Annotated in this window: 216 protein-coding genes, 1 tRNA gene and 1 riboswitch (2 of these 218 running past the window's edge); of the genes, 128 read left to right on the plus strand and 89 right to left on the minus strand. The window is 69.1% G+C overall.

Annotated elements, in window-relative coordinates:
* The 6 genes in view from ACFYRU_RS18535 to ACFYRU_RS18560 are tightly spaced (at most 5 nt apart) and all read left to right on the plus strand, a layout consistent with a single transcriptional unit that may run on beyond the window.
* On the plus strand, positions 1-743 hold the 3' end of the coding sequence (locus ACFYRU_RS18535; RefSeq protein ID WP_387660076.1) for a proton-conducting transporter membrane subunit. 1,249 nt of this gene lie to the left of the window's left edge; only the last 743 of its 1,992 coding nucleotides appear in the window; the start codon falls outside the window, past its left edge; it ends in the stop codon at positions 741-743.
* The gene (locus ACFYRU_RS18540; protein ID WP_387660079.1) at positions 740-1,669 is read left to right on the plus strand and encodes a respiratory chain complex I subunit 1 family protein; all 930 of its coding nucleotides are present in this window, start codon (positions 740-742) and stop codon (positions 1,667-1,669) included. Before ACFYRU_RS18535 ends, ACFYRU_RS18540 begins: the two co-directional genes overlap by 4 nt.
* Positions 1,670-1,674: 5 nt before the next feature.
* Complete coding sequence (locus ACFYRU_RS18545) at positions 1,675-2,319, plus strand: hypothetical protein (RefSeq protein ID WP_387662911.1); 645 nt, start codon at positions 1,675-1,677, stop codon at positions 2,317-2,319.
* Positions 2,319-3,779 carry a proton-conducting transporter membrane subunit gene (locus ACFYRU_RS18550; RefSeq protein WP_387660082.1) on the plus strand — a complete coding sequence of 487 codons (1,461 nt, stop codon included), beginning with the start codon at positions 2,319-2,321 and terminating at the stop codon, positions 3,777-3,779. Before ACFYRU_RS18545 ends, ACFYRU_RS18550 begins: the two co-directional genes overlap by 1 nt.
* Positions 3,776-5,260, plus strand: coding sequence for an NADH-quinone oxidoreductase subunit C (locus ACFYRU_RS18555; protein WP_387660084.1), 1,485 nt, complete (start codon positions 3,776-3,778; stop codon positions 5,258-5,260). Before ACFYRU_RS18550 ends, ACFYRU_RS18555 begins: the two co-directional genes overlap by 4 nt.
* Positions 5,257-5,544, plus strand: a complete 288-nt coding sequence (locus tag ACFYRU_RS18560; protein WP_387660087.1) for a hypothetical protein — start codon at positions 5,257-5,259, stop codon at positions 5,542-5,544. Before ACFYRU_RS18555 ends, ACFYRU_RS18560 begins: the two co-directional genes overlap by 4 nt.
* Here the strand turns inward: ACFYRU_RS18560 and ACFYRU_RS18565 are convergent.
* Genes ACFYRU_RS18565 through ACFYRU_RS18580 form a run of 4 tightly spaced genes read right to left on the minus strand, consistent with a single transcriptional unit; the run spans position 5,541 to position 10,683 of the window.
* Entirely contained in the window at positions 5,541-6,713 is a 1,173-nt protein-coding gene (locus tag ACFYRU_RS18565) for an acyl-CoA dehydrogenase family protein (RefSeq protein ID WP_387660089.1), read from the minus strand. The two genes, ACFYRU_RS18560 and ACFYRU_RS18565, sit on opposite strands and share 4 nt — an antisense overlap.
* A gap of 10 nt (positions 6,714-6,723) precedes the next feature.
* Complete coding sequence (locus ACFYRU_RS18570) at positions 6,724-7,545, minus strand: alpha/beta fold hydrolase (protein WP_387660092.1); 822 nt, start codon at positions 7,543-7,545, stop codon at positions 6,724-6,726.
* Positions 7,514-9,196: a PHA/PHB synthase family protein gene (locus ACFYRU_RS18575; RefSeq protein WP_387660095.1), complete on the minus strand. Its 1,683-nt coding sequence runs from the start codon at positions 9,194-9,196 to the stop codon at positions 7,514-7,516. The genes ACFYRU_RS18570 and ACFYRU_RS18575 overlap by 32 nt, the downstream gene beginning before the upstream one ends.
* The gene (locus ACFYRU_RS18580) at positions 9,193-10,683 is read right to left on the minus strand and encodes a long-chain fatty acid--CoA ligase (RefSeq protein WP_387660098.1); all 1,491 of its coding nucleotides are present in this window, start codon (positions 10,681-10,683) and stop codon (positions 9,193-9,195) included. The genes ACFYRU_RS18575 and ACFYRU_RS18580 overlap by 4 nt, the downstream gene beginning before the upstream one ends.
* A 132-nt stretch (positions 10,684-10,815) precedes the next feature.
* Here ACFYRU_RS18580 and ACFYRU_RS18585 point away from each other — a divergent pair, with 132 nt between their 5' ends.
* Positions 10,816-11,967 carry a PucR family transcriptional regulator gene (locus tag ACFYRU_RS18585; protein ID WP_387660101.1) on the plus strand — a complete coding sequence of 384 codons (1,152 nt, stop codon included), beginning with the start codon at positions 10,816-10,818 and terminating at the stop codon, positions 11,965-11,967.
* Here ACFYRU_RS18585 and ACFYRU_RS18590 read toward each other — a convergent pair.
* On the minus strand, positions 11,903-12,820 hold the full coding sequence (locus ACFYRU_RS18590) for a LysR family transcriptional regulator (protein ID WP_387660104.1): 918 nt from the start codon (positions 12,818-12,820) through the stop codon (positions 11,903-11,905). The genes ACFYRU_RS18585 and ACFYRU_RS18590 overlap by 65 nt on opposite strands.
* A gap of 73 nt (positions 12,821-12,893) precedes the next feature.
* Here ACFYRU_RS18590 and ACFYRU_RS18595 point away from each other — a divergent pair, with 73 nt between their 5' ends.
* Both ACFYRU_RS18595 and ACFYRU_RS18600 read left to right on the plus strand, forming a co-directional pair.
* The gene (locus tag ACFYRU_RS18595; protein WP_387660107.1) at positions 12,894-13,256 is read left to right on the plus strand and encodes a hypothetical protein; all 363 of its coding nucleotides are present in this window, start codon (positions 12,894-12,896) and stop codon (positions 13,254-13,256) included.
* Positions 13,249-14,820, plus strand: coding sequence for a multicopper oxidase family protein (locus tag ACFYRU_RS18600; RefSeq protein ID WP_387660110.1), 1,572 nt, complete (start codon positions 13,249-13,251; stop codon positions 14,818-14,820). Before ACFYRU_RS18595 ends, ACFYRU_RS18600 begins: the two co-directional genes overlap by 8 nt.
* On the opposite strand, the gene ACFYRU_RS18605 is transcribed toward ACFYRU_RS18600, so the two are convergent.
* From ACFYRU_RS18605 to ACFYRU_RS18615, 3 genes are all read right to left on the minus strand, one after another.
* On the minus strand, positions 14,821-16,389 hold the full coding sequence (locus tag ACFYRU_RS18605) for a DUF4139 domain-containing protein (RefSeq protein ID WP_387660113.1): 1,569 nt from the start codon (positions 16,387-16,389) through the stop codon (positions 14,821-14,823).
* Positions 16,390-16,399: 10 nt separating this feature from the next.
* Positions 16,400-18,661: a N,N-dimethylformamidase beta subunit family domain-containing protein gene (locus ACFYRU_RS18610; protein WP_387660116.1), complete on the minus strand. Its 2,262-nt coding sequence runs from the start codon at positions 18,659-18,661 to the stop codon at positions 16,400-16,402.
* Positions 18,662-18,784: 123 nt separating this feature from the next.
* Positions 18,785-19,693, minus strand: coding sequence for an LLM class flavin-dependent oxidoreductase (locus tag ACFYRU_RS18615; protein ID WP_387660119.1), 909 nt, complete (start codon positions 19,691-19,693; stop codon positions 18,785-18,787).
* A gap of 161 nt (positions 19,694-19,854) precedes the next feature.
* Here ACFYRU_RS18615 and ACFYRU_RS18620 point away from each other — a divergent pair, with 161 nt between their 5' ends.
* The gene (locus tag ACFYRU_RS18620) at positions 19,855-21,588 is read left to right on the plus strand and encodes a hypothetical protein (protein WP_387660122.1); all 1,734 of its coding nucleotides are present in this window, start codon (positions 19,855-19,857) and stop codon (positions 21,586-21,588) included.
* A gap of 308 nt (positions 21,589-21,896) precedes the next feature.
* Here ACFYRU_RS18620 and ACFYRU_RS18625 read toward each other — a convergent pair whose 3' ends face one another.
* A complete protein-coding gene (locus ACFYRU_RS18625; RefSeq protein ID WP_387660126.1) occupies positions 21,897-22,253 on the minus strand; it encodes a hypothetical protein in 357 nt (118 codons plus the stop codon).
* A 314-nt stretch (positions 22,254-22,567) separates the two neighbouring features.
* On the opposite strand from ACFYRU_RS18625, the gene ACFYRU_RS18630 reads away from it, so the two are divergent.
* From ACFYRU_RS18630 to ACFYRU_RS18655, 6 genes are all read left to right on the plus strand, one after another.
* A complete protein-coding gene (locus ACFYRU_RS18630) occupies positions 22,568-22,753 on the plus strand; it encodes a hypothetical protein (protein ID WP_387660129.1) in 186 nt (61 codons plus the stop codon).
* 144 nt (positions 22,754-22,897) lie between these two features.
* Positions 22,898-23,362: a hypothetical protein gene (locus ACFYRU_RS18635; RefSeq protein ID WP_387660132.1), complete on the plus strand. Its 465-nt coding sequence runs from the start codon at positions 22,898-22,900 to the stop codon at positions 23,360-23,362.
* Positions 23,359-23,604, plus strand: coding sequence for a hypothetical protein (locus ACFYRU_RS18640; RefSeq protein WP_387660135.1), 246 nt, complete (start codon positions 23,359-23,361; stop codon positions 23,602-23,604). Before ACFYRU_RS18635 ends, ACFYRU_RS18640 begins: the two co-directional genes overlap by 4 nt.
* Before the next feature lie 67 nt (positions 23,605-23,671).
* Positions 23,672-24,733: a LacI family DNA-binding transcriptional regulator gene (locus tag ACFYRU_RS18645; RefSeq protein ID WP_387660138.1), complete on the plus strand. Its 1,062-nt coding sequence runs from the start codon at positions 23,672-23,674 to the stop codon at positions 24,731-24,733.
* Positions 24,730-28,110 (plus strand): sugar-binding protein, encoded by a 3,381-nt coding sequence (locus ACFYRU_RS18650; RefSeq protein WP_387660141.1) that lies wholly within the window; start codon positions 24,730-24,732, stop codon positions 28,108-28,110. The genes ACFYRU_RS18645 and ACFYRU_RS18650 overlap by 4 nt, the downstream gene beginning before the upstream one ends.
* 7 nt (positions 28,111-28,117) lie before the next feature.
* Positions 28,118-28,672, plus strand: a complete 555-nt coding sequence (locus tag ACFYRU_RS18655) for a GNAT family N-acetyltransferase (protein ID WP_387660144.1) — start codon at positions 28,118-28,120, stop codon at positions 28,670-28,672.
* On the opposite strand, the gene ACFYRU_RS18660 is transcribed toward ACFYRU_RS18655, so the two are convergent.
* Together ACFYRU_RS18660 and ligA are read right to left on the minus strand one after the other, a co-directional pair.
* Positions 28,669-30,273, minus strand: a complete 1,605-nt coding sequence (locus ACFYRU_RS18660; RefSeq protein ID WP_387660147.1) for a DHA2 family efflux MFS transporter permease subunit — start codon at positions 30,271-30,273, stop codon at positions 28,669-28,671. The two genes, ACFYRU_RS18655 and ACFYRU_RS18660, sit on opposite strands and share 4 nt — an antisense overlap.
* 50 nt (positions 30,274-30,323) lie before the next feature.
* Entirely contained in the window at positions 30,324-32,321 is a 1,998-nt protein-coding gene (gene ligA, locus ACFYRU_RS18665) for an NAD-dependent DNA ligase LigA (protein WP_387660150.1), read from the minus strand.
* 50 nt (positions 32,322-32,371) lie between these two features.
* Here ligA and ACFYRU_RS18670 point away from each other — a divergent pair, with 50 nt between their 5' ends.
* The 7 genes from ACFYRU_RS18670 to glsA all read left to right on the plus strand — a co-directional run bounded on the left by ACFYRU_RS18670 (position 32,372) and on the right by glsA (position 42,546).
* Complete coding sequence (locus ACFYRU_RS18670; RefSeq protein WP_387660152.1) at positions 32,372-32,869, plus strand: hypothetical protein; 498 nt, start codon at positions 32,372-32,374, stop codon at positions 32,867-32,869.
* A gap of 35 nt (positions 32,870-32,904) precedes the next feature.
* Positions 32,905-33,744 (plus strand): c-type cytochrome, encoded by an 840-nt coding sequence (locus tag ACFYRU_RS18675; protein WP_387660155.1) that lies wholly within the window; start codon positions 32,905-32,907, stop codon positions 33,742-33,744.
* 81 nt (positions 33,745-33,825) lie between these two features.
* Complete coding sequence (locus tag ACFYRU_RS18680) at positions 33,826-36,471, plus strand: LuxR C-terminal-related transcriptional regulator (RefSeq protein WP_387660157.1); 2,646 nt, start codon at positions 33,826-33,828, stop codon at positions 36,469-36,471.
* Positions 36,472-36,576: 105 nt separating this feature from the next.
* Positions 36,577-38,070: a leucyl aminopeptidase family protein gene (locus tag ACFYRU_RS18685; protein ID WP_387660160.1), complete on the plus strand. Its 1,494-nt coding sequence runs from the start codon at positions 36,577-36,579 to the stop codon at positions 38,068-38,070.
* Positions 38,067-39,734 (plus strand): AbgT family transporter, encoded by a 1,668-nt coding sequence (locus ACFYRU_RS18690; protein ID WP_387660162.1) that lies wholly within the window; start codon positions 38,067-38,069, stop codon positions 39,732-39,734. The genes ACFYRU_RS18685 and ACFYRU_RS18690 overlap by 4 nt, the downstream gene beginning before the upstream one ends.
* 9 nt (positions 39,735-39,743) lie before the next feature.
* The gene (locus ACFYRU_RS18695) at positions 39,744-41,534 is read left to right on the plus strand and encodes an SLC13 family permease (protein WP_387660164.1); all 1,791 of its coding nucleotides are present in this window, start codon (positions 39,744-39,746) and stop codon (positions 41,532-41,534) included.
* 1 nt (position 41,535) lies between these two features.
* A complete protein-coding gene (glsA, locus tag ACFYRU_RS18700) occupies positions 41,536-42,546 on the plus strand; it encodes a glutaminase A (RefSeq protein WP_387660167.1) in 1,011 nt (336 codons plus the stop codon).
* Here the strand turns inward: glsA and ACFYRU_RS18705 are convergent.
* Genes ACFYRU_RS18705 through ACFYRU_RS18715 form a run of 3 tightly spaced genes read right to left on the minus strand, consistent with a single transcriptional unit; the run spans position 42,511 to position 46,523 of the window.
* Positions 42,511-43,602 (minus strand): S1C family serine protease, encoded by a 1,092-nt coding sequence (locus tag ACFYRU_RS18705; protein WP_387660170.1) that lies wholly within the window; start codon positions 43,600-43,602, stop codon positions 42,511-42,513. The two genes, glsA and ACFYRU_RS18705, sit on opposite strands and share 36 nt — an antisense overlap.
* Positions 43,589-45,478, minus strand: coding sequence for a hypothetical protein (locus ACFYRU_RS18710; RefSeq protein WP_387660173.1), 1,890 nt, complete (start codon positions 45,476-45,478; stop codon positions 43,589-43,591). The genes ACFYRU_RS18705 and ACFYRU_RS18710 overlap by 14 nt, the downstream gene beginning before the upstream one ends.
* A 4-nt stretch (positions 45,479-45,482) precedes the next feature.
* Positions 45,483-46,523, minus strand: a complete 1,041-nt coding sequence (locus ACFYRU_RS18715) for a lysylphosphatidylglycerol synthase domain-containing protein (RefSeq protein WP_387660176.1) — start codon at positions 46,521-46,523, stop codon at positions 45,483-45,485.
* 110 nt (positions 46,524-46,633) lie between these two features.
* Between ACFYRU_RS18715 and ACFYRU_RS18720 the strand changes: the two genes are divergently transcribed.
* The 3 genes from ACFYRU_RS18720 (at position 46,634) to ACFYRU_RS18730 (ending at position 48,913) form a co-directional block, all read left to right on the plus strand.
* Positions 46,634-46,849 (plus strand): hypothetical protein, encoded by a 216-nt coding sequence (locus ACFYRU_RS18720; RefSeq protein WP_387660179.1) that lies wholly within the window; start codon positions 46,634-46,636, stop codon positions 46,847-46,849.
* Positions 46,850-46,980: 131 nt separating this feature from the next.
* Positions 46,981-47,994: a hypothetical protein gene (locus tag ACFYRU_RS18725; protein WP_387660182.1), complete on the plus strand. Its 1,014-nt coding sequence runs from the start codon at positions 46,981-46,983 to the stop codon at positions 47,992-47,994.
* A gap of 82 nt (positions 47,995-48,076) precedes the next feature.
* On the plus strand, positions 48,077-48,913 hold the full coding sequence (locus ACFYRU_RS18730) for a glycosyltransferase family A protein (RefSeq protein WP_387660184.1): 837 nt from the start codon (positions 48,077-48,079) through the stop codon (positions 48,911-48,913).
* A 33-nt stretch (positions 48,914-48,946) separates the two neighbouring features.
* Here the strand turns inward: ACFYRU_RS18730 and ACFYRU_RS18735 are convergent, their stop codons facing one another.
* A complete protein-coding gene (locus ACFYRU_RS18735) occupies positions 48,947-50,638 on the minus strand; it encodes an MFS transporter (RefSeq protein WP_387660187.1) in 1,692 nt (563 codons plus the stop codon).
* Between the two features lie 99 nt (positions 50,639-50,737).
* On the opposite strand from ACFYRU_RS18735, the gene ACFYRU_RS18740 reads away from it, so the two are divergent.
* The 3 genes from ACFYRU_RS18740 (at position 50,738) to aqpZ (ending at position 53,990) form a co-directional block, all read left to right on the plus strand.
* Positions 50,738-51,430 carry a TetR/AcrR family transcriptional regulator gene (locus ACFYRU_RS18740; RefSeq protein WP_387660190.1) on the plus strand — a complete coding sequence of 231 codons (693 nt, stop codon included), beginning with the start codon at positions 50,738-50,740 and terminating at the stop codon, positions 51,428-51,430.
* A gap of 78 nt (positions 51,431-51,508) precedes the next feature.
* The gene (locus tag ACFYRU_RS18745; RefSeq protein WP_387660193.1) at positions 51,509-53,152 is read left to right on the plus strand and encodes a DUF4091 domain-containing protein; all 1,644 of its coding nucleotides are present in this window, start codon (positions 51,509-51,511) and stop codon (positions 53,150-53,152) included.
* Positions 53,153-53,225: 73 nt separating this feature from the next.
* Positions 53,226-53,990, plus strand: a complete 765-nt coding sequence (gene aqpZ, locus ACFYRU_RS18750) for an aquaporin Z (protein ID WP_387660196.1) — start codon at positions 53,226-53,228, stop codon at positions 53,988-53,990.
* Between the two features lie 8 nt (positions 53,991-53,998).
* Here the strand turns inward: aqpZ and ACFYRU_RS18755 are convergent, their stop codons facing one another.
* The gene (locus ACFYRU_RS18755) at positions 53,999-54,985 is read right to left on the minus strand and encodes an SDR family oxidoreductase (RefSeq protein WP_387660199.1); all 987 of its coding nucleotides are present in this window, start codon (positions 54,983-54,985) and stop codon (positions 53,999-54,001) included.
* 110 nt (positions 54,986-55,095) lie between these two features.
* Here ACFYRU_RS18755 and ACFYRU_RS18760 point away from each other — a divergent pair, with 110 nt between their 5' ends.
* A complete protein-coding gene (locus tag ACFYRU_RS18760) occupies positions 55,096-56,631 on the plus strand; it encodes a CehA/McbA family metallohydrolase (RefSeq protein ID WP_387660202.1) in 1,536 nt (511 codons plus the stop codon).
* A gap of 12 nt (positions 56,632-56,643) precedes the next feature.
* Here ACFYRU_RS18760 and ACFYRU_RS18765 read toward each other — a convergent pair whose 3' ends face one another.
* From ACFYRU_RS18765 to ACFYRU_RS18775, 3 genes are all read right to left on the minus strand, one after another.
* Entirely contained in the window at positions 56,644-57,507 is an 864-nt protein-coding gene (locus ACFYRU_RS18765; protein WP_387660205.1) for an alpha/beta fold hydrolase, read from the minus strand.
* Between the two features lie 10 nt (positions 57,508-57,517).
* Positions 57,518-58,435, minus strand: a complete 918-nt coding sequence (locus tag ACFYRU_RS18770; protein ID WP_387660208.1) for an NADP-dependent oxidoreductase — start codon at positions 58,433-58,435, stop codon at positions 57,518-57,520.
* A 90-nt stretch (positions 58,436-58,525) separates the two neighbouring features.
* The gene (locus tag ACFYRU_RS18775) at positions 58,526-59,419 is read right to left on the minus strand and encodes an SAM-dependent methyltransferase (RefSeq protein ID WP_387660211.1); all 894 of its coding nucleotides are present in this window, start codon (positions 59,417-59,419) and stop codon (positions 58,526-58,528) included.
* A 104-nt stretch (positions 59,420-59,523) separates the two neighbouring features.
* On the opposite strand from ACFYRU_RS18775, the gene ACFYRU_RS18780 reads away from it, so the two are divergent.
* Both ACFYRU_RS18780 and ACFYRU_RS18785 read left to right on the plus strand, forming a co-directional pair.
* Positions 59,524-60,345 carry a hypothetical protein gene (locus tag ACFYRU_RS18780; protein WP_387660214.1) on the plus strand — a complete coding sequence of 274 codons (822 nt, stop codon included), beginning with the start codon at positions 59,524-59,526 and terminating at the stop codon, positions 60,343-60,345.
* Entirely contained in the window at positions 60,342-60,533 is a 192-nt protein-coding gene (locus tag ACFYRU_RS18785; protein ID WP_387660217.1) for a hypothetical protein, read from the plus strand. The genes ACFYRU_RS18780 and ACFYRU_RS18785 overlap by 4 nt, the downstream gene beginning before the upstream one ends.
* 1 nt (position 60,534) lies before the next feature.
* On the opposite strand, the gene ACFYRU_RS18790 is transcribed toward ACFYRU_RS18785, so the two are convergent.
* Together ACFYRU_RS18790 and ACFYRU_RS18795 are read right to left on the minus strand one after the other, a co-directional pair.
* Positions 60,535-61,653 carry a hypothetical protein gene (locus ACFYRU_RS18790; RefSeq protein WP_387660220.1) on the minus strand — a complete coding sequence of 373 codons (1,119 nt, stop codon included), beginning with the start codon at positions 61,651-61,653 and terminating at the stop codon, positions 60,535-60,537.
* Positions 61,646-63,178, minus strand: coding sequence for an FAD-dependent oxidoreductase (locus ACFYRU_RS18795; protein WP_387660223.1), 1,533 nt, complete (start codon positions 63,176-63,178; stop codon positions 61,646-61,648). Before ACFYRU_RS18795 ends, ACFYRU_RS18790 begins: the two co-directional genes overlap by 8 nt.
* 71 nt (positions 63,179-63,249) lie before the next feature.
* Between ACFYRU_RS18795 and ACFYRU_RS18800 the strand changes: the two genes are divergently transcribed.
* A complete protein-coding gene (locus ACFYRU_RS18800) occupies positions 63,250-63,969 on the plus strand; it encodes a helix-turn-helix domain-containing protein (RefSeq protein WP_387660226.1) in 720 nt (239 codons plus the stop codon).
* Here ACFYRU_RS18800 and ACFYRU_RS18805 read toward each other — a convergent pair.
* Both ACFYRU_RS18805 and ACFYRU_RS18810 read right to left on the minus strand, forming a co-directional pair.
* A complete protein-coding gene (locus ACFYRU_RS18805) occupies positions 63,945-64,763 on the minus strand; it encodes a hypothetical protein (RefSeq protein WP_387660229.1) in 819 nt (272 codons plus the stop codon). The genes ACFYRU_RS18800 and ACFYRU_RS18805 overlap by 25 nt on opposite strands.
* 52 nt (positions 64,764-64,815) lie before the next feature.
* On the minus strand, positions 64,816-66,285 hold the full coding sequence (locus ACFYRU_RS18810; protein WP_387660232.1) for an LCP family protein: 1,470 nt from the start codon (positions 66,283-66,285) through the stop codon (positions 64,816-64,818).
* Positions 66,286-66,348: 63 nt separating this feature from the next.
* Here ACFYRU_RS18810 and ACFYRU_RS18815 point away from each other — a divergent pair, with 63 nt between their 5' ends.
* From ACFYRU_RS18815 to ACFYRU_RS18835, 5 genes are all read left to right on the plus strand, one after another.
* Positions 66,349-66,987, plus strand: a complete 639-nt coding sequence (locus tag ACFYRU_RS18815) for a phosphatase PAP2 family protein (protein ID WP_387660235.1) — start codon at positions 66,349-66,351, stop codon at positions 66,985-66,987.
* A gap of 242 nt (positions 66,988-67,229) precedes the next feature.
* Positions 67,230-67,382, plus strand: a complete 153-nt coding sequence (locus tag ACFYRU_RS18820) for a hypothetical protein (protein WP_387660238.1) — start codon at positions 67,230-67,232, stop codon at positions 67,380-67,382.
* A gap of 63 nt (positions 67,383-67,445) precedes the next feature.
* Complete coding sequence (locus ACFYRU_RS18825; protein WP_387660241.1) at positions 67,446-68,222, plus strand: phytanoyl-CoA dioxygenase family protein; 777 nt, start codon at positions 67,446-67,448, stop codon at positions 68,220-68,222.
* Positions 68,223-68,235: 13 nt separating this feature from the next.
* On the plus strand, positions 68,236-68,676 hold the full coding sequence (locus ACFYRU_RS18830; protein ID WP_387660244.1) for a hypothetical protein: 441 nt from the start codon (positions 68,236-68,238) through the stop codon (positions 68,674-68,676).
* 29 nt (positions 68,677-68,705) lie between these two features.
* Positions 68,706-69,059, plus strand: coding sequence for a GNAT family N-acetyltransferase (locus ACFYRU_RS18835; RefSeq protein ID WP_387660246.1), 354 nt, complete (start codon positions 68,706-68,708; stop codon positions 69,057-69,059).
* Here ACFYRU_RS18835 and ACFYRU_RS18840 read toward each other — a convergent pair.
* Positions 69,030-69,836: an alpha/beta fold hydrolase gene (locus ACFYRU_RS18840; RefSeq protein ID WP_387660249.1), complete on the minus strand. Its 807-nt coding sequence runs from the start codon at positions 69,834-69,836 to the stop codon at positions 69,030-69,032. The genes ACFYRU_RS18835 and ACFYRU_RS18840 overlap by 30 nt on opposite strands.
* A gap of 104 nt (positions 69,837-69,940) precedes the next feature.
* On the opposite strand from ACFYRU_RS18840, the gene ACFYRU_RS18845 reads away from it, so the two are divergent.
* A complete protein-coding gene (locus tag ACFYRU_RS18845) occupies positions 69,941-70,063 on the plus strand; it encodes a hypothetical protein (RefSeq protein WP_387660252.1) in 123 nt (40 codons plus the stop codon).
* Here the strand turns inward: ACFYRU_RS18845 and ACFYRU_RS18850 are convergent.
* Positions 70,057-70,686, minus strand: coding sequence for a hypothetical protein (locus tag ACFYRU_RS18850; RefSeq protein WP_387660254.1), 630 nt, complete (start codon positions 70,684-70,686; stop codon positions 70,057-70,059). The two genes, ACFYRU_RS18845 and ACFYRU_RS18850, sit on opposite strands and share 7 nt — an antisense overlap.
* A gap of 65 nt (positions 70,687-70,751) precedes the next feature.
* Positions 70,752-71,330, minus strand: a complete 579-nt coding sequence (locus ACFYRU_RS18855; protein ID WP_387660257.1) for a hypothetical protein — start codon at positions 71,328-71,330, stop codon at positions 70,752-70,754.
* A 120-nt stretch (positions 71,331-71,450) separates the two neighbouring features.
* Here ACFYRU_RS18855 and ACFYRU_RS18860 point away from each other — a divergent pair, with 120 nt between their 5' ends.
* Positions 71,451-71,894, plus strand: a complete 444-nt coding sequence (locus ACFYRU_RS18860) for an Hsp20/alpha crystallin family protein (protein ID WP_387660260.1) — start codon at positions 71,451-71,453, stop codon at positions 71,892-71,894.
* Between the two features lie 107 nt (positions 71,895-72,001).
* Here the strand turns inward: ACFYRU_RS18860 and ACFYRU_RS18865 are convergent, their stop codons facing one another.
* The 4 genes from ACFYRU_RS18865 to ACFYRU_RS18880 are packed head-to-tail and all read right to left on the minus strand — an operon-like array spanning position 72,002 to position 78,250.
* Positions 72,002-73,471: an amidase gene (locus ACFYRU_RS18865; RefSeq protein ID WP_387660263.1), complete on the minus strand. Its 1,470-nt coding sequence runs from the start codon at positions 73,469-73,471 to the stop codon at positions 72,002-72,004.
* Positions 73,468-74,529: a class I SAM-dependent methyltransferase gene (locus ACFYRU_RS18870; protein ID WP_387660266.1), complete on the minus strand. Its 1,062-nt coding sequence runs from the start codon at positions 74,527-74,529 to the stop codon at positions 73,468-73,470. The genes ACFYRU_RS18865 and ACFYRU_RS18870 overlap by 4 nt, the downstream gene beginning before the upstream one ends.
* A gap of 49 nt (positions 74,530-74,578) precedes the next feature.
* Positions 74,579-77,581: an ATP-binding protein gene (locus ACFYRU_RS18875; protein WP_387660269.1), complete on the minus strand. Its 3,003-nt coding sequence runs from the start codon at positions 77,579-77,581 to the stop codon at positions 74,579-74,581.
* Between the two features lie 60 nt (positions 77,582-77,641).
* Complete coding sequence (locus ACFYRU_RS18880; protein WP_387660272.1) at positions 77,642-78,250, minus strand: hypothetical protein; 609 nt, start codon at positions 78,248-78,250, stop codon at positions 77,642-77,644.
* Positions 78,251-78,336: 86 nt separating this feature from the next.
* Between ACFYRU_RS18880 and ACFYRU_RS18885 the strand changes: the two genes are divergently transcribed.
* Genes ACFYRU_RS18885 through ACFYRU_RS18905 form a run of 5 tightly spaced genes read left to right on the plus strand, consistent with a single transcriptional unit; the run spans position 78,337 to position 83,110 of the window.
* Complete coding sequence (locus tag ACFYRU_RS18885) at positions 78,337-80,265, plus strand: thiamine pyrophosphate-binding protein (protein ID WP_387660274.1); 1,929 nt, start codon at positions 78,337-78,339, stop codon at positions 80,263-80,265.
* A 10-nt stretch (positions 80,266-80,275) separates the two neighbouring features.
* Positions 80,276-80,980 carry a flavodoxin family protein gene (locus ACFYRU_RS18890; protein ID WP_387660277.1) on the plus strand — a complete coding sequence of 235 codons (705 nt, stop codon included), beginning with the start codon at positions 80,276-80,278 and terminating at the stop codon, positions 80,978-80,980.
* Positions 80,981-81,003: 23 nt separating this feature from the next.
* The gene (locus tag ACFYRU_RS18895) at positions 81,004-81,636 is read left to right on the plus strand and encodes an RNA polymerase sigma factor (protein WP_387660280.1); all 633 of its coding nucleotides are present in this window, start codon (positions 81,004-81,006) and stop codon (positions 81,634-81,636) included.
* Positions 81,633-81,863 (plus strand): anti-sigma factor family protein, encoded by a 231-nt coding sequence (locus ACFYRU_RS18900; RefSeq protein ID WP_387660283.1) that lies wholly within the window; start codon positions 81,633-81,635, stop codon positions 81,861-81,863. Before ACFYRU_RS18895 ends, ACFYRU_RS18900 begins: the two co-directional genes overlap by 4 nt.
* Before the next feature lie 38 nt (positions 81,864-81,901).
* Positions 81,902-83,110, plus strand: a complete 1,209-nt coding sequence (locus ACFYRU_RS18905) for a cation:proton antiporter (protein WP_387660286.1) — start codon at positions 81,902-81,904, stop codon at positions 83,108-83,110.
* On the opposite strand, the gene ACFYRU_RS18910 is transcribed toward ACFYRU_RS18905, so the two are convergent.
* Positions 83,061-84,455, minus strand: a complete 1,395-nt coding sequence (locus ACFYRU_RS18910) for an MFS transporter (protein ID WP_387660289.1) — start codon at positions 84,453-84,455, stop codon at positions 83,061-83,063. The genes ACFYRU_RS18905 and ACFYRU_RS18910 overlap by 50 nt on opposite strands.
* Positions 84,456-84,541: 86 nt before the next feature.
* Between ACFYRU_RS18910 and ACFYRU_RS18915 the strand changes: the two genes are divergently transcribed.
* Together ACFYRU_RS18915 and ACFYRU_RS18920 are read left to right on the plus strand one after the other, a co-directional pair.
* Positions 84,542-85,186 (plus strand): TetR/AcrR family transcriptional regulator, encoded by a 645-nt coding sequence (locus ACFYRU_RS18915; protein ID WP_387660292.1) that lies wholly within the window; start codon positions 84,542-84,544, stop codon positions 85,184-85,186.
* 99 nt (positions 85,187-85,285) lie between these two features.
* Positions 85,286-86,488: an FAD-dependent monooxygenase gene (locus ACFYRU_RS18920; protein WP_387660294.1), complete on the plus strand. Its 1,203-nt coding sequence runs from the start codon at positions 85,286-85,288 to the stop codon at positions 86,486-86,488.
* 8 nt (positions 86,489-86,496) lie between these two features.
* Here ACFYRU_RS18920 and ACFYRU_RS18925 read toward each other — a convergent pair whose 3' ends face one another.
* From ACFYRU_RS18925 to ACFYRU_RS18935, 3 genes are all read right to left on the minus strand, one after another.
* The gene (locus ACFYRU_RS18925; protein WP_387660297.1) at positions 86,497-87,279 is read right to left on the minus strand and encodes an SDR family NAD(P)-dependent oxidoreductase; all 783 of its coding nucleotides are present in this window, start codon (positions 87,277-87,279) and stop codon (positions 86,497-86,499) included.
* Positions 87,276-88,055 carry an alpha/beta hydrolase gene (locus ACFYRU_RS18930; RefSeq protein ID WP_387660300.1) on the minus strand — a complete coding sequence of 260 codons (780 nt, stop codon included), beginning with the start codon at positions 88,053-88,055 and terminating at the stop codon, positions 87,276-87,278. Before ACFYRU_RS18930 ends, ACFYRU_RS18925 begins: the two co-directional genes overlap by 4 nt.
* 89 nt (positions 88,056-88,144) lie before the next feature.
* Positions 88,145-90,919, minus strand: coding sequence for an AAA family ATPase (locus ACFYRU_RS18935; RefSeq protein ID WP_387660302.1), 2,775 nt, complete (start codon positions 90,917-90,919; stop codon positions 88,145-88,147).
* Positions 90,920-91,070: 151 nt separating this feature from the next.
* Between ACFYRU_RS18935 and ACFYRU_RS18940 the strand changes: the two genes are divergently transcribed.
* Together ACFYRU_RS18940 and ACFYRU_RS18945 are read left to right on the plus strand one after the other, a co-directional pair.
* Positions 91,071-91,784, plus strand: a complete 714-nt coding sequence (locus ACFYRU_RS18940) for an alpha/beta fold hydrolase (RefSeq protein ID WP_387660303.1) — start codon at positions 91,071-91,073, stop codon at positions 91,782-91,784.
* Between the two features lie 62 nt (positions 91,785-91,846).
* Complete coding sequence (locus tag ACFYRU_RS18945; protein ID WP_387660306.1) at positions 91,847-92,878, plus strand: zinc-binding dehydrogenase; 1,032 nt, start codon at positions 91,847-91,849, stop codon at positions 92,876-92,878.
* Positions 92,879-92,902: 24 nt separating this feature from the next.
* Here the strand turns inward: ACFYRU_RS18945 and ACFYRU_RS18950 are convergent, their stop codons facing one another.
* Positions 92,903-93,703 (minus strand): ABC transporter permease, encoded by an 801-nt coding sequence (locus ACFYRU_RS18950; protein ID WP_387660308.1) that lies wholly within the window; start codon positions 93,701-93,703, stop codon positions 92,903-92,905.
* Positions 93,700-94,659, minus strand: a complete 960-nt coding sequence (locus ACFYRU_RS18955; protein ID WP_387660311.1) for an ATP-binding cassette domain-containing protein — start codon at positions 94,657-94,659, stop codon at positions 93,700-93,702. The genes ACFYRU_RS18950 and ACFYRU_RS18955 overlap by 4 nt, the downstream gene beginning before the upstream one ends.
* A 345-nt stretch (positions 94,660-95,004) precedes the next feature.
* Here ACFYRU_RS18955 and ACFYRU_RS18960 point away from each other — a divergent pair, with 345 nt between their 5' ends.
* Genes ACFYRU_RS18960 through ACFYRU_RS18970 form a run of 3 tightly spaced genes read left to right on the plus strand, consistent with a single transcriptional unit; the run spans position 95,005 to position 97,070 of the window.
* Complete coding sequence (locus ACFYRU_RS18960) at positions 95,005-95,637, plus strand: sigma-70 family RNA polymerase sigma factor (RefSeq protein ID WP_387660314.1); 633 nt, start codon at positions 95,005-95,007, stop codon at positions 95,635-95,637.
* A gap of 60 nt (positions 95,638-95,697) precedes the next feature.
* Positions 95,698-96,192: a SigE family RNA polymerase sigma factor gene (locus ACFYRU_RS18965; protein WP_387660316.1), complete on the plus strand. Its 495-nt coding sequence runs from the start codon at positions 95,698-95,700 to the stop codon at positions 96,190-96,192.
* Positions 96,189-97,070: a hypothetical protein gene (locus ACFYRU_RS18970; RefSeq protein ID WP_387660318.1), complete on the plus strand. Its 882-nt coding sequence runs from the start codon at positions 96,189-96,191 to the stop codon at positions 97,068-97,070. Before ACFYRU_RS18965 ends, ACFYRU_RS18970 begins: the two co-directional genes overlap by 4 nt.
* A 72-nt stretch (positions 97,071-97,142) precedes the next feature.
* On the opposite strand, the gene ACFYRU_RS18975 is transcribed toward ACFYRU_RS18970, so the two are convergent.
* A complete protein-coding gene (locus ACFYRU_RS18975; RefSeq protein WP_387660320.1) occupies positions 97,143-97,316 on the minus strand; it encodes a CsbD family protein in 174 nt (57 codons plus the stop codon).
* 65 nt (positions 97,317-97,381) lie between these two features.
* Complete coding sequence (locus ACFYRU_RS18980) at positions 97,382-97,564, minus strand: hypothetical protein (protein WP_387660323.1); 183 nt, start codon at positions 97,562-97,564, stop codon at positions 97,382-97,384.
* A 206-nt stretch (positions 97,565-97,770) separates the two neighbouring features.
* Between ACFYRU_RS18980 and ACFYRU_RS18985 the strand changes: the two genes are divergently transcribed.
* From ACFYRU_RS18985 to ACFYRU_RS19060, 16 genes are all read left to right on the plus strand, one after another.
* A complete protein-coding gene (locus tag ACFYRU_RS18985; protein ID WP_387660325.1) occupies positions 97,771-97,986 on the plus strand; it encodes a DUF6458 family protein in 216 nt (71 codons plus the stop codon).
* 14 nt (positions 97,987-98,000) lie between these two features.
* The gene (locus ACFYRU_RS18990) at positions 98,001-98,225 is read left to right on the plus strand and encodes a hypothetical protein (protein ID WP_387660328.1); all 225 of its coding nucleotides are present in this window, start codon (positions 98,001-98,003) and stop codon (positions 98,223-98,225) included.
* 43 nt (positions 98,226-98,268) lie between these two features.
* The gene (locus ACFYRU_RS18995; protein ID WP_387660331.1) at positions 98,269-99,018 is read left to right on the plus strand and encodes a hypothetical protein; all 750 of its coding nucleotides are present in this window, start codon (positions 98,269-98,271) and stop codon (positions 99,016-99,018) included.
* Positions 99,019-99,024: 6 nt separating this feature from the next.
* Positions 99,025-100,287 carry an SRPBCC family protein gene (locus ACFYRU_RS19000; protein WP_387660333.1) on the plus strand — a complete coding sequence of 421 codons (1,263 nt, stop codon included), beginning with the start codon at positions 99,025-99,027 and terminating at the stop codon, positions 100,285-100,287.
* Positions 100,288-100,311: 24 nt separating this feature from the next.
* Positions 100,312-100,794, plus strand: coding sequence for a gas vesicle protein GvpJ (gene gvpJ, locus ACFYRU_RS19005; protein WP_387660336.1), 483 nt, complete (start codon positions 100,312-100,314; stop codon positions 100,792-100,794).
* Complete coding sequence (locus tag ACFYRU_RS19010) at positions 100,791-101,561, plus strand: GvpL/GvpF family gas vesicle protein (protein ID WP_387660339.1); 771 nt, start codon at positions 100,791-100,793, stop codon at positions 101,559-101,561. The genes gvpJ and ACFYRU_RS19010 overlap by 4 nt, the downstream gene beginning before the upstream one ends.
* Positions 101,561-101,788 carry a gas vesicle protein GvpG gene (locus ACFYRU_RS19015; protein WP_387660342.1) on the plus strand — a complete coding sequence of 76 codons (228 nt, stop codon included), beginning with the start codon at positions 101,561-101,563 and terminating at the stop codon, positions 101,786-101,788. The genes ACFYRU_RS19010 and ACFYRU_RS19015 overlap by 1 nt, the downstream gene beginning before the upstream one ends.
* Positions 101,789-101,794: 6 nt before the next feature.
* Complete coding sequence (gene gvpO / locus ACFYRU_RS19020) at positions 101,795-102,163, plus strand: gas vesicle protein GvpO (RefSeq protein WP_387660345.1); 369 nt, start codon at positions 101,795-101,797, stop codon at positions 102,161-102,163.
* 4 nt (positions 102,164-102,167) lie between these two features.
* On the plus strand, positions 102,168-102,500 hold the full coding sequence (locus ACFYRU_RS19025) for a gas vesicle protein (RefSeq protein ID WP_387660348.1): 333 nt from the start codon (positions 102,168-102,170) through the stop codon (positions 102,498-102,500).
* Positions 102,493-103,293, plus strand: a complete 801-nt coding sequence (locus ACFYRU_RS19030; protein WP_387660350.1) for a GvpL/GvpF family gas vesicle protein — start codon at positions 102,493-102,495, stop codon at positions 103,291-103,293. Before ACFYRU_RS19025 ends, ACFYRU_RS19030 begins: the two co-directional genes overlap by 8 nt.
* Complete coding sequence (locus tag ACFYRU_RS19035) at positions 103,290-103,478, plus strand: gas vesicle protein (protein WP_387660353.1); 189 nt, start codon at positions 103,290-103,292, stop codon at positions 103,476-103,478. The genes ACFYRU_RS19030 and ACFYRU_RS19035 overlap by 4 nt, the downstream gene beginning before the upstream one ends.
* Complete coding sequence (locus ACFYRU_RS19040; RefSeq protein ID WP_387660356.1) at positions 103,471-103,776, plus strand: gas vesicle protein K; 306 nt, start codon at positions 103,471-103,473, stop codon at positions 103,774-103,776. The genes ACFYRU_RS19035 and ACFYRU_RS19040 overlap by 8 nt, the downstream gene beginning before the upstream one ends.
* A 5-nt stretch (positions 103,777-103,781) precedes the next feature.
* Entirely contained in the window at positions 103,782-104,132 is a 351-nt protein-coding gene (locus tag ACFYRU_RS19045) for a hypothetical protein (RefSeq protein ID WP_387660359.1), read from the plus strand.
* A 49-nt stretch (positions 104,133-104,181) separates the two neighbouring features.
* Positions 104,182-104,442, plus strand: a complete 261-nt coding sequence (locus tag ACFYRU_RS19050; protein ID WP_387660361.1) for a hypothetical protein — start codon at positions 104,182-104,184, stop codon at positions 104,440-104,442.
* 84 nt (positions 104,443-104,526) lie between these two features.
* The gene (locus ACFYRU_RS19055; protein WP_387660364.1) at positions 104,527-104,703 is read left to right on the plus strand and encodes a hypothetical protein; all 177 of its coding nucleotides are present in this window, start codon (positions 104,527-104,529) and stop codon (positions 104,701-104,703) included.
* Between the two features lie 47 nt (positions 104,704-104,750).
* On the plus strand, positions 104,751-105,788 hold the full coding sequence (locus ACFYRU_RS19060; protein WP_387660367.1) for a YbdK family carboxylate-amine ligase: 1,038 nt from the start codon (positions 104,751-104,753) through the stop codon (positions 105,786-105,788).
* On the opposite strand, the gene ACFYRU_RS19065 is transcribed toward ACFYRU_RS19060, so the two are convergent.
* A complete protein-coding gene (locus tag ACFYRU_RS19065) occupies positions 105,738-105,971 on the minus strand; it encodes a CDGSH iron-sulfur domain-containing protein (RefSeq protein ID WP_387660370.1) in 234 nt (77 codons plus the stop codon). The genes ACFYRU_RS19060 and ACFYRU_RS19065 overlap by 51 nt on opposite strands.
* Before the next feature lie 63 nt (positions 105,972-106,034).
* Here ACFYRU_RS19065 and ACFYRU_RS19070 point away from each other — a divergent pair, with 63 nt between their 5' ends.
* Together ACFYRU_RS19070 and ACFYRU_RS19075 are read left to right on the plus strand one after the other, a co-directional pair.
* Positions 106,035-107,000: an iron-containing redox enzyme family protein gene (locus tag ACFYRU_RS19070; RefSeq protein ID WP_387660373.1), complete on the plus strand. Its 966-nt coding sequence runs from the start codon at positions 106,035-106,037 to the stop codon at positions 106,998-107,000.
* 51 nt (positions 107,001-107,051) lie between these two features.
* Entirely contained in the window at positions 107,052-107,495 is a 444-nt protein-coding gene (locus ACFYRU_RS19075; protein ID WP_387660376.1) for a hypothetical protein, read from the plus strand.
* Between the two features lie 18 nt (positions 107,496-107,513).
* Here ACFYRU_RS19075 and ACFYRU_RS19080 read toward each other — a convergent pair whose 3' ends face one another.
* Both ACFYRU_RS19080 and ACFYRU_RS19085 read right to left on the minus strand, forming a co-directional pair.
* Positions 107,514-107,741 (minus strand): hypothetical protein, encoded by a 228-nt coding sequence (locus ACFYRU_RS19080; RefSeq protein ID WP_387660379.1) that lies wholly within the window; start codon positions 107,739-107,741, stop codon positions 107,514-107,516.
* Between the two features lie 82 nt (positions 107,742-107,823).
* Positions 107,824-108,510, minus strand: a complete 687-nt coding sequence (locus ACFYRU_RS19085) for a GAF and ANTAR domain-containing protein (protein ID WP_387660381.1) — start codon at positions 108,508-108,510, stop codon at positions 107,824-107,826.
* A 96-nt stretch (positions 108,511-108,606) separates the two neighbouring features.
* Here ACFYRU_RS19085 and ACFYRU_RS19090 point away from each other — a divergent pair, with 96 nt between their 5' ends.
* Positions 108,607-108,831, plus strand: coding sequence for a hypothetical protein (locus tag ACFYRU_RS19090; RefSeq protein WP_387660383.1), 225 nt, complete (start codon positions 108,607-108,609; stop codon positions 108,829-108,831).
* Here ACFYRU_RS19090 and ACFYRU_RS19095 read toward each other — a convergent pair.
* The 5 genes from ACFYRU_RS19095 to ACFYRU_RS19115 are packed head-to-tail and all read right to left on the minus strand — an operon-like array spanning position 108,825 to position 111,943.
* Positions 108,825-109,163 (minus strand): hypothetical protein, encoded by a 339-nt coding sequence (locus tag ACFYRU_RS19095; protein ID WP_387660386.1) that lies wholly within the window; start codon positions 109,161-109,163, stop codon positions 108,825-108,827. The two genes, ACFYRU_RS19090 and ACFYRU_RS19095, sit on opposite strands and share 7 nt — an antisense overlap.
* The gene (locus tag ACFYRU_RS19100; RefSeq protein ID WP_387660388.1) at positions 109,150-109,452 is read right to left on the minus strand and encodes a hypothetical protein; all 303 of its coding nucleotides are present in this window, start codon (positions 109,450-109,452) and stop codon (positions 109,150-109,152) included. The genes ACFYRU_RS19095 and ACFYRU_RS19100 overlap by 14 nt, the downstream gene beginning before the upstream one ends.
* An 11-nt stretch (positions 109,453-109,463) precedes the next feature.
* A complete protein-coding gene (locus ACFYRU_RS19105) occupies positions 109,464-110,693 on the minus strand; it encodes an NRAMP family divalent metal transporter (RefSeq protein ID WP_387660391.1) in 1,230 nt (409 codons plus the stop codon).
* Positions 110,690-111,127, minus strand: a complete 438-nt coding sequence (locus ACFYRU_RS19110; RefSeq protein WP_387660393.1) for a hypothetical protein — start codon at positions 111,125-111,127, stop codon at positions 110,690-110,692. Before ACFYRU_RS19110 ends, ACFYRU_RS19105 begins: the two co-directional genes overlap by 4 nt.
* A 51-nt stretch (positions 111,128-111,178) precedes the next feature.
* Positions 111,179-111,943 (minus strand): PIG-L deacetylase family protein, encoded by a 765-nt coding sequence (locus ACFYRU_RS19115; RefSeq protein WP_387660395.1) that lies wholly within the window; start codon positions 111,941-111,943, stop codon positions 111,179-111,181.
* A 91-nt stretch (positions 111,944-112,034) separates the two neighbouring features.
* Between ACFYRU_RS19115 and ACFYRU_RS19120 the strand changes: the two genes are divergently transcribed.
* Complete coding sequence (locus ACFYRU_RS19120) at positions 112,035-112,469, plus strand: ribonuclease H (protein ID WP_387660398.1); 435 nt, start codon at positions 112,035-112,037, stop codon at positions 112,467-112,469.
* A gap of 8 nt (positions 112,470-112,477) precedes the next feature.
* Here the strand turns inward: ACFYRU_RS19120 and ACFYRU_RS19125 are convergent, their stop codons facing one another.
* Positions 112,478-113,617, minus strand: coding sequence for an acyltransferase family protein (locus ACFYRU_RS19125; protein ID WP_387660400.1), 1,140 nt, complete (start codon positions 113,615-113,617; stop codon positions 112,478-112,480).
* 253 nt (positions 113,618-113,870) lie between these two features.
* On the opposite strand from ACFYRU_RS19125, the gene ACFYRU_RS19130 reads away from it, so the two are divergent.
* The 3 genes from ACFYRU_RS19130 (at position 113,871) to ACFYRU_RS19140 (ending at position 119,686) form a co-directional block, all read left to right on the plus strand.
* Positions 113,871-115,289, plus strand: coding sequence for a M1 family metallopeptidase (locus ACFYRU_RS19130; RefSeq protein WP_387660403.1), 1,419 nt, complete (start codon positions 113,871-113,873; stop codon positions 115,287-115,289).
* A gap of 16 nt (positions 115,290-115,305) precedes the next feature.
* Positions 115,306-117,855 carry an ATP-dependent helicase HrpB gene (hrpB, locus tag ACFYRU_RS19135; RefSeq protein WP_387660404.1) on the plus strand — a complete coding sequence of 850 codons (2,550 nt, stop codon included), beginning with the start codon at positions 115,306-115,308 and terminating at the stop codon, positions 117,853-117,855.
* A gap of 94 nt (positions 117,856-117,949) precedes the next feature.
* A complete protein-coding gene (locus ACFYRU_RS19140; protein WP_387660407.1) occupies positions 117,950-119,686 on the plus strand; it encodes a S8 family serine peptidase in 1,737 nt (578 codons plus the stop codon).
* A 44-nt stretch (positions 119,687-119,730) separates the two neighbouring features.
* Here the strand turns inward: ACFYRU_RS19140 and ACFYRU_RS19145 are convergent, their stop codons facing one another.
* The gene (locus ACFYRU_RS19145; protein ID WP_387660410.1) at positions 119,731-120,957 is read right to left on the minus strand and encodes an MFS transporter; all 1,227 of its coding nucleotides are present in this window, start codon (positions 120,955-120,957) and stop codon (positions 119,731-119,733) included.
* Between the two features lie 215 nt (positions 120,958-121,172).
* On the opposite strand from ACFYRU_RS19145, the gene ACFYRU_RS19150 reads away from it, so the two are divergent.
* Together ACFYRU_RS19150 and ACFYRU_RS19155 are read left to right on the plus strand one after the other, a co-directional pair.
* Positions 121,173-122,183, plus strand: coding sequence for an RNA polymerase subunit sigma-70 (locus ACFYRU_RS19150; RefSeq protein WP_387660412.1), 1,011 nt, complete (start codon positions 121,173-121,175; stop codon positions 122,181-122,183).
* 115 nt (positions 122,184-122,298) lie between these two features.
* Entirely contained in the window at positions 122,299-125,025 is a 2,727-nt protein-coding gene (locus ACFYRU_RS19155) for an ATP-binding protein (protein WP_387660415.1), read from the plus strand.
* A gap of 16 nt (positions 125,026-125,041) precedes the next feature.
* Here the strand turns inward: ACFYRU_RS19155 and ACFYRU_RS19160 are convergent, their stop codons facing one another.
* Positions 125,042-125,500, minus strand: a complete 459-nt coding sequence (locus ACFYRU_RS19160; RefSeq protein ID WP_387660417.1) for a hypothetical protein — start codon at positions 125,498-125,500, stop codon at positions 125,042-125,044.
* 34 nt (positions 125,501-125,534) lie between these two features.
* The gene (locus ACFYRU_RS19165) at positions 125,535-126,185 is read right to left on the minus strand and encodes an orotate phosphoribosyltransferase (RefSeq protein WP_387660420.1); all 651 of its coding nucleotides are present in this window, start codon (positions 126,183-126,185) and stop codon (positions 125,535-125,537) included.
* A 220-nt stretch (positions 126,186-126,405) separates the two neighbouring features.
* On the opposite strand from ACFYRU_RS19165, the gene ACFYRU_RS19170 reads away from it, so the two are divergent.
* Positions 126,406-130,146, plus strand: a complete 3,741-nt coding sequence (locus tag ACFYRU_RS19170; protein WP_387660423.1) for a S8 family serine peptidase — start codon at positions 126,406-126,408, stop codon at positions 130,144-130,146.
* 66 nt (positions 130,147-130,212) lie between these two features.
* Here ACFYRU_RS19170 and ACFYRU_RS19175 read toward each other — a convergent pair whose 3' ends face one another.
* The 5 genes from ACFYRU_RS19175 to ACFYRU_RS19195 form a co-directional block, all read right to left on the minus strand.
* Entirely contained in the window at positions 130,213-131,133 is a 921-nt protein-coding gene (locus tag ACFYRU_RS19175) for an AraC family transcriptional regulator (RefSeq protein WP_387660426.1), read from the minus strand.
* Between the two features lie 134 nt (positions 131,134-131,267).
* The gene (locus ACFYRU_RS19180) at positions 131,268-132,191 is read right to left on the minus strand and encodes a TAXI family TRAP transporter solute-binding subunit (RefSeq protein WP_387660428.1); all 924 of its coding nucleotides are present in this window, start codon (positions 132,189-132,191) and stop codon (positions 131,268-131,270) included.
* A gap of 50 nt (positions 132,192-132,241) precedes the next feature.
* Positions 132,242-134,257 (minus strand): TRAP transporter permease, encoded by a 2,016-nt coding sequence (locus ACFYRU_RS19185; protein ID WP_387660431.1) that lies wholly within the window; start codon positions 134,255-134,257, stop codon positions 132,242-132,244.
* Between the two features lie 233 nt (positions 134,258-134,490).
* Complete coding sequence (locus tag ACFYRU_RS19190) at positions 134,491-140,631, minus strand: RHS repeat-associated core domain-containing protein (RefSeq protein WP_387660433.1); 6,141 nt, start codon at positions 140,629-140,631, stop codon at positions 134,491-134,493.
* A gap of 50 nt (positions 140,632-140,681) precedes the next feature.
* Positions 140,682-143,999, minus strand: a complete 3,318-nt coding sequence (locus ACFYRU_RS19195; RefSeq protein ID WP_387660436.1) for a LamG-like jellyroll fold domain-containing protein — start codon at positions 143,997-143,999, stop codon at positions 140,682-140,684.
* A gap of 154 nt (positions 144,000-144,153) precedes the next feature.
* On the opposite strand from ACFYRU_RS19195, the gene ACFYRU_RS19200 reads away from it, so the two are divergent.
* Genes ACFYRU_RS19200 through ACFYRU_RS19210 form a run of 3 tightly spaced genes read left to right on the plus strand, consistent with a single transcriptional unit; the run spans position 144,154 to position 147,118 of the window.
* Positions 144,154-144,819, plus strand: a complete 666-nt coding sequence (locus ACFYRU_RS19200) for a response regulator transcription factor (protein WP_387660439.1) — start codon at positions 144,154-144,156, stop codon at positions 144,817-144,819.
* Positions 144,816-146,192, plus strand: a complete 1,377-nt coding sequence (locus tag ACFYRU_RS19205) for a sensor histidine kinase (protein WP_387660441.1) — start codon at positions 144,816-144,818, stop codon at positions 146,190-146,192. The genes ACFYRU_RS19200 and ACFYRU_RS19205 overlap by 4 nt, the downstream gene beginning before the upstream one ends.
* Entirely contained in the window at positions 146,189-147,118 is a 930-nt protein-coding gene (locus tag ACFYRU_RS19210; protein WP_387660444.1) for a TAXI family TRAP transporter solute-binding subunit, read from the plus strand. Before ACFYRU_RS19205 ends, ACFYRU_RS19210 begins: the two co-directional genes overlap by 4 nt.
* Before the next feature lie 7 nt (positions 147,119-147,125).
* Here ACFYRU_RS19210 and ACFYRU_RS19215 read toward each other — a convergent pair whose 3' ends face one another.
* Together ACFYRU_RS19215 and ACFYRU_RS19220 are read right to left on the minus strand one after the other, a co-directional pair.
* Positions 147,126-148,259: an amidohydrolase family protein gene (locus ACFYRU_RS19215; RefSeq protein WP_387660446.1), complete on the minus strand. Its 1,134-nt coding sequence runs from the start codon at positions 148,257-148,259 to the stop codon at positions 147,126-147,128.
* Positions 148,256-149,593 (minus strand): hypothetical protein, encoded by a 1,338-nt coding sequence (locus tag ACFYRU_RS19220; protein ID WP_387660448.1) that lies wholly within the window; start codon positions 149,591-149,593, stop codon positions 148,256-148,258. The genes ACFYRU_RS19215 and ACFYRU_RS19220 overlap by 4 nt, the downstream gene beginning before the upstream one ends.
* Positions 149,594-149,734: 141 nt before the next feature.
* Between ACFYRU_RS19220 and ACFYRU_RS19225 the strand changes: the two genes are divergently transcribed.
* Entirely contained in the window at positions 149,735-150,721 is a 987-nt protein-coding gene (locus ACFYRU_RS19225; RefSeq protein WP_387660451.1) for a LacI family DNA-binding transcriptional regulator, read from the plus strand.
* Positions 150,722-150,734: 13 nt separating this feature from the next.
* Here ACFYRU_RS19225 and ACFYRU_RS19230 read toward each other — a convergent pair whose 3' ends face one another.
* Positions 150,735-151,523: a 6-phosphogluconolactonase gene (locus ACFYRU_RS19230; RefSeq protein WP_387660454.1), complete on the minus strand. Its 789-nt coding sequence runs from the start codon at positions 151,521-151,523 to the stop codon at positions 150,735-150,737.
* 131 nt (positions 151,524-151,654) lie between these two features.
* On the opposite strand from ACFYRU_RS19230, the gene melA reads away from it, so the two are divergent.
* The 4 genes from melA to ACFYRU_RS19250 are packed head-to-tail and all read left to right on the plus strand — an operon-like array spanning position 151,655 to position 156,092.
* Complete coding sequence (gene melA, locus ACFYRU_RS19235; RefSeq protein ID WP_387660456.1) at positions 151,655-152,995, plus strand: alpha-galactosidase; 1,341 nt, start codon at positions 151,655-151,657, stop codon at positions 152,993-152,995.
* Positions 152,996-153,013: 18 nt separating this feature from the next.
* Complete coding sequence (locus tag ACFYRU_RS19240) at positions 153,014-154,318, plus strand: extracellular solute-binding protein (protein ID WP_387660459.1); 1,305 nt, start codon at positions 153,014-153,016, stop codon at positions 154,316-154,318.
* Positions 154,315-155,262: a carbohydrate ABC transporter permease gene (locus ACFYRU_RS19245; RefSeq protein ID WP_387660462.1), complete on the plus strand. Its 948-nt coding sequence runs from the start codon at positions 154,315-154,317 to the stop codon at positions 155,260-155,262. Before ACFYRU_RS19240 ends, ACFYRU_RS19245 begins: the two co-directional genes overlap by 4 nt.
* Positions 155,262-156,092 (plus strand): carbohydrate ABC transporter permease, encoded by an 831-nt coding sequence (locus ACFYRU_RS19250; protein ID WP_387660464.1) that lies wholly within the window; start codon positions 155,262-155,264, stop codon positions 156,090-156,092. The genes ACFYRU_RS19245 and ACFYRU_RS19250 overlap by 1 nt, the downstream gene beginning before the upstream one ends.
* A 108-nt stretch (positions 156,093-156,200) precedes the next feature.
* Here the strand turns inward: ACFYRU_RS19250 and ACFYRU_RS19255 are convergent, their stop codons facing one another.
* Complete coding sequence (locus ACFYRU_RS19255) at positions 156,201-156,620, minus strand: hypothetical protein (protein WP_387660467.1); 420 nt, start codon at positions 156,618-156,620, stop codon at positions 156,201-156,203.
* Positions 156,621-156,731: 111 nt separating this feature from the next.
* Between ACFYRU_RS19255 and ACFYRU_RS19260 the strand changes: the two genes are divergently transcribed.
* Positions 156,732-157,079 carry a TraR/DksA family transcriptional regulator gene (locus ACFYRU_RS19260; protein WP_387660469.1) on the plus strand — a complete coding sequence of 116 codons (348 nt, stop codon included), beginning with the start codon at positions 156,732-156,734 and terminating at the stop codon, positions 157,077-157,079.
* A 227-nt stretch (positions 157,080-157,306) separates the two neighbouring features.
* On the opposite strand, the gene ACFYRU_RS19265 is transcribed toward ACFYRU_RS19260, so the two are convergent.
* A tRNA-Leu gene (locus tag ACFYRU_RS19265) sits at positions 157,307-157,392 on the minus strand.
* Between the two features lie 132 nt (positions 157,393-157,524).
* On the opposite strand from ACFYRU_RS19265, the gene ACFYRU_RS19270 reads away from it, so the two are divergent.
* Positions 157,525-158,355: a maleylpyruvate isomerase family mycothiol-dependent enzyme gene (locus ACFYRU_RS19270; RefSeq protein WP_387660472.1), complete on the plus strand. Its 831-nt coding sequence runs from the start codon at positions 157,525-157,527 to the stop codon at positions 158,353-158,355.
* Positions 158,356-158,367: 12 nt separating this feature from the next.
* The gene (locus ACFYRU_RS19275) at positions 158,368-158,856 is read left to right on the plus strand and encodes a VOC family protein (protein WP_387660475.1); all 489 of its coding nucleotides are present in this window, start codon (positions 158,368-158,370) and stop codon (positions 158,854-158,856) included.
* Positions 158,857-158,859: 3 nt separating this feature from the next.
* On the opposite strand, the gene ACFYRU_RS19280 is transcribed toward ACFYRU_RS19275, so the two are convergent.
* Together ACFYRU_RS19280 and ACFYRU_RS19285 are read right to left on the minus strand one after the other, a co-directional pair.
* Positions 158,860-159,255: a DUF1003 domain-containing protein gene (locus tag ACFYRU_RS19280; RefSeq protein ID WP_387660477.1), complete on the minus strand. Its 396-nt coding sequence runs from the start codon at positions 159,253-159,255 to the stop codon at positions 158,860-158,862.
* A gap of 120 nt (positions 159,256-159,375) precedes the next feature.
* Positions 159,376-159,621: a hypothetical protein gene (locus ACFYRU_RS19285; RefSeq protein ID WP_387660480.1), complete on the minus strand. Its 246-nt coding sequence runs from the start codon at positions 159,619-159,621 to the stop codon at positions 159,376-159,378.
* Between the two features lie 76 nt (positions 159,622-159,697).
* On the opposite strand from ACFYRU_RS19285, the gene ACFYRU_RS19290 reads away from it, so the two are divergent.
* From ACFYRU_RS19290 to ACFYRU_RS19305, 4 genes are read left to right on the plus strand one after another with little or no spacing between them, the layout of a single operon-like run.
* Entirely contained in the window at positions 159,698-160,393 is a 696-nt protein-coding gene (locus ACFYRU_RS19290; protein WP_387660483.1) for a hypothetical protein, read from the plus strand.
* A 1-nt stretch (position 160,394) separates the two neighbouring features.
* Positions 160,395-160,925 (plus strand): DUF6529 family protein, encoded by a 531-nt coding sequence (locus ACFYRU_RS19295; RefSeq protein WP_387660485.1) that lies wholly within the window; start codon positions 160,395-160,397, stop codon positions 160,923-160,925.
* A gap of 11 nt (positions 160,926-160,936) precedes the next feature.
* Positions 160,937-161,341, plus strand: coding sequence for a Rieske (2Fe-2S) protein (locus tag ACFYRU_RS19300; RefSeq protein WP_387660488.1), 405 nt, complete (start codon positions 160,937-160,939; stop codon positions 161,339-161,341).
* Between the two features lie 49 nt (positions 161,342-161,390).
* Positions 161,391-162,716 carry a M20/M25/M40 family metallo-hydrolase gene (locus tag ACFYRU_RS19305; RefSeq protein ID WP_387660489.1) on the plus strand — a complete coding sequence of 442 codons (1,326 nt, stop codon included), beginning with the start codon at positions 161,391-161,393 and terminating at the stop codon, positions 162,714-162,716.
* On the opposite strand, the gene ACFYRU_RS19310 is transcribed toward ACFYRU_RS19305, so the two are convergent.
* Positions 162,707-165,127 (minus strand): glycosyl hydrolase, encoded by a 2,421-nt coding sequence (locus ACFYRU_RS19310; protein WP_387660495.1) that lies wholly within the window; start codon positions 165,125-165,127, stop codon positions 162,707-162,709. The genes ACFYRU_RS19305 and ACFYRU_RS19310 overlap by 10 nt on opposite strands.
* Before the next feature lie 323 nt (positions 165,128-165,450).
* On the opposite strand from ACFYRU_RS19310, the gene ACFYRU_RS19315 reads away from it, so the two are divergent.
* Entirely contained in the window at positions 165,451-165,888 is a 438-nt protein-coding gene (locus ACFYRU_RS19315; protein WP_387660498.1) for a hypothetical protein, read from the plus strand.
* Positions 165,889-165,890: 2 nt separating this feature from the next.
* Here the strand turns inward: ACFYRU_RS19315 and ACFYRU_RS19320 are convergent, their stop codons facing one another.
* Together ACFYRU_RS19320 and ACFYRU_RS19325 are read right to left on the minus strand one after the other, a co-directional pair.
* Positions 165,891-166,505, minus strand: coding sequence for a lysoplasmalogenase family protein (locus tag ACFYRU_RS19320; protein ID WP_387660501.1), 615 nt, complete (start codon positions 166,503-166,505; stop codon positions 165,891-165,893).
* A 42-nt stretch (positions 166,506-166,547) separates the two neighbouring features.
* The gene (locus ACFYRU_RS19325) at positions 166,548-167,408 is read right to left on the minus strand and encodes a LysR family transcriptional regulator (RefSeq protein WP_387660504.1); all 861 of its coding nucleotides are present in this window, start codon (positions 167,406-167,408) and stop codon (positions 166,548-166,550) included.
* A gap of 73 nt (positions 167,409-167,481) precedes the next feature.
* Between ACFYRU_RS19325 and ACFYRU_RS19330 the strand changes: the two genes are divergently transcribed.
* Complete coding sequence (locus tag ACFYRU_RS19330) at positions 167,482-168,726, plus strand: MFS transporter (RefSeq protein WP_387660507.1); 1,245 nt, start codon at positions 167,482-167,484, stop codon at positions 168,724-168,726.
* Here the strand turns inward: ACFYRU_RS19330 and ACFYRU_RS19335 are convergent.
* The 5 genes from ACFYRU_RS19335 to ACFYRU_RS19355 all read right to left on the minus strand — a co-directional run bounded on the left by ACFYRU_RS19335 (position 168,662) and on the right by ACFYRU_RS19355 (position 171,905).
* Positions 168,662-169,471, minus strand: coding sequence for an ABC transporter permease (locus ACFYRU_RS19335; RefSeq protein WP_387660510.1), 810 nt, complete (start codon positions 169,469-169,471; stop codon positions 168,662-168,664). The two genes, ACFYRU_RS19330 and ACFYRU_RS19335, sit on opposite strands and share 65 nt — an antisense overlap.
* Positions 169,431-170,231 carry an ABC transporter ATP-binding protein gene (locus tag ACFYRU_RS19340; RefSeq protein ID WP_387660514.1) on the minus strand — a complete coding sequence of 267 codons (801 nt, stop codon included), beginning with the start codon at positions 170,229-170,231 and terminating at the stop codon, positions 169,431-169,433. The genes ACFYRU_RS19335 and ACFYRU_RS19340 overlap by 41 nt, the downstream gene beginning before the upstream one ends.
* Entirely contained in the window at positions 170,228-170,686 is a 459-nt protein-coding gene (locus ACFYRU_RS19345) for a MarR family winged helix-turn-helix transcriptional regulator (RefSeq protein WP_387660517.1), read from the minus strand. Before ACFYRU_RS19345 ends, ACFYRU_RS19340 begins: the two co-directional genes overlap by 4 nt.
* Before the next feature lie 70 nt (positions 170,687-170,756).
* Positions 170,757-170,942 (minus strand): DUF5703 family protein, encoded by a 186-nt coding sequence (locus ACFYRU_RS19350; RefSeq protein ID WP_130385444.1) that lies wholly within the window; start codon positions 170,940-170,942, stop codon positions 170,757-170,759.
* 21 nt (positions 170,943-170,963) lie between these two features.
* A complete protein-coding gene (locus tag ACFYRU_RS19355; protein WP_387660520.1) occupies positions 170,964-171,905 on the minus strand; it encodes an aldo/keto reductase in 942 nt (313 codons plus the stop codon).
* A gap of 51 nt (positions 171,906-171,956) precedes the next feature.
* On the opposite strand from ACFYRU_RS19355, the gene ACFYRU_RS19360 reads away from it, so the two are divergent.
* Positions 171,957-173,009, plus strand: coding sequence for an LLM class F420-dependent oxidoreductase (locus ACFYRU_RS19360; RefSeq protein ID WP_387660523.1), 1,053 nt, complete (start codon positions 171,957-171,959; stop codon positions 173,007-173,009).
* The gene (locus ACFYRU_RS19365) at positions 173,009-173,836 is read left to right on the plus strand and encodes an undecaprenyl-diphosphate phosphatase (protein ID WP_387660525.1); all 828 of its coding nucleotides are present in this window, start codon (positions 173,009-173,011) and stop codon (positions 173,834-173,836) included. Before ACFYRU_RS19360 ends, ACFYRU_RS19365 begins: the two co-directional genes overlap by 1 nt.
* Before the next feature lie 48 nt (positions 173,837-173,884).
* Here ACFYRU_RS19365 and ACFYRU_RS19370 read toward each other — a convergent pair whose 3' ends face one another.
* The 3 genes from ACFYRU_RS19370 to corA are packed head-to-tail and all read right to left on the minus strand — an operon-like array spanning position 173,885 to position 176,488.
* Positions 173,885-174,880 carry a hypothetical protein gene (locus ACFYRU_RS19370; RefSeq protein ID WP_387660528.1) on the minus strand — a complete coding sequence of 332 codons (996 nt, stop codon included), beginning with the start codon at positions 174,878-174,880 and terminating at the stop codon, positions 173,885-173,887.
* The gene (locus ACFYRU_RS19375) at positions 174,877-175,479 is read right to left on the minus strand and encodes an RNA polymerase sigma factor (protein WP_387660531.1); all 603 of its coding nucleotides are present in this window, start codon (positions 175,477-175,479) and stop codon (positions 174,877-174,879) included. The genes ACFYRU_RS19370 and ACFYRU_RS19375 overlap by 4 nt, the downstream gene beginning before the upstream one ends.
* A 37-nt stretch (positions 175,480-175,516) precedes the next feature.
* Complete coding sequence (gene corA, locus ACFYRU_RS19380; protein ID WP_387660534.1) at positions 175,517-176,488, minus strand: magnesium/cobalt transporter CorA; 972 nt, start codon at positions 176,486-176,488, stop codon at positions 175,517-175,519.
* 48 nt (positions 176,489-176,536) lie between these two features.
* Between corA and ACFYRU_RS19385 the strand changes: the two genes are divergently transcribed.
* Genes ACFYRU_RS19385 through ACFYRU_RS19395 form a run of 3 tightly spaced genes read left to right on the plus strand, consistent with a single transcriptional unit; the run spans position 176,537 to position 178,615 of the window.
* On the plus strand, positions 176,537-177,232 hold the full coding sequence (locus ACFYRU_RS19385) for a histidine phosphatase family protein (protein ID WP_387660537.1): 696 nt from the start codon (positions 176,537-176,539) through the stop codon (positions 177,230-177,232).
* A gap of 13 nt (positions 177,233-177,245) precedes the next feature.
* Positions 177,246-177,824 (plus strand): DUF3090 domain-containing protein, encoded by a 579-nt coding sequence (locus ACFYRU_RS19390; protein WP_387660539.1) that lies wholly within the window; start codon positions 177,246-177,248, stop codon positions 177,822-177,824.
* Positions 177,821-178,615, plus strand: a complete 795-nt coding sequence (locus ACFYRU_RS19395; protein ID WP_387660542.1) for an SCO1664 family protein — start codon at positions 177,821-177,823, stop codon at positions 178,613-178,615. The genes ACFYRU_RS19390 and ACFYRU_RS19395 overlap by 4 nt, the downstream gene beginning before the upstream one ends.
* Here the strand turns inward: ACFYRU_RS19395 and ACFYRU_RS19400 are convergent.
* Entirely contained in the window at positions 178,612-179,310 is a 699-nt protein-coding gene (locus ACFYRU_RS19400) for a DUF6882 domain-containing protein (protein WP_387660545.1), read from the minus strand. The two genes, ACFYRU_RS19395 and ACFYRU_RS19400, sit on opposite strands and share 4 nt — an antisense overlap.
* Before the next feature lie 102 nt (positions 179,311-179,412).
* On the opposite strand from ACFYRU_RS19400, the gene mshC reads away from it, so the two are divergent.
* Positions 179,413-180,633, plus strand: a complete 1,221-nt coding sequence (gene mshC, locus ACFYRU_RS19405; RefSeq protein ID WP_387660548.1) for a cysteine--1-D-myo-inosityl 2-amino-2-deoxy-alpha-D-glucopyranoside ligase — start codon at positions 179,413-179,415, stop codon at positions 180,631-180,633.
* A gap of 107 nt (positions 180,634-180,740) precedes the next feature.
* Here the strand turns inward: mshC and ACFYRU_RS19410 are convergent, their stop codons facing one another.
* The 3 genes from ACFYRU_RS19410 to ACFYRU_RS19420 form a co-directional block, all read right to left on the minus strand.
* On the minus strand, positions 180,741-181,634 hold the full coding sequence (locus ACFYRU_RS19410) for a hypothetical protein (protein WP_387660551.1): 894 nt from the start codon (positions 181,632-181,634) through the stop codon (positions 180,741-180,743).
* A 10-nt stretch (positions 181,635-181,644) separates the two neighbouring features.
* On the minus strand, positions 181,645-182,427 hold the full coding sequence (locus ACFYRU_RS19415; protein WP_387660554.1) for a L,D-transpeptidase: 783 nt from the start codon (positions 182,425-182,427) through the stop codon (positions 181,645-181,647).
* 99 nt (positions 182,428-182,526) lie between these two features.
* Complete coding sequence (locus ACFYRU_RS19420; RefSeq protein ID WP_387660557.1) at positions 182,527-183,366, minus strand: polysaccharide deacetylase family protein; 840 nt, start codon at positions 183,364-183,366, stop codon at positions 182,527-182,529.
* Positions 183,367-183,426: 60 nt separating this feature from the next.
* Between ACFYRU_RS19420 and ACFYRU_RS19425 the strand changes: the two genes are divergently transcribed.
* Positions 183,427-183,804, plus strand: coding sequence for a MerR family transcriptional regulator (locus ACFYRU_RS19425; protein ID WP_387660560.1), 378 nt, complete (start codon positions 183,427-183,429; stop codon positions 183,802-183,804).
* Here the strand turns inward: ACFYRU_RS19425 and ACFYRU_RS19430 are convergent.
* Positions 183,789-184,637, minus strand: coding sequence for a PAC2 family protein (locus tag ACFYRU_RS19430; RefSeq protein WP_387660563.1), 849 nt, complete (start codon positions 184,635-184,637; stop codon positions 183,789-183,791). The two genes, ACFYRU_RS19425 and ACFYRU_RS19430, sit on opposite strands and share 16 nt — an antisense overlap.
* A 173-nt stretch (positions 184,638-184,810) precedes the next feature.
* Between ACFYRU_RS19430 and ACFYRU_RS19435 the strand changes: the two genes are divergently transcribed.
* The 7 genes from ACFYRU_RS19435 (at position 184,811) to ACFYRU_RS19465 (ending at position 193,344) form a co-directional block, all read left to right on the plus strand.
* Positions 184,811-185,464: an HAD family hydrolase gene (locus tag ACFYRU_RS19435; protein WP_387660566.1), complete on the plus strand. Its 654-nt coding sequence runs from the start codon at positions 184,811-184,813 to the stop codon at positions 185,462-185,464.
* Positions 185,465-185,512: 48 nt separating this feature from the next.
* A complete protein-coding gene (locus ACFYRU_RS19440; RefSeq protein ID WP_387660569.1) occupies positions 185,513-187,078 on the plus strand; it encodes an ABC transporter substrate-binding protein in 1,566 nt (521 codons plus the stop codon).
* Positions 187,079-187,330: 252 nt separating this feature from the next.
* The gene (locus ACFYRU_RS19445; protein ID WP_387660572.1) at positions 187,331-188,323 is read left to right on the plus strand and encodes an ABC transporter permease; all 993 of its coding nucleotides are present in this window, start codon (positions 187,331-187,333) and stop codon (positions 188,321-188,323) included.
* 52 nt (positions 188,324-188,375) lie between these two features.
* Complete coding sequence (locus ACFYRU_RS19450) at positions 188,376-190,133, plus strand: ABC transporter substrate-binding protein (RefSeq protein WP_387660575.1); 1,758 nt, start codon at positions 188,376-188,378, stop codon at positions 190,131-190,133.
* A 78-nt stretch (positions 190,134-190,211) separates the two neighbouring features.
* Positions 190,212-191,237, plus strand: coding sequence for an ABC transporter permease (locus ACFYRU_RS19455; protein ID WP_387660578.1), 1,026 nt, complete (start codon positions 190,212-190,214; stop codon positions 191,235-191,237).
* Positions 191,234-192,277: an ABC transporter ATP-binding protein gene (locus ACFYRU_RS19460; RefSeq protein WP_387660581.1), complete on the plus strand. Its 1,044-nt coding sequence runs from the start codon at positions 191,234-191,236 to the stop codon at positions 192,275-192,277. The genes ACFYRU_RS19455 and ACFYRU_RS19460 overlap by 4 nt, the downstream gene beginning before the upstream one ends.
* A gap of 11 nt (positions 192,278-192,288) precedes the next feature.
* The gene (locus ACFYRU_RS19465) at positions 192,289-193,344 is read left to right on the plus strand and encodes an ABC transporter ATP-binding protein (protein ID WP_387660584.1); all 1,056 of its coding nucleotides are present in this window, start codon (positions 192,289-192,291) and stop codon (positions 193,342-193,344) included.
* On the opposite strand, the gene ACFYRU_RS19470 is transcribed toward ACFYRU_RS19465, so the two are convergent.
* Entirely contained in the window at positions 193,345-194,133 is a 789-nt protein-coding gene (locus ACFYRU_RS19470; protein WP_387660587.1) for an SGNH/GDSL hydrolase family protein, read from the minus strand.
* A complete protein-coding gene (locus tag ACFYRU_RS19475; RefSeq protein WP_387660590.1) occupies positions 194,130-195,458 on the minus strand; it encodes an alpha/beta hydrolase in 1,329 nt (442 codons plus the stop codon). Before ACFYRU_RS19475 ends, ACFYRU_RS19470 begins: the two co-directional genes overlap by 4 nt.
* A 248-nt stretch (positions 195,459-195,706) precedes the next feature.
* Here ACFYRU_RS19475 and ACFYRU_RS19480 point away from each other — a divergent pair, with 248 nt between their 5' ends.
* From ACFYRU_RS19480 to ACFYRU_RS19490, 3 genes are read left to right on the plus strand one after another with little or no spacing between them, the layout of a single operon-like run.
* Positions 195,707-196,543, plus strand: a complete 837-nt coding sequence (locus tag ACFYRU_RS19480; RefSeq protein WP_387660593.1) for an MIP/aquaporin family protein — start codon at positions 195,707-195,709, stop codon at positions 196,541-196,543.
* A gap of 27 nt (positions 196,544-196,570) precedes the next feature.
* Positions 196,571-198,088: a glycerol kinase GlpK gene (gene glpK, locus ACFYRU_RS19485; protein ID WP_387660595.1), complete on the plus strand. Its 1,518-nt coding sequence runs from the start codon at positions 196,571-196,573 to the stop codon at positions 198,086-198,088.
* 35 nt (positions 198,089-198,123) lie between these two features.
* Positions 198,124-199,836 carry a glycerol-3-phosphate dehydrogenase/oxidase gene (locus ACFYRU_RS19490; RefSeq protein ID WP_387660598.1) on the plus strand — a complete coding sequence of 571 codons (1,713 nt, stop codon included), beginning with the start codon at positions 198,124-198,126 and terminating at the stop codon, positions 199,834-199,836.
* Positions 199,837-199,883: 47 nt separating this feature from the next.
* On the opposite strand, the gene ACFYRU_RS19495 is transcribed toward ACFYRU_RS19490, so the two are convergent.
* From ACFYRU_RS19495 to ACFYRU_RS19520, 6 genes are all read right to left on the minus strand, one after another.
* The gene (locus tag ACFYRU_RS19495; RefSeq protein WP_387660601.1) at positions 199,884-200,258 is read right to left on the minus strand and encodes a hypothetical protein; all 375 of its coding nucleotides are present in this window, start codon (positions 200,256-200,258) and stop codon (positions 199,884-199,886) included.
* Positions 200,259-200,372: 114 nt separating this feature from the next.
* Positions 200,373-201,881, minus strand: a complete 1,509-nt coding sequence (gene glpK / locus ACFYRU_RS19500) for a glycerol kinase GlpK (protein WP_387660605.1) — start codon at positions 201,879-201,881, stop codon at positions 200,373-200,375.
* A gap of 110 nt (positions 201,882-201,991) precedes the next feature.
* The gene (locus tag ACFYRU_RS19505) at positions 201,992-202,750 is read right to left on the minus strand and encodes an IclR family transcriptional regulator (protein ID WP_387660608.1); all 759 of its coding nucleotides are present in this window, start codon (positions 202,748-202,750) and stop codon (positions 201,992-201,994) included.
* A 100-nt stretch (positions 202,751-202,850) separates the two neighbouring features.
* Positions 202,851-205,373 (minus strand): ABC transporter permease, encoded by a 2,523-nt coding sequence (locus ACFYRU_RS19510; protein ID WP_387660611.1) that lies wholly within the window; start codon positions 205,371-205,373, stop codon positions 202,851-202,853.
* On the minus strand, positions 205,373-206,128 hold the full coding sequence (locus ACFYRU_RS19515) for an ABC transporter ATP-binding protein (protein ID WP_387660614.1): 756 nt from the start codon (positions 206,126-206,128) through the stop codon (positions 205,373-205,375). The genes ACFYRU_RS19510 and ACFYRU_RS19515 overlap by 1 nt, the downstream gene beginning before the upstream one ends.
* A 37-nt stretch (positions 206,129-206,165) precedes the next feature.
* Complete coding sequence (locus tag ACFYRU_RS19520; protein ID WP_387660617.1) at positions 206,166-207,047, minus strand: RecB family exonuclease; 882 nt, start codon at positions 207,045-207,047, stop codon at positions 206,166-206,168.
* 110 nt (positions 207,048-207,157) lie between these two features.
* Between ACFYRU_RS19520 and ACFYRU_RS19525 the strand changes: the two genes are divergently transcribed.
* From ACFYRU_RS19525 to ACFYRU_RS19540, 4 genes are all read left to right on the plus strand, one after another.
* A complete protein-coding gene (locus tag ACFYRU_RS19525; RefSeq protein ID WP_387660620.1) occupies positions 207,158-208,312 on the plus strand; it encodes a M50 family metallopeptidase in 1,155 nt (384 codons plus the stop codon).
* Positions 208,313-208,352: 40 nt separating this feature from the next.
* Positions 208,353-209,309 (plus strand): tRNA (adenine-N1)-methyltransferase, encoded by a 957-nt coding sequence (locus ACFYRU_RS19530; RefSeq protein WP_387660623.1) that lies wholly within the window; start codon positions 208,353-208,355, stop codon positions 209,307-209,309.
* Between the two features lie 69 nt (positions 209,310-209,378).
* Positions 209,379-211,124: a proteasome ATPase gene (gene arc / locus ACFYRU_RS19535; RefSeq protein ID WP_387660625.1), complete on the plus strand. Its 1,746-nt coding sequence runs from the start codon at positions 209,379-209,381 to the stop codon at positions 211,122-211,124.
* Positions 211,125-211,261: 137 nt separating this feature from the next.
* Positions 211,262-211,627: a hypothetical protein gene (locus tag ACFYRU_RS19540; protein WP_387660628.1), complete on the plus strand. Its 366-nt coding sequence runs from the start codon at positions 211,262-211,264 to the stop codon at positions 211,625-211,627.
* Here the strand turns inward: ACFYRU_RS19540 and ACFYRU_RS19545 are convergent.
* Positions 211,624-212,496, minus strand: coding sequence for a hypothetical protein (locus ACFYRU_RS19545; protein ID WP_387660630.1), 873 nt, complete (start codon positions 212,494-212,496; stop codon positions 211,624-211,626). The two genes, ACFYRU_RS19540 and ACFYRU_RS19545, sit on opposite strands and share 4 nt — an antisense overlap.
* Positions 212,493-213,113 (minus strand): RNA polymerase sigma factor, encoded by a 621-nt coding sequence (locus ACFYRU_RS19550; RefSeq protein ID WP_387660633.1) that lies wholly within the window; start codon positions 213,111-213,113, stop codon positions 212,493-212,495. Before ACFYRU_RS19550 ends, ACFYRU_RS19545 begins: the two co-directional genes overlap by 4 nt.
* A 133-nt stretch (positions 213,114-213,246) precedes the next feature.
* Here ACFYRU_RS19550 and ACFYRU_RS19555 point away from each other — a divergent pair, with 133 nt between their 5' ends.
* Positions 213,247-214,530 carry a hypothetical protein gene (locus ACFYRU_RS19555; RefSeq protein ID WP_387660636.1) on the plus strand — a complete coding sequence of 428 codons (1,284 nt, stop codon included), beginning with the start codon at positions 213,247-213,249 and terminating at the stop codon, positions 214,528-214,530.
* Between the two features lie 7 nt (positions 214,531-214,537).
* Here ACFYRU_RS19555 and ACFYRU_RS19560 read toward each other — a convergent pair whose 3' ends face one another.
* Positions 214,538-215,764 (minus strand): phosphotransferase, encoded by a 1,227-nt coding sequence (locus tag ACFYRU_RS19560; protein ID WP_387660639.1) that lies wholly within the window; start codon positions 215,762-215,764, stop codon positions 214,538-214,540.
* Positions 215,765-215,837: 73 nt separating this feature from the next.
* Between ACFYRU_RS19560 and dop the strand changes: the two genes are divergently transcribed.
* From dop to der, 11 genes are all read left to right on the plus strand, one after another.
* The gene (gene dop / locus ACFYRU_RS19565; RefSeq protein WP_387660641.1) at positions 215,838-217,358 is read left to right on the plus strand and encodes a depupylase/deamidase Dop; all 1,521 of its coding nucleotides are present in this window, start codon (positions 215,838-215,840) and stop codon (positions 217,356-217,358) included.
* 57 nt (positions 217,359-217,415) lie between these two features.
* A complete protein-coding gene (locus ACFYRU_RS19570; RefSeq protein ID WP_130448384.1) occupies positions 217,416-217,625 on the plus strand; it encodes a ubiquitin-like protein Pup in 210 nt (69 codons plus the stop codon).
* A gap of 8 nt (positions 217,626-217,633) precedes the next feature.
* Positions 217,634-218,476: a proteasome subunit beta gene (prcB, locus tag ACFYRU_RS19575; protein WP_387660643.1), complete on the plus strand. Its 843-nt coding sequence runs from the start codon at positions 217,634-217,636 to the stop codon at positions 218,474-218,476.
* 25 nt (positions 218,477-218,501) lie between these two features.
* Positions 218,502-219,332, plus strand: coding sequence for a proteasome subunit alpha (gene prcA / locus ACFYRU_RS19580; protein ID WP_387660646.1), 831 nt, complete (start codon positions 218,502-218,504; stop codon positions 219,330-219,332).
* The gene (locus tag ACFYRU_RS19585; RefSeq protein ID WP_387660648.1) at positions 219,329-219,937 is read left to right on the plus strand and encodes an NUDIX hydrolase; all 609 of its coding nucleotides are present in this window, start codon (positions 219,329-219,331) and stop codon (positions 219,935-219,937) included. Before prcA ends, ACFYRU_RS19585 begins: the two co-directional genes overlap by 4 nt.
* A gap of 4 nt (positions 219,938-219,941) precedes the next feature.
* Positions 219,942-220,027: riboswitch (ZMP/ZTP riboswitch) on the plus strand.
* Positions 220,028-220,046: 19 nt separating this feature from the next.
* Positions 220,047-220,907, plus strand: a complete 861-nt coding sequence (locus tag ACFYRU_RS19590; RefSeq protein ID WP_387660651.1) for a bifunctional 5,10-methylenetetrahydrofolate dehydrogenase/5,10-methenyltetrahydrofolate cyclohydrolase — start codon at positions 220,047-220,049, stop codon at positions 220,905-220,907.
* 30 nt (positions 220,908-220,937) lie between these two features.
* Positions 220,938-221,306 carry a chorismate mutase gene (gene aroH / locus ACFYRU_RS19595; RefSeq protein ID WP_141860489.1) on the plus strand — a complete coding sequence of 123 codons (369 nt, stop codon included), beginning with the start codon at positions 220,938-220,940 and terminating at the stop codon, positions 221,304-221,306.
* A gap of 10 nt (positions 221,307-221,316) precedes the next feature.
* Positions 221,317-222,381 (plus strand): prephenate dehydrogenase, encoded by a 1,065-nt coding sequence (locus ACFYRU_RS19600; protein WP_387660655.1) that lies wholly within the window; start codon positions 221,317-221,319, stop codon positions 222,379-222,381.
* Between the two features lie 31 nt (positions 222,382-222,412).
* A complete protein-coding gene (gene cmk / locus ACFYRU_RS19605; RefSeq protein WP_387660657.1) occupies positions 222,413-223,093 on the plus strand; it encodes a (d)CMP kinase in 681 nt (226 codons plus the stop codon).
* A complete protein-coding gene (locus ACFYRU_RS19610) occupies positions 223,090-223,818 on the plus strand; it encodes a lysophospholipid acyltransferase family protein (protein WP_387660660.1) in 729 nt (242 codons plus the stop codon). Before cmk ends, ACFYRU_RS19610 begins: the two co-directional genes overlap by 4 nt.
* On the plus strand, positions 223,811-224,234 hold the 5' end (the start) of the coding sequence (der, locus tag ACFYRU_RS19615) for a ribosome biogenesis GTPase Der (protein ID WP_387660663.1). The gene runs 944 nt beyond the window's last position; the window shows 424 of its 1,368 coding nt (coding positions 1-424); it begins with the start codon at positions 223,811-223,813; the stop codon falls past the right edge of the window. Before ACFYRU_RS19610 ends, der begins: the two co-directional genes overlap by 8 nt.

Below are 224,234 nucleotides of genomic sequence, written 5' to 3' on the forward strand. Positions count from 1 at the left end.
CGGTCGCGATGCCGCTCGCGGTCGGGGTGGTCGCGTTGACGGCAGGCCTTGGCGTGGCGACGTTCGTGAAAGCGTTCGGGGTCGGATTCCTCGCGCGTCCGCGTTCCGCCCAGGCTGCGGATGCGCGGGAGTCGCCTGCAGTCATTAAGGCCGCGATGGTCCTCGTCGCGGGTGCATGTGCCGTGTTGGCGATTGCTCCGGCGGCGCTCGGTCCGGCGCTGACATCGGTCCTCGGGGCATTGCCCACTGTTCGCGGCGCGGATCCGTTCCGCGGCGGGGTGACACTGCGGCTGAACGGAATCGAAGGGCGGATGTCTCCGCTGCTGATCCTTGCCGGCCTGCTCGTTGCGGCGTTGCTGGTGGTCGCGGTGATCCGGCGTGGGCTGCCTCGGCGGCAGTCGCTCGTATGGGGCTGCGGCGGTACGCGGCTCGATCCGCGAATGGAGTACACCGCGACCTCGTTCGCGGAGCCGCTCACGCGGGTGTTCGACGACGTACTGCGGCCCGAGTCCGACGTCGACGTGACGCATCATGCGGAATCGGAGTACCTGATCGAGAGCGTGAAGTACCGGCAGCGGGTCGGGGATCGGCTCGAAGACCTCCTGTATCCGCCGGTCCTCGCCGGTGGGATGCGCGTCGGCCGGGTGCTCAGCCGGTTGCAGAACGGCAGCGTGCATCGGTACCTCGCGTTGGGGCTGCTCGGGCTGATCGCCGTACTCGTCATGGTGGGGCTGCTGGCATGAGCGCGGTTCTTCAACTCGTGGTGCTGGTCGTACTGGCGCCGTACCTCGTCGGGTTGCTGCGGCAGGTCCGCGCCTCGATGGAGGGACGGGCGGGCGCCGGGATCGGGCAGCCGTGGCGCGATCTGCGCAAGCTCTTCCGCAAGGAGCCGATCTCGCCGGAGGGTTCGAGCTGGGTCTTCGTCGCGACGCCCGCTGTGTTGACCTCGACGACGTTGGTGATCGCGGCGGTCGGGCCGTTCGTGGCGACGGTATCGCCGCTGGCCGGGATCGCGGACCTGTTCGCGGTGGTCGCGCTGCTGCTGCTCGGGACGGTCGCGCTGGCACTGGCCGGGTTGGACACGGGTACGGCGTTCGGCGGGATGGGGGCCAGCCGCGAGATCACCGTCGCGGCGTTGGCCGAACCCACGATCCTGCTCGCCGGGTTCGCGTTGTCCGCACGGGTCGGGTCGACGAATCTCGCGGCGATCGTTGACCTGGGCAACCAGTCGCCTGCGGAGGTGTTGTCGCCGGCGACCTTGCTCGCGGCGGTCGCACTGGCGGTGGTGGTGATCGCCGAGGCGGGGCGGCTGCCGGTGGACAATCCGTCGACGCATCTCGAGCTGACGATGATCCACGAGGCGATGGTGCTGGAGTACTCCGGGCGCGACCTCGCGCTGGTCGAGTTCGCGTCGGCGCTCCGGCTGACAGTTCTGCTCGGCTTGTGGGTCAACCTGTTCGTACCGTGGGGGATCGCGACGTCGGCGTCGCCGGTCGCGTTGGCCGTCGGGGTGGTCGCGTTCGTCGTGAAGGTCGCGGTGTTGGGGGCGCTGCTGGCGGCGGGTGAGGTGTTCATGGCGAAATTGCGGCTGTTCCGGGTGCCGGAGTTGCTCGCCGGGTCGTTCCTGTTCGGCGTACTCGCCGTTTCCTCGTCCTTCTTTCTGGCGTGATCGAGATGACTCAGTGGCTGTACCTGATCTGCGGCGGGCTGTTGCTGTCGTCGGTGCTGGTGTTGTGGCGGCGCGAGTTCACGGCGATCGTTCGGTTGCTCGTGCTGCAGGGCGTGTTGCTCGCGGCGTTGGCGGGGACGCTTGCCGTACGGCTCGAAAGTGTCGAGCTCGGCGTGGTCGCGATCGGCGTACTCGGGCTGAAGGCTGTTGTGGTGCCGGGCATTCTGCGTCGGGTGCTGCGGGACAGTGGCGAGGCGCGAGAGACCGAGCCGCTGGTGAACGTGACGGCGTCGATCGTCGCTGCGGCCTTGCTGACGTTGCTCGCGTACGGAGCGAGCCGGCCGATCGTGCGGTTGTCGCCGACTGCGGAGGCGCATGCCGTACCGGTCGGACTGGCGATGGTGCTGATCGGGTTCTTCGTCCTCGTGACGCGGCGGCGGGCCTTGTCGCAGATCGTTGGCTTCCTGCTGCTGGACAACGGGATCGCGACGACGGCGTTCCTGCTCACGGGCGGGGTTCCGGGGATTGTCGAGCTGGCGGTGTCGCTCGACGTACTGCTGGTCGTGCTGGTGCTGCAGGTGCTGACCGCTCGGCTGCGGGCGACGTACGGCAGAACCGACCTCGACGAGTTGCGTGAGTTGCACGACTGATGGGCGCGTTGTTGCTGGTCGCGATCGGGGCGCCGTTGCTCGCTTCCGTTGCTGCGGCGTGGTTCGGGTGGCGGCGGGCGGTCGGGGTGGCATCGGTTGTGGCGGCGCTGGTTGTGCTTGTGGTGGGCGTGTGGACGGCCGCCGGTGAGGTGGTTGCCGTTGGCCACTGGTTGCGGGCGGACGCGTTGTCGAGCGTGATGCTGATCGTGATCGGCGCGGTCGGGGTGGTCGCGACGTGGAGCGGGATCGGGTACGTCGAGGACGAGTTGGCCTGCGGGCATACGGATGCTGTCGGCGCGCGGCGGTACGGCGTACTCGTGCCGCTGTTCCTGGCGGCGATGGTGGTCGCGGTGCTGGCCGGCAACCTCGGGCTGCTGTGGGCGGCGATCGAGGCGACGACGATCGTGACCGCGTTCCTGGTCGGGCACCGGCGGTCGCGGCGGTCGCTCGAGGCGACCTGGAAGTACGTCGTGATCTGCTCGGTGGGGATCGCGCTCGCGTACCTGGGGACGGTGCTGGTCAACTACGCGGCCAAGCAGGGCGGGGTCGCTGCTGACGGGACGTTGGACTGGGCGGTGCTCGCTGGGCATGCGGGGGCGTTGGATCCCGGGGTGATGCGGCTCGCGTTCGGGTTGCTGGTACTTGGGTTCGGCACGAAGGCGGGGCTGGTGCCGTTGCACAGTTGGCTCCCCGACGCGCACAGTCAGGCGCCCGCGCCGGTCTCCGCGCTGATGTCGGGGGTGCTGCTGCCGGTCGCGATCTACGCTCTGGCCCGATACCGCGTGATCGCCGTCGCGAGCGCCGGGCCTGGCTTCGTCCGTGCGCTGCTGCTCACAGTGGCGCTCCTGTCGCTGCTTCTGGCAGCCGGGTTGCTCGTGACGCAACGCGACTACAAACGGTTGCTCGCGTACTCGAGCATCGAACACATGGCGCTGGCGACGATCGGCCTTGCGATCGGTACGCCGCTCGCCGTCGCGGCTGTTCTTCTCCACATCCTCGGCCACGGCCTGACCAAAGCAGTCCTCTTCTGCACCGCCGGCCAAATCCTTACGACGGAAGGCACGACCCGCATAGACGAGATCCGCGGCCTGTTCACCCGAACACCCGTCACCGCAGGCATCTTCGCAACCGGCGTGGCCGCCCTCCTGGGCCTACCACCCTTCAGCCTCTTCACCAGCGAACTGGCCCTGATCCGCTCTGGCCTGAACACCCATCACCCCTGGCCAATGGCGGCAACGCTGGTACTACTCCTGGCGGCCTTCACAGCCATAACCACCAGAACCACCGCCCTTCTCCTAGGCCCCGCCCCGCGGGGTGCTGCCGGCCGCGTGGGTGGGGTGCGGGTGGGGGCGGTCGTGCCTTTGGTGCTGGGGATGGTTGTGGTTGGAGTGCTGGGGGTTTTGGACTGGCCGGTGGGGCGGTTGTTGGTGGCGGCGGCTGAGGTGGTGGGGGTGGGATGAGTGCGGATGTGCGGTCGTATCCGGGGCGGCGGCAGGTGGTGGTTGGTGCGGGGGAGTTGGTGGAGCGGGCCGGTCGGCTGTTGGGGGATGGGTATCGGTTGGGGTTGGTGGCCGGGCATGACGAGGGGGATGTGGTTCGGGTTGTGTACTTGTTCGTTCGGGGGACGGCTCGGGTCGAGTTGGTGTTGAGCAGTGGTGGGGTGGTGCCGAGTTTGGCTGGGGTCTCGTTCGCGGCGGGGCGGTTCGAGCGGGAGCTTCGGGATCTGTTCGGGGTCGAGGTGCAGGGCCATCCGCTGCCGCGCAGGCTCGTAGTGCATCAGCACTGGCCGCAGGGGTGGTACCCGATGCGCCGGGACGCGGGTGAGCCACCCGCGTTCGGAGACGTGGACGAGCCGTACCCGTTCCTGACCGTCGACGGCACCGGCGTGTACGAGATCCCGGTCGGGCCGATCCACGCCGGGCTGATCGAGCCTGGGCACTTCCGGTTCTCGGTCGTCGGCGAGACGATCCTCAAGCTCAAGGCCCGCCTGTGGTTCGTACACAAAGGCATCGAGAAACTTGCCGAGGGCAAGCTGATCGCCGATGTCCTGCCATTGGCCGAGCGGATCTCCGGTGACACCGCGGTCGGGCACGCGCTCGCGTTCTGTCTCGCGGTCGAGGTAGCCAGGGACTGGGCGGTTCAACCGGAGACGCAGACGGTCCGGGCGATCCTCCTGGAGCTCGAGCGCCTCTACAACCACGTCACGGACATCGGTGCCCTGTGCAACGACGTCGGGTACGGCATCGCGAACGCGCACGCCCAGCGCATCCGCGAGCAGCTCCTCCGCATCAACAAGGACACCACCGGCCACCGCCTCCTGCGCGGCGCCGTCGCCCCCGGCGCGGCCCGCGTGCGAAGCCTCCCGGACCTCGACGTCCTGAAAGCAGCCGCCGCCGACATCCAGGAAGTCGCCGACCTCGCGCTCGCGAACTCCGTCGTCCGCGACCGCATGACCGGCACCGCCGTGCTGTCGACGACGCAGGCCCGCGACCTCGGCACCCTCGGATACGTCGCCCGAGCGAGCGGCATCGACCACGACGTCCGCCGCGACAGCGAACTCACCGCGAGCGTCAGAGCACCGGAGCACACCACCGGCGACGTCCTGGCCCGGCTGCTCACGCGCCTCGACGAGATCCACGCCTCGGTCGAGCTGATCGGCGAGCTGCTGCGCACCAGGCCGCCGCTCACCTCCGAGACCTCCAAGCCCACCTGGCTACCGGCCGGGCGGAGTTCCGGAGTCGGCCTCACCGAGGGCTGGCGGGGTACGATCGCGCACCGGCTCGAGTTCGCGCCGGACGGCACCGTGTCCCGCTGGAAGATCGTCGACCCGTCGTTCTTCAACTGGCCGGCGCTCCCGGTCGCCCTGGCGGACACGATCGTCCCGGACTTCCCCCTTACGAACAAAAGCTTCAACCTCTCCTACGCAGGGAACGACCTATGAAACGCCGCCAGCCCAAGCCGATGCACATCGAGACCGTCCAGAAGTGGGTCGCCTCGGTCATCCTGTTCCACGTCGGCAGTGTCCCGGCGGTGTCACTCGCGGTCTACAGCATCGGCTTCACCAAGCACGACCACAGTCGCGGGATCGGCCTGTGGCTGATGTCCGGCGTGATCGGCCTGCTCACGATCGCCGGCATGCGCCTCATCCACCGCCGCAGCCCGCTCACGCCGTGGCTGCTCTTCGGGATCCTGCCGACCGTCGTCACCGGATTCTGGATCTTCTAGGCGAACGCCGACAGCCCGGTGATCGACCGGCCGACGATCAGTGTGTTCATTTCGCGCGTACCTTCGTACGAGTAGATCGCCTCGGCGTCGGCGACGTACCGGCCGACGTTGTGTTCGAGCAGGATCCCGTTGCCGCCGAGCAGTTCGCGGGCGTACCCGACCGTCTCCCGCATCCGCGTCGTGCAGAACGCCTTCGCGAGCGACGCGTGTTCGTCGTACGCGACCCCGCCGTCCTGCAGCTGCGACAACCGCGCGCACAACGTGGCCGACGCGGTCGTGTTCGCGAGCATCTTCACCAGCAGGTCCTGGACGAGCTGGAACCCGGCGATCGGCCGCCCGAACTGCTCCCGGTCCCGCGCGTACGCCAGCGCGGACCGGTATGCCCCGCGCGCACAGCCGACCGACATCCACGCGACCCCGGCACGCGTCATCAGCAGCACCTTCGCGGTGTCGCGGAACGAGTTCGCCCCCGCCAGCCGGTTGGCCTCCGGTACGCGCACGTCCTCCAGCGTGATCAGCGCGTTCTGTACGACGCGGAGCGCCATCTTGTCCTCGAGCTTCGACGTACTGAACCCGGGCGTGTCCTTCTCGACCACGAAACCCTTCACCTGGCCGTCCTCGACGTCCCGCGCCCAGATCACGGTCAGGTCCGCGAACGTCGCGTTCCCGATCCACTTCTTCCGGCCGTTCAGCACCCACGTGTCGCCGTCCCGCCGCGCGGTCGTCTGCAGTCCGCGAGACGCCCCGGACCCGACCTCCGGCTCCGTCAGCCCGAACGCCCCGATCAACTCGAGCCGCGCCATCGCCGGCAGCCAGCGCTGCTTCTGCTCCGCGGAGCCGCACAGGTAGATCGACCCCATCGACAGCCCGCTGTGGACGCCGAAGAACGTCGCGATCGACGGGTCCGCCGTACTCAGCTCCATCGCGATCAGTCCGTCGAGCAGGAAGCTCCGGCCCGGGCAGCCGTAGCCCTCGTACGGCGTACCGACGATGCCGAGGTCGCGCAGCGCCGGCAGCAGCTCGAACGGGAACGCGGCCCGGGTCCAGTAGTCGTTGATGATCGGCGCGACCTGCTTGTCGCCGAACTCGCGGACCGCATGCAGCCGCTCGCGGTCGTGCTGGCCGAGCAGCAGCTCGAGCCCGTAGAAGTCGATCGGGTCGGTGGTCATGACGAACTCCTCAAGGACGGGTCAGGAACGCGGTGATGACGGGCACCAGCACGGGCGCCTCGGTGACGAGCTCGACGTGCCCGCCGGGGTAGATGTGCAGTTCGGCGTTCGGGATCAGGCCGGCCAGGATGCGGCCGTTGACGACCGGGACGATCGGGTCGTCGTCGCCGGTGAGGACGAGCGTCGGCTGCCGGATCAGCGGCAGGAACGGCAGGCTCGTCCAGCATGCCCCCGCGGCCAGCTGGTACAGGTACCCGCGCCGCGAACCCGCGTGCGCCTGCCGGCCGAACACAGTCCGGATCGCGTCCGCGTGCCGGCGTGCGCTGCCGCCGTACAGGTAGCCGGCCATCCCCGCCGCGTACGACGGATCGCCGAAGCGCCGCGGCGTGACCATCTTGAACAGGGTGCTCGGCCGACCGGGCACCATCAGTACGCCGGTACCGGTACTGACCAGCACGAGCCGTCGGACGAGCCGCCGGTGCTGGAACGCCAGCTGTTGGGCCAGCGCCCCGCCCCAGGACAATCCGAGTACGTCGACCTGCCGGTGGCCGAGCTCCGCGAGCATTCGGTCGACGATCCACGCCAGCCGCGGGATCCCGTCCGGGAGCAGCGCAGTCGGCGACCCGCCGACGCCCGGCACGTCGAACCGGATCACGGTGCCGTCCAGCTCGTCCACGACGGGTTGCAGTACTTCGAGTCCGGCGCCGATCCCGCAACACAGGACGAGCGGCGTACGACGGGGATCGCCGACGCGGACGTCGTACCGGAGCTGCCGTCCCGCGACGGTCATCAGGTCCACGTCACGACTCCCGTACGTAACTACCCGGCGCATCCTCCAGCGGCTCCAACCCCGCCCCACCGAGCACCTTGGGCGCAACCTTCATCCGCCCACTCCGCGACCCCAACCACCCCACATAGTCCACCCACCACGACCCTTGCTCGGTAGATGCCGTCCGCAACCAATCGTCAGATTCCTGGGGGTTCGAATCGTTTACCTGGTACGTAGCCTTCGGATTCCCCGGAGGGTTGACCATCGAGGCGATGTGCCCGGCCGTGGACAGGACGAAGCGGCTGTCGCTGCCGAGCAGCTGGGTGCTGCGGTAGCACGATTGCCAAGGGCAAATATGATCGGTGATCCCGGCAACGACATAGGAAGGTGTGGTGACCTTCGAGAGGTCGACGGGGGAGCCGAGCATCGTCGCCGCACCCGGTTCGGTCAGCGCGTTTGACATGGCCTGCTCGACGAAGCCGCGATGCAGCGCGGCCGTCATCCGGGTCGTGTCGGCGTTCCAGAACAGTACGTCGAACGCGGCCGGAGTCCGTCCCTGTAGGTAGTTGTTGACCCAGTAGTTCCAGATCAGGTCCGTCGGCCGCAACCACGCGAACACCTCCGCCAGGGCGCGCCCGTCCAGGAACCCCTTCGATACCGACGACGCGATCGCGGCCGCCGCCATCCGTTCGTCCAGCGCGGCCGACGCGAGACCGGCCCGGCTCTGGTCGAGTACCGACACCGCGAGCGTGAACGTGGCGACCCGGTCGAGTTCGCCGCGGTCGGCGAGGTGCCCGAGCAGCATCGACGCGAGGATCCCGCCGGAGCAGGTCGCGAACAGGTGCGTCGAGTCGGTCCGGGTGATTCGGCGTACGGCATCCATCGCTGCGAGGATCGCGGCGCCGTACGTGTCGAAGTCCCAGTCGCGGTGGCGGGCGTCCGGGTTGCGCCAGGAGATGGTGAACACCTGCTGGCTCTGCTGGACGAAGTACTCGACCATGCTGCGGCCGGGCGCGAGGTCGACGACGTAGTACTTGTTGATCACCGGCGGGACGATCAGCAGAGGGACCGTGCGGACCTTGTCGGTCTGCGGGGTGTACTGGATCAGTTCCAGGACCTCGTTGCGGAAGACCACCGCGCCTGGTGTGACGGCGAGGGTCTTGCCGACCTCGAAGGCGCTGGGGTCGACCATGCTCGGGACGCGCGGGGCGGTGGAGAGGTCGCGGATCAGGTTCCGGGCGCCGGCCACGGTACTCAGGCCGCCGGTGTCGATCAGTGCCTTCCAGGTGGCCGGGTTGATCACCGGGTTGTTGCTCGGGGCAAGCGCCTCGACGAGGTTGTCGACCACGAAGGTCATCCGCTGCCTGTCCCGCCACCCGAGCTCGGCGTCCGCGGGCAGTGCTTCCACGGTTTCCGCCGCGGCGAGGTAGGCCTGGACGATGCGGCGCAGAACCGAGTTCTGGGTCCAGGCAGGATCGGCGAACCGGCGGTCGCGCCGCGACGGCGCGCGATCGGAGTGCCCGACCGCGATCTGCCCGAGCTCACCGGCCAGGTTCGCAGCACGGTGCCCAAGCGTTCGTGGCCGCGCGGCCAGCCCGCTCGCCATCCGCACCCACGCCGCATTCGGCGCAAACCGCCGCAGCGGCCCAACCGCCGCACTGGTCAGCAACAGGTCGAGCGGTGCAGCCAACTCGTCCGCCCCCGCCGCGCTCACTGGAGCGTTCCTTCCGGGACGACAACCTCGCGGCGTTGGATCTTGCCGGTGGGGCCCTTGGGGAGTTCGTCGACGATCCAGACCGCGCGGGGGTACTTGTACGCCGCGATCCGGCCCTTGACGAAGTCGCGGAGTTCCTCCGGGGTCGCGGTCGTACCGTCCTTCAACGCCACCGCAGCGCCGATCTCCTCGCCGAGCGACGCGTGCGGGATGCCGACGACGGCGGCCTCGGCGACCGACGGGTGCTCGTACAGCACCTCCTCGACCTCGCGCGGGTAGACGTTGTACCCGCCGCGGATCAGCAGGTCCTTCTTCCGGTCGACGATGAAGTAGTACCCGTCCTCGTCCTGGCGGGCCATGTCGCCGGTGCTCAGCCAGCCGTCGGCGTCGATCGTCGCCGCGGTCTCCTCGGGCTTGTTCCAGTAGGACTTCATCACGTTGTGCCCGCCGATCTGGATCTCACCGATGTCACCAGGCTGCACCGGTTGCCGGTTCTCGTCGACGACTCGCATCCGGACACCCTCGATCGGCGTACCGATCGACCCGGGCTTGCGGACGGCGTCCGGATGGTTGAACGACGCAACCGGTGAGCTCTCGGACAGCCCGTACCCCTCCAGGATGATGCAGCCGAACGCCTCCTCGAACCCGCGCAGCACCTCCACCGGCAGCGCGGCACCGCCCGAGACACACGTCCGCAGGGTCGAGACGTCGTGGCCGGAATCCCGCGCCCCGAGCATCGCCGCGTACATCGTAGGCACGCCTTCGAAAACGGTGACCTTGTCACGCTCGATGACCTCGAGAGCCTTGGTGGGGGAGAAGCGCGGGATCAGCGTGAGGGTCGCGCCGTTGGCGATCGCCGCGTTCAGACCGCAGGTCAGGCCGAAGACGTGGAACAGCGGCAGGCAGCCCATCACCACGTCGTCGGGGCCGACCAGGATCAGCGTGCGGGCAGTGACGGCCTGGTTCGTGTTCAGGCCGGCGTGGGTCAGCTCGGCGCCCTTCGGCCGGCCGGTCGTTCCCGAGGTGTAGAGGATGACGGCGGTGTCGAGGCCGTCGCGGCTGGCCGGGTGCGCCAGCGGGCGGCGTACGGCGATCAGCGCGCGGAAGTCGCTCGGCGCGACCGTGATCAGCTGCGCACCGGCGTCCTCGGCCTCGCCGGCCACCTCGTGCCAGGCGAACAGCAGCTTCGCGCCGGAGTCGCCGAGGTAGTACTCGACCTCGCGCCGCTTCAGCAACGGGTTCATCGGTACGGCGACCGCCCCGGCCCGGAGGATCCCGTAGAAGATCATCGCGAACTCCGGGACGTTCGGCAGCATCAGCCCGACCCGGTCGCTGGGCTGGACGCCGTACTCCTGGAGCAGGGTCGCGACGCGGGACGCGGCGTCGTCGAGGGCTGTGTAACTCAGGACGTCGTCGTCCAGACGGATCGCGGGGTGGTCCGGGTACATGGCCGCGGACTCGGAGAGGTTCAGGCTGAGGTTGGTCATCGCGTACTCCGGGGTGGTCGGCTTGCTGTGCTCCCAAGATCCGGCCGGCGGCCGCCGGTGGCGATGGGGGAGCGGCCAACGTCACGGCGCTGCGGGTGTGCGCACGAACAACGCGACTCCTATGCTCCGGAGATGGACGCTTCGCTGGCCGGCCTGGTCGATCGGATGAACGGCCGTGCCGACGAGCTGATCGAGGCGATGGCGTCGCGGATCGAGGCGGAGATCGAGTTCTACCGCGGCGGCGGGCTGGTCCGCGGTGAGGCGTTGCGGGCGTCCTGCGGCGCGAACTTCCGCTACATGCTGGAGTCGCTCGGCGGTACCAGTTCGGATCCGGTGTCGGCGCGGGAGACCGGCCGGTTGCGGGCCGAGCAGGGCGCGCCGCTGGCCGACGTGATGGCGGCGTACCGGGTCGGCACGCGGTACCTGTGGGACGCGGTACTCGCGGAGGCTGCGTCGGCGGGGCTCACGGATCAGGTCGTGGTGGAGGCGTCGAGCCGGCTCTGGCAGGTGCAGTCGTCGTACACGGACGCGATGACCGACGCGTACCGCGACGTGCAGTCGCGGCGGCTGCTCGCGCAGGACCAGGAGCGGTCGGCGCTGGTCGAGGCGCTGCTCGAAGGGCGGATGCCTGGCGGCGGGACGGTCTGGGAGGCGGCCGAGTTGCTGCGGCTCCCGTACAAGGGCCCGTTCGTCGTGGTCGCTGCCGCCGTACCCGAGGTCGGCCGGCAAGCGCTGCCCGGCGCGGAGGAGCGGCTTCGTTCGCTCGGGCTCGCGTCGGCGTGGCGGTTACTGCCCGAGTTGCAGGTCGGCGTCGTCGCGGTCCCGTCCGGGCGGCTCGCCGTACTCGTCGAGTTCCTGGACAAGGCCGCGACGGGCAAGGTCGGGATCAGCCCGCCGTACGACGAACTCGACGGGACCGGCCAGGCCGTACGGTTCGCCCGCGTCGCGCTGGCCGGATCGAAGGCCGTCACGTTGTTCGACGAGTCCCCGCTGACGATGGTGGCCGCGGCGGCACCGGACGTCATGCAGTACTTCGTCCGCAAGGTGCTGGGTGGGCTGGACGACCTCGCGCCGGACGATCGCGAAGTGCTGCTCGACACGCTCGCCGCGTGGTCCACCCACAACGGCTCCGCGACCGAGACCGGCGAATTCCTGTACTGCCATCCGAACACGGTCCGGCACCGCCTGCACCGGATCGAGGAACGTACGGGCCGCTCGCTCACCGACCCGCGCGCGGTCGCCGAACTCCTGCTCGCGCTGGAAGCGTCCAGGACCAGTTCGTGATCGCCGTCCGCATCAGCTGAGCGGCCGTCGAGAGGTTCGCGTCGGCGCTCCAGAGCAGCGTCAGGGAACGGCGGCAGTCCGGGTGGTCGACCGGGATCGTCGCGACGGGGTATTCGGGGACGGTCCGGCGGGCGAAGTCCGGGTTGAAGCCGATGCCGAGTCCGGCGCGGATCAGCTCCTGGATCGCTGCTGCTTCGTCGCTTTCGCAGACGATCGTCGGCGTATGGCCCGTCTGCGCGAAGAGCCGGTCGAGCAGCCAACGCTGCCAGTGACCCTTCCGTGCGATCACGAACGGTTCGTCGGCGAGGTCCTCGACCTTCAACGACTTGCGTTGCGCGAACGGGTGGTCGAGGTGGGTCGCAACGAATACGGGTTCGTCGAGGAGGACGGCTGACTCGAGACCTGTCGTGGGGACCGGCTGCGACGCGACGCAGAAGTCGATGTCCTGCGCGCGGAGGCGGCGCGGCATCTCGGTCGCGGGGAGTTGCCGCAGCTCGAGCTCGATCATCGGGTGGTCGCGCTTGAAGGCGGCGATCGGTTCGGTCAGGGCGAGGAACGTCTCGGCGGCGAGCCGGACGCTGCCCGCGCCCTGTTCGGTTGCCTCCGCGACGGCGCGCCGGCCGGCGTCGAGTTCGCCCAGGGCGCGTTCGGCGTACTCACGGAAGAGCCGGCCGGCCGGATTCAGCCGGAGGCGGTTCGTCCGGTCGAACAGCGGCGTACCGAGTTCGCTCTCGAGGCGAGCGATCGTGCGGCTCAGCGACGGCTGGGCGACGTGCAGTTCGTCGGCGGCGCGGCTGAGGTGTTCGAGTCTGGCCACGGTGACGAACTGGCGCAGCGTGGTGAGGTCCGTCATGCGTCTCCGGTCATAACGAGATAGCGATATTGGTCTTGGACGCTTATAACTCGGCAATCATAGTGTCGGCGACATGGTGAGTATGTTGCGCGGGATCGTCACGGCGCATCTGGTGGTGATCTTCGGTCAGCCGGTGTTCGCGGGCGTCTATCTGAGCGGGAACTTCGACGGGCTGCGTCTGCACGCGCTGGGCGCGGACGTCGTCACGTCGATCGGTTACCTGCAGTTGATCGTCGCGGTTGTGGTGTGGGTGCGGTTGAAGCAGGTCTGGCCGTTCCTGGCGTCGCTCGGGGTGGTGGTTGCCGAGACGGTGCAGTACTTCGCGGGGCAGGACGGGGCGTTGTGGTTGCACCTGCCACTCGGAGTGCTGACGGTCGCGGCGGTGGCCTTGATGTTCGTTGCCGTGTGGCGTCGGCCGGTGGTCGAGCATGGCTGAGCGGATGAGCCGGCGACGGTTGCTGGGGATCGGCGGAGCGCTCGGTGTGGTCGCGGCAGGCGGGTTGTCGACGGCGGCCGCGCTGTCGCGACGGCCGGCGACGACAGGGGCCGTACTGCGGAGTGCGGTACCGCTGCCGCCCGCGTACCAGGTGCCGCTTCCGCTGCCGCCGGTGTTGTCCGGGGCGTCGCGGTACGACATCGTGCAGCGGGAGGTGACGGCCGAGATCCTGCCCGGCGTGCCGACCCGGCTCTGGACGTACGGCGGGACGTTTCCCGGGCCGACCATCGAGTCGCGGCGCGGTCACACCCTGACGGTTGCCCACCGCAACGAACTGCCGGTGCCGTCGGTCGTGCACCTGCACGGTGGGCGGACGCCGGCCGACTCCGACGGGTACCCGACGGATCTGGTGACGCCCGCCGGCTGGCACGACATGGGCGACGACATGGGCGAAGGCATGGGGCACGGGATGCACGATCCGCGCGCGGTGACGAGCGAGGTCACGCGGGTGTATACGTATCCACTGGACCAGCGGCCGACGATGCTCTGGTACCACGACCACCGGATGGACTTCACCGCGCCGGCGATCTGGCGCGGGCTGGCCGGGATGCAGTTCGTACGCGACGACGCCGAGGAATCGCTCGGCCTGCCGTCCGGTGCGCACGAGCTGCCGTTGATGATCGCGGACCGGGCCTTCGCGTCGGACGGGTCGTTGGCGTATCCATCGATCGACCCCGCGCTGATGAGCCAGCCGGGCGTCGAGGAGCCTTATGTCGCTGGTGTTCTGGGCGATGTGGTGCTGGTCAACGGCGCGCCCTGGCCGGTGCACGAGGCCGACGCGGTGCGCTACCGGCTGCGGATCCTGAACGGATCGAACGCCCGGCACTACGACCTCGAGGCGGTGCTCGACGACGGGCGCCGGCTCGACCTCGTCCAGATCGGCGCCGACCAGGGTCTGCTGCCCACCCCGGTCACGCACCGGAACCTGCCGATCGCCCCGGCCGAGCGGTACGACGTGATCCTCGACCTCGGCCGGGTGCCGGTCGGCAGCCGGGTACGGATCGTGAACCGGCTGGGCGCCGGCCGGACACGGGACGTGCTCGCGTTCCACGTCGTACGGAAGGCCCCCGACCCGAGCCGGATCCCGGCCGTGCTGTCCGACGACGTGCCGACCTGGCAGCGGTCGGACGCCGTACGGGTCCGTGACTTCGCGTTCCGGGCCGGGCAGCTGGGCCACGGACACGGGTGGTTGATCGGCGGGCAGCCGTTCGCGCCGGCCCGTACCGATGTCACCACGAGGCTCGGTGACGTGGAGGTCTGGCGGTTGGTCGCCGACGTCCACCATCCCGTCCATCTGCACCTCGTCGGATTCCGGGTGCTGTCGCGCGGCGGCCACGAACCCCTGCCGCACGACGCCGGTCTGAAGGACACGGTGTCACTGCGGCCGGGGGAGTCCGCGGAGATCATCACCCGGTTCGACGGCTATCGAGGGCGGTACCTGTTCCATTGCCACAACGCGGAGCACGAGGACATGGGCATGATGGCGAACCTCGAGGTCACCTGATCACTCGCGCCAGCCAGTCAGGTCGACGGTCTTGCCGGTGTCCACGCGGAAGCCGAGCTTGATCGTCGACTCGGCGCCGGGGGCGAGGTCGAGTTTCCAGGTGAGTACGCCGAGGTCGGTCGTCTCCGCGGGCTCCGGGTCCGCGGTCACGGGCTTGACGGTGATCTCATGGTCGCGGGCGACCGGGAGCTGGTCGAGGACCGTGATCCGGGCCTTGCGGGGCGTGTGGTTCTCGAGCTTGGTCTCGTACTCGACCTGCCGGCGGCGTGTCGATCCGAGTGTCGCTTTAGTCGCTTCCCGGCGGACCAGCTTGCGCTCGACGCGGATCCGGTCGTCCAGGCCCAGGGCGAGTTCCACGTCCTCGCCCGGTGCCCAGACCGGAAGGGCCGCCGAGCCGACGAAGTCCGCGTCATGGAAGACGGCGGCCTTGCCGGCGGGGAGCGTGTGGTCGGAGGAGTTCACGACGGTTGCCCGCAGGTGGACGTCGGTCGAGCGGACGGGCGCGGTGATGTAGTCGAGCTCGGCGTCGAGGTCGATCGCGGCAATCGTGGCGCGGTGCGTCTCGCCGTCGGCAGGCACGGCGGCGGGCCGCGGCGGGGTGTACGTCGCGGCTGTCATCCCCTGCTCGACCGTCGCCTCGAGATCCGCCAACGATGCCGACTGCTCGATCACTTCGGCAGCCACCATGGCCGGGGCAGCCATCCGGGCGTCACCGCGGGCGAACGGCACCCCACCCGGTGCGCGGGGCATCGGGGGGCGGGCGCGGTCGAGGAACCACGGGTCGAGTTCGGGGACCTTCGCGGTGCCGGTCGGACGCGCGGTCGACAGGGTCAGGTCGCACGCCGGCCAGTCCTCGCCGGTCTGCTGCGTGATCAGCCCGTACCAGTTCAGCACCAGCCGATCCCCGGTCAGCCGCACGTCGTACGAGCTTCTCCACCCCGCCCACGGGACCACGTACGACAGTTCGAGCTCCACCTCGGCCTCGGACTGCAGCTCCAACGCAACGGCAGCCGACCGCCGATCCGGCGCCTGCTGCTCGCGAAGATCCGCGAGCCGCCGCTCGACCGCAGCAAGCCGCTGATCCGCATCCCGGCGCTGCGCGACCAACTCCCGCCGGGTCGCCCGGACGGCGGACAGCCGCCCCACGAGCGACTCGGTGAATCCACCCAGCTCAGCATCCGACTCACCCGACGCGAGCGCCTTCGCGAAGCTCCCACCGGCCCGCTTCGCCAACTGCGCGAGGAACGTCTCCAGTTGCGCCTGTACGTCGTCCGCGTCCGCCACCGCCGCTACCGCGTTCTGTGCCTCGGCCCGCTGACGCTCCAGCTCAGTCACCGTCACGTCGGGAGCCTGCGGATGGCGCCGCGTCACCAGGTCGACCCCGAGTACGGTCGCGGGACCGCGCCCGGACACTCGCACGCTGTCGTCCTCCAGCAGCATCGCGAGCGGTTCGAGGTACACCGTCTGGCCTCCGGCCGGCACCGTCACCCGCCCACGTCGGGTGACCCGTGCCCGATCCGGGTACACGGTCACCGCGACGATGGGCGCATCCAGCAAGAGTTCGCTCATGCCGTCGAGGTTAGCCCTGTGGCGAAGTCTCCAGCTTGTACTTCGGCACTGCGACCCGTACCTTCGCGGCCGTCGTGTCGGACGGTACGTCGATGGCGCCGCGGGACACCCACTCGGTGATGTTGCCGACGATCGTCGCGGCGGCCTGCTGCGTCGCGGCGTCGACTGTCACGTTCCAGTTGGACGGGCAGTTCGCGACCAGGAAGCAGCCGTACGCGAACGTCGACCCGTTCAGCACGCGCGCACCGGACGGAGCCGTGTAGACCGTGGTCTCCATCGGCGCGACCCGGCCGTTCGTGTGACACGTCGCGTTGCCGGTGGCCACCGTGGTCTGCCCGGGCTGCTTGTAGAGCCCCGGCCACACGTCGTCGACCTCACCGGCGATGAAGCCCTTCAGCTTCGTCCCGGTCGGCACGCCGTTGAAGAACCAGCCGCTCGTCGCGGTCAGGTCGCCGGGCGTCACCGCGCAGATGTAGTCCGCACCGAGCAGCGGCTGCGACGCGTACGCATCGCCCTGGTACCGCCAGGTGGTGGAGTTGTACCCGTCGGTGTACCGGTCGATGTCCCACGCGCGCCGCGACTCGTCGGTGAACGTGATCAACCGGTACGCGGTGTTCGCGCCGAGGTTGGCGACGTTCACGCCGCGGGCGATCGCCTGGCTGATCGCGGCCCGCATCCGCAGCGAGTAGTACTCGTCGTGGCCGGGCAGGAACAACGTACCGGCGCGGTCCTTCACCTGCCCGCCGTACTGGTCGAGGTCGTTGTCGGTCCAGTACGTGACGTCCAGGCCCTTCGACTCCGCCCAGAAGACGAGGCCCTGCTCGAGTGTGAGGTACTGCCCGGAGCCCTGGCCCTCGTTGTACGGACGGTCGAACGTGAGCCGGCCGGAACCCGCGGACAGGCTGGTGTAGAAGCTGACGCCGCCGTAGGAGTTGTACGCCTGCCAGGTCGCGGTCGCCTGCTGGATGAGCAGGGCGTGCTTGGTCCCGGTGTCGTCGCGGACGGTCAGCGGCGCGTACGTCGCTGAGGTGCCGTCGATGACCTTGATCAGGTACGTCCCGGGCACCCAGTCCTTGTCGATCGAGATGGTGAGCGTCTTGCTCCAGTCCGCGGCGCTCGTCATGTTGAGCGGCTTGCCGTCCTGGTTGACACCACCGGTGGTCGGCTTCGGCTGCACGACGGTCTTGACGCTGTCGGCCCGCCAGACCTCGCGCGCGCCGAGGCCCGCGTAGTACCCCATGCGGTATGCGACGACGCTGACGTCGTTGCCGGACGTCACCTTCAGGTCGACCGTGTCGCCACAGGCGGCCGAGACCTTCGTCAGGTAGGCAGCCAGGTTCGGATCCGTGGGCGTTTGGATCGCCCAGTCCGCCGTACCCGTCTTGGCGTTCTCGGCGGTCGTGGTCGGCCAGGTCTTCGGGCAGTCCTGGGCCGGCCCGGCGACGGCGTCCTCGGCCAGGACGGGCATCTCGGCGGGCGGCGCGATGTACGTGACGGTGGTGGAGCCGGACGTCAGGACGGTGCCGGTCGACGTCGTCGCCTGCACGTTCAGGCTCATCGTTCCGCCGAAGCGGGACAGTTTCACGCCGTTCACCGGGATGCCGAGCCGGGCGCCGGCCGCGACGTTGATCGGTGCCTTCGGCTTCCAGGTCGCGAACCCGCCACTCACGGCGAGCGTGCCGTTGAGCGTCGTGTACGTTCCGGTCGCGTCGGTCGGCAGTTGCATCCGGACCGCGGCCAGCGTGCCGGCGCGGGTGATCGTCGCCTGGTAGACGAGGTTCGTCGTCTGCCCCGGGATCGGGTTGGACGCGACGACCGCGACCTGCGGCGTGTACGTGCGGATCGGCTGCAGGACGCCTGCGCCGGACGTGATGACCTGGTTGGCCGTACCGATCGACTTGAAGCCCAGGGTCCACGGGCCACCGGCCGGCAGCTTGAGGCCGTACAACGGGATCGCCAGCCGGGCGCCGACGGCGACGTTGACGGCTCGCGCCGGGCGCCAGCGCAGTACGGTCCGGGTCACCGAGCTGACGGTGCCGTTGATCGACGTGATGCGGCCCGTGGAGCCGGCCGGGATCGCCATCGTGACCTCGCGGATCGACCCGGCCTTCAGGACGGTCGCGCGGTAGGTCAGCGTGGTGGTCCCGGTGGTCGCCTGCGTCGCGGTGATCGAGACGCTCGCGGCGGCCGCGTCGGCGGCCCGATCCACGAACACGAACGCGACAGCGGCCAGGACAAGGGCAAGGGCTGCCACAAGCAGCTTGCGGAACATTTGTTTCCCCCCAGGGAACAACGGACGGTGATGGTTTCCCTGGCCGAAGGGTACGGAACGAAATCAAAATGGTCCAGACCGAAACTCTACGTACCGGTACGACTGCGGAGTGCGGTCAATTCCCTACGCTGCAAGGAGTTGCAGCTGTTTCCGGTAGTCGTCGAGCCCGTGCGTCGCGAGCCTGCAGACAAGATGGCGGGCCCCCGCGTCGACGTACTCCTGCAGGTACTCGGTCACGTACTGTCGCGGCCCAGCGACGACGGCCTGGATGCGGCGGAGGTCTTCGAGGCCCATTCCGTAGTTGGCGCGGGTGTACTTCTCGAGCTGCTCCTCGCCTTGCTCGACGCTGTCGGTGATTGCGACCGAGACGAACAGGGCGGGGGTGACGGGCTTTTGGATGGTCTTCAAGCCGGACGCGTAGTCGTCGACGCTCGGCGGATACGGGATCCAGCCGTCGTACAGCCGGCCGACCCGCTCGAGGGCCTTCGGGGTGGAGCCGCCGAGCCAGATCGGTGGGCCGCCCTTCGTGTGCGGGCGGATCGTCGGCGGTACGTCGTCCAGCCGCAGGATCTCGCCCCGGAAGGTGACCGGCCCGTCGGTGGTCCACAGTTGCCGCCAGAGCGCGACCGTCTCGTCCAGCCGCGCGAACCGTCGCTCCCACGGCACCTCCGACCACCGATGCAGCGGTACGCCGAACCGCCCCGGGAAGCCTGCCCCGACCCCGACCACGAGCCGTCCTCCGGACAGCAGATCCAGCGACGCCAGACTGTGCGCCGCGTTGAGCGGGCGGCGGGTCACCGGCATCAAGGTGGCCGTACCGACCGTGACTCGCTCGGTCAGCGCCGCGGCCGCGGTCAGGGCCGTCAGGGCCTCGATCCGGGGAGTCAGGACCGAGTCGTTGACCCAGACCGAGTCGTACCCGAGTCCCTCCGCCTCCACAGCAACCCTCACGGCCCGCCGGGGATCATCACCTGTCGCGAGCTGCGCCTGCCCGGTCGGCAGCACCACGCCGATCTTCGCATCCAAATCCATAGACAGATCGTCGCGGCTTCGCTGGGCGGCCATCAATTCCCGGCTGGGAATAGCGTATCCACTTTCGGCCTCGCCAAGATGTGAGGTTTTCCCTTGTGGACAAGGGGATTCGGCCTGTCCCGGGTTTGGTTTCCGATCCGCGATCACGTAGAGTCGAACACATGTTCGAGATGGATCTGAATGCACTCGCCACCCGCGCCCTGCTGGAGCGGGCCGCCGGTCGCCGTGCGGTCGCGAACGAGGCCGACGCCGACCTGCTCGAGTGCGCCCAGATCTACGCCGACCGCTTCCACCCCTCGACCTCCCCGTCCCGCCCCACCCGCAACGCCAGTGGCGGCCGTGAACGCGCCATCGTCCTGGGCGGTGAAGGCTGCCCCGAGATCGCGGAGTTCGCGATCGCCGAATTCGCGGTCGTGATCGGGGTATCTCCCGGCGTCGGCCGCGACCTGATCGCCGACGCACTCGCGCTCCGCCATCGCTTCCCACTGACCTGGGCCCGGATCCGCGCCGGCGAAGCCACCGCCTGGAAGGCCCGCCAGATCGTGCGCGCCTGCACCAAACTCGACCACGCCGCGGCGCAGTACGTCGACCGCCGCGTCGCCGCGATCATCGACACAATCTCCCCGTACCGCCTGGACAAAATCGCCCAAGCCGCCAAGCTCTACGCCGATCCCCAGCGCGCCGCCGACGAAGCCGCCGAGGCAGCCGACGAACGCGGCGTGTTCGTCGGCCGCGGCGACAAACACGGCAACAAAACCATCTACATCAAAGCCCCCGCCACCGCGGTCAACCGCCACGACACCGCCATCACCGCCATCGCCGAAGCCCTGAAGGCCCTGGGCGACACCCGCCCCATCCAACACCGCCGAGCCGAAGCCATCGGCATCCTCCCCGACCCCCGCTTCACCCAAGAACTCCTCACCCAAGCCGCCCAAACCCCCACCCAGCCCACCCCGACCCAGCCCACCCCGACCCAGCCCGCCCCGACCGAGTCCGCGCTCGCCCAGTCCGCGCAGTCCGCTCGCACGTCGGCGCCGACGCAGTGCGCTTCCACCGGGCCGGGCTCCGGCGCCGGCTGTGCGAGCAGGTCCGACACAGCTGACGTTCTGGAGCAACTGGAGCCGCCGGATGACCTGTGGCTGGAGGCTGCCGGACCCGATGACCCCGACCCGCGGGCCGATCCGTACGACAACCACCCCTCAACACACGACCGGCATTCGGACCGCCACTCGGACCGCCACTCGGACCGTCACCTGGACCGCCACCCCGGAACAGATGCGCCGATGACCCCTGCGGCGCTCCGGGCCTTGCGCGCCCGCCTGGCCCAGATCAAGCAGGACGCCTACCGCACCCCGCGTGACCCGGCGCGAACGAACAGCCCGGACAAGGCACCGGTACGCCCGGGCACCACCGAGGTCGTCGTGCACCTCACCGACCACACCCTCGCCACCGGCACCGGTGTGCTGCGGGTCGAGTCCATTGGTCCTCTGCTCGCGGCCCAGCTCACCGAACTCGTCGGCCACGGACCGTACGTCGTCAAACCCGTCATCGACCTCAACGACGCCGTCAGCGTCAACGCCTACGAGATCCCGATGCGCATCCGCGAACGCGTCAAGCTGATCCATCCGGTTGAGCTCTTCCCGTACGGCACCCGGGAAACCACGAACACCATCGACCTCGACCACATCCAGCCCTACGACCCACTCGGCCCACCCGGACAAACCAGCACCACCAACCTCGCACCGCTCGGTCGCTTCGGCCACCGGGTGAAGACCCACGCCCGCGGCTGGTCCGTCCGTCGCATCGACGACAGGGCGCTCGAATGGACCACACCCCACGGCTTCACCTTCCGCATCGATCCGGAGGGCACGCATCGGGTTCCGGACGCGTCATGACGGCCGCGTTCTGCACCAGAAACTGTCGGTTCATGCCCTCATACTCGGAGGTGTGAAGACGCTCGAGCGGTTGATCGTCGGCCTGCTGACGACTTTCGTGCTGCTCGTCACGGCCGTCGCGGTCGGTGGCACCGCGAGCGCCTGGGCAATGCACGACCGGGTTCCGCCGTCGATGCAGGCCGATGTTGCACCTGCGCATTCCTCGGGTGGCGCCGCTGTGTCCACAGTCCTCATCATTGCCATCTGGCTCGCCTGGTGTGTGGTTCTGCTGGCGAGCGTCAAGGGCGGCCGCTGCCTGATAGCCGTCATCAGCCGGCCGGGCAGGGCAACCCCGAACCGTCGAGTCCCTCGGCGGCCTTCGTCGGAGTCTCGATCAGAACCAGCCCTCCACCGACCGCGCCGAGCAGACAGACGACCATCAGCACCCCGCAGATCGCGCTGACGAGCCGCCCGGAGTTGCGCAGGACTGCTGCGAAGAATCCCGCCGCAACCAGGCACATCGCGACACCGGCGAACGTCACCACGCCAACGTGCGGAAGCTCCGGCACCTGCCGGCAACCCTGCGCACGAACGGTCTCCAGCCACTCGTGCCGCCGCCACCAACGCCACCAGTAGGCGCCGACCGCGCCAACAACCAGAAGTACCGCCCCGCTGACCTTGACCACATCGGCCTACGACGGCGCCTGCCCCCCGCAGGTTCCGCGAAAGGCGAGCGCGCTGCCGCTCTTCCAGCGGCGGAACACCCGCGAGAAGCTCGAGACCTCGACGTATCCGAGGCGCTAGGAGATGTCAGGGGAGCGGCGGGGTCGGGGGGCCGGGGGTCGGGGCCGGGCGTCGGGGCCGGGATCTCGGGCGATCGGCAGGTCCGTGGGAGGGTTCCTCCGGGAGGCGTTCGCGGACCTCGTCCAGCGGCGCGCGGAACGATGTCCCTTCGACAGCCAGCGGTTCGCGCAAGGCGCGGTCGCTGAGGTGCAGCCGGGTGGCGACCTCCCCGGTGTTCGGCGGAGTGGTCGCAGCACACCGCATCCACCCGGAGACCGATCGGAACGCGGAGGCGCCGGTGGAGGTGATCCTCTTCCACGGCGTCGGCACCAATGGCCGGCAGATGAGCACGATCCTCGGACGCCCGCTTGCCGTGCACGGGTTCGAGACCGCCGTACGTTGACAGCTGGCGTACGGCGTCACCGAGGTAGCCGATGGTGCACTCGTCCGGTACGACGACTGGGTCGAGCTCGGCTCGGGCCTGATCGACGCCGAGTTGGCGGAGGACGGTCGTGATGTGCGGGCGGGCGGTAGGGAGACCTATCACGTGGTCGCGCTGAACCAGAAGGTCGCCGGGATCGTCGGGATGACGTTCCTCGACCAGCGGTCGCTGCGTGTTCGGGTCGAGAGCGCGTTCGATTCGGTCAGCGGACTCGTCGGCGCTCCGCTGATGAAGCTGCTCGCGCGGATCCCGGAACGTGGTTTGCCGGTGTCGGTGCGCTGGGTCAGCAAGATGCGTGCGCTGGTGAACGGCCCGGCCGCGAACCTGGTCACGTACGCGGACATCCGGCCCTGCTCGTCGACCGCGATCGGGCCACTAGGGCCGGGCGGCTGGCACAAACCCCACCGACGTACCAGCCGGAAGCCCGTCGGCGGAATCGGCGTCGACCCGGGTCACGTACGCGGACCCGACGCACGTACGCGGACCCGACGCACGTACGCGGACCCGACGTCGGCCGGCACAACGTGTCGATCGCGTTCCTCGACTCCTACCCGAACTACCAGCCGGTGACCGAGCCGGACGACTTGGACGTCTGCCCGGTGCTGCTCATCCAGTTGGCCGTCGACCGCTGGACCCCGCTGCGCCTGTCGACGGCGTTCCTCGGCTGGATCACCCAGGTGCCGGTCACGACCGTGTTGCTGGCCAATGCCGGCCGCTACCCGCTCGAGCAGCCCGGCTTGGACCAGCTAGTCGAAGCGATCAGCAAGTTCTGCGCCGGCGGCTGCATTAGCGTTAAAACTCTGAGCTCTTGACGGCACGGGTTTTGGCTCAGTAGCTTGCAGCCAGTCCTTTTAACGTTAATATCCCAGGAGCTGGCAGATGGAGCACAGCAGCCGTGGGCCGGTGCCGCACGGGCATGTGACGCTGGTGCAGGTCGCGCAGCGGGCCGGGGTATCGGCGCAGTCGGTGTCCAATGCGCTGAACAACCCGGATCGCGTCGCCCCGGAGACCCGGAAGCGGATCCTCGCGGCGGTCGAGGAGCTCGGGTACGAGCCGAACCTGTCGGCCAGGGCACTCCGCAACCGCAGTTCCTCGCTGATCGCGTTCAAGATGCGGCCGGCCCGCCCGGACAAGGCGTCGATGTTGATGGACGATTTCCTGTACGTCCTGAACGCGTCCGCGGTCGAGGCCGGGTACCACCTGATCCTGTGCCACGCCGAGGGCGGCCAGGCCGGTGAGATCAAGGCGTACCGCGACCTGCTGAAGAAGACGTCGATCGACGCGTTCATCCTGGCCGAGACGCACCGCAACGACGACCGGGTCGCCGCGCTGCGCTCGTGGGGCGTGCCGTTCGCGGCGTTCGGCCGGTCCTGGGACGGCGACGAGGAGATGGCCTGGGTCGACGTCGACGGCCGCGCCGGCACCCGGGCCGCCACCGCCCATGTCGCTGCCCAGGGACATACCAGGATCGGCCACATCGGCTGGCTCGCGGAATCCGAGCTCGGCCAGGACCGCCGCGCGGGCTGGCTCGACGCCTGCCGCGAGCGCGGCCTCGACACCGATCTCCAGGCCGCCGTCGTCGACTCACTCGAGAACGGCCGTCAGGCCGCCCACCACATGCTCGATGCCGCCCACCCAGCCACGGCCCTCGTCTGCGCGTCCGACACGCTCGCCCTCGGCGTCATGCGCGCCCTGCACGAACGTGGCCTGCGCCCAGGCGTCGACGTCGCGATCACCGGGTACGACGACTCGCCCACCGCCGCCCTGGTCAGTCCGGGGCTGACCACGCTGCGCCAGCCGATCGACGAGGTCGGACGGCAACTCGTCCAGGCCGTCGACAACCTGATGGCCGGCGACCCGCGGCCACCGCATCACGTACTGCTCGAACCCGAACTGATCGTCCGCGACTCCAGCCTGCCAGGCCGAAGGGACACAAGATGAGGCACGGAACCAGACTGCTCTCGGCGCTCACCGCCGCGGCGCTCGTGGTCACCGCATTGATTTCCGCACCGGCAGCACCGGCAGCACCGGCAGCACCGGCGGCCGCCCCGCCGGCTGACCCGTTCGTCGTCAACGTCGAGAACCTGCCGAGCGGTCGCGGTGTCGCGGGCGCGATGGACCTCCCGTCGTACGGCGACGTCGACTGGGTGCACCTGACCGGTACGTCGATCGACCGCAAGGACGGCGCGCCGACGCTGGCGATCGACGACCTGAACCCGGCCGGCGGCCGTACGACGCTGGACGACAGTCCGGTCTCGTTCGGCTGGAACGGACAGAGCGGGGTCACGACGGGTGGTGTCTTCAACTACGACACGACGACCGTCGGCGACGCGACCGCGCACGACGCCGGGTACCGGATCACCGTGCCGGCCGCCGACTCGCCACGACGCCTGGTGTTCGTGGGTGGGATCTGGCAGGCCACCGGAACGGTGACGGTTGCCGCAGGCAACGGTAGTTACAGCGTGCCGATCAACGCGAGTGGTACGGCGGCCGTCAAGCGCTACACGGTGACGATCCGGCCTGGGACGGGCGTGGTCGTCACGGGCCGGTTCGCGACCAAGCTGCAAGCAGCGGGGAACCTCTCATTGTCTGCCGTAGGATTGTCAACAATCACTGGATTCTCTGCGACCGCCGCGCCGGTCTCGATGAACCTGACCGCCGACGGTACGTCGGACTGGCTGCACCTGGACGGGGCGACGGTCAACCGGCGCGCGGGCGTACCGGACTCGACGCCCCGGCTCGCGGTCACGAACCGGCAGACCGGCGGCGCGATCGGCGCGCAGAACGACAACGCGGTGAGCTACTCGTGGACCAACGGGACACCGACCGCGGAGCAGGCGGGTACGCGCCACGGCGGGATCTTCTTCGCCGATGGGGCCGGCACCGGGGTCGACCTCACTGATCCTTACGGGTACGACCTCGCGGTGCCGGCGGCCGCGGAGCCGCGGACGGTGCGGTTCGTCAGCGGGGTCTGGCGGGCCGCGGCGAAGATCTCGGTGTACCTGAACGGTTCGTCGACGCCGACGTACGTGAACACCGACCTGGTGAGTTCGGATCCGTCGGTGACCAAGGTGTTCTCGCTCGACCTCGCAGCGGGTGACTCGGCGCGGATCAGCGCGCAGCTGACCCGCAAGGCAGATGCCTCGGGCAACGTCACGCTCGCCGGCGTGACGCTGGCGCCCGCAACCGGCGACGGGTACCGGCAACTGATCCAGAACGTGCTCGACGAGGCCGCGACCGCCGACGTCTACGCAGCGAGTGAGTCGGCGCAACGCCAACTGGACAACGAGATCGCGTCCGCCCGAGCTGCGACAAGTGATCTGGGACTCGCGTACCTGCTGCTGAAGGCGGCGTACGACGAGGCGCTGTCGTCGGCCGCCAACGCGCAGTACACCTTCGTCACGAACCCCGGGCTGACGTCGTCGTTCGGCTGGGAAGGCGACCTGAACGCCCCGATCGCCTTCATCGACGGGAGCTACCGGCTGCGCAGCCGGGGCGACGCGATGATTACCTTCGGCGTACCGAACATCCCCGGCAAGATCAAGTGGTCCAACGCCGAGGGGTACCTGCCGGCTTTCATCAGTGAATACGCGAAGGAAGGCCTGCAGATCAAGGTCGAGAACTTCGCCGACCTCGCCGTTGTCGGCGGCAACCGTTTCGAGATCGCGTACTCCCGGATGACCGTCACCAACACCGGTTCCGGCGAGGCCCGGCTGCCGCGGGTGTCGAACCTGCTGACGCCGTTGAACGACGCCGGTACGACGATCGGCGCCGGGCAGACCGTCGTACGGGACTACGCCGTGGCGGCAGACCGGTTCGACGGCACGTACGACTGGCCGACCGCCGACCAGGTGAAGCAGCTCGGTGGGTTCGACCAGCACTACCGGCACATGCGGACGTACTGGAACGACCGGCTGTCCGCGATCGCGAACATCACCGACCTGCCGGACCAGCGGCTGATCAACGCGTACAAGGCCGGGTTCATCTACACGCTGATCATCCGCGACGACATCAACGGTACGAAGGAACTGCACGTCGGTGAGAACGGGTACGACGAGATGTTCGACCACGACACGATCGGCATCGTGTCGACGCTGCTCACGATCGGCGACTTCACCTACGCCAAGGACTACCTGACGTCGCTGCCGGCCCAGCTGCAGTACGACGACGCGAAGTGGAAGTACTCCTGGCCGTACGCGCTCTACCTGCAGCGCACCGGCGACAGGGACTTCGTCCGCGAGCGGTTCGAGACGATCAAGAAGAACACGCACACGATCGAGACCGACCGGATCGACGGCGGCAAGGGCATCATCAAGGCCACCAACGCGATCGACTCGCACGGGTACTGGACGATCGACAACTGGGCCGCGCTGACCGGCCTGACGACGTACCGCTATCTGGCCACGGCACTGGGCGAAACCGGCGAGGCGGCGTGGGCCAAGGCGCAGTACGACGACCTGTTGCGCGTGGCAACGGACCGGATCGACCAGACGATGGCGCAGTACAAGCTCGACTACCTGCCGATCTCGATGGTCGAGCCGAACGAGACCGGTCCGCGGAAGGACCCGCGGGACGCGAACTGGGCGTCGATGTTCCTGTTCGGACGGTGGGCCTGGGACGGCTACCTGTTCGGCGCGGAGCAGACCGGGTCGATGTTCACCAAGATCGACGACACGTACACGCACGGGTTCGAGCGGCGCAAGGACATCTCGGACACGATCTACAACTTCGGCGGATATCCGCACGGGTACTTCTCGAGCGCGTACAACGCCGGCTACGGGAGCGCGGCGCTCCGCGGTGAGCAGTACCGGGACCTCGGGATCAAGGCGTACCAGTTCATGATCGACAAGAGCATGAGCGGGCCGTTCGGCTGGTGGGAGGGTGTCGACTACCCGAGCGCGACGTCTCCGTGGAACATCGACCATGCGGCCGGCGGCGGTGGGTCGAACCAGCACATGTGGGGCCAGTCGACCGCGACGAAGGTGCTGTTCGACTCCTTGATCGCGGAGAAGTCCGACGGTTCGGTGATCGTCGGCCGCGGCGTACCGGACGAGTGGCTGCGCGGGAACGACCAGAAGATCGGACTGAACAACTACCCGATCAGCGGCGGTCGCTTCGGCTATCAACTCTCGGTCGCCGGAAAGACCCTGACGATCCAGTTCAGCGGCAAGGCACCGACCACGAGCATCGAACTACCGGCGCTACGCAACAACATCGCGAACGTCTCCGTGAAGTCGACGGTCAACCAGTCCGCCGGAACGATCCAGGTGCCGCGCGGCACGAGCCGGGTCACGATCGTGCTGCGTCACACCATTTAATGGAGTCATGAAGGTACGGATGTTGACCGAGGAGACCTGGGCTGCGTTCGCGGAGCTGGTGGAGGCCAACAACGGCGTCTGGGGTGGGTGCTGGTGCATGGGCTTTCACGTCAAGCTCGGCAAGGACCGGACGGCGGCGCAGAACCGGGCCGACAAGGAGGAACGGGTCCGGGCGGGGACCACGCACAACGCGCTGGTGTTCGACGGCGACCGCTGCGTCGGCTGGTGCCAGTTCGGTACGCCGGACGAGGTGCCGTTGATCAAGAGCCGCCGGCTGTACGACAAGGAACTCGTCGCGCTGCCCGACTGGCGGATCACGTGCTTCTTCACCGGGAAGGGTCTGCGCGGGCGCGGAGTGGCCGATGCCGCGCTCGGCGGAGCGCTCGCGGAGATCGCGCGGAACGGCGGCGGGATCGTCGAGGGGTACCCGGAGGAGACCGACGACCGCAAGGTGTCCGGCTCGTTCCTGCACACCGGGCCGATGGCCGCGTTCGAGCGTCATGGCTTCACTCGAACGCGGCAGATCTCACCCCACCGCTGGGTCGTGACGTTGCAGGTCTAGTCGACGACCGCCTCGTCGGCCTGGTCGGCAACCGGGGCCACCCCGCGTTTGCGCGGGAGCAGCAAGGCCGGGATCAGCGTCAGCAGGACGAGCGACCAGGCCACCCAGTAGGTGTGCGCGAACGACGACGCCGCGTCGACCAGACCACGTCCGACCGCCGCCGGGTCGAGGTGCAGCTGGGCGACGTTCTGCGGGCGGGTGTTGGTGAGGATCGCGGCCTGCGTCTCGCGCAGCCCGCCGCTCAGCCCGGGGATGTTCTGCGTCCCGGGGATCACCGGCGAGTTGTTCAGGTGGTTGGTCAGGATCACCGACATCGTCGCGACACCGCACGACGACGCGATCTGCTGACTGATGTTCAGCAGCGTCGAACCGCGGGCGACCTGTACCCCGGACAGTGTCCGCAGCGCCGAGGTGAACAGCGGCATCATCGTCCCGCCCATCCCGAGCCCCATCACCACGAGCATCGCGATGATCACGCCGTACGAGGTGGTCGAGCTGATCTGGGTGAGGCCGAACATGCCGATCACGATCAGCGCGATCCCGAACGGCACGATCCGCCCGATCGGGATCTTGTCGACCAGCCGGCCGGCGATCGGCATCGTGATCATCGCGCCGAGCCCCTGCGGCGCGACCAGCAGGCCGGCGTGCAGCGTGGACTCGCCGCGGATCTGCTGGAAGTACGTGGGGACCAGCAGCAGGCCGCCGAAGAACGCCGCCGCGAACAGGAACATCGTGATGATCGAGATCGTCAGGTTGCGGTCCCGGAACAGCCGCAGGTCGAGCAGCGGGTGCTCCGGCCGGAACGAGTGCAGGACGAACGCGCCCATCAGGAGCACGCCGATCAGCATCGACACCCACACCCGCGGCGCACCGAAGTCACCGCCCTTGGCCGGCAGCGACGAGACGCCGAACAGGAACAGCGCGAGACCCGGGGACATCAGTACGACACCGAGGAAGTCGAACGACTCCGAGCGGTGCGGGTGGTCCCGTTCGAGCGCGAACCAGGCGTAGATCAGCGCGATGATGCCGAGCGGCAGGTTGATCAGGAAGATCCAGTGCCAGCTCGCCACCTGGATCAGCCAGCCGCCGAGGATCGGGCCCAGGATCGGGCCGAGCAGCATCGGTACGCCGAGGATCGCCATCAGCCGGCCCATCCGGTGCGGCCCGGCGGCCCGCGTCATGATCGTCATCCCGAGCGGCATCAGCATGCCGCCGCCGAGGCCCTGCAGCACCCGGAAGCTGATCAGCATGTTGATGCTGGTCGCGGTCGCGCAGAGCGCCGAACCGGCGGTGAACAGGAAGATCGCGGTCATGTACAACCGCTTGGTGCCGAACCGGTCCGCCGCCCATCCGGTCAGCGGGATCACGGTCGCCAGCGCCAGCGTGTACGCCGTGACGGTCCAGGCGACGGTCGAGTACGGCACCGGGCTCTGCGGCGTACCGAACTCGTCCTGGAACGTCGGCAGCGCGACGTTGACGACGGTGATGTCGAGGATCGACATGATTGCCCCGAGCACCACCACGCCGGCGATCTTCAGAACGGCCGCGTCGATGTTGTCGGGATACTCCGGACTGTCCGGCTGGGTCGCAGACTGACTCACGATCGCCCCCCTCGGGCACGCAACGGTTGAGCCGAGCCTACGCCCAACTCTCAGCGGGGGAGCAGATCCGCGTCCTGAAGTTGTTGCCAGATCTCCGACTGGTCGACGACCGCCACGCCGAGTTTCTCCGCCTTGGCGAGCTTGGACGCGCCGACATCGGCACCGGCGATCAGCAGGTCCGTACTCGCCGACACCGACGACGCGATCGTTGCCCCCGCCTTCTCACACAAACGCTGGAATGCGGGTCGGGCAACCTTCTCGCCGGAGCGTGGATCGCTGATCGCACCCGTGACGACGACCGTCTTGCCCGCCAGCGGGGCGCCGGCGGCAACGACCGGCGGCAGGTCCTCCTCGCGGACGTCGAGCGACACGCCTGCGGCACGTAGCCGTTCGAGTTCGGGACGCAGCCGGGTCAGGTGCTCGATCAGCGACGCGGCGACCTTCGGGCCGATGTCCTCGACCGCGACCAGCCCGTCCTCGCCGGCGTCGGCGACCTCCTCGAGCGAGCCGAACCCGGCCCGGCACAGGCGGGCCGCCGTGCCCTCCGACGCCATCGGGATCGCGAGGCCGATCAGCGCGCGGCGCAGGCCGACCTGGCGGCTGGTGTCGATCGACTCGATCATCCGGGCCGCCGAGATCTCGCCGATCCGGTCGAACTCCAGCAGCCGCTCGGCGGTCAGCTGGTAGAAGTCCGACGGGTTCTCCAGGATGCCCGCCTCAGCGAGCCGTTCGATCCAGACCCCGCCGATCGCGTCGATGTCGGCGGCCGCCCGGGACGCCCAGTGGATCAGGCGCCGGACCGTCTGCGCCGGGCAGGACACGTTCGTGCAGTACAGCTCGCGGCTGTTGCCCTGCTCGATCAGCGGCTGCGCGCACGACGGGCAGACGGCCGGCGGCACGATGTCGCGCTCGGCGCCGGTGCGCTTGGAGGCGTCGAGTACGCCGGCCACGAACGGGATCACGTCACCGGCCCGGCGGACCAGGACCGTGTCGCCGATCTTGATGTCGCGGGCGCGGATCACCTCCTGGTTCGCGAGGGTCGCGCGGGTGACCGTCGTACCGCCGACGAACACCGGCTCCAGCCAGGCGACCGGCGCGACCTTGCCGATCTTGCCGACGTCCCAGACCACGTCCGCGAGCACGGTCGTCTTCTCCTCGGCGGCGAACTTGTAGGCCAGCGCGCCGCGCGGCGAGCTGGACCGCGTGCCGGCGGCGGCGAACGCGTCCCGGTCCGCGAGTCGCAGTACGGCGCCGTCGAGGTCGTAGTCGAGTTCGTTGCGCTGCTGCTCGATCGCGGAGATCGCCGTTTGTGCTTCGGCGGCGTCGGCGCAGTGCCGCATGTCGGCGGCGGTGAAGCCCATCGTCTGCAGGGCAAGCTCGAGGTCGGTCTCGGTGCTCTCCCGGTCGGTGAGCAGGTCGAACGCGAGGAACTGCAGCCGGCGCTCCGCGACGGTGGCCGGGTCCTTCGCCCGCAGCGTGCCGGCCGCCGCGTTCCGCGGGTTGATCAGCGGCTTGTCCGGATGCGCGGCGTTGTAGGCGGCGAACGTCGACCGCAGCATCACCGCCTCGCCGCGGACCTCGATCCGGTCCGGTACGCCGAGCCGGTCCGGGACACCGTCGGCGAGCGCGCGGACCAGGGGCGTGACGTCGTCGCCGGTCGTCCCGTCGCCGCGGGTGACCGCGCGGGCGAGCTGGCCGTTCTCGTACACGAGCGCGAGCGACAGCCCGTCCAGCTTCGGCATCACCACCACGGACTGGCCCGGGAACCGCGCGAAGAACGCCTCGACCTGTTCGGGCTTGGTCGCCTTCTCCAGCGACAGCATCGGCCGTGAATGCCGGACCGGCGCATGCAGCACCGTCGGCGCGCCGACCTGGTCCAGCGGGTTCGGGTCGGGCGTCAGCTCCGGATGGCTCGCGATCAGCCCCCGCAGCTCGTCCTCCACCGCGTCGTAGTCGGCGTCCGCGACGACCGGTTCACCCCGGTAGTACGCGTCCCGCAGTACGACGATCCGCTCCGCCAGCTCCTGAATCCGCTCACCGACATCCACGCCGAGGACCTTATCGGGCGTAACCTGCAACTGGCGGCTAGGAGACTCTCATGAACCAGGGTTTGCTGAATTCGTTGACCGATGCCGAGCGCCTGCTGGTGGCGGAGACCGAGCGGGACGTGCTGAAAGGCCTGGACGAGGACGAACTGCTGGAGCTGCACCAGCGGATCCGGCGGGCCCGGACGAAGTACGTGAAGAACTACCGCCGGGCAGCGAGTGCCGCGGTCGGCGAGGCCGGCGGCCGCGGGATGTCGTACCCGCGGAACCAGCGCGACCGCGACAAGGCCGAGCTGTTCGAGTCCGTACTGGCGACCGTGAGCCGCGAGGTGGCCGTGGCCGCCCGCCGCGCGTCGATGGAGTTGCGCGCCGAACGCCTCGAGGCGGCCAGGTCCGCCCGGTCCGCGGCGCCGCCGGACGCAGCGGCCGAGGAACCGGCCGCAGAGACGATCAGCAGGCCGCGGGCAACGAAGACCACCGGCGGGCTGAAGAAGGACGCGTCGACCCGGGCGATGGGTGCCCGCCGGCAGGCCAAGCGCGACGCGCGCTGATCTCACCTGGTTCGGAGGATCTCAGGCTGCCGTCAGTGGGGTCTGCTGGTGCGGTGCGTCGAGGCAGACTGGCGAAAGCACTGGTGATCGGCGCGGCGCTGGTCACGGTCGGCCTCGCGTACGGCGTCCTGCTGCCTGGCGACGCAACCGGTGCGGCCAGTGGGAACGGTCCGCAGTCCGACCAGATCGACGCGGGCCGCCGGCTGTTCGCGGTCGGGTGCTCGAGCTGCCACGGTCTGCACGCCGAGGGCGGGACGAACGGCGCGGGCCGGGTCGCCGGGCCGTCGCTGATCGGGGTCGGAGCGGCAGCGGTCGACTTCCAGGTCAGTACCGGACGGATGCCGGCCGCGCAGACCAATGCGCAGATCCCGCAGAAGCCGCCGGTCTACAACCAGCAGGAGATCGACGCGCTGGCCGCGTACGTGGCGTCGCTCGCTCCCGGTCCCGCGGTGCCGGCGGCGGAGTCGTACGACGTCAGCAAGGTGACCCAGGCCGAGATCGCGCGGGGCGGCGAGTTGTTCCGGACCAACTGCACGGCCTGTCACAACTTCGCCGGCCGTGGCGGCGCCCTGCCGAACGGGCGCTACGCACCTTCGCTGATGGGTACGACGCCACGGAACATCTACCAGGCCATGCTGACCGGTCCGCAGCAGATGCCGGTGTTCTCCGACAGCGTCCTGCTGCCCGAGGACAAACGAGCGATCATCGCCTACATCGTCGCGCTGCAGCAGCAGAAGGACCCGGGCGGATTCCCGCTCGGACGGCTCGGACCGGTCTCCGAGGGACTGTGGGGCTGGGTGTTCGGCATCGGCCTGCTCGTTCTGGTCGCGGTATGGATCGGCGCGAAGGTGCCCCGGATCCGCCGCCCGCGCTAGACCACTGCCCAAGTCGCCCAGTACCCGCTAGTCTCGAATTCTGGAAACCACGCCCACCCAAGGGGAGGGGAGGGGACGCGGGTGGCGGGCCGAGGGCTCGATCCGAAGCACGAGGCGCCCCGGCAGCCGGCGGACGGGAGGACTCCGCGGCCGCCGCTGACACTCGTGACCCGCGAACGGTTGCACGATGCGCTCGACCTCGGCGTGCGCTCACCGCTGACCCTGATCGTCGCACCGGCCGGCACCGGGAAGACGGTCCTGCTGTCGGACTGGGTGACTCGCAGGCGCCGCGGCGGGCAGCCGGTGGTCTGGGTTCCTGGGCAGTCGCCGGACGTTCTGCACGAATACCTCGAGCGCCCGACCGGCGCCGAGGGCACGCCGGACCCGGTCGTCGTCGACGACGCCCACCTGTTGCCGTCCTCGACCGTCAGCCGGCTGTCCGGTGTCCTCCAGGAGTCGCCGCACTCCGTACGGCTGCTGCTCGCCACCCGGTACGACCTTCCCGTACCGGTGTCCGAGCTGGAGATCAGGGGGCTGGCGCTGACCCTGCGGTCGCGGGACCTCCGCTTCACCGACGCGGAGGCCACGCGGCTCGTCCGCGCGCACGCGGAGCGCGCGTCGCCGGACGACATCGCGCTGGTCCAGGAGAAGGCGGCCGGCTGGGCCGCCGCGCTTGTGCTCGCGGCGCGGACGCTGCAGGCATCGGGCGACGTCGTGTGGCCGCTGGCGAACCAGCGGCCGGTGCTCGACCTGCTGCTCGGCGAGACCCTGAACACCCTCGACGAGCGGGTCCGGACGATGCTGCTGCGGACCTTTGGCGCGGTCTCGCTGACGGGGCAGCTGGCCGCCGTACTGAGCGGTGACGTCGAGGCCGGTTCGATGCTCGATGACTTGGCCGGCAGCGGTCTGCTCGTGACGGCGTACACCGACGACTCGGCAAGCAGTCCCGTGTACCGGTACCACCCGCTGCTCGTCGAACTGCTCCGCAGACGGTTCGCCGCCAGCCCTGAGGGCCACCAGTTGATCGTGACCGCGCAGCACCGCGCGGCCTTGTACTACCAGAGCCGCGGAGACACCGCGGCCGCTTTGCGCAGCGCACTCGAGGCCGACGACGCCGAGTTGGTCGAGCGGCTGCTGCTCGACCACGGGCCGGCCCTGCTCGCCGCGGGTGAGTCCGGTCTGGTCGAGGCAGCGTTCGACGCGCTGCCTGTTGGGTACGTCGAGGAGCATCCGCACCTGTTCGGTGTCCGAGGTCTGCTGCGACGCGTCGCGGGGGATGTGGCCGGTGCTGTCCTGGATGCGGCCGCGGCCGACGAGAGTGTGACGGAGTCTTCCGGGTCCCGGCCGGACGACCAGGTGCCCGCGGCGGACGCCGCACTGCTGCGGCTGTGGGAGTCGCGGTACGGCTGGCACGACGTCAACGCGGCGATCGAGCGCGCGCGGTCGGTGCTGGCACAGGCACCTGCGAGCGACGGGAGCCCGCGAGCCGTCCTCGGTCCCGAGCGGCTGGCCTGGCTGTTGATCGAACTGGGGGCTGCCGAGATCTGGGCGGACCAGCAGGACGAGGCACTGAGCCATCTGGACGAGGCCCTCGTCACCGCGCGGATGGCAGGCCACGATCAGCTGATCGCGGGGGTGCTCGCTCACCGGGCCGTGGTCCAGCACGTTCGCGGCCAGGTGCAGAACTCGGCCCAGTCCGCGCAGGCCGCGCTGGATGTGGCCGGGGAACGTGGACTTCCGGAGGAGTACGCCGTCCGGGCCCAGGTCGTACTGGGATTCGCGGCGTTCAGCGAGCTCGATCTGGAAGCTGCCTGGCGGTACCACGAGGAGGCCGCCGAAGCCGAGGCCGCCCGATCGGACACCGTGGTCGCGGGACTGCGGGCGGTGCTGCGTACCGTGCTTCTCGTTGAGCAAGGGCAACTCAACGAGGCGCTGACCGAGCTCACCAGCGACCCGGTGGCCGCTGGACCGCTGCCGTCGTACCTGTCCCGGGACCTGGCGCTGCTGAGGTCCTGGGTGGCAGTCCTGCTTGGCGACAACGTGTCGCTGGAGCACCAGGTGTCGGTGCTCGAGAGCAGCGGCCAGGCCGCCGAAGCCGACCTGGTCCGGGCGATGACCGCGGTGCTGCAGGGCGATGCCGGGGCCGCCTTGAAGCTGATCGAGGCCGGGCTGGAGCACCCCGACGCGTACCCGCCGCTCGCTTCGGCCGCCGCGTCGTTCCGGACGATTCTGCTGGGCCGGGCCGGGGACGATTCCGCTGCCGAAGCGGCACTGGTCGACATGCTGAACCGGGTCACGCCGCAGCGGATGCTGGCCGTGCTCACGACGGCCGCCGGCGAACCCGGCTTCCTCGACCAGTTGCGCAGGCACGTCGCCGGTCCGAGTCCGCATCCGTTCGCGGCCGTGGTGCTGGAGAAGTTGTCCGGGTACCAGGCGGGCTGGCTGCAGGCCGGCGGTATGACCCCGCTGTCCCGGACCCGGTCGGCGCGCCGGCCGCCGGCCCGCCGCCTCGACGCGGTGGTGAACCGGGCCCGGATCCGGCTGACGGCCCGCGAGGCGGAGGTACTCGAGCAGTTGGCGCTCGGCAACTCGTACGCCGAGATCGCGCAGGCGTTGTTCATCACCGAGAACACGGTCAAGACGCACCTGATCTCGCTCTATCGCAAGCTCGGCGTGGAGAAGCGGTCCGCGGCGCTGCGCACCGCACGGAACGTCGGCCTGCTGTAACCGCGGGATCACCCGAATCGGAGGAGGCCGGCGCCGGGCTCCGTTGATGGGATGGGCCGTCCGGCGCGGTACCGGCGACGCGCCCGAGCAGCCGAGGGGTTCGAGATGGTCGCACGCGACTTCGATCCGATTCCTTCGACCCGGCAGCGGGTCCGGGTCGAGGTCACCACGCTGAAGCAGGCCGCCGACGAGGCGGCTGCGATCGCCGTACCGGTTGCCGCTGACAACGAACCCCCGGACGAGCTGGGTACGGACCTGGCTGGGTTGAAGTCCGCCGGATTCACCGGGGAGCGAGGACAAACGCTCGTACTGCCGCGGGCCGACGGGCCGGTCCGGGTTGCGGTCGGGATCGGCGGCGGTGTCGTCGACCTCACGCTGGTCCGTGATCTGGCCGCGGACTTCGCGCGGGCCGTCCCGTGGCACCGCAAGCTCGCGATCGAGGTGGCCGATTTCGGCGTACCGGTCGCCGACTTCGCGCAGGCCGTGACCGAGGGCGTCCTGCTCGCCCGCTGGCGGTACTTCCTCGGCCGTGACGCCGAACAGCCCACGCTCGAATCCCTGCAGCTCGTGGCCTCCGACCAGGACACCGCCGAGGCCGAGGCCGGTGCCGAACGCGGCCGGATCGTCGCGGCCGCCTGCAGCCTCGGCCGTGACCTGGCGAACTGCCCGGCGACGACGCTGTCCGCGGCTCGGATGGCAGACGTTGCCGTCGAGGTCGGTGCCGCGGCCGGTCTGGAGGTCGAGGTCTTCGACAAGGACGAGCTGATCGCGATGGGCTGCGGCGGTCTGCTCGGGGTCAACCGAGGCAGTGTCGAGCCGCCCCGGATGGTCCGGCTGCGCTATAGCCCAGCCGAGCCGACGGGCCGGACCACCTTTGTGGGCAAGGGCGTCATGTACGACTCCGGCGGCATCAGCCTGAAGCCGAGCGACGAGTCGCACGCGCAGATGAAGAACGACATGACCGGCGCCGCCGCCGTCCTCGCGTCGATGTCGGCGTTGCGGGATCTCGGCTGTACGACGGCCGTGACCGGCTACCTGATGTGTACCGACAACATGCCGTCCGGGTCCGCGATGAAGCTCGGCGACGTCCTGACCATGCGCAACGGCACCACCGTCGAGGTGCTGAACACCGACGCCGAGGGACGGCTGGTGATGGCCGACGCGCTGGCGCTGGCGACCGAGGAGCCGGTCGACGCGATCGTGGACATCGCCACCCTCACCGGCGCGTGCCTCCGGACGTTCGGTGTCGAGATCGCCGGCGTGATGGGCAACGATCCGCGCGTCGTCGAGCAGTTGCGGCAGGCCGGCGAGGTGGTGGACGAGCCGGTGTGGGAGCTGCCGCTGCTGCGGTCGTACCGTTCCCAGCTGGACTCGGCGATCGCCGACCTGACCAACATGGGTGGCGTCAACGCCGGGTCGATCACCGCGGGCCTGTTCCTCGAGGAGTTCGTCGACGGCCGGCCGTGGGCGCACGTCGACATCGCCGGTACGGCGCAACTTCCGGCGCCGCGGACCTGGCGGAACAAGGGCGCGACCGGCTTCGGCACCAAACTGCTGATCGAGTTCGCGCTCCGGTTCGCCCGGCCGGGGACGTCATGAACGCAGCGGCGCTGCCGGACAAGCCCGTCAAGAAGGGCGGGATGCAGCGCGTCCTGGACGGGATCGAGCGGGTCGGCAACAAGGTCCCGCATCCGGCGCTGATCTTCCTGGCGCTGATCGTGATCGTCATCGTGCTGTCCCAGATCCTGTCCTGGGCCGGGACGAGCGTGACCACCGAGGTCGCCGAACCGGCCACGGTCCAGGTCGCGCCGGAGTATCCCCAGGGGACCAGCGTGGCCGGGAACGATGCTCCACCGGCGCCGGCGATCCCGCAGTACGAGGTGAAGCACGAGACGATCAAGGCCGAGAGCCTGCTGACCGGTGACGGCATCCGGTTCATCTTCACCACGGCGGTGCAGAACTTCAACGACTTCGGCGTGGTCGCGGTGATCCTGGTCGCGATGATCGGGGTCGGGGTGGCGGAGGAGGCGGGGCTGATCGCGGCCCTGATCCGGAAGATGGTGAAGGTCGCGCCGAAGGGGGCGATCACGTTCATCATCGTGCTGCTCGGCGGCATCTCGAGCGTGGCGTCCGACGCCGGGTACCTGGTGCTGATCCCGCTCGGCGCGGCGGCGTTCGCGTCGCTCGGGCGGCATCCGCTGGCCGGCATCGCGGCCGCGTACGCCGGGGTCAGTGCGGCGTTCTTCGTGAACGTACTGATCACGCCGGCCGACGGCATCATCACCGAGGTCACCAACGAGACGATCGGGCTGGTCGCGCCCGGCGTACACCTGAACGTCACGCACAACTTCTACTTCAGCATCGCGGCCACGCTGTTCTGCGCGTTGGTGATGACCGTGATCACCGAGCGCATCATCGAGCCGCGGCTCGGCCGGTACGACCCGGCCGAGGCGCCGGAGGACGCGCCCGCCGACCACCAGCCGGACGACGAGGAGCTGGCGCTGGAGTCGCGTGGGCTGCGGTGGTCGGTCTACTACCTGCTGATCGCGATCGCGATCGTGTCCGCGCTGACCTTCATCCCGAAGGCCCCGCTGCGGAACCCGGACACCGGCGAGATCTTCGGGTCGTCGCCGTTCATGAGCAGCCTGCTGTTCATCATCTCGATGCTGTTCCTGGCCGCGGGTCTCGGCTACGGCCGCGGTTCGCGGTCGCTGACCGGCAGCACGAACGTGATCAACGCGATCGTCAAGACGTTCAACGGGCTCGGCGGACTGATCTTCCTGATGCTGCTGATCGCGCAGTTCATTGCCTACTTCAACTACACGAACATGTCCACGCTGGCGGCGACCGGCCTGGCCGACCTGCTCGAGCGCGCCGACATCGGGGCGCTGCCGCTGCTGATCGGCTTCATCCTGCTGGTCTTCGTGATCGACCTGATCATGCCGGGGGTGATCCCGAAGTGGGCGATCCTGGCACCGATCTTCGTCCCGCTGTTCTACCGGCTCGGCATCGCGCCGCAGACCGTGGTCGCGGCGTACCGGGTCGGCGACGGTCCGGCGAACGTGATCACGCCGCTGATGGTGTACCTGCCGTTCATCGTGCTCGTCTGCCAGCGCTACCGGAAGAAGGCCGGGATGGGCACGGTGGTGTCGATGATGCTGCCGTACACCGGGATCGTGCTGGTCACCTGGACGCTGTTCTACGTCGCGTGGTACCTGATCGGGATTCCGTGGGGCCCGTCCGCTCCGGTCCACCTCCACTAGGCCCGCACCATGGATCACGGCACCCTGAGCCTGATCGTCCTCGGGCTGGCGGTCGTGCTGTTCGTATGGAACCGCCTGCCCGTCGACGTCGTCGCGGTCCTGGTCGCGCTGGCCCTGTGGGCGACCGGTGTGCTGGGGTTCACCGAGGTACTCGCCGGCTTCGGCGACCCGGTGGTGATCTTCATCGCGACGTTGTTCGTCGTCAGTGAGGGCGTCGACGCCACCGGCGTGACCGCCTGGGCCGGCCAGCAGATCGTCAGGTACGCCGGCACCACCCGGAGCCGGTTGTTGATCGCCGTCACGGCGCTGTGTGCGGTGCTGTCGGCATTGATCACGCTGAACGGCGCGGTCGCCGCGCTGCTTCCGCTGGTGGGCATGCTCGCGATCCGGATCGGCCAGCCACCGTCACGGATGCTGATGCCGCTCACGTTCGCCGGCAGCGCGGGTGCATTGCTGATGCTGACCGGGACACCGGTGAACATCATCGTCTCGGAGGCCGCGCGCGACGCGGGCGCGGGCTACTTCCCGTTCTTCTCGTTCGCCGTCGTCGGCGTACCGCTCGTCGTCGGCACGATCGCCATCTCGGTGCTGCTCGGCCCGAAGTTGCTTCCTGCCACCCGGCCGGCACACCCGGCGGCCGATCTCGCAGTGCACGCGCGGACGCTCGACCTGCACTACGACCTGCAGGACGGCTTCTACCGGCTGCGGGTACGAGAGCTCTCGCCGTTGCTCGGGCTCGGCGCGAGCGAGGTCGACCTGACCGCGTACCCGGGAGTGGTGATCGTCGGCGTCCAGGACGGGCAGGGCCGGACCCGCACCGACACAACCATCGACGTCGGCGACGTCCTGGTGGTGACCGGGCCGCGTGAGCAGGTCACCAGCCTGACCGCCGACTCGCTGCTCACGGTCAGCATGCTGCCGGTCGACAACCTGCTGACCCGCGAGGCCGGCGTGGTCGAGGCCGTCGTCCCGCCGCGGTCGGCACTGGTCGGCGAGACCGTGTTCCCGGGAATGCATCGTGGCCGCGACCTGGTCATCATCGCCGTCCAGCGGATGGGCAAGGACCGTGGCAGCCGACCCACGGAGCTTGCCGAGGGGGACGCTCTTCTGGTGCACGGCCCGTGGACGGTCCTCGACGAGCTCAGCCGGGACAGGGACATCCTGCTGGTGGATTCCCCGGAGCTGGTCCGGCGGCAAGCCGTGCCATGGGGGCCGAAGGCATCGATCGCGGTCGCCGTGCTCGCGGCGATGGTCGTACTGCTCGCCACCGGGGCGGTTCCGCCCGCGATGGCAGGCCTGCTGGCCGCGACGGCGATGGTGCTGACCAAGGTGGTCGGACCGCGGCAGGCGTACCGCGCGATCTCCTGGCAGATCGTCGTACTGATCGGGGCGCTGATCCCGCTGTCCGGTGCGATCCGGTCCAGTGGGGGTGCGGACCGGATCGCCGACCTGATCGTCGACGCGGTCGGCCCGGGGAGGCCGTACTTGTTGCTGCTGGCCCTCTTCGTACTGACCGCGGCGCTCGGGCAGATGGTCAGCAACACCGCGACCGTTCTGATTGTCGCGCCGATCGCGGTGGCGGCGGCACAGGGCACCGGGACCTCTGTCAAGCCCGTACTGATGCTGATCGCCGTCGCCGGCGCCGCGTCGTTGCTGACCCCGATCTCCACCCCCGCGAACATGATGATCATGAGCCCGGCCGGCTACCGGTTCGGTGACTACTGGAAACTCGGCCTCGTCGTGATGGCCTGGTGGCTGCTGACAGCCATCGTCGTCGTACCGCTGGTCTGGCCCTTCTGACATGTCCAGGTACGTCTCGACGGGAGGCCTGCCCGCGGCGCCGATGATCGCGGAGCTGGTCCGCACGGCGTACGAGCGGTTCCGTGACGTCGGCGACGGCGAGGTGTCGGACGTGTATCCGGCGTTGTCCGCCACCGATCCGGAGCGCTTCGGGATCTGCGTCGCGTCGACCGACGGGCGGCTGTTCGAGGCGGGCGACGCACGCCGGGCGTTCACGATCATGAGCGTCGCCAAGCCGTTCGTCTTCGCGCTGATCTGTCAGGCGGTCGGCGTCGGGACCGTCCGTGAACTGGTCGGGGTCAACGCGACCGGGCTGCCGTTCAACTCGGTGCAGGCCGTCGAGTCGGCACCGGCCGGGCGGACGAATCCGATGGTGAACCCAGGCGCGATCGCGACCACGAGCCTGACACCGGGCGACTCGCTCGCCGCCCGTTGGCGGTTCATCGCCGACGGCCTGTCCCGTTTTGCCGGTCGTGACCTCGAGCTCGACCAGGACGTGCTCAGGTCGGCACTGGCCACGAATCACCGCAACCGTGCGCTGGCAGCACTGCTGAAGAGCGTCGGCGGTCTGGACGGCGATCCTGCTGACGCGACCGAGTTGTACACCAGGCAGAGCTGTTTGAGTGTGGCGGCGACGGACCTCGCGGTGATGGGTGCGACGCTCGCGGACGGCGGGGTGTGCCCCCTGACGCAGGAACGGGTGGTCGATGCGGATGTCGCCCGGGTGACGCTGGTGGTGATGGCGATCGCGGGGCTGTACGAGACGTCGGGCGACTGGTTGCTCGACGTCGGCGTACCTGGGAAGAGCGGGATCGGCGGCGGCATCGTGACGGTGTCGCCCGGTAAGGGAGCCCTGGGGACGTTCGGGCCGCGACTGGACCGGGCCGGCAACAGCGTCCGGGGTCAGCTGGCCGCGCGGTTCCTGGCCCGGGAGCTCGGCCTCGACCTGCTTGCCTCACAACCGGTTCCGCTCGCGTCAGGGGGCGCCCAGGGTGAGCGTGGTGGTGGCTGAGGTGCCGGCTCGCTCGTAGGTCAGTTCGATGGCGTCACCAACGTTTCGGGTCAGCGTGGCGACCACGATCTGTTCGCTGCTGACCGCGGCAGCGCCGTCGATCTTGGTGATGACGTCGCCGGGCTGCAGGCCGGCTTTCGTGCCAGGGCCGGTCGCGGCGAGGACGAAGAGTCCGGACGGCGAGCCGGACGCCTTGGCGAGCGCCGGCGGGATCTCCTGAACCTGCAGCCCGGTCGTGGGGTGGCTGGGCTTGCCGGTCTTGATCAGCTGGTCGGCGATCGGGTTCGCGAGGTCGATCGGGATCGCGAAGCCGAGGCCGACGCTTCCGCCGCCGCTGACGCCGGCCGCGTTCGGTACGGTCGCGATCGCCGCGTTGACCCCGACGAGCTTCCCGGCGCAGTCGACCAGGGCGCCGCCGCTGTTGCCGGGGTTGATGGCCGCGTCGGTCTGGATGGCACCGATCAGGTGATGCGTGACGGTGTCGCCGGGGACAGGTACGTACCGGTCGAGCGCGCTGATGATTCCCGACGTCACCGTACTCGCGAGCCCGAGCGGAGCGCCGAGTGCGACGACCGGCTGTCCGACCTTGAGGTCGGCCGACGAGCCTAGGCCGATCACAGGCCGGCCCTTCGCCTCGTCGGAGGCCTTCAGTACCGCGAGGTCGGTGCTCGGGTCGCGGCCGACGATGGTCGCGGCGGTGCTGTGACCGTCGCTGTACTGGACAGAGACGGTGCCGCCGCCGGCCGCCGGTGAGATGACGTGGTCGTTGGTGAGGATGTACCCGCCGTCGCGGAACACCTGGCCCGAGCCCGTACCTGCCTGGTTGCCCCGGCTCGCCGCGATCGTGACGATCGACGGCAGGACCTGGTCGGCGACCGGGATCGCCGGGCACATCGCGGTACTGGCATCGCCGGTCCTTGGCGAGGCGTTCGCCGTACTGCCGTTGTGGCGGACGCTGACGACGATCAGCGCGATAACCAGGGCGGCGACGATCACACCCTCCGCGATCGCGACGATCGGCAGCCAGGAGGGCTGTTGCGGATCAGCCTGGGACATCACGACCTCCGGTGACGAGAGCGGGCGACTCCGACGCGGTGCGGTCGAAGTACAGGTAGACCACGGCGGCCGCGATCAGCGGTGCGGCGACGGCGAAGAGGAGCGACGAGATCACGTTGATCAGCGTGGGCGGCCAGTCCGTGGCGAGCAGCAGGACGACTCCCACGATCGGCCCGACCGCCAGCCCGAGCCCGACGACGATCGCGAGCGGTCCCGCGTTTCGCCACCATCGACGCCGGACCAGCAGCCGGCTGCGTCGCAGCGCCGTACTCGCGGAGATCCGTTCGGCCATCACCGCGGGGACGGCGAACGCGCGGCTGACCGCGTAGTAGACAGCGACTGGGATGGTCGCGACGAAGAACGTCAGTACGGCGATGACGACGATGTATCGCACCGCCGTCGCGGCCAACGGGCGGGCCTGCGTTCGTACGTCCTGGACGACGAACGCGGCCGTGACCGGGACATGCCGGTCCAGCCGGTCGAGTGTCGACGTGACGGCGGCCAGGAGCAGGACGTACGCCGCGACGGTGAGCGCCGTGACGGCGAGGGCGACCAGTGAAGCCCAGAAGCCGGTCGCGTTCTGGGTCGGGGCGCCGAGGTCGGTGGGCGCGTTGTGCCTGGCCGCCTGCAGTTCGGCCAGGCCGAGCGTCGTCAGGCCGAGGACCGCGAAGGCCGCGGCGAATCCTCCGAACAGGCGTGGTCGTTGGCCGAACAACCGGAGCGCGGCGACCACCGCCTGGCCCCAAGCGCGCCGCCGGCGGGCGGGCAGCGGTGCGGCATCGCTCCAGCGCGTCCGGCTGGCGGCGAACCAGACGAGTACGACGACCGCCGCCAGGATCAGGCCGAGCAGCCAGAGCCGGTCGAGGGTCTCGCGGAGCAGGTTCGATCCGGTGCGGACCGCCGTACAGAAGACACCGGTGCCGCTCGGTCCGAGCAGCCGGCCGGCCGGGACCGTCGTACTGTCGTCGCGCCAGGTCGTCTCGGCGTCCTGCACCGGCCGCGTCCAGGACGCCTTCATGTTCGGGCCGGTCGGTCCGTCGAAGAACGACGCCTGCCGTTCGCCCCACCGGCCTTCGAATCCGAGCCAGGGAAACTGCTTCAGGTAGTCCGCCCGCGCCATCGGCACGTACGCCACCTGCGGGCGCAGCTCGGTCGCAGGTCTGGTCGTGTCGTCGCAGCCGAGACCTTCCGAGCCACGGCCCAGGTAGAGGCGCTGACCGTACTTGTTCGCATGCGACCCGGCGGCCGGATAGACGACCGGATGCGTGCCGTCGACGATCTCGAGCTTGGCGTCGCCCCAGCGCGCCCGCTCGGCGCCACCGTGCTGGCTGTACCCGATCGCGACCGGACTCGTCGTCAGCGCGGCCGCTGGTGTCGGCGCGTCGAAGACGAGCTGGACCGATTCCCAGTCGCCCTCGTGGGTGTTGTTGTAGTCGTTGAAGACGTAGAAGAACCAGTACTCCAAGGACAGCTGGTCCGGGAACGCCGGATCCTCGACCACATGGGCGTACGTCGTCGCCGGATGGTTGCTGTTGATCCGCGCGGACCATTCGGCATAGTCGCAGCCCGGACGGAGCGGATCGCCGGGGAAGTCGAGGAAGTGGCCGGGGTAGCCGTGCACGAGGTCGGTGCCCTCCGGTTGGGTCTTGACCAGGTCGGGCGGTCGCCACGGCCCCCGGAGAGCGACCTGCTGGTCGCCCAGGACGGCCTGCACATCGGTCGGCTGGAACTGCTCGCCGCTGGTGCAGTTCGGGCCGGCCTTCTGCAACCTGACGACGGGGGAGTAGCGATCGGCCAGCGTCTGCGCCGCGATGTCGTCCGGTGGGACCGACCCGCCGAAGAGGACCGTGGCCAGGGCGAACGCCGTCACCATCATGAGGTCACCCGTTCCAGGTGAGCCGCCGCCAGATCAGGACCGTGAGCAGCCCGACGACGACCGGCAACAGCTGTACGGCGACCCGCCAGACCAGCAGCCCGGCGACGAGGTCTGTCGTCTCGATGGCGCTGTGGTCGGACACGAACGCCGCGAAGGTGGCGTCCATGACACCCGCGCCCATCAGCGGCAGCCCGGTCAGCGGATAGATCACCATGAAGCTGCAGAACATGACGACCACGGTTGGGCCGTCCAGGTGCACTCCGACGAAAGCCACACACAGGACGAGTACGCCGGCCTCTACCGCGATCAGCAGCAGTTGGCTGAGTACTGCGAGCAACCCGCGCTGCCGCATCCGCGCCGCGCTGTGCGACTGGAACGACACGAGGCGGTCGGCCCAGACGGCAGGACCTGGACTGCTCCGTCGGACGCGCTGGACGATCCGGCCGAGCAGCCGGCCGATCGTCGCCGCCGTACGTTCGGCACGCAGGGCGTAGAGCAGACCGCCGGCCAGGACGACGGCGCCGGCACCGAAGACCAGGGCCGACCAGGCGAACGGGGCGTAGAAGTCCCGCGCGGCCCAGAAGATCACGAAGCCCAGAACCGGGGCGGCCAACCTCGCGACATAGAAGAGGGTCGTGCTGAGGGCCAGTCCCGATGCCGCGTCGGTGGTGTCGATGTTCCACGACCGCAACATGGCCAGGCGCAGTACGACATCACCGGGCGACGGTGCGACGGTGGCGACCGCCGCGGCCGCGACGTCGCTGATCATGGCCCTCAGGTAACCGAGACCGGCGATCAGGAGCGCGAGTGGAGCCGCGAGGATCGCCCGGCGGAAGACCACGGCGACGAGCAGTACCGCGATCTGCCGGACGCTGAGATGGGTCAGGGCGTGACCGACCTCGCCCCAGTCGACGCCACGGACCAGCCGCAGGAGGAGCCAGGCCACGACGGCGACGAGGACCAGCCGGGTCACCGCCTTCGGGATCTTCCGCCGGGCAGCCGGCTGGGCCGGTATCGCCGGCTGGGGCGAGGAGGACTCGGCCACAGCTTCCAGCCTGCTGACCGGGCGCGCGGCCACCATCCCCCGATCCGGGGGAGCCGGGTTGCCCGGGGCGGGAGAAGAGTCGTGCCGAGGGGTCGTGAAAGGGGCGTCCCATGGGGCATTACGTGATCCGGGTCAAAGGCACCTTGTCGCGCGACCTGATCGAGGCGTTCCCGTCCCTGACCGCCGATCCCGAGCCTCCGCAGACCGTGCTGCACGGCCATCTCGACGACCAGGCGGCGCTGGCCGGCATCCTGAACCACCTCGACATGCTGGGGATCAGCATCGTCGAGGTCCTGCAGGTCCCACCGCCGGCGAACGAGCGCTGAGCCTCAGCGCTCGCGGCCGACGTAGCGGATGACCTCGCAGTCGTCGAGGATGACGAGGCCCTCGTGCCTCATCGTGCTGCCCTCCAGGTGAGTATCGTGATCGGACAAGTCCATCACGAGGGAAGCCGCCCATGCTGAAAGTTCTTCGTGCTGTTTTGCTGACGTGTGTCGTGCTGACGGGGGTTGCGGCGCCGGCCGTGGCGTCGACCTCCGCGGCGTCGGATCCCGCGCGTGCTCAGTTGCGGGGGATCGTGGAGAACGTTGCCGGTGCCACCGGCAAGCGGTACGGCGTGAAGGACGACGCCGGGCATGTGATGGATACCGTCAAGATCATCCAGGATTCCACCGGTGGGTATCTGGCGGTCTCGCACCACCTGGCGTCGGACGGACACTTCCGGGTGAATCTGGCGACGTCGACCGATCTCCTGAACTGGCACTGGGTGCGGGAGTTGGCGGGCAGCAACACCGGGCCCGCCTCGCAGCCGACGATCATCCAGGCGTCCAACGGCGGGTTCGTGCTCGGGTGGGAGCAGGAGCAGCCCGGCGGCGGCAACAACCACCTCGCCTTCCGGTACTTCGCGAGTCGTACGGACCTCCTGGCCGGCAAGGTCAGCCGCTCGTACGACGCACCGCGCACCCTCTCGTCCTGTGCTGAGGGGACGCCGAACATCTACAGCGTCACGTTGTCGCCCGACATCGACCACTCGACGATCGACATCGGCGGCCACTACTGGTGGAACTGCGACCGCGACCGCCAGCAGCGCGGCACGCTGACCAACTTCACGTCGTGGTCCACCTCCGCCCAGCCGAACTTCGACAACGCGCTGCTCTACTGGGGTGTCGGCGGCAACATCGGCGACCGCGACAACACCACCTTCCAGGGGTACAAGTTCGGGTTGATCGAAGGCCAGTACACGAAGGGCGACTTCGGGTCCTGGCGGACGTTCGTGTACGACTACCAGACCGGCAACGCGGACCGTACCGCGATCACCACCGACGGCGGCAGTACGGCGTTCGCGAACCCGACCATCACCAACCTGAAGGCACCCAACGGGCAACCGGCGTTCGTCGTCACGCTGTTCGTCCCGAGCGAAGGCGCCGCCCCGGGCGAGTCCGGCGAACTCATCTACTACAAGACATACTGACGGCTCTCAGCGTTCCCTCAGTGCTCGCTCGCAAGGATGACCATCGTCCTGCTCAGCGCGCGCGACCGGAGAGGCAGAGAGCATGGGTGGGCCGAGGTTCAGTGTGGTCATCCCCGCCTACAACGAGGAGCGGTGGATCGGGGAGTGCCTGGAGTCGCTGTGCCGGCAGGACTTCACCGGCGGCTACGAGGTGATCGTGGTCGACAACAACTGCACCGACCGGACGGCCGAGATCGCTCGCGGGTACGGCGCGACCGTCGTCGCCGAGCCGACGCCGGGGGTGTGCGCGGCGCGGAACCGCGGCACGCAGGCGGCGCGTGGTGAGATCGTGGTGTCGACCGACGCCGACACCGTGTTCGACTCCGGATGGCTCGCGGGGATCGACCGGCGGTTCCGGCAGTCGCCGGAGCGGGTCGCGGTCGCGGGACCGTGCCGCTATCCCGACGGGCCGTGGTGGGGCAAGGTGTACGTCCGGGTGCTGTTCGAGGGCGTCCACCTGACGTACCAACTGACCGGCCGGGTCGGGTACGTCACCGCGACCAACATCGCGTTCCGCAAGGACGCCTGGACCGGGTACGACGTGACCGGTACGCAGGGTGCCGACGAACTCGGGCTGCTCCGCGAGTTGAGGTCGCGCGGCGAGGTCGCCTTCGACCGCGGCAACGCGACCTCGACCTCGGCCCGCCGGCTCGCGCAGGGGCTGACGTACAACGTGGTCGTGTCCTTCCTGTACTACTACGCACTCGCCGTGATGCTGAACCGGATGGCCGGCCGTACCGTGATCGGCACAGCGCCGTGTTTCCGGACCGACCGGGCCTGGCCGCCGGCGCGCCGGTACCGGGCCAGGCTGGTGGCGATCGGCTGGCTGGTCGTCGCCGCGGCCGCGACCGTGCTGACCGATCGCCTGATCGACAGTTGATGTGCAGGGCAACGAAGCCCCCAGACATCAGGGTCAGCCGAAGTAGACCTCGGTCTGGGTGATCTGGCCGGCTCGGGTTCGGAGTACGCCGTAGCCGGTGGCGACGGTGGCGGCCGCGTCGGTGAGGTTCCAGCTGTACAAGGTTGTGTCGTGGTGCGTGTGGATCACCTTGTCCAGCTGGAGCCGGAGGGCTCCGAGTTTCGCGCGGGACCGGCCGATCGCGGTGATCGCCGCGTCCCGGCCGTCGGCGGTCCAGTCCGGGTCGACCATCCGGACCTCCTTGTCGAGCAGGTTCTGCAGGCGAGTCGAGCGGCTGTCGTCGTCGGCGTCGTTCCAGGCGGCGAAGTATTCGGTCACGAGGTCGGGCATGGGGGTTCCTTTCGGTGTAAGGGATTTGGTGAGGACGGTGGCGACGAGGCAGACCGCGGCCGCGGTGAGCATCGCCGTGCGGAGGCCGTCGAGCAGGTTGGCAGGACCGCTTGCGATCGCGACCAGTACGGCGAGGCCGAGTGCGCCGCCGATCTGCTGGGCGGTGGTGGCCATCGCGGACGCGGTGCCTTGCTCGCCTGGCTGTACGCCGCTCGCGGCGGTGGCGAACATCGCGGGGAACGTGATCCCGCCGCCGATGCCCCAGACGACCAGTCCGGGCGCGACCGTCCAGATCGACCCGTTGCGCAGCATGCCGAGCGCGAGGATCGCGAGGCCGACCCCGTTGACGGCCAGCCCGATCAGCAGCGTGCGAGCGAATCCCCACCGCGCGATGAGTGGGGCGGTCGCCCGCAGTGACGCGGTGGCCGAGACGATCGTCAACGGAAGGAAGGCCAGGCCGGCCGCGAGCGGACTGAAGCCGATGACGTTCTGCAGGTACGACGTGAAGAGGTAGTACGCCCCGCCCAGCGCGGTCTGGAAGAACAGGATCACCAGCATGGTGCGGACCAGGCTGCGTGACTTCAGCAACCGCAGTGGGACCAGCGGTGCGTTCGTCCGCCCCTCGACGTACCTGAAGAGTCCGAGCAGTACGGCGCCGGCGATCAGCGCACCGCAGCCGCGGAGCGAGAGCCATCCGACCTGTGGGCCGTTCACCAGCCCGAGTACCAGCAGCGAGGACCCGGCCGTGACCAGCACGGCTCCGAGCAGGTCGAACCCTTCGGTACGGGTCGCACGTCGTTGCACCGGGATCACCCGGAGCGTCGCGAGCGCGACAAGGAGGCCGATCGGGACCATGACGAAGAAGACCCAGCGCCAGCCCCACGTGTCGGTGAGGACCCCGCCCAGTAATGCGCCCGCGGCGAGTCCGGCACTGCCTGCGCTGCCCCAGACGGCGAGCGCTTTGTTGCGTGTGGCCCCTTCTTCGAACGTGGTACCGATCAGGGCGAGGGAGGCCGGGCTGAGCAGCGCGCCACCGAGGCCTTGGACGGCACGAGCGGCGATGAGCAGCCCGTCGTTGCCGGCGAGACCCGCACCCAGCGAAGCCAGGCCGAACAGTGTCAGACCGAGCGCGAACATCCGGCGGGCGCCGAGCAGATCAGCCGCCCGGCCGCCGAAGAGCAGGAACCCACCGAAGCCGACGGCGTACGCCGTGACCACCCACTGCAGGTTCTGTGGTCCGAAGGCGAGCGCCCGCCCGATCTCCGGTAGTGCGACATAGACGATGTTGTAGTCGAGCGCGACCAGGAACTGACCGAGCGCGAGCACGATCAGCTGGAGCGCGGGAGATTTCCTCACGGTGATTCCTCGAAGGTGATTGATGCACGCCGAGCAAAGATTGAACGGCGTGTAGGAACTGCACGGAGCATAAAACATGCTCGGTGTAGAGTGTCAACTGTGACCGAGGCGACGACGACCAGGCGGGCGCGGCTGCGCGCGCAGACCACGGCCGAGATCAAGGACGTCGCGCTCCGGGCGCTGACCGAGCACGGCGCGGCCGGGATCTCGCTCCGGGCGATCGCCCGCGACATGGGGATGACCGCGGGCGCGATCTACAGCTACTTCGAGACCCGGGACGCGCTGATCACGGCGCTGATGGTCGACATCCACAACGCGCTCGCGGACGCGGAACTCGCCGCGTACACGGCGGCCCCGGCCGACGACGCGGCGGCGCAGTTGCATGCGGTCGCGACTGCGTACCGCGAATGGGCAGTGGCGAACGTCGCCGAGTTCCAGCTGATCTACGGCGACCCGATTCCCGGCTATCAGATGCCGGCCGACGGTCCCGCCCGGGAGGCCGCGCACCGGGCGTGCATCCTGCTGACCGGGATCGTCGCACTGGGCTGGAAGCCGGCCGCCCGCCGTGACGCGATCACCTGGGCCGACCTCGATCCGGTGCTGGCGGCCGAAGTGCGGCAGGCGTACCCGGAGTTGCCGCCCGCGGCGCTCGCGCTGTCGATCCGGGTCTGGGCCCGGATCCATGGGCTGGTGACGCTGGAGATCTACGGCCACCTCACCAACCTGACGCCGCGACCCGAAGCGGTCTTTGCCGCCGACGTCGCGGCGCTGCTCGAGGATCTCAACTGGTAGATCGGGCTTTGTGCGTTGGTGCGCGTATCTGCATGATTGGGGCAGGATTACGCAGCCTAGGCCGGAGGAGTGGTCCGATTGACCGCGACGTGGGAGTTCGTGTTGTGCGACGCGCTGGTGAAGGTTCATCCGGTGCGGGATCCGCGGCCGGCTGCGGAGGCGAAGTTCCAGGCGTTTCTGGGGGAGCCGGCGTCGTTCCAGTTGGCGTACCGGCCGCCGCTCGATCCCGGGTTCCGGGATCCGACGCCGCTGAACGTACGAGTGGAGGGCGCGGCGGCGGATCTGGTCGCGGTGTCGGCGGTGGATCTGGTGCCGTGTGCGTTCGTGGCGTTGCCGGGGCATGACGACGGCTACGAGTTCGACGAGCCGGGGCTGTACCCGGACGTCCTGCGCCCGGTCGCCGATGGCGAGGCATGGGTGCGGTTCGGGAGCTGGAGCGCGTTGTGGTTCGACGTGACCACGACGGATCCGGCGCGAGCCGGGGTGCATGAGGTCACGGTGGTGATCGACGCTCCGGACGGGTCCGAGCTGCATCGGGTCTCGGTCGGCGTGGAGATCACCGGGATCGAGTTGCCGCCGCTCGACATCGTGTCGAGTCACTGGATGCACCTCGACGCGCTCGCGGACCACTACGGCGTCGAGGTGTTCGGCGAGGAGCACTGGGCGCTGGTCGAGCGGTTCATGGCCTCCGCGGTCGAGATGGGTGCGACCTCGCTGCTCGCCCCGGTCTGGACGCCGCCGCTGGACACCGCTGTCGGCACGTACCGGACCGTCGTCCAGCTCGTCGACATCACCCGGACGGGCGGCGGGTACGAGTTCGGCTTCGAGAAGCTGCAGCGCTGGCTCGACGTGTGCCGCCGTACGGGCATCCGCGGCGTCGAGGTCGCGCACCTGTTCACGCAATGGGGTGCGCGGGCGACGCCGGGCATCGTCGTCGACGGGGAGCGCGCGTTCGGGTGGGACGTCGCGGCGACCGACCCGCAGTACCGGGCGTTGCTGGAGGCGCTGCTGCCTGCGCTGCAGGCAGTGCTGGACGAGGAGTGGGACCGCGAGTACGTGGTGTTCCACATCTCCGACGAGCCGTCGGGCGACGAGGGGCTGGCGAGCTACCTGGCGGCGAAGGCCGTCGTCGCGGATCTCCTCAAGGGCTGGACGGTGGTCGACGCGCTGAGCGAGCACTCGTTCTACACCTCGGGCGCCGTACCGGTGCCGATCGTCGCGACCGACCACGTCGAACCGTTCCTCGCGCAACGTCCGGAGCGGCTGTTCGTGTACTACTGCGTCAGCCAGGACCGCGACGTCGCGAACCGCTTCGTCGGGATGCCGTCGGCCCGCAACCGCGCGATCGGGCACCAGTTGTTCGCGTCGGGGGTGGACGGGTTCCTGCACTGGGGCTTCAACTTCTGGTACACCTGGCACGCCCTGCGCCGGATCGACCCGTTCGCCGACACGTCGGCGGGCGGCGCGTTCCCGTCCGGCGACGCGTTCGCCGTCTATCCGGGTCCGGACGGTACGCCGTGGCCGTCGATCCGGCACCGTGTGTTCGCCCAGGCGATGTGGGACCACCGCGCGCTCCAGGCCGTCCGCGATGCCCACGGCAACGACACCGCCCTCGACCTCGTCGACCCCGACCGCAGCCTGCGCTTCGACCGCCCGGTCCTCGATCCCGCGCATTACTACGCCACCCGCCGGAGAATGGTGGATACCTTGCGCTCTGTTTGACTGATTGTTACGCCTTGATGGCTTACTGTGATTGGAATGCTCCATTCACTGGAGGGTCATCAAGGAGGCAGTCGTGGATTCACCGAATGCTGCTGCTCGGATCGGTGCGGAGTTTCTCGGGACGTTCTGGCTCGTCTTTGCCGGCTGCGGTGCCGCGGTGCTGTCCGGGGTGGTGCTCACCCCGGACAAGGTCCCGGTCGGAATCGGTTATCTCGGTGTCGCGCTGGCGTTCGGTCTGACCGTGCTGACGATGGCCTTTGCCGTCGGCCACGTTTCCGGCGGGCATTTCAATCCGGCGGTCACGATCGGTCTCGCGGTGGCCAAGCGGATCGAGTGGAAATGGGTGCCGACGTACATCGTCACCCAGGTCGTCGCGGCCAGCGTGGCCGGTGCGATTCTGCTGGCGATTGCCACCGGCAAGGACGGTTTCAGCGCGGTCGACAGCGGATTCGCGAGCAACGGGTACGGTGACCGGTCGCCCGGCGGGTACTCGCTGCTGGCCTGCGCGCTGGTCGAGATCGTACTGACCGCGTTCTTCCTCTACGTGATCCTTGGTGCGACCGACGACCGGGCGCCGAAGGGCTTCGCGCCGATCGCGATCGGGCTCGCGCTGACCCTGATCCACCTGGTCGGCATCCCGGTCACCAACACTTCGGTCAACCCGGCCCGCTCGCTCGGCGTCGCCTGGTTCGCCGGCGGCTCCGCCCTCGGGCAGGTCTGGCTGTTCATCGTGGCGCCGATCGTCGGCGCAGCGATCGCGGGCATCAGTTACGCCGCGATCACCGGCGCGCATGGCGCCGAGGCCGAGGTGGACGAGGGGGTTGCCAACAATCCGTAGGGGGCCCGTCACTTCGTGTAGCGGGCGATCAGGGTGTCCATCGCCTCGTCCACGGCCCGGTCGATGTGCTGCCGGGACGCGTCCTCGTCGTGCCAGGCGACGATTTCCCGGGCGCCCACCTCGAAGGGGATCGTGGCGACGAAGTCCGGGACCACCTGGCGCAGTTTGGTGTTGTCGAAGACCGCCGAATGGGTCTTGTCACCGAGCAGGGCGGCGCCCCAGCTGGGATGTTCCGCGGCGATGGCGTCGGACGGGACGTGGACGAGCTGCGCGGACGTGCCGGCAGCGGCGGCGAGCGTGTGCGCGATCTGGTCCCAGGTCAGGACGTCGTCGGAGGTGATCTGGAAGACGTCTCCGAGGGTGCGGGGATGGCCGAGCAGCGGCACCAGTCCGCGGGCGAAGTCGCGGTGGTGCGTGAGGGTCCACAACGAACTCCCGTCGCCGTGTACGACGACGGGCCGGCCGCGGCGCATCCGGTCGACGATCGTCCAGCCGCCGTCGAACGGGACGAGCGTACGGTCGTACGTGTGCGAGGGCCGGACGATCGTGGCCGGGAAGCCCTCGTCGCGGTAGCGGGCGGTCAGCAGGTCCTCGCACGCGATCTTGTCGCGGGAGTACTGCCAGTACGGATTCCGCAGCGGAGTCGACTCGGTGATCGGCAGCCGCGCCGGTGGCGTCTGGTATGCCGAGGCGGAGCTGATGAACACGTACTGGCCGACGTGTCCACGCAGTGCGTCGGTGCGGGCCCGCACCTGGTCCGGCGTGAACGCCAGCCAGTCGACCACGACGTCGTACTCCGCCCGGGCGATGTCGGCGAGGGCCGCCGGATCGTTGACGTCGGCGGTGAGCTGCCGCACCTGCGGCGGGAGTGGGCGGACCGAGGTCTTCCCGCGGTTGACGACGGTGAGGTCGAGTCCTGATTCGACCGCCCGCCACGAACAGGCCGAGCTGATGATGCCGGTTCCGCCGAGGAAGAGAACACGCAGAGCAGTCATCCGGATTTGCCCTTCCAGATCGCACGATGGTTGTCCCAAAACTACCGGGTTCGTCATGCGGTCATTTGGGTGTTGCCTGTCGTACGCCGGCGGGTGTTTGTTTCTTACCTATGACTGACGTTGCCATGAATGCCATCACCCGGCGGGGCCTGCTGACCGCGGCCGGCGCCGGGACGATCGTCGCACTGTCGCCGATCAGCTTCGCCGCCGCCGCGACCGGCTCCAGCACCCAGGTGGTCGACGGGCACATCGCGCCAGGGCCGACGGACTTCGTGTACCTGCCGGTCAACATTCCCCGGGGTGTGCAGCAGATCTCGGTCTCCTACAGCTACTCCAAGCCCGCGGTCCCGTCCGGTACGCCGGGCAACTCCTGCGACATCGGGATCTTCGACGCCCGCGGCTTCGACTTCGACGGGTCCGGTTTCCGCGGCTGGTCGGGCGGATTCCGTACGTCGTTCAGCATCAGCCGCACCGAGGCGACCGCTGGGTACCTGCCCGGTGACGTGATGCCCGGTACGTGGCACGTCGTACTCGGCCCGTACCAGGTCGCCCCGCAGGGCCTTGACTACCACGTCGAGGTCACGCTCACGTACGGCGATCCCGGCCCGCGCTACGTACCGTCGTACCCGCCGGCGAAGGCGAAGGGCCGCGGGCGGGACTGGTACCGCGGCGACTGCCACCTGCACACCGTGTACTCCGATGGACGTAACCAGCCCGCGGATGTCGCCGCCGGTGCTCGCGCGGCCGGCCTGGACTTCATGGTGTCGACAGACCACAACACCAGCGCGTCGCACGGCGCGTGGGGTCCGTTGGCCGGCGACGACCTGCTGATCGTCACCGGCGAAGAGGTGACCACGCGCAACGGTCACTGGCTCGCGCTCGGTACGAAGCCGGGTGAGTGGATCGACTGGCGGTTCCGCGCCCGCGACGGGGTCTTCGACCGGATCCAGAGGCAGGTCCACCGCGCCGGCGGGCTGTGCGTGTCGGCGCACCTGTACTGCCCGTGGATCGGCAGCGAGTGGAAGTTCGGGTTCGAAGGACTCGACGCGACCGAGGTGTGGACCGGCCCGTGGGGCTGGGACGACGACGCGGCCGTGTCCACGTGGGCGAACCTGTTGAGTGCCGCCGTACGCGAGAAGAAGCCGTGGCTGCCCGCGATGGGTAACAGCGACGCGCACAACCCGACGAACGTCATCGGTCTGCCGCACAACGTCGTACTCGCCGACGACCTCAGCCGGGACGCGGTGCTCGCGGGTATCCGTGCCGGCAAGAGCTGGATCGCCGAGTCGTCCCACGTGGACCTCGAGTTCACCGCGACGTCCGCGCTCGGACGGAAGGCCGGCATCGGCGAGCGGCTGACGGCCGGGTCGACCGAGCAGGTGACGGTCGGTGTGCGGGTCAGCGGCGTACCGAACGGCACCGTACGGATCCTGACCGACGAGGGTCAGATGCTGCAGAGCAGCCTCGACGCGAGTGGCGCCGGAACGGTGGCCTGGCAGACGACTCCGCAGGCGGCGGCGTTCGTACGGGCCGAGGTCCGGCACCCGCTCGCGGACGGGAGCGCCGGGCACACCTCGATGGACCCGGGGCTCACGTTCGGTCCGATGGCGGCGCTGACGAACCCGATCTTCCTCGGCCGCTCCTGACCCGGACCCGGTTCAGGCCCCGGCGAGTTCGGCCACGATCGCGTCGATGTTCTTCATCAGCGACAGGTGGCCCTCGCCGGGGACCAGGTGCGTGGTTGCGCCTGTGACGTGCTCGCCGAGCCAGCGGCCGTGGTCGCGCGGGACCATCCGGTCCTGGTCGCCCTGCCAGATCGAGACCGGGACCTGGATGCTCGCCAGGTCGACGCCCCAGCCCGCGATGAACGCGAGGTCGTCGTCGCGCCAGCCGTCGTACCCGTGCGACACCGACGCCCGGCAGGACTCGGCCAGGTAGTCGGCGAGCCCGTCCCGCAGCGCCTGCTGGTCGACCGCCGACAGCAGGTCGCCGAACGCGGCGATCACGTCGGCCGGCTGGACGTTCTTCAGGTCCGCGCCCATCTCGGCGAGGAAGGCGTCGAGCGCCTCGACGCTGGTCGCGGCCGCGCCGAACTCGGCAACGTTCTCCGCACCCATCCCGGCCAGCCAGTCCAGCCCGTCGGCGTCGTACGGCGCGACGCCCGCGACGATCGCGGCCGCTCGGCACCGCTCGGGCAGCAGCGCCGCGCAGGCCAGCGCGTGTGGCCCGCCACCCGACCAGCCGATCGTCACGAACCCGTCCGCGTTGATTGCGTCGAGCAACAGACTCACGTCACCCGCGACGTCCGCGACGGTGCGCCCCGGCTGCGGAGTGCTGGTCCGGTATCCGGGCCGGCTGTGCGTCACGAACCGCAGGCCGTACTTCGCCGCCGCCTCAACGAGCGGCTCCAGCACCATGCCGACACCGGGCGTCCCGTGATGCAGCACCAACGGCGTACCACCCGCCGGCCCCGCGACGACGTACTCCAGAACCCGCCCGCCACCTACCTCGAGTGTCTCCACCCTCCTGAGCTTAGGCGACCGTGATGACGGATCGGCCGCGTTCGGTGAAGGCTGCGGGCGCGTCCGCGAGCGGGCGCACCGTGGTGACGAGCGGGACCAGGCGGCCGTCGCGGAGGCGGGTCGCCAGTTCGGTGAGCTGTGCACGGTCGGGTTCGACGACGAAGAAGATCGCCCGGCCGTCGCTCGGCTGGACGGTCGGCGGTTCGGCGACGGTGACCAGGGTGCCACCGGGGCGCAGCACCGCGACGGAGCGGTTGAGGACCTCGCCGCCGATCACGTCGAACACCACGTCGACCGGACCGGCGTCCTCGAGCCGGTCGTTGTCCAGGTCGACGAAGTCCTGCGCGCCCTGGGAGGCGGCCAGGTCCCGGTCGGTCTTCCGGCCGGTGGCGATGACGTGCGCCCCGGCTTCGTGGGCCAGTTGGACGGCGACCGAGCCGACCGAGCCGCCCGCGCCGTGGACGAGGACGGTCTGGCCCGCTTGCAGTCGCCCGTGGTCGAACAACGCCTGCCACGCGGTCAGCCCCGGCATCACGACGGCGGCCGCGGCGACGTGGTCGATCTCGGCGTGCAGCGGAGCGAGGTTGCGGGCCTCGACCGCGGCGTACTCGGCGAGCGAACCGTTCCGCGCCCAGTCGGTCAGCCCGAACACCCGCTGTCCGATCGTGAGGCCGGTGGTGCCGTACCCGAGCTCGACGACCACCCCCGACACCTCGTGCCCGAGGACGCTGGGGGTCCGGTCCCGCCCGGCCCGGTCGGTCCAGGTCGAGGGCCACTCCGGCTCGCTCTTCAGAAAGCCGGCGGCATGAACCTGCACGACAACGTCGTTCTCGGCCGCCTGCGGGTGCGGCAGCTCGGCCAGCGAGATCCCGCCGGCCCCGGCTTCACGGTCCTTCACCACGACGGCACGCATCAGTTTCGAGTCCATACTTCGACCGTACGGCCACTCGCGGCCCGATCGGTGGGCCAATCGGGGCTGCCGTTCATGGGCCACACCCTGGCCGGGCTTCCGCGGTGGCTAGCGAAAGGCGGTCAGGTACAGCATGTCGCCCATTTGCATGGTGTCGTCCACCAACGGCGGAAGGTTGTTCGTGGCAAGCAGGTCCCGGATCGTTGCTGTGTCGAGCGTCCAGCCGCGGGCAGCCAGGTAAGGCGCTGCCTCGTTGCGTTGGCCGAAGTAGCGGAGGTTCGTCATGTTGTCGGTGCCGAGCCGTTCGGACAGCTGCTGCAGGTGTTCCTTGGCCTTGGTCTCGTCGCCCGGCTGCGGGTTCGGCCGGCTTTCGGTGGCCAGCCGGCTGCCCGGTGCGCTGAGCGACGTGATCGTGTCCAGCAACCGATCCTGCGCGTCCGGCGGCAGATAACCGAGCAGGCCTTCGGCGCTCCACGCGATCGGTTGGGCCGGATCGAGTCCGGCGGCGCGCAACGCCTGCGGCCAATCGTCCCGCAAGTCACCTGGCACCACTCGGTGGTCCGCGGTCGGTTCGGCGCCCAACCCGGCCAAGGTGCGTGTCTTGAAGTCGACCACGTCCGGTTTGTCGAGCTCGTACACGACAGTCCCGGCCGGCCAAGCCAGCCGATACGCACGCGAGTCCAGCCCGGACGCCAGGATCACCGCCTGCCTGATGCCCGATCCGGTCGCTCGGAGGAAGAACTCGTCGTAGTACTTCGTCCGGATCTTCGCGATGTCGATCCACACCTGCTGGACGAATTCGCCCGGCGGTTCGGCACCGGTTGCCAGGCGCGTGAACAAGTCCACGCCGACCGCCTGCACCAGCGGTGCGGCAAAGGGATCGTCGATCAACCGCCGGTCGGTCCGGGTCGCGATCGCGCGTGCGGTCGCGGCCATCGTCGCCGTCGAACCGACGCTCGAGGACAGGTCCCACGAGTCGCCGTCGTACCTGGTCGAAGTCATGCTCCGCAGCCTAGAAGCCGCCGCCGACAATTCGCGGAACGACCTGTTCACGGGGATGCCGGAGCGGGTTCACAATGGGTTATTCGAGGCCTAGGGGGGCTGTCATGGCGGTAGTTCGGAACGTTGCTGTGGTGAGTGAGTCCAAGTCGGTGAAGGTTGCCGACCTCGTGGCGCCGGTGGCGGCGATGCAGATCCAGATCACCCGGGACTTCGCGCCGGTCTGGCGGCGCCCGGCGACGATCGCGGTGTTCGACAAGCTGACGAGCGTACCGGTCGACCACTGGCCGGTGATCGTCCGCGACGACATCCCGTACCAGGCCCAGGGCATCCACCTGGACCGGGACGGATCGCCGTTCGCGCTGGTGCTCTACAGCCCGGACTGGTCGCTGACGACCAGCCACGAAGTCCTCGAGATGCTCGGCGATCCACTCGGTACCCGGACGAAGACCGCGCCGTCGATCAAGGCGGGACAGGGTCAGGTGAAGTACCTGGTGGAGGTCTGCGACCCGTCCGAGGCGAGCGATTTCGCCTACGAGATCAACGGTTCGACGATGTCGGACTTCTACCTGCCGTCGTTCTTCGACGCGGAGAAGGTGGACGGGCGGCAGTACAGCTTCACGAACTCGATCAAGTCGCCGCGTTCGATCCTCAAGGGCGGGTACATCTCCTGGCAGGTCCCGTCGACGCGCGAGTGGTGGCAGCAGACCTGGTTCGGTACGAAGAAGTTCCGCAGTCTCGGCGTCCTCGGCCGCGGTACGAACCCACGCCGCGGAACCGACGGCCAGACGGACGTACCAGCGTCCTTCATGCAGGGCGCGCCGTCCACCGCGCGGGCAGTGGCCGCCGCGAACGGCACCGCGCCGAAGGAGCGAGCGGACTTCCTGCGCGCCGAAGTACGCCGCATCGTCGCCGCGGCCACGCCATGAGCGACAAGCACGACGAGGAGGAACGCCGCGCCCGGGCGGCCCGGATCCACGAACAGATTGAGGAACTGGTGGAGGGCCGCGAGCCCACCACCCCGGCCGAAGCCGCGGATCGCGCCGCCACCGAGGAAGCCCGCAAGGCGGCCGAGGAGGACGAGGAACAAGACGAGGAACAGGACGAGGAGGACTGAGCTATCGGACGATCTGTGGCGGTCGGCCGTCCGTCCAGGCTGCTGCCCACTTGTCCGCGAACGTGAGGTCGGGGATCGCGCCGGCCAGGTGGACCTGCGCGAGTGGTTGTTGAGCGCGCGGCGCTTCGCGGAGGTCTGCGACGACTTCGGCGAAGCGCCGACCCGCAGGTTTGACCTGGTTTTCGACATCGAGCAGCCCGAGCCCGTACTCGAGTGGCGCGAAGCCGCCGTACTCCGGCCGGATGTCGTGGGACGCCCACCAGGTGACGGCAGCGACGCCCGGCACCGCGAGCGAGTTACGGAGCAGCCGCTCGGTCGCGTGCTCGACGCTGACGTTCGTGACCCACTCCGGCGCGACCCCGATCTCCTGGATCCAAAGGGGCTTCGGCGCCGTTTGATGTGCGGCGGCGACCTGGGCGAGGTAGGCGCCGATCGACCAGGCAAGGTCGTTCTCCTCGCCGAAGTGGCCGAGGAACCCACTGAAGTACGGCCACGCGTGGACGGTCGTGATGTCAGGCTCGTTCGCGAGCAGCGCAGGAGTGAAGCCGGTCTGCGTGGTGGTCCACGGCTGATGGTCCGCACCGAGGACGACAGGCAGACCGGGTGCGGCGTTGTGCGCGGCATCGATCAGCGTGCGCGCCCAGCTGTCCAGGTCCTCGGTTGTCACCGCTGACGGTTCAAAACCGACCAGCATGTTGGGCTCGTTGCCGAGGTCGATGCCGGCGCCGGCCGGATGACTCGCGACCAGTTCCGCGACCGAGCTGATCAACGTCCTGGCCGCAGTCAGGGCCAGCGCGTCGGTGAAGAGGTTCGCCTTCGGAATCCACGGCGGCCGGAACACCCACCCGGACAGGAACCCGTTGAGTACGGTCACCCAGACCTCGAGACCGACGTCGTGCGCACGGTCCAGCAGCAGGGTAAGCCGCTTCAGTGCGGTCGCCGACACCGTGGTCGGCGTCGGCTGGAACACAGGCCACAAGCACTGGATGCGTACGTGATCACAGCCGAGCTCGGCGATCGCCGCGAGATCGTCCGCGATCGATTGCTCGTCGAAGTCCAGCCACGCGTTCCACCACTGCTGGCGCGGCACGTAGTTGACGCCGAAGGCGGTGTCAGGCATGAGCGGGTGCCTCCTGCTTCCAACCGATGACCTGACCCCGCTCCACGAGCCGCGTCTGCAGGGTGGGCATATCGAGCTCCTGTACGTCGGTCCGTGCGCGCAGGGACTGTACCGCGGCGACGGCGGCGGACTCGGCCAGTACACAGAACACCGGCTCCATCCGCGTCGCCGCGTACCCGATGTGGGTCGCGGAGAGGCAGACCGGTACGAGCAGGTTGCCGCAGTCTGCCTGCCGCGGCGTGATGGCCCGGTACGGGACCGGGTACGGGCGGCCGGTACCGAGATGGCCGCCGATGAACATGTCGCCTTCGGTCGCCACGCCGAGCTGTCCGGTCGCGGCGTCGCGCCGCGGGATCCGTCGTACCGGATAGACGTCGACCCCGAAGAGAGCGAGCCCGACGCTGTCGTCCGGCTCGGTCAGGTTGGCGATGTCCGCCTGGGTGAGGGTGTACGGCCCGTCGAGGCGGCGCGACACCCGGACGTACAGCTGCGGCGGCCAGCCGTCGGTCTCGGGGAAGACGCTCGCGTCCATGCCGTACGCCGCGACCTCCGCGCGGAACCCGGCCGGTACGTCGGGATCCGTCGACAGGAAGTGGTGCAGCCCGCGAAGGTAGTCGATGTGCCCGCGCCATACCTGCGAGCGCGTGTCCCAGTCGCCGTCCTGGTACGCGCGGCTGACCCCGAGCGGGGCGTTCGTGACGAGCGAGGATCGCTGGTAGTTGTACTCACCGGAGTTGATCCACCCGGGGAAGATCCCGCGCAACGCTTCCAGGTCGTCGCCGAGCTGCCCGACGTACCGCCGTACCAGCTCGTAGTCGCTCGGCGAGTAGCCGTCGGGCGGAGTGATCTCCCTGCGCGTGGCCGGGTCCGTCGTGAGGTAGAAGCGGAAGTTGTACGCCTGCGCGTAGTCGTCCGCGGCGCCGAGCGGGCGGCCGTGGTCCGCGTCGAGCAGGGGGAGCAGCCGGCCGTCGGCGTACGGGTCGATCGGCGTCCAGTTGGTGACCGGCTGAACCCCGGCGTACTCCTCGCCGAACTCCTCCCGGGACTCGCGGCCGGTACGGTACGGCACGCCCGCGAGCGCCATCAGGTCGCCCTCGTACGACGCGTCGATGAACACGGCGGCCCTGACGTCGAGGTCCGGGACCGACTCAGCCGACGGCAGCGGAACGCCCCACGGATCGGGCGTCGACGTCTCGAGCTGGATCGCGGTGATGCGGTTGCCCTCGCGGGTGACCGCGCGGACCCGGTGCTCGAAGTACACCTTGATCCCCGCGTCGGTGATCCACGCGCGGAAGGCCCGCTGCACGTCGTACGGATGGTCGCCGAAGCCGAACACCACGTCGTTCGTCAGCCCACCGACCGCCGCCGGGATCGGACAGTCCTGCCGCGGTTTGATGCCCGCGCCGAGCATCCCGCCGAGCCAGCGGCCCGGCTCGATCAGTACGACGGACGCGCCCTCCTGATGCGCGGTGATCGCCGCGACACAGCCCGCGGCGGTGCCGCCGTACACGCAGACATCGACCATGGCATGCACTCTGCCGTTCGCGCGCCTCTCATGACATAGCCGTTTTGAGCATCTGCATGTACTTTCTTGCCATGCTGACGCTGGACGGGTACCTGCTGGCGCCGCGCCGCGAGCAGTTCACCCTCGCCGTCGACACGTACGAGACGTGGAGCCTGCTGCTGCCGAGGAGCGGCTCGTTCGCGTTCGAAGTGACCGGCGTGCAGCCCGGATCCGCGAGGTTCGGCGACCTCGTGATCTGTCCGCCCGGCGGGTCCCTGCACCGCCGGATGCAGAGCCCGGCGGCCATCTTCCACGCCCGCTTCAGTACCTCGCTGCAGCCGCCGGCCGGCCGTACCCGGCTCCACGACCTCGACCGTCTCCGCGCCGACCTGACGATGCTCGAGGACGACTTCACCGACCTGATCGCGGCCCATGTGGTCACCGACCTCGTCCTGATGGCACTGCGCGCTCATCGCGAGCAGCCCGGCGACAAGTTGGTGCAGCAGGCAACGACCTACCTGCACGATCACTTCACCGCACCGGACCTCTCACTGGCGGGCCTGGCGGACCAGTTGGGCATCAGTCCTGCCCAGCTGTCCCGCCGCTTCAAATCCGCCCACACCGTCACACCGGTGCAGTACCTCCGCGGGATCCGCCTGCAGAAGGCCCGCCAACTCCTTGCCGAGACCAACGAAACCCTGCAGACCATCGCCGAACAGTCCGGGTACCGAAGCGCCTTCTACCTCAGCCGCGTCTTCACCAACCACACAGGCCGCTCGCCGTCCGACTACCGCCGCGCCAGCCGGGTCTGACGGAACCGGACGAGGACCGAGACCAGGAACAGCGCCGAGAACCCGATCAGCATCGGCCAGGCGAGTGGCTTCGATCCGTCGAGCTGATCGTGACCCCGGAGCGCGGCGACCAGGATCGCGCCGACCATGACGATCTCCACCTCCAGCATCCGGTTCAGCGTCGACCAGCGGGCGTCACGCCAGAAGCCGAGGCCGGCGCCGCCCAGACAGGAGACGGCGGCCAGAGTCCGGCAGGACAACGGCGTGAGCATCCACGGCCACAGCGGCAGGAAGGTGGCCGGTGCCAGGTACATAGCGGCACCTTGAAGCACTGCGAGTACGCCGAGGGCCGTGATCGCGGCACGCGCCGCCACGGGCAGAAGGTCGTCAGGAGGGGCGGCGTACCGGCGGTTGGCCAGCCACGCGCCGAGGACGAGGAACGGGGCGGCGAAGTACAACGCCGACCAGATCCAGAAGGCCGGGTTGCCGTGGCTGAACTTGTTCCAGTGCAGCACCGTCGCGACGCCGAGGAGCGTGGCGAAGGTTGTCACGGACAACAAGCCGGGGGAGAGCACATGCCAGCGGCGTTCGAGTGCGGCGCGGAGGAAGAAGTAGGCGCCGCCGAGGTACGCCGATGCGAGGACCATCGAGGTCATGCTCGGGCGCAGCGGCCACGCCCACAGGTGCTTGGTGTGCTCGGGGAAGAAGTACAGGATCACGAAGCCCGCGACGAGGAACGGCACGATGCACAGGGACAGGGCCCGCGTGTACCGCAGGACGTGATCGTCGCGAGTCAGCGTGAGTTGTTCAGGCATGATCGTTCCCCCTGAGGTCAGCCTGCGCCCGCGACCCCGGGTGGGCAAGTGGTCAGGTGCCATTGTCCTCGGGGTGGTACGCGCAGGCGTCGTTCAGGTTCTGCGTCGCGACATGCTTTTTCGACGTCGTTGCGGCGGTGGTCCGGTGTGGTTTCGGGGCGAGGGCGTTCTGGATGATGGCGCGCATCGCCGCGTAGTTCGGATCGCGGCCGGTCGGGAAGTTCTTGTCCTTGTCCAGGTCGATGTCGGAGACGCCGGCCTGCTTGACCTTCAGCCCGAGCTGGATGAGAGCCGGCAACAGTTCCTGGGGAATATCAGTGCGCAGCATCTGCCGGCTGGCGGCAGCGATCTGCTGGTACTTCGTGACCAGCGTCGCGGAGGAGACACTGTTGACCAAGGCATGGATCGTGCAGCGCTGCCGTTCCTGGCGGGACGGGTCGCTCAGCCCGTACCGGCCGCGGGCGAACCACAGCGCGTGGAAGCCGTCGAGGTGCTGGTTCGGCCCGGGTTCGATGTAGCCGGACGGCTTCTTCGGCGCGTTCGCGCCGGGACCGATGCCGTACTCGCCGCCGATCGGCACCCGGTAGTTGACGTTCACCGTGATCCCGCCGACCGCGTCGACGATCTGCTGGAAGCCGGCCAGGTTCACCTGGAGGTAGTAGTCGATCTTCAGGCCGAGCGCCGCGCTCGCGGCCAGCTTCACGGCGTCCGCGCCCTCGTTGTCGGTCGGGCCGAGGATGCCGGGGTACTTCTTCGGGATCGTGTCGTACATAGCGTCGAGGTAGTACTGCGGTTGCTCGCCGCTGCCGAGGCTGGGATCCCAGAACCCGTCCGGGTACACCTTGTGCAGCGGAGAGTTCGCCGGGAACGGCATCCGCATCCAGTTCCGGCTCAGCGAGATCAGCTTGGTGTTGCCGGTCTTCGTGTCGATCGACGCGACCATCACGGTGTCGGTTCGGGTACCGGTACGGCCCGCGCCGTCGTCGGCGCCGAGCAGCAGGATGTTCAGCCGCGGCGTGTTCGCCCACGGATCCTTCGCGTCGACCGCCGGACGGGTCGCGGATTTCGAATTGCCCTCGGACTGGAACACGCTGCCGACCAGGTTCCGCTGCGCCATCACGGTCTGCGCCGCGATGGTCGAGGGTACGGCGATGCCGAAACACACCAGGCCGACGACCAGCGCGCCCGCCAACCGGCCGAGCGTCGTGGGGGTGAGCGGCCGGAGCAACCGGTGGGAGACGACAACGACCCAGATCCAGGCCACGGCGAGGAGCAGGACGAGCCCTGTTGCTATCAGCAAGCGGTTCGGGTCGACCGCTAGTTGCAGTACGGCGTCACGCTGCGCGAGGCCGAGGTATGCGGCCGCGCCGACGAGCGCCGCGGTCACCATCAGCACGATCGTTCCGGCCCGGCGCCGCCCGCTGAGGACGAGCCCGAGGCCTGGGAGGAGTGCACTCAGCACGGTCAGCAGGATCGCCTGCGAACTGTTCTTGGCCCGGAACGTACGGCGATGTGCTCCCACGTGAGGTCGACGCCGGGATCGTTCGGACGGTTGACACTTCGGGTGCCTGACTACGCTCGGACCATGGCCGACCACAGAACGACTTCGAAGCTCCCGATCGTGATCGGCGCGGTGGTGTTCCTCTGGGCGTTGGCCGACGTCGTTCTCGACGGACCGTTACGGCACTGGGACCGTACGGCACTGATGGGCGCTCAGCCGCCGGCCCATCAGCCGCTCGGCTGGCGACTCGTGTCCGACATCGGCGGCCCCTGGGTGCTCACGGTTGCGCTGGTCGGCGCCGCGATCGTCCACCTGTTGCGCCGCCGCACTGTCCAGCCGCTGATCCGGGCCGCCGTGTGCTTGGTTGCCTTGGAGGCCACGATCTGGTTGGCGAAGGCAACCATCGGGCGATCGGCCCCGCGCTCGCAGGTCGACGAACTCGCCGCGCACGGGATGTCGTTCCCGTCCGGCCACACGGCCGGCAGCTTCGCGCTGCTGACCATCGCCGCGGCCCTCGTCGTCCCTTCCGGCACCCGGCTCGCCACGTTCACCGCGTGGTTCATCCCGGTGATCTCCGCGGTCGTGGGAGTCTCGACCGTCGTCCTGCACTTCCACTGGCCGACCGACGTCATGGCCGGCTGGGGGCTCGGTCTGGTCGCCGCCACCCTCATCCGTAGTTCAGTTGCCCAGCCAGACGTACTCGTGCTCCGGACGGCCCGTTGAACCGTAGCGGAGACTCAGCGTCGCGCGGCCGTCGTCGGTGAGCGCGGCCTGCTCGATATGCGCACCGAATCCGGCACCAAGTCGGCTCTCGGCGGTCTGTATCCGGCCAGCTCGCTCTACATGAGCTGCGACTACGTGTCCGCCCACAAGGCCGTCGTACAAAAGCTGGCCGATGCTTTCGTGCGGAGTACGCCGGCAGCGACAAGACCCTCTACACCAAGTCGATCAACGACTCCAAGGGAATGTTCACCGCCGACGGCAAGATCGACGCGGACGGCGCCAAGAACGCACTCACCGTCCTGGGCTCGTTCTCGCCGTCGGTGAAGCCCAAGAAGGACACGATCGACATCACCAAGACCTACACCACCGAATTCGTGTCGGCTGCCAGGAAGTAGTCGACCCAGCCTGATGCCTCGTAACCTGGACAAGGACGACAACCAGGAGAAGAGGACGGATTGATGCTCGATCCCGTTGTTGGCAAGGGTCCGTTGACCGAGACTGATCGCTTCATCTTCGAGTCGTGGGGATACTTCCTGATTCCCGCCGTGCTGACGAAGGACGAGGCCGCCGAGGCGTACGAGGTGTCTCGGCGGCTGCACGAGAGCCGTGAGCGCGCCTTCGGGCAGATCGGGCGGACGTACGAGAGCGAACCGGTGCTCGAGCGGCTGATCGATCATCCTGATGTGCTGCCGAAGGTGCAGGGGCTGCTCGGGGACCGGTTCGTGTTGCAGGCCGGGTGGAACACGATGCAGCCGGCCCACGCGGGGAACGGCGGCTGGCATCAGGACGGGTCGTCCGCGTTCGACTTCAGGGACCTGGGATATCCGGTTCCGCTGCTCCAGCTTCGCGTGTCGTACCTGCTCACCGACCAGACCGTGCCGGGTACGGGCAACATGGAGCTGATTCCCGGCAGCCACCGTTCGAGGGTCGGGCTGCCCGACACGATCCGCGAGAACAACGACGACATCGCGATCGGCCACGTCGTGTGCGCCGAGGCCGGGGCCGCGCTGGTGTTCCACAACGGCGTCTGGCACCGCACCTTCCGCCACGACGGCGACTACGACCGCTTCACCACGCACTACGTCTACAGCCCACCGTGGGTCCGCCCTGCCGATCGCTTCAGCAACGACCCGGCGTTCCTCGAACGCACCACGCCCCTGCGGCGCGCCCTGCTCGGCGAGTTCGAGCGCCCCGACGCCCCGTTCGGCGCCAACTACGACCCGCTGCCGATCTGACGGAGCAACAGAGATGGCGACGATCCACCTGCACGCGAACATCAAGGCCACGCCGGAGCAGTTCGTCGCGGGGTTGACGGACTTCGGACCGGGACGGGGTGAGGTGTTCGGGAACAGCGCTGACAAGGACCTGGTCGTACATGAGCAGGGCGTCGACCACGCCGACGTGACCGAGGGATCGCGCGGGGTGTGGGAGCGGCTGACGTACGACTGGTCCGATCCGCGGCACGTCGTACTGACGACCACCGACTCGAATGTCTGGAGCAGCAAGTCGAGTCATGTGTACGACCTGACGCCCCTGGCGGACGGTACGACGGACGTCGACTACACGGCGGTCCGCGACGGTAAGAACCTCGGCGGGCGGATCTTCGCGGTCTTGATCACGACTGTTGGCAAGGGCGTACTCGTGAAGGCTTTCCAGAACTCGGTCCACGCGATCGAGGGCCGCTCCTGACCGCAGGCCCGGCGGTTAGGATGCGGAGCGTGCCCGACGAGCGTTTCGAAGTACAGAGTCGGCCGGAGGAGTTCCGGTACGTCCTGATCGACCACGATGCCGCGGACCAGGTCATCGGCGAGGAGGACTACGTCGACGTCGAATCAGCCGACGGCGTCCAGCGCGTCCTCTTCCACACCGGCGTGAACGAGGAGTACGGCGGTCAAGGCCTGGCCTCCGTACTCGTCCGCGCCGCGGTCGAAGACGTCATCGCCCACGGCTACACCATCGTCCCCGTCTGCCCGTATGTGGCTGCCTGGCTCCCCAAACACCCCGAGTACGCCGACCACGTCCTCAAACCCCATCCGCAACACCTACGCGCGGTCGCCGCCCGCACCAAGTAGAAAGTCGACGACGGCCCGGGCTGTGGCTTCGGGTTGTTGTTCGGCGGGGTAGTGGCCGGCTTGGTCGAGGACGATGCCGGTGACGTTGGTCGCCAGGGTTCGGAGCCCGTCGGCTACGGCGGCGCCGAGGGCGTAGCGGCCGCCGATAGCCAGGACCGGTGTGTGGATCGGGTTGGCCTCGAGTTCGCGTACGTCGGTGATGTCGGCGGCGCGTGAGCGGTAGTAGGCGAGGCCGGCGTTCAAGGCGTCGGCCGTGGTGTAGGCGTCGACGTACGAGCGGATTGTGCCCGCGGCCAGGCCGGCCGGGCCGGCGCTTTGGCGGAGGAAGGTCCCGTAGTAAGCGTCCTCGCGGCCCGGGACGAGTTGTTCGGCCAGCCCTGCGGCACGGTTGAACGGGCCATGCCAGTTCGGGTAGTACTCGGACCCAGGTGCGGGGATGTCCACGTCGATCCCGGGGAGAACCTCCTCCTCGATCACGATCGCGTTCACGGCCTCGGGCATCATCGCGGCCAGTAGGAGCGCAACCGTGCCACCCCAGTCGTGACCGACCAGCGAGAACCGCGTGAGTCCGGCGACTTGATTCCTCAGCCAGCCGGCGAGATCGCTCTTCCTGAAGCTGGTCCCGCTCTCCGCCGCCTTGCCGAGCCCCGGCAGCGTGACCGCAAGAGGATCGAACCCGCCGGCACGCAGAGCCGGCACCAGCTCCCGCCAGTGCCGCTCAGTCACCGGCCACCCATGCACAAGCACAACCGGCCAACCCTTCGACGATGGGTTCACCGTCCCATCATCCCCGGCTCGACGACGGCAGGACGAGCCGTGAATGAACCGAACCCTTGCTGGCTACGTGAAGTGAGATGTAGGCACAGGAAGCGAGGCGTGAGATGGCTACTCAGACGCGGCGTAGGGCGTTGTGGATTGCCGTTGCGGTGGCGATCGTGGTCGTGGTCGTCGTTCTGCTGCTCTTCGCCGGCGGTGGCGGCGGTGGGGGCGGCGGCGGTTACTGATCGCCGGTGGTCGGGTCGGTGAGGAAGCTGCGGGGGTCGCCGGCGGCGCTGGCGGATGATTCGAGCCAGGCGTGCAGGCCTTCGGGGTCGCGGCGTTCGAGTTCGTCGAGGCAGCGTTCGCGAGCGATCACGATCCGGAGCCGGGCGTTGGTAGTCGTCGCGTGGGCCAGCGCCTCGAAGCTGTCGTGCCATTCGCGGCACAGCTCGAGCGTCGGACGGGTTGCCTGCTCAGGATGGTGGGAGGCCCCGGACTTCGCGCGGTACCAGCGCACGGCGGGCGGCGAGGTCAGAGCCAGCGCGACGCACAGCAGCACCACCCCGGGGCCGAGGATCGTACTGAGTCCGAACGCGACGCCGACCACGGCGGCGCCCACCATCGCGTTGCAGACGGCTCGTGTTCTCGAGCCGGACGGTGGCGGGTCGTCGTCGACCCCGTACGCGGTCGCCGCCGTCGCTCCGACCACGAGCACCGCGACGCCGACCACGGCCAGGACCATGCCCGACAGAAGCAGACCCGCCAGAACCACCCCGATGATGCCGACGCCATAGCACGTGCATCGCCACACTGTGCTGTACCGCGTCGTACCACTGTTCTCGTTCGAGGAACTCGTGGGCTGATCCATGCCGACCTCCCGAACGGAACGGCCACCGACGCCACCCGGTACCCGGACCTTCTGGGGGACATGCGCTACTTGGGTGGGGTGCGGCGGGTGCGGATCGTGTCGGTGGTTTCGGTCAGGCGGGCGATCCGGTCGGCGAGGTCCGGGTGGCCGGCGCGGAGACCGGGGCCGGCCGCGGTCAGCGGCTCGACGAGGTCGGAGGCGTCGTCGCCACCCAGGGCGTCCCGGATACCGGCGATGTCGGCGTCGCTGCGGGCCGAGGTCGACGGATCGCCCGACACGGCAGTGACCTGCCCGGCCAGTTCGCGCAGGGCGGCGGCGTTGTCGCGAGCCCAACCGGCCACCGCGCGGTCACCTGCGCGGCGGTCGCGGGCAGCCTGGACCCGGCTTTCGCGGGTGATGCCGGGCTGATCGCCCGCGTGCGGCTTCAACCGGAGATAGCGGCGTTCGGCGGCCTGGCGACTGGCCACGCCGAGGGTCGGTGCGATGTCGGCCCAGGTCGCGCCGCGGTCGCGGGCGGCGTCGATCAGGATCGGTTCCCAATGATCGAAGTACGCGCGGAGCTCGTGCAGGGCGGTCAGCGCAGCCAGGAGCTGAGCCGTGTCGGCCTCCTCCAAGGCACCGGGTGTCTGCAGTAGTTCGTCCATCCGTATCCGTCCCGTCGTCGAAACGGTGACAACTGAGCTTGTCATCGTTTCGATGACATGCTAGAACAGAACTGCGTGTTGACACCACCCGTCACGTCGATGATCAGGAGGTGCAGACAGATGTTGATGCGCACAGACCCGTTCCGGGAGTTCGACCGCCTGACGCAGCAGTTCTTGAGTACTGCAGGGAGTCAGGGGACCTGGTCGAAGCCGAATCCGATGCCGCTGGACGCGTATCGGTCGGGCGACGAGTACGTGATCGCCTTCGATCTCCCCGGTGTCGCGCCGGACGCGATCGAGCTCGACGTCGAGCGCAACGTGCTGACGGTCAAGGCCGAGCGGCGCCCACCGGAGGTCCCCGAGAACGTCGAGATGCAGGTCGCGGAGCGGCCACTGGGGGTGTTCTCCCGCCAGTTGTTCTTGGGGGAGACGCTCGACACCGACAGGATCGAGGCGCACTACGACGCCGGCGTCCTGACGCTGCGGATCCCGATCGCGGAGCAGGCCAAGCCGCGACGGATCGCGGTGACCGGCTCCGGACGGCATCAGCAGCTCGACGCCTGACCGCAGCCGGGTAACCACAGACGCGACGTGGCGGCCCGCGGCACTACGTGGGTGTTTCGCACGCTGATGCGGCAGCCCCCGGGGTTCACGTCCCGCTGGCGAGGCCGTCACGTCGCCCGGCCCAACGATGCCTGGCCAGTCAACAGGTGATGCGCGTGAGTGGTTGGGATCCGGCCGGCCCAGGGAGCTGCTGCTTCGAGTTGGGAAGCGAGCCGGAGCAGGGTTGCCTCGTCGCCGTACCGGCCGAGGAAATGTACGCCGATGGGGACGCCGGCGGCGTTGTGCCACAGCGGCACCGACATCGCCGGGTTCCCGGTGAGGTTGGCGACGATGCCCGCGTACCGGACGGCCGGGCCGCTGACCTCGACCGACCGCCACGGTTGGTCCGGAGTCGAGTAGATCGTGCCGATGGGCAGCGGCGGCGTGGACATCGTGGGAGTGAGGAACGTGTCGACGGTGCCGAGGAATCGGGCGATCCGCCGGCTGAACCGCTGGAGCTCCTCGACCGAGACCAGCCAGTCGGCAGCGGTGACTTGCCGGCCGCGCTCCCAGAGCGCACGGGTGAGCGGCTCGATCTCGTCAGGGCCGGGTTCGCGACCCACCCGGCGGATCCAGTACTGGAGGATCCAGGCTGTCGTCCCGTCCAGCATCGTGCCGATCGCCGCGTGTACCTCCGGGGTGAACTCCGGCCAGCTGACCTCCGTGACGTCGTGGCCGAGTGACTCGCACAGCCGGGCGGCGTGCTCGACGGCGGCAACGCAGTCCGGGTGTCCGAGGTCGCCGGACGGGGTGCGAGCGGTGAATCCGATCCGCAGCCGCCCCGGCTCGCGTCCGACCTCGTCGAGGAACGGCCGGTCCGGCGCCGGTGCGCAGTACGGATCGCCGGGGGCGGGCCCGGAGGTGGCATCGAGCAGGGCCGCGCTGTCCCGTACGGACCGGGTGAGCGCGTGCTCGACCGCGGCGCCGGCCGCGACGTCGCCGTACTCCGGTCCGAGCGGGTTGCGCGCCCGGGTCGGCTTCAACGCGAACAGGCCGCACGCGGACGCCGGGTAGCGCAGCGAACCGCCGAGATCGTTGCCGTGGGCAAAGGGAACCAGGCCGGCGGCAACCGCCGCGGCGGATCCGCCGCTGGAGCCGCTGGTGGACAGACCGGTGTCCCACGGGTTGCGGGTCGGGCCGAACAGGACGGGTTCGCAGGCGGGCGCCATGCCGAACTCCGGGGTGTTGGTCTTCCCGACGATCACGAGCCCGGCCCGGCGGAGCCGGACGACGAGCTCGGAGTCGTACGTCGAGACGTTGCCGGCGAGGAACCGCGAGCCCTCGGTGAACCGTACGCCGCGCAACTCGCAGGCGAGGTCCTTCAGCAGGTACGGCACGCCGGCGAACGGACCCGACGGACCGGCTTTCGCGGCGTCGAGCGCCTGCTCGAACATCGGGGTGACCACGGCGTTCAGCACCGGGTCGAGCGCTTCGATGCGGGAGATCGCAGCCTCGGCCAGCTCCACCGCGGTGACTTCACCGCGGTGGACCAGACCGGCCTGGTCGGTGGCGTCCAGCAGCGACAGGTCGGCTGTCATGCCCGGGCCTCCAGGACGATGTTGAACGGCGCCGCGTCCTGCGCGACCCGGCGGATGTGCTGGAACCCGGCCGCGGTCAGCACCTCACGCAGCTTGGCTTCGCCCGCCATCGTCCCCAGCGCGGCGGCACCCGGCTGAGCGAGTGACGACGGCGTACAGACCAGCGTCGAGATCGCGTAGCCGATCCGGGCGTACGGGTTGGCGAAGTCGTCCTCCAGCCGGTCCGCGGCGAGCGGCTCGATCACCATCAAGGTGCCACCGGGCGCGAGCGCCGTACGGGCTTGAGCCGCGGCGGCCACCGGGTCGCCGAGGTCGTGCAGCGAGTCGGTGAACGTGATCAGCTCGTAGCCCTCGCCCGGGAACGCGGACGCGTCCGCCACCTCGAAGCTGACCCGGTCGGCGACGCCGGCCTCGCTCGCTGCCTTGCGGGCCGCGGCCACCAGTGCGTCGCCGTGGTCGAAGCCGACGAACGACGCCGCCGGGAATCCTTCGGCCATCACGATCGTCGAGACGCCCTGGCCACAACCGACGTCGGCAACCCGTCCGCCGGACAGTAGCCGGTCCGCGACACCGTCGAGTGCGGCGATCCAGCCCTCGACCAGGGCGGTCCGATAGGTGGGCCGGGTGAAGCGTGACTGCGCGTCGTTGAGTGCGTGATGGTGGTCGCCCCAGCTCATCCCGCCGCCGCTGCGGAAGTAGCCCTCGACGGCATCGAGGTCGTTCCACAGCGCCACGAAGCCGGGGAAGACCCCGATCATCGAGACCGGGCTGTCGTCGGTCGCGATCACCGCCGCCAGCTCGTCCGGCAGTGTGAACGTCTCGTCGGTGGCGTCGTAGTCGACGTAGCCGGCGACGGCGACCCCGCGCAGCCACTCACGGACGTACCGCTCGACCGTGCCGGTGCGGGCCGCCAGCTCGGCGGAGGTCAGGGGGCCGGCGCCCGCCAGCGCGGCCCAGAGGCCGAGCCGGTCGCCCAGCACGATCAGCGGGCCGGTGATGGCCACGCCCAGTTCGCCGAACACCTTGCCGGCTGCCGCTTCCAGTTTCTGCTCGTCCATCGGGGTTCTCCTCGGTTCGGGATTTACCCAGGGGGCGTGAGATCGCGTCTCACGATCGTGAGACGGTCCACCGCACGGTCTCCGCGGGCCGGTAGCTACACCACGTGCCCGTACTGACGCCCGCACGCAGGTGGGCGCCGAGCGCGGGGTGAACCCGCTCGATGCGGTTGAGCGTGTCCCGGATCCGGGCGGTGACCGTACTGCGGGCCCGCTCGCTGTTGTCGCCGAGCCGCCGCCGGCGACCCGCCAGGCCGGTGGCATGCGCAAGTTCCTGCACCAATGCATCGCGTTCGGAGCTCAGCCGGTTGGAACGCTGGGCGTCGCCGTCGGAGTCGGCCACAGCGAGCTCGTCGTCGAGTTGGGCGAGCCGGGCCCGGTACGCCGCGCGAGCGTGTTCGTCGAGTACGGGGTCGGCGCCGAGCTGCGGTAGCTGGTCGCCGGAGAGTTCGGCCGCGGACACCTCCCGGCCCGGCGTGGCGAGCAGTACGGCGAGATCGCGGAGGCCCTTCGCGTCCCGCAGTTGGACGGTCAACCCGGCGTACCCGAGGGTCCAGACGTCACCGTCGCGCCGGAACACGTTGCCGGTGTCCCGGTCGGTGATCCTGGCGAGCTCGGAACGGGCCCGTGCGGCGAACAGCCTTGCGCCCAGTCGGTCGCTGCGTGCGGCCGCGTCCTCGAGGTGGGCAGCTGCGTCCTCGGGGCGGTCGAGCGCGTCGGCAAGCAGGCCGAGCTGAAGGCTGACCGGACCGGTGGTGAAGACCGCAGCGGCGACGACGGCGAACTCGTCGGCCAGCGGCAACAGCCGCTGGTAGAGATCCGCACAGCGCTTCTGGTCGCGTACGGCCGCGGCGAGCTCGGCCTCCGCCGTCAGCAGCGCGGCGTGCCTCCAGCGGTACAGAGCTGATCGCTGCGGCAGCGAGCTGACGACCGCGGCGGCCGCCGCGTGGTCACCGGCCTCGATCAACAGCCAGGCTTGCTCGTGCGCCGTGAACTCCGGCGGCGTGAGGTTCTCGCCGCGGGTCGCGGCGAGCGCACTGACCCGGGTCCAGTCGTGGCGCAGCATCGCGAGCCCGATCAGCTGGCTGGCCTCAACGCCCCAGGTGTCCGGTTCGTCGATCCGCTCGCCGTACCCCGCGGCGTTCTCGATGAGCTCGTCGGCGAGCTCGTACGGTCCGGTGAGCGTTGCGCGCGTCGCGACCCGGGACAGCGCCAGGTAGCGGTAGTGCGGGATCCCGGTCCGCTCGGCGAGCCGGACGAAACCGTCGACCTCGTCGGCGAAGGCCGGATCGCCCAGCTCCAGTCGCGCCACCAGACTCGACAGCTTGGCCTCGAGGAGCAGTTCGGTCTCGCCCGCCGCGGTAGCCGCCGTGGCGAGTTCCGCGGCGAGGCGCAGCCGTTCGGTCGCGGTGCCGGGTCTCCACCGCACGTCGACGAGGGCGAACAGCCCGTACGCCAGCGCGACGTTGTCGCCGTCCGCGCGCGCGCCTGCCACCGCGGATTCGGCCAGCCGAACAGCCCGTTCGTGGTCGCGGTCCGGGCCGTCGGACAGCTCGCGCGCCAAGGATGCCGTGAGCAACCATCCGCCGGGCGAGCCGCGGAGTGCCTCCTCGAGGAGGGCGACGACGTCGGCGCGGCAGGTCTCGGTGCGGGTCGGGACCCGATGCGCGCCGAAGGCAGCCCGGGCGAGTACGACCTGGTCGCCCGCAGCGCGGGCGCGGGCCGCGGCGATGCCGAACAGCTCCCGTGCGGCAGGCCCCTGTCCCGCCCGGCGCAGCGCCTCCGCGCCCGCACACAGGGTGTCCAGGTCGACGACTCCTTTGCCGCCGGCAACTTCTATCGCGCGGGCGAGCAGACCGGCGGCTTCGTCGTACGCCGTCCGCTCGCCGGCGTCTGCGGCCGCTTCGACGAGTGCGGTGACGGCGCGCGCCCGATCGCCGGCGGGCAGCGCTGCGACTCGGTGCCCGGCGATCTCGGCGGCCGGCGCGTCCCGGTCGGCCTCGAGCGACTCGGCGACGGCGAGATGCAGTACGGCACGAGTTGTTGCCGACAGGCCGTCGTACAGGACCTCGCGGAACAACGCGTGCGCGAAGCGAACGGCACCTGGTGCGTCGGGCTCCAGGACACCCGCGGGTACCAGGATGTCGAGGGCTCGCAGGACGTCGTCGAGAGCCTTTCCGGACACAGCCGTGAGCGTGTCGATCGAGACCTGCGTGCCGATGACCGCCGCCGTACCTGCGATGTCCACGACCTCGCTCGGCAACCGGGCCAGGCGTCGCCGGAGTACCTCGCCGACAGCCGGCGGCACGCCTCCGGCTGAGGTGTGGTCGAGGTCGGTTCCGCGCGCCGCAAGCAGCCGTGCGACCTGCTGGACGAAGAACGGATTGCCCGCCGTACGCTCGTGCACCATCCGCGTCAGCGCACCTGGCGGCCGTTCGCTCGTGGTCTTGTGGATCAGTTCACCGACCTCGTCCGTCGCCAGGCCGCTCAGGTGGATCAGCTCCGACTGGCCCGCGAGCTCTGCGAGCAGCAGCCGCACCGCTCCGTCCGCGGCGCTGAACTCGACGTCGCGACAGGTTCCGATCACGAGTACGCCGACGTCGTGCAACTGCCGGGCAACGAACAGCAGCAGGCGAAGCGACGACACATCCGCCCAGTGCAGGTCGTCGAGTACGACGACCAGCCCGTGGTCCGCATGCCGGCGCAGGTACCGCGCGGTCAGGTCGTACGTCCGGAATCGCGCCGCGGCGTCGTCGCTCAGTACACCTGCGGCCGAGGTGAACTCGGGTGCGGCCACGTCGCTGGTCAGTTCCCTGGCGACCTGGATCCACGGCCAGTACCCCGGTGCACCTTCGCCCTCCCAGCAGGTTCCCCAGACGGCGGTCGCGCCGTGGGCTCGGGCGTAGCCGACGGCTTCGCCGGCCAGCGCGGTCTTGCCCATGCCGGCGTCTCCGACGAGCAGGAGCACGCCTCCTAGACCCGTGACAGCTCTGTCGATCTCCGCGTGTACTGCGGTGACCGCCAGCCGACGCCCGACCAGCCCATCCCCAGGCATGCCCCGATTATCAACCGCCGGAGCAGCCCCCGGCAGTAGCGGTAAGGCAACCGAAAGGGGTTACGTGGCCGCGAGGGATCGACCAGTCGCGAAGAAGTCGAGGATGTCGGGGAGTTCCGCGAGTGGTCGTGCGGCGCCGAACGGGACGTTCCAGAAGTCGCCGGTACGCGGTGTCCAAGGGCCGACGTACGCGTACGGCTCCGGGAGCTGGTCGTCGCCGGGGGAGACGCCGTAGTTGACCTCGTCGAGGGTGATCCCGACGTCGAAGTGCTCGGGCCAGAGAACGGGGGTCTGGTCCGGCGCGAGCGCTCGGAGTGCGGCGTCGCCGCGGGCGAAGGCGTCCTCGAGCAGCCGGGCCGCCGCCGGGTCGACGCTCAGTCGTTCGTCGGGCGAGACCCCGGGGCCGCCGGAGTACACATCGTCGAGCGCGCGTGGCTCGAGACCGGCCGCGGCCGCCAGTTCGGCGTACGTCCCGGTCAACCCGACCGATTTCGTTGGCGTGACCAGCAGCTCGCCGTCGACCCGGACCGCGCCGTCGAGGGTGCTGAAGCCGCCGGGCACGACGCGTAACCGGATGCCGTTGCCGTTGCGGTACTGCGGTCCCGCCAGCACCAGTTCGGCGACGCCGTGCAGGGAGCGGCGGGTTACGGCCAGCGAACGTTCGTCCATGTCGGCAGTCTCCTCCTGTAACGCAGCGCCCCGGGACGGCACTGTTCTTTCAGACGGTCCGTGTCACCAAGGGTGGGAGACGTTACATGACAGGCAACTGGCATCGGGTGGACGAGGTCGACGTACCGGCGGACGGCCGGGTCCGCAGCGTGGTGGTCGACGGCCGGAGCATCGCGATGGCCCGGTGCGGGGCGCGACTCGGTGCGCTGGAGAACAAGTGCCCGCACCAGGGCGGCCCGCTCGGCGAGGGCTCGATCGAGAAGGGGCTGTTGCGGTGCCCGTGGCACGGGTACGACTACGACCCGATCAGCGGGCAGCCGCCGGAAGGGTTCTCCGACAGCGTGTCGTCGTACCCGGTGGACGAAAGAGCGGACGGGGTCTACGTGCAGCTCCCGGAGCTGCCCGCACCGCAAAGGACCGTCGCGGACGTGCTCGTCGAGACCTTGGTCGCCCACGGTGTGACGCACGTGTTCGGCATGGTCGGGCACTCGAACCTCGGGTTCGCGGACGCGATGCGCCGCGCCGAGGACCGGGGCGAGCTGACGTACATCGGCATCCGGCACGAAGGGGCGGCTGCCTTCGCGGCCGGCGCGTACGGCAAGCTGACCGGCCGGCCCGCGGTGTGCTGCGCGATCGCCGGTCCGGGTTCGACCAACCTGCTGACCGGGTTGTACGACGCGAAGCTCGACGGCGCTCCCGTGCTCGCGATCTCCGGGCAGGTGCCCTCGAAGTGGCTGGGCCGGGGCGCGTTCCAGGACCTCGACCTGACCGCGGTCTTCAAGGACGTCGCGGTGTCGAGTACGTCGGTGAACGCCGGCAGCGATCACGCGGAGCTGGCCGCGCTGGCGGTCAAGCACGCGGTCGACGGCCGCGGTGTCGCACACCTGGTGCTGCCGGACGAGGTGCAGGTACAACCGTCCGACGCGGCGCCCAGGAATCCGCGAGGCCGGCTGTCCCCACGCCGGAGTGTGCCGGACGAAGACAGCCTCGCCCGCGCCGCCGCGCTGATCGGCGACGCCCGCCGGCCGGTGATGATCGTCGGCCACGGCGCCCGCGGTGCCGAGACCGAGGTCCGCGAACTCGCCGAGCGTCTGAACGCGCCCGTGTTGACCACGTTCAAGGCCAAAGGGCTCCTGCCCGACACCCATCCGCTGGGCGCCGGAGTGCTCGGCCGCAGCGGTACGCCGGTGGCGAGCTGGCTGATGAACGAGTCGGACGTACTGATCGTGGTCGGCGCGTCGTTCTCGAACCACACCGGCATCGCGGCGTACAAACCGATCGTCCAGATCGACGACGACCACGCCGCGATCGGCCGGTTCGACGCGGTCGCGGTAGACGTACTCGGCGACGCCCGACTGGCGCTGTCCGCGCTCAGTGGCAGGCTGACCGACGCCAAGGCCGAGGACCAGCGCCCGGATGTCGCCGAACGCTGGGCGATCTGGCGGGCCGAGAAACGTCGCCGCGTCGACGACGACCGGGGGAGGGGTGTCTCGGCCGCCGCGGTGTTCGACGCGCTGTCCACACACCTGCCCGCGGACGCCGTCGTGACCGTTGACGTCGGCAACCATGCGTACTCGCTCGGCCGCTACCTCGAGTCCAAGGGCCAGCCGGTGCTGATGTCCGGCTACCTCGGCTCGATCGGGTTCGGGTACCCGGCGGCGCTCGGGGCATGGGCCGCCGCACCCGGCCGGCCGATCGTCGCGGTCACCGGCGACGGCGGGTTCGCGCAGTACGCCGCCGAGCTCACGACCGCGGTCAAGTACGGGATCCCGATCAAGCACGTACTGCTCGACAACCACTCGCTCGGCAAGATCAGCAAGGAACAACTCGCTGCCGACTACCCGGTCTGGCACACGTCCCTGCACAACCCCGACTGGGCGTCGTACGCCGAACTCTGCGGCGCGACCGGTCTGCGGGTCACCCGCCGGCAGGACCTGGCCGCCGCGATGACCGAACTGTTCGCCACCACCGGACCGGTCCTGCTCTGTGTCGAGCAGGACCCAGAACTGCTCTGAGGAGCCAAGGATGACCTCGTACGACGACCTCCGCGCGCTGTTCGTCAACTGCACGCTGAAGCGATCCCCGGCGGTGAGCAACACCGAAGGCCTGATCGACGTCAGCCGGAAGATCCTGGAGAAGCAAGGCGTCCAGGTCGACGTGGTCCGCGCGATCGACCACGACATCGCCACCGGTGTCTGGCCGGACATGACCGAGCACGGCTGGGCCACCGACGCGTGGCCGGCGATCCAGGAGCAGGTGATGGCCGCCGACATCCTGGTGATCGCCGGGCCGATCTGGCTGGGCGACAACAGCTCCGTCACCAAACGGGTGATCGAACGGCTGTACGGCAACTCGTCGATCCTGAACGAACACGGGCAGTACGCGTACTACGGACGCGTCGGCGGCTGCCTGATCACGGGGAACGAGGACGGCGTGAAGCACTGCGCGATGAACGTCCTGTACTCGCTGCAGCACCTCGGGTACACGATCCCGCCGCAGGCCGACGCCGGCTGGATCGGCGAGGCCGGACCGGGGCCGTCGTACCTGGACGAGGGCTCCGGCGGGCCGGACAACGACTTCACCAACCGCAACACCACGTTCATGACCTGGAACCTGCTGCATTTCGCCCGGATGCTGAAGGACGCCGGCGGGGTGCCCGCGCACGGCAACCAGCGCTCGGAGTGGGACGCCGGCTGCCGCTTCGACTTCGAGAACCCGGAGTACCGCTGAGACGACTGCGGTACCGTCGGGCTGTGGGGGTGCCGACGGACGACGCGCTGGTCGCCGGGCTGCGAACCGGGGACGAGGAGGTCTTCGCGTGCCTGCTGAACGGCTGGTCGGGTTCGATGCTGCGCCTGGCCCGGTCGTTCGTGTCGACCACCGCCAGCGCGGAGGAGGTCGTACAGGACACCTGGCTGGCGGTGTTCGAGGGGATCGAGCGCTTCGAGGGCCGGTCGTCGCTGCGCACCTGGGTGTACCGGATCCTGGTGAACATCGCCCGCAAACGGGCGGCGCGCGAGCAGCGCAGCGTGCCGTGGACGAGCCTCGTTCCGGATCACGGGCCGACGGTCGACCCGCAGCGGTTCCGGGGTTCGGGCGAGGAGTACCCGGGTGGATGGCGTACGTTCCCCGACCGCTGGCCGACCACCGAGAGCGAGGTACTCGCCCACGAGGTCCGGTCGACGGTGGCGGCCGCGATCGAGAACCTGCCGATCCGGCAGCAGGTCGTCCTGACCTTGCGCGACATCGACGGGCATGCCGCGGAGGACGTGTGCGCGCTGCTGGAAATCTCGATGGCCAACCAGCGCGTCCTGCTGCACCGCGCCCGGGCCGCCGTCCGCGGCCACCTCGAGCGCTACTTCACCACGGCCGGAGCTGACGTATGACGTGCGCCGAGATCGTCGAACTCGTCACCGCCTCCCTCGACGGTGCGCTGGATCCCGAGACCGCGGAGCGCTTCGCCGAGCACCTCGCGCTCTGCGACGGCTGCGCGATCTATGTCGAGCAGATCCGGCGGACGGCCGCCGAGGTCGGACAGGTCGAACCGGAACACCTCTCCGAACAGACCCGCGACCGGCTGATCGAGGCGTTCCGTACTTTTCCGCGCGGCTGACACGTAACGTCCGGCGCTCCTGGTGGCACTGATCCGGTATGCCGGACGTGGAGTTCACCAACTTGTTCGCGGTCGCACTGGTCGCCTTGCTCGCACCGCTGCTGCTCGGACTCGCCCCGCGGTTGCGGGTGCCGGCCGTGGTCCTCGAGATCGTCGCCGGGATCATCCTCGGGCCGCACGCGCTCGGACTGATCGGCATCGACCTGCCGGTGCAGATCGTCGCGCTGCTCGGGCTCGGCTTCCTGCTGTTCCTGGCCGGCCTGGAGATCGACGTCCACCGGCTCCGCGGGCAGGTACTCCGGCTGGCGGTACTGGGCTACCTCGTCACCCTCGTGCTGGGTACGCTCACCGGCCTCGGACTGTCCGCCGTCGGCTGGGTCCACAGCGCGCTGCTCCTCGCCGTCACCCTGTCCGCGACCTCGCTCGGACTCGTCGTACCGGTGCTCAAGGACGCCGGGCGGTCCGAAAGTACCGTCGGGCAGTTCACGATCGCGGCCGCATCGGTCGCCGACTTCGCCGCGGTCCTCGTCCTGTCCCTCGTCTTCTCGACCGAGGGCGGCAGCGCGGGCGAACGGCTCGTGATGGTCGGCCTGTTCGCCGTACTCGTCGCCGTCACCGGTCTGGTGATCGCGACCGCCCGGCGGTCGCAGCGGCTCGGCGGGGTGCTGCTGCGGCTGCAGGACACCACGGCCGAGATCCGGGTCCGCGCCGCCGTCGTGCTGCTGGTCGCGTTCGTCGCGCTGGCGGAGCAGTTCGGGCTGGAGACGATCCTCGGCGCGTTCCTCGCCGGAGCCGTCGTCGGGCTGGTCGACCGGGACGCCACCTCGCATCCACGCTTCCGGATCAAGCTCGAGGCGTTGGGGTACGGGTTCCTGATTCCGGTGTTCTTCGTGACGAGCGGACTCCGGCTGGACCTGGGCGGTCTGCTCGGTGCTCCGTCCGCGCTGGTCCGGGTTCCGCTGTTCCTGATCGCGTTGCTGGTCGTCCGCGGTGTTCCGGCGTACCTCGCCGTCCGATCGCTCGGCCCCCGGGCCACAACCGCGACGGCACTGCTGCAAGCGACGTCGCTGCCGTTCATCGTGACCGCGACACAGATCGGTGTGGCAACCGGGCTGATGACCCCCATCACCGCCGCCGCCCTGGTTTGCGCGGGCCTGCTGTCGGTCCTCGTGTTCCCAGCAATCGCCCTGGCGTTGCTCAAGCAACCGGCTGCCGACCGCGGCACCCAAGTCGAGCCGCGAACGTGATCAGGAGGGTGACGACGATCCCGGCTGCGATGGTGAGGACGGCCGTTCGGATGCCGGCGGCGGTGCGGGAAGCGTCCCCAGCGGGTCCGGCGGCGTTGGCGATCAGTACCAGTACGGCGAGGCCGAGCGCTCCGCCGACGCCGGAACCGGTGGTGACGATGCCCGAGGCGACTCCCTGCTGCTGGTCGGCGACCCCGGTCGACGCGGCCATGAACATGGTCGTGAACACCACGCCGTCGCCGATGCTGACCGCGATCAGGCCAGGCACCAGCCAGAGGTAGGAACCGGCCGGCGTGAGCGTCAGCCCGAGCCAGCACGCTCCTGCGGCGCCGGCCGCGAGTGCGCCGTACAACGTACGCTGCACGCCGATCCGGGTGACCACCCGACCCGCCAGCACCGAACCGGAGACCACGACGACTGTCGGCAACAGGAAACCCAGGCCGGTGGCGAGGGCGTCGTATCCCCGGACGTCCTGGAAATAGATGGAAAGGAAGTACAGCAACGCCCCGAACGTGCCGGCGAACATGAACGCCACCGCGGTGGCCAGGACGAGGCTGCGACTGGTCAGGAGGTGCAGCGGCAGCAGCGGATCCGCGGTGCGGCGCTCTATCAGCACGAAGGTTGCTAGTAGCAACAGTCCGGCGACGCCGGAGACCACGATCTGCGCCGAGGCCCAGCCCGCGTCGGAGCCGTGGACGAGCGCGAACACGAGCAGGGTGATCGCCGCGGTGACACTCAGCGCGCCCGGTACGTCGAACCGCCGGCCCGTGCCGCCGACCCGGTCCGGATCGACGAGTACGAAGGACAGGACGATCGCGACGGCGGCGAGCGGAACGTTGACGAAGAACACCGCCCGCCACCCGAAGGCGTGCGTGAGCAGGCCGCCGAGCAGGACTCCGATGACGAGCCCGGCCGCACCGGCGCCGCTCCAGACGCTCAAGGCGCGATTGCGGTCCCGGCCCTCGGTGAAGCTGGTGTTGATGATCGCCAAGGTGCTCGGGAAGACCAACGCACCACCCAGACCCTGCAGCGCCCGGCCGGCGAGCTGGACGAGTGGTGCGGTTGCCAGCCCGCCGATGGCCGAAGCCACGGCGTAGACGGCCAGCCCGGTGACCAGGATCCGGCGCCGGCCGAGCAGATCCGCGGCGCGCCCGCCGAACAGGAAGAGCCCGCTGGAGGTGATCGTGTACGCGGTGATGACCGTCTGCAGGGTCCGGGCCGAGTAGCCCAGGTCGTGGCCGATCTCCGGTAGCGCGACGACGACGATGTACTGGTCCAGCGACACGATCAGCATCGCGAGTGACAGCAGGGCCAGCCGCGCGGCGGATCGATCGGTTCGGGACATACCTGAACTGTACGACTCAGTTCAGATGAACTCAACAGTTCAGTTCAAATGAACTGGATAGTTCAGTTACCTGCTATGCTGCGGAGATGACCGATGTCCGACGGCGCCCGCCCAGCGGTGAGCGTGCCGATCTCAAGCGGCAGGCGATCCTGGCGGCTGCCCGCGAGGTGTTCCTGGCCCGCGGTTTCGAGGCCGGCATCGACCTGATCGCCGAACGCGCCGACGTGTCGAAGGTGACGATCTACAACCACTTCGGCACCAAGCGCGACCTGTTCCTCGCGGTCGTCAACGACGCGCTCGAGGAAGCTCTCGAACGGCCGACGGCGGCGCTGCGCAAGAGCCTGGCCGGGTCCGACGACATCCGCGAGATCCTCGTCCGGACCGCCCGCGGCTGGGTCGCGGGGATGGCGCAGCCGCAGGTGCTTGCCCTCCGCAACCTCGTCGCGAGCGAGGCGGAGCGGTTCCCGGAGCTCGGTCAGGCCTGGAAGGCGCACGGCCCGGGGCCGACGTCGGCCATTCTCGCGGCGGAGTTCCGCAAACGCGTCGACGCCGGTGAACTCGACATTCCGGACATCGACCTCGCGCTGGTCCAGCTCTACGGGCTCGTCCTCTACCCGCACTTCACCCACATCGCGTACGGCGAACGGTTCACCAGGAAACGCACTGCCGACCTGATCGAGAGCGGGGTCGACATGTTCCTCACCTATTACTCGGCCACACGCCCGGGGTGACGGCCAGGACGGGCCGACGTCGGCCCCGGAGCGCTGTACGATCTGGGCCTTGATCCGAACGGGCGAGGGGGAGCAGTGGGCAATCCGACGGTGTTGGTAGTGGGGGCAAGTATCGCCGGCCCGGCGCTGGCGCACTGGTTGCGCAGGCGCGGTGCCGAGGTGACCGTCGTCGAGCGGGCGCCGGGGCTCCGGCCCGGCGGGCAGGCGGTGGACGCGCGCGGCGTGGCCAAGGAGGTCATCCGGCGGATGGGCCTGGACGCGGCCGTGCGCGCGGCGTGTACGGACACCGCCGGTGCGCACACCGTGGACGCTGACGGTAACGTCCTCGAGTCCTACAGCGCTACCGACGACGGTGGCGACGGGTACATCGCGGAGATCGAGATCCTGCGCGGGGACATGTCGGAGGTGTTGTACGACGACACGCGCGACGGGGTCGAGTACGTCTTCGGCGACCGGATCGCCGAGCTGACCCAGGACGCGGACGGGGTCGACGTCACGTTCGAGAGCGGTGGCCAACGGCGGTTCGACCTGGTGGTCGGGGCCGACGGGCTGCACTCCGCCGTCCGCTCGACGATCTTCGGGCCGCGCGAGCAGTTCCTCCACCACCTCGGGCTGGTACTGGCCTTCTACAGCGTGCCGAACGAGTTCGGGCTGGACCGCTGGATGGTCGATTACCAGGAGCGCGAGACCGGGCGTTCCGCGGGTCTGCGGCCGATCAACGACGCGACCCGCGCGATGGCGATCTTCTCGTTCCCCGCGGCCGAGCTCGACGTCGACTTCCGCGATATCGAAGGTCAGAAGCGCCTGTTGCGCGAGCGGATGGCCGACCTCGGGTGGTTGACGCCGCGGATCCTCGCGCACCTGGACGAGACTCCGGACTTCTACCTCGATCAGGTTGCGCAGGTCGTGATGGAGCGCTGGCACGTCGGACGGGTCGGGCTGATCGGCGACGCGGCGTACTGCGCGTCGCCGATGTCCGGACAGGGGACCGGGCTGGCCCTGGTCGGTGCGTATCTGCTCGCCGGCGAACTGGCCGCTGCCGACTGGGATCCGGAGGCCGGGTTCGCGGCGTACGAGGCACGGCTGCGGTCGATGGTCGAGGCCTGTCAGGAGATCGGCCGGATGCACGTGGACAGCCTCGCCGCCACTGAACCCGCCACTGGACCCGACGCTGGACCCGACGCCGAGCCGGAGGCCGAGCCCGACATGGAGGCGTTCACCGCGCTGGTCGAGCGCGCCCTCAACGGCGTCGACCTGCCCGACTACGCCGACCTGCCGGACTCCGGCCCCGCCAAGTCCTAGGCCGGCACCTACACGGTGGTCACCATGCCGCCGTCGATCAGTACGTCGGTACCGGTGATGTTGCCCGCGGAGGCGAGCAACATCACCACCTGGGCGACCTCGTCCGGATGCGTGAACCGCCGCGTGGGTGTATCCGCCACTGCCGCCTCACGCACCTGAGCAGCGTCCACACCCTGCGCCAAGCCAACGGTCTCCGCCACCCCACCCGGTCCGAGCCAGAGCGCTGTCTCGACCGGGCCGGGGCTGACGGTGTTGACCCGGACGCCGGCCGGTCCGAGCTCCTTGGACAGCGACTTGCAGAAGCTCCGGAGCGCGGCCTTGGCAGCGCTGTAGTCGATCACCCCCGGATCCGGCAGCGAGGCGTTGACCGAGCAGATCGTCACGATCGTCGACGGCGCTGCCCGAATCAGATGGGGGAGTGCGGCCCGGGTCGCGCGAACGGCGGAAAGCAGGTTGACCTCGAGCGCCCACTGCCAGTCGTCGTCCGTCACCGACTGGAACCCCTCGGTCCGCGGCCGGACACCGCCGACGTTGTTGACGAGTACGTCGATGCCGCCGAAGCGGTCCACGGTCTCGTCGACGAGCGCCTGGCAGCCCGCCGTGGTGGTGAGGTCACCGAGCACGGAGATCGTACGGCCGCCGTCTGTCAGCGCGGTCAGCTCGGCGGAACCGTTGAGCGCCCCGGCGCCGACGAAGGCACCTTCGTCGAGCAGCGCACGCGCCACGGCATGTCCGATGCCCTTGCTGGCACCGGTCACCACAGCAGTCTTGCCGTCCAGACCAAGTTTCACAGCGACTGCGCTCGCAGCCAGGTGAGGCAGGTGTCGGCGATCTCGCCCCATCCGGAGTCGATGATGAGCGAGTGCCCACGGTCCGGGAACGTCTTGAGTTCGGTGACCGCCTCGGAGTGCCGGTACTGCTTGAGCGTCGCGCGGGTCACCGTCTCGGGAACGGTGTGGTCCTTGCCGCTGGCGATCAGCAGGAGCGGGCCACGGCCCTGGTTGGCGGTGTCGACCTCGGCGGGCGAGTGCGGAGTGAAGTTCGCCGCCGCGGCCTCGAACAACGGCCGGCCGGGCGCCGGGATGGTCCAGCGGTCGTACAGCTCGGCGGATTCCTCCTCGGACACCGCGTTCCCGAAGGCGAATCTGAACTGCTCGGTGGTCAGAGACACGGCGCGGTGCTTGTTCGCCGGGTTCTTGAACACCGGCAGCGTCGCACGCAGCGCCGAGAGCGGTACGGGCAGTACGCCCTTGATCTGGGCGGCGTCGATGGCGATCGCGGCCCTGGCGCGGTCCTGTCCGAGCAGCTTCTGGGCGATCATCCCGCCGAACGAATGACCGATCAGGATCGGCGGTTCGGGCAGCGCGTCGATCAGGCCGGCGAAGTGTTTCACGACGTCGTCGATGCCGTGGTCCGCGATCGCCTCCGGGTCCCGGCGGGAGTCCTCGACGGTCTCGGCGTCGCCCGGCCAGCCCGGCGCCTCAGCGTCGTACCCCTCTTCGCGGAACCGGGCCAGCCACGGTTCCCACGACGTGGCGTGCAGCCACAGCCCATGGATGAAAAGCACGGATGTTCCCACAGTCGGCTCCCTCGTCCGGCCGGGTGCCAGGCGCACCGCGGTACTGCGACGCTATGACGACGGAGGCGTTGTGGGCTTCAGTCGGATGACTGCACGTCCTTGAGCCGATCAGTCAGTACGCCGGCCAACTGCTGGCGGCTGGTGACTCCGAGCTTGGGGAACAGCCGGTACAGGTGCGAGCCGATCGTGCGATGCGACAAGAACAGCCGCTGGCCGATCTCCCGGTTGGACAGCCCTTGCGCGGCCAGTTCGGCGATCTGCGCCTCCTGTGGGGACAGCTGCTCGCGTCCACTCGCGGTGGGCTGCCAGCCGCGCTCACCGGTCGCTCGCAGTTCTTGGTCCGCGCGCAGTGCCCACGGCTTGGCGCCGAGCGCGTCGAAGGCGGTCCGCGCCGCGCGGAGCGGATCGCGGGACTCCGTGACCCGCCGTTGCCGGCGCAGCCACGAGCCGTACCCGAGCTGAAGCCGGGCCTGGTGCCACGGGAACGGACGCGCGGCACCGGCCAGTGCGTCCTGGAACACGTCTTCGTCGTCAGCCAGTACGGCGCGGCAGTACTGCAAAGGGATCGTGGTGCCGATAGCGGACGAGCCGTGGGCCCGCGCCTCGAGCGAGTCGACGGCGCTCCTTGCCTCGTCCCGTACGCCGCTGCGGATGGCTGCCTCGACCAGGTAGCTGACTGTCCAGAGCTGTTGCACCCGTTGGTAGGCGGAGTCGGTCGGTACGAATACCCGATGCAGTTCTGCGTACGCCTGGCTGGGCCGATCCGCGGCGAGTTCCCCCAGCCCACGGGCGAGCTGAGCGCCGGCCAAGAGGGACGAGCTGGCATTCGGAAGCTGGAGCGCGGTCTGTTCCGCCTGCAACAGAAGGGCCGTGCTCAAGTTGCCGCCGACGGCGTCGATGAAGGCCGCGACGATCCGCGCCGTACCGGCCCAGACGCGCTGACCGGTTTCGTCCGCCAGCCGGATCCCCTCGTCGGCCGACCGGGCCGTGTCGAACACACCGAGGTTGATCTCCGCGCACGCGCGGATCGCGAGCGCCTCGGCGAGCAGGCTCAACCGCCCGTCGGCGCGCAGATCGTGAACGGCGGTCGAGAGGAAGGATTCCGCGCGGAGGAAGTCGCCGGCGCAGAACGCGGCGATGCCGAGCAGCGCCGCGACATCGGCCCGATCACCGGTGTCCGGCGGGGTCCGGTCGAGCTGCTGGATGACGGACGCGGTCAGGTCGAGCGAGTCGGCGAGTCCGAGTACGGCCAGCACCCTGGGATCGCCGGACGGTAGGGGAACTTCGCGGGTGGCGCTCACGATGTCCGCCCGTACCGACTCGCCCGGGTCGCGCCACCACACCCGGCGCGCGGCGCCGAACAGCAGCTGCATGGCCAGGTCGGCGTCGTCGTCGCTCGAAGCGCGCCGGGCCAGCTGTACCAGCTGGCGGATCTCGGCCGGATCGCTGGTGGCGCCGTCGTGGAAGACGCCGGTCAACCGGGTGAGCCGCGAGCGGTCCCGAGGGCGCAGCGTGGTGCGGGTCACCCGTGCGGTGACCTGCTCGACCTGGGCGAACCGGCCGAGCTGATAGCCCACCTCGGCGGCGCTGATCAGGCGGCCGGCCTCGTCCAGCGGGTCGGGGCTGAGCGCTGCGGCTCGTTCGAGTCTGGACAACGCGGTCGCGAACGCCCCACGGCGTTGCGCCTCGGCCGCCGCTGCTTCGAGTTCGGCGGCGACAGACTCGTCGCGGCCGGACACCGCACTGGCCCGGTGCCAGACGGCTCGGTCGGGCAGACCGGACAGGACCGTTGCCAGCGCGGCGTGTACCTGCCGGCGCCGGTCCTGCGTCATCGCCCGGCGAAGTGCCGAGCCGATCAGCGGGTGGGCGATCGCGTACTTCGGTCCTGACAGGGTCAGCAGCCCGGCCTCGACCACCCGCCGTACGACCTCCCGATCGACCGCGCCGCCTGCGAGGACTGCTGCGCCCGCGCCGCCCGTGCCGACCGCTGCGTCCGCGACGATCGCGGCTGCGGCGAGGACCTGGTCGAGGTCGTCGCCGTCGTCCAGTGCGGCCACGTCGGCCACCGCGCGGCCGACCGGATCCAGCTCGTCGGCGCGTGCGGTGAAGGCGTGCTCCAGCCGCGCCGTCATCGGCAGTTCCTCGTCCGTCCCGGTCTCCGGCGTACTCGCGAACTCGATCAGCGCGAGCGGGTTGCCGCCGGCCTGCGCGACGATCCGGTCGCGGTACGCCGGGGGGAGGTCCGGTGCGTGGGACCGCAACAAGGCGTGCGCGACGTCCGCGGACAGACCGTCGACCTGGATCCAGGTAGTGGTCCCGTCATCGGCAAGGAGCCGTGCCGACGAGCTCGACGTACTGAGCAGAACCACGCGCTCGGCCGCGATCCGCCGCGCCACGAACGCGAGGGTGTCCACGGACGCGCGATCCATCCACTGCAGGTCGTCGAGGCAGACCAGGACCGGGGTCTCCGCGGCCACGTCGACCAGCAGGTCCAGGACCGCGAGCGCCGTGAAGAACGGATTGACCTCGGGTGCCTCGACCAGCCCGAAACACGCGAGCAGCGACTGACGTTGCGGCGCCGGCATGCCCGACACCCGCGGGAGGATCGGTACGAGCACCTGGTGCAGTACGGCGTACGGCAGTTGGGACTCCGCCTGGATGCCGCGGGCGCGCAGGACGGTGAAGCCTGCCGTTTCGGCGTACGTCGCGATCCGTGCCTGCACGGCGCTCTTGCCGACGCCCGGCTCGCCGGTGAGCCCGATCGATCGACCGCCGCTGTCGACGTCGTCGAGCCAGTGCTGTAGCCGGTGCAGAAGCTCCTCGCGGCCGAAGAGCTGTCCGATCTCCGTCACCGTGTCTGTTCCTGCATGCACAGAGCATGCGCTGTCAGGTGCGTTCCGTCCAAGCGGTTGCAGTCGTCGGTTGAGTCATCGTCCTGAAGCGTGTGCCGACCGGCCGGACGAACGTCGGGGGAGACAGTTCCCGACCTCCGAGGAGCGCACGATGACCAGACCCACGATCGCCTTCGTCCACGGCGCGTTCGCCGATTCCAGCAGCTGGTCGGAGACCATCGCGGCGCTGGACGCCGCGAAGTATCCGGTGATCGCGATTCCCAATCAGCTCCGGACACTGGCCGGCGACGCCGCGTACGTCCGCAGCGTCCTCTCGACCCTCCACGGCCCGGTCGTCCTGGTCGGTCATTCGTACGGCGGTGCCGTGATCGGCGAGGCGGCGCGCGGAGCGGACAACGTCGCGGCGCTCGTGTTCGTGGCGGCGTACATCCTCGACGAGGGCGAGAGCATCGCGACCGTCCTCGACCCACAGCGGTTCCCCGGCGGACTGCTCGGGCCGGACACCACCGTCGAGCGACCGTTCGGTACCGGCGAGAGCGACCTGTACATCACCACCGAACAGTTCGCGAAGGTCTTCGCCGCGGACCTGCCGGAGGAGCAGACCCGGCTGATGTCGTTCGAACAGCGGCCGCTGTCCCTGGGCGCCCTGACCGGTGTCGCGGCCGCCCGGCCCGCGTGGCACGACAAGCCGTCCTGGGCGTTGATCGCGGAACACGACAACGCGATCCCGCCGGACGGCCAGCGCTGGATGGCCGAGCGCGCCGGCGCGACCCTCGGCTCGGTCGCCTCCGCCCACGCCGTGATGCTCTCCCAGCCCGCAGCCGTCACCGAAACCATCCTGGAGGCCGTCAGGTCCCTGCCCTGACAACCTCTGGCGGGCTGAAAGTCGTTGTCGGTGATGTAGTCGAGGGAGATACATTCGCGGACATGCCCAGTTCCCAGTCGGTGCCCCTGTTCACGCCGGAGACCGGCTTCGTGCCGACCGTCCGGCCGATCCCTGCCCCGGGTCCGGGTGAGGTCCTGATCCGGGTCGGCACGGTCGGGATCTGCGGCTCGGACCTGTCGTACTACACCGGTCGCTCGGTCTTCCCGGTCCGCGAGCCGCTGGTCCTCGGTCACGAGGCCGGGGGAGTCGTGGCCGCCGTCGGTGCCGGAAGTACGGACCTCGTGGCCGGGCAGCGGGTCGCCATCAGCCCTGGCGTCAGCTGTGGGGAATGCGTCGTCTGCCTGACCGGGCGGGACAACCTGTGCGAATCCGTCCGGTACCTCGGTAGCGCGGCGACGACGCCGCATGTCGACGGCGCGCTGCAGCCGTACCTGGTGATGCCCGCGGCCAACGCGGTACCGATTCCGGACGAGGTGAGCGACGCGACCGCGGCGCTGCTCGAGCCGTTCGGCGTCGCCCACCACGCGGTCGCCGGCAGACCGCTGCGCGACCGTTCGGTCCTGGTCGTCGGGGGCGGCACGATCGGTCAGCTGGCCGCGCTGATCGCCAAGGCCGAGGGCGCCACGAGTGTCGTCGTGGCCGAACTGGCGAAGCAACGGCAGGAGTTCGCGCTGAACTTCGGCGCGACCGACTCACTGCCGCCGGACGCCTTGCCGGCGCAGGCCCGGTTCGACCTGGTGGTCGAGGCCACCGGCAAGCCGGCCGCCTTCGACTTCGCCCTCGAGCACGTCGAGCCCGGTACCGGGCAGCTCGTCCTGGTCGGCAACCTGCCCGCCGACTACCAGCTGCCCTGGCGGCCGATCAACCGCCGCGAGATCGGCGTCGACTCGGTGTTCCGGTTCCCGGGCGGCGTCGGGCACGCCCTCGAGTACGTCCGGCGGCACGGGCTCCAGCTGGACGCCTTCGTCGGGGCCGCCTTCGGGCCGGACGAACTCGTCGAGGCGTTCGAGCGGCAGCTCCGGCCGGACGCACCGCTGAAGACCCAGATCCGCGTCGGCGAAGGCGGCTCCTGACGGATCCGGCCCCATGCGCGCGTTCTACATTCGGCGTGATGCGAGGAGCATGGAGGCGATCGTGAGTACAAGCGATGTGGCGAGTGTGAGTACGGCCGCGTGCCCGTCGGAGCCGCCGAGGACGAGGGCGCCGGTCGCATCGGTGGCATGCGACACGGGATTGACGGCGGCGGCGGCGTGTAGCCAGTCGGGCATCGTCTTCAGCGGCGCGAACGCGCTGGAGATGAACATGAAAGGCATCATGACCATCATTCCGGCGGTCTGAACAAACTCTGGTTGCCGCAGCCTACTGCCGATGAGAAGAAACAGCGCACTCATCGCGATCGACAGCGGGATCAGCAAAGCCACCGCCAGCAGAGTATGCGCGATGTCGCAGTGCAGCCGGAATCCGAGCAGGAACGCGGCTACTCCGCCCAGGACCAGGGTGCGGACAACAGTGAGGAGCGCGTCGGTGATGATGCGGGCGAGAAGCACGCCCGAGCGCCGTACGTGCATCGCGCGTAAACGGTCCAGCAAACCGTCGGACAGGTCGCCGGCCAGCGCCACTCCGGAATTGGTCGCGCTCATAACGGTGGAGACGGCCAGCAGCGCGGGCGTGAGGTAGTCGATATAGGCGACGCCGTGCGGGAAACCTGGGCTGTGGCTGACACTTCTGAAGACCTGGCTGAACAGCACGAGCATCGACATCGGCATCATCAGGGAGAACATCAGCAGCTGCGGGGCTCGTGCGGTCTTGACCAGACTGCGTCTGATCAGCGCAGCGAGCTGAGCGAGGGCGGTGGCACCGGTGCGCCGGATAGGGGCGGCGCTCAGGTTCGTAGTCATGCCGGCATCGCTCCTACGGTTTCTGTCAGGTGAAGGAAGACATCGTCGAGGCTGGGGGTGCTGATCGCGATCTCAGCCAGTGGTAACTGCAGCCGGCTCGCCTCGGCCACGACACGGGCGGCCGTGACTGCGTCAGGTACCACCACATCGATGTCGCCGGTCCGTGCATCGATCTTCATATCGGGCCCGACATGGACGATCGCGGCGAGGGCTTGCCGTAGGCCTGGGACGTGATCCTTGTCGGCCAGACGCAGGTGCACGACCCGCCCCCCGAGGCGGGCCTTGAGTTCGTCCGGGGTCCCTTCGGCGACGACCTGGCCGTGGTTGATCAGGATGATCCGGTTCGCGAGCCGTTCTGCTTCCTCGAGGTATTGAGTGGTGAGGACGACGGCAGTGCCTGTCGAGCGGAGGTCCTCGATGGCATCCCAGAGCTTCAGCCGAGCGCGTGGGTCCAGGCCTGTGGTCGGTTCGTCGAGGAACAGGACTGTCGGGCTCCCGACCATGCTCGCGGCGAGGTCTGCTTTGCGCCGGCTGCCGCCGGACAACGTACCGATGCGACGCTCGGCGATGTCTGAGAGGTCGAGCTGATCGATCAGATGACCGGCGCGTCGAACCCGCTCGGGTACGCCCAGCAGGGCGCCCATCAGCTCGAGGTTCTCCCGGGCCGTCAGGTCGTCGTCGAGCGCAGCGTACTGACCGGTCAGACCGATCCGCTGCCGCACCTGAGCAGCGTCGGTGACAACGTCATGGCCGTCGATGCGCACGCTGCCGCTCGAAGGTTGCACCAGCGTCGCGCAGGTGCGTACGAGGGTCGTCTTTCCCGCGCCGTTCGGACCGAGAATCGCGAGAATCTCACCGGCAGCTACTGACAGCGACACCCCGCCGAGTGCCTCGAAGTCGCGGTAGCGCACACGCAGGTCTGCAATCGAAACCGCGGGCGACAGATGGGAGATCAACGGACAGTCCTCTCGAGATTGCAGGGAATGGGTTGTGAAGTCACTTGCAGCCGCAACCGTTGCCGTGGGTCGTCACTGGACCGCAGCACGTTGCCTTTGCCTGGGGTTCGCAACAAGTGGCTTGCTCACTGGCCGAGCAACATGCGTCGGTGACGGGCGAGTTCTGGACGGTCGGCTCGCTGCTGGTGTCAGTGGGCGTGGAGTCGGGGTTCATGTCTTGTGCCTTTCGTCGAGATGGTTCTGGCTTACAGACGAAGGACTCCGCGATCGGATGCAATACGTCCGCAGCGCTGGACTGCGCGCTGGGGGGCCGTGGTTTCCTGGTGGTATGGGAAGGAGATCGTGATGGCGATGTCGGCAGATGTACAGGCCAGCGAGCTGGATGCAGCATGGCGGCAGTTTGCCGGCGAGCTCCGGCGCTTCATCGCCGGTCGGGTGTCCTCGCCGCACGACGCCGAGGACATCCTGCAATTGGTGTTCATGCGCTTGGCGGCCCAGCCAGACGGATTGCAGAACGGCGACCGAGTGGCGCCATGGCTCTACACCACGACCCGCAATGCCATCACCGACTACTACCGTTCGGCATCGCGCCGCCGCGAGCTTCCTGTCGATTCCATGCCAGATGCAGCCAACACCACCGAGGACGACGCCGACGACAGCGAAGCCAAGCTCGCACGATGCCTGGTACCACTCATCGAACGGCTGCCTCGTGACCAGGCGGAAGCTCTGCGCATGGTCGACGTCGCGGGAATGAGCCAGAGCGCCGCGGCCGCGGTGGCTGTGGTGTCGGTGCCCGGGATGAAGTCACGAGTGCAGCGCGGACGCAGCAAACTGCGCGAAATGCTGCTCGCCTGCTGCGAGATTCAGCGGGACAGCCGGGGCAGGGTGATGGACTTCGACGGCCGTGGAAACGCGTGTGGGGCCGAGTCCACGCATACCGCCTCGGCATGCGGATGTTCACCACAGATCTCTGGCTGATGCAACCAACTTCGGCCTCGGAGGCGTGTCTAACCCGGTACTGACGACCGGGAGGAACAGATGAGTGATCGGGACGCCGCGTTCGAGGCGTACTTCGCGGCACGGTCGGACGCCATGCGCGGTACGGCGTACCTGCTGTGCGGCGACTGGCATCGAGCCGAGGACCTGGTCCAGCAGACGTTCACGAAGATCTACCTGGTGTGGCGCCGGATCCAGCGGCACGAGGCGATGGACAGCTACACCAGGCAGACGCTCGTACGTACGTTCCTGTCCGAGCGGCGCCGGGGGTGGTTCCAGCACGAGTCGGTCGGGTCTCCGGAGTTCGAGCGGGTAGCGCCGCCGTCCGGACACGCCGACGAGCGGCTCGTGTTGCTGGAAGCGCTCGCGAAGGTACCGCCGAGACAACGGGCTGTCCTGGTGCTGCGGTACTGGGAGGACCAGTCCGTCGAGCAGACGGCCGAGTTGCTCGATTGCTCGGCAGGAACGGTCAAGAGCCAGGCCGCGCGCGGGCTGGCGACGCTGCGCGATCTGCTGGAAGAGGAGAGAGTTCGATGAAGGAAGAGGATCTCAACGAGGCGTTCCACGACGTCCTGGTGCGCAGCACGCCGCCGCCGTCGATGGACCCCGCGAGCGCCCTCGCCCAGGCTCGCCGGGCGCGCAAGCGGCGTACGGTGCTGTTGTCCGGCGCCGGGGTCGCCGCGCTGGTGGTTGCCCTGGGCGCCGGTCCGGCGCTGGTCGTGCACTACGCCGGCAACCGGTCGGCCGGCCCGATGGTTGCCGGGAGCACCGGTACGACGCCGTCGATCGTGCCTGAGCCGCGGCCGTCCGCCACCGCGACGCCGACGAAGGCTCCGGCGACGCGGAAGTCCAACGACCCGTGGCCGGAGGGCCAGGTGGACCGTACGGCGTCCGCGGGTCCGCGTGCCGATCGGGCGGTGGCGTTGATGGGCGACCTGAGTTCGGTGGTACCGGCGGGACTCAGTACGCCGAACCTGAAGTACTCCGACGGTCGCTCGATGCGGTGGCCGCAGGCCCAGTACGCGTCGAACGACGGCGAGCAGGACTACTGGGAGTACCAGGCGATGATTCCCGTACAGAAGGACAACCGGGTCGGCCAGCTCCTGGTGCAGTCGACCACGCCCAGCGGCAAACCGGCGACGACCCCTTGCCAGCTGGCGCAGAAGTTCTGGGGCGGCACCGGCACGTGCGCCGTTGTCGACGTCGCCGGCAAGAAGGTCGGCGTACTGACCACGAACGGCCGCGACAGCTACGACCAGTGGGCCGCGTACCGCTACCCGGACGGCACTGTCGTCTACCTGGCCCAGGCCAAGAAGGTCGACGACAGCGGCCGCCCTCCGTTGGCGCAACCAATCTTCACCCCGCACCAACTGGCCGAGCTGGTCACCTCCCCGACGTTCAAGATCAGTCAGTAACCTCCGGCGGCCGCACGACCTGCTCGCCAGGTCGTGCGGCCGCGGTCTGTCGGTCACCGGCCGGCGTACGGGTCAGTCCTTGAAGGCGTCCTTGACCTTTTCGCCCGCCTGTTTGAGCTCGGCCGTCGACTTCTCGGCCTGGCCTTCCGCCTGCAGATCGCGGTTGTCGGTGGCGTCACCGGTCGCTCGCTTGGCCTTGCCCTTGGCGGCCTCGGCGGCGTGTTTCATCTTCTTACCGGTATTCATCGGAATCTCCTTCGCTCCGGAATCGCACTGCCGGTGCCCAGCCGGCCGGCTTCGAAGCACTCCCGCTATCCGGCCCGGCCGCCGACGTGGCGCTCGTGCCGGCAGCAGGTCAGCTCCTCGACGAGCTCGCCGTCGCGGGTGACCCCGAGCGGCCGCGCATGCGTGGCGCCGCGGGCGCACCCCGGATGTACGCAGCACACGTCCACCTCGGGGACGCAGGTGCCGTGCCGGGACCACGGAAGTCGCATGGCGGGCCGGTACCCACGGCGCGCGCCCGGACGCCTGTCGCGGGACCTGAATCGAGCATTTCAAATGTGCGTTTATTTGAACTGCTACGTAATGCGTGCGTCCTGACGCTGAAAGTAGGCGCGACCGGCGTCGTTTTGCGGCATTTCGCCTGGGTACCGCATTCCTATTCCAATTCAGGAACGGGGCAGGCCGTTAGGAGAAACCAATGGGAATCGGAACCTCCGTATTCCTGCTGGCGCTGGGCGGAATTCTGGCGTTCGGGGTGTCGGACCACATCAGCGGTGTCGACCTGACCGTCGTCGGATACGTGCTGATGATCGCCGGCGGTATCGGACTCGCCGTAGTCCTCGCGCTGGCCAACCAGCGGAGCAGATCGACGCACACCACCGTGCGCGAACGCCGCGACTTCCACGACGAGTGACCCCGGGAGTGAGGATGCCTGACGCACGAACGCCCGATGCGCGGGAGTTGCTGCTGGACATGCTGTTCGAGCAGACCGCGCGCTACCGGTTCCCGTCGCTCTCGATGCTGGACATGATCGAGTCCCTGCTCGAGCCCGACGAGGTGGACCTCTATGCGCGGCTGCTGCTGCGCCAGATGCAGGACGAGAACTACCCGAGTCTTCCGGTGCTGCGCCGGATCGCTGCGCTCACGCAGTGATCAGCCCGCCGATCGTTGCCCACGGCTACTTCTAGGAGAACCAATGAACAACACCGCCAAGGTAGCGGTCGCCGTCGCGAGCGGCTACCTGCTCGGCCGCACCAAGAAGCTCAAGCTGGCGATCACGGTCGGCGGACTGCTGGCCGGTAAGCGGATCGCCACCGATCCACGGGCCATCGTGCAACAGCTGACGGACATCGTCGAACAGAATCCCGAGTTGTCCCGGCTGTCCGATCAGGTACGCGGCAAGCTGGTCACCGCGGGCCGGGAAGCCGCTGTCGCGGCGGCCAGCAATCGCCTGAACTGGGTCAGCGACTCGATCAGGGACCGTACCGACCGCATGCTGTCGGCAGGCGACCGCCAGGACGAGGACGAGGACGACGACCGTCCGCGGCGGCGCCGGCGCCCGGGCAGCCGTCGCCGCGCGAGCGCACACCGGCCCCGCCGGAGCAGCGCGGACGACAGCACGGATGACCGCGTGGATGACAGCACGGACGACGGCACGGACGACACGGAGTCGCCCGACGAGAATCGCCGCAGCTCGTCCGGTGGGGCCCGGCGTACGGCGAGGCGGACGTCCGCGCGGGCGGCGAGTGGTAACGGCTCTGGGTCGAGCACGCGGAAGTCCACGACCGCGAAGAAGAGCGCCGCACCGGCGAAGAAGACCGCCGCGAAGAAGGCGACCGCGAAGAAGAGCACAGGTCCGGCCAAGAAGGCCGCAGCCAAGAAGACCGCCGCGAAGAAGAGCCCCAGCAGGTCGACAGGTGGAGCGTCGGCCCGGAAGCGTGGGTGATCGGTGATGGCCGAACGATCGCACAGCGAGGAACAGAACGGACTCCGCTCGATCCTCGACGAGCTCCCGGTCGACCGGTTGAAGAGCGAGCTGCAGGAAGCGCTGTCGGTCGCGGCGGAGCGTACGGCTGAGGCCGCGACCGACAAGATCTCCAGCCTGACCGATCGGCTGGTCGACGTGGCAGCCGGCGGCAGCATCACCGGGAAGGCCATGGCGGAGGGTGGAAAGGCGGCGGCCACGGGCGGTTCACCGCTGCTCGGTGCGTTGAAGGGCGGAGTCATGGGAGCCAAGGACAAGGCGGCCGAGCTGCTCGGCGGCGGATCCGGCGGCGGGGGCGGTCAGAACCCGCTCAAGGCCACGACGATCATCGAGTCGATCGACGTCGGCGTACCGATCGAGGTCGCCTACAACCAGTGGACCCAGTTCCAGGACTTCTCCGGTTTCATGAAGAAGGTCGAGCGGGTCGAGCAGAAGACCGACGAGAAGCTCGACTTCAAGGCGAAGATCCTGTGGTCGCACCGCACCTGGGAGGCGAGCATCCTCGAGCAGGTGCCGGACGAGAAGATCGTCTGGCGCTCGAAGGGGGAGAAGGGGCACGTCGACGGGAGCGTCACCTTCCACGAGCTCGCGCCGAACCTCACCCGCGTGATCGTCGTCCTCGAGTACTACCCGCAGGGTCTGTTCGAGCGGGTCGGCAACATCTGGCGCGCGCAGGGGCGGCGGGCGCGGGTCGAGCTCAAGCACTTCCAGCGGCACGTGATGACCGACGTCATCCTGCACCCCGACGACGTCGAGGGCTGGCGCGGCGAGATCCACGAGGGCCGAGCCACCGGCGGCACGGACGAGGACACCGACGAGGACACCGACGAGGACACCGACGACGAGTACGACGAAGACGACGAAGACGAGGACGCCGACGAAGACTCTGACGGCGACTACGACGAAGGCGCCGAGGACGAGTACGAGGACGAAGAAGCCGGCGGGGACGAGGACGAGTACGACGAGGGCGAAGAGGACGAGTACGAAGAGCCCGCCGACGAGGACGAAGAGTACGAGGACGAAGACGACGAGCCGTCCGACGAGTACGACGAGGACGACGAAGACGACGAGTACGAGGACGAGGGCGACGAGGACCTGCCCGAGGACGAGTACGAGGACGACGAGTACGAAGACGACGACGAGTACGACGAGGGCGATGACGAGGAAGACCTGCCCGACGACGAGTACGAAGAAGCACCCGAGAAGCGGCCCCGCCGCCGCGCGAGCTGATCGCGTCGAACGGAAGGAACAGCCATGACCGTTGCCGCCACCGGCGGACGCCGCTCCGGCGGCTATCTGGATCGCCCCGCCCCGAGCAGTCTCGCCGATGTCATCGACAGCATCCTCGACAAGGGCCTCGTGATCGACGCCTACGTCCGGGTCTCGCTGGTCGGCATCGAACTGCTGACGATCGACGCCCGCATCGTCGTCGCCAGCGTCGACACCTATCTGCACTTCGCGGAGGCCACGAACCGGCTGGATCTGTACGAGAAGAGCAAGGACCTCCCGGAAGTGATCCAGGACATGAGCGAGGGCACCGCGGCCGGCAAGTCGCGCGGGATCCTGACCGGTGCGAAAGAGGCACTGTTCGGCTCGGACCGCGAGGACGACGACCGCAGCGACGACCGCAGCGAGGACGAGGACGAGGAGCCCGAGGAGCAGTACGAGGAGGCTCGTCCGCGCCGCCGCCGGCCGGCCAAGAAGACCGCCGCCCGCCGCAGGAGGACTGAGGCGTGACGGTGACAGCGCCGGGCGACGTCGGCCTGGGACGCTATGTGTACTGCATCGCGGCCGCGGATCTCGTCCTGCCGATGGACCTCAGAGGTGTCGGCGACCAAGCCGTCGGCACGTTGCCGCACGGCGAGCTGGCGGCCGTGATCAGCCTGGTGGACAGCGACGCCGCGCACGCGGGCCGATCGGATCTACTGGCGCACGGCCGGGTACTCGACACCATCGCGCAACAAGGGCCGGTGATCCCGGTGCGGTTCGGATCGGTGCTGCGTTGCCGGGAGGCCGTTGCCGGAGATCTGCTGGTGCCGGGGCACGAACGCTTCGTGACAGTACTGCAGGATCTCAGCGGACGCGCGCAGTTCACGGTCCGCGCCAGGTACGAGGAACGGCAGGTCCTGACCGAGATCGTGGCGGAGAACCCTGGAATCGCGCAGCTTCGCCGGATGACCCGCGACCGGCCTGGTGAGTCGTCGTACGGCGAACGCGTCCGGCTGGGCGAGCTGGTCGCCGCGGCTCTGGAGACCAAGAGCAGTACGGACAGCGAAGCGATGCTGGCGGAACTCGAACAGCACGTGGTCGCGATCAACATCCGGGAGAGCGCCGGGATCGACCGGCTGCTCGACGTTGCCGTACTGGTCGACGACGAGCATCGGGCCGAGTTCGAGCAAGCGGTCGAGGGACTGGCCGCGGCGTTCGCCGGACGGGCACGGCTGAAGTTGATCGGGCCGACCGCGCCGTACGACTTCGTCGATGCGGACGAGCCGTGGGGCTGATGACGAACCTGCTCACGCTGCCGCTCGCGCCGGTGCGGGCGACGATCGCGCTGGCCGAGCAGATCCGGCGACAGGCCCAGGCGGAGTACTACGACCCCGCCCGCATCCGCCGGCAACTCGAGCAGATCGACGAGCTCCGGGACAGCGGCGAGCTCGACCCGGACCAGGCCGCGGCCTGGGAGGACGAGCTGATCAGGCGGCTGTACGAGCACCGCGAGGAGATCTGACCGACGATGGCAACCACGCGCAAGGCAACCCAGCGACAACCGGCTGACGGCCGCACCAAGACCGGCCGAACCAAGACCGGGCGGACCGCGTCGTCTCAGTCCGCGCGGCGAACTTCACCGAAGCAGTCGCTGCAGAGTGTCGCGATCGCCGCCGCCCGGGAACTCTCGCAACTGATCGGCCAGTCGCCCGAGGCGATCGTGGCCGTGGAGAAGCGCGACGAGGGCTGGTCGGTGCAGGTGGAGGTCGTCGAAGCACATCGGATCCCCGCGACCACCGACATCCTCGCGGTCTACGAGGTCGAGGTCGACACCGACGGCACGGTGACCGGGTACTGGCGCAAGGACCGTTATGTCCGTGGGCGAATCCAGGAGTAGGGCAATGAGCGAACCGACGATCTCGTCCCGCCGGGCCCCGATGGACCGGTACGGATTCACGTCGCCGGCGCCGCGTCCGGAGGGGCTGGCCGACATCCTCGAGCGGGTCCTCGACAAAGGCATCATCATCGCCGGTGACATCCGGGTGAACCTGGTCGACGTCGAGCTGCTGACCGTCAAGATCCGCCTGCTGGTGGTGTCGGTCGACAAGGCGATGGAGATGGGCATCGACTGGTGGAAACGCGATCCGATGCTGTCCACCGAGGCCCAGGGGCTGGCCGACGAGAACCGTCAGCTGCGCGAACGCGTCGAGGAACTGGAGCGCGACCGTGACTGAGACCGTCACTGAGACCGTGACCGAGACCGTGACCGAGACCGGGACGTACGTGTACGCCGTGGCGCGCAACCTCGACGGCGAGTTGCTGTCGGGGCTGGAGGGCCTCGGCGACACACCGGTGCGGGTCATCGGCCACCGCGACCTGGAGGTCGTCGTGTGCACCGTCGACCTCGATGAGTTCGGCGAGTCGGCGCTGCGCCGCAACCTCGAGGTCCTCACCTGGGTGGAGAAGACGGCCCGCCGGCACGACGAGGTCGTCCGGCGGGTGGCGGCGCTCACGACCGCCCTCGTCCCGTTCCGCCTCGTCACCATCTACCGTTCGGACGACGCGGCCCGCGACCGCATCGAGGAGTTGTACGACGACCTCGGCCTCGCGCTCGACCGGGTCGAGGGCCGGGCCGAATGGAGCGTGAAGGCGTACTGCAGGACGCAACCGGTGCCGTCGGCAACTTCAGCGCCGACCAGCAGCTCCGGCGTCGCCTATCTGGAACGCCGCCGGGCCGAGATCCGCGGCCGGCAGCAGGATGCGGTCAAGCAGGAGCTCGAGGCTGATCAGCTGTTCTGGGATCTGGTGCCGGCCGCGGCCGCCACCCGGCGCCTCGCGTCCCAGGACCAGCGGTTGAGCGGACGCCGGGAGGCGATGGCCCTCAACGCCGCGTTCCTGGTCGACGACGGCCGCAGTACGGACTTCTTCGAGTTGGTGAACGTGGTGCGTACCCGGCACCCGTCGCTCGACATCGAGGTGAACGGGCCCTGGCCGCCGTACTCGTTCGCCGTACTGGACAAGTCATGAGCGTAGAGACGTACGCGACGACCGCGACCGAGCCGAGCCTGGTCGATCTGCTCGACAGGCTGCTGGGAAAGGGCGTCGTGATCACCGGCGACGTCGTCATCTCGCTTGCCGACGTCGACCTGGTCCGGATCCAGTTGTCGGCCGTGATCGGCTCGGTACGCAAGGAGATGGGGATGTATGACTGACCCGCTGCTGCCGCTGACGGAGCGGATCGAGGCCGATGCCGGCAACGTCGAACGCGAGCTGCTCAAGCTCGTTCTGACGATCGTCGAGCTGGTCCGGCAGTTGATGGAACGTCAGGCGATCCGCCGGATGGACGAAGGAGACCTCAGTACGGGGCAAGTCGAGGAGCTCGGGCTCGGCCTGATGCGACTCGAGGAGGCCATGACCGCGCTGCGCGAACAGTTCGGTCTGAGCGCGGACGATCTCAACCTCGACCTCGGCCCGCTCGGTTCGCTCCTGCCTGAACAGGTCTGGACGTGATGATGATGAAGATTCTTCGAGGACTCGGTGCGGTGGTCGTCTGGCTGCTCGCGACGGTCGTGATGATCCTGGCGGCGGTGCTGTGCGTCACGCTGATCCTGCTGCCGGTCGGTCTGCCACTGATGGCGCTAGGGCTGCGCCTGTACGGGTACGGCGTACAGCTGCTGGTCCCGTCGGCGCCCGAGATGAAACGGGGGATGCGCAAGCGTCTCGGACTGCGCGCGCACGGAACTGTGCAAGGCGACGTCAAGCGCGCCGGCAAACGAGGCAAGAAATCCGGCCGCCGATTGCGCAAACGGGCCGGCAGGACCGCCCACCGCGGCCGCAAGCACCTGGCCGGAGTGTTCGGAGGCTGATGAACGTGGTTCTCCCGGACAGGCTCGAAACGAAGTGAAGGAGGTTGTCATGCCTAAGGACTCTCTGGGCGACAAGCTCGAACGACAGGTGGACAAGCTCAAGGGCGGCCTCAAGGACGTCGCGGAAGCGCTGACTACAGAAGATCCGGAACCCCGGACGCCCGGCATGGCCGGCCGAATCACCCCGAGCGCGCCGCGGGCCCGGCCGAAGACGAAGGACGAGCTGTACGCCGACGCCAAACGCCGAGGCATCAAGGGCCGCTCCAAGATGACCAAGTCTCAACTGGAAAGAGCCCTCCGCCGAGGCTGAACCCCGGCCCGGGCGCGCCGTGCACGAGGGGCGAATGTAGTGGCGCGCGCCGGGCACCGGGTGCACTCACGGAGGAGGAGTGCGGTGGGACAGGTCGACCGAATTGCGGAGCCGTGGGGGACGCGGACAGCGTACGGCCCGGGGGAGCGCTGGCCCGTAAGGGTCGATGTGCGGTTGGTCGAGACGGACTGGGACACCGCGATGTCCGCGGTCGCCGGGCGTACGAAGAAGCTGTTCGCCGAGATCATGGTCACGCCGTGACGACGGTGGTCAGTGACTTGTCTTTGGGCACTGTGTTCACCGATACCGTGGCTGGGACCATCGGGCTGGAGGAAGAGCTTCTGCTGGTGGATCGGATGGACTGGTTGCCGACCGCATCCAAGGACGTGCTGGATGCCGTGGACGATCCCCGCATCAAGGCCGAGCTACCCGCCTGCCAGATCGAGATTGCGACCTCCGTGCACAAAGACCCGTCCGGCGCGGTCGAGGAACTCCGCCGATGCCGGGCCTTGCTGGCAAAGACGTGCGGCTCGGACCGGGCGGTGATCGCTGCCCCGGTTCACCCGCTGGTCGACGGACCCGTGGAGTTGTCGGCGACGGCGCGAGCAGGAGGGCTCGACGGACGGTACCGGGAGATCATCGAGCGGCAACTCGTGTCGTCCCTGCAGATCCATCTGGCCTTCGGTGACGCCGACTGCACGTTGGCGGTCTATCACGCGCTGCGGAACATCCTGCCGGAGCTGGCCGCACTGGCGGGCACCGCGCCGTTCGTCGGTGGCCGGGACACCGGGTTGTGCTCGGTCCGGCCGGTGATCGGAGGGCAGCTGCCGCGGCAAGGCGTGCCGCCGATCATCGCCTCGTGGGAGCAGTACGCCGACGACCTGGCCTGGGCAGTTCGCGGAGGTGCTGTGACCGATCCGTCGGAGTGGTGGTGGGAGCTCCGTCCGCATGTTCGGTTCGGCACGCTCGAGCTGCGGGTCCTCGACGTACCGGCGACCACGGAGCGGGCCGGCGCGATCGTGCGGTTCGTGTACGCGTTGGCCACCCGGCTCACCGACCGGTATCACCTCGGCGAGTTGCCGGTACCTGCGCCGTCCTGGCGGATCGCCGAGAATCGTTGGGCCGCGCTGCGCGACGGTGTCCACGGCGAGCTCCTCGATCTCCGTACCGGCGCTGCACGGTCGACCCGGCGGCGCCTGCACGATCTCGTCGACGCCGCGGAGCTGTACGCCCCGGGCGGCCTCGACGACGTACGCGTACTGATCGACGACCCGCCGGTGGATCACCTGCGAGCATTAGGATCCCGCCGGGTGGTGCCGTGGCTCGCGGAGGTCTTCAGCGGATGAGGACGAGCGGTTGAGCGGGAGCGTGTGGGTGCCGTCGCACAGTGGTGGGATCGCGGTGCGGCCGCAGCGGCAGAGGGCGATGGTACGGCGGGCCGCGGGGACGGGATCGCCGTTCTCGTCCAGGAGTTCGAACTCGCCGCGGACGATCAGCGGCCCGTCCGGGTACGCGCGGATCTCTGTCATGTCCTTCCGGTACCCAGCGAATCACTGGGAATCCAAGGGAATCCGTCGGGGTACCGGTCGGAGATGCAGCTACCACCGGCCCGTGGGCCGCTCAGTGCGCGGATGATCGACGGTCTCGCGCGAGGTGGTCGCGTCATCGGCAAGGCTGTGGCGTCGACCGATCCGTACGACGAGGATCTTCAACTGGCGCTGTGGATCGCGTACGAGTTGCAGTACCGCGGTTTCGACGACGTCGATCCCGACCGGCAGTGGGATCCGGCGGTCATCGCCTTCCGATCCAGGTTGGAGCGGCCGTGGATCGCTTGGCTGGAAGGGAATTGCCGGATCACGCCGGGCAGCCGACCGGTGGCGGTGCAGCTGCGGGCGATGGTCGACGGCGCCGACGGTCCGCGGCTGGCGCCGTACCTGCGCCGGCATGCGACCCGCGAGCAGTTCCGCGAGTTCGTCCTCAACCGGTCCGTCTACCAGCTCAAGGAGGCCGATCCGCACAGCTTCGGTATTGCCCGGCTTGCCGGCGTGGCCAAGGCGGCACTGGTCGAGATCGAGGCCGACGAGTACGGCGGCGGCCGCTGCGAGCGGATGCACTCGGAGCTGTTCCGTACGACGATGCGCTGGCTGCTGCTCGACGACAGTTACGGGCACTACGTACCCGACGTACCGGCCGTCACGCTGGCGTTGTCGAACGTGATGTCGCTGTTCGCATTGCACCGTCGCTGGACCGGCGCGCTCGTCGGTCATCTGGCGGCTCTGGAGATGACGTCGACCCTGCCGAACCGGCAGTACGCGACCGGTGCGATCCGGCTGGGGGCTTCCGAGGAGCAGGCGCGCTACTTCACCGAGCACGTGGAGGCCGACGCGGTGCACGAGCAGATCGCGGCCCACGACCTGTGCGGCGGCTATGTTCAGGAACATCCCGAGGCGGTCGGTGACGTCCTCTTCGGCGCACGCTGCGCGTTGACGGTCGACGACCTGTTCGCCGACCACCTCCTCGCGCGGTGGAGCGATCCGGCAAGCGTCAAGACAGCTTGACCGCGGCACGTTAGCTGGACGGGGGATCACTTGTCAAGCTATCTTGACGGTATGGGCGACGCGGGACATTCTGTCGGGCAGAAGGACGCGAGAAGCCTCGAGGAGCTGCTCGCTGTGTTGCGAGTCAGCGACCAGCGGGAGCTGTATGAACGCGGGATCGAGGAAGGGCGAGAATCCGGCCATCCGGTTGCGGTGCTCGTGAAGGCCCTGGCGGAGCTGCCCGGTGTCACCGGGCTGGAAGCGCTGCGTGCCAGCCGGCGGGTCGTCGAGCTGCTCACCGGCGCGCGCTGGCACATGATGCGTCAGGCCCGCGAGGAAGGTTCCAGCTGGAGTCAGGTCGGCAGCGCGCTCGGCATGAGCAAGCAGGCGGCGTACGACTTCTACCGGCGCAAGCTCGACCAGCAGGACGAGTCCACCGAACCAGGCGTCCAGAGCACGTCCCGCTCACGAGCAGCACTCGGCACCAACCCGAAGGACGGCGCAGCACCCCGCTAGCGCGAACGCGCCCGGCAGTCAGGGCCTGAATCGTGTGGTGACGACGACTGCGACTTCGAACAGCGCGACGACGGTGCAGACGGAGACGCCGAACAGCAGGAGTCCCGACGAACCGATCCACGCAAGCAGGACCGTGATCGACAGACACACGGCAAGAGCGGTGGCGGCGGTCGCGAACACGAGCCAGTCACGCCGGATCGCATGCCGGACCAGCGGGCGCGTGTTCCCGGGCCGTGGACTGACCATCGCTCATCACCGTGTCTCAGAGGCGTACCTGGTCTTGGTTCTCCAGGTTCCCGGCTTCAAACGGCTTCAAGCGTCAGGCGACTCAACGGGGTAACTGGCGGGTCTCGATGAGTTGGGCGGCGACGTCGTGGAGTTTGGTGTTGGTGTCCTGGGAGTAGCGGCGGAGTACGGCGAACGCTTGGTCGCCGTCGAGGTCGTAGCGTTCCATCAGGATGCCCATCGCCTGGCCGACGAGTTTGCGGGCGTCGACGGCCTGGCCGAGGTTGTGTTCGTGGCGGGCGCTGGCGACGGCGACCGAGGCGTGGCGGGCCAGGATGTGTGCGATCGCATCCTCGTCAGGGCCGAAGGCGTCCGGCTGCACGCTGTAGAGGCCGAGCACCCCGACGGTGCCGGCGGAGGTGGTGAGGGGGACGTCGAGAACGCTGCGGACGCCGAGCTCGAGGACCTTGGTGTTCCACTCGGTCCACCGGTCGTCGGTCGCCGCGTCGCGGACCAGGACGGTGGAGCGGGTGCGCATCGATTCCGTCAGCGGGCCTTTTCCGCCGTTCACCTGCAGCGCGTAGATCTCGGCGACGACCGGGTCGGTGACGGCCGGGATCTCCAACTGGTGGCCGTTGACGATCAGTGCGACGCCGGCATGAGAGCAGTCGAGTGCTTGGAGTGCGAATTCGACGACGGTCTGGACGGTCTCGTCCACACCGCCGGAGCTGTGCAGGTCCAGCGCGAGTTGCGCGAATCGTTCAGCTGAATCATCTCGGGTCGTGCCCATGTCGTCAAGATAACTTGACGCTGGCTTTCCGTCAAGATATCTTGACGAAATGAGCTCGGGATCGAGCAGGAGCAGGCGGCAGGTCATCCGGTCGCGGTGCTCGTGAAGGCGCCGGCAGACCTTGGGGGCGTCTCCGGCATCGAGGCGCTGCGCGCGAGTCGCCGCGTGGTCGAGCTGCTGACCGCCGCCCGCTGGCACATGATCCGTCAGGCGCGTGCGGAAGGCTCTAGTTGGAGCCAGGTGGGCGCAGCGCTGGGGATGAGCAAGCAGGCCGCGTACGACTTCTACCGGCGCAAAGTCGACCAGCAAGAGGATCAGTAGCGGGCGAGTTCTTCCAGTGGGCGTAGGGCGGTGCGCCGGCTCTTGAGAGTGACGACTTCGGCGACGTTCTCGACGTCGCTCCACGGCAGGTACCAGACCTCCCCGAGGCGGGCGTGGACGAGCCGGCGGAGCAGCTCCGGTCCGACGTGGCGCTCGTACCCGAACAGCCGGGTGGAGCGGTTCTCCACCACGATCAGACCGTCGACCCGCAGGGAGCGTTGCATCGACACCAGCATCGGGCTGTCCTGGACGAGCCGCACGTCCGCGACTCCGCCGACGTCGTCGCCGTCCGCGTCGACCACGCGCCGGCCCAGCAGCTCATTCAGTCGCATCGGAGGCTCCCGGGATCTTGTCGACCACGTGTGCTTCGATCCAGTCGTCGTAGTAGTCGAGGTTGAGGCCCTCGGCCGAGATCGTGACCGCGGTGTCGATGTCGGCTATCCGGCGCGCCGTGATCCGCTCCCGGCCGGAGATCAGCGCCGCGACGACCGGCGGATCCGTACCCAGGTCGAGCTCCACGTCGTCGATCTTGCCGGCCAGGTGGCCGTCGGCCTGATCGATCAGTTGCCGGTCGAGCAGGTGCAGTTGGGCATGCAGCACCCGAGCCGATTCGGCAGGCATGTCAGGCATGATCACTGTCCCGCTTTCGTGACGATCATCAGTGGTATCGCGGCCGCCGACGCGATGATCAGCAGCGCCAGGTAGACCAGGCCGAGGGCGTTTCGTACCGGCCCGTTGATCTCCCGCCCGACGTAGTCGGGGTCGTTGGCAACGATCAGGATCGGCAGATAGGTCAGCGGCAAGGCCATCGCGGCGAACACCACCGAGTACTCCGTCACCTTCACCGGATCGACTCCGGTCAGCAGCGTCAGTACGGCCAGCAGCAGGCACACGATCATCACCACGTGGAAACGCGAGGCCTCCTTCGGCCGCACGAGTTTGCCCCATTGCCAGCCGCGGTACTGCGCGATCGTGTAGCCACACGACAGCGCCGTCTCCAGCGCCGCGCCGAAGGTCGCCGCGAACACCCCGATCAGTACGATCGCCAGCCCGAGCTTGCCGAGCGCGACAGCCACCGGCAGCGTCACCTGCCCGAGAGTCCCGACCTGGATCCCGGCCGGCAGGAAGAGCACGGCGGCACAGCCCATGATTGCCAGCGACAACAATCCGCCGAGCGGGAACCCGATGAACACGTTCGCGCGGGACGTCGTCAGGTCGCGCCGGGTCCACTTCTCCTCGACGCCACCGGAGGAGAAGAAGAACACCTCGTACGGGGTCATCGCGGCACCGAACAGCGCGATCCCGTAGTACGCGTAGGTCGCCCAGTTCTCGTGTCCGATCGGGTGCGGCCGGGTCGCCTGCTGCAGCAACTGTCCCCAGTCGGGCCCGAGCTTGAACAATGCGACGGCGAATACGACGAGCAGCAGGCCGAGCAGCCCGAAGACCTGCTCGAGCCGGGAGAACTTCACCCGCCAGATCACCAGCCAGACCGCGAACGCCGCGAGCGGCATCCACAGCAGGTAGCTGACACCGCTGGCCAGCGCGAACGCGAGCGCCACACCACCGATCTCGGCGATCAGCGTCAGCAGCGTCACCAGGAACGAGGCCACCAGGGTCAGCAGTCCCGTACGCGGACCGAGACGCTCCCTGATCAGGTCGAACACCGGCCGGCCCGACATCGCCACGATCCGCCCGCACATCTCGGCGTACAGGCAGATGCCGAGCACTCCGACCAGCACGACCCACGCCAGGTGCATCCCGAAGCGGGCGCCCACCAGGGCGTTGGTCACCAGGTCGCCGATGTCGACGAAGCCGCCGATCGCGGTCAGGATCCCGAGCGTGATACCGAGGAGCTTCTTCACTTCGCGAGCTCCCCGAGCCGGTCCAGGTCGGCCCCGGACTGCCGCAGCGCGGTCAGCTGCGCCTCGGCGGCCGCCAGATCGTTGTTGCCGAGCGCGATCCGGACCGCGGTCACCGCGGACGACGCCTGGTCGAACGTCGCGAGCACCTGCTCGTACAGGCGCCGCGACACCGCCGTCGCGGGTTGCTGTGCCGTGAAGGAGCTGGAGGCGGTCTCGACGCCCTTCTCGGCGTCACCGACCATCTCGCCGGCCGTTCCGGCCCACAGGCGATGAGCGCGTAACTGCTCGACGGTCAGCCTTGTCGTATTGACCTCGGAGAGAATCTCTCGTGCCGACTGCGCGGCGGCAGCGCGGAGCTGCTGGTCCGGATTCCCGCACCCCGTCATCACCAGCGCCGCCAACATCACGGCAGCCACCACTCGACGCACAGTCACCGTCCTGGATCCGATAGTCGTACGGACCCCCGGTACCCAGGCCGGCGGGCGTCAGTCCTGCATGGCTTCGGTGAAGAACTCCGGTGGCGCTTGCAGGTCGTGGGCGCGGAACAGCACGGCGTGCTCGACGCCCATGGCCTTGCCGTTCATCGCGGTGAGCTTGGGAATGAAGTCGGCGGGGGCAGGATGGCCGGGGAGCGCAGCCAGGTACGCGGCATGGGCGTCGAGCGAGGCGATGCCGCGGAGCAGCGGGTCTCCGGTCACGTCGACGCCGTGGGACGCGAAGCCGGGGAGTCCGGGAACGACGTACCAGCGCGCGGAATGCGGTTCGAGCCCCTCGTCGACCTGCTCCGGGAAGACCCAACGGTTGCCCGCGTCGCGCACCGCGTCGAGGGTCGCGAGGCCGGCCGCGCGATGGTCGGCCTGGTCGAAGCCGAACGGCGTCTCGACCTCGTAGCCGGTGCCGAGTACGACGTCAGGCTTGAAGCGGCGGATCGCCCGGCAGATGTCCCGGCGCAGGTCGAGACCGTAGATCAGTACGCCGTCCGGATGATCGAGCACGGTCAGGTCGTCGACGCCCACGACGGCGCAGGCGGCCCGCTGCTCGGCGACGCGCAGGCGAGCCGTCTCCTCGGGCGCGTTCGGCATGCCGGCCTCGCCACGGGTGAGCAGGAGGTACGCGACCTCGATGCCGCGCGCGGTCCAGCGGGCGACCGCCGCGGACGCGCCGTACTCCATGTCGTCAGGGTGCGCGACGACGCACAGCACCCGTTGGAAGGATTCCTCAGGGAGGGCAGGCAGTGTCATGCGGGTCATCCTTCCACCTTGCGAGGTCCGGCGGACGTGCTCGGCGGTACAGTTCTGCGCGATGCCTACCGTTCGAAGAAGCCGAGTCCGGCCGCCCGATATGACTGTGCCTGTTGGTGCGCGGTCGGTGTTCACCGACGGTGCCTGCTCCGGTAATCCCGGGCCTGGGGGATGGGCTTGGGCGTTGTCGAAGACCGAGTACGCCGCCGGTCACGAGGCCGTCTCGACGAATCAGCGGATGGAGATCCGGGCGGCGCTCGAGGCCGTCCGTGCGAACGACGGTCCGTTGCTGGTCGTCTCGGATTCGACGTACGTGGTCAACTGCTTCCGCGACCGGTGGCACGCGGGGTGGCTCGAACGGGGCTGGCTCACTTCGGCGAAGAAGCCGGTCGCGAACAGGGACCTTTGGGAACCGCTGGTGGAGTTGGTGAGCGAGCGCGGCGACGTCGCGTTCCAGTGGGTGAAGGGTCATTCCGGCCACGAGATGAACGACTTCGTCGACGCACTCGCGGTCGCCGCCTGCTCGACCCGCTAGCCCCTCTCTCAGCCCGTCCGGCGAAGGAGCCGCGCGGTGGCGTTCTGCAACGGGCGCTCGAGGATCGCGTTGCACGCCATCGCACCGATCACCACGTAGGCGAGAGCGGCCGGCAGCATGAGCGCGTGCACCACCGGACCGCTGGGCAGCCGTCCGGCCCACGCGGTCGCGAGAAGGGTCAGCGCCGGCAGATGGGTGAGGTACAGCGAGTACGAGGCGTCGCCCAGACGTCGGTGGAACGGCGACACGATATGGCCGTACCTCGTCTCGACGCCGATCGCCCCGTAGACGATCAGGCCGGCGGGGGCCGCGACGACCAGGACCCGTACGCCGTCCGAGGGGAACTGGCTCCAGCCCGACACCCCGAGGAACACCAGGCACGCCGAGAACGAGACGATGCCGAGGGCAAGTACTACGTACGGCCGCAACAGCCAGCCGTGGACCGTGGCGAGGCCGATCGCCGCGCCCAGGACGAACTCGAGGCTCAGCGGGCTGGATACGACCGCAAGGTAGGGGTTGGTCGTGTGCCCGACCGTCGCGTACAGCGTCAGCGTCACCACGACCCAGCCGGCCATCACCCAGGGGAGCCGTGACCTGCCGAGCAGTAACGCGACGGCGAACACCAGGTAGAAGTACATGAGGAAGACCAGCGACCAGGCGACGAGCAGGGGAAGTCGTCCTTGGTGGGGGAGCAGCAGGTAGGACTCCAGGATGTTCGGCCGCTGGCCGTCCCACCGCACGCTGCTGGGGCTCTCCTCGTACAGGAAGACGATCGCGGAGCTCACGATCCAGTACAGCGGGTAGATGCGAAGGATTCTGCGCAGCAGGAACCGTCGTGACGAGCCGGGCCGGTCGAAGGTGCGCCACGTGGTGACGACCATGATGAGGCCGCTGATGACGAAGAACAGGTCCACGCCGGTATTGGCCGGCATGTGCAACCACGAGGTCCAGCTCGACCTGAAGATCCGCTGCTCGAACTCGCCCGGTCCCGAGATATGCGCGACGACCACGATCAGTGCGGCGATCCCGCGCAGACCCTGTACGTTCTGGAGCGCGACCCTGCCGTCAGCCGGAGGCGTCGTCGGCGGAGCCACGCGGGCATGCCTGGCGCGGTACGCCACCAACTGACGGTCTCGGCTCTTCCCCATGCACGCTCCCCGGTCACATCCTCCGGGGCGGCACCCGTCGTGCGGCGCGGTGACGTCAGACTCCCGCTCAGGACGGCGAAAATCGCCGGCCATCGCGAAGCAGCCCCCCAGCTGCGCCCTTCGAGACGCCACCGGTCCCTCGACCGGCTACCGTTCCCCCACTTCCCCCCAGCTCAACCCTTTGGAATCGTACCTCTTCGAACCCGTGTACGAAACCGGATCACGGGGAGCCGAGAGTTGCTGAGGAGGAATTGTGGGTCGTTTCAATCGTCGCCGCGGTTACCTGTTGACGATCTGCGCGCTGGCTCTCGGGCTGACCGCGCCGATGACTGCGAATGCCGCGGCCGGTGGAGCGCCGCTGTTCACGCCCGGCGCACCGGGCGCAGGGGATCCGTACTTCCCTGACATGGGCAACGGAGGGTACGACGTCCGTCACTACGACATCAAGTTGGCGTTCGACGCCAGGACCAAGGCGATCAGCGCGACCACGACGATCCTTGCCGGCACCACGCAGAATTTGTCCCGGTTCGACCTGGACTTCCAGGGACCGTTGAAGATCAGCAAGCTCACTGTCAACGGGCGTGCCGCGTCGTTCGTTCGCAGCGGTGCGCAGGAGTTGGTGATCACTCCACGGCACGGGCTGCGGCGGGGGAGTACCTTTCTCGTCTCGGTGACGTACGCGGGAGTCCCGCAGAAGATCGACGACCCGGCGCTGGGTATTTCCGGTTGGGTGGCTACCAAGGACGGCGCGGTCGCACTCAACCAGCCGATCGGCGCGGCGACGTACTACCCGGTGAACGACACCACCGACGACAAGGCGACGTACACCCAGACCGTCACTGTGCCGACCGGACTCACCGTGCTGGCCAACGGCGAACCCGGGCCGACCACCAAGCACAACGGCCGGACCACCTTCCGCTGGCGGATGAACCAGCCGATGGCCAGCGAACTGGCGATGATTGCTATCGGCAAGTACAACGTCACCCGCAGTGTGACCGCCGACGGACGGCCGAACATCACCGCGATCGGACAGTCGATCGACACGAAGGCCGGTCAGGGCAAGGTGTTCAACCAGACCACGGCGCAGATCGTCCAATGGGAGTCGTCGATGTACGGCCGCTACCCGTTCGGCTCGACCGGCGGCATCCTCGCCGACGTCGGCGTCCACTACGCCCTGGAGACGCAGAGCCGGCCGGTGTACGACCAGCGCACCAGCAAGGTCAGTGGTGATCTGCTCGCCCACGAGCTCGGGCACCAGTGGTTCGGCGACAGCCTCACGCCGGTGCACTGGTCGGACATCTGGCTGAACGAGGGCTTCGCGACGTACTCGGAGTGGCTCTACCAGGAGAAGTTCAACGGCGTGCCGGTACAGAAGAGCTTCGCGGAGACGTACGCCGATGAGAAGGACTGGTCGGGCAAGGTGGCCGACCCCGGACGGGACCATATCTTCGACGACCTAGTCTACAACCGCGGCGCGATGACTCTGCAGGCGCTCCGGCTGAAGATCGGCGACCGCGCGTTCTTCCGGGTGCTCGAACAGTGGCCGGCGACGTACCGGTACGGGAACGTCTCGACGCGTACGTTCATCCGGTTTGTCGAGCGACTGACGCACCGCGACCTCGGCACGTTCTTCCAGACCTGGCTGTACCAGCCGGGCAAGCCGCGCGTCTGACCGATACCGTCGGGGCGTGTTGCTGCCTGAGTCCTCGGTGCCGGGGGCCGATCTTCCGGTCCGGGCGGTTCTGCCTGCCACGGTCGAAGCGGTACGTTCGCGCGGAACCGCGGTGCTGGTTGCGCCACCCGGATCGGGAAAGACCTCGCTGCTGCCGCTTGCCCTGGGCGACGCCCTCGACGGGAAGATCATCGTGGCCGAGCCGCGCAGGCTGGCGACCCGCGCGGCCGCGGCCCGGCTGGCGATGCTGGTCGGCGAACCGCTAGGGCAACGGATCGGCTACGCGATGCGCGGTGAACGCAGCGGCGGTCGAGATCTCCGGGTCGAGGTGGTGACAACCGGCCTGCTCGTACGGCGGCTGCAGGAGAACCCGGAACTACCGGGTGTCGCAGCGATTGTGATCGACGAGTGTCACGAGCGGCACCTGGATGCCGATCTGCTGCTGGCGTTCTGCGTCGACATCCGGGCGAACCTTCGCGACGACCTGGCGATCGTTGCGACCTCGGCAACGCCGGACACGGTCAGGCTGAGTCGCGTACTGGGTACCGATGCCGCGGCGCCCGTCATCACTGCGTCTGCTGCGTTGTTCGACGTCGCCGTCGAGTGGGCTCCGCCGCCGGTTCCGGTTCCGCTGCTCCCTGGTGGGCGGGTCGATCCGCGGCTGCTGGATCACGTCGCTGCTGTGGTCCGGCGTGCACTGACCGAGTATGACGGCGACGTTCTCGTGTTCGTGCCGGGAGAGGCCGAGATCAACGGTGTGGCACGCCGGTTGGCCGGGCTGAATGTGCTGCCGTTGTTCGGTCGCCAGAGCAGGGCTGAGCAGGAACGCGCGTTGGTCTCGAGCGGCACGCGCCGGATCGTGGTCACGACGTCGGTCGCGGAGAGTTCGCTGACCGTGCCCGGGGTCAGGGTGGTGGTCGACTCGGGACTTGCCCGGGAGCCGCGGACCGATCAGTCGCGTGGTCTCGGTGCGTTGGTCACCTGCCGGGTGTCGAGATCGTCGGCCGACCAGCGGGCGGGTCGGGCCGGCCGGGAGGCGCCGGGCAGGGTGTATCGGTGCTGGTCGGCGACCGACCATTCACATCTCGACGATCATCCGGCGCCGGAGATCGCGATCGCGGATCTGGCAGCGTTCGCTCTCGACCTCGCGGCGTGGGGTGCGCCGGCCGGCGACGGTCTGTCCTTGCTCGACGCGCCGCCTGCCGTGGCGATGACCGCGGCGACCGAGTTGCTGCGCCGGCTCGACGCGGTTGACGACACCGGCCGGATCACCGAACGGGGCCGGCGGATGGCGGCGATCGGGGCGCATCCGCGGTTGGCCCGTGCCTTGATCGACGGGACACCGCGGGTTGGTGCCACCCGAGCCCGCGAGATCGTCGCCATGCTCTCCGACGACTCCACCCGCGACTTCACCGACGACCTACCGTCCCGCTGGCAATCCCTCCGCCGAGGCACCAACCCCGCCGCAACGACCCGCTGGAGGGAAGAGGTGGACCGCCTGACCCGCACGCCAACCGCCGCGAACTCGGGTGCGGCGGCGGGTGGTGCCGCGACGAGTGGTTCGGGGGGTGGTGCGGTGGCCGGCGCGCCGGATGATCTGGCGGTGGGGGTTGTGGTGGGGTTGGCGTATCCGGAGCGGATCGGGCGGGTTCGGGGGGCCGGGTCGGCGACGTACCAGATGTCCGGGGGTACGGGCGCCGTGCTGGATCCGCAGTCGCCGTTGCGGAGTACGACCTGGCTCGCGATCGCGGTTGCCGATCGGGCACCCGGTCGCGCCGACGCCAGGATCCGTTCCGCGGCGCCGATCGACGAGCGGACCGCACGCGACCTCGCGGGCGACCTCGTCTCGACCACGGACCAGATCCATTGGGACGGCGGCCGGATCGTGACGCGGCGCGTCGAGACCCTCGGCGCGATCGTGCTCAACGACGTACCACTGGCAAACCCGGATCCACTACTCGTCCAAGCAGCTGTCCGCGACGGTATCCGCCGCAGTGGCCTGTCCGTACTGCACTGGTCGCAAGCCGCCCTCGCCCTGCGCGAACGGCTGGCGTTCTGCCACGCCCACCTCGGATCCCCATGGCCCGCGGTCGACGACGAAGCGCTGCTCGCCGATCTCGACGAATGGTTGGGCACCGAACTGACCTCGGTACGAGCGTCGCGCGACCTCACCCGCATCGACGTCGCCTCGGCGCTCCGGCGACTACTGCCTTGGCCGGCGGCAACCCGGTTCGGCGAACTCGCACCAGAACGCCTCCCGGTTCCATCAGGCTCCGACGTACGCCTCACGTACGACGGCGCCGACCCACCGGTCCTGGCCGTGAAGCTGCAGGAAGTATTCGGCTGGACCACCACCCCGACCGTCGCCGACGGCCGAGTCCCGGTCGTCCTCCACCTACTCTCACCCGCCCGCCGGCCGGTAGCCATCACCAGCGACCTCACCTCCTTCTGGAAACAGGGCTACCCCCAGGTCCGAGCAGACCTACGTTCCCGCTACCCCCGCCACCCCTGGCCGGAAGACCCCCTGACCGCCGTCCCCACCAACCGGCCGAAACCCCGCCACTGAAGTATCGGGTTTATCCAGTTTGCTGAGTGGTATTAGGGAAATGGGGTCGTGGGGGCGTGCGATGGCGCACGTCGATCTTCGAGGGAGGGGTCCAATGCGCAGGTACGTCACGCGGGTAGCCGTGGTGGCAGCGAGTGTCTCCGGGCTGTTGTGGGTCGCAGCCGGAACGGGTACGGCGACGGGCGGCCAAGAACGGCAGTACGTCGTCCTGTATGCCCAGGGCGGGTCAACTCAGGCCGCACATGCCGCGATCGCCGCTGCCGGCGGCAAGGTGCTTGAAGAGAACACGGCGATCGGAGTCGCCACCGTCACCACCAAGAGCGACGCTTTCCAGGCCGCGGCCCGTGCCTCTTCCGCGATCGCGGGCGTGGCGCGGAGCACGGTCATCGGCCGCGCGCCGGACGACCGCCTGGCCGGTGACAAGGCGAGCTTCAAGTTCGACGCCGCGCAGGCCGACCTGCAGGGCGCGACCGCAGCTCGACCGGCGTCGCAAGACGCCGCGAAGGGCACGAAGAAGCAGGAGCCGCTGGCCGGGCTGCAATGGGACATGCAGCAGATCGGCGCCACCGCCGACGGCTCGCAGCGCTACGAGCAGGGCAAGGGTGTGCGCGTCGGCATCATCGACACCGGTGTCGACGGTACTCATCCCGACATCGCGCCAAACTTCGACAAGGCGCTGAGCCGGAACTTCACGACCGACATCCCGGTCGATGCGAACGGCGCGGTGGTTGACGGACCATGCGAGCACCCGAGCTGCGTGGACCCCGTCGACGAGGACGACAACGGTCACGGTACGCACGTCGCGTCCGAGATCGCGTCGCCGGTCAACAAGCTCGGGATCGCGGGTATCGCGCCCAAGGCGACGATCGTCAGCCTACGGGCCGGGCAGGACTCGGGCTTCTTCTTCCTGCAGCCGACGGTCGATGCACTGACGTACGCGGGCGATCACGGCATCGACGTCGTGAACATGAGCTTCTACGTCGATCCGTGGCTGTTCAACTGCGCCGACAACCCGGCCGACACGCCCGCGGACCAGGCCGAGCAGCGGACCGTCGTCACGGCGATGCAGCGGGCGCTCGACTACGCCTATAGCCATGGCGTCACGCTGGTCTCGGCGGCGGGTAACGGCGGCACCGACTACACCAAGACGATCGTCGACAGCTCGAGCCCGGACTTCGCTGACGTTCCTGGCGAGCAGCCGTACGACCGGACGATCCCGCCGTCGTGCACCTCGATGCCGTCCGAGGGCAACCATGTGCTCTCGGTGACCAGCACCGGCATCTCCAAGCGGAAGGCCTACTACTCCGACTACGGAAACGGGTACGCCGACCTGTCCGCGCCCGGCGGGGATGTGTACGACACTGCCGACAACAAGCGCGACATCACGAAGGCCGTACTCGCGGCGTACCCGAAGCAGCTCGCTCAGGCCCGCGGCCAGCTCAATCCCGACGGGACTCCGAACACGCCCAGCGTCGTTCAGAGCTGCCACGACGGCGTCTGCGGGTACTACCAGTACCTGCAGGGAACGTCGATGGCGTCCCCGCACGCGGCCGGCGTCGCTGCGCTGGCGGTCGGCCGGTTCGGCGTTCGAGACCACGTCAACGGCGGCAAGACGGCTTCGCCGGCGCTTGTCGAGCAGGTACTTCGCGCAACGGCGACCGACACCCCGTGCCCGACGCCGCCGCTGTTCACGTACACCCGTTTGGTCAAGCAACCCGACGGGACCTTTGTCACCGTGACAGCCAGCCACATGTGCGAAGGCACGCCGACGGACAACGGGTTCTACGGCGACGGCATCGTCGACGCCAAGAAGGTCGCAAGAGGCTTCTGACCACCACCTCAGCGGACGAGTAGGCGCGCCGGCCACCGGCGCGCCTACGGTTGAGAGGGATCGGGAATCCGGTCGCCGAGTCGCAGCAGGCCGGCTCCGGTCAGGGCGGACGCCAAGGCGCCGCCCCACCAGACTGCGTCCGGTGAGACTGCGAGCAGCGCGCCGCCGACCGCGGGGCCGAGGGCTACGCCTGCCATGAAGGTGAGGCTGTAGAGCGACAAGTAGCGACCGAGCAGCTGTGGTGGTGCGAGGTCGGCGACGACGGGGCCGAGCACGATGAACTGCGCGCACTCGCCGATCGCGATCACGATCGCGACCCCAGCCAGGACGGCGCCGGCGGCGAGCGCCGAGCTCGTCAGTGTTGCGAGCAGGACAGCGAGCAGGCCGATCGCGAACAGCGCGCCGGTCGCGGCAAGTGCGTGTGCGCGGCGCATGCGGACGACGACTCGGGTGGCTGGAATCTGCGCGACGACGATGAAGACGGTGTTGACGAAGATGACGAGGCCGATCTGGCTCGGCCCGACCGGCGTATGTGCCTTCGCAAACGGCGGGAGGATGTTGGAGAAGAGCGCACCGCCGGTCGTTGTCAGCACGATGTTGGCGGCGATCAGGATCAGGAAGAGCCGATCGTGGGCAACTGCTCGGAAGCCTGTTCTCCTGTCGCTCGCCGGCGCAGCAGCCGCCGGGCGGAGGTTCGGGATCCCCGCGAGCACGACCAAGGCGAAGATGCCGAAGGTGGCGCCGTCGAGGAGATAGAGCGCCTGGAACGCGCGGAGGTGATCGGTGGCAGCGATGACGAAGCCCGCAACCGTCGCACCGCTGCCGAGACCGAAGTTGCCTGCGACTCGGCGGAGCGCGATCGAGGCGGCGCGTTGCTCCGCCGAGACCAGAGTCAGGCTCAGAACCTGGTTTGCGGTGCTCGCCACTCCGAACCCGGCGCCGCCGACGACCGAGCAGACGAAGGCTTGCCAGGGACGGTCGACGAATGCGAAGCCTGCGTAGCCCAGTGCGCTCGCGAGGTTGCCGGTGATCAGGATCGGCTTGGCACGGAACCGATCGAGCAGCGCGCCCGACGGCGGTGTCACGACTGCCGCTGTCGCCATGACCGCCGCCAGCACCAGTCCCGCGATCGCCGTTGAGAAGCCGCGGGCCTGGTGCAGGTAGATGATCTCGAAGGGCAGGATCAGTCCAGTGCCGAAGAAGTTGACCGCGGTCCCGGCCTGAAGGACGATGACCGGCCCCGATAGGCCGGTTCGCCAGCCGCCGAACACACGAGGGAGTGTCCTGCCCGGTTGCTTCAGGTGCATGCCTGACCTCCAGGGTTGCTTCCAGCTGCCGCGGCGCGATCCGGTGGGATCGTCCGTGCGGTCGCTGGTGCATACACCGCGGCGCACGGAAACTGGGCGCCCGCGAGCCGCCCAGTTCGCGCCGCGGGCGGTGTATATACCGGGTAGAGGCACGACATCGCGGACGGAAGGAGCGCAGGATGGTGCCGGCCGATCTGCTGTCCCGGGCGCGTGCCGGGGACGGCGAGGCGTTCCGGGAGCTGGCCGAGTCCCACCGGCGGGAGTTGCGGGTGCACTGCTACCGGATGCTCGGATCCCTCGCGGACGCCGAGGACGCGGTCCAGGAGACGATGCTGGCCGCCTGGCAAGGCATCGGCGGGTTTGCCGAGGAACGCGCGTCGCTGCGCACTTGGCTGTACAAGATCGCCACCAACCGGTGCCTCAACGCGCGCCGCGCGGCAAGCCGGCGCCCGGCCAGCCAGTGGGACCTGTCGCAGTTCCAACCGCCGCTGCCGACCCCGCGCGACGAGCCCGCTTGGCTGCAGCCGTTTCCTGACGCGTTCCTCGAGGGCGCCGTCGACCGGCCGCTCGGCCCGGAGGCGCGCTACGAGCAGAGCGAAGCCATCTCGCTGGCGTTCGTGGCCGCCCTGCAGGTACTTCCGCCTCGCCAGGTTGCCGTCGTGATCTTGCGCGACGTCCTCGGATTCCACGCCCGTGAGGTGGCCGCCATGCTGGAGGTGACCGTCTCATCGGTCGACAGCGCCCTCAAACGAGCCCGCGCCGGCCTGCAACGCCGCCAACAAGCCGCCGACCGCCGGCCGTCGCCCGCCGCGGGTTCGCCCGCCGAGGAGGCGATCGTGGCCAGCTTCGCCCGCGCTTGGGAGTCGGCCGATCTCGACGCGCTGGTGGCCCTACTGACCGACGACGCCTTCATCGCCATGCCCCCGGAGCCGTTCGGGTACGAGGGCCGAGACGCGGTGGCCCACTACTGGGCCCGCGTGTTCGACGCGGGCCGCAGATTCGACCTCGTCCCCACCCGAGCCAACGGCCAGCCCGCCTTCGGCGCCTACCTCCGCCCCCCAACCGGCCCCCGCCCCGCGGCCGCCTTCTACGTCCTCACCCTGACCAACGACAACATCCAAGCCATAACCCGCTTCGCACCCACCGTCCTCCCGTGGTTCGCCCTACCAGGCTCCCTCCCAGCCCGATAATCAACGTGGACGTATGCACTCGCGGTAGACCTAACGAGCGTTGCAACGTTAGGTAGGCCGGTGCGAGCCTGTTGCTCTGGGCGGACCCGGTCGCCCGAACGAGGGCGGAGGGGGCATGGCGGAGCGGGAACTGCGCGGCCGGCAACGGGAGCGCGCTGCGCTGGAGCAGCTGCTGACCGCGGCGAGGCTGGGTCGCAGCGACGTCGTCGTACTGCGTGGTGAGGCCGGCGTCGGGAAGTCCGCGCTGCTGGACGCGCTGGCCGCCGGAGCCCGCGACTGTCAGGTGTCCCGAACCGCGGGCGTCGAGTCCGAGATGGAGTTGGCGTACGCCGGTCTTCACCAGCTGTGCCGGCCGTTCCTCGATCATCTGGAGCGCCTGCCGCGACCGCAGCAGAATTCGCTCGGTACGGCGTTCGGCCTCGTGGAGGGTCCGCCGCCGGACCGGTTCATGATCGGCCTCGCCGTACTGAACCTGCTGGCCGACGCCGCCTCGAACCAGCCGGTGCTGTGCATCGTCGACGACGCGCAGTGGCTCGACCGGATGTCCGCGCGGATCCTCGCGTTCGTCGCCCGGCGGCTCGCGGCGGAGTCCGTCGTGATGATGTTCGCCGTCCGCGCGGACCACGAGCACGAGTTCGACGGACTGGCCGAGCTGGAGATCCGTGGCCTCGACGATGCCGACGCGCGGGCGCTGCTCGAGGCGGTGCTGCCGGGTCCGATCGATCCACGGGTCCGGGACCGGATCGTGGCGGAGACGCACGGCAACCCGCTGGCGCTGCTGGAGTTGCCACGCGCGTGCACGGCGGCCGAGCTGACCGACGGGCTGGGTACCGGTTCGCTGACCACGCGGATCGAGGAGGGATTCGTACGGCGTCTCGAAGCGCTGCCCGCCGACGCCCGGCGGCTCCTGCTGGTCGCGGCGGCCGAGCCGCTCGGTGACGCGACCCTGCTCTGGCGGGCCGCCGAGGTACTCGGGCTCGGTGCCGATCCGGCGGCGTCGGCGATCGAGTCCGGGCTGATCACGTTCGGGGAGCACATCAGCTTCCGGCACCCGCTCGTACGGTCCGCGGCGTATCGAACGGCGTCGCCGAGCGACCGTCAGGAGGTGCACCAGGCACTGGCCGCGGTGACGGACCCGGAGCTCGATCCCGACCGGCGCGCGTGGCACCGGGCGCAGGCGACGGCACGTCCCGACGAGGATGTGGCAGCTGACCTCGAACGCTCCGCCGAGCGGGCCCAGGCACGCGGCGGCTTCTTCTCGGCCGGCTCGTTCCTGCAGCGCGCTGCCGAGCTGACACCGGACCCGGCGCGGCGGGCCGATCGAGCGCTCGCCGCGGCCGCTGCCAAGCGCGATGCCGGTGCCCTTGAAGCGGCGCTGAAGCTGCTCGTCGGGGTGGTCGCAGGTCCGCCGGACCCGGTGCGCGTTGCCGGCGCGGCACGGCTGCGTGGTCAGATCGCGTTCGACCGCGGACATGCCCGGGAGGCCGCCCGTACGCTGCTCGATGCTGCCCGGCAGCTCGATCCGCACGACCCGGCGAGTGCTCGTACGATCTATCTCGAGGCCATGTCGGCGGCCATCTGGGCCAGCGGTCCGGAGATCCCCGGCATCCTGGCCTTCGCCGCGGCCGCGGCGCCTCCGCCGGTCGAGACCGAGCCGCCCGCGGATCTGTTGCTGCAGGCACTCGCGACCCGCATCACGGACGGCTACCCGAAGGCCGCACGCCAGCTGGTCAAAGCTCTCGACGCGGCCCGGCGGGCGGAGGTCGCGCCGGAGGGCATCGGGAGCTGGCTCTGGCTGGCCGGGAACCGCGTGAGCGGCCTCGTCGCGATCGAGGTCTGGGACCTCGACGCTGCGCTGGAGCTCGCGGAACGGCAGGACCGGATGGCGCGCCAGGCGGGTGCGCTCGTCCAGCTCCAGTTCGCGCTGAACTTCCGAGCGAACATGCTGTGCATCACCGGCGACCTGGCGACAGTCGCCGGTCTGGTCGCCGAGGAGCGGCGGATCGCGGAGGCGACGGGCAACCCGCGGATCGGTGTCGGTGAGATGCTGCTGGAGGCGTTGCGCGGCAACGAACCCGCGACCGCTGTCTTGATCGAGTCGACAGTGCGTGCGGCGCGGGACCACAGCCAGGGCCGGATGGCCGCGTTCGCGACGTACGCCAATGCCGTACTGAACAACGGCCTCGGGCGCTACGAGCTTGCGCGGGACGCGGCGCTGCAGGTGTTCGAGCAGGACGTCGTCGGGTACGGCCCAGTCGTCGTCGGCGAGCTCGCCGAGGCAGCGTCACGGACCGGTGACACCAAGCTCGTCGAGTCCGCGCTCGCCTGGCTGACGGAGCGGGTCGCGGCGACGCCGACCGACTGGGGACGAGGCCTGGAGTGGCGTGCCCGGGCGCTGCTGACCCACGACGAGGACGCGTACGGTGCGTCGATCGAGCAGCTGAGCCGGACGAAGAGCCGGGTCGAGGCGGCCCGGGCACATCTCTTGTACGGCGAATGGCTGCGGCGGGACGGGCGCCGGCTCGATGCCCGGGAACAGCTGCGAACGGCGTACGAGACGTTGTCCGACCTCGGGATCAACGGGTTCGCCGAGCGTGCGCGTCACGAACTGCTAGCCACCGGCGAGACGGCGCGAAGGCGGGTGCCCGAGACGCTGAACGACCTCACGCCCCAGGAGGTCCAGATCGCCGGGCTCGCCCGGGACGGGCTGACCAATCCGGAGATCGGGGCGCAGTTGTTCATCAGCCCGCGGACGGTCGAGTGGCACCTGCGCAAGGCGTACTCCAAGCTCGGCATCACCTCCCGCCGCCAGCTCCGTACGGCGCTGGCGGCGTCCGGCTGATGAAGTGGGACATGGATCAGAAGGCGATCAGGGGGACGTTGCGGGCTTCCATGGCGCGGATGCTGTTGTCGAACGCCTTGTGAATAACGCGTTTCCCGCCGGCTGCGAAGGCCAGGGCGATCAGGTGGCCCTTCAAGTTCTTGCCGTCGCGGACGATGACGACGTCGATCTCGGTCGTACCGTCACCGCGCTCCTTGAGCGTGTAGGTGTGGCTGGACGCGCCGCCCCAGACGTTGGAGTCGGTCGTCGTGAGCACGATGTGGTGCTGGTTGGACCAGTCGTAGCTCAGGCGTTCCCAGACGCCGCCTGAACCTTCGGTCACGTCGGCGTACCCAGGTCCCTGACTGTGGACCTTGAGATCGTCGTCGTGACTGTTGGCGAAGATCTCGGCGCGCCCGGGGCCGAAGTCGGTCAGCCCCGCGATGAACTGCGCCGGCGTCAACGTCGTGACTTCGGTGAAACGGATGGTGGTCATCGAACTGCCTTTCTTCTCAAGAGGACTTCCACTGCTATGCGGCGGCGTCGAGGAGTTGCCAGCGCGGGTCGTTGTCGGCCCAGTGCTGAAGCAGGGCGTCGACGGCGAGGTCGTGCACCTTCGGGTCGAGTACGCCGAGCTCTGTCGCCGCGGACAGCACCTGGAGGTACGTCGCGACCGACTCGATCGGGAGGTGCCTGGCCGTCGGTGTCACGGAGTCCGCGACGTCGCGCATGTCCACGACCGTGAACACCCCGGCAACGATCGCGCCCTCTTCCTGGAGCTCCCGCGTGAACGCCTCGACCGCCGTACCTTGCGCGACCGCGTCGTCGACCAGGAGGACCCGCTTGCCCGCCACGGACGCGCCGCGGACCTTCGGTTCGTGGTCCTCGTGTCCGACGTACCCCGGCTTGCGAACGAACGCGAACGGCAGACCCGCCGCGAGCGCCACGGCAGTCGCGAGCGGAATTCCGCCGGTCTCGGCCCCGACCACGACGTCGACCCCGAGCCGCTCCGCAAAGTCCGCGCCCGGCTCGGCCAGATCGGGCAACAGGCGCGGATCGCCGTACGCGTTCTCCACGGACAGCGGGTGCAGCGGCAGCCGCGCCTTCATGTCCCAGTGCGAGATCCCTGGCCGCACCAGTCCAGGCACCGCGGCCAGCCGCGAGATCAAGGGATCCGTCATCGTCGTCACCGCTCTCAGTGAAAGCTTGTTGGTACTTCCGACGATGACGCGGCGCCCGCTCCGTCGCCCCAGTGCAGATCCCTGGTGTGCGGCACTGGTGTGCCCGGGTGCGTGCCCATTTCTGCCAAATTCGGGGGTTGCTGGCGAAAAGGGGCAATCCGTTTACACGTGTCCTCGGTCCTGATCGGATTTCGGTCACTCAGACCACCGAGAGGACACCATGCGTTCTTCCGCCCGTCGGCTGCTCCTGCCTGCCGCTGCGCTTCTCCTGGTCGCCGGTCTCGCCACTCCGACGACCGCCGGCGCCGAACCTCCTCCACCACGCCCCACCGTCGGGGCAGGGGAGTCGCCCCTCGACCTCACGCTCATCACCGGCGACAAGGTCACGGTCGCGCCCGGGCCGGGTCGCGCCGTGTCGGTGCAGGCCGTCGTACGCGCACCGCGGTCGACCGGACCGGTACGGGTCAGCGTCGAGAACGGCGACACGTACGTCTACCCCGGCGCCGCGTTGCCGTACATCGCGACCGGGCAGCTCGACAAGCAGCTGTTCAACGTCAGCGAGCTGGTGGCCCAGGGGTACGACAACGCCCGGAGCAAGGACCTCCCGCTGGTCGTCACGGGCTCGCCCGGCGTGGCCGCCAAGTCCGCGCGCCGCTCGGCGCTGCCCGGGGCGATCACGACGCTCGACCTGCCGTCGGTCGGCGGTGCGGCCGTCAAGGCCGAGAAGGCGGAAGCACCCGCGTTCTGGTCGGCCTTGACCGGGCAGAGCGGTCTGCGAGCGAAGGCGAGCACCGCCGCGGCGCCGTCGTTCGCGGCGGGGATCGGCAAGGTCTGGCTCGACAGCAAGGCGCGGACGATGCTCGCGGACACCACCGCACAGATCGGCGCGCCCGCGGCATGGGCGGCGGGAGCGACCGGCAGGGGAGTGCGGGTCGCGGTCCTGGACTCCGGCGTGGACCTGGGACACCCGGACCTGGCACCGCGGATCGTGGCGACCAAGAGCTTCGTGGCCGGTGAGGACGTTGTCGACCGCAACGGTCACGGTACGCACACCGCGTCCACCGTCGCCGGTACCGGCGCGGCCTCTGATGGCAAGGAGCGTGGCGTCGCCCCGGACGCCGATCTCATCGTGGGCAAGGTACTCGGCGACAGCGGTTCCGGCCCGATCTCCGGCATCATCGCCGGGATGGAGTGGGCGGCCCGGACCGAACACGCCAAGGTGATCAACATGAGCCTGGGGACGCCGGCCTGGCACACCCAGGACGATCCGCTGAGTCAGGCCGTGAACGAGCTGAGCGCCGAGACCGGTGCCCTGTTCGTGATCGCCGCGGGCAACTCGGGGAGCAGCGCGTACAGCGTCAGTTCACCGGGTACCGCAGAGGCTGCCCTGACCGTCGGCGCGGTGGACGGTTCCGACCAGCTGGCGGACTTCTCCAGCGTCGGCCCACGGATGATGGACGACGGCCTCAAGCCCGACCTGACCGCGCCCGGCGTCGACGTGCTGGCCGCGCGGTCGCAGTATATGAACGACGGCGGCGAGGGCTACTACCGGACGGACAGCGGTACGTCGATGGCGGCTCCGCACGTCGCCGGCGCGGCCGTCCTGCTCGCCGCGCAGCACCCGGACTGGACCGGGCAGCAGCTCAAGGACGCGCTGATGAGTACGAGCAAGCTGACGCCCGCGTACACGCCGTACCAGGCGGGGACCGGGCGCGTCGACGTCGCGGCGGCCTCGCTGCACGGCCAGGTCATTGCCAGCGGATCGGTCGACGCCGGGCTCGTCCCATGGTCGTCGAAGAGGACGCCGGTCAACCGGCAGATCAGCTACCGCAACACCACGGACAAGCCGCTCACGCTGCGGCTGTCCATCGATCACGCCGGGATCTTCCGGCTCGCCGCGACCCAGGTGACAGTGCCGGCGAACGGCACCGCCGCGGTCGGATTCACGGCTGACCCGAACGGCCTGGCTCCTGGCCAGTACGCCGCCCAGGTGATCGCGACCGCCGCGACCGGCACCGTGCACACGGCCGTCGGGCTGGCCGTCGAGCCGAAGAAGTACAACCTGAACGTCCAGCTGAAGGACCAGGACGGCAAGCCGGTCAGTGGTGAGGTCGAGGTCACCGGCGCGGACGGGAAGTCCACTGTGCTGTGGGCAGCGGACGGCAAGCTCACGAGCCGGTGGGCGCCCGGCTCGTACACGATCGTCTCGACCCTGGACGTGCCCGGCAGCAACGGCCCGCACTCGCTCGGCCTGGCCTTCCTGACCGCGCCCGAGGTCGACCTCACCGCGGACCGGACCGTCGTACTGGACGCGTCGCGGAGCCGTCCGATCAAGGTCGACACACCCAAGCCGACGACCGTCACCACGAGCAGATTCGACCTCTTCCGATCCTTCAACTCGGCGCAGCCCACCCCCGACGACAAGTCGGCGCTGCACGAGATCTTCATGCCGCCGCCGGACTACGACAGCTTCTGGGCGCTGCCGACGAAGAACAAGGTCCGTACCGGCAGCTTCGTGCTGACGACCCGGTTCCGGGCCGAGCAGACGCCGCTGACGATCAGGTACGACGGCCGCAGCCTCGACGACTCCTTGCTGGTCCAGCCCGGCTCCCCGGCGTTCCGGGCCGGCACCACGCGCGTCCAGGCTGTCTTCGCCGGCACCGGCTCACCCGCCGAGTACGCCGGTCTCGCCGTACGCGGCAAGGCGGTCGTCGTCCGCAACAGCATCGACGTACCGCCCGCGGACCGGGCCGCCGCGGCACACGCCGCCGGCGCGGCCATGCTGCTCGTGGTCAACGACGGCATCGGCCGCTACAACGACTGGTACGGCGGGGCCGACGGCCAGACCCTTGGTCCGATCCCGACCGCGTCGCTCACCCTCGACGACGGCGAGGCGTTGGTCAAGAAGCTCACCACCCGCCGCACCGAGTTGACCGTCACGGCCAACCCGGTGCCGTCGTACCTGTACGACCTGGTCGACTACCACCAGGGCAAGGTCCCGGACGACCCGTCCGCGGCCACGGGCCCCGGTAGCCTGGCGCGGATCGAGAACGACTTCGCGCCGCCGAACGGGCAGCAGGTCTTGGAGAGCCGCGAGGACAGCCCGGCGTACGAGTACTGGCCGGCTGCCTTCCCGTACGCCGTCTACGGGTCGATCCGGGCGCCGCGGTTCCCGGCGAAGCCCGCGGTGGAGCACCGGACGGACTGGGTGTCGGCGGGCGCGAAATGGCAGCAGTACGCCTCGATCAACGGCTGGGCGACGTTCACCGACATCACCAGCTACCAGCCGCGCAGCGTGCAGAGCCAGCGCTGGTTCGGTCCGATCGTGCGGCCGCGGATGCTCGAGTTCGAGCTGCCGCACCGGGTCGGCAACGCGATGGGCGGCATGATCGCCGGGTTCGGTGACGGCGGGTCCGCGCACAGCGGCGACTCGCTGATGACGCGGAGCTTCGCGCTGTACCAGGGCGAGGAGAAGCTGGTCGGGAACGGCCCGCGGCCGGACTTCGGCGTGGGCGACCTGGCGCCGGAGAAGCGGCCGTACCGGCTGGTGGCCGACACCGTCGGGAACGCCGAGCTCACGCCGTACTCGATGAGCACGCACACCGAGTGGAGCTTCATGTCGGGGGAGGCGGAGAACCAGCCGCTGCCGCTGGCCCAGCTCGACTACGGCGTGGACGTCGACGCGGCAGGACGGGCGAAGCGGAACTCGGTCTTCGCCGTCAAGCCGGCGGTGCTGGGCAGCAGCGCCCGGCAGGACGCGGTGTTCTCGGTCGGGATGGAGGTCTCGTACGACGACGGCGCAACCTGGCAACGCCTGCAACTGAAGGAGAACAAGGGCACCTGGCAGACGCACCTCCAGGCGCCGCCACGGGCCGGCCAGGTGTCCGTGCGCGTCACCGCCAACCAACGCAACGGCGGCGGCATCACCCAAACCATCATCCGAGCCTTCGGCCTCAAGTAGTGCGGGCTGGCGGCCGGCAAACCCCGGCCGCCCAACCCGCCACCAACGCCGGCCGAGGCCGGGTCCTCATCGCGATGCGCCGGCAAACAAGCTCATGTCGCTTCGGCCCAGCAGATACTGGGCTCTGAATTCTCGGGGGCTTGTGCCGTAGCGCTCTCGGAATGCGGCGCTCAGGGCGCTGTTGGAGGAGAAGCCGCAGCTGTGGGCCAGTTCGCCGATGACGATGTGGACTGGGCTGCGCAGGCGTTCGTGCACCAGCGCGAGTCGTTCTTCGCGGATCAGTTCCCGGGGTGTCGTACCTGCCTGCTGCATGGCCAGTTGGACCTGCCGCAGTGACCAGCCCAGAGCGCGTGCCACCGTGGCGCCGGTCAGCCCGGGATCGGTGGCGTGCTCTCGTACGTATCGTCTGACCATCGCCTCGACCTCGCCCAGGCCCCTCTCGGTGTCCGGTCGGTCGTCGCCGACGGCGAGCATGCACAGCAGATCGACCAGCCGATCGCAGACCGCGTCGAACTCGGCTGCCGACAGGTGTGCTCGCTGCGCGAACAGTTCGGCCAGCATGCCCGCGAGGACCCGGCCCAAGCCGCGGTTGAGGTCGAGTATCCGGGCGGCCGATCGACGCGCCCCGGGGCGGAGGCGGTTGTCCAACTCCGCCCCGGGGATCCTCAGCAGCGCGATGTCGGCGTGGTCGAGCTTCGCCGCGAACTGCGAGTTCGACGACGCCAGGAATGCCCCACCTGGTCCGACCCGAAAGTCCTGGTCGTCTTGGCTTACCAGCAATTGACCGCGGATCGTCACCATCAGCGTCCGGATGTCTTGCGGATCCTCGGACGCCATAGCGGCGGTTCGATGTCCCTGCGCACAGTCGGCCGACACCCGGCCGAGCGTGTAGGCGACCGTACCGATGCGAAGCAGCCGACCCCGGAACGTCCCCGGCGAACAGGTCGGATCCACCCGGTAGCGGGTTGCCGCGCTGATGACGCTCATCCAGTATTCGACACGTTCCGGTGGTCTCACGTCGTCGGTCGTCCACAAGTCGATCGAACAGGTCGAACTCGATCCAGCCGGGGCGGTTGGCATAGGACCTCACTTCGTTCCGGGGGGCGGGGCTGCCGGGACGCTCAGTCGAGTGCGTCGATGGCCTTCTTCGCGGCCGCGTGCAGTGGTACCGGGTCGGTCATTGCGGCGTTCTTGAGATCGATCCCCTTGGCCGCGGGGTTGACTCGTACGAGAGCGTCTTTGTTCTGGAGGAGCAGGTTGGTGAGTTTCCCGGCGAGGTCGTCGGGCATGTCCTTCCGCACCAGCAGCAGGTTCGGCACAGTGATCGTCGGGATGTCGGCCGGCTGCTTGTACGTCGCGGCCGGGATCACGCCCGCGGCGTACACCTTGCCGTACTCCTTCTGCAGGGCCGGCAGCACGTCGTCGAGCGGGAGGAAGCGCACCTTGCCACCCATCGACGTGGTCAGGTCGGTGATGCCGCTGGTGGGCAGGCCGCCGGACCAGACCAACGCGTCGATCTGGCCGCTCTTCATCGCGTCCACCGACTCGGGCAGACCGAGCCGCTGGGCGGTGACGTCCTTCACCGGGTCGACGCCGGCCGCGGCGAGGAGGCGCCGGGCGATCACCTCGGTGCCGGAGTTCGGCGATCCGGTGGAGACGCGCTTGCCCTTCAGATCGGCGAGCTTCGTGATCCCGGCTGAGGCCCGTACGACGACCTGGGTGTAGTTCGAGTACAGCCGGGTCAGCGCGACGACGTCCTGCGGCGCGGTGAAGCTGTTCTTGCCCTCGACGGCGTCGGCGGCGGTGTCGGCCAGGGAGAAGGCGATGTCGTAGTTCCCGGCGGTCAGTCCTTGGATGTTCTGCACCGAGGCGCCGGTCTCGCTGGCGGTGGCGCGGTAGCCCTCGAGGTTGTCCGAGATCAGTGACGCCAGGGCGCCGCCGAGTTGGTAGTACACGCCGGTGGTGTTACCGGTGGCGATGGTGAGGCGACCGCCTTTCGCGCCGTCGCCCTGCTCGGGCTTGCGTTGCCCACCGCAAGCAGTCATCGAGACAGTCAACGCGAGTGCGACCACCATTGTGGACAAGGAGCGGAATCTCATGTGAGTACTGGCCCTTCCGTGGTGTTCCGCAGGCGTTGCCGCCGTGCGAGGTTGATGACGACGGCGGCCCCGAGCAGCCCCAGGCCGACGCCGATCGTGGGGGGTGCGAGATACAGCAACAGCAATGCGGCCGGAAAACAGAGGACCCGCTCGAGCCAGCCGGTCTGAACGGCGATCCATCCGCCGGTGACCACCGCCAGCGCGACGACGGCGAGCGCCGAGACCCCGAGCGTCCACGCCGCGCCTCCCAGACCGTGAAGGCCCAGCAGGTTGGCGCCGTTCGGCGTCAGCACGAACGCGAACGGCACCAGGAAGGCAGGCAGCGTGTACTTCCACGCCTGCCACATCGTCGGGATCGCCCGCCCACCGGTGATCGCCGCCGTCGCGACGGCAGCCAGAGCCGTGGGCGGCGAGACTTCCGACAGGACGGCGTAGTAGAAGATGAACATGTACGCCTCGGCCGGGGCGACGCCGAGCTGGAACAGGGCGGGCGCGATCACCACGGCGGCGATGATGAACGATGCGGTGACGGGTACGGCCAACCCGAGCACCATGACCGCGAGCGCCGACAGCGTGACGGTCATGATCAGCACCACAGTGTGGTTCTCGGAGATCGCGGAGGCCGCGGACACGATGATCTCGGCCAGGTTCAGGCCGAGACCGGTCTGGGTGACGACGGCGACGATGATGCCGGCCACCGCACAGGTCGCCACGACGGGCAGCACCGAACGGGTGCCCTGCGCGAGCGCCACGCCGAGCCGTCGTGGCGTCAACCGGTGTTCGCGGTCCAGGAACGACAGCCCGATCTGCAGCAACGTCGCGTAGACGACTGCCTTGAACGGCGCGACGTCCATCGCCATGAAGCCGATGATGAGGAACAGCGACACGAAGTGGTACCCGAACCGCAGCAGCAGCCGGCGCGCCGACCGGGTCGACGGCTCGGCCGCTTCCGTGCCGTGTCGCCGCGCGTCCATCTCGATCGCCAGCAGGATGCCGAGGTAGTACAGGACGGTCGGGATCGTCGCGTAGCCGAGCACCACGAGATAGCTCACCTGGAGGTACTCGGCGATGATGAACGCCGCCGCGCCGAGCGTTGGCGGCGACAGGATCGCCCCGATACCGGCCGCAGCCAGCATGCCGCCCGCCGGCTCGGGCGGATATCCCGCGCGGCGCAGGATCGGCCAGGAGACCGTGCCCAGCGACACCGCGGTCGCCGTACCGGAACCCGACACCGTGCCCAACAGGAATCCCGCGAGAGTGACGGTGCGCCCGGGCGCCGTGCGGCTGCGTTTGAATGCCGCGAACGACACGTCGATGAAGAACTTGCCCGCACCCGAGGCGTCCAGTACGGCGCCGTAGATCGTGAACAGGACGATGTAACTTGCCGCCACCGCCAACGGCGTCCCGTAGAAGCCCGCCGTACCCATGAACAATTGCGCGACGATCGCCGAGAAGTCGAAACCTTGGTGCGCCAAGGACCACGTGTACGGCAAATAGCCGCCGTAATAGGCGTAGCCGATGAACAACAGGCTCACCACCGGCAGCACCCATCCCGTCGTACGCCGACAGGCCTCCAACGCCAGCACCAGCAGCAACGAACCCGCGAGCAGATCGAGCTGCGTAGGAGCCTGTCGCCGCTCCAGAAACGCGTCGAAGTCCAGCAACGGATACAGCGAGACGACCACCGCGACCGACGCCAGAACCCAGTCCGTCACCGGCGGGTCGTCGCCGCGTCGATCGTTGCGGAGCGGGTTCAGGAACGCCGGCACACGCCAACCGCGATAGCACAGCAGCGCACCCGGCAACACCGCGGCGAGAAACAGCATCAGATAGAACTGTGTTCCCGCGGGAATCGGAAAGAATACCTGCACCAGAACGCCGACACTGATCAATGCGCAGCATACGGAGATAGCACGGTCCAGGGCCGGGCTCAGCCTCCGCGCCGGCCTTTCCTGCTCGAAAGCAGCCAGCTCCTCTGCACTCGGTCCGGCGCTCACCGAATCGACAGTCATAAAGGGGCCTCCTGTGAATGATCTGCCGCAAACAATCCTCAGTTCGCAGCAAGCTCACAACCCCCGGGCCCGCATCCTTACCTCGCCTTAAGAAGGATCCCTGGACAACCTGGCTAGGACGCGCAGGTACGCCGTGGGCACCGGCGGACAGGCTTTCCCAGAGGGTCTGCCTGCCGCCGGGCCCACGGCGTACCTCGGTCGGTCATCGCCCGAGCACTGTGATCCGGCGTTCGCTACCGGACTCTCCGGTCCCACGGGGGCGTGTAATGGTGCTGTTTCACTGGCGTCGAGCAGCCCGGATAATCCTTGGTCAAGTTGCACATGTTGATGTTGTAGGTGTGCTTCGGTGGGCTGTGGAACCACGTTTCTTCGAGCCACTTGTAGGCCAGGTAGTACATGACGCCCCGTCTGCCGGCCTTTCCGTCGGCTTTGAGTTCGCCCTTGATCCTGCCGAGTTGTCCTCTGGGGGTGACGCCGCCCTTCTTCCAGATCTCGCCGACCCGGTAGAGGGTCCAGGTGCCCCGGGCAACGACGTACCACTTGACGTAGTACCACCCGCCGCCGTCGGCATGCCCCTTAGCGACGGCCGAGCCCAGGACGGCGCAGGTATTGGCCGGGGTGCCTCTGATGAACCGGCAGATCGCGTATCCGGCGCCGCCGATCTTCACCAGTGCATAGTCCTCGTGGCCGACGATGGAATTGCCCTTCTTCTTCTTGGGCCTCTGGGCGTTCTTCTTCGCCTTCTTCTTCTTGAGCTGGGCCGCCTTCTCGCGCGCCCTCTTGGCCGCCGCTAGCTTCTCCTTCTTCTTCTTCGCGAGGTAGCGCTGGTAGTCGCAGCCATCGCAGTAGTGGTGGGCGGCAGCGCTCTTGGTGGCCTTCTTGTGTTTCTTCGCGGATTTCTTCTTCTTGGGGGCGTTGTTGTAGCCGCCGCAGCCATCGCAGTAGTGACCGCCGGGCAGGACGCGCCATCGGCCGTCCGGGTCGCTGGCCGTGATCGGGGTGTTGTCGGCGTACGCGTAGCCGTTGAGCTGTTGCGGGCTGTCGAAGTCGGCGACGGGGTCGGTGGAGATGAAGCGTCCGCGGGCGGCGTCGTACTCGCGGGCGCCGAGGTGGGTGAGTCCGGTTGGGTCGTCGACGCCGTCGACGTACCCGTGTTTGTCGGGCCAGGTCGTCGGCGGGGTGCCGCGGGCGACGCCGAAGGGAGTGAAGCGGCGCTGCTCCTGGCTGAGGTCGGTGGCGTTGACCGAAAGGGTGTCGGTGCCGTTGCGGTCGGCAACGGTGAAGGCGAGACCCGACTCGTTGCGGACGGCGCCGGCGGCGCCGAGGTCGTAGTAGCGGGTGGCTGTCACCGTGCCTGTGGGGCTGAGATGGAGTTCGCTCTTGTCGAGGTAGAGGGTGGTGCCGTCGGTGTCGCGGGCGAGGAGCCGCTCACCGTCGGCGTCGTACAGGTAGCTGGTGGCCTTGCCGTTCTCGGTGAGGGTGGCCAGATTGCCTTCGGCGTCCCAGGTGAGAGTCTGAGCCTTGCCGGCGACGTTGCGGGCAGTGGTGTTGCCCACGGCGTCGTAGGTGAAGCTGTCGGTCCGGGCGCCGGTGGCAACGCTGGTCAGCGTGTGCGGCCGGGATCCTCCGGCGGCGGGGTAGGTGTAGTTGGACGTGGTGGCGGCGCCGGTGGCCGGGTCGTGGTTGGTCTCACTGAGCCGGTTGCCGGTCTTGTCGTAGGTCCAGGCCTGCCAGTACGGCGCGGGTCCGCCCAGCGCCCCGGCGCTGGGTTGGGTGTCGCAGTCGGCTGCGGTGGTCCATGCCTCGGTGAGCCGGCGCAGGTAGTCGTAGCTGAAGCACTGGACGTCACTCGAACCGCCTTCGGGTGTGTCGGCGATCTTGGTGATGTTGCCCGTTGGGTCGTAGGTGTACTTAACGTCCGCCAGGTGTTCGGGGGCAGTGGAGCGGTCGACCAGCACCCGGTCGAGGTTCCGGGTAGCGTCGTCGTAGAACGCGGTGTGGACGAGCTGCTTGCCGGCCGCGGCGGACAGGGTCGACTGGGAGACTTCGTCGTACGGGGTGTAGGTCGCCGCGGTGAGCATCGTGCCGAGACCACTGCCCGCGGTCTGCAGCCGTCCGGCCGCGTCGTAGCCGTATCGCAGCGTCTCCGCCGCGAGCCCACCCGCTGCCGGGTACGACACCAGCGACGGCAGACCGGTCGCGGTGTAGCCGGTGTTGGTCTTGTACGACCCGGCCAACGCGCCCTCGGACGCGGGAATCGTGACCGTGCTGGTCAGCGGCCGGTACCGGATGTCGTAGGCGTCGACCGACTTGGTGTAGGCGTTGCCGTTCACGAAGCGGGTCGAGGTCGCGAGCATGCCCTTGACGCTCGTGCCCGACACGAGCGTGTCGTACGTCCACTCGGCGCGCTTGGTGCCGGAGGTGGATCCGTCGTACATGCCGGTACGGCGGCCCAGGGCGTCGTACGTGTAAGCGAGGGTGGTGCCGCGCGCATCGGTGCTGGTGAGCAGCTGGCCGGCGTTGTCGTAGGTGAAGCTGCTCGTCCCGGTGTCGGGGTCTTCGCGTTGGGTGACACGGCCGCGCAGGTCGTAGGTGGTGTTCCAGGTGTTGCCCGCCGGATCTGTCGTGGTGACCAGGTCACCGCGGTTGTTGTAGCCGTAGGTCGTTGCGTCGTACGAGCCGGTCGGCGAGCCTCCGGTGTACTGGCGTAGCTCGACCACCGCGTCGTCGGCGTCGGTGATGGACGTGGTGGCGGTGTCGCCGTCCGGCGGGTCCACGCTGACGCGGTCGCCGCCGTACGTCGTAGTGGTGCGCCACTTCTCGAACCCGTGCGAGCGGAAGCTCTCCACCGTTGCGCGTTCGGCGCCGTCGTAGACGGTCACGTCCTGGCCAGGCACGGTCGCGTCGCTCACCCCGGTCAGCAAGGTCGTACTGGCGGCACCGTCGTTCCAGTACGCGCCGTTGGACTTCACCTCCAGGCCCCGCGCGTCGTAGAACTTGTCGGTGACGACCCGGCCGCCGTCGGCCGCGGGGTCCTGGGTCTGCCGTTCGCGCAACTGCCCGTCGAACAGGTCGTAGCTCGCCTCGTACGTGCCGTCGTCGCGGACCTCCTCGGTGGTGATCACCGACGGCGCGTCCTGGCGGATCAGGTACGAGTACTTGGTGTTCGGCGTCTTCCCGGCCGCCTTGGACCGGTCCGGCAGCCACACCGCGGTGACCCGGCCGAGCGGGTCCCGCGTCGTCTCGGTACGCCGCCCGTTCTGGTCGACCTCGGCGACCGACTCACCGAACGCGGGCTCGACGGTCGTCGTGGTCACATACCCGGCCGGGTTGGTCACGGCGATCGCTGTCACGGCCGCGCCGGTGGCCGGGGTATAGGCTGCCGACGTCTTGCGGTCCAGCTGGTCGTAGGTCTCGATCGGCCGGCCGTAGGAGTCGTAGGTCGTGCGTCCCTCCTGGGTGTAGACCGGCGCGCTGCCCGAGTAGGAGGCGAGTTCCTTGGTGAGGGTCTCGTCGCCCTTGGTCGGCGCCGCACCCACAGTGGTGGATCCGTCGTAGTAGGTCAGGTCGTCCGACACCGCGTCGGCCGGGTACGACGGTGTCGCCGTGCAGGCCACCGACACGGTCTGCTTGCGAGCCTCCAAATCGATCAGCCACGACGAGACGTTGCGCGCGTACGTCGTACGGGTGCATTGCTCGTCGCCGTTCTTCGCGGTGTCGCCGAGATCGTTCTCCTCGATCTCGAGTCCGTACGAGTCGTAGGTGGTACGGGTCTCGGTGTTGCGCCATCCACCGGACGACAGCGCCTTGCGGGACCGTTCGGCGGCCTGGTCGACCATGTAGGCCTTGACCGTGCTGGTTGCGGTGCCGCTGCCGGTGACCTGGGTGGCGGTGGGGGAGGAGATCCACGGGTCGGTGATCACGCCCTCCAGTACGCTGCCGCCGGCCTCGGTGTAGGTGAGGGACTCGTGTTCGAATCCGGCCAGCGCGGGGTGATCGGTGATCGTGCCGCCCAGGGAATCGGTGACGGTCACCGAGCGGGTGCCGCCGTTGGCGAGCTTGTCTCCGTCCATGCCCCGCAGGTACAGGGTGTCCTCCTGGGAGCGGGTCTCGCCGGGATTGCCGTGGAGCTCGCGAACCTGGCCGTAGCCGCGCCACTGTCCCCACGTGCGGTACTTTGCAGGGGTCAGTGCGTTGTCGTCGTAGTGCCACGCACCGCCGCCGAGGTACTCGTAGTCGGTGCGCTCGATCCCGGCCACGCCGGCCTGGTCGTCCTCCAGCACCGTGACCGGCACGTACTTGTGGAACCAGTCGAGCGTCAACGAGTCCGACCCGTCGGCCTGCCAGTACTGCGGGAAACATCGCTTGGTGTTCTGGTCCGGAGCCGGCAACGATCCCGCCGTACACTCCGTCGCCGAGTAGTTCACGTGGACGTGCCCACCGGCCTCGTCGTACACGTCGGTCAGCCGCCACTTGTACATCGGCGGAATCCCCTCCATGGCGTCCACCCGGTTGGCCAACTGCACCCCCTGGAACGAAACCGCCGGCAGCGACGTGGTCCCGCCGACCTTGCCGGTCGCGGTGATCGATGCCAGCCACAACGCCGGCGAGGTGCCGTCACCCGGGTCACGGAACTCATAGCCCAACGCCCACGTCGTGACATCGCGGTACGTCGTCCCGGACACCCACAGCTGGGTCGTCACCGACGTCAACCGCTTGCGTGTCCAGAACGTCGGCGAATACAGCCCGGTGCACGACTTACCCGCCGCACAGTTCTGGTCGTACGGCACGTCCGGCCAGTTCTTGGCATCGGTCGACGTGATGTCGCCGGTGCCGCAGGTCGCACCGGCCGCGCAGCGCTCGTCCACCGCGAACGACACCCGCATCGGAGCCGGCGCCGAGTACATCGACGTGGACCGCTGGCCGTAGTCGACCCGCTTCAGGTACCCGCCGCGCACGTACTGGGTGCCGGCGCTCGCGGTCAGGTTCCGGCCGTAATAGTTCGTCTCGCTGCCGTAGAAGTACGACATCGCGTTGCCGTTCGGGTCGACCACGTAGTCCAGGTTCCAGCGCCACGCCTGCTTGCAGTACGACGCCGCGAACGACGTGCCGTGACACGGCTCACCGGCGTCGTTGCCGAACACCGGCGCCGTCCAGACCGAACCGGTCTCCTCGTTGCCCGCGGCCCACCCCGGCAGCCGGTTCAACCCGAAGTAGTACTGCGTGCCGTCCAGCGACGTCAGCCGCCAGTGCTCGCCGTCGTTGTCGCCGTTCACCGCACCGGTCAACCGCTCCAGCCGCGAACCGTCGTCGTCCTTCAGTTTCCAGGCGCCGGTGGCGTCGTCACGGACCAGTTCGGACGCGGTTCCACCCAACACCAGGTAGGCGTTGTCGGTCTCCCAGCACAGGTCCTGCGGCTTCGGTGTCGTCGACACCTCGTCCGCGCACGACGTGTACCGCCGCTCGACGAACCCCTCGTCCAGGCCCCAGCCTTCGCCGACCCATGACGACTGGTTGTTCGTCAACGCCACCCGGCCGTCGATGTCACCCGACGCATAGCCGAGATCCAGATCGGGTTCCGGCCCGCCGAGACCGTCCGGGCCGTGCAGCGGGTAACTCCAGGTGAACGCACCTGACGAACCGCCCGCGTTCCACGACGCCGACGCCGACAACGCGGTCGCCTTGTAGCTCCCGGCGCTACCCGCCGGCGCCGACGACAACGCGAGCACCGTCGGCTCACGCGACGCGGCGACCTCGGTAGCGATCCGGTTGTCGCCGGTCTGACTGGACGTCAGTACCTGCCCGTCCGAGCACCCGGCCTTGTCCGGCGTGGTCAGCGCACACGCCGGCAGCCGCACCAGCCGGAGCCGGTTCGCCCAGTCACCGCCGTACGCCGAACGGAACGCCGAGTAGTCCACCTCGACCTTCACCCGGCCGCTGCTCGCGTCCAAGTCGGAGCGACTGATGCTGAACAGCATCCCCGAAGCGCCCACCTTCTCGGCGGCCGAACGGTCGTGAACCTGAACGCGTACGCGGTTCACGCGCGTCGACGCAGCGCCCTGGACCCGCCCCGCACCGACCCGGACCGGCAGCTGGCCGGCCTGCGTCGTGGTGCCATCGACCGGAAGCGAGACCTGCGCCGCACCCGGCCCCGGCCGACTGACCTGTGGAGGTTGATGCAGCACGGATGCCGCCTTGGGATCGGCCGGACGCGACCTGGGCGTGGAATCGCGCCCAGGTACCGACCACTCTTTCTGCGCCGCGGGCCGCCACGCATCCGACGCGCCGGCCGCGGCCCGCGCGGCGGGCCCGGCGACCAGGCTGCCCGCGGCGAGCGCGACGGCCGTGACTATTCCGGTGAACGGCACCAGCATGGCGCCACTCCTTTCATCGAGCGGGGCGGATCTCTATGACCACGAGTGGGTTACTGCTGGGACGGCAGGTACAGGTCGGCGATCTGCTGATCCGACAGCACACCGGAATACAGCTGTACGTCGTCGATGGCGCCGGTGAAGAAGCTTCCGAGGCCGGCCGCCGACGTCCAGCTCGCTCCGAAGCGGGACGCTCCGGCCGCGTTCCACGCACTGCGGTGATACGTCTCGGCCACGAACTGGCCGCCGACGTACAGCCGCAGCGACTGATCCTTCGCGTCGTACACGCCCGCGACGTGCGTCCAGCCACCGGCCACCGGCTCGTCGAACGGGCTGACCGCCGTGTGCACCTCAGCCGACGCCGAGTCCGCGACCGGCATCGCCACCGACCAGCGGTAGCCGCCGTACATGTCGTCCCAGCCGTATCCCAGGCTGAAACCACTCACCTGCGAGCCGTCCTGACTGATCACGACTTCGTTCTTGCCGACCGCGGAAGGCTTCACCCAGGCGGCCACCGTGAAGCTGCCGTCCGTACGGATCGCCGGTCCCGACGCCGTCAACACACCGGTGGTGCCGTTCAGTTGCACCGCATTGCCGGTCTTGCCTGCCACGCGGGACACACCGGCGGCCGACCAACTGGCCGGATGGGCCCCGGCGGCGTCCCCGGCGGTCGTACCGGAGGTCTCGTCCATCAGCCACTGACCGTCGCGGCGGGCCACTTGCTGGATCTCGCCCGGCAGCAGCACCCGGTTGTACACCTGGAGCTGGTCCAGATCACCCGGCCAGTACTCGCCGTAGGCCCCGTTGACCTTCGACCGCCCGATCTGGAACGAGCCGGCCGCGTTCCACGGAGTCGTGTACGCCGTGGTGGCCTCGAGAACACCGTTGACATAAAGGCGGATCTGGGCGTTCGGAGCGTCGTACACGCCGGCCAGGTGAACCCACCTGCCGTCCGCTGCGGGCACCGTGGTGGAGACGGCCCGGACGTACGTCGGTGCGGCGACATCGGCCGAGGTGCGATTGAAGATCCACCGGTGATACGAGCTCGAGTAGTACAACGTGAAGGCGCCGGCCTGGTTCCCGACCTGGGTGGCCACCACCGCGGTGTGCGACGTGTCGGTCAGCCGCACCCAGCCCGACACGGACAACGAGTTCAGCGTGTTGACCACCGCCCCGCTCGTCGCCGCGTACCCGCTCGTGCCGTTGAGGGTCAGGGCGCCGCCTTGCCTGCCGTCGCCCCAGGACGCCCCGCCACCTAGGGATGCGTTGTGCCCGCCCGACCCGGAGTCGACCGCCACCGTGCCGTCACCGGTCTCGTCCAAACCCCAGTTCGCGACCGGGGCCGGCGCCGGGCCCGCGTAGAACACCGCCGTGACCACCTCGGAACGGTTGCCTCCGGCATCGACCGATCGGACCTGCACCCAGTTCACGTACCGATCCGGCAGCACCGAAACTGTCACCTCGCCACCCGGCTGCGCCGGCGTCGCGGTCAGGTTCAGCGCGGTCGATGTCCCGTTCAGGGCGTACTCGTACTTGACGACATCGGCCTCCCCGTTCGCGCCGAACGTCACCGGCAGGCTCGTCCCCATCACCGCGTCGCCGGCTCCGTTGTCCGGGAACCCCGACGACACCGCCGTCGGCGCGTCCGGGACGGTGGCATCCACGGCGAACTCACACCACGGACTCCACGCGCTGACGTCGATACCGTCCTCGGCCCGTACCCGCCACTTGCCGACCGCACCGTTGCCGAAGGCACCTGACGGAACAGCGGTCGCCACGACCGTGGGCGTCGCGCCGGCGACGACCGGCGAGACGTACTCCCCGACAGGAGCCGAACCGTCGGGCGTCCACCACTCGAAGTGCGCCTGAACCGAGTTGTCGACGTCATGGAGCGTCGCTCGAAGCGTCGGGGTCACCGTGGACACGACCAACCGATCAGGGCCTGTCACACACGACGCCGAGCCTTCGGTGGTGAGGTTGGCCGGGTTGTCGGGGATGGTGTTGTAGTCGATGGTGATGCTCGGGTTGTTGGCGAACTTCTTCCACGAGTACGGATCGTTGTTGCTCTCCGCCCACGTCGACGACCGAAGTCCCTGCGTGACGTTCGACCAGCCGTTGGCCGCCGCGTTCGTGACCTGGCTGGTCACGTTGAACTCCACTCCGCCGGCCGGGCAGCTGGACGACGAGAAGCCCTTCGCGAAGCTCTTCTTCTCCAGTTGGTACGACCAGGTCGGCTGGTTCTTCCAGGTCGTCGCCGAGGAGATCGGGTTGGTCGCCCACACCTGCACCTCGCGCACCGTGCATGACCACGACCAGTTCGCGTACGTCTGCAGCGTGGCCTTGAGGATGTGCTTGTACTTCACGCCGCTGGTGTCGAACTGGAAGAACGAGCGGGTGCGCTTCTGGTCCGTACCGTCGTAGCCCACGCGGGCGACCTTCTCCGAGGTGCCGAGGTTCGCGCCGTTGTAGAACGATGTGGTCGGGTAGTTGCTCCACACCTGCGTCCAGGCCTGCTTGACGCCGGACCACGACGGGTCGATGTAGACCGGGAACCGGGTGGTCTTGCTGGTCAGCAACGCCCGATCCGGCACGAGCGACAGCTGATCCCCGGCCACCCGGGCGCCGACGGCCGTGACCCGGCCACCGGGCTGTACGGCGGACCCGTGACCGGAGGAGTCCCACATGTACGGCGCGGGTCCACTGAACACGACCTCGCCGGCCGGATCCGTCGCGGTCAGACCGGCCGCCGTGGCGTGAACCTCCAAACCCTTGGCTGTCAGGCGATACGGCAGCGATTCGAGCGCCGGGTTCGCCGCGGCTGTCGCGTTCTTGACCACCAGGATCTGCGACAGACCTGCAGTCGAGGCAGTCAGGACGAGGTCGACACCGGGAAAGACCTCCTGGTACGTCGCGGTGTCGCCGGACAACACCGGCTGGGGGAGTCGGCCCGGCCAGCCGACAGCCAGTTCGCGGCCGTCCTGGCGAAGCCGTACCAGCGGCGTTTCGCCGCCCCCGGAGAACGCGAGATCGAGCGGGCCGGCGACCGGCGCTACCGTACCGTCGGATCTGGCCTGCAACGTCATGTCCACCGGCACCCACCCGGACGACTGGCGTACGCGTACCGGCAACGCTGATTCGTGCCGGGTGTACGAACCGTCCGGATTGGCGAACACCTGCCCTGTCTCGGTGGTCAGCGTGCCGACCTCGACCTGCCGCCCGGTCCTGACGGCGACCTCCCGCGCCTGTGCTTCGCCCAGCACCGTTGCGGCAGCAGCCGGCGTCGCCGCGACGACGACCAGCAAACTTCCGAGCAGGGCGAGGATGGCTCCGACAACGCAACTGCGACGAGACAGAGTGGGCTTGCCCGGCATGACGGCCTCCCGGCGACGAAGGAAGAACTGAGTCCTCTGTGTCAAGGAAGCCGGTCCGGCACCTTTCGCGTCCACGCGGCCCCCGCGATCCTGCGCGTAGCGACAACAGGCGTGCGCGTAAGGATTTCTCCACCGAGACCGTTGCGGTGACAAGATGTTCCTTGTGCGGATACTGATCGCCGAGGACGACGACAGCGTCGGTGAGGCGCTGGTCGACGTCCTCGGCGCGCACGGTCACCAACCGCACCGGGTCTCCCGAGGCGCGGACGTGCTACTTCGGCACAGCTCGGCCGATGTCGTGTTGCTGGACCTCGGCCTGCCCGACGGAGACGGGCTGGACGTGCTGCGAAAGCTGCGCCAGGTCAGCGAAGTCCCGCTGGTGGTCGTCACCGCGCGCGGCGACGAGCGGTCGGTGGTGCGCGGCCTGCGGCTCGGCGCGGACGACTATCTCGTGAAGCCCGTACGGCTGGGTGAGCTGCTGGCCAGGATCGACGTGGTGGTCACCCGACGCGCCCGGAGCTCACTGCCCGCCGGGGTCGTCGAGGTGGGTGACGTCGTGATCGACCTGACCGCTCGACGCGTCCGGGTCAGCGAGCGGGAGATTGCGCTCACTCCGAAGGAGTTCGACCTGCTCGCGGCGCTGGCGCGCCGCGCAGGTGCCGCGGTGAGTCGCGAGGTGATCCTCGACGAGCTGTGGGGCGACGCCTTCCTGGCGAGCTCGCGGGCGCTCGACGTCCATCTTGCCCAGCTCCGCGTCAAGCTCGGCAGTCCTGGCCTGATCACGACCATCCGCGGTTTCGGATACCGGCTCGGCTCATGAGAACGCGGGTCTTGATCGTGCTGACGATCTTCTCCCTCGTCGCCGTTGCCGGGTTGGTTCTGCCGCTGCTCGCGACCACCTCTCAGGCCCGTACGCAGGCGCTGTTGCTCAGCCGCGTCGCAACGCTCGACCGGCTCGCTGCGCTGGCCAGGGAGATGAAGGACGCCGGCGACCTGGCGAGCGTGCAGGCGGAGGCGTCCCGAATGACCGAGGTGTACGGCGAAGACTTGTTGCTTGTTGGCCCGAGCGGACACCCGGTCATGTCCACCGGTTCGCTGGACCTGGACGATCCGGGCGTCCGAGAGACTCTGGCGTCCGCGTCGCGGAATCTTGCGCAGACGACCCTCGACCCGGTTCGGCCGTGGAGCGAGCCGCGGCATCTGCTGGCCCGTCCTGTTGGCACGCCCCACGAGTTGGCCGGCGCAGTCGTACTGCGCGTCGATGCCAGCAGAGCGATCTCCGGCGTCCGTCGCGACTGGGCGCTGATCGTGACCGGGGCGATCGCCGCCGAGCTGCTTCTCCTCGAACTGGCGATCCTGCTGACCCGCTGGGTGGTCCTTCCGGTCCGGCGGCTCGAGGAGGCCGTCGTCGGCCTTGCCGAGACACCGACGACCGGCCCGGCTGTGATGCTGTCCGGCCCGCCGGAGCTGCGCCATCTGACCAGATCGTTCGCGGACATGGCGGCCACGGTCACCCGATCCCTGGAGATGCAGCGCCGGATGGTGGCCGATTCGTCGCACCAGCTGCGGAACCCGCTGGCGGCCGTCCGCCTCCGGCTCGACGCCTTGGCCTCGGAGCTCCGCGATCCGTCCAGCCCGCGGTTCGCCGGGATCCAGCAGGACCTCGATCGGCTCGAAGCGCTGCTCAACGACCTGCTCAGGCTTGCCGAGGCCGAGAGCCGGCGCCCGGATGCCGTGGCCGGTCGGTCGGTCGTACTCGAGGTGCTGCCCGGTGAGGTGGCAGCATGGCGGCTGCTCGCTGCCGAGAACGGTGTCGACCTGGCTGCCGAGCTTGCCGTCGTACCGCCGGTGGCGGTCAGCGAAACCGACCTACGGCAGATCGTCGGCGCCCTCGTCGACAATGCGATCAAGTACGCCGGCGACGGTGCGCGGGTGATCGTCCGGATCGAGCAGTCGGGCGCGGACGGCGTTCGGCTGAGTGTCGTCGACGACGGGCCCGGGCTTCCCGAGGAGCAACGTACGTTGGCATCGCAGCGGTTCTGGCGCGCCGATCAGCACCAGTCGTCGCGAGGCAGCGGCCTCGGTCTGGCGATCGTCGACCAACTGGTGAGCGCCGCCGGCGGGACGCTCACGATCGAGGCGGTGCGGCCTCACGGTCTCGCGGTTCACGTAGACCTACGGACGGCGCCATGAGCGTGCTGCGGTTGTCACGGCGGGCGCTGCTGGCTGCTGGAGCGGCGTCGCTAGTCGGTGGTTGCAGCTCTGACCGCCCCCTCGTGGACCGGCTGGTGGTGGCCGGCGGTGAGCGTGGCGGGTTCTACCTGGAGTTCGCACAGCTCCTCGCCACCCAGCTGACGGCCGCAAAGGTCGCCCGGGCCGTCGAGGTGCGGTCGACCGAGGGCAGCCTGCAGAACCTCGAGCTCGTGCGTCTCAGGCAAGCGGACCTGGCGATCTGCCTCGCCGATGCCGCCGCGCAGTCCCGCGAGGTTGTCGCCCTCGGCAGGGTGTACGAGAACTATCTGCAGTGCGTGGTCCGCGCGGCCGAACCCGTCCGCCAGTTACCCGACCTCGTCGGCAAACGGGTCTCCTCCGGGCCACCGGGCGCCGGCGCCGCACTGACCACGAATCGGCTCCTCGTCGCGGCCGGCATGCTCGCCGAGCGCGCGCCCGTGATCGCCAACCTTCATCTGTCGGATGCGACCGACGCGCTCGCCACCGGACAGATCGACGCGATGTTCTGGTCCGGTGGGGTACCGACCCGGCGGCTGTCGGATCTTTCCGCTCAGGTACCCATCCGCCTGCTGCCTCTCGATCACTGGCTGTCCAAGCTGCGCACCGCGTACGGCGTGGTCTACCAGAGAGCGCAGATCCCGGCCGCGACCTACAGCGGTGTCGAACAGATCAACACCATTGGCGTTCCCAACCTTCTGATCTGCCGGCCCGAAGTCCCAGGTGCGGTCGCGGCGAAGATCGTCGACGTCCTCGTCAAGCGCGCAGCGGGCCTCGTACCGGCCTCCGCGGTGGGCGCGCACTACCTCGACCCGAACTCCCTCATCGGCACCAGCCCGCTGACCCTCCACCCAGCCGCCGCCACCCGCTACCGCACCCTGCACGGCTGAAGCTGGCCTACTCCAGACCGTAGGCTCGAACGGCGTTGCCGCGGCTCAGCATCTCGACGTAGCGCCGCGCGTCGGCCGTGCCGATCAGATCGTCGGCCAGCCACTCGTCGAGCACCCGGCCGACGGACCGGCGCCAGAGCCATGATCCGCAGGCGTACAGCTCGGGTAGGCCGAACGCGTCCGAGGCGTACAGCACCTTGTGGAGCGGCGCGATCTCCAGCGACTCCCGCACCAGCGTCTGGCTGGACGGTCCGGTATGGCTGACTGCCAAACTGGTGTCCAGCCAAACATGCGGGAAGAGCTGCGCGAGAATCCCGGCCTGACGGATGTACGGGTAGCAGTGCAGCAGCATCAGCTGAACCCCGGTCGTACGTGTCGCGTGCGCGAACCCGGTGAGGTGCGACGGATCGCAGCGGTGCAGCACGATGTCCGGGTCGCCGTACCCGACGTGCAACTGGATCGGCTTCCGGAGCTCCACCGCCCGCCACAGCACATGCCGCAGCAGCACCGGTTCCGTGAGACGCGTAGGTGCGCCTGCCTCGACGGCCGTCAGCCAGCGGCCCGCGGCCGCGGTGACCTGAGCAGGTTCCGGTGGCGCCGGGTCGAAGTCGAGACCGTACCGGTAGGCGATGATCGACTTGACGCCGACGGCGTTCGCGGCGGCGGTCGTCAGCGCGTCGTCGAACGCGCTCGAGAAGCCGGCTGCCGTACAGCCCGGCACGATCGACTCGGCGACCGTTTCCAGGCGCACGATCTCCTCGGCGGCCGTGCCGGTCAGCCTCGCCATCTCGTCCGGCGTCGTGATCGTCGAAGCCTGGAAGCCCGTGTCGAGCAGGTACCGTTCGGTTGCGCTCGAAGCCAGTAGTCGCGCGCTGACCTCCGTGCCGCCCAGTTCGCCGCGGCGCCGGAGATACTCCTCCGCGGTGCAATGCCGCGGCAGGTCGAGCAACGGCGCGCACACCGAGCGCACCGTGATCCCGAACGGGTTGTCGAACACCGACGTGCCGGGCGGGGCAGGCCAGTCCGATTCGGTGGCCAGCAGCTCCACCTCCGCATCGGTCGCGGTACCGGTCCGTACTCCGTGGCAGTGGTGGTCGATCAGCGGTACCTCGGCGGCCAGTTCGGCGACGCTTTCGCTCATGCCGACCACGCGAACCGCAACCGCTCGGTCACGGCGGACGGATCCTGTCCTTCGAACGCGGTCACCTCGTGCCGCCGTACGGCAAGCAGCGCGGACAGGATGTCAGCGCCGAGGATGTGTTCGGCCTGGGCCGAATCGCGGAGCGCGTCCAGCGCCGCGGTCTGATCGGTAGGGAGCGTGCGGTGCTGCGCGTCGGCCGGATGAGTGGTCGCCTCGGCCGGCAGCGGGGTACGGCGCCGCAGACCGTCCTCGACCAGGCCGAGCACCACCGCGATCGCGAGGTAGGGGTTGGCCGACGGGTCGACGCATTTGACCTCGATGTTGGCGCTGCCCGCGTCGACCGCGCACAGACGCACTGCGGCCTCGCGGTTCTCCAGTCCCCAGCAGACAAAGGCGCCCGACCAGTGCCCGGGAAGCAGCCGCTGACCCGACAGCACGGACCCGGCGAGTACGCCGACCACGCCAGGCAGCCCGGCGACGATGCCGCCGATCGCCGACTCGCCCTCCGCGGTCAGCCCGTGCGGCCCGGGTCCGCCGGACAGTATCGGCGTACCGTCGCGTTCGAGCGAGACGTGGATGTGGGCCCCGTTGCCGCTACCACCCGCGAACGGTACCGGCGAGAACGACGCGGCAAGCCCTGCGCGCCGCGCCGCGCGGCCGATCACGATGCGCGCCAGAACAGCCATGTCGGCCGCGGCGACCGGATCGGCGGGGGAGAAGGAGATTTCGTACTGGCTGTCGCCGTACTCCGCATGGCACTGCACGACGTCGAGCCCGGCGGTTCGGCAGTCGTCCAGCAGTCGCAGCAGGAAGTCCTCCCGGTCCAGGCCCGCAGTCAGGCCGTAGCAGTTCCACGGGCGTTCGGTCAGCGCCGCGCCGTCAGCGGCGGTGAGTACGAACTCGACCTCGCAGCCGACGGTCGCGGTCACGCCGAGCGCCGCCAGCTCGCCCACCGTTTCCCGTAGCCGGCCACGTGTGCACAGCGGCGAGGGCGAGCCGGACTGTTCCTGGAACTCCGCCGGCGCCCAGGCCAAGCCACCGCCGAGCGTCCGCAGGGCACGCAGGTCGGGGCGCAGCCGCTGGTCACCGACCACCCCCAGCTCAGGCGTGAACGCGATGCCGTTGTCGACGCAGAAGACATGCCAGCTCGGTGCTGCACCCAGCCCGAGCCGGTGCGTCTCGGCGATCCTCTCGCGCGGCACGAACTTCGCACGAGGCACGCCACCGAGATCCACAGCGGTCACCGCGAGCGCGGTAACTGCGGCCCGAGCAAGCTCGGCGTCGAGCTCGACCAGCTCGCGATCGCCGAGGACGGGAAGCAGATGCGAAACCATACAAGAGACCTTCTCACTCGCCCGGGTCGGCTGAATCCGATCGGACGGCCCTGCGTGTCTCGCGGCGAGGATTGCCCCGGTTATACTGCAAGCGGTTGCTGCAACCGCAGCACGGTTGTCCTTCGAGGGGTAAGGAGCGGCATGGCGGTCACTCTTGCCGACGTCGCGGCTGCGGCGGGGTTGTCGGGTTCCACCGTTTCCCGGGCGCTCTCCGCCCCGGAGAAGGTCAACGCGACGACCCGCGAGCGGGTCGAGCGGATCGCTCGGGAGATGGGGTACGTCCCCAACCACAGCGCACGCTCGCTGACGGCCGGCCGTACCGACCTGATCGGGCTGCTGGTGCCGGACATCGCCAATCCGTTCTTCCCGCCGATCATCAAGGCAGTTCAGGCGCGCGGCATCCAGCACGGCAGGACAGTGCTGATCGCCGACGTCGACGAGCGCCCCGCCGACGAGCTGCCGCGGGCCCGCACCATGCGCCGACAGGTCGACGGCCTCATCATCGCCTCGCCCCGTACCTCCGACGACTTGATGGATGAGCTGATCGCGCTCGGTCCGGTGGTCTTCGTGAACCGGGCTGTCCCGGGCGCGGCGAGCGTCGTCATCGACGAGGCCGGCGGGATGGAGCAGGCGGTCGAGCACCTCGCCGCGCTCGGGCATCGCGCCATCGCCTACCTCAACGGGCCCAAGCGTTCCTGGTCGAACACCCAGCGCCGCGGCGCGGTCCTGGCGGCGAGCGCCCGGCTGGGCCTCGAGCTGGTGGAGCTCGGACCGTTCGAGGCGCAGGTGCAGTCCGGCGTCCATGCCGCGGACCTGGTGATCGCGCGCGGAATCACCGCCGTGATCGCGTACGACGACCTGATCGCCCTCGGCGTGATGGCGCGGCTGACCGAGCGTGGGGTCCGGGCCGGAACAGACGTCAGTGTCATCGGGGTGGACGACAGTCCGATGTCGGCGATGGCGTATCCGACGTTGACCTCCGTACACGTTCCTGGCGACGCAGCCGGGACCGAGGCGGTCGATTCCCTGCTCGCGATCCTCGACGGCCGGCAGGTCGAGGACGAGCACGTCGTCCTCGACTCCCGGCTGATAGTGCGGAGCTCCACCGGTCCTGCGCCCACCTCCTGACAATGCCCAGTGCTCAGCTCGGCTCGACCGTCACCGCAGAGTCCAGCAGCGACGCCGAGGCGGGCTCGAGCAGCAGTACGGCGTTGGGCGATCGGCGCAGGATCGTCGCCGGGCAGTGCGGACCGATCTCTTCGACCAGTGTCGCCCGCACCGCGCCCGCCTTGCGGCGCTCCGGCACGCACACCTGGACCTGATCCGCCGACAGCAGCGCCGGAATCGTCAGCGTGATCGCCTGTCCGGGTACGTCGGCCAACGACGCGAAATGACCTTCGTCGACCTGCTGGCGCCTCGACTCCGGTGTCAGCGTGACGACCCGGACCCACCGCGGGTCGTCGAAGTCGGCGTCGAAAGGCTCGTTGAAGGCCAGGTGACCGTTCTCTCCGATGCCCATGCAGACAAGGTCGAGGGGCGCTGACCGGAGCTCGCGCTCGTAGCGGTCCGCCTCTGCGTGCGGATCGCCGGCGCCACTGAGGTAGTGCACCCGCGCCGGCGCGAACCGCTGCCCGATCCGGTTCCGGATCCACAGCTGGAAGCTTGCCGGATGCCGGTCGTCGATCCCGACGTACTCGTCCATGTGAAAGACCTCGACCTGGTCCCACGGGATCTCCTCGTCGGCCAGGGCGTCGGTGAACGCGTATTGCGAGTTCCCGGTCGCGATCACGACGCGAGCCAGCCCGCGTGCCCGTACCGCGGTCCTGAGGATGTGGGCGGCCCGGCCGGCAGCGGCCGACCCCATTGCGCCTTCGCTGGCGTGGATCTCGACAGCGAGGTCCTCGGCCGTGAAGCGGGTGTCGATCGTCATGGGTGGCTCTCTCCGATTTCTGCGAGTGGTCGCGGCAAGCTATTGCAAGCGGATGCAGCATATGCATTAATCTTGCAGCAATCACTATGACAGATCGCCGAGACCGATCACCCACTCGAGGAGAACAGCTGGTGGCTCGCATTGTGTTCATCGGGGCAGGCAGCGTCGTCTTCACCCGTCAGCTGATCGCGGATCTGCTGAGCTTCCCGGATCTGCCGGAGCTCGACCTGGTCCTCCACGACATCGATCCGACGCGCCTGGACGTGGCCTGCGGTACGGCGCATCAGCTGGCCGCCCGCACCGGCCGCCCGCTCCGGATCACCGCCGCTGCGGACCGCCGTACGGCCCTGGAGGGCGCCGACTTCGTGGTGAACATGATCCAGGTGGGCGGCGTCGACGCGAGCCGTCTCGATCTCGAGCTCCCGTACGAGTTCGGGCTGCGCCAGACGATCGGCGACACCACTGGTATCGGCGGCGTGTTCCGCGCCCTGCGGACGTTCCCCGTCCTGTCAGGGATCGCCAGGGACTTGCGCGCAGTCTGTCCGGAGGCGTTGTTCCTCAACTACACCAACCCGATGGCGATGAACATCTGGTGGCTGGCGGCCGTCTCGCCGGACCTGCGCACGGCCGGCCTGTGCCACAGCGTGTTCTGGACCGTTCACGATCTCTGCGCGCTGATCGGCGTACCCCTCGAAGGCACCCGGTTCCGGGCGGCGGGCGTCAACCATCAGTCGTGGCTCTACGAGTGGAGCCGGGACGGCGTCGACCTCTACCCGCAGCTGCGGGAGAAGATCGCGGAGGATCCGGAGCTCGAGCGCCGGGTGCGGGTGGAGATCTTCCGCCGGATCGGTTACTACCCGACCGAGACGAGCGAGCACAGCGCCGAGTACCTGTCGTGGTTCCTGCGCTCCGACGAACAGATCGAGCGGTTCAGGCTGCGGCCGATGCAGCATCTCGACACCGACCGACGCAACCTGGCCGAGTTCCACGCGGCCCAGCAGGCGCTCGCCGAGGGCCGGGACCTGGAGTTCGACGACGAGGGCGACGCCGCGGAGTACGCGCCGCAGATCATCCACTCCGTTCTCACGGACACCGAGCGAGAGATCCACGTGAACGTGCCCAACCGCGGCCTCATCTCGAACCTGCCCCAGGGGGCGGTCGTCGAGGTCCCGGCCACGGTCGACGGCGCTGGCATCACGCCCATCGCTGTCGGTGCGATCCCGGCGCAGGGCGCAGTACACAACCGTACGTACCTGTCTGTGGCGGAACTCGCTGTGGAGGCAGCCCTGACCGGGTCGCGGGAGCTGGTGCTGCAGGCGATGCTCGTCGATCCGAACGCCAGTTCCACGCTCACACCTGAGCGGCTCGCCGGGCTCGTCGACGAGCTGTTCAAGGTCCATCAGGATCTGCTGCCGTCGACGTTGGGCGGCGGCGTGGAGCTCGACCTGTCCGACGTACCGAACCGCAACTGACGACCCCAGGAGCTTGTCATGAAACGTCGTACCACCCTCTGCGTCGTCACGGCACTCGTCGCGCTCGCGCTGACTGCGTGCGGATCGAGCGGCCAGGGTGCGAGCAGCCTGGACAAGGGCGCGAAGGTCTCGCTCAGCTGGTGGACAGGACAGACCGAGAACTCGGAGAAGATCCTCGAAGGACTGGCCGCCGAGTTCGAGAAGGCCCATCCGAACGTGTCGATCGACGTGTCGCCCGGAGCGTCCAGCACCGACGACCTGCTGCAGAAACTCTCCGCCGGGTTCGTCGGCAACAGCTACCCGGACATCTCCTACGCGTACGGAAGCTGGGCGAGTGAGCTGGAGTCGTCCGGCCGTACCCTCGACATCACCAGCCGCGTTGCCGAACCCGACGTCAAGTGGGGCGAGTTCCCGGAGGGTGCCCGGCTCACGGCCCGGCCGACCGGCAAGAAGACGATTGGTTTCCCGGCGGTCGTCGACAACCTCACGTTGCTCTACAACAAGACGGTCTTCGACGGGGCCGGCGTGCCCTATCCCACTGACCAGTGGACCTGGGACGACCTCCGCGCCGCGGCGAAGAAGCTCACCAATCCCGCGACGAGTACCTACGGCTACGCCTACTCGGTGTCCGGTGCCGAGAACACCGTCTGGAAGCTGTGGCCGGAGCTCTGGCAGAACGGCGGTGAGATCCTCAGCCCGGACCAGAAGACCGCCGCCTTCGCCTCCGAGGCCGGCGTCAAGGCGCTGACCCTGCTGCGGGACATGGCCGTCACCGACAAGTCGGTCTACCTCGATCAGACCGACACCAAGTACGAGCAACTGTTCCGGAACAACCGGATCGGCATGATGCTGTCCGGACCGTGGGTGCTCTACGACCTCAAGACAGCGCAGACGAAGTACGGCGTGACGCTGCTCCCCGGGACGAACGGGGATCACCAGACCGCGTCCGGTCCCGACCTCTGGGCGCTGTTCGACCACCACGACGAGAACCGCGCGTACTGGGCCTACGAGTTCGCCAACTGGCTGACCTCGGCGGCGCAGGACGAACGCTGGAATGTGGCCGTCGGCAACTTGCCGCTGCGCTCCTCCGAGGTCGGCTCGGCAGCCTTCCAGACCCAGGTCAAGACGTATCCCGGCCTGGACGTGATGGCGGCGAACGGCGCCAACGCGAAGAAGGTCCGGCCGACCGTCTCCGGCTACGTGGGACTGTCGCAGGCGATCGGCGCGGCCATCTCCGAGGTCCTGCAGGGAAGAGCCGACCCGCGACCGGCGCTGGAGAAAGCCGCGGCCAAGGCGAACACCGCGCTCGAGGCCGCGCGATGACCACCACGGAACTGTCGCCCGCCGCCGCGCCGTCGAAGGCCGAGCAACCGGGTCGCTCCGGACGTCGGCATGTCGGGTGGCGGACTTCGCTCACGGGTTGGCTCTTCGTCGGTCCGGCAACGCTGATCGTGCTCGGGCTCTCTGTCTTTCCGGCCGGCTGGGCGTTCGTGCTCTCGCTGGAGAAGTGGAACGGCTTCAGCGCCCCCGAGTTTGTCGGCGGCAAGAACTACCGCCGGCTGATCACGGACGCGGAGTTCGGCGACGCAGTACTGCACACGATCGTCTACACGGCGATGTTCGTGCCGATGTCGGTCCTGGCCGGCCTGTTCCTGGCGGTTGCGCTCAACCGGAGGATTCGCTTCATCGGGATCTACCGCACCGCGATCTTCGTACCCTTCGTCGCCTCGGCGGCCGCCACCGGCATCCTGTCGACGTACCTGTTCAGCCCGCAGTACGGCCTGGTCAACAACGTGCTCCGGATGCTCGGGCTGCCTGCGCAGGGCTGGCTCGAGGATCCGGCCCAGGCGATGGTCGTGATCGCGATCATGTCGCTGTGGGGGCAGGCCGCGTTCACCACGGTCATCTATCTGGCCGCGCTGCAGGACGTACCGGGCGAGCTCATCGAGGCCGCGCGCGTCGACGGCGCAGGCAGTTGGCAGACGTTCTGGCGGGTGATCTGGCCGCAGCTGCGTCCGGTGACAGTGTTCGTCACCATCTGGCAGACGATCGGCGCCATCCAGTTGTTCGACCTCGTCTACACGACGACTCGTGGCGGTCCGTTGAACGCCACCAGGACGATCGTCTACTTCCTGTGGGACAAGGCGTTCAGATCTCTTGACTTCGGCTACGGCTCGGCGGCGGCGTACGTCCTGTTCGCGATCACGCTGCTGACCACGATCGGGGTCGTCGTCTATTCCCGGCGTAAGAACATGGAGGCCTTCTAGTGACGTCCAAGGGCTCGAAGCTGCGTCCGTCCGGCTGGCATCTGCTGCTGGCTCCGGTGGCGCTGCTCTTCCTGCTGCCGTTCCTGCAGATGTTCCTCGCGTCGGTCTCGCCGGCGGCCGAGCTGCTCAAGTTCCCGCCGCCGATCATCCCGTCACGGATCGACTTCAGCGGGTTCGTGACCTTGTTCACCGAGTCGGACGCGCTGCTGTGGCTGGGCAACACGGCGCTGGTGGCGACCTCGGCGATCGTGTCCCATCTGGTGCTGTGCTCGCTGGCCGGGTACGGATTCGCCCGGCTGGCGTTCCGGGGGCGTACGGTCGGCATCTTCATGATCCTCGCGACGATCATGATTCCCACCCAGCTGCTGATGATCCCGACGTACCTGCTGTTCTCGCGACTGCGGCTGATCGACAGCCTCGGCGCGGCGATCGTGCCCTGGCTCTCGTCGGCGTTCGGGATCTTCCTGATGCGGCAGTTCTTCCTCTCGCTGCCGAAGGAGCTCGAGGAGTCCGGCCTGATCGACGGTGCGAATCGCTGGCAGGTCTTCGCCCGGATCGTGCTTCCACTGGCGAAGCCCGCGCTCGCGACCCTGGCGATCTTCACGCTGCTCGGCTCCTGGAACGACCTGGTCTGGCCGCTGATCGCGATCAACAACGACCACGCCTTCACCCTGCAGCTCGGCCTGGCCAACTTCCAAGGCACCCGCCGAACCGAGTGGTCCTTACTGATGGCCGGCAACGTCGTAGCCACCTTGCCGCTCATCCTGTTCTTCCTAGTAGCCCAGAAACAGTTCGTAGCCACCATGACCCTCTCCGGCCTCAAGGGCTAACACGGCCGCCGAAACGACGCTGCGCGCCAACGCACCGATTGGCCGTGGTGCCAGCGACACTCGGCGGCCTAACCGGCATCGCCTGAATCCTTGCCCGAACGAGGACGGCTAGGACACGTCGTACCAGGCGAGCGAGTTGATCCGCCAGCCGGCGGGAGTCCGGACGAACTGCGTCGTCTTGTAGCCGGAGCCCTCGAAGCGTTCGCCGTTGCGTACGCCGGACTTCGCGTACTCGCTCAACCGGTGCGCGATCGAACCGGAGATCTCGGTCCGCTCGGAGACCTCCCACTCGGAGAACTCGGTCAGGGTTCCGTCCGTGAGGATCTTCTCCCGCGGCTCGACGAAGGACTCGACACCGTAGACGACCGGACCGTCCTCGACGTTCGCGATGATGATCCCTTCCGGGATGAACACCTGCCGGACATTCTCCACCTTCGGCCGGCTGCCGCCCGTGTTGGTGAACGCGTCCAGGAAGACTCGCATCAACTCGTCGATCTCTGCCTTGGCAGCCACACGCTCCTCGGACATCCGACTCCTTCGCTTGACGGTTGTTGGTCGACCGTACACGGACTCGCCCTCCGCCGCCGCGAGGATTCTGCTCCATCGTCAGTTCGCCGCGACCAGTGTCACGATGGATCAATGGAGGAAGCTCGCGTCCTGCTAGAGGCGCAACGCCGAGAAGCGCTGCGAAGGCTGGCGAGCCTGACGGGCGATTTTCATGAGGTGGTCGCCGCGTCACGAGATTCCAATGCCGATGACGAGCACGATCCTGAGGGCGCGACGATCGCGTTCGAGAGATCCCAGGTCACGTCGCTGGTACAACAGGTGGAGAGGCAGTTGGCGGAGATCGAGGCGGCGTTCGAGCGACTGTCGACCGGCCGTTACGGCATTTGCGAACGCTGCGCCCAACCCATTCCGCCGGCCCGCCTACAAGCCAGACCAGCAGCCCGCACTTGCATCACCTGTGCCGCCCTCAGTTCCACCTGAAGCGAACCTCGAGCTCCGCCGGGGGTGATGTGACGCCGCCGAGTCCGGGGGAGCCGAACAGGTGCTGCGGCCCTGGTTGACGTATCGCCACGCCGTCCAGTCCCTGGCGCCGTTCAGGGGTGTTTGCAGTTCGCTCCCGCCGCCGAAGGCGACCGGGAGACAGCCGCCGCGAAGCGGTCCCCGACAGTCGAGGCCAGCCTCACGGCCGGCCCTCTCGACAAGAAGTGTGTCCGAGGGGGGACTTGAACCCCCACGCCCTTAAACGGGCACTAGCACCTCAAGCTAGCGCGTCTGCCTATTCCGCCACCCGGACGAGTGGTCTGACCGCTTGTGCGGTGCCGACCGGAGAACAGTAGCAAACTCCAGGGGTGGAATTCACATCGGGGCGGTGGGGTGGTGACGGTGGCGTGTCGGCGGCGTAGTTTGAAATTGAAGGATCGGCCTCGTGGGTGGAGGTGAGGGCGCCGTGGACGTGTGGAACGGGATGACGTACGAGGGTAAGGACACGATGCTCCGGGTGGTTCGGGACGAGGCGGAGCTGTTCTTCGGGATGGTCGGCGAGGCGGACGTGTGGGAGGCGCCGACCGGGGCCGGGCACTGGGAAGTGCGGGATGTGGTGGCGCATCTCACGGACACGACCGAGGCGTACTTCGTGGCGTTCGACGCGGCGCGGTCGCACACGGAAGTGCCGGCGGCGTACGGGCTGCCGGGCATGGCGGAGCGGGTCGACAAGCAGGCGCTGGCGCTGCGCAACGTTCCGCAGGACGAGCTGATCGAGCGGCTCCGGACCGACTTCGACAAGGTGATGGGGATCTTCGACGCGCTCGGGCCGGACGACTGGGGCGGGTTCACCGTGCCGCACTTCTACATGGGTCCGCTGCCCGCGTTCTTCTACCCCGCGTTCCAGTTGATGGATTACGGCGTGCACTCGTGGGACATCCGGCAGGGCACCGGCCGGGCGCACGGGCTGTCGGGCGCGGCGGCCGACCTGCTCGTACCGTTCATGTTCGTGCTCTGGAAGTACACGACCGGCGCGAAGGACGCGTGCGAGCTCGGGATCCGGATCACCAGCGGACCGAACGCGGGCGACACCCGGGTCACCGTCGGCCCGGACGGTATGGACTACGCGGCGGGCGAGGTCGACGACCTGCCGGCGGTGATCGAGTTCGACCCGGGCAGCTTCGTGCTGACCGCGTTCGGCCGCAGCAACGCCGGTACGATCCGGGGAGACCGGGCCGTCGCGGACCGGTACCTGAACCTGTTCTTCCGGATCTGAGGGGGACTCGGCATGACCGACATCGACCTGCCCGCCATCGAGGCCGAGCGGGACCGGATCCGGACGGCGTACCTGAAGCCGGGCGGGAAGTCGTCGGCGCGTGGCCTTCATCACACAGCGTTACTGTGTACGGACGTCGAGCGGACGGTGCGGTTCTACCAGGACGTGCTCGGGTTCCCGTTGACCGAGATGGTCGGGAACCGGGACTACGAGGGCTCGACGCACTTCTTCTTCGACATCGGGAACGGGAACCTGCTGGCCTTCTTCGACTTCCCGGGCCTCGATCTCGGGCCGTACGCGGAGGTGCTCGGCGGGCTGCACCACCTGGCGATCTCGGTCGAGCCGGACAGGTGGGAGCACCTCAAGGAGAGCCTGACGACGCACGGGGTCGAGTTCCAGGAGGAGAGCGGTACGTCGATCTACTTCCGCGATCCCGACGGCGCCCGGATCGAGCTGATCGCGGACCCGCTCGGCGAGATGTACGGCCTCAAGGTGCTCTGACGTCTACTTCTCCACCAAGCGGCGGTGCAGCTCGGTGGTGAGGGCGTGGATCTCCCGGGTCAGCTGCGTGTTGGTCTTGAGTTCCAGCTCGGACTCGTTGAAGTCGTGATCGGCCTTCGTCTGCTGGAACGCGGCCTGGCGGTTCTGGCCGATCATCACGAACGTCGACAGGAAGATCGCCTCCAGCGACACGATCAGCGTGAGGGTCGGCCATGGGCTCTTCTCGATGAACAGCATCCAGACCGCGAACAGCACCACATGCGCGTACACGAACCGCATCGAGCCGGCGAACGCCGTGATCCAGTCGGCGATCCGCAGCTGCAGGTTCGCCGCCCGCTGCGCCTCGAGGGCGAGGACGGCAGGGTGGTGCGGGCGTGGGGTCGTGGATTTCGATGACACTGGGTCTCCCGACGGATCGTGCGGCGACCAGAGATCACCGCTGCTGCCGACGATAGCGCCGCGCGCCGGTCAATCCGCGGAGGAATTGCGTTGACCGATCCGGGGGCGGTGGCGACCTGGTCAGCGATCAGGACGCGATCCGTCGGGCGAGGGTTCGCCGGCCGGGTGCTCCACGAGCGCGATCACGCGCGCGGAGAGAAAGCGCGCGGTGCGGATCGGCGTACCGGACCGGGTCACCTCGACCACCTCGGTGACGTTGCGGCTCGTGCTGATCTCGACGCGGCGGCCGGCCTTGGTGGCCGTGATCTCGTACGAGGAGACGCCGCTGCCCGTGTCGACGACGATCTCGACCCGATCGCCCTTCATACGTCCAACGTACTCGTCCCAGCCGTTGACCGGGTCGCCGCGCCGGCGGGATCCTCGTGTCGGGGATGGGGATGAAATGGGGCAGCGAAGTCCGTTGGTGACGCTGGCGGCGACCGTCGCGGGACTGGTCGCCCTGCTCGTCGTGGACAGCACCCAGACCCGCACCCAGCCGAGTACCCAGCCGAGTACCCAGCCGAGCACCCAAGGCAGCCAGACCACCGGCCCGACCGCGCCCGCCACCACCGCCGCACCCCCGACCCCCGCGGCCACAGCAACGCCGGCCACAACGCCGGCCACCAGCACCACACCCGCCGTACGCCCGGTCGTGTACGCCGGACGCACGCAGACCCGCGAAGCTGCCGTAGCGATCGCCGTCAAAGGCAACCGCGCCGTCAGCTACATCTGCGACGGCCGCCGCCTCGAGGCCTGGCTGACGGGAACGGTCACGACCGGCCGAGTCGTCCTCCGATCACGGACCGGCGAACGATTGGTAGCGACCCTCACCACGACCACAGCAACCGGATCACTCACCCTGCACGGCAGAACGCTGCAGTTCACGATCCGCGTGGCCGGCCCACCTGCCGGCCTCTACCGCGCGCGCAACAGCACTGGCACGATCGGCTGGATCGTCCTCCCCAACGGCGAGCAGGTTGGCGTCGACGACGACGGTACGCCGGCACCCGCCCCACGCCTCGATCCGGACCGCCGTACCGCCACCGTCAATGGCGCACCCGTCACAGCTCGAACCATCACCGGCGACGAAACGTTCTGAGATGACCACAACAACAGGCCCCAAGACGAGCACAGTCGTCGTACCGTTCGCGGCCGGCGCCGCGGCCGCCGTGGCACTCGGTGTCTACGGCCGCCTGCATACCCCGACCGGGGTCGCGATCGACATCGCCGGCTTCTCGAGCTTCCGATCCGTGAAAGCCTGGCTGGCGACACTCGCCGCGGTACTCGGTCTCGTCCAGGTGCTGTCGGCGGTGGCCCTCTACCGGGGCCGTTCCGGCCTGGCGCCCCTGCATCGCTGGTCCGGCCGGGCCGCCGTCGCCGTCACCCTCCCGGTTGTCGCCCATTGCCTGTACGCGTTGGGCTTCCAGTACGGCGAACCGCGGGTACTGATCCACTCACTGCTCGGCTGCTTCTTCTACGGCGCGTTCGTCGTGAAGATGCTGGCGCTGACCCGCACCGACGGGCCGCGCTGGCTACTGCCGGTCGCAGGTGGGGCGGTGTTCACCGGACTCGTCGGCCTGTGGCTGACGTCCGCGCTGTGGTTCTTCACCACGTTCGGCATCGTCCGCTGAAGGGAGCAGTCGTGGACGCACCAAGCCGCCGGGCGATCCTCACGGGAGCCGGGGCCGCCGGACTGGCGGCGCTCAGCGGGTGCCAGAAGTACGGCGAACCCACGGCTACCCCCGCTCCCGCGCCGGCCGACACGGTCCTCGGCAAGACCACGGACATCCCGGTCGGCGGCGGGCTGATCTTCGCGCCGAACCAGGTCGTCGTCACGCAACCGCTCAAGGGCACGTTCAAGGCCTTCAGTTCGATCTGCACCCACCTGAGCTGCCCCGTAGCGACCGTGTCCGGTGGCACGATCAACTGTGACTGTCACGGCAGCAAGTACGCGATCGCGACCGGTGCCGTCGTGGCAGGTCCCGCACCGCGCCCGCTGCCGCCCAAACAGATCACGATCAAGGGCGACACGATCACGCTGGCCTGACCCTGACCTGGCTCTGCCCTCCGACCGGTCGTGAGGGAGGATGGGCCTCATGACGACCTCCAGTGACAGTACGTCGTACGCCGCCGACGCCGAGGTGGTGGAGCTCTGCAGCGAGCTGATCCGCATCGACACCACGAACTACGGCAACGGCAAGAGCAACGGCGAGCGGGTCGCGGCCGAGTACGTCGCGGCGAAGCTGGACGAGGTCGGGATCGAGTCGACGATCTACGAGTCCGAACCGGGCCGCGCGACGCTGGTCGCCCACTGGGACGGCGAGGACCAGGATGCGGACCCGTTGCTCGTCCACGGGCACCTCGACGTCGTCCCCGCGGACCCGAAGGACTGGAAGGTCGACCCGTTCGCGGGCGAGATCTTCGACGGCTGCGTGTGGGGCCGCGGCGCGGTCGACATGAAGGACTTCGACGCGATGGTGCTGTCGGTCGTACGGGCGCGGCAGCGGGCCGGCGTGAAGCCGCGGCGCCCCGTACGGCTGGTGTTCACCGCCGACGAGGAGGCCGGCGGTGTGTACGGCGCTCAGTGGCTGATCAACAACCACCCGGACACGATCGCGGACTGCTCCGAAGCGATCGGCGAGGTGGGCGGGTTCTCGATCACGGTCAAGGACGACCTGCGGCTGTACCTGATCGAGACCGCCGAGAAGGGCATGAACTGGATGCGGCTCAAGGCCCGCGGTACGGCGGGGCACGGGTCGATGGTGAACACCGACAACGCGGTCACCAACCTGGTCGAGGCCGTCACCCGGATCGGCTCGCACGAATGGCCGCTGCGGGTCACGCCGACGGTCCGCGAGTTCCTCAAGACGCTCGAGGACGTGCTCGGGACCGAGCTCGACCCGGACGACATGACGACCACGCTGGCCAAGCTCGGCAGCTTCAGCCGGATGTTCGGGGCAACGATCCGCAACACCGCGAACCCGACGATGCTGAACGCCGGCTACAAGGTCAACGTGATCCCGGGCGACGCCGAGGCGCACATCGACGGCCGGTTCCTGCCCGGGTACGAGGACGAGTTCTACGCGACCATCGACGAGCTGATCGGCGACAAGGTGCAGCGGGAGACGGTCGTCACGGACATCGCGCTGGAGACCGAGTTCAGCGGCGGGCTCGTCGAGGCGATGAAGGCGTGCGTACAGGCCGAGGACGCGCAGGCGCGGTTCGCGCCGTTGCTGATGTCGGGCGGTACGGACGCGAAGTCGTGGAGCCGGCTGGGGGTGCGGTGCTTCGGGTTCGTACCGCTGCAGCTGCCGCCGGAGCTCGACTTCATGGGGATGTTCCACGGGATCGACGAGCGGGTGCCGACTGCTTCGCTGGAGTTCGGGTCGCGGGTGCTGGATCGGTTCCTGTCTCAGGCCTGACGGAGGATTCGCGGCACGGCGAGTAGGCCGGAGTTGAGGTAGTCGGCCGCGTGCTCGACGTGCTGCAGGTCGAAGCGGCGGCCGTACTGCCAGGTGACCTCGGCGACCGCGTCGAGCAGGTGCTGGTCAGCGGACAGGGCGTTGGCGGCGGTGTTGTGTACGACGATCCGCAGCTCGTTGACGCCTGGTCGCGCGGCTGCCGTCAGGTCGAGCTGGTACGGGGGCGCCCAGAGTGAGCCGCAGTGGTGGTCGTTGAGGTAGATGTCGGCGGCGACGCCTATCGGCGGGGTGATGAGGGCGCGGTAGGAGTTGTCTGGGAGGTACGGCTCGCTGTCGGGGGCGACGTGTTCGGCGGGGCCTAGGTCGAGGATGACGGTCGTGGTGTCTTCCAGTTCGAAGCCGGTGCGGTAGGTGGCGGAGCCGGAGTAGGTCGTACGGGATGGGTCGTCTTCCCAGCGGTGGGGTAGCTCGACGGGGCGAATGTTGTTGTCGAAGGCAACGGTCCACGGGCCTGGGACTGCTTCGACAAGGTGGTCGGGCGTGGCGGTCAGGTCCGGGGGCGGGGGTTGGGGTGGGGGAGTGGGTTGGGCGGCAGTGGTGGTGGGGGCGAGGATTGCTGACTCGTAGGGGTGGAGGACTGTGGTTCGGGTTGTTGTGATGTTGCCGGTGTGGGGGTTCCAGCGTTCGAGTGGGGTGCGGAAGGTGAGGGTACGGGGCTCGGTGGAGGTGTTGGCGACGAAGTAAAGGTCGCCGTCGTCCAGGCGATGGTGGACGACGCCTACGTCGGGGACAGTTGGGAACGGGGGAGCGGGTAGGTGGTCGGTCGGGTCGGTCACGACCGTCCGGACGGACTCCAGCCAGCGGGTGGTGGCCGGCGCCGTGGTGGCGCCTTCGGGGAGAACTACGAGCGCGACGTCGGCCGGGTCGAGGATCTTGATTGCGTCGTCGTCGATCAGGTCGAAGTCGAGGCCTGCTTCGCGGATGGTGGCGGGGATCGACGCGGGGATCAGGCGGCGGGCGACCCGGTACAGGTTGAGGCCGCCGGCGACGTACGCGTCCGAGGTCGGGACGTACACCTTGACCGGGCGTACCGGCGTACCTTGCTGCAGCGTCCACGACAGCCGGTGCAGGGACCTGAACAAAGCTGTTGCCGTCGGCCACCAAGGGTTGCGGTCGTCCAACGCTCCGGACGCATAGAAGACCCAGCCGAGGCCCGGCCCGTCGCTGGGGGAGTACGGCCAGCCGTGGCCGACCAGCTGGTTCACGCCGGACAGGAAATGTTCGTGCGCCTCGCCCTGCAGGTCCAGCGGTGTCGCGCGGAACGACGGCGAGTGGACCCAGGTCCACACCTCCGCCGACACCACCGACCGTCCGTAGATGCTCGCCGCCGAAGACGCCCAACGGGTCTCGGGGACGCCCTTCCAGGCCCACCCTTCGCCTTCGAAGAGGTCCGCGTGCCGGCAGCTGCTCATCGTCGCCGGCGGTTCGCCGTAGCTCTGGATCCGGAACGGTACACCGTACCCGGCCGCCCACCGCTGGAACACCTTGAGGAAGTTGTCCTCGTACAACTCCGACAACGTCCGCCCGAAGTCGATGCGCAACTCCCGTGCGCCCGGACCGTCCACCAGCAGCTCGTACAGCCGCGGCCGCAGGTCGTACCCGCGCCGCTGCGCGAACTCGGCGAACATCGCCGGCGTCCAGTTCCCGCCGTACACCTCGAGGCTGTCGCAGAACACGGACCCGACCGGCATGGCCGCCTTGAGCAGCGGCTCGGCGACGCACCGGATGTGCTCCAGCGCAGCCGCCTCCGAGTAGTGGTCGAGCGTGTGGCCCTCGGCGCCGGCGGCGATCCGCTTGACCTGCTGCCCGGTCACGCGCGACGTGGCGATCAACACCTCACGCGGCTGCCCGCCCGCCGGGACGTGGATCACGCCGTCGCTGACCGGCACCTCGACGTACGACGACGGCGCGTTCCCGTCGCCGACGTACGCGGCCACGAACTCGTCCCCGGGCCAGGCCGGGACGATCGGTACGTCGTACGCCTCCGCCCCGATCTCCCGCCGGTCCCAGTGCAGCTTCCGCGCCGCCAGCTCCGGGCCGATGTGCGGACCGCCGTACGACCACCCGCTGCCGAGCGTCACGTCGAACCGCAGTCCCAACGACCGAGCCGTCCGGGACGCGTGCCCGACCAGGTCGAGGAACTCCGGTGACCCGAACGGCGCGGTCACCGGCCCCATCGGGTACACGAACGCGACCTCCGTGCCGCCGAGACCCGCCGCGGCCATCGCGTTCAGCTCGCGGTCGATCTCGTCTCGCTTGACGGACGGCCCGAACCACCACCACCGCATCATCGGCCGCCCCTCGGGCGGTGGATTCCGAAACTGCCGCCGGACGTCGTCGACGCTCGCCATACCGTCAACCCCACAGCGCCCACCACCAACCGTCAACGACCTTGACCACTACCGGTCAGAGCCCGCCGCTCCGGGCCCGCCGCTCCGGGCCCGCCGCTCCGGGCCCGCCGCTCCGGGCCCGCCGCTGCGAGTCCGCCGTTTTGAGCCGCCACCCTGCCCCTGCCCCTGCCCCTGCCCCTGCCCCTGCCCCTGCCCCTGCCCCTGCCCCTCCCGCGTGCCGCCTCCCGTGCCGGTCCCGTCGCCGCACGTCCGCCGTCGCCGCGCGTCCGACGGCGTTGTCGGGGTCGGGGTTCGACGCTCCCGCCGGTCGCCATACTGAGCGCATGACAACGCAGAGCGAGCCCCGGACCCAACCGGGCCGCACGATCGGCGGCACGGTGTGGCGTACCGTCGTCGTCCTGGCGGCCGCGGCGTGCGCGATCGCGGCCGCGGGGTGGCTGGGATCGCACCTCGTCGGCTACGACGATCGCCTGGCGATGGTTCCGGCTGTACCCGCAGCGTTCGCGATCGGCATCCTGACCATCGGATACCTCCGTGCCCGGGTGGCCTTCATCGCCGTCCCGCTCCTAGGCACATTGCTGGCTGCACTGGGCGGAGCGATCCTGCTGCACAGCCAGCTGCACCGGCCGGGTTCGCACCTGGCAACCTACGAAGTAGTGCTGTTCGCAATCGGCATCGCTGCAACGTTCGTGTCCGTCGTGGTAGCAGCCGTCGACGGACACCGCCGGCCACGGGAGTCAACAGCCGACACCCCACGCTGATACTACCGATCAGACTTCGTCACGCCCGACGTCAGCAGGTACTGGCCTGCGGCGTACGTCGACATCACCAGCGCCCCACGTCCGGGGAAGTCGCGACCGGACATCCGCAGCGCGATCAGCGCGTCGGACACCAAGAACAGCGCACCGCCGACGCCACTGCGCTTGCTGTGCCATCGCGACGCCACAGCGGTTGCCGTCAGCAACAACGCGTAGACCGCAACCGGCACCCGCTGGCGACCGAGCCCGGGAGAGAGCACCGCGATCAGCGCCGCCCACAGAGCCGAGTACGCCGCCAACACCCGCCACGACCGCTGCGCCGGATCGGCCAGAAACACCGCGAGGTAACACGCATGCGCAGCCGCGAACGCCGCCATCCCCGCGAGCTGCAGCTCCGTCTCGAGCAGCAGGTCACCGGCCGCCGACGCGAGCAACGCAGCCTGCAACAACGGCGGCGCGTCCTGCGTACGGGACCACTGCCACAGCAACGGCATCAACGTCACCTTGCTGGCCTGCTTCAAGATCCCGACATCGAACGCAACCGCGGCAACCTGCACCACAGTCGCACCCCAGTACCCCGCGAGCACCCGCCGCCCCCGCACCAACCGCCCCAGTTTCATACCCCCGAGTCTGCCCCACCAAGCCCCCCACCCACCCCCTGTTCACGACAAGTTCAACGTGGTGCGGAGTTGGGGGAGGTAGCTGACGAGAGGTTTGGGTGGGGTGGGGGTGGTGACGACGGAGAGGGTCAGGCGGTAGTGGAACGGGGCGGGGGTCAGGTGTTCGCCGGGGCGTAGTTCGTTGGTGAGGGCGCTGCGGGGGAGGAGGGCCAGGTGGGCGCGGCGGCGGGCCATGGCGATGGTGGTGCTGAGGGTGACGCCGCGGCGGGGGTTCGCGCCGAGGGCGGCCAGGTGGTTGTGGATCTCTTCGCTGCCCTTGTCGTACGTCGAGAACGCGACCGGCCGGTCCTTCAACGGTTGGCGGCCACGCCCCGGCGGGCGGGCGCCGGGTGGTACGAACAGGACGAGTTCGTCGCGGCCGACCCGGCGGGCGACCGTACCGCGGGGGAGCGTCATCTGGTCGGCGATCGCGATGAAGGCGGCGTCCATTGTGCCTTCGGCGACCCGCTCGACCAGGAAGTGGCCGTGGTCGACCTGCTGCTGGATCTCCAGGTCGGGCAGGTCGCCGTCGAGGACCGGGAACAGGATCGGCGCCAGACTGGCGAACGTACCGATCACCAGCCGCTGGGTGACCGCGGCCGCGCGGGTCGCGTCGTACACCTCCTCGAGATGGCCGAGGATGTGGTCCGCGCGGCGGCCGAGCTCGGCGCCGGCTGCGGTCGGACGGGCGCCGCGGGTGTCGCGTTCGAAGAGCTTGGTGCCGCAGAGCCGTTCGAGCCGGGCGAGTCGCTGGGATGCGGACGGCTGGGAGATGCGCAGCTCGCGGGCCGCCGTGCCGACGGCGCCGGTCCGTACGACGGCCTGTACCAGCCGCAGATCCTCGACCGTTGGTAATGAAGCCATAGGCTGAGCCTATGGCAAGCAGGCAAGTCCGGCCGGCTACCCGCAGTGCGTGAGGACGCGAAGAATTCAAGGCGTGCGGGCGAGAACCGAGGCGCTGGCGTTGCTGGCCGGGAGCGGTACGGCGGACTTCGCGATGCGGATCACGCAGGTAGCACTGCCCTTGGTGATCCTGCGCGAGACGGGCTCCGTCGCGGCGACCGGGCTCGTCGGTGGCGCGGCCGGCATACCGGTCGTACTGTCACCGTGGTGGGCGCGGAGGGCCCGGCAGTGGGTGGATTCCGGTCCGCGCCTGGCGATCGTGGCCGTGGTGTCCGCGATCGCGCTCGCGTCGGTGCCCGCGGCTGCTGAGCTCGGGTTGCTCTCGCCCGAGGTGCTCTTCGTCAGCGGACTGCTCCTGGGCTTCGGCGATGCCTTGGCGAACCCGGGCAGGTCGGCGTTGCTCGCGGATACCGGCGACCGGTGGGGAGACGGGCGAGCGGTGTTGCTGCTGACCTGGCAGGACGGACTCCGTCGGCTGGGGATGCTGATCGGACCCTCGGTCGGGGCCTTCGCCGTGGCGGCCGGGTTCACGAGCGAACTGCTGTGGGCAGAGGCAGCAGCTGTGGTCGGCGCAGGGCTCCTCGCCTGCACCGTACGGCCCACTGAGGTGACCGAGGACAGCATGCCGTCGATCCGGGAAAGTCTGCGGGGACGGAAGGAAGTGCTGTACGGGTGGATCGTGCGCGGCACCGGCTGCGTCACCTGGTTCGCGTTCACGCTCGGCCTGTCCGTACTGGGCGAGCAACGCGGCCGGCCCGGTGTCTACCTCGCCGCCGGGATGACCGGCTACGCGGTGGGCTCGCTGGCCGGTACGGCGGTGTCGCTGGCGATCGTACGACGGATCAAGCCGGTACTGACCGCCGTCGTCGCCTGGGGTTGGTCCGGGCTGTGCTGGATCGGCATGGGCCTGTGGACGACACCACCGGCGGTCGCTGTGTTCGGCGCGTTCTCGGGGGTCGCCGTGGTGATCGGCATCGCGGCGATCTCCGTGCTCATCACCCGGTCGTCCACGGGTCCGGACCGGCGCACGCTGCTGTCCGGTCAGAGCGTGGTCGTGAACGCGGGCAGCGCGGCCGGCCTGCTCGCCGGCGGCCCGATCATCGGCGCGGTCGGCGCCGAGACGTCCCTGATCGGCGCGGGCATCACGACAGCAATCGTGGCGGCGCTGGTGCTGCTCCGATGCCAGAACGCTGTCACACCGTACGCATCAACTGCTAGCGCGCCAGCCGTCCCAGCAGGGCCGACGCGGCACAGATGCCCGCGACCGCGGCGAGGATGAGGACGGTGAAGTCGAGCCAGTACGTCGTGGGTTGGCCGATCAGCAAACCGCGCAATGCACTGACCTCATAGGTCAGCGGGTTCACGTGCGAGACAGCGCGCAGCCAACCCGGCATCAACGAGACGGGATAGAGCGCGTTCGACGCGAAGAACAGCGGCATCGTGATCGCCTGCCCGATGCCCATCAGGCGGTCGCGACGCAACACCAGCCCCGCGATCGTCATCGACAGGCACGAGAAGAACGCCGCGCCCAGCACCACCACGACGAGGACAGCGAGCAGCTTCAGCGGATTCCACGTGAGGCTGACGCCCAGCAAGGCGGCGACGATCAGTACGACGATCGCCTGCGAGATCGTGCGTACGCCGGCCGCGAACGCCTTGCCCGCGACGAGCGCGGACCGTGGCGACGGTGTGACCAGGAGCTTGGTGAGGATCCCGGCGTCGCGTTCCCAGATGATCTGGATGCCGTAGAAGATCGCGACGAACAACGCCGACTGCGCGATGATCCCGGGCGCCAGGTAGTCCAGGTACGGCACGTTGCCGGTCGGGATCGCGCGGATCCGGCTGAAGGTCTGGCCGAAGATCACCAGCCACAGCACCGGCTGGATCGCCCGCGTGACCAGCTCGGTCCGGTCGTGCCGGAGCTTCTGCAGTTCGACCAGGCAGAACGTACCGATCCGGGAGATCAGCCGGAGCGGACGCGACTCAGCCCAGACGCTGGGCCGTACGACGGGTGCCACGGACATCGCGCAGTCCTCCCTTCTCCTGAGCAGCGAGGCTTTCGCCGGTGTGGTGCCGGAAGACGTCCTCGAGGCTCGCGTCGGGACCCAGCTCGGCCTTCAACGAAGTCGGCGTACCCACTGCCCGCAGCTGCCCGAGGTGAAGCAGGGCGACCCGGTCGCAGAGGATGTCGGCCTCCTCCATGTAGTGCGTGGTCAGCAGCACGGTCATCCCGTACCGCTCCTGCATCTCCTGCACCCGCGCCCACACCGAGTCCCGCGCGACCGGGTCGAGCCCGACCGTCGGCTCGTCCAGTACGAGCAGTGCGGGCCGGTTCACCAGCGCCTGCGCGAGCTCGAGCCGGCGCACCATGCCGCCCGAGTACGTCGACGCGAGCCGGTCGGCCGCGTCCGTGAGGTCGACGATCTCCAGTACCTCGGCGACCCGCGCGGCCCGTTCCCGCCGCGGTACGTCGAACAGCCGCGCGAACCACGACACGTTCTCGCGGCCGGACAGCGCGCCCTCGATCGACAGCTGCTGCGGTACGTACCCGAGCATCCGCCGTACCGCCATCGCCTCGGCCTTCACATCCAGCCCGAACACGCGGACCGAACCCGACTGCGGCGGATACAGCGTGTTCAGGACCCGCAACGTGGTCGTCTTCCCGGCACCGTTCGGCCCGAGCAGCCCGAAGCACTCACCGGGCTCGACGGTCAGATCAAGGTTGTCGACGGCAACATGATCCCCGAACCGGTGACTCAACCCGGTGACCTCGACAGCAGTCATACGCGCTCCTCTTGTTGTTCGGGGTGCAGGCGTTCGGCGAGGACGGCGAGCACGGGCAACGCGGCCCGCAGGGCGTCGCGCTCGGCGGGGGAGAGGTCGTCGAGGGCTCGGGTGACCAGGGCGGTACGGCGGTCGCGCCAGGCCTCGACCTGTTCGCGGGCCGGGTCGGTGAGGGTCAGCCGGGCGACCCGGCGGTCGGTCTGGTCGGGGGTCCGCTGTAGTAGGCCGCGTTCGGTCAGCTGGCCGACCAAGGTGGAGACCGTGTTGGCGACCAGCCCCAGCTCGGCCGCGGCCTCGGCCACCGAGATGCCCGGATTGCGCCGCACGGTCCGGATCAGCTCACCCTGCGAGTCCGTCAACGCCCCCTCCGGGAACGGCCGCCCCACAGATCGCCGCAGATGCCGTCGAACCAACCCGATCGCCGCCAGCAGCTCTTCGGTCAACGCCTCACTCATAGCGCAAGAATACCTCTGCCGCAGAGATATTGCGCCAACTGAACGGCCCAGAACTTCTGGGCCGGTCAACTCAGAGGGTCCGCATCACCCGGATGATCCGGCGGCGGAGCCAGACTCGGCGGGAGCCGTCGGGGTAGCGGCGCAGCCGGGCGAGCTCCCAGCCGCCGTACTCGGCGTGTTCGGTGAGCAGTTTGCGCACCGCGCCGCGCGACTCCGTCCTGGACACCTCGAACTGCTGCAGTTCGTACTCGGCCATCCACACCTCCACCTGCAGACTTCAGGAAACATCCTCCAGCGCCGCCACGATCGCCGGCGGCAGGGTGAGCTCCTCGACACCCAGCACCGACTTCAATTGCAGCGCAGTCCGGGCCCCGACGATCGCCGCCGACACGCCGGGCCGGTCCCGTACCCAGGTGAGTGCCACCTCGAGCGGGGTCCAGCCGAGCCCGTCGGCGGCGCGCGCGACCGCTTCCACGATGCCCGATGACCGGGCGTCGAGATAGGGGTCGACGAACCTGGACAGATGCTGAGACGCCGCCCGGGAGTCCGCGGGGATGCCCGTCCGGTACTTACCAGTCAACACGCCGCGGCCAAGCGGGGACCACGCCAGCACCCCGATCCCGAGGCCCGCGGCGGCGCGCAGCGCGTCGACCTCGGCGTCGCGGGCGAGCAACGAGTACTCCACCTGGTTGGCGACCGGCACCGCGCGGCCCGGCCAGGCCTGCTGCCAGGTGACGGCGCGAGCGGCCTTCCAGCCGGCGTAGTTCGAGACGCCGACGTAGCGCACCTTGCCCGAGCTGACCGCGTGGTCGAGCGCGGACAGCGTCTCCTCCAGCGGCACGTCGTCGGACCAGGTGTGCAGCTGCCACAGGTCGATGTAGTCGGTGTTCAGCCGGCGCAGGGAACCGTCCAGGTCGCGCAGCAGGGCGCCGCGCGAGGTGTCGGTGATCCGCTCGCCGCGGCGGACGCTGAACCCGGCCTTGGTGGCGATCACCACGTCGTCGCGGTCGACCACGTCACCGAGCAACGACCCGATCAGCTCCTCGCTGTCACCGTCGCCGTACGCCGCGGCGGTGTCGATCAGCGTGCCGCCGGCGGACACGAACGCGGCGAGCTGCTCACGCGCCTCGTGCTCGTCGGTGTCCCGGCCCCACGACATCGTGCCCAGGCCGAGCCTGCTCACCGCGAGTCCACTGTGACCGAGATAGCGCTGTTGCATGACCCGAGCCTATTGCGGCCCACCGACAACCTCTCGCTAGGCTCGCCAGTCATGCGACTCGGACTGAACATCGGCTTCGTCTTCGGCGGCGACGACCATCTGGACCATCTGAGGCTGGTGAAGGAGGCCGAGGCACTCGGTTTCGCGGTCACCTGGGCCGCGGAGGCGTACGGCTCGGACGCCGCCACGCTGCTCAGCTGGATCGCCGCCCAGACCACCACGATCGACGTCGGTGCGGCGGTCTTCCAGATCCCGGCCCGGACGCCGGCGATGACCGCCATGACGGCGGCCACCCTGGACCGGCTGTCGAACGGCCGGTTCCGGCTCGGGCTCGGCGTGTCCGGGCCGCAGGTGTCGGAAGGCTGGCACGGCGTCCGGTTCTCTCAGCCTCTCCTCAGGACGCGTGAGTACGTTGACATCGTGAACGCGGCGCTCCGGCGGGAGACGGTCGCGTACGAGGGGAAATACTTCACACTGCCGCTGCCCGACGGTCCGGGCAAGGCGCTGAAACTGACCGTGCGGCCGATACGTGACCACGTACCGGTGTACCTTGCCGCGGTCGGCCCGAAGAACCTCGAGCTGGCGGGGGAGATCGCCGACGGCTGGCTCGGGATCCTGAACGACCCAGGCTTCCTTGGAGAGCAGTTGACGCACATCAGGACGGGCCGTGCCGTCCAGCAGAAGGACCTCGACGGCTTCGACGTCGTCGTCACGACACCGCTGATGACCGGCGAGGACATCCAGGCGGCCGCCGACCCGGTCCGTGGGTACGCCGCGTTGTACATCGGCGGCATGGGCAGCCGGGAGAAGAACTTCTACAACGCGCTCGCGGTCCGGATGGGGTACGCCGACGAGGCGAAGCAGATCCAGGACCTGTACCTGGACAAGAAGCACCGCGAGGCGATGGCGGCCGTACCGTTCGGCTTCCTGGACTCGATCTCGCTGCTCGGTGGCAAGGATCGGATGGCCGAGAAGCTGACGGCCTACGCCGAGGCCGGGGCGACGACCGTCGCGCTGACGCCGTTCGCGTCGACGCTCGAGCAGCGGATCGCCGACCTGCGCACCGCCGCCGAGGCGCTGGAGCTGTCCGGGGTCGGCCACTGATGACGATCTGGGACTCCATCATCCTCGGCATCGTCGAGGGCCTGACCGAATTCCTGCCGGTCTCCAGTACCGGGCACCTGACCATCGTGTCGAAGATGCTCGGGCTGAAGATCGACGACCCGTCGATCACCGGCTTCACCGCGGTCATCCAGGTCGGCGCGATCCTCGCGGTCGTCCTGTACTTCTGGAAGGACATCGTCCGGATCATCCGCGCCTGGGTGGGCGGCCTGGCGAACTCCGAGCGGCGCGACGAGTTCGACTACCGGATGGGCTGGTACGTGATCGTCGGCTCGCTGCCGATCGGGATCGTCGGCTTCCTCGCCAAGGACCTGATCTCCGGGCCGTTGCGGAGCCTGTGGTGGGTGGCCGGGGCGCTGATCGCCTGGTCGGTGGTGATGGTCGCTGCCGAGCGGTTCGGCACCAAGTCGCGGCCCCTGACCCGGATCACGTTCGTGGACGCGCTCGTGATGGGTCTGATCCAGTGCCTGGCGCTGATTCCGGGTGTGTCGCGTTCCGGTGCGACCATCTCGGCCGGCCTGTTCCGCGGTCTCGAGCGGGTCGCGGCGACCCGGATCGCGTTCCTGCTCGGGATCCCGGCGCTGGCCGGCGCCGGTGTCTACGAGCTCAAGGACGCGCTGAACGGCAACGTCGGGGTAGCGCCACTGCTGGTGGGTACTGTCGTCAGCTTCGTCGTCGCGTATGCGTCGATCGCCTGGCTGCTGCGCTTCGTGGCCAAGCATCCGATCTCGCTGTTCGCGTTCTACCGCGTCCTGCTCGGCATCGTGCTGCTGATCCTGCTGTCCACCAGTACGATCACCGCCACCTGAACTCCGAAGCGCCCGGGGACCCCCTGCCCCGGGCGCTTCGGCCTGCGGTCAACAGCCGAGGGCGACCTTGTACTCCGCCTCGACCCGGCCCTGCTGCACCAGCGCGTCGGTGATCTCCCAGAGCCCCTTGGACCAGGCGCCCGAGGCAACCATCTCGTTGAGGATCTTCCACGAGTGGGCGGTTGCCAGCGCGTCCTTGGCCTGCTTCTTCGCGGCCGCATCGCCCGTTGTCCACTGGTCGAGCCAGGCACACGTCACGTGACCCGTGATCGCCGCGCCGAGGTTGTACCGGCTGTCCACGTCACCCTTCGCGAAGGCGTCCCGGTCGAACCCGTTCGGCACTGGGATGTCCTGGAAGATTCCGGCGACGACGTCGGCCCGCCGGGCCGGTTGCACCGCGCTGGCCGGCATCGCGGCGAGCCAGGTGTCGACGTCCGCCGTCCGGAGATCGGCCAGCATCTTCCGGTAGGCCACGTCCGAGCCGAGCGCGGCGCGGATCTCGACGTAGCTGGCACCGTCCGGCGGAAGCATGGTGACGCGGTCCGGGGTGCTCAGGAAGAGCGTCGCCTTCCGGCCGAGTACGGTGACCGGTTCCTTCGTACCGGCCTGGGTTGAGTAGTAGTCGTGGTACTGGTCGCTCGGCCGCCAGACGACGTCGACGGTGTGCTTGCCGTCGGAGAAGGTCAGCTCGCCGTCCGACCTCGTGAACGGCAGGTTGACCGCTTGTACCTTCCAGGACGGGCCCAGCAGGATGCGCGCATTGTTCTCTGCGAATGCGCGGGCTTCGGCGGCGTATGCCGGGGCCGGTGCGGCGGGGTTGCCATGGGGGATCAGCGCGCCGGTGACCGCGACGGCGATCGCGGCCGCCGCGGCGGCCACGGCGACCAGGATCGGGCGGCGGTGCGCACGGCGTACTTCGGGAGTTGCTGCGGTGGTGGTCATGATCTCCTCGACCAGGTCTGCGGCGGCGGCCGGTGTCGGCACCGGGCCGTCGCCGAACGGATCGGCTCCCGCGACCAGGCGGTCGATCTCCTGCTTGTTCATCGGTCCTCCTCGGTCGGGGGGTTGTCGTTCCGCTCGTGTCCGGGACCCCCGAAGGCGTCACCGAGCAGCTTTTCGAGCCGGCGCCGGGCGCGGTGCAGCCGCGTCCGTACGACCCGGGGCGACAGCCCGAGCACGGTCGCGGCCTCGGACGGGTCGAGCCCTTCCCAGCCGGTCAGCATCAGCAGTTCGCGATCGCTGTCGCCGAGCTTCGCCATCGCGGCTCGTACGACCACGGCCGAATCGCTCGCCTCGGCCGGATCCGGTACGGCCTTCGCCAACTCGCTCCGCAGCCGCTCGCCGAGTCGCTCCCGCCGGTCGTCGCCGCGCCGCTGGTTGGCGAGCACCCGCCGCGCGACCCCGTACAGCCACAGCCGGGCCGCGTCCCCTTCCGGTACGTCGTTCAGCCGCCGCCACGCGACGAGCATCGTGTCGGCCACCACGTCGGCGGCATCCGTACTCGATCCCACCCGCCGCATCGCGTACCCGAGCAAGGCCCGGAAGTTGGCGTCGAACAACGCCCGGAACCGCTCCTCGTCGCCCGCACCCACGGCCCGGAGCGCCCCGGAAGGCGGGGAGTGCGCCGCTGTCGAAGTCGTCATGCTTCCCCCATGTCCGGCCACTTCCGGCGCGTTACACCTACAGCCAGCCGACCTTGCGGAAGAAGCGGTACATGGTGATGCAGACGGCGGCCATCACGAGCAGGATCGCGTAGTAGCCGAAGTGCCAGCGGAGTTCGGGCATGTTGTCGAAGTTCATGCCGTAGATGCCGGCCAGCATCGTCGGTACGGCGGCGATCGCCACCCAGGCGGAGATCTTCCGCATGTCGTCGTTCTGCTGGACCGAGACGCGCGCGAGGTGCGCGTTCAGGGCCGACGTCAGCAGCGTGTCGATCGCCTCGGCCTGGTCGGAGACCCGGCTCAGGTGGTCGGCGACGTCGCGGAAGAACGGGCTCGCCTTCGGGCCGAGGCCGGCCACGCCGTGGGCGAACTGCTCCATCGGTTCGCGCAGCGGGTCGATCGCGCGGCGCATCTCCAGCACCTCGCGCTTCAGCCGGTAGATCCGCTCAGCGTCGCTGGTCCGCTCGGGGGAGAACACCGAGCTCTCGATCTCGTCGACGTCGAACTCGACCTGTTCGGCGACCTTCTCGTAGTCGTCCACGATCGCGTCGCAGATCGCCCACAGCACCGCAGCGGGCCCGTGCCCGAGCATCGACGCCCGCTCCTCGAGCTCGTGCCGGGTGGTGGCCAGTTCACCGCCCTCGCCGTGCCGGACGGTGACGACGTACCGCTGGCCGATGAACGCGGTGACCTGGCCGGTCTCGACCGCGTCGCCCTCGTCGACGTACCAAAGGGTGCGCAGCACGACCAGGATCGTGTCGCCGAATCGCTCGACCTTCGGGCGTTGATGGATCTGCAGCGCGTCCTCGACCGCCAGGTCGTGCAGGCCGAACAGCCGCTGGACCCGCTCCATCTCGGCGTCGGACGGGTCGTGCAGGCCGATCCAGCCGAAGCTCTCGTGGTCGTCGTCGATGGCGTGGGCAACGGTCTCCGGGTCCCTGGGCAGCTGCTGCCGCTCCCCGCCCGCATACACCCCGCAGTCCACGATCACCCGACCATGATGCCTCACAGCTTGGACGGACCCGCTAACGTGCAGTGCATGCCCACGGTGATTCTGGTCCGCCACGGCCGTAGCTCCGCGAACACTTCCGGCACGTTGGCCGGCCGTACGCCCGGCGTGAAGCTCGACGACACCGGCGTCAAGCAGGCCGAGGCCGTCGCGCAGCGGCTCGCCGATCTCCCGCTGGCCGCGATCGTCACCTCGCCGCTCGAGCGCTGCAAGCAGACCGCCACGGCGATCGCGAAACTGCACGACGGGTTGCGTCCGGCAACGGATCGCCGACTGACCGAGTGCGGGTACGGCGACTGGACCGGGAAGAAGATCGCGACCCTGGCCAAGGACCCGCTGTGGACCGTCGTACAACAGCACCCGTCCGCGGTGACGTTCCCCGGCGGCGAGTCGATGCGGGCGATGCAGCAACGAGCGGTCGACGCCGTCCGGGCGCACGACGCGGAACTGGCGAAAAGCCATGGCGACCAAGCGATCTGGGTGGCCGTCTCGCACGGCGACGTCATCAAGGCCATCGTCGCGGACGCGCTCGGTCAGCACCTGGACACCTTCCAGCGGATCGTCGTGGACACCGCCTCGACCACGATCATCACCTACACCGCGACCCGCCCGTTCCTGGTCCGGCTGAACGACTCCGGCAGCGAGCTGGCGTCGCTGGTTCCTAAGCCGTCAGCGAAAGCGAAGCCGAAGAAGCAGTCCTCGGACGCAGTCGTCGGCGGACGGTAATAGGGTCATAGGTATGGCGCGAGTTGTGCACTCCTACGACGACCCCGAGCGGTTCGTCGCCGGCACCGTCGGGGAACCAGGTGCGAGGACGTTCTTCCTGCAGGCCCGGGCCGGGCACCGGCTGACCTCGGTGGCGTGCGAGAAGGAACAGGTGATGGCGCTCGCGGAGCGGCTGGACGTGATGCTGGACGAGGTCGCCCGGCGGTTCGACCGGGACCCGGTGCCGCAGACCGGTTCCGACGACACTGCGCCGCTGGAGCAGCCGATCGAGGAGGAGTTCCGGGCCGGCACCATGACGCTGGCCTGGGAGGCCGACGCCGAGCGGGTGGTCATCGAGGTGTTCGCGGTGGTCGCCGTCGACCCGGCCGAGCTCGAGGAGGAGCCGGACCCGGTCACCGCGGCGATGGAGTCCGACGACGCCGAGGTGTTCGTGGTCCGGATCACCGAGGAGCAGGCGCGGGCCTTCGCCCGGCGCGCGGTCGCGCTGGTCGCGTCCGGCCGGCCGAGCTGCCCGTTCTGCGGCCGGCCGATCGACGCCGACGGCCACATCTGTCCGCGGGCCAACGGCTACCGCAGGCACCTGCCGGAATGACAGTCGACCCCGAGCTCCTTGCGCTGGGGGAGCTGTCGTTGCACGGCCGCCTGGTCGCCGCCTCGAACGGTACGTACCAGGGCTCGGTCAGCCTGTCGGGCGAGACCGCGACCGTGGTCTACAAGCCGGTCGAGGGCGAGCGGCCGCTGTGGGACTTCCCGGACGGCACGCTCGCGCAGCGCGAGTTCGCCGCGTACGTCGTCTCCGAGGCGCTCGGGTGGCACGTCGTACCACCCACCCTGCTCCGTGACGGGCCGCTCGGCGTCGGCATGGTCCAGCTGTGGATCGACGAGGCCGAGCTCGGACCGGGAGAGACCGAGCTCGTCGACATCGTCCCGCAGGGGCGCGTACCCAAGGGCTGGGTCGGCGTGCTGGAGGCGCTCGACGGGCGGCACAACCCGGTCACGCTGGTGCACGCGGACAACGACGCGTTGCGGCGGATGGCGGTGTTCGATGCCGTGGTCAACAATGCCGACCGCAAGGGCGGCCACGTGCTGAACCCGGGCGACGGGCGCGTGTACGGCGTGGACCACGGCGTCACGTTCAACGCCGACGACAAGCTCCGTACGGTCCTGTGGGGCTGGGCCGGCGAGCCGGTCCCGGCCGAGCTGCTGACCGACGTACGGCGGTTGGCCGACGAGTTGGCCGGCGCGCTCGGACAGCAACTGTGCGAGCTGATCACCGCGGTCGAGCTGACCGCGACCAGGGAACGCTGCGCGACGCTGCTGAAGACCAAGACCTTCCCGTACCCGAGCGACGACTGGCCGGCCATTCCCTGGCCGGCGTTCTAGCTCCGCGGCTGCACGCTGACGTCGCCGAGGCGGCCGAGCTCGTCGAAGGACGCGACCACGACGCTGCCGTTGGCCGACGTACCGCGGATGGCGTCCGGGGCCTCCTCGAGCTGCAGGCCGAAGTGCTGGAAGTAGCCGCGAACGACCTGGCGATGGTCGGACGGGAACACGCTCACGGCCGTCACCAGCAATCGGGGCGTGGCGATCGGGTCGAACCCGGCCTCGGGCAGCTGCTCGTCCGCAACGTGCAGGTACACGTGGCCGCGGCCCTCGTTGATCGCGGTCGACCAGACGCCGCGGCCGCCGAGGACCGTACCGGCCGTGATCGCGAGCATCGTCGCGGCCTGGCCCGGCTGCTCGAACCCGCTGAGGTCGGGGCTCTCCGCGGTGAACTCGGTGATCCCGTGCCGCTCGCCGAACTCGCGAATCGCGCCGGTCGGCGCGACCGCGGGGGCGTCCGGACCGAAGCCCGGGTTCGCCCAGCCCCACAGCCACGTTCCGTCGAGCTCGGAGAAGCTGCCGAGCAGGGTGATGCCGCTCAGCACGCCACGCTCGCTGCTCAGGGTCCGCTCGTTCAGGTCGGCCTGCAGCGAGTCCGGCCCGACAACCTCGTTGAACAGGTCCTGCTGCTGGATCGCGGCGGCAGCGATCCAGGCGCCGTACGCCTGGAAACCGGCGCTGAACTCGGTACTCATCGCCCGCGAGATTATCCGCCGCCGGGGTGCACCGCGATCTCGGGACCACGGAATGGAACCGTGTCGCGTCATTGAAAATCGGACTGGCATAAGCTCCGACACATGCAGGCGTGGACGAAACCAGACATCCCGGTCGTACCCGGGCCGGCCCGGCGGCTACGCCTCTACGACACCGCCTCCCGCGGTCTGGTCGAGGTGGAGGCCGGCGACGGGAAGACCGCCCGGATGTACGTGTGCGGCATCACGCCGTACGACGCGACGCACATGGGACACGCGGCGACGTACGTCACGTTCGACCTGATCAACAGGCTGTGGCGGGACTCCGGGTACGACGTCGTCTACACGCAGAACATCACCGACGTGGACGACCCGCTGCTGGAGCGCGCGACCGCGACCGGCGTCGAGTGGACCGACCTGGCGGCGCAGGAGATCCAGCTGTTCCGCGACGACATGACCGCGCTGCGGGTGATTCCGCCACAGCACTACATCGGGGTCGTCGAGTCGATCGACCTCGTCGCGTCCGCGGTGGACGACCTGCGCCGGGCGGGCGCGGTCTACTCGGTCGACGGGGACCTGTACTTCGCGATCAAGACGGATCCTGCCTTCGGCGGGGTGTCGGGGTACGACCGCGAGACGATGACTGAGCTGTTCGCCGAGCGTGGTGGGGACCCGGAGCGCGAGGGGAAGCAGGACCCGCTGGACAGTCTGCTGTGGCGGCACGAACGGCCGGACGAGCCGGCGTGGGACTCGGCGCTCGGGCGTGGGCGGCCGGGGTGGCACGTGGAGTGCTCCGCGATCGCGCTGGAGTACCTCGGGATGACGTTCGACGTCCAGGGCGGTGGGTCGGACCTGATCTTTCCGCACCACGAGATGTCGGCGAGCGGGGCGCAGGTGGCGACGGGGGAGCACCCGTTCGCGCGGGCGTACGTGCACCAGGCGATGGTCGGGCTCGACGGCGAGAAGATGTCGAAGTCCAAGGGAAACCTGGTGCTCGTGTCCAAGGAGCGGCTGGCCGGGGCCGACCCGATGGCGATCCGGCTGGCGCTGCTCACCCACCACTACCGCACCGACTGGTTCTGGACGTCGTCCGACCTCCCCGACGCACAGGCACGGCTCGAGCGCTGGCGCACCGCTGTCGCTCGTACGTCCGGGCCTGACGGAGCGGCCGCTGTTGACGCCGTACGCGCGGCCCTCACGAACGACCTCGACACTGTGTCAGCGCTGGCAGCCGTCGACACCTGGGCATCGACCGAAGGCGACGACCTCGAAGCCCCCGCCCTGATCGCCCAAGCCTGTGATGCATTGCTGGGCGTCAGGCTCTAGCGGGGAAGTCGGGGGGTGACCTGCGCGCCGGGGGCCTTGAACAGGTAATAACCGGTGCCGGGGCACCAGTTCCTGTTCAAGGCCCCGGCGATGGGCGGTGGGTTGGCTCAGCCGGTGACGGCTTGGTGGGTTTTCACCGGGGTCGGGACGGGAGCCGCGGGTGGAGTGTTGACCTGGGGTGGGGCGGGGTGGTCCACCGGGGGCTTGGGAGTGGGCTTCGGCTTGGCTGCGGGTTTGGCGCAGGTGGCGGAGGCCAGGTTGATGGTTTCGGCGCCGCCGCCGAGTTCGATGGTCAGGCCGGTGACGGTGAAGGCGCCGTCGGAGTGCTTGGCCTGGGTGTTGACCTTGATGTTGGCCAGCGGGTTCGACGGCAGGCTCGCGCCCTGCGTGGTGGTCGGGAGCTTGATCGTCTGACCCAGCAGCGTCAGCGAGCCGATGTCGATGCCGCCCTTGGCCCCGGAACACCAGACGTTCAGCGAGTCGATCGCAAGCAAGGCCTTCGGCGGCGTCAGCAGCAGGTTGCACAGGTCCGGCAGGTTCTTCACCGGCAGGTCCTTGGTGCTCAACTTCGGCAGCCCGAGCCCGAGGTCGGGCAGCGCCAGATCCGGCAACGGCAGGTCGCCGGCGCCGGTGGGTGGCAGGTTCGCGCACTGCTGCTTGAGCTCCGGCGGGATCTTCACCTGGCTGAGGATGTCCGGCCCGACGACGATGTCGAACAGTTCCACCGAGGCGGAGTCGTTGCCCGCGGTCGCCGTACCGGCCCGCACCGAGAGCAGCGGGTTCTGCGGGAGCTCGAGCGCGGACGTCGTCTGCCGTTTGCCGTCCGGCGACTCGGCGTACGGCGTCTTCGGGATCGGCACCTGGCCGTCGGCGCTGACCGCGTACGCCGAGGAGGGGCGGGCCGCTGCGTTGCCGAGGGGGGCACTCGCGACCAGGCTGAACGTCACGACGCCGGCCACGGCCGCAGCCGTCAGCACCGTCGGAGTCAGTGGGCGTCGCATCGGAATCTCCTTATTTGCTGTCGATCAGGACGAGCGTCCCGAGCGGAACCTTCTGCAGGTCGGCGAGGGCGGTCTTCGGCACCCGGACGCAGCCCGCGCTGATCGCCGCACCGAACACGTGCGGATTCGGCCAGCCGTGGATCGCGACGGTACCAGGTCCGCCACCGAACGTGTCCAAGGTGGGACTGTGCGCACCCAACGGGAGCACGATCGGCGACGCCGAGCGCTTGTGGTCGATGATCGAGCCGAGCAGGAACGTCCGGCCGGGCGGCGTCGGCGTCTTCTTCGCGCCGACCCCGGCCTTCCACGTCCCGAGGCTCTTGTTGTCGTCGAACAGCTCCAGCGTCCGTGAGCTGGTGTGCACCCGGATCAGGTACGACGAACTGGCCCGGTCGAGGTCCTCGTCCTGGAGCCAGCCGGTGGACCGGTTCGGCTTGGAGGGCAGTAGTACCCGGACCCACCCGTCGGTCTGGTCGACGACCGGCAGCCAGGTCGGCCCGAACTGGGTCGGCGCGATCTTCCCGAACGCGTCGTCGGCGCCGGGGGAGCTGAACAGGGCCGCCTCGGACCGCGGATGGACGACGACCCCGGTGGTGCCGGAGTACGGATCGGTGTCCAGCGGCGCGGTGGCGATCGTGGTCGCGGTCGTCGAGGCGGTCAGCGTACTGAGATCGACGGTCTTGTGCTGGTCCTTGTTCCCGAAGATCCCGACCGCGGCGACCACCCCGAGCAGGACAAGCACGGCCAGCGCAGGTACCGAGCTGCCTCCGCGCTCGTCGCGCATCTCCCGCATGACACAGCTCCCCGTGGTCCCGGCGACGGCACGCCGTCACCCCCCAGTAGTCCGGTCGAATATAAACCCACTGGTAACAACGCGCCACACCCTGCGGAGTTACACCGTCAGATAGTGCGCGGCGATGTCGTCACTCGTGGTCAACCAGACGTCGCTCTGCGAGGCAATGTACTCCAGCGCTAGGTCCAGGTACTTCGCCCGGAACGCCTGCCCGATCACGAACGGATGCAGCGCGAGCGCCATCACCCGCCCGGTATCGGCGGAGTCCTCCCGCAGTACGTCGTACTGGTCCTTCACCATCTGCAGGAAGTCAGGGCCGGTGAGGCCGCGGAGGAACAGTCCGAGGTCGTTGAGCTCGACCGTGTACGGGACGCTGAGCATGCCCGGGACGTTCAGCCGGTAGGGCTGGTCGTCGTTCGTCCAGTCGAGCACGTAGCTGTAGCCGAGCTCCGAGAGCAGTTGCGGAGTGTTGTGCGTCTCGGTCAGCCCCGGCCCCATCCACCCGCGTGGACGCTGCCCGGTCGCGGTCTCGATGGTGCCGGTGATGCCTTCGAGTACGCGGCGTTCCTCGTCCGGCTCGTAGCCGGTGTGCAGTGCCGAGTTCGTGCGGCCGTGCGCGAGCCAGGCCCAGTTCCGTTCGACGCCGGCCTTGACGATCTGCGGGTTGTGTTCGGCGACCAGTGAGTTGACGAGCGCGCTGGCGCGAACGCCGTACCGGTCAAGGATGTCGATAGTGCGCCAGATGCCGACGCGTTCGCCGTACTCGCGCCAGCCGTGGTTCAGCGGATCCGGATCGAGGTCGAGCGGCCAGATACTGGTGGACGGCTTGCCGGGCAGGAAGTGCTCGATGTTCAGGCCGACGTAGAAGGCGACACGCTTGCCGTCGGGCCAGTCGAGCCGGGGCCGGTCGGGGAGCGGGCTGTAGTCGTAGAGGGTCATGATGGGACGGTAAAGTCTGACATCAGTGTCAGGTTCAAGTCCCAGGTGCGGAGGCCGAGCGTGCGGATCGGGGAGCTGGCGCGGCGGACCGGGGTGAGTGAGCGGTCACTGCGGTACTACGAGGCGCAGGGGCTGTTGGTGTCCGAGCGGACGGCCGGCGGGCAGCGGGAGTACGCCGAGCGTGCCGTGGACCGGGTGGTCCTGATCCAGGAGCTGTTCGCGGCCGGTCTGCACAGCCGGAAGATCGCGCAGCTGCTGCCGTGCATGCGCGACCCGGACGGCGGCCCGAACGAGCGGGCCACGCCCGAGCTGGTCACCGAGCTGACCGCCGAACGGGACCGCATCGACCGGATGATCGCCGACCTGACCACGTCCCGCGCCGTGCTGGACGACGTCATCACCACCGCGACGCGGGAGCTGCCCTACTCGCCGGGGTGATTCTTGTTGCGGCGCTTGAGGTAGCGCTCGAACTCGGCGGCGATCGCTTCGCCGGTGGCCTCGGGCAGGTCGGCGGTGTCGCGCTGTTCCTCGAGCGAGTGCACGTACTCCGCGACCTCCGGGTCCTCCTCGCTCAGCTCGTCGGCGCCGCGCTGCCAGGCCCGCGCGAGCTCGGGCAGCTCGCCCTCGGGGATGGTCAGGTCGAGCAGCTCCTCGATCTTGCCGAGCAGCGCCAGCGACGCCTTCGGGCACGGCGTACCGGCGATGTAGTGCGGGATCGCGGACCAGATCGACACCGACGGGACGCCGAGGGTGCTGCACAGGTCGGCGAAGACGCCGGTGATCCCGGTCGGCCCCTCGTACGTCGACTGCTCCAGGCTCCAGGCCGCCGTCAGCTCCTCGTCGGAGGAGGTGGCCGACACCGGGATCGGCCGGGTGTGCGGCGAGTCCGCGAGCAGCGCGCCGAGCACGACGACGACCTGCGCGTTCGACTCGTCGACGATCTCCAGCAGTTCGCGGGAGAACGCCCGCCAGCGCATGTTCGGTTCGACGCCGCGGATCAGCAGCACGTCGCGGCCGGTGTCGTCCGGCCGGGCCAGGTAGATCCGGGTGGTCGGCCAGGTGAGCTGCCGGACGCCGTCGTCGTCGATGCCGACCCGGGGCCGGTTCACCTGGTAGTCGTAGTAGTCCTCGGGGTCGATCGCCGTGACGAGTTCCGCGTCCCACTCGTCGATCAGGTGGTCGACAGCTCCGGTGGCCGCCTCGGCCGCGTCGTTCCAGCCCTCGAACGCGGCGATCACGACCGGGTCCCTCAGGTTCGCGAGGTCAACCACTCGCAGGCCCCCTGTCGTCTCTGTAGCCACACCGGCCTCTGGCCGGAATCCGGACTGCCAGCCTACGTGTTCGGCACGGGTCACGTGTCCGGTTTCACCCCAGGCGGAACGTGTCGCGCCGGACCAGGGAGAATAGGACCGACACGAGCCAACCCGGAGAAGAGGAGCGTTAGTTGCCGGCCCTGCAAGCGGTGCTGTGGGACATGGACGGGACGTTGGTCGACTCCGAGAAGGTCTGGGCGGAGGTGCAGCTGGAGCTGCTGCCGTCGCTCGGCGCGACGTGGACGCTCGAGGACTGTATGTCGTTGATCGGCAGCGACCTGCGGGACGCGGTCCAGGTCTGGCTGGCGCGGATCCCGGCCGGGGTGATCACCGGCGACGAACTGGCGCACCGGATGTTCTCCGAGGTGGTCGAGGCACTCCGCCGCGACGTCACGTTCCAGCCGGGTGCACTCGAACTGCTGCAGGCGCTGCGTAAGGAAGAGGTCCCGTGCGCGCTGGTGTCGGCGTCGTACCGGTCGATGATCGACGCCGTCCTCGGGCACCTGCCGCCGGATCCGTTCGACGTGATCGTGGCCGGTGACGAGGTGACGCTGGGCAAGCCGCACCCGGAGCCGTACCTGACCGCGGCGGACAAGCTCGGCGTCGACCCGGCGTACTGCGTGGTGATCGAGGACTCGATGACCGGCACCCAGGCGGGGACAGCGGCCGGCATGTACGTGGTCGCCGTACCGCAGTGGATCAGCATCCCGGACGCACCGCGGCGGCTCGTGGTCAAGTCGCTGGAACCGCTCACACCGGAGTCCTTGCGCGCGCTGCTCCGTTGACGCGTTACCGTCTTTTGTTGCGGTTGTGGGCTGGGGAAAGGTGAGACGGTGAGTGAGTGGGTGCGCCGAGTGTCGGCGGCCGTTGCTGTCGGTGCGCTGGGGTTGTGCCTGGCGGCCTGCGGTGAACCGGACGACAACGCCCCGCACCCGGGGGAGCAGACGCCGAAGCTGATGCTGCTCCGGCTGGCGACCACCGACGCGGCCACCTCCCTCGACCCGGCCGGTCCGTACGACCCGGCCGCCCGGACCGTCCAGGCGAACCTGTACCAGACGCTGCTGACGATCCTCCCGGACAAGCCGACGCCGGTACCGGACGCGGCGGACTGCCAGTTCGACTCGCCGACCACGTACACGTGCAGCCTGAAGGAGAAGCTGACCTTCCCGAACGGGCACGACCTGACCTCGTCGGACGTGAAGTTCAGCTTCGACCGCCTGATCCGGCTGAAGACGCCCGGGGGACTGGCGCCGCTGTTCGCGTCGGTGAAGTCGGTCAGTACGCCGGACCCGCTGACGGCCGTGTTCAACCTGACGACCCCGGACGCCCGGCTGCCGTACCTGCTGACCACGACCGCGGCGTCGATCGTCGACGAGCAGTCGTACCCGGCCGACGGGCTGCTCGAGGACAAGGCGATGGGCAGCGGCCCGTACCAGCTTGCCGGCTACAAGGCCGGCGCGGAGGTCGCGCTGACGAAGTTCGCCGGGTACCGCGGTCCGCGCGCGGCCCAGAACGACGGGGTCACGATCAGCACGCTGGCGGACTCGAACGCGGTCTACCAGGCGATCACGACCGGCAAGGCCGACCTCGCGTTCCACGGCCTCGGCCCGAACCTGCTCGACAACCTGCGCAAGGCCGGCCAGGTCCAGGTGGTCGACACCGGCTCCGCGGAGATCCGGCTGTTCGCATTCCAGATGAAGTCGTTGCTGTCCCGGAACCCGGCGATCCGGCGCGCCGTCGCCCAGGTGGTCGACCGGTCCGCGATCGCGAAGAAGGCGTACGGCGACCGCGTGTCGCCGCTGTTCTCCGTCGTACCACCCGGCTTCGGCGGCCAGGTCGACGCGTTCAAGACCGAGTTCAAGCAGCCGAACAAGGCGGCCGCACTGACGATCCTCAAGGACGCGAACATCGCCGTACCGGTCCCGCTGACGGTCGGCTGGACGCCGTCGCAGTACGGCGCCGGCGCGAAGGCCGAGGTGCTGGAGCTGAAGCGGCAACTGGAGGCGACCGGGCTGTTCCGGATCACCTTGCGCAGCGCCGAGTGGCCGCAGTACCAGGTCGCGACGAAGAACGGCGCGTACGACCTGTACCAGACCGGCTGGACGCCGCAGTACCCCGACGCGGACGACTATCTGGCGCCGTTCGTCACCGACGCACCGCTGCAGAACGGCTACCGTTCGGCGGCGGCCACGAAGCTGCTGCAGCAGGAACGCACCGAGCAGAACGGCCTGAAGCGCGACGACCTGATCGGGCAGCTACAGGGAGTGATCGCGCACGACGTACCGGTGATCCCGGTCTGGCAGGGACGGGTCTCGGTGGCCGCCGCGAAGGACCTGGAGAACGTGAAGACCGCTCCTGATCCGCTCGCGTTCCTGTATCTCGCCGGATTGCGGCGCTGATCAGGGCCCCGATTACGGGCCTGACACAAAAATGCCATGGCAGTAACGGTTCGCGAGGTGCCGGCGACCGTCGGTACGACGCCGTGGTTTACTGCGGATTGTCCACGATACGGGACGATTTCCTGACGATCACGATCGGGCAACGCCGGACTTTCGGCCTTTGACTCCAGGCTGTAATGGCGGCAGGTTTAGGCGACTGCCGCAGCCGAGCGGCCGTCGGATCCATTGACAGCGGACAGGGGTACCTAGCGCGTGACCACACCACTCGAGGTCGAGCCGGGTGCGGCGGGGGAGCCGGAAGCCATCCTGCAGGGCGTGACCCGGATCGAAGGCCGCTCTTTGTGGCGGATCTCCTGGACCCGGCTGAAGCGCGACAAGGTCGCGATGGCCGGGGCGGTCGTCGTCGTGCTGCTGATCCTGATGGCGGTCTTCGCGCCGCTGATCGTGAAGGCGTTCGGCAATCCGCCGAACGAGTTCCACGAGGACCTGATCGACACGAAGAACGGCACCCTCGCGCCGCTCGGCTCTTTCGGCGGGATCAGCTGGCACCACCTGATGGGGCTCGAGCCGGTGAACGGCCGGGACATCTTCAGCCGGGTCGTCTACGGCTCGCGGATCTCGCTGCTGATCGCGTTCTTCGCGACGCTGCTGTCGGTCGCGATCGGCACCACGCTGGGCATCGTGGCGGGCTTCTTCGGTGGCTGGGTGGACGCCGTGATCAGCCGCTTGATGGACATCTTCCTGGCCTTCCCGCTGCTGGTCTTCGCGATCGCACTGGCCGGCGTGATGCCGGATTCGGCGTTCGGGCTGCAGGGCAACACGCTGCGCGTCGTCCTGCTGATCTTCATCGTCGGGTTCTTCAACTGGCCCTACATCGGCCGGATCATCCGCGGCCAGACACTCTCGCTGCGGGAACGTGAGTACGTGGACGCGGCCCGCAGTCTCGGCGCCCGCCGTCCGTACATCCTGTTCACCGAACTGCTGCCGAACCTGCTCGGCCCGATCCTGGTGTACGCGACCCTGCTGATCCCGACCAACATTCTCTTCGAGGCGGCGCTGTCGTTCCTCGGCGTGGGTATCCGGCCGCCGACGGCGTCCTGGGGCGGCATGCTGTCCGACGCGGTCACCTTCTACACGATGCCGCACTTCATGTTGTGGCCCGGCCTGGCGATCTTCGTCACCGTGCTCTCGTTCAACCTGTTCGGGGACGGGCTCCGTGATGCCCTCGATCCGCGTTCCCGCTAGCTCCACCGAAGTCCTGGCAAGCTCCTGAGAAGAAGGGGTGAGATCGGAAACGATGAACACCAAACGAATGAAGTTGGCGACCGCCGCAAGTGTGGCGCTCGCACTCGGACTGTCGGCCTGTGGGGGAGGCAGCAACAACAACAGCGGCAGTTCGGGTGGGACCACCAAGGCCGAGTTCAACGCCGGCCTGACCAAGGTGTTCAACCCGTCCGACAAGAAGGGCGGCATCGTCAAGTTCGCGGACGAGAGCGCGCCTGACTCGGTGGACCCGGGTGACACCTACTACGGCAGCCAGTGGAACATGATCCGGCTGTACGGCCGGGCCTTGACGATGTTCACGGTGGCTCCCGGAGATGCCAGCAACAAGCTGGTCGGTGACCTGGCCGAGGACGTCGGCAAGGCCAGCGACGGTGGCAAGACCTGGACCTACACGCTGCGCAAGGGCGTGAAGTTCGAGGACGGCACCGAGATCCACGCCCAGGACGTCAAGTACGGGATCGAGCGCTCCACGGACAAGGAGACGTTCCCGGACGGCCCGGCGTACTTCGACTCGATGCTCAACTGGCCGGCCGGCTGGAAGGGCCCGTACAAGTCGAAGGGCATGAACACCGACTCGGCGATCAGCACGCCGGACAACTACACGATCGTCTTCCACCTGAAGGCGCCGTTCGCCGGCATGGACTACCTCGCGATGACGCCGCAGACCATCCCGGTCCCGGTCGCCAAGGACACCGGCGCGAAGTACAAGCAGCACGTGGTTGCCTCGGGCCCGTACATGTTCGAGAGCTACTCGGACGGCAAGAGCTACGTCCTGAAGCGCAACCCGTCCTGGGACGCGTCGACCGACCCGAACCGCAAGGCGCTGCCCGACGGCTACGACATGCAGATGAACGTCGACGCGGAGGACATCGACAACCGGCTGATCTCCGGTGACGTCGACGTCGCGCTCGCCGGTACCGGTGTCACCGCGGCCACCCAGAGCCGGGTGCTCGGCGACCCGAACCTGAAGGCACGGGCCGACAACGCGACGCTGTCGCGGCTCTGGTACACCTCGATCAACCCGACGGTGAAGCCGTTCGACAACATCGAGTGCCGCAAGGCGATCGAGTACGGCATGGACAAGACGTCGTACCAGACCGCGTACGGCGGTCCGTTCTCCGGTGGCGACCTGGCGACCACGCTGATGCCGCCGATCGTTCCGGGGTACCAGAAGTTCGACCTGTACCCGACGCCGGACGGCAAGGGTGACCTGGACAAGGCCAAGGCGGCGCTGGTCGCCTGCGGTCAGCCGAACGGGTTCTCGACGAACATCTCCTACCGCGCCGAGCGGCCGAAGGAGAAGGCCACCGCCGAGGCGTTCCAGCAGCAGCTGGCCAAGATCGGCATCAAGGTGACGCCGCGTCCGTTCCCGAAGAAGGACTACTTCTCGACGTACGCCGGCAACCCGCCGTACGTGGCGAAGAACAACCTCGGCCTGGTCGTCAACGGCTGGGGCGCGGACTGGAACGACGGCTTCGGCTTCCTGTCGCAGATCACCGACTCGCGGGTCATCCGGGAGACCGGTGGCTCGTCGAACACCAGCGTCCGGATCCCCGAGGTCGACAAGATGCTCGACCAGGCGGTCGGCGAGCTCGACACGGCCAAGCGGAACTCGGACTGGGGTGCGATCGACAAGCGGGTGATGGAGGAAGCGGTCATCTACCCGGGCGTCTACGCCAAGAGCCTGCTGCTGCGGGGCAAGAACCTGACGAACGTCTTCGTCAACCCGCAGTTCGGCATGTACGACTACACGGCGTTCGGCAAGCAGTAACCCCGTCGCTCCTTTCGAGATTAGGTAGGTGAAGGCCGTTGGTGGCCGGTCCGGGACGAGGTCCCGGATCGGTCACCGATGCCGAGGTCTGTGATCGCATACATCATCCGGCGGCTGGCCGCCGCGGTCGGTCTGTTGTTCATCGTGAGCGTCATCACGTTCTCGATCTTCTATCTGGTGCCCAGGCTCGCCGGCGCGTCGCCCGAGACTCTCGCGACCAGATACGTCGGCCGGACGGCGACCGCCGAGACCGTGCACCTGACGGCCGAGAGACTCGGCTTCTACGATCCGATCGCCGTGCAGTACGGACACTGGGCGAAGGGCATCTTCGTCGGCGCGAGCTACGACATGGGCAGCGAGGTCGACCACTGCCCGGCGCCGTGTCTCGGGTACTCGTTCATCACCCGGCAGCCGGTCTGGCCGGACCTGCTCGACCGGGCGCCGGTGACGCTGTCGCTGGCGGCCGGTGCGTCGATCCTGTGGCTGCTCGGCGGTGTGGCCATCGGAGTGCTGTCGGCGCTGCGCCGGGGCAGCATCTTCGACCGGGCCGCGATGACAGTCGCCCTGGCCGGCGTGTCGATGCCGATCTTCTGGACCGGTCTGATGGCGCTGGCGTTGTTCAGCTACAAGCTCCAGATCTTCAAGGGCGGCGGCTCGTACGTACCGATCACCCAGAACCCGATCGAGTGGGCGCAGTCGCTGCTGCTGCCGTGGATCACGCTGGCCTTCCTGTTCTCGGCCCAGTACGCCCGGCTGACTCGTGCGGGCATGCTCGAGACGATGAACGAGGACTACATCCGGACCGCCCGGGCCAAGGGGCTGAAGGAGAACGTGGTCGTGGTCCGGCACGGCCTGCGCGCCGCGCTGACCCCGATCCTGACGATCTTCGGCCTGGACCTCGGCCTGCTGCTCGGCGGCGCTGTGCTGACCGAGAAGGTGTTCTCCCTGAACGGCCTGGGCAAGTACGCCGTGACCGGCATCTCCGACCAGGACATGCCGAAGATCATGGGCGTCACGCTGCTCGCGGCCTTCTTCATCGTGATCTCCAACCTGGTCGTCGACCTGCTGTACGCGGTCGTGGACCCGAGAGTGCGGCTCCAGTGACAGCGAACTCCCCGGCGACCTCTTCCGCGTTCCTGCAGGTCCGCGACCTCAAGGTGCACTTTCCGACCGACGACGGCCTGGTCAAGTCCGTGGACGGGCTGTCGTTCAGCCTCGATCGCGGCAAGACACTGGGCATCGTCGGCGAGTCGGGTTCCGGCAAGAGCGTGACCAGTCTGTCGATCATGGGTCTGCACAAGGCCGGTACCGCGAGGATCAGTGGCGAGGTGCTGCTGGACGGCCAGGACCTGATCAGCTCGACCCCCGACGAGGTCCGGCAGTTGCGGGGCAAGCGGATGGCGATGATCTTCCAGGACCCGCTGTCCGCGATGCACCCCTACTACACCGTCGGCACCCAGATCGTCGAGGCGTACCGGGTGCACAACCAGGTGACCAAGGCGGTCGCGCGCAAACACGCGATCGAGATGCTCGACCGGGTCGGCATTCCGCAGCCGGACAAGCGGGTGGACGCGTACCCGCACCAGTTCTCCGGCGGGATGCGGCAGCGCGCGATGATCGCGATGGCGCTGTCCTGCGACCCGGACCTGCTGATCGCCGACGAGCCGACCACGGCCCTCGACGTCACCGTACAGGCGCAGATCCTGGACCTGATCCGGGACCTGCAGCGCGAGTTCAACTCGGCCGTCATCATCATCACCCACGACCTCGGGGTGGTCGCCGAGCTGGCCGACGACATCCAGGTGATGTACGCCGGCCGGGCAGCGGAGTACGGGACCGCGGAGGACATCTTCGACCGTCCGCAGCACCCGTACACCTGGGGTCTGCTCGGCTCGATGCCGCGGATCGACCGGGAGCGCAGCGAGCGGCTGATCCCGATCAAGGGCACGCCGCCGAGCCTGATCAACGTCCCGAACGGCTGCGCCTTCAACCCGCGCTGCAACTACGCGCACCTGAACAACGGGCTCAGCGAGACCGAACGGCCGGAGCTGCTGGACATCGGCGACGGTCATATGGTCGCCTGCCACCTCTCCCCGCAGAACCGCCGCGAGGCGTGGGAGACCGACATCAAGCCGAAGCTCTGAACGGGACGACTGTGACTACTACTGACGCCGAACCGACTCCCAAGCCCGTCAAGGACGGCGAGGAGCTGCTGGCGGTCGACGGCCTCGTCAAGCACTTCCCGATCCGCAAGGGGCTGCTGCAGCGCCAGGTCGGCGCCGTCCAGGCGGTCGACGGCCTGACCTTCAGCGTGAAGCAAGGCGAGACGCTGTCGCTGGTCGGGGAGTCCGGGTGTGGCAAGACCACGACGGGCCGGCTGCTCACCCGGCTGGAGACGCCGACCGCGGGCAAGATCGTGTTCGAGGGGCGTGACATCAGCAAGCTCAGCGACGGGCGGATGCGGCCGATGCGTCGCGACGTCCAGATGATCTTCCAGGATCCGTACGGCTCGCTGAACCCGCGGCACACGGTCGGCAAGATCGTCGGTGCGCCGTTCAAGCTGCAGAACGTGAAGACCGAGCACGGCGTGAAGAAGGCTGTACAGGAGCTGCTGGAGCTGGTCGGCCTTTCGCCGGAGCACTACAACCGCTACCCGCACGAGTTCTCCGGCGGTCAGCGGCAGCGCATCGGCATCGCCCGGACGCTGGCGCTGCGCCCGAAGCTGATCGTCGCCGACGAGCCGGTCTCCGCACTCGACGTGTCGATCCAGGCGCAGGTCGTGAATCTGCTGGAGGACCTGCAGAACGAGTTCGACCTGACGTACGTGATGATCGCCCACGACCTGTCCGTGGTCCGGCACGTCTCCGACCGGGTCGCGGTGATGTACCTCGGCAAGATCGTCGAACTCGCCGATCGCGTCAGCCTGTACGAACGCCCGATGCACCCGTACACGGTCGCCCTGCTCTCCGCCGTCCCGGTCCCCGACACCAAACGCAAGGGCAAACAAGAACGCATCCGCCTCCAGGGCGACGTCCCCAGCCCGATCAACCCGCCAACCGGCTGCCGCTTCCACACCCGCTGCTGGAAAGCCCAGGACATCTGCAAAACCCAGGAACCCCCCTTGCTCCAACTCGCACCCGGCCACCAAACCGCCTGCCACTTCCCCGAAAACCTGGAAACACCCATCCCGGCCGCGAAGGCGGATCAGTAACTAGCTTTTCGGTAGCGGGTTGGGTGTGGCGGTGAGGAGGACGTTGGCTATCAGTTGGTGGCCGGTGGTGTTGGGGTGGTCGCCGTCGGGGGCGAGTAGGGACGTGATGTTCGCGCTGTGCTCGAACGGGGTGTAGATGTCGACGTAGGTGGCGTCGTCGGCCGCGGCTGCGGCGTTGATGGCGGCGTTGGTGCGGAGCGTTAGTTGGTCGCTGGCGACGCGGCCGCTGGCGGTGTACTGGCGTTTGGCGACGTCGCCGTCCTTGAAGACGTTCCAGTAGCCGGTCATCAGGATCGTGGTCGGCAGGTTGTCGCGGAGGGTGTGGATCCGGGACAGGATCTTGTCCAGGTTCACCGTCAGCTGCTCGTACTCGTCGGACACGCAGTCGCCGACGCACTGGCCGCTGGTGACGTCGTCGTGGTGGTCGCCGAAGTCGTTCGCGCCGATTGTCAGCAGGACGACGTTCGCCTCCGACGTGGCGACCTCGGTGGGGGAGTCGTGCTGGTCGAGCGCCTGCAGCAGACCGCCCGAGTCCATCCCGCCGACGCCCATGTTGTCGACCGAGACCGCCTTGCCGTCGCGGTCCTGGAGCAGGTCGCCGTACATCTGCGGGAACGCCGAGCAGTTGCAGTTGGTACCGGACGTGACCGAGTCGCCGAGGGCCACCACGTGGACCTCGCCGGCAGGTTGCGGCCGGAAGACCTCGCTCACCGTGTCGGCATCGCTGATCACGGTGACGACGATGAGGACGACCAGGCCGATGGCGAGCCGTCGAAGTGTCTGGATCACGCCGGTTTCGTGTGCCTCGTTTCGTGGTGCTCGCCGGTGGCCAGTTGGGTGTCGTGGTGCGTCAGCCCCGCGAGGGCGAGTTGATTGACCAGCCAAGGATAGGCCGACGCGAACGCCGGCGCCGCGAACTGCCACACGTGCGTGCCGGGGGAGATCTCCACCCGGGACCAGATCCCGACCTTCGCCGCCGCGCTGGACAGCTCCTTCGCCTCGCGCTGATGGCGGCGTTCCTCGGTGCTCGTCAGGAACAGCCCGTTCACGCCGGTGTACTTGCCGTGCGCCTTCATCACCAGGAGCGGCTCGTTCTGCTTCTCGAGCGCCACGTTGCCGCCGTACAGGTCGTGCAGGCTGGCGGCCGGCGTACTCGTGTACGGCGCGAGGTCACCGGAGATGTCGATGAAGTGGGTGAACACGTCCGGGTGCTCGACGACCAGGTCGAGCGCGCACGTACCGCCCATCGAGAACCCGGCGACTGCCCACTGCTCCGGGTTCGCGGAGGCCCCGAACGTCTTCTCGACGTACGCCGGGATGTCCTGGTCCAGGTGGTCAGCGGAGTTGCCGCGCGGACCGTTCACGCACTCGGTGTCGTTGTCGAACTTCCGGGTCGCGTCGACGAACACCAGGATCGGCGCGTACCCGTGGTGCTTGCTCGCGTACTGGTCCGACACCTGGACGGCGTTGCCGAGCCGGACCCAGTCACCCGGGCCGCCGCGCTCGCCGCCGATCAGCTCGACCACGGGCAGCGGGTGCCGGTGCTGGCTCCGGACGAACCAGATCGGCGGCAGGTAGACCAGTTCCTGCCGGTGCGCGAAGTGGCTGTACGTGTCCGGGATGTTCACCGCGACGAGCTTCCCGGCTCCCGGCACCTTGGTCGCGTTCGCCTCGTGGTTCAGCCCCGCGATCGATACCTGACCCGGCAGCGGTGCGTTCGACCAGTCGTTCACTGCCGCGTCGATGGTCGGGTAGTACCCGACGAACTGGTTGATCCCGTTCGCACACACCAGCGCGGCGAGCGCGGCCGCCAGGACTGCCATCCCACGCCGCCACCAGCGGGCCGTACGCCACCCCGCCGCCAGCACGATCAGCGCCGCGACCGCCAGCCCGAACCACAACCAGACCGAGAACGGCAGTGGATCCGTGACGCCGACAGCCTTTGCCCCCGGGTACGCGGCAAGCATGGTCAGCAGCAGGGCCAGCCCCGCGATCAGCGGAATCGCCCGCAACCGCCACTCCCGGTTCCGCCACCCGATCGCGGTGATCAGCGAACCGGCAGCCAGCACGTCCAGCATCGCCGGAAACCATCCCCCCAGCAGCGACACACTCATCCGACCCTCCGTAAGCCAGTAGACCCAACCCCCAGACGCCGTACGTCAACGAATGGTTGGCACAACTGATTCCGGCCCACTCAGCGTCTCCTCAGGTTCGTTCGAGTAACCGTCCGATCACTGAGTGTCGTAGCTCAGGACAAAGGGGCGCGCGTTCGACAATGTCGAACGGGAGCCGTTGTACGGCGGGGGGTTGGATCTTAGATTCCAGCCAGCCGTGGTCGTCACGGCGAGGAAGGGAGGTTGGTATGGCTACGACCGAAGCGGTCAAGGCGAAGACCCTTCTGGGGGAGTGCGCGGCGGAGTTCGCGGGCACGTTCATCCTGATTCTGTTCGGGGTCGGTGTGGTGGCACAGGTGGTCGCCGGCGGGATCGGCAACCACGACTCGATCGCGTGGGCCTGGGGCCTGGGCGTGGTGCTGGGCATCTACACCGCGGGCCGGATGACGGGTGCGCACCTGAACCCCGCGGTCACGATCGCGCTGGCGGCATTCCGGGGGTTCAGTTGGCGGAAGGTCCTGCCGTACTCCGTGGCGCAGTTCTTCGGGGCGTTCCTGGCGGCGCTCGTGGTTCGCTGGAACTACACCGAGGCCCTGCACAAGGTGGACCCGGGACTGACCATCAAGACGCAGGGGGTGTTCTCGACGCTGCCCGGCAACGGCAGCATGGACCTCGGCGTACACATGTGGGGCGGGTTCCGGGACCAGATCATCGGTACGGCGATCCTGATGTTCCTGATCCTGGCGATCACCGACCTGCGGAACACGTCGCCGGCGGCGAACCTGGCGCCGTTCATCGTCGGCCTGGTCGTGGTCGGCATCGGGATGGCGTGGGGTACGAACGCCGGGTACGCGATCAACCCGGCCCGCGACTTCGGCCCGCGGGTGGCATCGTTGATCACCGGCTACGGCGGAGCACTCAAGGACCAGTTCGGGGATGTCTATTTCTGGGTGCCGATCGTGGCACCGATCCTCGGGGCACTGCTCGGCGGGCTGCTGTACGACCAGCTGATCGGCCGCTTCCTGCCGATCGCGGACGAGGACGAGGAACCGGGCCGCATCCCGGAGGAGAAGACGAGCGCATGACACCGTTCTGTGAGGAGAGGAACTTCCATGGCTGACTTCGTCGGTGCCGTCGACCAGGGCACCACGAGCACCCGCTTCATGATCTTCGACCATTCCGGCAACGAGGTGGGCAAGCACCAGCTCGAGCACGAGCAGATCCTGCCGCAGGCCGGCTGGGTCGAGCACAACCCGCTGGAGATCTGGGAGCGGACGAGTTCGGTGATCCGGACCGCGATGAACGCGCAGGGCCTGCAGGCGAGCGACCTGGCCGCGCTCGGCATCACCAACCAGCGCGAGACCGCCGTGGTGTGGAACCGGAAGACCGGCCGGCCGTACTACAACGCGATCGTCTGGCAGGACACCCGGACCGACCGGATCGCGTCCGCCCTCGAGCGCGAGGGCAAGGGCGACGTGATCCGGCAGAAGGCCGGCCTGCCGCCGGCGACGTACTTCTCGGCCGGCAAGGTGCAGTGGATCCTGGAGAACGTCGACGGGGTCCGCGAGGCCGCCGAGGCCGGTGACGCGGTCTTCGGCAACACCGACACCTGGTTGCTGTGGAACCTGACCGGCGGCACCGAGGGCGGCGTCCACATCACCGACGTCACCAACGCCAGCCGGACCATGCTGATGAACCTCGAGACGCTCGACTGGGACGACGAGCTGATCAGCTTCTTCAACATCCCGCGTTCGATGCTGCCCGAGATCCGGCCGTCGTCGGACCCGGGCAAGTACGGGGAGACGCTGGCGAACGGCCCGCTCGGCGGCGTCGTACCGCTGACCGGTGACCTCGGTGACCAGCAGGCGGCCACCGTCGGACAGGTGTGCTTCAACCCTGGTGAAGCGAAGAACACCTACGGCACCGGCAACTTCATGCTGCTGAACACCGGTACGGAGCTGGTCCGGTCGAAGGCCGGTCTGCTCAGCACGATGTGCTACAAGTTCGGCGACGAGGCCCCGGTGTACGCGCTGGAGGGTTCCATCGCGGTCACCGGTTCGGCGGTGCAGTGGCTGCGCGACCAGCTCGGCATCATCTCCGGTGCGGCCGAGATCGAGACGCTGGCCAAGCAGGTGGACGACAACGGCGGGGTGTACTTCGTCCCCGCGTTCTCCGGCCTGTTCGCGCCGTACTGGCGGTCGGACGCGCGGGGCGCGATCGTCGGTCTGTCCCGGTTCAACACCAACGCGCACCTGGCCCGCGCGACACTGGAAGCGATCTGCTACCAGAGCAAGGACGTCACGGACGCGATGGAGAAGGACTCGGGCGTACGGCTCGACGTGCTGAAGGTCGACGGTGGCGTGACCGCGAACGAGTTGGCCATGCAGATGCAGGCCGACATCCTCGGCGTACCGGTGAGCAAGCCGGTCGTCGCGGAGACCACCGCCCTGGGGGCGGCGTACGCGGCCGGGCTCGCCGTGGGCTTCTGGAAGAACAAGGACGAGCTGGTGCAGAACTGGAACGAGGACAAGCGGTGGGAGCCGCAGTGGAACGACGAGCAGCGCGAGAAGGGGTACGCCGGCTGGCAGAAGGCCGTGCAGCGCACCCTGGACTGGGTTGACGTCGACTGATTGTCCGTTGGAACGAGTTGGGAAGGACAACACAAGTGGCTGTAGTAGCTCTGTCACCGCAAGCGAGGGCCGACGCGATCGACGCGATGGCCGACGGACGTGAACTGGACGTCCTGGTGATCGGTGGCGGGGTGGTCGGCACCGGGTCGGCGCTCGACGCCGCCACCCGCGGGCTGACCACCGGACTGCTGGAGGCGCGCGACTTCGCGAGCGGCACCTCCAGCAGGTCCAGCAAGCTGATCCACGGTGGCCTGCGCTACCTGGAGATGCTCGACTTCCGGCTCGTACACGAGGCGTTGCAGGAGCGCGGTCTGCTCCTGCAACGGCTGGCGCCGCACCTGGTGAAGCCGGTCCCGTTCCTGTACCCGCTCCAGCACCGCTGGTGGGAGCGGTTCTACGCGGGCGCCGGCGTCGCCCTGTACGACGGCATGGCGGTCAGCTCGGGCCTCGGCGCCGGGCTGCCGATCCACCGGCACCTGACCCGGCGCGGCGCGATGCGGCTGGTGCCGTCGTTGAAGAAGTCCGCCCTGGTCGGCGCGTTGCAGTACTACGACGCGCAGGTCGACGACGCCCGGCACACGATGGAGCTCGCGCGGACGGCAGCCTCGTACGGCGCCTTCGTCGCGAACCGGGTCAAGGTCACCGGCTTCCTGCGGCAGGGTGAGCGGGTCACCGGCGTCCAGGCGAAGGACCTGGAGAGCGGTCGCGAGTTCGAGGTCCGGGCGAAGCAGGTCGTGAACGCGACCGGCGTGTGGACCGACGACACGCAGGCGATGGTGGGGGAGCGCGGGCAGTACCACGTCCGCGCCTCGAAGGGCATCCACCTGGTCGTACCGAAGGACCGGATCCAGTCCAGCACCGGGATGATCCTGCGGACCGAGAAGTCCGTACTGTTCATCATCCCGTGGGGCCGGCACTGGCTGATCGGGACGACCGACACCGACTGGCACCTGGACAAGGCGCATCCGGCCGCGACCAGCAAGGACATCGAGTACCTGCTCGACCACGTGAACGCCGTCCTGACGACGCCGTTGACGCGCGAGGACGTCGAGGGCGTGTACGCCGGTCTGCGGCCGCTGCTCGCGGGCGAGTCGGAGAGTACGTCGAAGCTGTCCCGCGAACACGTCGTCGCGCACGCCGCGCCCGGTCTGGTAGTGGTTGCCGGTGGCAAGTACACGACGTACCGGGTGATGGCCAAGGACGCGATCGACGCCGCCGCGGACGCGCTCGACGGACGGGTACCGCGCAGCGTCACGAAGAACATTCCGCTGGTCGGCGCGGACGGCTACCAGGCGCTGTGGAACCAGCGGCAGCTGATCGCGCAGCGGTCGGGGCTGCACGTGGCGCGGATCGAGCACCTGCTCAACCGGTACGGCGCGCTGATCGAGGAAGTACTCGACCTGGTCGCGGAGGACCCGTCGCTCGGGGAGCAACTGCCCGGGACGCAGGACTACCTCAAGGCCGAGATCGTGTACGGCGCCAAGGCCGAGGGGGCCCGGCATCTCGACGACGTCCTGGCCCGCCGGACCCGGATCTCGATCGAGGCCTGGGACCGTGGCGTCGGTGCGGCCGAGGCGGCTGCCCGGCTGATCGCGCCGGTCCTCGGCTGGGACGAGAAGACGATCGAACGCGAGGTGTCGTTCTACCTCCAGCGCGTCCGGTCCGAACGCGACTCCCAGGACCAGCCCGACGACGAGTCCGCCGACAAGGTCCGCCTCGAGGCCCCCGACATCGTCTCGCCCGCCTAGACCGGAGGGGTTGGGGAGGGCCGGCCGACCGGTCCTCCCCAAGTAGTTCAGCCGTTCGCGATCGTGACGACGTAGTTCGCGCCGTCGTCGGTGAAGCTGTAGTCACCCGGCCCGTTGACGGTCTTGGCGCCGAGGTTGTCGTCGTCGTCCGGCCAGTCACCCTCCATCAGCGTGAGCACCTTCCCCTGCGGTACGGCGACCCGCTGGATGTCCTTGCTGTCCCCGTCGGTCATCTGCACCGGCCCCCAGATCGTGGCACCGTCGACCACCAGGTACGCGTCGTCGGCCCCGGTGTTGTCCTCCTGCTGGTTGCACTTGATGTGCGTGATCACCAGGCCGGCCTGCGGCGCCGCGTGCGCGGCGGCCGGGCCGAAGGCGGCGGAGCCGAGTCCGAGTGCGGTGGCGGCGAGAATCCTGAACATGAGCTTTCTCCTCCCGAGTTGGTCCTTGCGACGCTCAGGACGGTACGAAGCTTCTGTGTCAAGCGTTTGACAGCCGGATCACGGCCGGCGCTCTTCGGCCGTCGCCGAAAGGGCTCAGAGCTCCTGGTCCTCGGGGCGGATCCAGTTGAAGGTGCGTTGGACGGCGGCCTGCCAGTTCGCGTACTCGGTGGCGCGGCGGGCCGGGTCCATGTGCGGCATCCACTGGCCGGCCCGGTGCCAGTTGCTGCGCAGGCCTTCCAGGTCGGGCCAGTACCCGACGGCGAGCCCGGCGGCGTACGCGGCACCGAGCGACACGGTCTCGGTCACCATCGGCCGGACCACCCGTACGTCCAGCAGGTCCGCGAGGAACTGCATCAGCAGGTTGTTGGCGGTCATCCCGCCGTCGACCTTCAACGCCGTCAGCGCGATGCCGGAGTCCGCGTTCATCGCGTCGACCACCTCGAGGGTCTGGAACCCGGTCGCCTCGAGCACCGCGCGCGCGAGGTGGCCCTTGGTGATGTAACCGGTCAGCCCGGCGATCACCCCGCGCGCCTCGCTCCGCCAGTGCGGCGCGAACAGCCCGGAGAAGGCCGGCACGATGTACGCGCCGCCGTTGTCCTCGACCGTCCGCGCGAGCGTCTCGATCTCGGCGGCGGTGTGGATCATCCCGAGCCCGTCGCGGAACCACTGCACCAGCGAACCGGTGACGGCCATCGAGCCTTCCAGCGCATACGACGCCGCGTGGTCGCCGATCCGGTACGCGACCGTGGTCAGCATCCCGTGCTTCGAGCGGACGATCTCCTGCCCGGTGTTCATCAACAGGAACGAGCCGGTGCCGTACGTGCACTTCGCCTCGCCCGGACTGAAGCACGTCTGCCCGAACAGCGCGGCCTGCTGATCCCCGAGCGCCGCACCGATCCGGACACCGGGCAGTACCTCGGTCGCGGTCGCGAAGACCCCTGACGACGGGCGGATCTCCGGCAGGATCGCCCGCGGTACGTCGAACGCGGCGAGCAGTTCGTCGTCCCATTCCAGCGTCTCGATGTTCATCAGCATCGTCCGGCTGGCGTTGGTGACGTCGGTGGCATGGGTCCGGCCGCCGGTGAAGTTCCAGATCAGCCAGGTCTCCATCGTGCCGAACAGGATCTCGCCGGCCTCGGCCCGCGCCCGCAGCCCGGGCGTGTGGTCGAGCATCCAGCGGATCCGCGGCGCCGAGAAGTACGTCGTCAGCGGCAGCCCGCACAGGTCCGCGAACCGGTCCGGGCCGTCGTTGCCCGCGAGTTCGGTGACGAGCCGGTCGGTGCGGGTGTCCTGCCAGACCACCGCGTGCCCGATCGGCCGGCCGGTCCGACGGTCCCAGAGCAGGCTGGTCTCCCGCTGGTTGGTGATGCCGATGGCAACGACCTGCGACGGCTCGGCGCCGATCTGCTTGATCGCCGCCGGTACGACCCGGGTGACGTTCCGCCAGATCTCCTCCGCGTCGTGCTCCACCCAGCCCGGCCGCGGGAACAGCTGCCGGTGCTCGCGCTGCGCGACCGACACCAACCGTCCCCGCCGGTCGAACAGGATGCACCGGCTCGAGTTCGTCCCCTGATCCACCGCGGCTACATACTGCTCAGCCATCAGTCCCCCTCACCTACGGACTCCCAGGCCATCACAATCCGCCCTACCACCGAGTGTGCAGCCGTAGCGGGCGGTCGTGCGGGCAATTGTGATGGCGTGGCGGTCCGCGGTCATCCGTCGTCCCGCAGGTCGCGGGCGATGGCGTCGGCGGTGGCGCGGACCATCGTCACCAGGTCCTCGCGGTGGCGCAGCCGGCTGTCGCAGATCCGCTCGATCCGGCCCGCGAGGCCGACCGCGCCGACGACCAGCCCGCCGAGGCCGCGGATCGGCGCCGCGATACTCGCCAGCTCCACCGTGTGCTCCTCGAACTCGGTCGCCCAGCCCCGCGCCCGGACCGTCGCCAGCTCCTCGCTCAACCGGTGCGGATCGGTGATCGTCCGGGTCGTGAACGCCTCCAGCCGTCGCGGCCGCGACGCACCACTCGTGTCGTACGCGAGCACCGCCTTCCCCAGCGCGGTCGCGTGCGGCGGGAGAGTCGTACCGACGTCGAGGTCCTGGTCGCTGTCGTCCGGCCGGAAGACGTGGTGCACCACCTCGACCTTCCCCTCCACCAGGCGCCCGACCCGCACCACCTCACCGCTGCGGGACGCCAGCGAGTCGGCCCAGTTGATCGCGCGGCTGCGCAGCTCGTTCGGATCCAGGTAGCTCTCGCCGAGCCGCCCGAAGGCGTCGCTCAGGTGGTAGTGCGCGCCGCTGCGGTCCTGTTCGACGAACCCGACCTGATGCAGCGTCCGCAGGATCCCGTGCACCGTCGGCTTCGCGAGTCCGAGTGCGTTCGCGAGGTCGGCGACCCCCAGCCCGTCAGGCGCGGCGGCGAGCAGTCGCAGCACCGCCGCGGCCCGCTCGATCGACTGCACGGTCCCCGGCACACCGGCAGGCTACCTGTGAATCACTGGTCTGGCTCCACCTCGCGGGTCCCTCACCCTGAGCTCGGTCGACCACGGCTCCCGGACCCGCGGCTCCCGGCGCTTATTCGGCGGCGATCGCGCGCAGCACGTCCAGCCGGGCCGCCCGCCGGGCCGGCCAGACCGCGGCGATCACGGCGAACACGACCGCGACCCCGACCGCCGCCGCGAGCTGCCCGACCGGAACCACCCGGACGCCGAGCGTGCTGTCCGCCAACGAGGCCTGGATCGCGACCCCGGACCCGACCCCGATCAGCAACCCCAGTAACGCACCCAGCAACGTGATCGCCACCGACTCGACCCGCAGCATCCGGCTCAACTGCTTGCGGTCCAGCCCGATCGCGCGCAGCAGCCCGATCTCCCGGGTGCGCTCGATCACGCCGAGCGCGAGCGTGTTCACGATCCCGAGCAGCGCGATCAGGATCGCCATCGTGAGCAGGAACCCGATCGCGGCCAGGGCGGCGTTGACCTGCTGCATCGAGCCGGCCGCGTACGCCTTCTGGTCGCGGACCTGCAACGACGGGTAGTCCTTGGCCAGCCGGTCCAGGAGCGCGGCCCGGACCGTCGCGATCTCCTTGCCTTGGGCAACGTCGACGTAGAGCAGGCTGTCGGCCGGCGCGCCGCCGAAGTGCTCGTACGCCGCCAGCGAGACGACGACCGCGTTCAGTTGCCGGTTCGGCGCGAGGATGCCGCCGACGGTCAGCCGGTGGACGCCGTTCGTGGTCTTCAGGTCGAAGGTCTTGCCGACGGTGAGCTTCAGCGTCGTGGCGAGGTTGCGGGGGAGGATCGCCTGACCGGTGGCCAGCACCGCGGCCGACCCGCGGTCGAACTTGGTCACGATCGGGCCGTCCAGGGTGCCGTCGCTGACGCCGCTGACCTTGACGTCGGTGTCGCCGACCTGGCCGGTCTGCTGCCGGACCCGGTGGACGGACTCGACCCCCGCGACGGTGGCCGCCTGGTCACCGACCTGGGTACTGAAGTTGGGCGTGCCTTCGTTGGTGACGACGAGGTCGGACGTACCGAGCGTCTCCAGCACGGCCTGGTTGATCGACGCCTTCGCGGACGCGCTGATCACCATCAGGCCGCAGATCAGCGAGACCGAGATCATCAGGGCGGACGCGGTGGCCGACGTACGGCGCGGGTTCCGCTCGGCGTTGCGGCGCCCCAGGGTGATCGGTGCCCGGCGTCCGAACGGGAACATCAGCACGCGCACGACGTACCGGCTGATCAGCGGGCTGAGCATCACCGTCGCGAGCACGGCGAGACCGGCCCCCAACGCGACCAGCGCCGCGCCGGGCAGGTCGCCGGCAGCCACTCCGATGCCGACGAGGAACGCGGTCATCAGCAGCATGAAGCAGCCGATCGACCCGCGGACCAGCAGCGAACGCTCCGGGACCTCGACGTCGTCGCGCATCGCGGCGATCGGCGGGAGCTTCCCGGCCCGGCGGGCGGCCGGCGCGGCGGCCGCGACCGTGACGCCGATGCCGATCAGGTAGCAAGCGATGACCGTGCTCGGGCTGACCACCAGCCCGGCGGACGGGATGCTCAGGTTGAACTTCTGGTACATCCAATGGACACCGGCCGCGACGCCGATCCCGATCAGCAGGCCGAAGGTCGAGCCGAGGAAGCCGATGACGACGCCCTCGGTCAGGATCGTCCGGGTGACCTGGGCCCGGGACGCGCCGATCGCCCGCAGCATCGCCAGCTCCTTGGCGCGCTGCGCGACGATCATCGCGAACGTGTTGACGATCAGGAACGTACCGACGAACAACGCCAGCCCGGCGAACAGCGCCAGCACCAGACTGAAGCTGCCGAAGGTCCGGTCGAGATCGCGTTTGCCGTCCGAAGACACCTGCTTCGCGGTCCGTACCTTGACCTGGTCCCCGAGCGCCTTGCCGATCGCCTGGGCGACGGTGTCCGGATCGGAGCCCGGCTTCAGGGCGACGGTGATCGACGTCCAGCCCGTCCTGCCGAGCAGCAGCCGCTGTGCGGTCGCACCGTCGAAGCTGACCAGTGGCGCACCGGCCGCGGGACCGGCCGCTGCCGGGGTCGTGATCGCGGTCAGGGTTGCGGTGACCGCCTGGCTCGGGGTGACGATCCGGACCTTGTCGCCGAGGCTGTAGCCGGCCCGCGAGGCGGTCGACTGGTCGAGCGCGAGCTGCTCCAGACCCCAGGGCGCGGTGCCGGCGAGCACCTTGAACGGGGCAGCCCCGATGACCCGCGGCCAGGAAGCGCCGAAGGTGGTCAGCCCGTAGTTCTCGACCTCCTTGCCGGCCGGATCCAGGATCTGTACGTCGCCCACCAGCAGTTGCGGTACGGCGTCGGCGACGCCCGGGACTGCGGCGATCTGGTCGGCGAGGCTGTTCTGGAAGGTCGCGGGGGTGTCGTCCGCGGCCGTGATCGGCGACGTCGGCGTGACCGTGACGTCGGCCGTACTGACCTCGAAGTTCTTCTTCAGGGCCGTCGACAACGAATCCGTGAACACCATCGCGCCGCTCGCGAACGCGACGCCGAGGGTGACGGCGACCGTACACAGGACGAAACGCAGCCGGTGCGCGAGCACCGACCGGAGGCCGAGCTTCAACATCAGCCGGCCAGCTCGGCGGCCGGGTCCAGCTGCTTCATCCGGTCCAGCACCGACTCCGCGGTCGGATCGGTCAGCTCGGACTGCAGCTCGCCGTCGGCCAGGAACAGCACACGGTCCGCGTACGACGCGGCGGTCGGGTCGTGGGTGACCATCACGACGGTCTGGCCGAACTCCCGGACCGAGCGATGCAGGAAGTCGAGGACGTCGGCGGAGGAGCGGGAGTCCAGGTTGCCGGTCGGCTCGTCCGCGAACACCACCTCCGGGCGGGACACCAGCGCGCGGGCGCAGGCGACGCGTTGCTGCTGACCGCCGGACAGCTGCGACGGCCGGTGCCGGAGCCGGTCGGACAGTCCGATCGCGTCGACGACCGTGGCCAGCCAGTCCGGGTCGGGTTTACGGCCGGCCAGGTCCAGGGGGAGCGTGATGTTCTCCAGCGCGGACAGTGTGGGGACCAGGTTGAACGCCTGGAAGACGAACCCGATCCGGTCGCGGCGCAGATGCGTCAGCTGCTTCTCGGGCAGCGTGGTCAGGTCGACGTCACCGAGTACGACCTTGCCGTCGGACGGCAGGTCCAGACCGGCGAGGCAGTGCAGCAACGTGGACTTGCCGGAGCCGGACGGGCCCATGATCGCGGTGAATCGTCCCCGGCCGAAGTCCGCGCTCACGCCGGCCAGCGCGTCGACCTGCGTCGAGCCCTTGCCGTACACCTTCCAGACCTCGACCGCCCGAACCGCGGCAACCTCGCCCACACTCATGCGACGAACCGTACCTACCGAGGGTTCCTTCCGATCCTCAGCCGTCGACCGAGATCAGATCGATGCCTGCGGACTCGGCGGCGACCTCCTCGACCGAACGAGTCGGCAGTGGCGGCGGGGTCCCGCCCCAGGCCGGGCAGATCGGCTTGTGGTCGCACCAGTCGCAGAGCGGGCCGGGGCTCGGTCGCCAGTCGCCGGAATCGAGCGCGCGGGTGATCGCGACCCAGAGCGCGGACACCTTCCGCTCGCAGGCGCGCAGGTCGGCCTCGTCCGGCACGTACCGGACGATCTCGCCGTTGCCCAGGTAGACCAGTTGGAGCATCGCCGGGACGACGCCGCGCAGCTTCCAGAGCACGAGCGCGTAGAACTTCATCTGGAACAGTGCCTTCGCCTCGAAGAACTCCGACGGCGAGCGGCCGGTCTTGTAGTCGACGACCCGGATCTCACCGGTCGGCGCGACGTCGAGGCGGTCGACATACCCGCGGAGCACGAGGCCGGAGTCCAACGCGGTCTCGACGTACAGCTCGCGCTCGGCGGGCTCGAGGGCGTTCGGGTCCTCGAGGGTGAAGTACTTGCCGAGGAGCTGGTGGGCCTCGGCGAGCCACTTGGCCAGCTCCTCGCCGCTCGCGTCCTCCGCGAACAGCTCGCCGACCTCGGGCTCCTCCTCGAGCAGGCGCTGCCACTGCGGCTCGAGCATCCCGGCGGCCTGCTCCAGCGTCCGCTGGCCGCGCGGCAGGTCGAACAACCGTTCCAGCACGGCATGGACGACCGTCCCGCGGACGGCCGCCGCCGACGGCTTCTCCGGCAGCCGGTCGACGACCCGGAACCGATACTTCAGCGGGCAGCTCATGAAGTCCGCGGCTCGGGACGGGGACAGCGCACCCCGCGGATGCGGATCGACCTCGACTGCAACGCTCATGCCCAAACCCTAGGCACAACCACCGACAGTTCGCGCGCACCCCACCCCGGCCTGTGGAAAACCGAGGGTGTGTAGCAGCCGGTTACCGTCGGCCCAGTAGCGTTGGCTTGATGGCTGACTCGCGAGACCCCGAGACTCCCGCTCCGCCGGCCGGTCCACCACCGCCCGGGACGTGGGTGCTCGGTCGTGTCCGCGGGATCCGGCTGACCATGCGGTTCACCTGGCTGCCGGTGGCGATGCTGCTGGCGCTCGGGTTCGCGACCGTCATCGGGCAGCAGTTCCCCGAGCTCGGCGGCTGGCGGTACGCGGCCGCCTTCGCGTTCGTGGTCGCGTTCACGGTGTCGATCCTGATCCACGAGCTCGCGCACGCGCTGATGGCGCTGCGGTTCGGGATCGGCGTCTCGGAGATCAACCTCGGCTTCTTCGCGGCCGGCACCCACATCGAGGGCGAGCGGAAGTCGCCGCTGGAGGAGTTCGCGGTCTCGGTGGTCGGCCCGATCGCGTCGCTGGTCGTCGGCGGGCTGGCGTACCTGGCCGCCCGCCCGATCGGCGAGGGCGTCGGGTACGTCGCGCTGCTGGAGCTCGGCATCGCGAACCTGATCGTCGGCGTCACGAACCTGCTGCCCGGCCTGCCGCTGGACGGTGGGTGGGTGTTGCGGGCGGTCGTCTGGAAGCTCACCGGCAACATGCACACGGGCACCGTGGTGGCCGCCTGGGCCGGCCGCGTGCTGGCGATCCTGGTGCTGGCGCTGCCGGTGCTCGCCGAGCAGATCTGGAACTGGCAGGCGTCGATCCTCGACTTCGTCATCGCGCTGCTGGTCGGGTTCTTCCTCTGGTCCGGCTCGACCGCGTCGCTGATGCAGGCCCGGCTGCGGCGCAAGTTGCCGGCCCTCCAGGTGCGGACGCTCGCGCGCCGCGCCATCGCCGTCCATTCCGGTACGCCGATCTCGGAGGCTGTCCGGATGGCCGGCCAGGCCCAGGCCGGGGCGGTCGTGGTGATCGACGGCGACGGCAAGCCGCACGCGCTGGTGTCGGAGTCCGCGGTCTCCGCCGTGGCCCCGAACCAGCGGCCGTGGACCACCGTGAGCGAGGTTTCCACCCGGATCGGCGCGGGCCACATCATCGGCGTCAACGACACCGGTGAGGAGATCCTCGCCACCTTGCGCGAACACCCGGCGAGCGAATACCTGGTCCTCGACCCAGCCGGCGGCGTCTACGGCGTACTGGCCACCGCGGATGTCGAACGGGCGTTCCGGGGCCGCTGATTACGGTGTTTCGGTGACCGAAAGTTAAGGTGAGCGCCTTATGGCTGACTTGCGTGACTTTCCCGACCAGGCGTTCTCCGGCGTCCACCACGGACCGCTGCAGGAGGGCGAGTGGATCACCCTGCAGGACTCCAAGGGCCGCCGGCACTCGGTGAAGCTCGAGCGCGGGAAGATCTTCCACACGACCAAGGGCGGGATCGAGCACGACGACCTGATCGACGGCCCGGACGCGGTCACGATCCGCTCCAAGGGCAACGTCGAGTACTTGGCGCTGCGCCCGCTGATGGCCGACTACTCGGTCTCGATGCCGCGCGGCGCGGCGGTGATCTACCCGAAGGACACCGCGCAGATCGTGACGATGGCCGACATCTTCCCGGGCGCGAAGGTGGTCGAGGCCGGCGCCGGCTCCGGCGCGCTGACGACCGCACTGCTGCGCGCGGTTGGGACCCACGGCCAGGTGATCTCGTTCGAACGGCGCGAAGATTTCGCCGAGGTTGCGCGGAAGAACGTGATCGGTTTCTTCGGCGGTGAGCACCCGGCGTGGCGGCTCGAGGTCGGCGACCTGGTCGAGAAGTTGAACGAACAGGATGTCGACCGCGTCGTACTGGACATGCTGGCGCCGTGGGAGTGCGTCGACGTCGTTGCCGAGGCACTGTCACCCGGCGGTGTGTTCTGCGCGTACGTGGCCACCACGACGCAGCTGAGCCGGGTCGTGGAGACGCTCAGGGCACACGGCGAGTTCACCGAGCCGCGCGCGTGGGAGTCGCTCGTGCGAGACTGGCACGTAGAGGGTCTCGCCGTTCGTCCGGGCCACCGGATGCAGGGGCACACGGCCTTCCTGGTTACTGCCCGACGAATGGCGCACGGGGTTCAGGCACCCCGGAAGAAGCGCCGTCCTGCGCCTGGTGCGTACGGTGACGACTACGTGGGGCCGCGCCGTGCCGAAACTTCCGACGACATGCCGACGGCAACAGGTTCATCCGCAACCGACACGTGATGGGATTCAGCTTGCCCAGCGAGGTTTTCTGGGTAAGGTCCATAGGGTCGAGCCCCACATGGTGAGGTGATGATCGTGGCTGGAGACGAGAGTCCTACCGCGGCAGAACTGCGTAACCAGGTCCGGTACCTGGAGGCCGAGGTCGCGGCGTTGCGACGTCGGCTGCTCGAGCACCCGGCAGACAGCCGGTCGCTCGAAAGCAGGCTGTCCGAAACACAGGCCTCCTTGGCGAGTGTCACCGCTCAGAACGAGCGGCTGGCCGACACGCTGCGGGAGGCGCGAGAGAAGATCATCGCCCTGAAGGAGGAGGTCGACCGGCTGGCGCAACCGCCCTCCGGATTCGGCACCTTCCTCGGACGGAACGAAGACGACACGCTCGACGTGTTCACCGGCGGCCGGAAACTCCGGGTCGCGGCGAGCCCGTCGGTGGACCTGGACGAGCTCAAGCTCGGCCAGGAACTGATGCTGAACGAAGCACTCAACGTGGTCGAGGCCTGCGCGTACGAGGTCGTCGGCGACGTGGTGATGCTCAAGGAACTGCTCGCCGACGGTGAGCGGGCGCTGGTGATCGCACAGGCCGACGAGGAACGGGTGGTGCGGCTCGCGTCGCCGCTGCTCGACACGCCGCTGCGGTCGGGTGACTCGCTGCTGCTGGAGCCCCGCTCCGGCTACGTCTACGAGAAGATCCCGAAGTCCGAGGTCGAGGAGCTGGTCCTCGAAGAGGTCCCGGACATCGACTACACCCAGATCGGTGGCCTGTCCGGCCAGATCGAGCAGATCCGGGACGCGGTCGAGCTGCCGTACCTGCACAAGGACCTGTTCCTGGAGCACGAGCTCAAGCCGCCGAAGGGTGTGCTGCTCTACGGCCCACCTGGCTGCGGCAAGACGCTGATCGCGAAGGCGGTGGCGAACTCGCTGGCCAAGAAGGTCGCCGAGCGCACCGGAGTCGCCGAGCAGAAGTCGTTCTTCCTGAACATCAAGGGTCCGGAGCTGCTGAACAAGTACGTCGGCGAGACCGAGCGGCACATCCGCCTGGTCTTCCAGCGGGCCCGGGAGAAGGCATCCGAGGGGATGCCGGTGATCGTGTTCTTCGACGAGATGGACTCGCTGTTCCGCACCCGCGGCTCCGGCGTCTCCTCCGACGTCGAGAACACCATCGTCCCGCAGCTGCTCAGCGAGATCGACGGTGTCGAGGGCCTGGAGAACGTCCTCGTGATCGGTGCCTCGAACCGTGAGGACATGATCGACCCGGCGATCCTGCGGCCCGGCCGGCTGGACGTGAAGATCAAGATCGAGCGCCCGGACGCCGAGGCGGCCCGGGACATCTTCTCGAAGTACCTGACCGCCGGACTGCCGCTGCACACCGACGACGTGAACGAGTTCGGTGGCGACAAGCAGGCCTGCGTGGACGGGATGATCCAGCGCACCGTCGAGCGGATGTACACGGAGGCCGACGAGAACCGGTTCCTCGAGGTGACGTACGCGAACGGTGACAAGGAGGTCCTGTACTTCAAGGACTTCAACTCGGGCGCGATGATCCAGAACATCGTCGACCGGGCGAAGAAGATGGCGATCAAGGCGTTCCTGGACGAGAACCAGAAGGGCCTGCGGGTGCAGCACCTGCTCCAGGCCTGCGTGGACGAGTTCAAGGAGAACGAGGACCTGCCGAACACCACCAACCCGGACGACTGGGCCCGCATCTCCGGCAAGAAGGGCGAACGGATCGTCTACATCCGGACGCTCATCTCCGGCAAGCAGGGCACCGAGCCGGGCCGGTCGATCGACACCGCGACCAACACCGGTCAGTACCTGTAAGCACCCGTACGGCGAAACGCCCCTGGACCAGTGGTCCAGGGGCGTTTCCGTGGGTGCAGGGGGTAGAGATAACCCCCGGTTCGATCGGGGGGTTTCCCCGATTGGTACGGGGGGACTGCGGGCCTAGCGTGCTGCTTATGGCGACGGACGATCTGCGTAAGGACCTGCGGGCCGCGGTGGCGGCGCGGCAGGAGCTCGGGCCGGAGTACGAGTCCGAGATCATCGACAGCTTCCTCGACAAGCTCGACCGGCGCGACGTGCAGCGCCGCGCCGGCCTTGCCGGGCCGTACGGCGAGCCGGCGCTACCGCAGCCGGCCCCGGTTCGGCGGCATCCGAGCCGGGAGACCGACCCCGGTGGGCTCGCCCTGGCGATCGTCTCGATCGTGGCCGCGATCCCGATCACCGCGATCGCGGCCAACCTGATGGGCAAGTTCGGCGTCCTGATCTGCTGGGCCGGCCTTGTCGGCATCAACTACGCCCGCGCCATGGCCCGCCGCCGTTAGCGCACCGGTACCTGCACTCCGCGGACATCGAAGGCACGGACCTCGGTCTTCAGCCGCTGACCGACCGTGAACTTCCCGTTCGCCTGTACCTCGATGTAGGCGAAGCCGTCCTGCACGACGCCGGCCGTCCACGGGCCGGTCTTCCCGTTCAGCACGTACCGCGCCTCGACCTTCGCGACGCTCGCGTGTGTCCGGTAGAGCCGCCAGGCCTGCAGAGTGCTGAGGCTGTTCGTGAAGTCGCCGTCCGACCCGCCGAGCGCGACCATGCCGTTGCGAGCGGTCGGCTCGGCCCGCCACGTCTTGTCCTCGATCCGCCCGACCGTTGACAGCGCGTTGATCTCGCGGGTCTGCGGGGTGCGCTCCAGGCAGTACCGGTAGCCGAGCTTGAAGGTCGAGGCTGCCGCGCCCGACCCCGGCTTGGCAGTACCCCCACGGTTCGGCCCGGACAGGGAGGAGGTGGCTCCGGTGTAACGCGCGACGCCGACCAGCGCCGCGCTGTCCTTGGTGATGCCGCGGACGCGCCGGGTCCAGACGACTTGGGGGAGGCCTACCTCGCCGGGGAACTGGCAGGCGGCGGTGACCTTGCCCAGGTAGCCCCTCGGTAACATGCCGAGATCGACTGTGACCTTGGCCTCGGGCGAGGCGGCCGTCGTACCGGCCGGGGCGGTGTCGTCGGGTGGCTTGTGGGTGACGACCAGCGTGCCGGCGACCACTGCTCCGACGGCGGCGACGCCGACCACCGGGGCGGCCCAGCGCCGGACCGAGTGCCGCGCGGCTGGTCGGGTCCGGTCCATCAGCTGGTTGCGCATCCGGGCCCGCTCGGCGGCGCTCAACGGTGGAACGCGCGGCGGTTCGAGATCGGTGTTCATGACAACTCCTCGGTGAGGGCGACCCGGGTGAGCAGGTCGGGGAAACGCTGACGGGTGCGGTGCAGCCGGGCCTTGACGGTCCCGACGGGTACGCCGAGGGCTTCGGCCGCCTCGGCCGTGGTGAGTCCGGACCAGACGACGAGCTCGAGCGTCTCGCGTTCGTGCCGGGGGAGTTTCGCGACGGCGCGCCGGATCGCCGACATCCGGAGTTCGTCGTCGAGGCGGCGGGCGACGTCCGGCGCGTGGTCCGCACCGGGTGCGGGGCCGGGCAGCCGGTCGACCAGGTTCCGCAGCCGGTTCGCCGCCCGGACCAGCGTCCGGCACTCGTTGCCGGCTACCACCAGCAGCCAGCCGCGAGCGGACGGCGCGGTCAGCGGGCCGGGTGGATTACGTTCGAACCGCCGCCACGTGCTCAGGAAGGTCGCCTGGACCACGTCGTCGGCGGTGCTCCAGGAGGCGGTCCGCCGGAACGCGAACGCGCGCACGTCGTCGGCGTACCGGTCGAACAACTCGCCGAGCGCGAAGTGGTCACCGGTGCGCAATCGTTCCCACAGGTCCTGGTCCGAGCCGTCGATCGGACCCGGGCCGGTCGCTGAACCGGCGGCTGCGGATCCCATCGACGGCTCCGTATCGTCAGTCAGGATGATGTTCACATCTGCTAATGACCGCTCAACGGTCAAATGGTTGCATCAGATCTGTGCCGATGTGTGCACCCTCGCTCTCGTACCGTAAAGGGATCGAGGGAGGGGTGTGAACGTGGCGGAGGCAGCCGATGCACCGCTGACCCGCGCGGAGTTGGTGGCTTTCGTCCGGACGCGTGCGCAGCGGGCCGAGACCGGTGATCGCCGAGTCGCGCTCAGAGCTGTCCTGAGTGAGCTGAGGCGGCCGGACTACGCCCGGTTGCCAGGGCAGCAGGCGATCGACCTGCTGGTCCAGAACCAGTGGAAGCTCGAGGCGCAGAAGACCCCGCGCCAGCTGATCGCTCTCAACGAAGCGGTCACCCAGCTGATGGAGCTCCCGGACAGCCCGGCGAGCGTCCGCGCGTACATCGCAGCGAACGCACCTCTGCAGGCGGACGGGCGGGCCGAGTCCTCGCAGCCGGCGGCCGATCCCCGGTCCGAGAGCGCGCGGGCGCTGGCCGACGAGGTCTCCCGGAGTGCCGCCGGTTCGGTCGTCGTGCACACGAGCCAGGTTCGGGGAACGACCGTGCGCTATCGGTCGGGATCCGTCCAGGCACCACGCAGCGGCCTCTACAACTTCGGCGACGGCATCGCGCAACCGGCCAGTGAGACCTCGCGGGAGGTGCGCGACGCGTGGCGGGCCGCCGGCCGGGGCATGTACGAGGGCGTGGCGTTCGTCCCGGCGACGGAGCAGCTCTACCGGACGGAGCAGTACGTGGCCAGGCGCCGCGTGTTCGGGCAGGACGAGCTCGGCACGAGAAACGTACGGGACGGCACGCGGCCGATGATGGTCGACGGTCCGCAGGGCTCCGAACCAGGCGTGCACTTCGGGTACGCGTTCGACCCGAACCAGCGCGGCGGACGGCCCGGCGAAGAGCTCCCGATGTACGGCGACACTGCCTCGCCCCGCCGCGGGAACATGCTGATGGTCCAGGCTGTCCTGCCCGGGTCGGTGGCCGATCGGCTCCACGAGGCGATCGAGCAGGATCCAACCCTGGCGCGTGTCGTCGCCGAACGGCTCGTGCTCCGGAACGGCGGACTCGACCCGGCCGCGTGGGAGGGCCGAGGTGATGAGCGCCCGATGCGGCCGCCGTGGGCGCACGTGCCGGCCTCCGAGCCGATTCACCTGGTGACCCAGGGCTCCACTGGCGCGCCCGTGATCCGCACGCTGCATCAGTCGGAGAGCATCGAACGGCTGGCCGACCAGGTGGAGCAGTTCACCGGCAGCGGCCAAGCTCGTCAGGCGTCAACCGGGCAGCGGTCCACCGACGGTTCGAGGGAGTATCAGCCGGGTCAGGGGTGGTCGAACGCCGGTTCGCATCACGACAGCCGGTCCGGCGGGCGCGCTCAGTAGGGTTGCATCAGAGCGCGGCGATGATCTGCGGCATTCCGGTCTCGACGTCGCCGGGCAGGTCGAGCAGGAGGCCCCGGTGGACGCCGTACCAGGGGGACAGCCGCGCCCAGTCCTTCGAGCGTTCGATCAGGTCGGGGGTCGGCCGGTAGACCTCACGGACGCCCTCGGCGACGGGTTCCGGTGCGCCGTTGAGCGGCCAGCAGAGGTCGAGGGCGGGGTCGCCGATGACGGCATCGGTCCAGTCGATGATGCCGGTGACCTGGTCGCTTGTCATCAGGATGTGGTCGGGACCGAAGTCGCAGTGCACCAAGGAGGTCCGGACCTGTGCTACCCGGTCGAGAAGGTCCAAGGCCCGGCCGTGCAGCTCGGTCGGCAGCAGCGGCACGATCCAGCTCCGGAACTCGGCGAGAGTGGCTGTCTTCTCGGCCGTAGCGGTCGCTGCGTCGAGTGCGCCGTACGCCACGGCCTCCTGAGGGTCGACGGCGTGCAAGGCCTTCAGAAAGGCGCCCAGCGCGCGTCCCGTCTCCTCGGTGCCGTCGGTGAACGGCCGCCCGGGAAGCATCAGATGCCGTACGCCGTACGCCGTCGGCTCGGGTACCGGTATCGGCAGCGGGAGCTGTGGCGCGAGCCAGGGGAGGAGCGTCAGCTCCGCGAGCAGCCGTGGACGTACTTCCGGACGCCGCGGCGCCCGATGGAGCCACGGGCCTTCGATCCACGCGCGGCTGTCCCAGCCGTCGTCGATCGCGAGGCTCCGGACCCAGTCGCCGAGCAGCCCGACGCTGTCCGGCATGAACGACCACTCGCCGAACTTCGCCACCAGGTCCGCGGGCGACATCCACGCGCCCCACTCGACTTCTTCGGGCTGATGACGTACCGGGCCGTCCCAGACGCACGTGTACAGGTATGCGTGGTACTGCGTGTTCTCGTCGGCGTAGTCGCCCTCCGGCAACCGCGTCAGCTCCACGCCGGCGATGCCGAGTTCCTCCTCGAGCTCCCGTACGACGGCGTGGAACGGGTCCTCACCCGCCGCCACCACGCCGCCCGCGGCGAAGTCGTAGCGGCCCGGGTACACGTCCTTGGTCGGCGTCCGGCGATGGACGTAGATGTCACCGGCCGGATTCCGGACGACCACCCCGGTGGCCGAGTGCCGCAGGTTGTCGCGCCGCATCACCGAGCGCGGCGCGGATCCCGTGACCTGGTTGCGGTCGTCGAGAATCGCCACCAACTCGTCCACTCGCGAAGTCTCACATGTAACCCTGTGGACACAGCAACCACTTTCCCCGCCGGTACCGCGTAGGCTCGGTCGCATGAGTGTTCGGCGGATCATGGGTACCGAGACCGAGTTCGGCATCTCGGTGCCGGGCCAGCCCGGGGCCAACCCGATGCTGACCTCGAGCCAGGTGGTGAACGGCTACGCGCAGACGCAGCCGCTCGCGCGCAAGACCCGGTGGGACTTCGACGAGGAGCATCCACTGCGGGACGCGCGCGGGTTCGACCTGAGCCGGGAGGTGGCGGACTCCAGCCAGCTCACCGACGAGGAGACCGGCCTGGCGAACGTGATCCTCACCAACGGCGCCCGGCTGTACGTCGACCACGCCCACCCGGAGTACTCCGCGCCCGAGACCACCAACCCGCGGGACGCGGTGGTCTGGGACAAGGCCGGCGAGCTGGTGATCATGGAGGGCGCGCGGCAGGCCCGGCTGATCCCGGGTGCGCCGCAGCTGAACCTCTACAAGAACAACGTCGACAACAAGGGCGCGTCGTACGGTGCCCACGAGAACTACCTGATGCGCCGGTCCACACCGTTCGCGTCGATCGTGCGGCACCTGACGCCGTTCTTCGTCAGCCGCCAGGTGGTGACCGGGGCCGGCCGGGTCGGGATCGGCCAGGACGGCGCCACGCACGGGTTCCAGCTCAGCCAGCGGGCGGACTACTTCGAGGTCGAGGTCGGCCTGGAGACGACGCTGAAGCGGCCGATCATCAACACCCGCGACGAGCCGCACGCCAACCCGGACCGGTACCGGCGGCTGCACGTGATCATCGGCGACGCGAACCTGTCCGAGATCTCGACGTACCTCAAGGTCGGCACCACCTCGCTGGTGCTGGCGATGATCGAGGACGGCTGGCTGACCGACGACCTCGGCGTTGACCGGCCCGTGACCGCGCTGCACGAGGTCAGCCACGACCCGTCCTGCACACACCTGCTGACGATGAAGGACGGGCGCAAGCTCACCGCGGTCCAGTTGCAGACCGAATACCTGGAGCAGGCGCGCAAGTACGTCGAGGACAAGTACGGCGACGACGCCGACCGGCAGACCAAGGACGTGCTGCACCGCTGGGAGCAGATCCTCGACCAGTTGGCGCTGGACCCGATGAAGTTGTCGGACCAGCTGGACTGGGTGGCGAAGTACAAACTGCTGCAGTCCTACCGCGATCGCGACGGCCTGGACTGGGACGACTCCAAGCTGCACCTGGTCGACCTGCAGTACGCCGACCTCCGCCCGGACAAGGGGCTCTATTACAAGTTGGTGAAATCCGGCCGGATGCAGCGGATCGTCACCGACGAGGAGATCCGGATGGCGGTCGCGCACCCGCCGACGGACACCCGGGCGTACTTCCGCGGCCGTTGCATGCAGCAGTACGCGCCGCAGGTCGCGGCCGCCTCCTGGGACTCGGTGATCTTCGATCTGCCCGGCAAGGAGTCGCTGCAGCGGATCCCGACGCTGGACCCGCTGCGGGGCACGAAAGCGCATGTCGGAGCACTTCTTGACCAATGCGACACCGCGAGTGACCTGGTTCGCACCATTACTGGGGGCGGCGCCGGGTAGGGTCGCTAGTGAAGGCCGATTTGGGCGGCCTTCCCAGCGGTTCTAGGAGGTGGCCATATGGCGAAGGACGGCGGTCAGCAGCACAAGCAGCCGAAGCGTTCGTCGACCGAGGAAGAGGTCGAGCAGGTCGAGGCGTCCGAGGACGTCCAGGAACGCAAGGAACGGCTCGACGAGGACGTCGACTCGATCCTGGACGAGATCGACGAGGTGCTCGAGGAGAACGCCGAGGAGTTCGTCCGCGGATTCGTGCAAAAGGGTGGGGAGTGAACCGCTCGATGACATCTGATGCCTCCGGCCGGCTGCCGGAAGCCTTCCTGACCCCGGGCGGCTCGTCGTTCATGGACTTCCTGGCCGGGCACGCGCCCGACCTGCTGCCCGGACGACGGTCGCTCGGGCAGGGTGACCTGTCCAGCGAAGTCCCGCACGGTACGACGATCGTGGCCGCCACCTTCCCCGGTGGCGTGATCATGGCCGGCGACCGGCGGGCCACGATGGGCAACATCATCGCCCAGCGTGACATCGAGAAGGTGTTCCCGGCCGACGAGTACTCGGCGGTCGCCTTCGCCGGCTCGGCCGGTTTCGGGATCGAGATGGTCCGGCTGTTCCAGGTCGAGCTGGAGCACTACGAGAAGCTCGAGGGCGCCACGCTGAGCCTGGACGGCAAGGCGAACCGGCTCAGCGCGCTGATCCGGGGCAACCTGCCGATGGCGATGCAGGGCCTCACCGTGGTGCCGCTGTTCGCGGGGTACGACGAGGACATCAAGGGCGGGCGGATCTTCTCCTACGACCCGACCGGCGGGCGGTACGAGGAGACCCACTTCTACAGCGTCGGTTCGGGCTCGCTGTTCGCCCGCGGCGCGCTGAAGAAGCTCTACCGCGAGGACCTGTCCGAGACCGACTGCGTGACGGTGGCGATCCAGTCCCTGATCGACGCCGCCGACGACGACTCGGCGACCGGTGGCCCGGACATGCTGCGGCGGATCTTCCCGGTGGTCGGCGTGGTCACCGCGGACGGTTACCGGCGGCTGCCCGAGGACGAGGTGGCGGCGCTCGTCGACGCGGCCTGGACCCAGCGGCACCAGCGTCCCGACGGTCCGTCAGCCCCGTCCCTGACCTGATCACCCCGAACCGACAGAGGACTCGATGAGCGTTCCCTTCTACGTCTCGCCCGAGCAGCTGATGCGGGACCGGGCGGACTTCGCCCGGAAAGGCATCGCCAAGGGCCGCAGCGCGATCGCGCTGCAATATGCCGACGGCATCCTGTTCGTCGCGGAGAACCGGTCGCCCGCGCTGCACAAGGTGGCCGAGATCTACGACCGGCTGGCCTTCGCCGCCGTCGGCCGGTACCCGGAGTTCGAGAACCTGCGGATCGCCGGCGTCCGGCTGGCGGACATGCGCGGGTACTCCTACGACCGGCGTGACGTCACCGGCCGGGCGCTGGCCAACGCGTACGCGCAGACCCTCGGCGCGATCTTCTCCTCCGGCGGCGAGAAGCCGCTCGAGGTGGAGATCCTGGTCGCCGAACTGGGCACGACCGCGGCCGACGACCAGGTCTACCGGCTCACCTACGACGGTTCGATCGCCGACGTCCAGGGGTACGCCGTGATGGGCGGCCCGGCGGACCAGGTCGCGGACTACGTCGGCGAGCACTACCGCGACGGCATCTCGCTGGCCGGCGCGCTGCGGCTCGCGGTCGACGCGCTCGCGCACGACGGCAACGAGGTCCGCGAGCTGACCCCGGACCAGCTCGAGGTCGCCGTGCTGGACCGGACCCGCACCCAGGTGCGCAAGTTCAAGCGGATCTCCGAGGAGACGGTCGCCAACATCCTCTCGGAGTCGCAGCCGGCTCCCGCCGAGGAGGCCAAGGCGGAGGAAACGACGCCGCCGGCCGACGAGGCTCCGACCGAGCCACCGGCGGACGGCGAAGCCCCGGTGGCCCCACCGGAAGACCCTGAAGACAACCGTCCACTGTGACGGACCACACCGAGAGCTCAGCCGTCACCGATCACGTGGCGGCTGAGCCGTCTCGGCCCGACGATCCCGCGCCGTGGGAGCTGCTTGGGGAGGAACCAGGCTTCCAGCGCTTCCTCACCGTGCGCCTGCGCCGCTACCGCATGCCCGACGGGCGTGAGGTCGAATGGGACGTCTTCGGGCCCGAGGCCGGGATCAGCGCCGGCATCACCGTGCTGCCGCTGACGCCGGAGGGGCGGATCGTGACGATCCGGATGTTCCGGGCCGGCCCGGACAGCGTGGTGACGAACCTTCCGGGCGGCCTGGTGGAGCCGGGGGAGGACGTCGCGGTCGCGGGAGCGCGCGAGCTCGAGGAAGAGACCGGGTACACCTGCGAGACCCTCGACGTGGTTGGCTGGCAGTGGTCCGGCGCCTCCTCGACGTTCCGCAAGTACGTCGCGATCGCCCGCGGCTGCCGCCCCGACGGCAAACAGCAACTCGACGAGGCCGAGGACTGCGTCCCGGTCGAACTCACCGTCAACGCCTTCCGCGCCGAACTCCGCAACCCCGGCGCAATGACAGGAATCGACGGCGCCTACCTGGCCCTCGACCACGCCGGCCTGCTCTAGACTCTTGGTGGGCCGCGACTGGCGTTGAGGTGGAGGAACCACCGGGGAACGGTCTGCCATCCGGCTTTGCCGCGCGCCTGGGCACCTTCGTACGTCGAGGAGTGTGCGCATGAGCGCTGAGCTGATGATCGGGACCGACCTCGCTGCCGAGCTGGTGGCCAAGGCGGCGGAGCGGGCGAGTGCCCTGCGGGAGCAGTACGGCGTGCAGCCGTGCCTGGCGACCGTGCTGGTCGGAGACGATCCGGCGTCGGCGACGTACGTACGGATGAAGCAGAACCGGTCGAAGAAGGCCGGGATCGCGTCCCGCAGCGTCGTACTGCCGGCGTCGACGACGACTGACGAGCTGGTCGCGGAGATCACCAAGCTGTCCGAGGACCCGGCCGTCCACGGGATCCTGCTCCAGCACCCGGTGCCGGCGCAGATCGACGAGCGGGCCGCGTTCGAGGCGATCGACCCGGCCAAGGACGTCGACGGCGTGACGATGCGCTCGTTCGCGGCGATGGCGTTCGGCGATCCCGGGTTCCGGTCCGCGACGCCCGGCGGGATCATGCGGCTGCTGGCGGCGTACGACGTACCGCTCGAAGGCGCGCACGCCGTCGTGATCGGCCGCAGTCCGATCCTCGGCAAGCCGGCCGGCATGTTGCTGTTGGCATCGAACGCGACCGTCACGTACGCGCACTCGCGGACCCGCGATCTGCCCGAGCTGGTCCGCACCGCCGACGTCGTGATCGCCGCCGTCGGCAAGGCGAACTTCGTCCGCGGCGACTGGCTGAAGCCGGGTGCGGTGGTCGTCGACGCCGGGTACAACGAAGGCAACGTCGGCGACGTGCACTTCGCCGAGGCGTCCGAGGTGGCGAGCCTGATCACCCCGGTCCCGGGCGGCGTCGGCCCGATGACGATCGCGCTGTTGCTGGAGCAGACGGTCGACGCTGCTGAGACGGCTGTCCACTCCTTGACTACCCTGAACTAGGGTTGGAGCAGACGAACTAGGAGGCGAGACGTGGCGGTACGGGCGATCCGGGGTGCCACCCAGCTGGACGTGGACGAGCGCGAGCATCTGCTCGAGCGGTCCGCGGAGCTGGTGAAGGCGGTCCTGGAGGCGAACGATCTGGAGAACGAGGATCTGATCAGCATCCTGTTCACCGTCACGTCCGACCTCCGGTCGGAGTTCCCGGCCGTCGCCGGCCGGCAGATCGGGCTCACCGACGTACCGCTGATGTGCATGCAGGAGATCCCCGTACCGCACGCGCTGCCGCGGGTGGTCCGGCTGATGGTGCACACCGAGTCGCCGCGCTCGCGGGACAAGATCCAGCACGTGTACCTGCACGGCGCCGTCGCGCTCCGTCCGGACCTGACCGGCGCCCAGTGAGTGGGGTACGGTGACCGAGCTCCGCGGGCCGGTCCGCATCGTCGGTACCGGGCTGATCGGTACGTCGATCGGGCTCGCGCTCGCCCGGCTCGGGGTGGTCGTGGAGCTCGTCGACGGGAACCCGGACAACGCGCTGATGGCCGAGCGGATCGGCGCCGGCTCACGGCTGGTCGAGATCGAGCCGCAGCTGGTCGTCGTCGCCGTACCGCCCGACCACGTCGGCGCGGTAGTCGCCGAGCAGCTCGAGCAGACCGACGCCGTCGTGACGGACGCGGCCAGCGTCAAGTCGAAGCCGCTCGCGGACGCGCGCAGCCTGGTGCCGGACGTCAGCCGGTACGTCGGCAGTCACCCGATGGCCGGCTCCGAACGCAACGGTCCGCTGGCGGCCCGCGCCGACCTGTTCGACGGCGCGACGTGGGCGATCACACCGCACGCGACGAGCGACGCCGACGCCGTCGACTTGGTCCGGCGGCTCGCCGAGGCCTGTGGTGCGCGTACCGTCGAGCTGTCGGTGGAGGACCACGACCTCGGCGTCGCCCGGGTCTCGCACCTCCCGCACCTGATGTCCGCGCTCGCCGCCGGCACGCTGGCCGACGCGCCGTCGTCGCACTTGGAGCTGTCCGGGCAGGGCGTCCGCGACGTCACCCGGATCGCGGCCGGCGACCCGCGGCTGTGGACCCAGATCGTGTCCGCGAACTCGACCGCGCTGACCGGCCTGCTGGAGCAGATCCGTGGCGAGCTCGACCGGCTACTCGTTGCCCTTGGCAAGGAAGAGGCGAACGACGAGCTGACCGCGATCCTCGGCCAGGGCGTGTCCGGCGCGGTCCGGGTACCGGGCAAGCACGGCACGCCGCACATCGACCTGGTCACGGTGCTGGTGACCATCCCGGACCGCCCCGGCCAGCTGGCGAAACTGTTCGCCGACGCCGCCGAGTCCGGTGCGAACGTCGAGGACCTCCGCATCGACCACAGCCCCGGCCGCCCGGTCGGTGAGGTCGAGCTGGCCGTCAAGCCCGGTTCGGTCGACCAGTTGGTCGACGTACTCACGGACCGAGGGTGGGTAGTCCACCGTTAGTTTGTCCCCGCTCGAAGGTAATCTTCGGGGCATGATCATCGCTGTGGACGGGCCGAGCGGCTCCGGTAAGTCGAGCACCGCGCGCGGAGTGGCCACCCGGCTCGGACTGCGATACCTGGACACCGGTGCGACGTACCGCGCGGTGACCTGGTCGGCGGTCGAGCGCAGGCTGGACCTGGACGACACAGCGGCGGTCGCGCAGCGCGCCCGGGAGCTGGTGCTGGAGGTCAGCACCGACCCGGAGCAGCAGTACGTGATCGCCGACGGGACCGACATCACCGCCGCGATCCGCGAGCCGCGGATCAGCGAGGTGGTCTCGAAGATCGCCACCAACCTCGACGTCCGCAAGGAGCTGATCCGGCGCCAGCGGGCCATCATCGACAAGGCCCAGACCGACGGCGGGATCGTGGTCGAGGGCCGCGACATCGCCACCGTGGTCGCCACCGACGCCGAGCTGAAGGTGCTGCTGACCGCCGACCAGGAGGCCCGGATGGCCCGCCGCGGCGCCGAGCTCGCGGCCGGATCGGTGACCGCGGCCGAGCTCCGCGACCAGATCGTCCGCCGCGACGCCGACGACTCGACCGTGTCCGAGTTCCAGGTCGCCTCCGACGGCGCCGTCACCATCGACTCCACCGACCTGACCCTGGAGGAGGTCGTCGACGTGATCAGCCGACTCGCCACGGAGAGCGTCCCTCGGGGCCGGGAGCTATGACGGCGGAACTCACCGGGCACAAGGACCTGCCCCGTACCGACGACCTCCCGCCCCTGCCGTACCGGCTCGCGCTGCCGATGCGGGCGGTGGCCCGGCCGTACTTCCGGTACAAGTACGACCTGCACATCCACCACGAGGACCGGTTCCCGCTGACCGGTCCGTTGCTGATGACACCGAACCACCTGAGCCTGCTGGACGCGCCGCTGCTCGGTGCGATGGCGCCGCGGATGCTGCACCAGCTCGGGAAGATCGAGGTGTTCGGCGGCTTCCAGGGCAGGTTCCTGCACCGGATCGGGCAGATCCCGGTCGACCGGTCGACGTACGACATGCTCGCGGTCCGCAAGTCGATCCAGGTGCTGCGGGACGGGCGGGTGCTGAACATCTACCCGGAGGGCACCCGCGGGCCGGGCGACTTCGGCCGGATCCGGATCGGGGTGGCGTACCTGGCGATGGTCACCGGTGCCCCGATCCTGCCGGTGGCGCTGATGGGTACGCGGTTGCCGGACGGTACCGTGGAGGGTCATCCGCCGGCCGGAAGCCGGATCGACATCGTGTACGGCGAGCCGTTCTCCGTGGACCGCGTACCCTTTCCCAGGAGACATACCGACGTACAGGCGGTCGCCGACCACATCGGCGACGTGCTGCGCGCCCACGTGAAGGCGGCCGTCGAAGAAACCGGCCACCCACTTCCGGGCTGGCGAGACCAGAGGGACCCTGATGACTGACCTGCCCATCGAAGTACCGACGCACGACCGTGAGGACACCGGGCCGCTGCCCGTGCTCGCGATCGTCGGCCGGCCGAACGTGGGCAAGTCCACGCTGGTCAACCGGATCATCGGCCGTCGCGAAGCGGTCGTCGAGGACACCCCGGGCGTGACCCGCGACCGCGTCTCGTACGACGCCAACTGGGCCGGCCGCGAGTTCACCGTCGTCGACACCGGCGGCTGGGACCCGGACGCGGTCGGGATGGCCGCCCTGGTCGCGGCGCAGGCCGAGGTCGCGATCAACGCCGCCGACGCGGTGCTGTTCGTGGTCGACGCGGTGGTCGGCATCACCGATGCCGACGAGGCCGTCGTCCGGGTGCTGCGCAAGTCCGGCAAGCCCGTCGTACTGGCCGCGAACAAGGTCGACGACCAGCGGA

Origin of the sequence: Kribbella sp. NPDC004536 (assembly GCF_042873835.1) — a bacterium.
Lineage (GTDB): Bacteria > Actinomycetota > Actinomycetes > Propionibacteriales > Kribbellaceae > Kribbella.

What these genes read in the sequence shown, in the direction of transcription:
- ACFYRU_RS18540 (WP_387660079.1), top strand. Translation starts at nt 740, where the DNA reads ATGAGCGCGGTTCTTCAACTCGTGGTGCTGGTCGTACTGGCGCCGTAC.
- ACFYRU_RS18545 (WP_387662911.1), top strand. Translation starts at nt 1,675, where the DNA reads ATGACTCAGTGGCTGTACCTGATCTGCGGCGGGCTGTTGCTGTCGTCG.
- ACFYRU_RS18550 (WP_387660082.1), top strand. Translation starts at nt 2,319, where the DNA reads ATGGGCGCGTTGTTGCTGGTCGCGATCGGGGCGCCGTTGCTCGCTTCC.
- ACFYRU_RS18555 (WP_387660084.1), top strand. Translation starts at nt 3,776, where the DNA reads ATGAGTGCGGATGTGCGGTCGTATCCGGGGCGGCGGCAGGTGGTGGTT.
- ACFYRU_RS18560 (WP_387660087.1), top strand. Translation starts at nt 5,257, where the DNA reads ATGAAACGCCGCCAGCCCAAGCCGATGCACATCGAGACCGTCCAGAAG.
- ACFYRU_RS18565 (WP_387660089.1), bottom strand. Translation starts at nt 6,713, where the DNA reads ATGACCACCGACCCGATCGACTTCTACGGGCTCGAGCTGCTGCTCGGC.
- ACFYRU_RS18570 (WP_387660092.1), bottom strand. Translation starts at nt 7,545, where the DNA reads ATGCGCCGGGTAGTTACGTACGGGAGTCGTGACGTGGACCTGATGACC.
- ACFYRU_RS18580 (WP_387660098.1), bottom strand. Translation starts at nt 10,683, where the DNA reads ATGACCAACCTCAGCCTGAACCTCTCCGAGTCCGCGGCCATGTACCCG.
- ACFYRU_RS18585 (WP_387660101.1), top strand. Translation starts at nt 10,816, where the DNA reads ATGGACGCTTCGCTGGCCGGCCTGGTCGATCGGATGAACGGCCGTGCC.
- ACFYRU_RS18590 (WP_387660104.1), bottom strand. Translation starts at nt 12,820, where the DNA reads ATGACGGACCTCACCACGCTGCGCCAGTTCGTCACCGTGGCCAGACTC.
- ACFYRU_RS18595 (WP_387660107.1), top strand. Translation starts at nt 12,894, where the DNA reads ATGGTGAGTATGTTGCGCGGGATCGTCACGGCGCATCTGGTGGTGATC.
- ACFYRU_RS18600 (WP_387660110.1), top strand. Translation starts at nt 13,249, where the DNA reads ATGGCTGAGCGGATGAGCCGGCGACGGTTGCTGGGGATCGGCGGAGCG.
- ACFYRU_RS18605 (WP_387660113.1), bottom strand. Translation starts at nt 16,389, where the DNA reads ATGAGCGAACTCTTGCTGGATGCGCCCATCGTCGCGGTGACCGTGTAC.
- ACFYRU_RS18610 (WP_387660116.1), bottom strand. Translation starts at nt 18,661, where the DNA reads ATGTTCCGCAAGCTGCTTGTGGCAGCCCTTGCCCTTGTCCTGGCCGCT.
- ACFYRU_RS18615 (WP_387660119.1), bottom strand. Translation starts at nt 19,693, where the DNA reads ATGGATTTGGATGCGAAGATCGGCGTGGTGCTGCCGACCGGGCAGGCG.
- ACFYRU_RS18620 (WP_387660122.1), top strand. Translation starts at nt 19,855, where the DNA reads ATGTTCGAGATGGATCTGAATGCACTCGCCACCCGCGCCCTGCTGGAG.
- ACFYRU_RS18645 (WP_387660138.1), top strand. Translation starts at nt 23,672, where the DNA reads ATGGAGCACAGCAGCCGTGGGCCGGTGCCGCACGGGCATGTGACGCTG.
- ACFYRU_RS18650 (WP_387660141.1), top strand. Translation starts at nt 24,730, where the DNA reads ATGAGGCACGGAACCAGACTGCTCTCGGCGCTCACCGCCGCGGCGCTC.
- ACFYRU_RS18655 (WP_387660144.1), top strand. Translation starts at nt 28,118, where the DNA reads ATGAAGGTACGGATGTTGACCGAGGAGACCTGGGCTGCGTTCGCGGAG.
- ACFYRU_RS18670 (WP_387660152.1), top strand. Translation starts at nt 32,372, where the DNA reads ATGAACCAGGGTTTGCTGAATTCGTTGACCGATGCCGAGCGCCTGCTG.
- ACFYRU_RS18685 (WP_387660160.1), top strand. Translation starts at nt 36,577, where the DNA reads ATGGTCGCACGCGACTTCGATCCGATTCCTTCGACCCGGCAGCGGGTC.
- ACFYRU_RS18690 (WP_387660162.1), top strand. Translation starts at nt 38,067, where the DNA reads ATGAACGCAGCGGCGCTGCCGGACAAGCCCGTCAAGAAGGGCGGGATG.
- ACFYRU_RS18695 (WP_387660164.1), top strand. Translation starts at nt 39,744, where the DNA reads ATGGATCACGGCACCCTGAGCCTGATCGTCCTCGGGCTGGCGGTCGTG.
- glsA (WP_387660167.1), top strand. Translation starts at nt 41,536, where the DNA reads ATGTCCAGGTACGTCTCGACGGGAGGCCTGCCCGCGGCGCCGATGATC.
- ACFYRU_RS18705 (WP_387660170.1), bottom strand. Translation starts at nt 43,602, where the DNA reads ATGTCCCAGGCTGATCCGCAACAGCCCTCCTGGCTGCCGATCGTCGCG.
- ACFYRU_RS18710 (WP_387660173.1), bottom strand. Translation starts at nt 45,478, where the DNA reads ATGATGGTGACGGCGTTCGCCCTGGCCACGGTCCTCTTCGGCGGGTCG.
- ACFYRU_RS18720 (WP_387660179.1), top strand. Translation starts at nt 46,634, where the DNA reads ATGGGGCATTACGTGATCCGGGTCAAAGGCACCTTGTCGCGCGACCTG.
- ACFYRU_RS18725 (WP_387660182.1), top strand. Translation starts at nt 46,981, where the DNA reads ATGCTGAAAGTTCTTCGTGCTGTTTTGCTGACGTGTGTCGTGCTGACG.
- ACFYRU_RS18730 (WP_387660184.1), top strand. Translation starts at nt 48,077, where the DNA reads ATGGGTGGGCCGAGGTTCAGTGTGGTCATCCCCGCCTACAACGAGGAG.
- ACFYRU_RS18755 (WP_387660199.1), bottom strand. Translation starts at nt 54,985, where the DNA reads ATGACTGCTCTGCGTGTTCTCTTCCTCGGCGGAACCGGCATCATCAGC.
- ACFYRU_RS18760 (WP_387660202.1), top strand. Translation starts at nt 55,096, where the DNA reads ATGACTGACGTTGCCATGAATGCCATCACCCGGCGGGGCCTGCTGACC.
- ACFYRU_RS18770 (WP_387660208.1), bottom strand. Translation starts at nt 58,435, where the DNA reads ATGGACTCGAAACTGATGCGTGCCGTCGTGGTGAAGGACCGTGAAGCC.
- ACFYRU_RS18775 (WP_387660211.1), bottom strand. Translation starts at nt 59,419, where the DNA reads ATGACTTCGACCAGGTACGACGGCGACTCGTGGGACCTGTCCTCGAGC.
- ACFYRU_RS18780 (WP_387660214.1), top strand. Translation starts at nt 59,524, where the DNA reads ATGGCGGTAGTTCGGAACGTTGCTGTGGTGAGTGAGTCCAAGTCGGTG.
- ACFYRU_RS18785 (WP_387660217.1), top strand. Translation starts at nt 60,342, where the DNA reads ATGAGCGACAAGCACGACGAGGAGGAACGCCGCGCCCGGGCGGCCCGG.
- ACFYRU_RS18790 (WP_387660220.1), bottom strand. Translation starts at nt 61,653, where the DNA reads ATGCCTGACACCGCCTTCGGCGTCAACTACGTGCCGCGCCAGCAGTGG.
- ACFYRU_RS18795 (WP_387660223.1), bottom strand. Translation starts at nt 63,178, where the DNA reads ATGGTCGATGTCTGCGTGTACGGCGGCACCGCCGCGGGCTGTGTCGCG.
- ACFYRU_RS18800 (WP_387660226.1), top strand. Translation starts at nt 63,250, where the DNA reads ATGCTGACGCTGGACGGGTACCTGCTGGCGCCGCGCCGCGAGCAGTTC.
- ACFYRU_RS18805 (WP_387660229.1), bottom strand. Translation starts at nt 64,763, where the DNA reads ATGCCTGAACAACTCACGCTGACTCGCGACGATCACGTCCTGCGGTAC.
- ACFYRU_RS18815 (WP_387660235.1), top strand. Translation starts at nt 66,349, where the DNA reads ATGGCCGACCACAGAACGACTTCGAAGCTCCCGATCGTGATCGGCGCG.
- ACFYRU_RS18820 (WP_387660238.1), top strand. Translation starts at nt 67,230, where the DNA reads ATGTTCACCGCCGACGGCAAGATCGACGCGGACGGCGCCAAGAACGCA.
- ACFYRU_RS18825 (WP_387660241.1), top strand. Translation starts at nt 67,446, where the DNA reads ATGCTCGATCCCGTTGTTGGCAAGGGTCCGTTGACCGAGACTGATCGC.
- ACFYRU_RS18830 (WP_387660244.1), top strand. Translation starts at nt 68,236, where the DNA reads ATGGCGACGATCCACCTGCACGCGAACATCAAGGCCACGCCGGAGCAG.
- ACFYRU_RS18845 (WP_387660252.1), top strand. Translation starts at nt 69,941, where the DNA reads ATGGCTACTCAGACGCGGCGTAGGGCGTTGTGGATTGCCGTTGCGGTG.
- ACFYRU_RS18850 (WP_387660254.1), bottom strand. Translation starts at nt 70,686, where the DNA reads ATGGATCAGCCCACGAGTTCCTCGAACGAGAACAGTGGTACGACGCGG.
- ACFYRU_RS18855 (WP_387660257.1), bottom strand. Translation starts at nt 71,330, where the DNA reads ATGGACGAACTACTGCAGACACCCGGTGCCTTGGAGGAGGCCGACACG.
- ACFYRU_RS18860 (WP_387660260.1), top strand. Translation starts at nt 71,451, where the DNA reads ATGTTGATGCGCACAGACCCGTTCCGGGAGTTCGACCGCCTGACGCAG.
- ACFYRU_RS18865 (WP_387660263.1), bottom strand. Translation starts at nt 73,471, where the DNA reads ATGACAGCCGACCTGTCGCTGCTGGACGCCACCGACCAGGCCGGTCTG.
- ACFYRU_RS18870 (WP_387660266.1), bottom strand. Translation starts at nt 74,529, where the DNA reads ATGGACGAGCAGAAACTGGAAGCGGCAGCCGGCAAGGTGTTCGGCGAA.
- ACFYRU_RS18875 (WP_387660269.1), bottom strand. Translation starts at nt 77,581, where the DNA reads ATGCCTGGGGATGGGCTGGTCGGGCGTCGGCTGGCGGTCACCGCAGTA.
- ACFYRU_RS18880 (WP_387660272.1), bottom strand. Translation starts at nt 78,250, where the DNA reads ATGGACGAACGTTCGCTGGCCGTAACCCGCCGCTCCCTGCACGGCGTC.
- ACFYRU_RS18885 (WP_387660274.1), top strand. Translation starts at nt 78,337, where the DNA reads ATGACAGGCAACTGGCATCGGGTGGACGAGGTCGACGTACCGGCGGAC.
- ACFYRU_RS18890 (WP_387660277.1), top strand. Translation starts at nt 80,276, where the DNA reads ATGACCTCGTACGACGACCTCCGCGCGCTGTTCGTCAACTGCACGCTG.
- ACFYRU_RS18900 (WP_387660283.1), top strand. Translation starts at nt 81,633, where the DNA reads ATGACGTGCGCCGAGATCGTCGAACTCGTCACCGCCTCCCTCGACGGT.
- ACFYRU_RS18905 (WP_387660286.1), top strand. Translation starts at nt 81,902, where the DNA reads ATGCCGGACGTGGAGTTCACCAACTTGTTCGCGGTCGCACTGGTCGCC.
- ACFYRU_RS18910 (WP_387660289.1), bottom strand. Translation starts at nt 84,455, where the DNA reads ATGTCCCGAACCGATCGATCCGCCGCGCGGCTGGCCCTGCTGTCACTC.
- ACFYRU_RS18915 (WP_387660292.1), top strand. Translation starts at nt 84,542, where the DNA reads ATGACCGATGTCCGACGGCGCCCGCCCAGCGGTGAGCGTGCCGATCTC.
- ACFYRU_RS18940 (WP_387660303.1), top strand. Translation starts at nt 91,071, where the DNA reads ATGACCAGACCCACGATCGCCTTCGTCCACGGCGCGTTCGCCGATTCC.
- ACFYRU_RS18945 (WP_387660306.1), top strand. Translation starts at nt 91,847, where the DNA reads ATGCCCAGTTCCCAGTCGGTGCCCCTGTTCACGCCGGAGACCGGCTTC.
- ACFYRU_RS18950 (WP_387660308.1), bottom strand. Translation starts at nt 93,703, where the DNA reads ATGACTACGAACCTGAGCGCCGCCCCTATCCGGCGCACCGGTGCCACC.
- ACFYRU_RS18960 (WP_387660314.1), top strand. Translation starts at nt 95,005, where the DNA reads ATGGCGATGTCGGCAGATGTACAGGCCAGCGAGCTGGATGCAGCATGG.
- ACFYRU_RS18965 (WP_387660316.1), top strand. Translation starts at nt 95,698, where the DNA reads ATGAGTGATCGGGACGCCGCGTTCGAGGCGTACTTCGCGGCACGGTCG.
- ACFYRU_RS18970 (WP_387660318.1), top strand. Translation starts at nt 96,189, where the DNA reads ATGAAGGAAGAGGATCTCAACGAGGCGTTCCACGACGTCCTGGTGCGC.
- ACFYRU_RS18975 (WP_387660320.1), bottom strand. Translation starts at nt 97,316, where the DNA reads ATGAATACCGGTAAGAAGATGAAACACGCCGCCGAGGCCGCCAAGGGC.
- ACFYRU_RS18980 (WP_387660323.1), bottom strand. Translation starts at nt 97,564, where the DNA reads ATGCGACTTCCGTGGTCCCGGCACGGCACCTGCGTCCCCGAGGTGGAC.
- ACFYRU_RS18985 (WP_387660325.1), top strand. Translation starts at nt 97,771, where the DNA reads ATGGGAATCGGAACCTCCGTATTCCTGCTGGCGCTGGGCGGAATTCTG.
- ACFYRU_RS18990 (WP_387660328.1), top strand. Translation starts at nt 98,001, where the DNA reads ATGCCTGACGCACGAACGCCCGATGCGCGGGAGTTGCTGCTGGACATG.
- ACFYRU_RS18995 (WP_387660331.1), top strand. Translation starts at nt 98,269, where the DNA reads ATGAACAACACCGCCAAGGTAGCGGTCGCCGTCGCGAGCGGCTACCTG.
- ACFYRU_RS19000 (WP_387660333.1), top strand. Translation starts at nt 99,025, where the DNA reads ATGGCCGAACGATCGCACAGCGAGGAACAGAACGGACTCCGCTCGATC.
- gvpJ (WP_387660336.1), top strand. Translation starts at nt 100,312, where the DNA reads ATGACCGTTGCCGCCACCGGCGGACGCCGCTCCGGCGGCTATCTGGAT.
- ACFYRU_RS19015 (WP_387660342.1), top strand. Translation starts at nt 101,561, where the DNA reads ATGACGAACCTGCTCACGCTGCCGCTCGCGCCGGTGCGGGCGACGATC.
- gvpO (WP_387660345.1), top strand. Translation starts at nt 101,795, where the DNA reads ATGGCAACCACGCGCAAGGCAACCCAGCGACAACCGGCTGACGGCCGC.
- ACFYRU_RS19025 (WP_387660348.1), top strand. Translation starts at nt 102,168, where the DNA reads ATGAGCGAACCGACGATCTCGTCCCGCCGGGCCCCGATGGACCGGTAC.
- ACFYRU_RS19035 (WP_387660353.1), top strand. Translation starts at nt 103,290, where the DNA reads ATGAGCGTAGAGACGTACGCGACGACCGCGACCGAGCCGAGCCTGGTC.
- ACFYRU_RS19040 (WP_387660356.1), top strand. Translation starts at nt 103,471, where the DNA reads ATGACTGACCCGCTGCTGCCGCTGACGGAGCGGATCGAGGCCGATGCC.
- ACFYRU_RS19045 (WP_387660359.1), top strand. Translation starts at nt 103,782, where the DNA reads ATGAAGATTCTTCGAGGACTCGGTGCGGTGGTCGTCTGGCTGCTCGCG.
- ACFYRU_RS19050 (WP_387660361.1), top strand. Translation starts at nt 104,182, where the DNA reads ATGCCTAAGGACTCTCTGGGCGACAAGCTCGAACGACAGGTGGACAAG.
- ACFYRU_RS19065 (WP_387660370.1), bottom strand. Translation starts at nt 105,971, where the DNA reads ATGACAGAGATCCGCGCGTACCCGGACGGGCCGCTGATCGTCCGCGGC.
- ACFYRU_RS19070 (WP_387660373.1), top strand. Translation starts at nt 106,035, where the DNA reads ATGCAGCTACCACCGGCCCGTGGGCCGCTCAGTGCGCGGATGATCGAC.
- ACFYRU_RS19075 (WP_387660376.1), top strand. Translation starts at nt 107,052, where the DNA reads ATGGGCGACGCGGGACATTCTGTCGGGCAGAAGGACGCGAGAAGCCTC.
- ACFYRU_RS19080 (WP_387660379.1), bottom strand. Translation starts at nt 107,741, where the DNA reads ATGGTCAGTCCACGGCCCGGGAACACGCGCCCGCTGGTCCGGCATGCG.
- ACFYRU_RS19085 (WP_387660381.1), bottom strand. Translation starts at nt 108,510, where the DNA reads ATGGGCACGACCCGAGATGATTCAGCTGAACGATTCGCGCAACTCGCG.
- ACFYRU_RS19095 (WP_387660386.1), bottom strand. Translation starts at nt 109,163, where the DNA reads ATGCGACTGAATGAGCTGCTGGGCCGGCGCGTGGTCGACGCGGACGGC.
- ACFYRU_RS19100 (WP_387660388.1), bottom strand. Translation starts at nt 109,452, where the DNA reads ATGCCTGCCGAATCGGCTCGGGTGCTGCATGCCCAACTGCACCTGCTC.
- ACFYRU_RS19115 (WP_387660395.1), bottom strand. Translation starts at nt 111,943, where the DNA reads ATGACCCGCATGACACTGCCTGCCCTCCCTGAGGAATCCTTCCAACGG.
- ACFYRU_RS19120 (WP_387660398.1), top strand. Translation starts at nt 112,035, where the DNA reads ATGACTGTGCCTGTTGGTGCGCGGTCGGTGTTCACCGACGGTGCCTGC.
- ACFYRU_RS19125 (WP_387660400.1), bottom strand. Translation starts at nt 113,617, where the DNA reads ATGGGGAAGAGCCGAGACCGTCAGTTGGTGGCGTACCGCGCCAGGCAT.
- ACFYRU_RS19140 (WP_387660407.1), top strand. Translation starts at nt 117,950, where the DNA reads ATGCGCAGGTACGTCACGCGGGTAGCCGTGGTGGCAGCGAGTGTCTCC.
- ACFYRU_RS19150 (WP_387660412.1), top strand. Translation starts at nt 121,173, where the DNA reads ATGGTGCCGGCCGATCTGCTGTCCCGGGCGCGTGCCGGGGACGGCGAG.
- ACFYRU_RS19155 (WP_387660415.1), top strand. Translation starts at nt 122,299, where the DNA reads ATGGCGGAGCGGGAACTGCGCGGCCGGCAACGGGAGCGCGCTGCGCTG.
- ACFYRU_RS19160 (WP_387660417.1), bottom strand. Translation starts at nt 125,500, where the DNA reads ATGACCACCATCCGTTTCACCGAAGTCACGACGTTGACGCCGGCGCAG.
- ACFYRU_RS19165 (WP_387660420.1), bottom strand. Translation starts at nt 126,185, where the DNA reads ATGACGGATCCCTTGATCTCGCGGCTGGCCGCGGTGCCTGGACTGGTG.
- ACFYRU_RS19170 (WP_387660423.1), top strand. Translation starts at nt 126,406, where the DNA reads ATGCGTTCTTCCGCCCGTCGGCTGCTCCTGCCTGCCGCTGCGCTTCTC.
- ACFYRU_RS19175 (WP_387660426.1), bottom strand. Translation starts at nt 131,133, where the DNA reads ATGAGCGTCATCAGCGCGGCAACCCGCTACCGGGTGGATCCGACCTGT.
- ACFYRU_RS19180 (WP_387660428.1), bottom strand. Translation starts at nt 132,191, where the DNA reads ATGACTGCTTGCGGTGGGCAACGCAAGCCCGAGCAGGGCGACGGCGCG.
- ACFYRU_RS19185 (WP_387660431.1), bottom strand. Translation starts at nt 134,257, where the DNA reads ATGACTGTCGATTCGGTGAGCGCCGGACCGAGTGCAGAGGAGCTGGCT.
- ACFYRU_RS19190 (WP_387660433.1), bottom strand. Translation starts at nt 140,631, where the DNA reads ATGCTGGTGCCGTTCACCGGAATAGTCACGGCCGTCGCGCTCGCCGCG.
- ACFYRU_RS19195 (WP_387660436.1), bottom strand. Translation starts at nt 143,999, where the DNA reads ATGCCGGGCAAGCCCACTCTGTCTCGTCGCAGTTGCGTTGTCGGAGCC.
- ACFYRU_RS19200 (WP_387660439.1), top strand. Translation starts at nt 144,154, where the DNA reads ATGTTCCTTGTGCGGATACTGATCGCCGAGGACGACGACAGCGTCGGT.
- ACFYRU_RS19205 (WP_387660441.1), top strand. Translation starts at nt 144,816, where the DNA reads ATGAGAACGCGGGTCTTGATCGTGCTGACGATCTTCTCCCTCGTCGCC.
- ACFYRU_RS19210 (WP_387660444.1), top strand. Translation starts at nt 146,189, where the DNA reads ATGAGCGTGCTGCGGTTGTCACGGCGGGCGCTGCTGGCTGCTGGAGCG.
- ACFYRU_RS19215 (WP_387660446.1), bottom strand. Translation starts at nt 148,259, where the DNA reads ATGAGCGAAAGCGTCGCCGAACTGGCCGCCGAGGTACCGCTGATCGAC.
- ACFYRU_RS19220 (WP_387660448.1), bottom strand. Translation starts at nt 149,593, where the DNA reads ATGGTTTCGCATCTGCTTCCCGTCCTCGGCGATCGCGAGCTGGTCGAG.
- ACFYRU_RS19225 (WP_387660451.1), top strand. Translation starts at nt 149,735, where the DNA reads ATGGCGGTCACTCTTGCCGACGTCGCGGCTGCGGCGGGGTTGTCGGGT.
- ACFYRU_RS19230 (WP_387660454.1), bottom strand. Translation starts at nt 151,523, where the DNA reads ATGACGATCGACACCCGCTTCACGGCCGAGGACCTCGCTGTCGAGATC.
- ACFYRU_RS19240 (WP_387660459.1), top strand. Translation starts at nt 153,014, where the DNA reads ATGAAACGTCGTACCACCCTCTGCGTCGTCACGGCACTCGTCGCGCTC.
- ACFYRU_RS19245 (WP_387660462.1), top strand. Translation starts at nt 154,315, where the DNA reads ATGACCACCACGGAACTGTCGCCCGCCGCCGCGCCGTCGAAGGCCGAG.
- ACFYRU_RS19255 (WP_387660467.1), bottom strand. Translation starts at nt 156,620, where the DNA reads ATGTCCGAGGAGCGTGTGGCTGCCAAGGCAGAGATCGACGAGTTGATG.
- ACFYRU_RS19260 (WP_387660469.1), top strand. Translation starts at nt 156,732, where the DNA reads ATGGAGGAAGCTCGCGTCCTGCTAGAGGCGCAACGCCGAGAAGCGCTG.
- ACFYRU_RS19275 (WP_387660475.1), top strand. Translation starts at nt 158,368, where the DNA reads ATGACCGACATCGACCTGCCCGCCATCGAGGCCGAGCGGGACCGGATC.
- ACFYRU_RS19285 (WP_387660480.1), bottom strand. Translation starts at nt 159,621, where the DNA reads ATGAAGGGCGATCGGGTCGAGATCGTCGTCGACACGGGCAGCGGCGTC.
- ACFYRU_RS19290 (WP_387660483.1), top strand. Translation starts at nt 159,698, where the DNA reads ATGGGGCAGCGAAGTCCGTTGGTGACGCTGGCGGCGACCGTCGCGGGA.
- ACFYRU_RS19295 (WP_387660485.1), top strand. Translation starts at nt 160,395, where the DNA reads ATGACCACAACAACAGGCCCCAAGACGAGCACAGTCGTCGTACCGTTC.
- ACFYRU_RS19305 (WP_387660489.1), top strand. Translation starts at nt 161,391, where the DNA reads ATGACGACCTCCAGTGACAGTACGTCGTACGCCGCCGACGCCGAGGTG.
- ACFYRU_RS19310 (WP_387660495.1), bottom strand. Translation starts at nt 165,127, where the DNA reads ATGGCGAGCGTCGACGACGTCCGGCGGCAGTTTCGGAATCCACCGCCC.
- ACFYRU_RS19315 (WP_387660498.1), top strand. Translation starts at nt 165,451, where the DNA reads ATGACAACGCAGAGCGAGCCCCGGACCCAACCGGGCCGCACGATCGGC.
- ACFYRU_RS19320 (WP_387660501.1), bottom strand. Translation starts at nt 166,505, where the DNA reads ATGAAACTGGGGCGGTTGGTGCGGGGGCGGCGGGTGCTCGCGGGGTAC.
- ACFYRU_RS19325 (WP_387660504.1), bottom strand. Translation starts at nt 167,408, where the DNA reads ATGGCTTCATTACCAACGGTCGAGGATCTGCGGCTGGTACAGGCCGTC.
- ACFYRU_RS19335 (WP_387660510.1), bottom strand. Translation starts at nt 169,471, where the DNA reads ATGTCCGTGGCACCCGTCGTACGGCCCAGCGTCTGGGCTGAGTCGCGT.
- ACFYRU_RS19340 (WP_387660514.1), bottom strand. Translation starts at nt 170,231, where the DNA reads ATGACTGCTGTCGAGGTCACCGGGTTGAGTCACCGGTTCGGGGATCAT.
- ACFYRU_RS19345 (WP_387660517.1), bottom strand. Translation starts at nt 170,686, where the DNA reads ATGAGTGAGGCGTTGACCGAAGAGCTGCTGGCGGCGATCGGGTTGGTT.
- ACFYRU_RS19350 (WP_130385444.1), bottom strand. Translation starts at nt 170,942, where the DNA reads ATGGCCGAGTACGAACTGCAGCAGTTCGAGGTGTCCAGGACGGAGTCG.
- ACFYRU_RS19355 (WP_387660520.1), bottom strand. Translation starts at nt 171,905, where the DNA reads ATGCAACAGCGCTATCTCGGTCACAGTGGACTCGCGGTGAGCAGGCTC.
- ACFYRU_RS19360 (WP_387660523.1), top strand. Translation starts at nt 171,957, where the DNA reads ATGCGACTCGGACTGAACATCGGCTTCGTCTTCGGCGGCGACGACCAT.
- ACFYRU_RS19365 (WP_387660525.1), top strand. Translation starts at nt 173,009, where the DNA reads ATGACGATCTGGGACTCCATCATCCTCGGCATCGTCGAGGGCCTGACC.
- ACFYRU_RS19370 (WP_387660528.1), bottom strand. Translation starts at nt 174,880, where the DNA reads ATGAACAAGCAGGAGATCGACCGCCTGGTCGCGGGAGCCGATCCGTTC.
- ACFYRU_RS19375 (WP_387660531.1), bottom strand. Translation starts at nt 175,479, where the DNA reads ATGACGACTTCGACAGCGGCGCACTCCCCGCCTTCCGGGGCGCTCCGG.
- ACFYRU_RS19385 (WP_387660537.1), top strand. Translation starts at nt 176,537, where the DNA reads ATGCCCACGGTGATTCTGGTCCGCCACGGCCGTAGCTCCGCGAACACT.
- ACFYRU_RS19390 (WP_387660539.1), top strand. Translation starts at nt 177,246, where the DNA reads ATGGCGCGAGTTGTGCACTCCTACGACGACCCCGAGCGGTTCGTCGCC.
- ACFYRU_RS19395 (WP_387660542.1), top strand. Translation starts at nt 177,821, where the DNA reads ATGACAGTCGACCCCGAGCTCCTTGCGCTGGGGGAGCTGTCGTTGCAC.
- ACFYRU_RS19400 (WP_387660545.1), bottom strand. Translation starts at nt 179,310, where the DNA reads ATGAGTACCGAGTTCAGCGCCGGTTTCCAGGCGTACGGCGCCTGGATC.
- mshC (WP_387660548.1), top strand. Translation starts at nt 179,413, where the DNA reads ATGCAGGCGTGGACGAAACCAGACATCCCGGTCGTACCCGGGCCGGCC.
- ACFYRU_RS19410 (WP_387660551.1), bottom strand. Translation starts at nt 181,634, where the DNA reads ATGCGACGCCCACTGACTCCGACGGTGCTGACGGCTGCGGCCGTGGCC.
- ACFYRU_RS19415 (WP_387660554.1), bottom strand. Translation starts at nt 182,427, where the DNA reads ATGCGGGAGATGCGCGACGAGCGCGGAGGCAGCTCGGTACCTGCGCTG.
- ACFYRU_RS19420 (WP_387660557.1), bottom strand. Translation starts at nt 183,366, where the DNA reads ATGACCCTCTACGACTACAGCCCGCTCCCCGACCGGCCCCGGCTCGAC.
- ACFYRU_RS19450 (WP_387660575.1), top strand. Translation starts at nt 188,376, where the DNA reads ATGAACACCAAACGAATGAAGTTGGCGACCGCCGCAAGTGTGGCGCTC.
- ACFYRU_RS19455 (WP_387660578.1), top strand. Translation starts at nt 190,212, where the DNA reads ATGCCGAGGTCTGTGATCGCATACATCATCCGGCGGCTGGCCGCCGCG.
- ACFYRU_RS19475 (WP_387660590.1), bottom strand. Translation starts at nt 195,458, where the DNA reads ATGAGTGTGTCGCTGCTGGGGGGATGGTTTCCGGCGATGCTGGACGTG.
- ACFYRU_RS19480 (WP_387660593.1), top strand. Translation starts at nt 195,707, where the DNA reads ATGGCTACGACCGAAGCGGTCAAGGCGAAGACCCTTCTGGGGGAGTGC.
- glpK (WP_387660595.1), top strand. Translation starts at nt 196,571, where the DNA reads ATGGCTGACTTCGTCGGTGCCGTCGACCAGGGCACCACGAGCACCCGC.
- ACFYRU_RS19495 (WP_387660601.1), bottom strand. Translation starts at nt 200,258, where the DNA reads ATGTTCAGGATTCTCGCCGCCACCGCACTCGGACTCGGCTCCGCCGCC.
- glpK (WP_387660605.1), bottom strand. Translation starts at nt 201,881, where the DNA reads ATGGCTGAGCAGTATGTAGCCGCGGTGGATCAGGGGACGAACTCGAGC.
- ACFYRU_RS19510 (WP_387660611.1), bottom strand. Translation starts at nt 205,373, where the DNA reads ATGTTGAAGCTCGGCCTCCGGTCGGTGCTCGCGCACCGGCTGCGTTTC.
- ACFYRU_RS19515 (WP_387660614.1), bottom strand. Translation starts at nt 206,128, where the DNA reads ATGAGTGTGGGCGAGGTTGCCGCGGTTCGGGCGGTCGAGGTCTGGAAG.
- ACFYRU_RS19520 (WP_387660617.1), bottom strand. Translation starts at nt 207,047, where the DNA reads ATGAGCGTTGCAGTCGAGGTCGATCCGCATCCGCGGGGTGCGCTGTCC.
- ACFYRU_RS19525 (WP_387660620.1), top strand. Translation starts at nt 207,158, where the DNA reads ATGGCTGACTCGCGAGACCCCGAGACTCCCGCTCCGCCGGCCGGTCCA.
- ACFYRU_RS19530 (WP_387660623.1), top strand. Translation starts at nt 208,353, where the DNA reads ATGGCTGACTTGCGTGACTTTCCCGACCAGGCGTTCTCCGGCGTCCAC.
- arc (WP_387660625.1), top strand. Translation starts at nt 209,379, where the DNA reads ATGATCGTGGCTGGAGACGAGAGTCCTACCGCGGCAGAACTGCGTAAC.
- ACFYRU_RS19540 (WP_387660628.1), top strand. Translation starts at nt 211,262, where the DNA reads ATGGCGACGGACGATCTGCGTAAGGACCTGCGGGCCGCGGTGGCGGCG.
- ACFYRU_RS19545 (WP_387660630.1), bottom strand. Translation starts at nt 212,496, where the DNA reads ATGAACACCGATCTCGAACCGCCGCGCGTTCCACCGTTGAGCGCCGCC.
- ACFYRU_RS19550 (WP_387660633.1), bottom strand. Translation starts at nt 213,113, where the DNA reads ATGGGATCCGCAGCCGCCGGTTCAGCGACCGGCCCGGGTCCGATCGAC.
- dop (WP_387660641.1), top strand. Translation starts at nt 215,838, where the DNA reads ATGAGTGTTCGGCGGATCATGGGTACCGAGACCGAGTTCGGCATCTCG.
- ACFYRU_RS19570 (WP_130448384.1), top strand. Translation starts at nt 217,416, where the DNA reads ATGGCGAAGGACGGCGGTCAGCAGCACAAGCAGCCGAAGCGTTCGTCG.
- prcB (WP_387660643.1), top strand. Translation starts at nt 217,634, where the DNA reads ATGACATCTGATGCCTCCGGCCGGCTGCCGGAAGCCTTCCTGACCCCG.
- prcA (WP_387660646.1), top strand. Translation starts at nt 218,502, where the DNA reads ATGAGCGTTCCCTTCTACGTCTCGCCCGAGCAGCTGATGCGGGACCGG.
- ACFYRU_RS19590 (WP_387660651.1), top strand. Translation starts at nt 220,047, where the DNA reads ATGAGCGCTGAGCTGATGATCGGGACCGACCTCGCTGCCGAGCTGGTG.
- cmk (WP_387660657.1), top strand. Translation starts at nt 222,413, where the DNA reads ATGATCATCGCTGTGGACGGGCCGAGCGGCTCCGGTAAGTCGAGCACC.
- ACFYRU_RS19610 (WP_387660660.1), top strand. Translation starts at nt 223,090, where the DNA reads ATGACGGCGGAACTCACCGGGCACAAGGACCTGCCCCGTACCGACGAC.